Origin of the sequence: Roseivirga spongicola, from assembly GCF_034376045.1 — a bacterium.
GTDB classification, from domain to species: Bacteria; Bacteroidota; Bacteroidia; order Cytophagales; family Cyclobacteriaceae; genus Roseivirga; species Roseivirga spongicola.
The window spans coordinates 980,413-1,211,098 of sequence record NZ_CP139724.1 but is presented as its reverse complement, the minus strand read 5'-3'; the positions used below and the strand labels follow the sequence as shown (position 1 = coordinate 1,211,098).

Annotated in this window: 215 protein-coding genes and 3 tRNA genes (2 of these 218 running past the window's edge); 129 read left to right on the top strand and 89 right to left on the bottom strand. The window is 40.4% G+C overall.

Annotated features, from left to right (window positions below; translation table 11 throughout):
* Both gpmI and T7867_RS05500 read left to right on the top strand, forming a co-directional pair.
* Positions 1-209, top strand: the final stretch of a protein-coding gene (gene gpmI / locus T7867_RS05505) for a 2,3-bisphosphoglycerate-independent phosphoglycerate mutase (protein WP_068216597.1). It extends 1,309 nt beyond the left edge of the window; the window shows 209 of its 1,518 coding nt (coding positions 1,310-1,518); its start codon lies beyond the left edge, outside the window; its stop codon occupies positions 207-209.
* Positions 206-778, top strand: a complete 573-nt coding sequence (locus T7867_RS05500) for a hypothetical protein (protein ID WP_068216595.1) — start codon at positions 206-208, stop codon at positions 776-778. The genes gpmI and T7867_RS05500 overlap by 4 nt, the downstream gene beginning before the upstream one ends.
* Here T7867_RS05500 and T7867_RS05495 read toward each other — a convergent pair.
* A complete protein-coding gene (locus tag T7867_RS05495) occupies positions 775-1,701 on the bottom strand; it encodes a universal stress protein (protein WP_068216593.1) in 927 nt (308 codons plus the stop codon). The two genes, T7867_RS05500 and T7867_RS05495, sit on opposite strands and share 4 nt — an antisense overlap.
* 137 nt (positions 1,702-1,838) lie before the next feature.
* Between T7867_RS05495 and T7867_RS05490 the strand changes: the two genes are divergently transcribed.
* Together T7867_RS05490 and T7867_RS05485 are read left to right on the top strand one after the other, a co-directional pair.
* A complete protein-coding gene (locus tag T7867_RS05490; RefSeq protein WP_068216591.1) occupies positions 1,839-2,162 on the top strand; it encodes a DUF6787 family protein in 324 nt (107 codons plus the stop codon).
* Positions 2,163-2,211: 49 nt separating this feature from the next.
* Positions 2,212-2,628, top strand: a complete 417-nt coding sequence (locus T7867_RS05485) for a Fur family transcriptional regulator (RefSeq protein ID WP_068216589.1) — start codon at positions 2,212-2,214, stop codon at positions 2,626-2,628.
* Here the strand turns inward: T7867_RS05485 and T7867_RS05480 are convergent.
* The 3 genes from T7867_RS05480 to T7867_RS05470 form a co-directional block, all read right to left on the bottom strand.
* On the bottom strand, positions 2,625-2,855 hold the full coding sequence (locus tag T7867_RS05480; protein WP_068216587.1) for a hypothetical protein: 231 nt from the start codon (positions 2,853-2,855) through the stop codon (positions 2,625-2,627). The two genes, T7867_RS05485 and T7867_RS05480, sit on opposite strands and share 4 nt — an antisense overlap.
* Positions 2,856-2,896: 41 nt before the next feature.
* Positions 2,897-4,399 (bottom strand): sodium:proton antiporter, encoded by a 1,503-nt coding sequence (locus T7867_RS05475; RefSeq protein WP_068216585.1) that lies wholly within the window; start codon positions 4,397-4,399, stop codon positions 2,897-2,899.
* A gap of 126 nt (positions 4,400-4,525) precedes the next feature.
* Entirely contained in the window at positions 4,526-5,599 is a 1,074-nt protein-coding gene (locus T7867_RS05470) for an anhydro-N-acetylmuramic acid kinase (RefSeq protein ID WP_084375560.1), read from the bottom strand.
* A 206-nt stretch (positions 5,600-5,805) separates the two neighbouring features.
* Between T7867_RS05470 and T7867_RS05465 the strand changes: the two genes are divergently transcribed.
* The 10 genes from T7867_RS05465 to rsmI all read left to right on the top strand — a co-directional run bounded on the left by T7867_RS05465 (position 5,806) and on the right by rsmI (position 14,689).
* Positions 5,806-7,116: a hypothetical protein gene (locus tag T7867_RS05465; protein ID WP_068216583.1), complete on the top strand. Its 1,311-nt coding sequence runs from the start codon at positions 5,806-5,808 to the stop codon at positions 7,114-7,116.
* Between the two features lie 13 nt (positions 7,117-7,129).
* Positions 7,130-8,455 (top strand): tetratricopeptide repeat protein, encoded by a 1,326-nt coding sequence (locus tag T7867_RS05460; protein WP_068216581.1) that lies wholly within the window; start codon positions 7,130-7,132, stop codon positions 8,453-8,455.
* 60 nt (positions 8,456-8,515) lie between these two features.
* Complete coding sequence (lptC, locus tag T7867_RS05455) at positions 8,516-9,061, top strand: LPS export ABC transporter periplasmic protein LptC (protein WP_084375559.1); 546 nt, start codon at positions 8,516-8,518, stop codon at positions 9,059-9,061.
* Positions 9,058-9,276: a hypothetical protein gene (locus tag T7867_RS05450; RefSeq protein ID WP_068216577.1), complete on the top strand. Its 219-nt coding sequence runs from the start codon at positions 9,058-9,060 to the stop codon at positions 9,274-9,276. The genes lptC and T7867_RS05450 overlap by 4 nt, the downstream gene beginning before the upstream one ends.
* Complete coding sequence (locus tag T7867_RS05445) at positions 9,276-10,559, top strand: hemolysin family protein (RefSeq protein WP_068216575.1); 1,284 nt, start codon at positions 9,276-9,278, stop codon at positions 10,557-10,559. The genes T7867_RS05450 and T7867_RS05445 overlap by 1 nt, the downstream gene beginning before the upstream one ends.
* An 81-nt stretch (positions 10,560-10,640) precedes the next feature.
* Complete coding sequence (locus T7867_RS05440) at positions 10,641-12,746, top strand: peptidylprolyl isomerase (protein ID WP_068216573.1); 2,106 nt, start codon at positions 10,641-10,643, stop codon at positions 12,744-12,746.
* A gap of 80 nt (positions 12,747-12,826) precedes the next feature.
* Positions 12,827-13,096: a DUF493 domain-containing protein gene (locus T7867_RS05435; protein ID WP_068216571.1), complete on the top strand. Its 270-nt coding sequence runs from the start codon at positions 12,827-12,829 to the stop codon at positions 13,094-13,096.
* Positions 13,096-13,776: a class I SAM-dependent methyltransferase gene (locus tag T7867_RS05430; RefSeq protein ID WP_322299940.1), complete on the top strand. Its 681-nt coding sequence runs from the start codon at positions 13,096-13,098 to the stop codon at positions 13,774-13,776. The genes T7867_RS05435 and T7867_RS05430 overlap by 1 nt, the downstream gene beginning before the upstream one ends.
* Positions 13,777-13,781: 5 nt before the next feature.
* Positions 13,782-14,012 (top strand): 4a-hydroxytetrahydrobiopterin dehydratase, encoded by a 231-nt coding sequence (locus T7867_RS05425; protein WP_322299939.1) that lies wholly within the window; start codon positions 13,782-13,784, stop codon positions 14,010-14,012.
* Positions 14,012-14,689 (top strand): 16S rRNA (cytidine(1402)-2'-O)-methyltransferase, encoded by a 678-nt coding sequence (gene rsmI / locus T7867_RS05420; protein ID WP_322299938.1) that lies wholly within the window; start codon positions 14,012-14,014, stop codon positions 14,687-14,689. The genes T7867_RS05425 and rsmI overlap by 1 nt, the downstream gene beginning before the upstream one ends.
* Here rsmI and T7867_RS05415 read toward each other — a convergent pair.
* A complete protein-coding gene (locus T7867_RS05415) occupies positions 14,686-15,276 on the bottom strand; it encodes an RNA polymerase sigma factor (RefSeq protein WP_288340141.1) in 591 nt (196 codons plus the stop codon). The two genes, rsmI and T7867_RS05415, sit on opposite strands and share 4 nt — an antisense overlap.
* 40 nt (positions 15,277-15,316) lie before the next feature.
* Between T7867_RS05415 and T7867_RS05410 the strand changes: the two genes are divergently transcribed.
* The 4 genes from T7867_RS05410 to T7867_RS05395 are packed head-to-tail and all read left to right on the top strand — an operon-like array spanning position 15,317 to position 19,450.
* Complete coding sequence (locus T7867_RS05410; RefSeq protein ID WP_245660200.1) at positions 15,317-16,045, top strand: C39 family peptidase; 729 nt, start codon at positions 15,317-15,319, stop codon at positions 16,043-16,045.
* Positions 16,042-17,493 (top strand): RimK family protein, encoded by a 1,452-nt coding sequence (locus T7867_RS05405; RefSeq protein ID WP_322299937.1) that lies wholly within the window; start codon positions 16,042-16,044, stop codon positions 17,491-17,493. The genes T7867_RS05410 and T7867_RS05405 overlap by 4 nt, the downstream gene beginning before the upstream one ends.
* A complete protein-coding gene (locus T7867_RS05400) occupies positions 17,490-18,758 on the top strand; it encodes a carboxylate-amine ligase (protein WP_322299936.1) in 1,269 nt (422 codons plus the stop codon). Before T7867_RS05405 ends, T7867_RS05400 begins: the two co-directional genes overlap by 4 nt.
* Positions 18,737-19,450: an N-formylglutamate amidohydrolase gene (locus T7867_RS05395; RefSeq protein ID WP_322299935.1), complete on the top strand. Its 714-nt coding sequence runs from the start codon at positions 18,737-18,739 to the stop codon at positions 19,448-19,450. The genes T7867_RS05400 and T7867_RS05395 overlap by 22 nt, the downstream gene beginning before the upstream one ends.
* A gap of 3 nt (positions 19,451-19,453) precedes the next feature.
* Here the strand turns inward: T7867_RS05395 and T7867_RS05390 are convergent, their stop codons facing one another.
* Entirely contained in the window at positions 19,454-20,395 is a 942-nt protein-coding gene (locus T7867_RS05390) for a hypothetical protein (RefSeq protein ID WP_322299934.1), read from the bottom strand.
* Between the two features lie 83 nt (positions 20,396-20,478).
* Between T7867_RS05390 and T7867_RS05385 the strand changes: the two genes are divergently transcribed.
* Positions 20,479-21,267: an inositol monophosphatase family protein gene (locus tag T7867_RS05385; RefSeq protein ID WP_322299933.1), complete on the top strand. Its 789-nt coding sequence runs from the start codon at positions 20,479-20,481 to the stop codon at positions 21,265-21,267.
* A gap of 216 nt (positions 21,268-21,483) precedes the next feature.
* Here the strand turns inward: T7867_RS05385 and T7867_RS05380 are convergent, their stop codons facing one another.
* Positions 21,484-22,992, bottom strand: a complete 1,509-nt coding sequence (locus tag T7867_RS05380; protein ID WP_068216543.1) for a sodium-dependent transporter — start codon at positions 22,990-22,992, stop codon at positions 21,484-21,486.
* A gap of 150 nt (positions 22,993-23,142) precedes the next feature.
* Between T7867_RS05380 and T7867_RS05375 the strand changes: the two genes are divergently transcribed.
* From T7867_RS05375 to T7867_RS05365, 3 genes are read left to right on the top strand one after another with little or no spacing between them, the layout of a single operon-like run.
* Entirely contained in the window at positions 23,143-23,481 is a 339-nt protein-coding gene (locus T7867_RS05375; protein WP_273277261.1) for an MGMT family protein, read from the top strand.
* Positions 23,482-23,521: 40 nt separating this feature from the next.
* Positions 23,522-24,436 carry a mechanosensitive ion channel family protein gene (locus T7867_RS05370; RefSeq protein ID WP_068216540.1) on the top strand — a complete coding sequence of 305 codons (915 nt, stop codon included), beginning with the start codon at positions 23,522-23,524 and terminating at the stop codon, positions 24,434-24,436.
* Between the two features lie 2 nt (positions 24,437-24,438).
* Entirely contained in the window at positions 24,439-25,176 is a 738-nt protein-coding gene (locus T7867_RS05365) for a TerC family protein (RefSeq protein ID WP_068216538.1), read from the top strand.
* Here T7867_RS05365 and T7867_RS05360 read toward each other — a convergent pair.
* Positions 25,166-26,167 (bottom strand): hypothetical protein, encoded by a 1,002-nt coding sequence (locus T7867_RS05360; protein WP_322299932.1) that lies wholly within the window; start codon positions 26,165-26,167, stop codon positions 25,166-25,168. The two genes, T7867_RS05365 and T7867_RS05360, sit on opposite strands and share 11 nt — an antisense overlap.
* 80 nt (positions 26,168-26,247) lie before the next feature.
* Entirely contained in the window at positions 26,248-27,702 is a 1,455-nt protein-coding gene (locus tag T7867_RS05355; RefSeq protein ID WP_322299931.1) for a sodium:solute symporter, read from the bottom strand.
* 219 nt (positions 27,703-27,921) lie between these two features.
* Between T7867_RS05355 and T7867_RS05350 the strand changes: the two genes are divergently transcribed.
* Both T7867_RS05350 and T7867_RS05345 read left to right on the top strand, forming a co-directional pair.
* Entirely contained in the window at positions 27,922-28,470 is a 549-nt protein-coding gene (locus T7867_RS05350; RefSeq protein WP_322299930.1) for a TetR/AcrR family transcriptional regulator, read from the top strand.
* A 46-nt stretch (positions 28,471-28,516) separates the two neighbouring features.
* Complete coding sequence (locus T7867_RS05345) at positions 28,517-29,014, top strand: acyl-CoA thioesterase (protein WP_322299929.1); 498 nt, start codon at positions 28,517-28,519, stop codon at positions 29,012-29,014.
* A 91-nt stretch (positions 29,015-29,105) separates the two neighbouring features.
* On the opposite strand, the gene T7867_RS05340 is transcribed toward T7867_RS05345, so the two are convergent.
* The 4 genes from T7867_RS05340 to T7867_RS05325 all read right to left on the bottom strand — a co-directional run bounded on the left by T7867_RS05340 (position 29,106) and on the right by T7867_RS05325 (position 33,683).
* Entirely contained in the window at positions 29,106-29,888 is a 783-nt protein-coding gene (locus T7867_RS05340) for a LytR/AlgR family response regulator transcription factor (RefSeq protein WP_288340123.1), read from the bottom strand.
* Positions 29,885-30,931, bottom strand: a complete 1,047-nt coding sequence (locus tag T7867_RS05335; RefSeq protein ID WP_068216525.1) for a histidine kinase — start codon at positions 30,929-30,931, stop codon at positions 29,885-29,887. Before T7867_RS05335 ends, T7867_RS05340 begins: the two co-directional genes overlap by 4 nt.
* Positions 30,928-31,956: a sensor histidine kinase gene (locus T7867_RS05330; RefSeq protein ID WP_322299928.1), complete on the bottom strand. Its 1,029-nt coding sequence runs from the start codon at positions 31,954-31,956 to the stop codon at positions 30,928-30,930. The genes T7867_RS05335 and T7867_RS05330 overlap by 4 nt, the downstream gene beginning before the upstream one ends.
* Before the next feature lie 161 nt (positions 31,957-32,117).
* Entirely contained in the window at positions 32,118-33,683 is a 1,566-nt protein-coding gene (locus tag T7867_RS05325) for a hypothetical protein (protein WP_322299927.1), read from the bottom strand.
* A gap of 412 nt (positions 33,684-34,095) precedes the next feature.
* Here T7867_RS05325 and T7867_RS05320 point away from each other — a divergent pair, with 412 nt between their 5' ends.
* The 3 genes from T7867_RS05320 to T7867_RS05310 are packed head-to-tail and all read left to right on the top strand — an operon-like array spanning position 34,096 to position 36,374.
* Positions 34,096-35,205 carry a hypothetical protein gene (locus tag T7867_RS05320; RefSeq protein ID WP_322299926.1) on the top strand — a complete coding sequence of 370 codons (1,110 nt, stop codon included), beginning with the start codon at positions 34,096-34,098 and terminating at the stop codon, positions 35,203-35,205.
* A gap of 47 nt (positions 35,206-35,252) precedes the next feature.
* Entirely contained in the window at positions 35,253-35,630 is a 378-nt protein-coding gene (locus tag T7867_RS05315) for a hypothetical protein (protein ID WP_322299925.1), read from the top strand.
* A 48-nt stretch (positions 35,631-35,678) separates the two neighbouring features.
* Positions 35,679-36,374, top strand: a complete 696-nt coding sequence (locus tag T7867_RS05310; protein ID WP_322299924.1) for an SIMPL domain-containing protein — start codon at positions 35,679-35,681, stop codon at positions 36,372-36,374.
* 145 nt (positions 36,375-36,519) lie between these two features.
* Here the strand turns inward: T7867_RS05310 and T7867_RS05305 are convergent, their stop codons facing one another.
* The 16 genes from T7867_RS05305 to T7867_RS05230 all read right to left on the bottom strand — a co-directional run bounded on the left by T7867_RS05305 (position 36,520) and on the right by T7867_RS05230 (position 52,315).
* Entirely contained in the window at positions 36,520-37,797 is a 1,278-nt protein-coding gene (locus T7867_RS05305; protein ID WP_322299923.1) for a hypothetical protein, read from the bottom strand.
* Positions 37,797-38,027, bottom strand: a complete 231-nt coding sequence (locus tag T7867_RS05300; RefSeq protein WP_322299922.1) for a hypothetical protein — start codon at positions 38,025-38,027, stop codon at positions 37,797-37,799. Before T7867_RS05300 ends, T7867_RS05305 begins: the two co-directional genes overlap by 1 nt.
* A 291-nt stretch (positions 38,028-38,318) precedes the next feature.
* Complete coding sequence (locus tag T7867_RS05295) at positions 38,319-38,912, bottom strand: 2OG-Fe(II) oxygenase (protein WP_322299921.1); 594 nt, start codon at positions 38,910-38,912, stop codon at positions 38,319-38,321.
* Positions 38,913-39,013: 101 nt separating this feature from the next.
* On the bottom strand, positions 39,014-39,262 hold the full coding sequence (gene atpC, locus T7867_RS05290) for an ATP synthase F1 subunit epsilon (protein WP_068216510.1): 249 nt from the start codon (positions 39,260-39,262) through the stop codon (positions 39,014-39,016).
* 6 nt (positions 39,263-39,268) lie between these two features.
* Positions 39,269-40,777 (bottom strand): F0F1 ATP synthase subunit beta, encoded by a 1,509-nt coding sequence (gene atpD, locus T7867_RS05285; RefSeq protein WP_068216508.1) that lies wholly within the window; start codon positions 40,775-40,777, stop codon positions 39,269-39,271.
* 117 nt (positions 40,778-40,894) lie between these two features.
* Entirely contained in the window at positions 40,895-42,118 is a 1,224-nt protein-coding gene (locus T7867_RS05280) for a sensor histidine kinase (RefSeq protein ID WP_322299920.1), read from the bottom strand.
* A gap of 116 nt (positions 42,119-42,234) precedes the next feature.
* Positions 42,235-43,476: a pyridoxal phosphate-dependent decarboxylase family protein gene (locus T7867_RS05275; RefSeq protein ID WP_322299919.1), complete on the bottom strand. Its 1,242-nt coding sequence runs from the start codon at positions 43,474-43,476 to the stop codon at positions 42,235-42,237.
* Between the two features lie 142 nt (positions 43,477-43,618).
* The gene (locus T7867_RS05270; protein WP_068216497.1) at positions 43,619-44,941 is read right to left on the bottom strand and encodes an ABC transporter permease; all 1,323 of its coding nucleotides are present in this window, start codon (positions 44,939-44,941) and stop codon (positions 43,619-43,621) included.
* Complete coding sequence (locus tag T7867_RS05265; RefSeq protein WP_288340108.1) at positions 44,938-45,846, bottom strand: ABC transporter ATP-binding protein; 909 nt, start codon at positions 45,844-45,846, stop codon at positions 44,938-44,940. The genes T7867_RS05270 and T7867_RS05265 overlap by 4 nt, the downstream gene beginning before the upstream one ends.
* 159 nt (positions 45,847-46,005) lie before the next feature.
* The gene (locus T7867_RS05260) at positions 46,006-46,893 is read right to left on the bottom strand and encodes a hypothetical protein (protein WP_068216493.1); all 888 of its coding nucleotides are present in this window, start codon (positions 46,891-46,893) and stop codon (positions 46,006-46,008) included.
* Positions 46,894-47,174: 281 nt separating this feature from the next.
* The gene (gene dnaJ / locus T7867_RS05255; RefSeq protein WP_322299918.1) at positions 47,175-48,290 is read right to left on the bottom strand and encodes a molecular chaperone DnaJ; all 1,116 of its coding nucleotides are present in this window, start codon (positions 48,288-48,290) and stop codon (positions 47,175-47,177) included.
* A 1-nt stretch (position 48,291) separates the two neighbouring features.
* On the bottom strand, positions 48,292-48,879 hold the full coding sequence (locus T7867_RS05250; RefSeq protein WP_068216489.1) for a nucleotide exchange factor GrpE: 588 nt from the start codon (positions 48,877-48,879) through the stop codon (positions 48,292-48,294).
* A 287-nt stretch (positions 48,880-49,166) separates the two neighbouring features.
* The gene (obgE, locus tag T7867_RS05245) at positions 49,167-50,162 is read right to left on the bottom strand and encodes a GTPase ObgE (protein WP_068216487.1); all 996 of its coding nucleotides are present in this window, start codon (positions 50,160-50,162) and stop codon (positions 49,167-49,169) included.
* Positions 50,163-50,228: 66 nt separating this feature from the next.
* Positions 50,229-50,804, bottom strand: coding sequence for an adenylate kinase (locus T7867_RS05240; protein WP_068216483.1), 576 nt, complete (start codon positions 50,802-50,804; stop codon positions 50,229-50,231).
* 42 nt (positions 50,805-50,846) lie between these two features.
* On the bottom strand, positions 50,847-51,392 hold the full coding sequence (gene hpt, locus T7867_RS05235) for a hypoxanthine phosphoribosyltransferase (protein ID WP_322299917.1): 546 nt from the start codon (positions 51,390-51,392) through the stop codon (positions 50,847-50,849).
* The gene (locus T7867_RS05230) at positions 51,392-52,315 is read right to left on the bottom strand and encodes a M20/M25/M40 family metallo-hydrolase (RefSeq protein WP_068216479.1); all 924 of its coding nucleotides are present in this window, start codon (positions 52,313-52,315) and stop codon (positions 51,392-51,394) included. Before T7867_RS05230 ends, hpt begins: the two co-directional genes overlap by 1 nt.
* Before the next feature lie 79 nt (positions 52,316-52,394).
* Between T7867_RS05230 and upp the strand changes: the two genes are divergently transcribed.
* The 3 genes from upp to T7867_RS05215 are packed head-to-tail and all read left to right on the top strand — an operon-like array spanning position 52,395 to position 54,433.
* Positions 52,395-53,042 (top strand): uracil phosphoribosyltransferase, encoded by a 648-nt coding sequence (upp, locus tag T7867_RS05225; RefSeq protein ID WP_068216476.1) that lies wholly within the window; start codon positions 52,395-52,397, stop codon positions 53,040-53,042.
* A gap of 4 nt (positions 53,043-53,046) precedes the next feature.
* On the top strand, positions 53,047-53,985 hold the full coding sequence (locus tag T7867_RS05220; protein WP_068216474.1) for a calcium/sodium antiporter: 939 nt from the start codon (positions 53,047-53,049) through the stop codon (positions 53,983-53,985).
* Position 53,986: 1 nt separating this feature from the next.
* Positions 53,987-54,433, top strand: a complete 447-nt coding sequence (locus T7867_RS05215) for a hypothetical protein (protein WP_068216472.1) — start codon at positions 53,987-53,989, stop codon at positions 54,431-54,433.
* A gap of 97 nt (positions 54,434-54,530) precedes the next feature.
* On the opposite strand, the gene sdaAA is transcribed toward T7867_RS05215, so the two are convergent.
* The 3 genes from sdaAA to T7867_RS05200 all read right to left on the bottom strand — a co-directional run bounded on the left by sdaAA (position 54,531) and on the right by T7867_RS05200 (position 57,353).
* Positions 54,531-55,436, bottom strand: a complete 906-nt coding sequence (sdaAA, locus tag T7867_RS05210; RefSeq protein ID WP_273277114.1) for an L-serine ammonia-lyase, iron-sulfur-dependent, subunit alpha — start codon at positions 55,434-55,436, stop codon at positions 54,531-54,533.
* 190 nt (positions 55,437-55,626) lie between these two features.
* Positions 55,627-56,331, bottom strand: coding sequence for a LytR/AlgR family response regulator transcription factor (locus T7867_RS05205; RefSeq protein ID WP_273514555.1), 705 nt, complete (start codon positions 56,329-56,331; stop codon positions 55,627-55,629).
* Positions 56,331-57,353 (bottom strand): sensor histidine kinase, encoded by a 1,023-nt coding sequence (locus T7867_RS05200; protein WP_273514557.1) that lies wholly within the window; start codon positions 57,351-57,353, stop codon positions 56,331-56,333. Before T7867_RS05200 ends, T7867_RS05205 begins: the two co-directional genes overlap by 1 nt.
* A 168-nt stretch (positions 57,354-57,521) precedes the next feature.
* Between T7867_RS05200 and T7867_RS05195 the strand changes: the two genes are divergently transcribed.
* The 4 genes from T7867_RS05195 to T7867_RS05180 all read left to right on the top strand — a co-directional run bounded on the left by T7867_RS05195 (position 57,522) and on the right by T7867_RS05180 (position 61,354).
* Positions 57,522-58,256 (top strand): hypothetical protein, encoded by a 735-nt coding sequence (locus tag T7867_RS05195; RefSeq protein WP_273514558.1) that lies wholly within the window; start codon positions 57,522-57,524, stop codon positions 58,254-58,256.
* A gap of 25 nt (positions 58,257-58,281) precedes the next feature.
* Positions 58,282-59,331 carry a uroporphyrinogen decarboxylase gene (hemE, locus tag T7867_RS05190; RefSeq protein ID WP_273514561.1) on the top strand — a complete coding sequence of 350 codons (1,050 nt, stop codon included), beginning with the start codon at positions 58,282-58,284 and terminating at the stop codon, positions 59,329-59,331.
* Positions 59,328-59,738 carry a hypothetical protein gene (locus T7867_RS05185; RefSeq protein WP_273277575.1) on the top strand — a complete coding sequence of 137 codons (411 nt, stop codon included), beginning with the start codon at positions 59,328-59,330 and terminating at the stop codon, positions 59,736-59,738. The genes hemE and T7867_RS05185 overlap by 4 nt, the downstream gene beginning before the upstream one ends.
* Positions 59,739-60,037: 299 nt before the next feature.
* Positions 60,038-61,354 carry an amidohydrolase gene (locus tag T7867_RS05180; protein ID WP_068216459.1) on the top strand — a complete coding sequence of 439 codons (1,317 nt, stop codon included), beginning with the start codon at positions 60,038-60,040 and terminating at the stop codon, positions 61,352-61,354.
* 166 nt (positions 61,355-61,520) lie between these two features.
* Here the strand turns inward: T7867_RS05180 and T7867_RS05175 are convergent, their stop codons facing one another.
* From T7867_RS05175 to dnaK, 9 genes are all read right to left on the bottom strand, one after another.
* Positions 61,521-62,756, bottom strand: a complete 1,236-nt coding sequence (locus tag T7867_RS05175; protein WP_068216457.1) for a hypothetical protein — start codon at positions 62,754-62,756, stop codon at positions 61,521-61,523.
* Positions 62,757-62,759: 3 nt separating this feature from the next.
* On the bottom strand, positions 62,760-63,059 hold the full coding sequence (locus T7867_RS05170) for a hypothetical protein (protein ID WP_068216455.1): 300 nt from the start codon (positions 63,057-63,059) through the stop codon (positions 62,760-62,762).
* 44 nt (positions 63,060-63,103) lie between these two features.
* Complete coding sequence (locus T7867_RS05165; protein ID WP_068216453.1) at positions 63,104-64,360, bottom strand: hypothetical protein; 1,257 nt, start codon at positions 64,358-64,360, stop codon at positions 63,104-63,106.
* A gap of 68 nt (positions 64,361-64,428) precedes the next feature.
* Positions 64,429-64,752 (bottom strand): cupin domain-containing protein, encoded by a 324-nt coding sequence (locus tag T7867_RS05160; protein WP_068216451.1) that lies wholly within the window; start codon positions 64,750-64,752, stop codon positions 64,429-64,431.
* A complete protein-coding gene (locus T7867_RS05155) occupies positions 64,752-65,747 on the bottom strand; it encodes a bifunctional heptose 7-phosphate kinase/heptose 1-phosphate adenyltransferase (protein ID WP_068216449.1) in 996 nt (331 codons plus the stop codon). The genes T7867_RS05160 and T7867_RS05155 overlap by 1 nt, the downstream gene beginning before the upstream one ends.
* On the bottom strand, positions 65,748-66,944 hold the full coding sequence (locus tag T7867_RS05150) for a pyridoxal phosphate-dependent aminotransferase (protein ID WP_068216447.1): 1,197 nt from the start codon (positions 66,942-66,944) through the stop codon (positions 65,748-65,750).
* 5 nt (positions 66,945-66,949) lie between these two features.
* On the bottom strand, positions 66,950-67,555 hold the full coding sequence (gene recR / locus T7867_RS05145; RefSeq protein WP_068216445.1) for a recombination mediator RecR: 606 nt from the start codon (positions 67,553-67,555) through the stop codon (positions 66,950-66,952).
* Positions 67,556-67,573: 18 nt separating this feature from the next.
* Positions 67,574-67,891, bottom strand: coding sequence for an ATP-dependent Clp protease adaptor ClpS (locus T7867_RS05140; RefSeq protein ID WP_394364962.1), 318 nt, complete (start codon positions 67,889-67,891; stop codon positions 67,574-67,576).
* 236 nt (positions 67,892-68,127) lie between these two features.
* On the bottom strand, positions 68,128-70,047 hold the full coding sequence (gene dnaK, locus T7867_RS05135; protein ID WP_068216443.1) for a molecular chaperone DnaK: 1,920 nt from the start codon (positions 70,045-70,047) through the stop codon (positions 68,128-68,130).
* A gap of 224 nt (positions 70,048-70,271) precedes the next feature.
* Between dnaK and T7867_RS05130 the strand changes: the two genes are divergently transcribed.
* The 8 genes from T7867_RS05130 to T7867_RS05095 all read left to right on the top strand — a co-directional run bounded on the left by T7867_RS05130 (position 70,272) and on the right by T7867_RS05095 (position 84,246).
* On the top strand, positions 70,272-71,138 hold the full coding sequence (locus tag T7867_RS05130; protein ID WP_322299916.1) for a lysophospholipid acyltransferase family protein: 867 nt from the start codon (positions 70,272-70,274) through the stop codon (positions 71,136-71,138).
* 64 nt (positions 71,139-71,202) lie between these two features.
* Positions 71,203-72,780, top strand: a complete 1,578-nt coding sequence (locus T7867_RS05125; protein WP_068216439.1) for a peptide chain release factor 3 — start codon at positions 71,203-71,205, stop codon at positions 72,778-72,780.
* Positions 72,780-73,508 carry an RluA family pseudouridine synthase gene (locus T7867_RS05120; RefSeq protein ID WP_068216436.1) on the top strand — a complete coding sequence of 243 codons (729 nt, stop codon included), beginning with the start codon at positions 72,780-72,782 and terminating at the stop codon, positions 73,506-73,508. The genes T7867_RS05125 and T7867_RS05120 overlap by 1 nt, the downstream gene beginning before the upstream one ends.
* A 126-nt stretch (positions 73,509-73,634) precedes the next feature.
* Entirely contained in the window at positions 73,635-74,441 is an 807-nt protein-coding gene (locus tag T7867_RS05115; protein ID WP_068216435.1) for a DUF6503 family protein, read from the top strand.
* 146 nt (positions 74,442-74,587) lie between these two features.
* Entirely contained in the window at positions 74,588-75,655 is a 1,068-nt protein-coding gene (locus T7867_RS05110; protein WP_068216433.1) for a WD40/YVTN/BNR-like repeat-containing protein, read from the top strand.
* 6 nt (positions 75,656-75,661) lie between these two features.
* Positions 75,662-76,651, top strand: coding sequence for an HNH endonuclease (locus T7867_RS05105; RefSeq protein ID WP_068216431.1), 990 nt, complete (start codon positions 75,662-75,664; stop codon positions 76,649-76,651).
* Positions 76,648-81,468 carry a RecQ family ATP-dependent DNA helicase gene (locus tag T7867_RS05100; RefSeq protein ID WP_068216429.1) on the top strand — a complete coding sequence of 1,607 codons (4,821 nt, stop codon included), beginning with the start codon at positions 76,648-76,650 and terminating at the stop codon, positions 81,466-81,468. The genes T7867_RS05105 and T7867_RS05100 overlap by 4 nt, the downstream gene beginning before the upstream one ends.
* A gap of 390 nt (positions 81,469-81,858) precedes the next feature.
* A complete protein-coding gene (locus T7867_RS05095) occupies positions 81,859-84,246 on the top strand; it encodes an ABC transporter permease (RefSeq protein WP_322299915.1) in 2,388 nt (795 codons plus the stop codon).
* A gap of 44 nt (positions 84,247-84,290) precedes the next feature.
* Here the strand turns inward: T7867_RS05095 and T7867_RS05090 are convergent, their stop codons facing one another.
* The 4 genes from T7867_RS05090 to T7867_RS05075 all read right to left on the bottom strand — a co-directional run bounded on the left by T7867_RS05090 (position 84,291) and on the right by T7867_RS05075 (position 87,454).
* Positions 84,291-85,280: a YpdA family putative bacillithiol disulfide reductase gene (locus T7867_RS05090; protein ID WP_068216425.1), complete on the bottom strand. Its 990-nt coding sequence runs from the start codon at positions 85,278-85,280 to the stop codon at positions 84,291-84,293.
* 62 nt (positions 85,281-85,342) lie between these two features.
* A complete protein-coding gene (locus T7867_RS05085) occupies positions 85,343-85,783 on the bottom strand; it encodes a DoxX family membrane protein (RefSeq protein WP_068216423.1) in 441 nt (146 codons plus the stop codon).
* 84 nt (positions 85,784-85,867) lie between these two features.
* Entirely contained in the window at positions 85,868-86,206 is a 339-nt protein-coding gene (locus tag T7867_RS05080; RefSeq protein ID WP_221405965.1) for a potassium channel family protein, read from the bottom strand.
* Between the two features lie 12 nt (positions 86,207-86,218).
* Positions 86,219-87,454: a M28 family peptidase gene (locus tag T7867_RS05075; protein ID WP_322299914.1), complete on the bottom strand. Its 1,236-nt coding sequence runs from the start codon at positions 87,452-87,454 to the stop codon at positions 86,219-86,221.
* A gap of 59 nt (positions 87,455-87,513) precedes the next feature.
* On the opposite strand from T7867_RS05075, the gene T7867_RS05070 reads away from it, so the two are divergent.
* The 6 genes from T7867_RS05070 to acs all read left to right on the top strand — a co-directional run bounded on the left by T7867_RS05070 (position 87,514) and on the right by acs (position 96,337).
* Positions 87,514-88,629 (top strand): TolB family protein, encoded by a 1,116-nt coding sequence (locus T7867_RS05070; protein ID WP_322299913.1) that lies wholly within the window; start codon positions 87,514-87,516, stop codon positions 88,627-88,629.
* Between the two features lie 156 nt (positions 88,630-88,785).
* Positions 88,786-89,133 carry a PadR family transcriptional regulator gene (locus T7867_RS05065; RefSeq protein ID WP_322299912.1) on the top strand — a complete coding sequence of 116 codons (348 nt, stop codon included), beginning with the start codon at positions 88,786-88,788 and terminating at the stop codon, positions 89,131-89,133.
* Positions 89,120-91,777: an FtsX-like permease family protein gene (locus T7867_RS05060; RefSeq protein WP_322299911.1), complete on the top strand. Its 2,658-nt coding sequence runs from the start codon at positions 89,120-89,122 to the stop codon at positions 91,775-91,777. Before T7867_RS05065 ends, T7867_RS05060 begins: the two co-directional genes overlap by 14 nt.
* 122 nt (positions 91,778-91,899) lie before the next feature.
* Positions 91,900-93,990, top strand: a complete 2,091-nt coding sequence (locus tag T7867_RS05055) for an ABC transporter permease (protein WP_322299910.1) — start codon at positions 91,900-91,902, stop codon at positions 93,988-93,990.
* 20 nt (positions 93,991-94,010) lie between these two features.
* Positions 94,011-94,250 carry an ABC transporter permease gene (locus tag T7867_RS05050; RefSeq protein WP_322299909.1) on the top strand — a complete coding sequence of 80 codons (240 nt, stop codon included), beginning with the start codon at positions 94,011-94,013 and terminating at the stop codon, positions 94,248-94,250.
* Positions 94,251-94,438: 188 nt separating this feature from the next.
* A complete protein-coding gene (acs, locus tag T7867_RS05045) occupies positions 94,439-96,337 on the top strand; it encodes an acetate--CoA ligase (protein WP_322299908.1) in 1,899 nt (632 codons plus the stop codon).
* Here the strand turns inward: acs and T7867_RS05040 are convergent, their stop codons facing one another.
* From T7867_RS05040 to T7867_RS05020, 5 genes are all read right to left on the bottom strand, one after another.
* Positions 96,338-97,231 (bottom strand): DUF72 domain-containing protein, encoded by an 894-nt coding sequence (locus T7867_RS05040; protein WP_322299907.1) that lies wholly within the window; start codon positions 97,229-97,231, stop codon positions 96,338-96,340.
* 129 nt (positions 97,232-97,360) lie between these two features.
* Positions 97,361-98,899, bottom strand: a complete 1,539-nt coding sequence (locus T7867_RS05035) for a YifB family Mg chelatase-like AAA ATPase (protein ID WP_245660199.1) — start codon at positions 98,897-98,899, stop codon at positions 97,361-97,363.
* Positions 98,886-99,473 carry a D-sedoheptulose 7-phosphate isomerase gene (gene lpcA / locus T7867_RS05030; RefSeq protein ID WP_068216407.1) on the bottom strand — a complete coding sequence of 196 codons (588 nt, stop codon included), beginning with the start codon at positions 99,471-99,473 and terminating at the stop codon, positions 98,886-98,888. The genes T7867_RS05035 and lpcA overlap by 14 nt, the downstream gene beginning before the upstream one ends.
* A gap of 64 nt (positions 99,474-99,537) precedes the next feature.
* Positions 99,538-101,370 carry an ABC transporter ATP-binding protein gene (locus T7867_RS05025; RefSeq protein ID WP_322299906.1) on the bottom strand — a complete coding sequence of 611 codons (1,833 nt, stop codon included), beginning with the start codon at positions 101,368-101,370 and terminating at the stop codon, positions 99,538-99,540.
* A 40-nt stretch (positions 101,371-101,410) separates the two neighbouring features.
* Positions 101,411-103,072 carry a hypothetical protein gene (locus tag T7867_RS05020; protein ID WP_322299905.1) on the bottom strand — a complete coding sequence of 554 codons (1,662 nt, stop codon included), beginning with the start codon at positions 103,070-103,072 and terminating at the stop codon, positions 101,411-101,413.
* Between the two features lie 160 nt (positions 103,073-103,232).
* Here T7867_RS05020 and T7867_RS05015 point away from each other — a divergent pair, with 160 nt between their 5' ends.
* The 11 genes from T7867_RS05015 (at position 103,233) to T7867_RS04965 (ending at position 112,820) form a co-directional block, all read left to right on the top strand.
* A complete protein-coding gene (locus T7867_RS05015; RefSeq protein ID WP_068216401.1) occupies positions 103,233-103,475 on the top strand; it encodes a type B 50S ribosomal protein L31 in 243 nt (80 codons plus the stop codon).
* Positions 103,476-103,547: 72 nt separating this feature from the next.
* Positions 103,548-104,702 (top strand): GlmU family protein, encoded by a 1,155-nt coding sequence (locus T7867_RS05010; protein ID WP_068216398.1) that lies wholly within the window; start codon positions 103,548-103,550, stop codon positions 104,700-104,702.
* A complete protein-coding gene (locus T7867_RS05005) occupies positions 104,699-105,832 on the top strand; it encodes a DNA polymerase III subunit (RefSeq protein WP_322299904.1) in 1,134 nt (377 codons plus the stop codon). Before T7867_RS05010 ends, T7867_RS05005 begins: the two co-directional genes overlap by 4 nt.
* Positions 105,833-106,303, top strand: coding sequence for an ATP-dependent zinc protease family protein (locus T7867_RS05000; RefSeq protein ID WP_068216393.1), 471 nt, complete (start codon positions 105,833-105,835; stop codon positions 106,301-106,303). It abuts the gene before it with no gap.
* Complete coding sequence (gene rimK / locus T7867_RS04995; RefSeq protein WP_068218427.1) at positions 106,275-107,183, top strand: 30S ribosomal protein S6--L-glutamate ligase; 909 nt, start codon at positions 106,275-106,277, stop codon at positions 107,181-107,183. Before T7867_RS05000 ends, rimK begins: the two co-directional genes overlap by 29 nt.
* Positions 107,183-108,112, top strand: coding sequence for a hydroxymethylbilane synthase (gene hemC, locus T7867_RS04990; RefSeq protein WP_322299903.1), 930 nt, complete (start codon positions 107,183-107,185; stop codon positions 108,110-108,112). The genes rimK and hemC overlap by 1 nt, the downstream gene beginning before the upstream one ends.
* The gene (locus tag T7867_RS04985; RefSeq protein WP_322299902.1) at positions 108,105-109,037 is read left to right on the top strand and encodes a peptidylprolyl isomerase; all 933 of its coding nucleotides are present in this window, start codon (positions 108,105-108,107) and stop codon (positions 109,035-109,037) included. The genes hemC and T7867_RS04985 overlap by 8 nt, the downstream gene beginning before the upstream one ends.
* On the top strand, positions 109,018-109,914 hold the full coding sequence (locus T7867_RS04980) for a peptidylprolyl isomerase (protein WP_322299901.1): 897 nt from the start codon (positions 109,018-109,020) through the stop codon (positions 109,912-109,914). Before T7867_RS04985 ends, T7867_RS04980 begins: the two co-directional genes overlap by 20 nt.
* A gap of 2 nt (positions 109,915-109,916) precedes the next feature.
* Positions 109,917-110,819 (top strand): SDR family oxidoreductase, encoded by a 903-nt coding sequence (locus T7867_RS04975; RefSeq protein WP_322299900.1) that lies wholly within the window; start codon positions 109,917-109,919, stop codon positions 110,817-110,819.
* A gap of 152 nt (positions 110,820-110,971) precedes the next feature.
* On the top strand, positions 110,972-111,142 hold the full coding sequence (locus tag T7867_RS04970) for a FeoB-associated Cys-rich membrane protein (protein ID WP_084375554.1): 171 nt from the start codon (positions 110,972-110,974) through the stop codon (positions 111,140-111,142).
* A gap of 70 nt (positions 111,143-111,212) precedes the next feature.
* The gene (locus T7867_RS04965; protein ID WP_322299899.1) at positions 111,213-112,820 is read left to right on the top strand and encodes a TlpA family protein disulfide reductase; all 1,608 of its coding nucleotides are present in this window, start codon (positions 111,213-111,215) and stop codon (positions 112,818-112,820) included.
* Positions 112,821-112,888: 68 nt separating this feature from the next.
* On the opposite strand, the gene T7867_RS04960 is transcribed toward T7867_RS04965, so the two are convergent.
* Positions 112,889-113,911: an SPASM domain-containing protein gene (locus T7867_RS04960; protein WP_322299898.1), complete on the bottom strand. Its 1,023-nt coding sequence runs from the start codon at positions 113,909-113,911 to the stop codon at positions 112,889-112,891.
* Between the two features lie 675 nt (positions 113,912-114,586).
* Between T7867_RS04960 and T7867_RS04955 the strand changes: the two genes are divergently transcribed.
* Positions 114,587-115,777, top strand: coding sequence for a lipoprotein N-acyltransferase Lnb domain-containing protein (locus T7867_RS04955; RefSeq protein ID WP_322299897.1), 1,191 nt, complete (start codon positions 114,587-114,589; stop codon positions 115,775-115,777).
* A 297-nt stretch (positions 115,778-116,074) separates the two neighbouring features.
* Here T7867_RS04955 and T7867_RS04950 read toward each other — a convergent pair whose 3' ends face one another.
* The 7 genes from T7867_RS04950 to mutS all read right to left on the bottom strand — a co-directional run bounded on the left by T7867_RS04950 (position 116,075) and on the right by mutS (position 129,129).
* Positions 116,075-118,135, bottom strand: coding sequence for a glycoside hydrolase family 97 protein (locus T7867_RS04950; protein ID WP_322299896.1), 2,061 nt, complete (start codon positions 118,133-118,135; stop codon positions 116,075-116,077).
* Between the two features lie 57 nt (positions 118,136-118,192).
* Positions 118,193-118,687, bottom strand: a complete 495-nt coding sequence (locus T7867_RS04945) for a regulatory protein RecX (RefSeq protein WP_273276201.1) — start codon at positions 118,685-118,687, stop codon at positions 118,193-118,195.
* Between the two features lie 40 nt (positions 118,688-118,727).
* The gene (gene tamL / locus T7867_RS04940; protein ID WP_068216376.1) at positions 118,728-120,998 is read right to left on the bottom strand and encodes a translocation and assembly module lipoprotein TamL; all 2,271 of its coding nucleotides are present in this window, start codon (positions 120,996-120,998) and stop codon (positions 118,728-118,730) included.
* Positions 120,995-125,995 (bottom strand): translocation/assembly module TamB domain-containing protein, encoded by a 5,001-nt coding sequence (locus T7867_RS04935; RefSeq protein ID WP_068216374.1) that lies wholly within the window; start codon positions 125,993-125,995, stop codon positions 120,995-120,997. The genes tamL and T7867_RS04935 overlap by 4 nt, the downstream gene beginning before the upstream one ends.
* 200 nt (positions 125,996-126,195) lie before the next feature.
* Positions 126,196-126,279: transfer RNA gene (locus T7867_RS04930), tRNA-Leu, on the bottom strand.
* A 77-nt stretch (positions 126,280-126,356) separates the two neighbouring features.
* Positions 126,357-126,429, bottom strand: a tRNA-Gly gene (locus T7867_RS04925).
* Positions 126,430-126,522: 93 nt separating this feature from the next.
* A complete protein-coding gene (gene mutS / locus T7867_RS04920) occupies positions 126,523-129,129 on the bottom strand; it encodes a DNA mismatch repair protein MutS (protein WP_068216372.1) in 2,607 nt (868 codons plus the stop codon).
* 271 nt (positions 129,130-129,400) lie between these two features.
* Between mutS and T7867_RS04915 the strand changes: the two genes are divergently transcribed.
* The 10 genes from T7867_RS04915 (at position 129,401) to T7867_RS04870 (ending at position 140,076) form a co-directional block, all read left to right on the top strand.
* Positions 129,401-130,315, top strand: a complete 915-nt coding sequence (locus T7867_RS04915) for a DUF4382 domain-containing protein (protein ID WP_068216370.1) — start codon at positions 129,401-129,403, stop codon at positions 130,313-130,315.
* A gap of 139 nt (positions 130,316-130,454) precedes the next feature.
* Positions 130,455-132,854, top strand: coding sequence for a hybrid sensor histidine kinase/response regulator (locus T7867_RS04910; protein ID WP_084375552.1), 2,400 nt, complete (start codon positions 130,455-130,457; stop codon positions 132,852-132,854).
* 34 nt (positions 132,855-132,888) lie between these two features.
* Entirely contained in the window at positions 132,889-134,235 is a 1,347-nt protein-coding gene (locus tag T7867_RS04905; protein WP_068216366.1) for a sigma-54-dependent transcriptional regulator, read from the top strand.
* A 161-nt stretch (positions 134,236-134,396) separates the two neighbouring features.
* Positions 134,397-134,966: a hypothetical protein gene (locus T7867_RS04900; RefSeq protein ID WP_068216364.1), complete on the top strand. Its 570-nt coding sequence runs from the start codon at positions 134,397-134,399 to the stop codon at positions 134,964-134,966.
* Between the two features lie 26 nt (positions 134,967-134,992).
* Positions 134,993-135,910: a Cbp1 family collagen-binding glycoprotein adhesin gene (locus T7867_RS04895; RefSeq protein ID WP_068216361.1), complete on the top strand. Its 918-nt coding sequence runs from the start codon at positions 134,993-134,995 to the stop codon at positions 135,908-135,910.
* Between the two features lie 72 nt (positions 135,911-135,982).
* Positions 135,983-136,600, top strand: a complete 618-nt coding sequence (locus T7867_RS04890) for a porin family protein (RefSeq protein WP_068216359.1) — start codon at positions 135,983-135,985, stop codon at positions 136,598-136,600.
* A 190-nt stretch (positions 136,601-136,790) separates the two neighbouring features.
* Positions 136,791-137,702, top strand: a complete 912-nt coding sequence (locus T7867_RS04885) for a Cbp1 family collagen-binding glycoprotein adhesin (protein ID WP_157717501.1) — start codon at positions 136,791-136,793, stop codon at positions 137,700-137,702.
* A gap of 134 nt (positions 137,703-137,836) precedes the next feature.
* Positions 137,837-139,000 carry an ATP-binding protein gene (locus tag T7867_RS04880; RefSeq protein ID WP_068216356.1) on the top strand — a complete coding sequence of 388 codons (1,164 nt, stop codon included), beginning with the start codon at positions 137,837-137,839 and terminating at the stop codon, positions 138,998-139,000.
* Position 139,001: 1 nt separating this feature from the next.
* Complete coding sequence (locus tag T7867_RS04875; RefSeq protein ID WP_068216354.1) at positions 139,002-139,544, top strand: RNA methyltransferase; 543 nt, start codon at positions 139,002-139,004, stop codon at positions 139,542-139,544.
* An 82-nt stretch (positions 139,545-139,626) separates the two neighbouring features.
* The gene (locus T7867_RS04870; RefSeq protein ID WP_068216352.1) at positions 139,627-140,076 is read left to right on the top strand and encodes a hypothetical protein; all 450 of its coding nucleotides are present in this window, start codon (positions 139,627-139,629) and stop codon (positions 140,074-140,076) included.
* Positions 140,077-140,264: 188 nt separating this feature from the next.
* On the opposite strand, the gene T7867_RS04865 is transcribed toward T7867_RS04870, so the two are convergent.
* The gene (locus tag T7867_RS04865; RefSeq protein WP_068216350.1) at positions 140,265-141,161 is read right to left on the bottom strand and encodes an MBL fold metallo-hydrolase; all 897 of its coding nucleotides are present in this window, start codon (positions 141,159-141,161) and stop codon (positions 140,265-140,267) included.
* A 123-nt stretch (positions 141,162-141,284) separates the two neighbouring features.
* On the opposite strand from T7867_RS04865, the gene T7867_RS04860 reads away from it, so the two are divergent.
* Both T7867_RS04860 and T7867_RS04855 read left to right on the top strand, forming a co-directional pair.
* A complete protein-coding gene (locus T7867_RS04860; protein ID WP_068216348.1) occupies positions 141,285-142,913 on the top strand; it encodes a M14 family metallopeptidase in 1,629 nt (542 codons plus the stop codon).
* Between the two features lie 2 nt (positions 142,914-142,915).
* The gene (locus T7867_RS04855; RefSeq protein ID WP_068216346.1) at positions 142,916-144,412 is read left to right on the top strand and encodes a M28 family peptidase; all 1,497 of its coding nucleotides are present in this window, start codon (positions 142,916-142,918) and stop codon (positions 144,410-144,412) included.
* Positions 144,413-144,666: 254 nt separating this feature from the next.
* Here T7867_RS04855 and T7867_RS04850 read toward each other — a convergent pair whose 3' ends face one another.
* The 4 genes from T7867_RS04850 to T7867_RS04835 all read right to left on the bottom strand — a co-directional run bounded on the left by T7867_RS04850 (position 144,667) and on the right by T7867_RS04835 (position 147,992).
* Positions 144,667-145,215: a hypothetical protein gene (locus tag T7867_RS04850; protein WP_068216344.1), complete on the bottom strand. Its 549-nt coding sequence runs from the start codon at positions 145,213-145,215 to the stop codon at positions 144,667-144,669.
* Positions 145,216-145,243: 28 nt separating this feature from the next.
* Entirely contained in the window at positions 145,244-145,459 is a 216-nt protein-coding gene (locus tag T7867_RS04845) for a hypothetical protein (protein ID WP_068216342.1), read from the bottom strand.
* The gene (locus tag T7867_RS04840; RefSeq protein ID WP_068216340.1) at positions 145,452-146,222 is read right to left on the bottom strand and encodes a type III pantothenate kinase; all 771 of its coding nucleotides are present in this window, start codon (positions 146,220-146,222) and stop codon (positions 145,452-145,454) included. Before T7867_RS04840 ends, T7867_RS04845 begins: the two co-directional genes overlap by 8 nt.
* 78 nt (positions 146,223-146,300) lie before the next feature.
* A complete protein-coding gene (locus T7867_RS04835; protein WP_068216338.1) occupies positions 146,301-147,992 on the bottom strand; it encodes an amidase in 1,692 nt (563 codons plus the stop codon).
* 76 nt (positions 147,993-148,068) lie between these two features.
* On the opposite strand from T7867_RS04835, the gene T7867_RS04830 reads away from it, so the two are divergent.
* The 3 genes from T7867_RS04830 to T7867_RS04820 are packed head-to-tail and all read left to right on the top strand — an operon-like array spanning position 148,069 to position 149,290.
* On the top strand, positions 148,069-148,482 hold the full coding sequence (locus T7867_RS04830) for a hypothetical protein (RefSeq protein ID WP_068216336.1): 414 nt from the start codon (positions 148,069-148,071) through the stop codon (positions 148,480-148,482).
* Positions 148,479-148,919 carry a DinB family protein gene (locus T7867_RS04825; RefSeq protein ID WP_068216334.1) on the top strand — a complete coding sequence of 147 codons (441 nt, stop codon included), beginning with the start codon at positions 148,479-148,481 and terminating at the stop codon, positions 148,917-148,919. Before T7867_RS04830 ends, T7867_RS04825 begins: the two co-directional genes overlap by 4 nt.
* The gene (locus T7867_RS04820; RefSeq protein ID WP_068216332.1) at positions 148,916-149,290 is read left to right on the top strand and encodes a hypothetical protein; all 375 of its coding nucleotides are present in this window, start codon (positions 148,916-148,918) and stop codon (positions 149,288-149,290) included. Before T7867_RS04825 ends, T7867_RS04820 begins: the two co-directional genes overlap by 4 nt.
* Before the next feature lie 2 nt (positions 149,291-149,292).
* On the opposite strand, the gene T7867_RS04815 is transcribed toward T7867_RS04820, so the two are convergent.
* Positions 149,293-150,789 (bottom strand): DUF5723 family protein, encoded by a 1,497-nt coding sequence (locus T7867_RS04815; RefSeq protein ID WP_322299895.1) that lies wholly within the window; start codon positions 150,787-150,789, stop codon positions 149,293-149,295.
* A 497-nt stretch (positions 150,790-151,286) separates the two neighbouring features.
* Here T7867_RS04815 and T7867_RS04810 point away from each other — a divergent pair, with 497 nt between their 5' ends.
* Genes T7867_RS04810 through T7867_RS04800 form a run of 3 tightly spaced genes read left to right on the top strand, consistent with a single transcriptional unit; the run spans position 151,287 to position 156,673 of the window.
* Positions 151,287-152,861 (top strand): S41 family peptidase, encoded by a 1,575-nt coding sequence (locus T7867_RS04810; RefSeq protein ID WP_322299894.1) that lies wholly within the window; start codon positions 151,287-151,289, stop codon positions 152,859-152,861.
* 51 nt (positions 152,862-152,912) lie between these two features.
* Complete coding sequence (gene polA / locus T7867_RS04805; RefSeq protein ID WP_322299893.1) at positions 152,913-155,723, top strand: DNA polymerase I; 2,811 nt, start codon at positions 152,913-152,915, stop codon at positions 155,721-155,723.
* Positions 155,724-155,725: 2 nt separating this feature from the next.
* Complete coding sequence (locus tag T7867_RS04800) at positions 155,726-156,673, top strand: pyridoxal-phosphate dependent enzyme (protein ID WP_068216323.1); 948 nt, start codon at positions 155,726-155,728, stop codon at positions 156,671-156,673.
* 161 nt (positions 156,674-156,834) lie between these two features.
* Here the strand turns inward: T7867_RS04800 and uvrA are convergent, their stop codons facing one another.
* Positions 156,835-159,651 (bottom strand): excinuclease ABC subunit UvrA, encoded by a 2,817-nt coding sequence (gene uvrA, locus T7867_RS04795; RefSeq protein ID WP_068216320.1) that lies wholly within the window; start codon positions 159,649-159,651, stop codon positions 156,835-156,837.
* A 272-nt stretch (positions 159,652-159,923) separates the two neighbouring features.
* On the opposite strand from uvrA, the gene T7867_RS04790 reads away from it, so the two are divergent.
* The 4 genes from T7867_RS04790 to T7867_RS04775 all read left to right on the top strand — a co-directional run bounded on the left by T7867_RS04790 (position 159,924) and on the right by T7867_RS04775 (position 162,802).
* Complete coding sequence (locus tag T7867_RS04790; RefSeq protein WP_068216318.1) at positions 159,924-160,523, top strand: RNA polymerase sigma factor; 600 nt, start codon at positions 159,924-159,926, stop codon at positions 160,521-160,523.
* On the top strand, positions 160,498-160,734 hold the full coding sequence (locus T7867_RS04785; RefSeq protein ID WP_068216316.1) for a hypothetical protein: 237 nt from the start codon (positions 160,498-160,500) through the stop codon (positions 160,732-160,734). The genes T7867_RS04790 and T7867_RS04785 overlap by 26 nt, the downstream gene beginning before the upstream one ends.
* Positions 160,735-160,748: 14 nt before the next feature.
* On the top strand, positions 160,749-161,402 hold the full coding sequence (nth, locus tag T7867_RS04780; RefSeq protein WP_068216314.1) for an endonuclease III: 654 nt from the start codon (positions 160,749-160,751) through the stop codon (positions 161,400-161,402).
* 170 nt (positions 161,403-161,572) lie between these two features.
* Positions 161,573-162,802, top strand: a complete 1,230-nt coding sequence (locus T7867_RS04775) for a glycosyltransferase family 4 protein (protein WP_068216312.1) — start codon at positions 161,573-161,575, stop codon at positions 162,800-162,802.
* Here the strand turns inward: T7867_RS04775 and T7867_RS04770 are convergent.
* Entirely contained in the window at positions 162,768-164,051 is a 1,284-nt protein-coding gene (locus tag T7867_RS04770; protein ID WP_068216310.1) for a gliding motility protein GldB-related protein, read from the bottom strand. The two genes, T7867_RS04775 and T7867_RS04770, sit on opposite strands and share 35 nt — an antisense overlap.
* Before the next feature lie 44 nt (positions 164,052-164,095).
* Here T7867_RS04770 and T7867_RS04765 point away from each other — a divergent pair, with 44 nt between their 5' ends.
* The gene (locus T7867_RS04765) at positions 164,096-164,749 is read left to right on the top strand and encodes an outer membrane beta-barrel protein (RefSeq protein WP_068216308.1); all 654 of its coding nucleotides are present in this window, start codon (positions 164,096-164,098) and stop codon (positions 164,747-164,749) included.
* A 256-nt stretch (positions 164,750-165,005) separates the two neighbouring features.
* Here the strand turns inward: T7867_RS04765 and T7867_RS04760 are convergent, their stop codons facing one another.
* From T7867_RS04760 to T7867_RS04750, 3 genes are all read right to left on the bottom strand, one after another.
* Positions 165,006-166,562: an Rne/Rng family ribonuclease gene (locus T7867_RS04760; protein ID WP_068216307.1), complete on the bottom strand. Its 1,557-nt coding sequence runs from the start codon at positions 166,560-166,562 to the stop codon at positions 165,006-165,008.
* Between the two features lie 169 nt (positions 166,563-166,731).
* On the bottom strand, positions 166,732-167,547 hold the full coding sequence (locus T7867_RS04755) for a tetratricopeptide repeat protein (RefSeq protein WP_068216305.1): 816 nt from the start codon (positions 167,545-167,547) through the stop codon (positions 166,732-166,734).
* 18 nt (positions 167,548-167,565) lie between these two features.
* On the bottom strand, positions 167,566-167,868 hold the full coding sequence (locus tag T7867_RS04750) for an HU family DNA-binding protein (protein ID WP_068216303.1): 303 nt from the start codon (positions 167,866-167,868) through the stop codon (positions 167,566-167,568).
* Between the two features lie 143 nt (positions 167,869-168,011).
* Here T7867_RS04750 and mutY point away from each other — a divergent pair, with 143 nt between their 5' ends.
* The 5 genes from mutY to recG all read left to right on the top strand — a co-directional run bounded on the left by mutY (position 168,012) and on the right by recG (position 173,923).
* A complete protein-coding gene (gene mutY, locus T7867_RS04745; RefSeq protein ID WP_068218424.1) occupies positions 168,012-169,070 on the top strand; it encodes an A/G-specific adenine glycosylase in 1,059 nt (352 codons plus the stop codon).
* Between the two features lie 38 nt (positions 169,071-169,108).
* On the top strand, positions 169,109-169,534 hold the full coding sequence (locus T7867_RS04740; RefSeq protein WP_068216301.1) for a single-stranded DNA-binding protein: 426 nt from the start codon (positions 169,109-169,111) through the stop codon (positions 169,532-169,534).
* 27 nt (positions 169,535-169,561) lie between these two features.
* On the top strand, positions 169,562-170,893 hold the full coding sequence (gene gldE, locus T7867_RS04735) for a gliding motility-associated protein GldE (RefSeq protein WP_068218418.1): 1,332 nt from the start codon (positions 169,562-169,564) through the stop codon (positions 170,891-170,893).
* Positions 170,890-171,477 (top strand): gliding motility lipoprotein GldD, encoded by a 588-nt coding sequence (gene gldD / locus T7867_RS04730; RefSeq protein WP_245660197.1) that lies wholly within the window; start codon positions 170,890-170,892, stop codon positions 171,475-171,477. Before gldE ends, gldD begins: the two co-directional genes overlap by 4 nt.
* 352 nt (positions 171,478-171,829) lie before the next feature.
* Entirely contained in the window at positions 171,830-173,923 is a 2,094-nt protein-coding gene (gene recG, locus T7867_RS04725; RefSeq protein ID WP_068216299.1) for an ATP-dependent DNA helicase RecG, read from the top strand.
* Positions 173,924-173,998: 75 nt separating this feature from the next.
* Here recG and T7867_RS04720 read toward each other — a convergent pair whose 3' ends face one another.
* The 3 genes from T7867_RS04720 to recF form a co-directional block, all read right to left on the bottom strand.
* A complete protein-coding gene (locus T7867_RS04720; RefSeq protein WP_157717499.1) occupies positions 173,999-176,161 on the bottom strand; it encodes a carbohydrate binding family 9 domain-containing protein in 2,163 nt (720 codons plus the stop codon).
* A gap of 311 nt (positions 176,162-176,472) precedes the next feature.
* A complete protein-coding gene (locus T7867_RS04715) occupies positions 176,473-176,958 on the bottom strand; it encodes a DinB family protein (protein ID WP_068216295.1) in 486 nt (161 codons plus the stop codon).
* A 45-nt stretch (positions 176,959-177,003) separates the two neighbouring features.
* On the bottom strand, positions 177,004-178,113 hold the full coding sequence (gene recF / locus T7867_RS04710) for a DNA replication/repair protein RecF (protein WP_068216293.1): 1,110 nt from the start codon (positions 178,111-178,113) through the stop codon (positions 177,004-177,006).
* 111 nt (positions 178,114-178,224) lie between these two features.
* On the opposite strand from recF, the gene pdhA reads away from it, so the two are divergent.
* The 4 genes from pdhA (at position 178,225) to T7867_RS04690 (ending at position 181,873) form a co-directional block, all read left to right on the top strand.
* Entirely contained in the window at positions 178,225-179,256 is a 1,032-nt protein-coding gene (gene pdhA / locus T7867_RS04705; protein WP_068216291.1) for a pyruvate dehydrogenase (acetyl-transferring) E1 component subunit alpha, read from the top strand.
* Positions 179,257-179,315: 59 nt separating this feature from the next.
* Positions 179,316-179,999 (top strand): tetratricopeptide repeat protein, encoded by a 684-nt coding sequence (locus tag T7867_RS04700; RefSeq protein WP_068216289.1) that lies wholly within the window; start codon positions 179,316-179,318, stop codon positions 179,997-179,999.
* 66 nt (positions 180,000-180,065) lie between these two features.
* On the top strand, positions 180,066-180,542 hold the full coding sequence (ribH, locus tag T7867_RS04695) for a 6,7-dimethyl-8-ribityllumazine synthase (RefSeq protein WP_068216287.1): 477 nt from the start codon (positions 180,066-180,068) through the stop codon (positions 180,540-180,542).
* A gap of 11 nt (positions 180,543-180,553) precedes the next feature.
* Entirely contained in the window at positions 180,554-181,873 is a 1,320-nt protein-coding gene (locus tag T7867_RS04690; RefSeq protein ID WP_068216284.1) for an aspartate kinase, read from the top strand.
* A gap of 144 nt (positions 181,874-182,017) precedes the next feature.
* On the opposite strand, the gene T7867_RS04685 is transcribed toward T7867_RS04690, so the two are convergent.
* Genes T7867_RS04685 through T7867_RS04675 form a run of 3 tightly spaced genes read right to left on the bottom strand, consistent with a single transcriptional unit; the run spans position 182,018 to position 183,930 of the window.
* Positions 182,018-182,611, bottom strand: coding sequence for a hypothetical protein (locus T7867_RS04685; protein WP_068216282.1), 594 nt, complete (start codon positions 182,609-182,611; stop codon positions 182,018-182,020).
* A gap of 40 nt (positions 182,612-182,651) precedes the next feature.
* Entirely contained in the window at positions 182,652-183,263 is a 612-nt protein-coding gene (locus T7867_RS04680; protein ID WP_068216279.1) for a hypothetical protein, read from the bottom strand.
* The gene (locus T7867_RS04675) at positions 183,256-183,930 is read right to left on the bottom strand and encodes a CAP domain-containing protein (protein ID WP_157717498.1); all 675 of its coding nucleotides are present in this window, start codon (positions 183,928-183,930) and stop codon (positions 183,256-183,258) included. Before T7867_RS04675 ends, T7867_RS04680 begins: the two co-directional genes overlap by 8 nt.
* Before the next feature lie 95 nt (positions 183,931-184,025).
* Here T7867_RS04675 and T7867_RS04670 point away from each other — a divergent pair, with 95 nt between their 5' ends.
* The 3 genes from T7867_RS04670 to T7867_RS04660 all read left to right on the top strand — a co-directional run bounded on the left by T7867_RS04670 (position 184,026) and on the right by T7867_RS04660 (position 185,586).
* Positions 184,026-184,499: a C40 family peptidase gene (locus tag T7867_RS04670; RefSeq protein WP_068216275.1), complete on the top strand. Its 474-nt coding sequence runs from the start codon at positions 184,026-184,028 to the stop codon at positions 184,497-184,499.
* Between the two features lie 81 nt (positions 184,500-184,580).
* Positions 184,581-184,654: transfer RNA gene (locus T7867_RS04665), tRNA-Ala, on the top strand.
* Between the two features lie 95 nt (positions 184,655-184,749).
* Positions 184,750-185,586: a toxin-antitoxin system YwqK family antitoxin gene (locus T7867_RS04660; RefSeq protein ID WP_068216273.1), complete on the top strand. Its 837-nt coding sequence runs from the start codon at positions 184,750-184,752 to the stop codon at positions 185,584-185,586.
* Here the strand turns inward: T7867_RS04660 and T7867_RS04655 are convergent.
* Entirely contained in the window at positions 185,580-185,924 is a 345-nt protein-coding gene (locus T7867_RS04655) for a YraN family protein (protein WP_068216271.1), read from the bottom strand. The genes T7867_RS04660 and T7867_RS04655 overlap by 7 nt on opposite strands.
* A gap of 71 nt (positions 185,925-185,995) precedes the next feature.
* On the opposite strand from T7867_RS04655, the gene pgi reads away from it, so the two are divergent.
* The 11 genes from pgi (at position 185,996) to T7867_RS04600 (ending at position 197,609) form a co-directional block, all read left to right on the top strand.
* Positions 185,996-187,651, top strand: a complete 1,656-nt coding sequence (gene pgi, locus T7867_RS04650) for a glucose-6-phosphate isomerase (protein WP_068216269.1) — start codon at positions 185,996-185,998, stop codon at positions 187,649-187,651.
* On the top strand, positions 187,648-188,634 hold the full coding sequence (locus T7867_RS04645; protein WP_068216267.1) for a type I phosphomannose isomerase catalytic subunit: 987 nt from the start codon (positions 187,648-187,650) through the stop codon (positions 188,632-188,634). The genes pgi and T7867_RS04645 overlap by 4 nt, the downstream gene beginning before the upstream one ends.
* Positions 188,635-188,869: 235 nt before the next feature.
* A complete protein-coding gene (lipB, locus tag T7867_RS04640; protein ID WP_068216263.1) occupies positions 188,870-189,589 on the top strand; it encodes a lipoyl(octanoyl) transferase LipB in 720 nt (239 codons plus the stop codon).
* Complete coding sequence (locus T7867_RS04635) at positions 189,589-190,710, top strand: glycoside hydrolase family 113 (RefSeq protein ID WP_322299892.1); 1,122 nt, start codon at positions 189,589-189,591, stop codon at positions 190,708-190,710. Before lipB ends, T7867_RS04635 begins: the two co-directional genes overlap by 1 nt.
* A 6-nt stretch (positions 190,711-190,716) precedes the next feature.
* On the top strand, positions 190,717-191,115 hold the full coding sequence (locus T7867_RS04630; RefSeq protein WP_068216259.1) for a hypothetical protein: 399 nt from the start codon (positions 190,717-190,719) through the stop codon (positions 191,113-191,115).
* A gap of 279 nt (positions 191,116-191,394) precedes the next feature.
* Entirely contained in the window at positions 191,395-192,114 is a 720-nt protein-coding gene (locus T7867_RS04625; protein WP_322299891.1) for a 3'-5' exonuclease, read from the top strand.
* Positions 192,115-192,178: 64 nt separating this feature from the next.
* On the top strand, positions 192,179-194,347 hold the full coding sequence (gene rnr, locus T7867_RS04620) for a ribonuclease R (protein ID WP_322299890.1): 2,169 nt from the start codon (positions 192,179-192,181) through the stop codon (positions 194,345-194,347).
* Positions 194,337-195,311: a polyprenyl synthetase family protein gene (locus T7867_RS04615; RefSeq protein WP_185101183.1), complete on the top strand. Its 975-nt coding sequence runs from the start codon at positions 194,337-194,339 to the stop codon at positions 195,309-195,311. Before rnr ends, T7867_RS04615 begins: the two co-directional genes overlap by 11 nt.
* Positions 195,311-195,916 (top strand): rhomboid family intramembrane serine protease, encoded by a 606-nt coding sequence (locus tag T7867_RS04610; protein ID WP_068216251.1) that lies wholly within the window; start codon positions 195,311-195,313, stop codon positions 195,914-195,916. The genes T7867_RS04615 and T7867_RS04610 overlap by 1 nt, the downstream gene beginning before the upstream one ends.
* A 237-nt stretch (positions 195,917-196,153) precedes the next feature.
* Entirely contained in the window at positions 196,154-196,654 is a 501-nt protein-coding gene (locus tag T7867_RS04605; protein ID WP_068216249.1) for a hypothetical protein, read from the top strand.
* A 280-nt stretch (positions 196,655-196,934) separates the two neighbouring features.
* A complete protein-coding gene (locus T7867_RS04600; protein WP_068216247.1) occupies positions 196,935-197,609 on the top strand; it encodes a hypothetical protein in 675 nt (224 codons plus the stop codon).
* Between the two features lie 254 nt (positions 197,610-197,863).
* On the opposite strand, the gene rpmA is transcribed toward T7867_RS04600, so the two are convergent.
* Both rpmA and rplU read right to left on the bottom strand, forming a co-directional pair.
* Positions 197,864-198,142: a 50S ribosomal protein L27 gene (gene rpmA / locus T7867_RS04595; protein WP_068216244.1), complete on the bottom strand. Its 279-nt coding sequence runs from the start codon at positions 198,140-198,142 to the stop codon at positions 197,864-197,866.
* Between the two features lie 9 nt (positions 198,143-198,151).
* The gene (gene rplU / locus T7867_RS04590) at positions 198,152-198,463 is read right to left on the bottom strand and encodes a 50S ribosomal protein L21 (protein WP_068216242.1); all 312 of its coding nucleotides are present in this window, start codon (positions 198,461-198,463) and stop codon (positions 198,152-198,154) included.
* Between the two features lie 470 nt (positions 198,464-198,933).
* Between rplU and T7867_RS04585 the strand changes: the two genes are divergently transcribed.
* Together T7867_RS04585 and T7867_RS04580 are read left to right on the top strand one after the other, a co-directional pair.
* Positions 198,934-199,935 carry a ribonucleotide-diphosphate reductase subunit beta gene (locus tag T7867_RS04585; RefSeq protein WP_068216240.1) on the top strand — a complete coding sequence of 334 codons (1,002 nt, stop codon included), beginning with the start codon at positions 198,934-198,936 and terminating at the stop codon, positions 199,933-199,935.
* 45 nt (positions 199,936-199,980) lie between these two features.
* Positions 199,981-202,350 (top strand): ribonucleoside-diphosphate reductase subunit alpha, encoded by a 2,370-nt coding sequence (locus tag T7867_RS04580; RefSeq protein WP_068216238.1) that lies wholly within the window; start codon positions 199,981-199,983, stop codon positions 202,348-202,350.
* A 99-nt stretch (positions 202,351-202,449) separates the two neighbouring features.
* On the opposite strand, the gene T7867_RS04575 is transcribed toward T7867_RS04580, so the two are convergent.
* Together T7867_RS04575 and T7867_RS04570 are read right to left on the bottom strand one after the other, a co-directional pair.
* Positions 202,450-202,884 (bottom strand): hypothetical protein, encoded by a 435-nt coding sequence (locus T7867_RS04575; RefSeq protein ID WP_068216236.1) that lies wholly within the window; start codon positions 202,882-202,884, stop codon positions 202,450-202,452.
* A gap of 198 nt (positions 202,885-203,082) precedes the next feature.
* The gene (locus T7867_RS04570; protein WP_245660196.1) at positions 203,083-203,553 is read right to left on the bottom strand and encodes an REP-associated tyrosine transposase; all 471 of its coding nucleotides are present in this window, start codon (positions 203,551-203,553) and stop codon (positions 203,083-203,085) included.
* Between the two features lie 303 nt (positions 203,554-203,856).
* Between T7867_RS04570 and T7867_RS04565 the strand changes: the two genes are divergently transcribed.
* The 10 genes from T7867_RS04565 (at position 203,857) to T7867_RS04520 (ending at position 211,841) form a co-directional block, all read left to right on the top strand.
* Positions 203,857-204,423: a hypothetical protein gene (locus T7867_RS04565; protein WP_068218415.1), complete on the top strand. Its 567-nt coding sequence runs from the start codon at positions 203,857-203,859 to the stop codon at positions 204,421-204,423.
* Positions 204,424-204,489: 66 nt separating this feature from the next.
* Positions 204,490-204,897: a Fur family transcriptional regulator gene (locus T7867_RS04560; protein ID WP_068216234.1), complete on the top strand. Its 408-nt coding sequence runs from the start codon at positions 204,490-204,492 to the stop codon at positions 204,895-204,897.
* 68 nt (positions 204,898-204,965) lie between these two features.
* Complete coding sequence (locus T7867_RS04555) at positions 204,966-205,331, top strand: MerC domain-containing protein (protein ID WP_322299889.1); 366 nt, start codon at positions 204,966-204,968, stop codon at positions 205,329-205,331.
* A 12-nt stretch (positions 205,332-205,343) separates the two neighbouring features.
* The gene (locus T7867_RS04550) at positions 205,344-205,769 is read left to right on the top strand and encodes a hypothetical protein (RefSeq protein ID WP_157717497.1); all 426 of its coding nucleotides are present in this window, start codon (positions 205,344-205,346) and stop codon (positions 205,767-205,769) included.
* Complete coding sequence (locus T7867_RS04545) at positions 205,769-206,137, top strand: hypothetical protein (RefSeq protein WP_068216228.1); 369 nt, start codon at positions 205,769-205,771, stop codon at positions 206,135-206,137. Before T7867_RS04550 ends, T7867_RS04545 begins: the two co-directional genes overlap by 1 nt.
* Positions 206,137-207,336, top strand: coding sequence for a GTP-binding protein (locus T7867_RS04540; RefSeq protein WP_068216226.1), 1,200 nt, complete (start codon positions 206,137-206,139; stop codon positions 207,334-207,336). Before T7867_RS04545 ends, T7867_RS04540 begins: the two co-directional genes overlap by 1 nt.
* A 4-nt stretch (positions 207,337-207,340) precedes the next feature.
* Complete coding sequence (locus T7867_RS04535; RefSeq protein WP_068216224.1) at positions 207,341-208,222, top strand: hypothetical protein; 882 nt, start codon at positions 207,341-207,343, stop codon at positions 208,220-208,222.
* A 107-nt stretch (positions 208,223-208,329) separates the two neighbouring features.
* Positions 208,330-209,031, top strand: coding sequence for an ABC transporter ATP-binding protein (locus T7867_RS04530; RefSeq protein ID WP_068216222.1), 702 nt, complete (start codon positions 208,330-208,332; stop codon positions 209,029-209,031).
* Between the two features lies 1 nt (position 209,032).
* A complete protein-coding gene (locus tag T7867_RS04525) occupies positions 209,033-210,424 on the top strand; it encodes an ABC transporter permease (RefSeq protein WP_221405963.1) in 1,392 nt (463 codons plus the stop codon).
* Between the two features lies 1 nt (position 210,425).
* Positions 210,426-211,841, top strand: a complete 1,416-nt coding sequence (locus T7867_RS04520) for a DUF3526 domain-containing protein (protein ID WP_322299888.1) — start codon at positions 210,426-210,428, stop codon at positions 211,839-211,841.
* Here T7867_RS04520 and T7867_RS04515 read toward each other — a convergent pair.
* From T7867_RS04515 to T7867_RS04505, 3 genes are all read right to left on the bottom strand, one after another.
* On the bottom strand, positions 211,838-212,722 hold the full coding sequence (locus T7867_RS04515) for a cation diffusion facilitator family transporter (protein WP_322299887.1): 885 nt from the start codon (positions 212,720-212,722) through the stop codon (positions 211,838-211,840). The genes T7867_RS04520 and T7867_RS04515 overlap by 4 nt on opposite strands.
* 36 nt (positions 212,723-212,758) lie before the next feature.
* Positions 212,759-213,505, bottom strand: coding sequence for a ZIP family metal transporter (locus T7867_RS04510; RefSeq protein ID WP_068216215.1), 747 nt, complete (start codon positions 213,503-213,505; stop codon positions 212,759-212,761).
* Between the two features lie 72 nt (positions 213,506-213,577).
* A complete protein-coding gene (locus T7867_RS04505) occupies positions 213,578-214,612 on the bottom strand; it encodes an FAD:protein FMN transferase (protein WP_068216213.1) in 1,035 nt (344 codons plus the stop codon).
* 110 nt (positions 214,613-214,722) lie between these two features.
* On the opposite strand from T7867_RS04505, the gene ruvB reads away from it, so the two are divergent.
* The 5 genes from ruvB to T7867_RS04480 are packed head-to-tail and all read left to right on the top strand — an operon-like array spanning position 214,723 to position 218,237.
* Positions 214,723-215,751, top strand: coding sequence for a Holliday junction branch migration DNA helicase RuvB (ruvB, locus tag T7867_RS04500; protein ID WP_273272221.1), 1,029 nt, complete (start codon positions 214,723-214,725; stop codon positions 215,749-215,751).
* 56 nt (positions 215,752-215,807) lie between these two features.
* Positions 215,808-216,347, top strand: a complete 540-nt coding sequence (locus T7867_RS04495; protein ID WP_322299886.1) for a CopD family protein — start codon at positions 215,808-215,810, stop codon at positions 216,345-216,347.
* Positions 216,344-216,997, top strand: a complete 654-nt coding sequence (locus T7867_RS04490) for an SCO family protein (RefSeq protein ID WP_322299885.1) — start codon at positions 216,344-216,346, stop codon at positions 216,995-216,997. The genes T7867_RS04495 and T7867_RS04490 overlap by 4 nt, the downstream gene beginning before the upstream one ends.
* A gap of 10 nt (positions 216,998-217,007) precedes the next feature.
* Complete coding sequence (locus tag T7867_RS04485) at positions 217,008-217,439, top strand: c-type cytochrome (RefSeq protein ID WP_322299884.1); 432 nt, start codon at positions 217,008-217,010, stop codon at positions 217,437-217,439.
* Positions 217,440-217,487: 48 nt separating this feature from the next.
* A complete protein-coding gene (locus T7867_RS04480; protein WP_322299883.1) occupies positions 217,488-218,237 on the top strand; it encodes a TonB family protein in 750 nt (249 codons plus the stop codon).
* Positions 218,238-218,239: 2 nt separating this feature from the next.
* Here T7867_RS04480 and T7867_RS04475 read toward each other — a convergent pair whose 3' ends face one another.
* The 4 genes from T7867_RS04475 to T7867_RS04460 all read right to left on the bottom strand — a co-directional run bounded on the left by T7867_RS04475 (position 218,240) and on the right by T7867_RS04460 (position 221,073).
* On the bottom strand, positions 218,240-218,644 hold the full coding sequence (locus tag T7867_RS04475) for a hypothetical protein (protein ID WP_157717495.1): 405 nt from the start codon (positions 218,642-218,644) through the stop codon (positions 218,240-218,242).
* Positions 218,645-218,715: 71 nt separating this feature from the next.
* Positions 218,716-219,201 (bottom strand): hypothetical protein, encoded by a 486-nt coding sequence (locus tag T7867_RS04470; protein ID WP_068216201.1) that lies wholly within the window; start codon positions 219,199-219,201, stop codon positions 218,716-218,718.
* Position 219,202: 1 nt separating this feature from the next.
* Positions 219,203-220,441 carry an ABC transporter permease gene (locus T7867_RS04465; RefSeq protein ID WP_068216199.1) on the bottom strand — a complete coding sequence of 413 codons (1,239 nt, stop codon included), beginning with the start codon at positions 220,439-220,441 and terminating at the stop codon, positions 219,203-219,205.
* The gene (locus T7867_RS04460) at positions 220,438-221,073 is read right to left on the bottom strand and encodes an ABC transporter ATP-binding protein (protein WP_068216197.1); all 636 of its coding nucleotides are present in this window, start codon (positions 221,071-221,073) and stop codon (positions 220,438-220,440) included. Before T7867_RS04460 ends, T7867_RS04465 begins: the two co-directional genes overlap by 4 nt.
* A gap of 174 nt (positions 221,074-221,247) precedes the next feature.
* On the opposite strand from T7867_RS04460, the gene lepB reads away from it, so the two are divergent.
* The 4 genes from lepB to T7867_RS04440 all read left to right on the top strand — a co-directional run bounded on the left by lepB (position 221,248) and on the right by T7867_RS04440 (position 225,407).
* A complete protein-coding gene (gene lepB / locus T7867_RS04455) occupies positions 221,248-222,429 on the top strand; it encodes a signal peptidase I (protein ID WP_068216195.1) in 1,182 nt (393 codons plus the stop codon).
* A complete protein-coding gene (locus tag T7867_RS04450; RefSeq protein ID WP_068216193.1) occupies positions 222,429-222,866 on the top strand; it encodes a hypothetical protein in 438 nt (145 codons plus the stop codon). Before lepB ends, T7867_RS04450 begins: the two co-directional genes overlap by 1 nt.
* A 9-nt stretch (positions 222,867-222,875) precedes the next feature.
* Complete coding sequence (locus T7867_RS04445; protein ID WP_185101182.1) at positions 222,876-224,252, top strand: M28 family peptidase; 1,377 nt, start codon at positions 222,876-222,878, stop codon at positions 224,250-224,252.
* A gap of 150 nt (positions 224,253-224,402) precedes the next feature.
* Positions 224,403-225,407: a DUF4407 domain-containing protein gene (locus T7867_RS04440; RefSeq protein ID WP_068216189.1), complete on the top strand. Its 1,005-nt coding sequence runs from the start codon at positions 224,403-224,405 to the stop codon at positions 225,405-225,407.
* A gap of 4 nt (positions 225,408-225,411) precedes the next feature.
* Here T7867_RS04440 and pafA read toward each other — a convergent pair whose 3' ends face one another.
* Both pafA and T7867_RS04430 read right to left on the bottom strand, forming a co-directional pair.
* Complete coding sequence (gene pafA / locus T7867_RS04435; RefSeq protein ID WP_068216187.1) at positions 225,412-227,034, bottom strand: alkaline phosphatase PafA; 1,623 nt, start codon at positions 227,032-227,034, stop codon at positions 225,412-225,414.
* Positions 227,035-227,042: 8 nt separating this feature from the next.
* The gene (locus tag T7867_RS04430) at positions 227,043-229,694 is read right to left on the bottom strand and encodes a WG repeat-containing protein (protein ID WP_068216185.1); all 2,652 of its coding nucleotides are present in this window, start codon (positions 229,692-229,694) and stop codon (positions 227,043-227,045) included.
* Between the two features lie 106 nt (positions 229,695-229,800).
* Here T7867_RS04430 and T7867_RS04425 point away from each other — a divergent pair, with 106 nt between their 5' ends.
* Both T7867_RS04425 and T7867_RS04420 read left to right on the top strand, forming a co-directional pair.
* Positions 229,801-230,112, top strand: coding sequence for a hypothetical protein (locus tag T7867_RS04425; RefSeq protein WP_068216183.1), 312 nt, complete (start codon positions 229,801-229,803; stop codon positions 230,110-230,112).
* Between the two features lie 73 nt (positions 230,113-230,185).
* Positions 230,186-230,686: the 5' portion of a DUF4920 domain-containing protein gene (locus T7867_RS04420; RefSeq protein WP_068216181.1), read on the top strand. Its footprint extends 15 nt past the window's final position; 501 of the gene's 516 nt are visible here — the first part of the coding sequence; the start codon lies at positions 230,186-230,188; the stop codon falls past the right edge of the window.

Below are 230,686 nucleotides of genomic sequence, written 5' to 3'. Positions count from 1 at the left end.
TTGCAGACCATGGAAACTCAGACATCATGGTTAATGCTGATGGCTCGCCAAATACGGCTCATACCACGAACCTTGTCCCTTGTATTTTGGTTGATAATGACTTAAAGCTTGAATTAAAAGACGGTAAGCTGGGAGATTTAGCACCAACTATTCTCAAATTAATGGGTGTAGAAGTGCCTTCCGAAATGACAGGTGATACATTAATATGAAGCATTTCCTTTTATTTTCACTAAGTACACTGCTATTACTCGGGTGTAATATCAGACCCGAGAACAACATTGAAGAACTCTCTTACTTTAACATTGAAGAGCTCTTAGAGGCTGAAATTCAGTATTTAATTGATGAGAATGCAGGCTTAGAGAAGACGGTAGAGTCTAATGGCAATACAGACCTCCTTGAGATTCACCCTCAAACTAAGGACGAATGGGAATCTCAGTTTAGTTTGTTTTATGAAGCCAATATAGCTCAGCCTGGCCTAAGAGATGCTTATAGAGAGGAGGAGTTGACTCCACTTGAAGGAGTACGCACCAAGATTTTTAGTGCTAGAGCTAAAAAGAGCTTCGTTCAGACTTTTGAAGTGATTTATAATCAGGACAAGTTGAGTCAGATTAATATTCAAACTCAAGAGGAAAACGAAATATATTCTAACTACAGAACCCTAAAACTTTTCTTCGATGCCGAAGGCAAGCACATTGTGGGGTTTGATGTTACCGGAGATGAGGATATGCGCCTGAAGGAACCTATGAAGATTCACATTCAGGCGGTTATCACTTATTAGATTCTGAAAAGGGCGTCTAAGAAACTCATGTTTTCTTTGCCCATTTTCACTATCATTATGGGAATATCATTGCCTTCCTCTACTAACTTTTCAGCTACGGAGCCAATTAGTACAGAGGCTGGTCCAGAGCGACCTTTAGAGCCAATCATTATAAGATCTACCCCTTTTTCTGCTCCTGTTTTATAGATTTTATCCGCTGGATGAGGATCGTCATCTAAAGCAAAAGTATGGTCATACTCAACGCCTTCTAAGTCCATCTTCTTGAAGAATCGATCGCACTCCTCCTTAGTGTTTTCAAGCATTATTTCGGCAAACTCTTCATAAGTTTTGCCCGACTTATAATAGCCTGTAGGCACTTTATAAACATTGTTACTTAAGAGCTGAGCACCACACTTTTTCTGAATGGCTGCACCAATTTCGAAAGCCATTTTTGAGTGGTCGGAATAGTCTATAGAGACCATTATCTTATTCCACTCCAATGGAGGGTTTTCAGTAACAAAGATTACTGATGAACTGATAGATTTGGCGATTTTTTTAGAGTTGAGCCCAGAACCTCCATGTTCAGCCTTTCTACCCAAAAGAGCCAAGTCAATCACTTTTACTTTTGCAAGTTTGAGTATCTCTTCTGTTACCTTGCCTGTAGTTACAATTGTTTTTGTATCACAGTTAGGTGGAAGAACAAAGTGCTCGTTGATCTCTTCTTCCATTTCCTTTTCAATGGCTTCGTCTACAGGAGCAAATACATCGGCATATTTCTCCTGAATCTCTTCGGGTAGCTCTAATGAACTGGCAATGTTTACAAAGTAAACAGTGTCAATGTCAAATACTTTGGCTGCCATTGAGGCGTATTTTAGAAGATATACATCCATTTGGCTCAGGTCTAGAGCCACAAGCATTCGCTGGTACTTACTTAAGTCTTGCATAGTTGTTTTAGGATTCCACTACAATTTATTGAATTAATGTGCTCCTACAGCAGCCATTCTTAAATTTTTGATGGTTTTAGAATATCATTCCCGAATAACTAACTGGCTTTTATATATTTGCCGCCCAAACCGAAATTATGGCTAAGCAGAAGTTTCTGGAAAGATTGCAGGAGAAGTGGGGATTGAAGTCGGCTTTTCAAACGGTAATGGTGCTCATTGTTTTCGCTTTTACCGGATCTACAGTACTATTTATTAAACCTATTGTTTTCGACTTAGTAGGTTTCGAGAACGTACACGGCTTTTGGGGACTTCTATTATATGTAGTCTTGATTTTCCCTCTATATCAAATATTAATTCTCATTTATGGGTTTATATTTGGGCAGTTTGCATTCTTCTGGAACTGGGAAAAGCAGTTCGTAAGCAGAATGGGCAAGCTGTTTAGTAGACGAAAAAAGCGTTGAACCATTTAGTTCTAATTGGGCTTATCTGATTGTATTAATATATTTAATTGTGAATTCGGAAGTAAAAAGATTATTGAAAGATCATTCGCTTAGACTTACCCAAAGTAGAGGCGATGTGATTTCCGTTTTCCTAGATAAAAACGTGGCAGTTAGCCATGGTGATATTGAATCAGAGATAGACGGAAAATACGATAGGGTTACTATCTATAGAACACTAAAGTCATTCATTGACAAAGGACTTATACACAGGGTTTTAGATGATTCTGGTGCTACGAGATATGCACTTTGTCATGACAATTGCTCTGAAGACTCACACAAGCACAATCACATTCACTTTAAGTGTCAGAAGTGTGATGAAACTACTTGCATTGAGCATGTAGATATTCCTGAGGTAAATTTGCCTAATGGTTTTCAAGCCATAGAAAGCAACTATTTGGTATCGGGTATTTGCAAGAAGTGCAATTAGTAAGTCTCTCTTTCTAATTCTTTCGAAGGCATTGAGCCACCAGAGCCATCTGGCCAAACTATACCAGGAGGTAAATCTATTTTTGGCCCAGAATCAATACTAATACCACCATCATTATTATCAGTTCCACTGGTTCGTTTCCTGCTTCTCATAAGCGTAAATGCTAGGTAGGTTAACAGCACGTAAGTTAAACCAGATAGAATAAGATCGTAGTAAAAGCTATTCATGAGTAAGTAATATACTCATAAATGGGGCTTGATGTTTTGAATTACAGCACAAAGAATATCAACCATACCAGAATAAATACTGGAACTAGAATTGGAACTGAATACCTAAGAATATAGCCAAAGAAAGAAGGCATGTGAATACCAGTTTGCTCGGCAATAGACTTAACCATAAAATTAGGCCCGTTTCCAATGTAAGTCATTGCTCCAAAGAATACCGCACCAATTGCAATGGCTTTAAGGTTAACTACCGATTCTGGATAAACACCACCAGCAGCATACGCCTGAACATCTGCAATAACGCTTATATCTCCACCCTGAGAAGCTAATGCAGCCGCCAAGAAATTAAGATAGGTAGGTGCATTATCTAAGAAACCGGAAAGAAGACCTGTTCCCCAGTACAATGTATTGGGGTTAATTAAGCTCACACCTGCTTCTGATTGAGCAAACTCAGAGACCAAAGCCAAAGCTGGCATCATAGTTCCGAAAATACCGATAAAAATAAACGCTACTTCCCTTATAGGCTCGAAGTTAAATTCATTGCCATTAATGGCTTCTTTGCTAGCAAACTTGTAAGAGAAAATTCCCACAGAGAACATAATGAGCTCTCGTAAGAATGAGAACTTCTGTCCATCATATACAATGGCAGGAACTCCATCAATTACATTAGGATCTAGGAAAACAGATGCTATTATTATGGCTAACCAAATAAAGTTCTTGCCACCTACAATGGTTGTCTTGCCCGAGAATTCAACAGTCTCATCTATGTCATGGTCTACGTTTCTTTTATCTACTAGGTAGAACATTACTGCCAAGAAGGCCAGAGCAAATACCCAAGGTACTGCGTTATGCACAACAGTCCACATAAAAGGCACTCCTTTTAAGAAACCTAAAAATAATGGAGGGTCACCAATTGGCGTAAGAGCACCACCAATATTACTCACCATAAAAATGAAGAAGATAATATGGTAAGGACGAATTCTACCTTGATTCAACCTAATAAAAGGACGAATCAAGAGCATAGAAGCCCCTGTGGTTCCTATGAGGTTGGCTATAACAGCTCCAACCAACAATAGGCCCACATTGGCCATTGGGGTAGCTCGTTTGTCTACTTTAATCATTATTCCGCCAGAGGCGATATAAAGAGAAGAGAGCAAGGCTATAAATTGTACGTATTCGGCCAATGCATGCACTGGTGCATGAGTATTGTGTAGACCAAATAGATAGTATAATACTACAATAGCTGCTAAACCAACTGCTACTATAGGATAGTTCTTATGCCAGAAATGTTCGTAGAAAAGTGGTCCTGTAGCAATCATTCCTAACAATAGAACGAAAGGAATAACCGACCAGCCCGGAGGGGCAGAATCATGATGCTCATCATCTACATGAGCCTCTACAGCATGCCCTTCAACCTCATCTTGATGCTCATCTTGATAATATGAAGGAGCGTTTTCAACGACAACCACTTCTGCTCTTAGCTGATTTATGGGGGCAAACAATGCCATCATAAGGCCTACCAAGAATAGAAAGACAGTTTTTTTCATCAAAATTGGAGTGAGTCGCTAAAATAAAAAGGGTTCAGACAATTATCAAACCCGGTCATTAGGGCGCCAAGATACATTAAGGATCAGAAACCTTCATTACCTCAAAATAAAATAATTGATAATCGGTCAAAATCCAATCAAATCACCTGCACTAACATCATACTCTGCTCCGGTAACTGAAGAAAGACAGTTAGGCCTTCCCTCAAGCCTAAGTAAGCCTAAATAGGCAAATATTAGTGCTTCTTTAAATTCTATGATTTTACTTTCTGGTAACACAATATCAGCTCTAGAATAAGTTTTAAGCCTAGAAATGAAGAATTGATGATAGGCTCCGCCACCAGTTACTAGTACTTTTTTACCCTTGTTTTCATTGATGGTAGAAGCGATTTCCATGGCTGAATGCTCTATAAAAGTTGCCATTTTATCTTCCAAACTAATCGAGGAGTTTTTTAAAAGTGGTAGCCAGTTTTTCTGATAATCTTCAATTCCTAGCGATTTTGGGCCCCGTTGACTTAAATAAGGGAGTTGGCTAAGTTCAGACAATAGCGATTCATTTATACGGCCAGTAGCCGCTATCTTTCCTTCCGAGTCGTAAGGAAGTCCTTTTTCATTTGCCAGATAATTAAGTGCCATATTAAAAGGGCAAATATCGAAAGCCACTCGTTTACCTTCTTTTTCGAAAGAGATATTAGCGATACCGCCAAGGTTAAGAGCGAAATCGTATGTGGCAAACAAATCTCGATCACCAATAGGTACCAAAGGAGCACCTTGACCGCCAGCTTTTACATCGGCAACTCGGAAATTATTGATTACTGAAATTTGACAATGGTTATAAATCTCTTCTCCAGAACCAATTTGGACAGTAATTCCCTTTTCAGGTTGGTGAAAAACAGTGTGCCCATGAGAGGCTACGCAATCAACCATTTGTGATCTTGTACCTAAGAATTTATTTATTGACTTCCCGATAAAAACCCCGAGATCGATATCTAGCTTTTGAATACCTTCTTCAGATAGCTCGATGGCATGTCTTAAGCGATGGCTGAGTTCCTTCGGATAAGGTATAGTCTCACACTTATTCAACTCAAAACTCCACGAGGCTTTATTACTTTCCCTGGAGAAAAAGGTCTCCGCCAAGTCTAAGCCATCTAAAGAGGTACCTGACATTATACCCAGTATGGTAATTTGATTCTTCACCATCATCTTTTATTAAACCTCGTTTACTAACCGTAATTAGGCAGAATTCTCTGATTTCTAGTAGGTTCCATTAACGGACTCAATAAGCAAACGATTGCCTTTCTCAAATTTTGTTAAAAAAGCTGGCAATTAGCTCATTACAACCTCCATCAATATGAAAACATTTGAATCTAATTGAAAAACTGACATCTTTGTAACCCTCAAAATTGTGCATGTTGGAAATTTCTGTGTTAAGGCGTTCGAAGTTTAGGTTGAGATATATAAATCTGGCTTTTATACTAAGTTTTGTTGCATTCCAAACAGCAATGGCTCAAGGCGATCAGTCTAGTTATTCAGCCCTTGGTGTTGGGAGTTTAAACTGGAGTGGTTTTGCTCAAAATGAAGCCATGGGAGGTTTAGGTGTAGGTTACAATACCAAATACTTTTACAATGATCTGAACCCAGCCCTATTGGGCGCCAACTACGAGGCAGTCTTTCAATTAGGCACTACTGTAGACTATCGAAATATAACGAATGGCTCTGACTCATATAGTACCGTATCTGGTGGGTTTAAAGAATTTGCTATGAGCGCTCCATTGGTTTATGGAAAATGGAATTTAGGAATATCTCTTTCTCCTTACACCTCAGTTAATTATGGGTTTACTCAAGTACAAACCGGACCTGAAGGAGGGGATACTAATATTGATGTAACTGGTCGAGGAGGAATAGATCAAGCAAATCTTGTAACATCATTTAAAATTGGTGATTTGTCAATAGGCTTAAAAGGGACCTACTACTTCGGAATTATTAATAATGAAGACAAGTTTACCCTTACAGATATCAATTCAAATTTTGCTACTACAATTGTAAATGAGAGAAGAAGCTTTGGACAACTGGCAGCAAGTGCAGGCCTTTATTATAACTTGAATTTAAGTAATAATAAGAGACTTAATTTTGGAGCCTATTATAACCCTGGTTTTAACCTGAGGCAGGAGAGGTTGGTAACATTTGAGAACGAAACCCCTAATGGGACAACAACAAGTACCGACACATTGGCCTATAATAAAGATGAGTCGCTCTACATTCCTGAGAAAATGGGGTTTGGTATATCATATGAGAAATTCAGGTCTTTCGCGGTAGGTTTAGATGTTCAATTTCAAAATTGGCGGTCATACCGAAACTACCAAGGTTCTACCGAATCCTACTACGGAAATGCCATAAGAGTCGCCTTGGGTACAGAATATATTCCTAATGCAGAACAGCCTACTAAATTGATAAATGTAACTAGTTTTAGGTTTGGTATACATTACGAAAAGACGCCATTTTTGATCAGCAATGAGGTGGTGAACGATTTTGGTATAAATTTTGGAGTTTCAGTACCGTTGAGTTCATTTTGGGGATTATCTCATTTGAACGTTGGTGCGACATTAGGTCAGAGAGGAAATATCTCAACTACTGGCTTAGTTCGAGAGAATTACGTAAAATTGAACCTTGGTTTCTCTTTACAAGATATAACCTGGTTCTCAAAGCAAAGATTTAACTAAAACTACTGATATTATGAGATTAAAAGCTCTAATGATAATAGCCTTCTTGGCTATCTGCTCATCAGCCAGTGCACAATTTGCATGGCCAGAAGATCCTGAGCAGAGATCTGAGGCGCAAACGCTTTGGACTTTATTTGACGATAATTACCGACAAGGTAATTACGAGGCTGCAAAACCACACCTTGCCAAATTAGTTGAGAAGTTCCCTACTTTGAGCACAGCCCTATACATTAATGGTATTAAGGTTTGGGAAGAGTCTTACGACAATGCAAAAGTGGATGCTGAAAAGGATAAAGCTGCAGAAATGGTGCTTAAGCTTTACGATATGCGTTTTGAAAACTTCGAAGGTGAAGAAGAAAAAGCTATCGATAGAAAAGCTATTGCTGCATATAAATTCTATGTTAGAGATGCAGATAAGACTCAAATGCTCCTCGATCTTTTTGAGAAGTCATATGAGATCAAGGGAATGGACGCTTTCTACCCGTTAGGAAGATACTATATGCAGGTAGCGGTATTAGCCTTTGCTAGGTCTAATGTTGAAATTAGCAAAGATCAGATTCTTGAAATTTATGAGCAGAGTACCAAGCACATCGATCATGAAATTGCTCAGGTGAAAGCTGCGAATAAAAGCACTAAGCGTTATGAGGAGATAAAAGAGTTCATCGATGGTAAGCTTGCCGACATGGGCATCATTGATTGTGATTTCGTTGTAGAAAAGCTAGTGCCTGAATTTGAGCAAAACCCTAACGATGCTGAGTTGGCCAATAAAATTTTCGTATTCGCTTATGAAGGTGGCTGTACAGATGCTGAATGGTTTGTAAAGGCAGCTGAAACTCATTTTGCAAATAGCCCTCAGTATGGTGTTGGTTATCTGTTAGGTGTGAAGTTTGGTGCAGATAAAGAGTACGAAAAATCTAAAGAGTACTTCATTAAGGCTGCAGAATTAACCGATGACAACACAAGTAAGGGTAAGGCATTGAAGCAAGTAGCTGCCACTGAAAGAATTAATGGTAATTATTCTGAAGCTAAAAAGTATGCGCTTGAAGCAGCTGAAATTGACCCTACTCTAAAAGCTGAAATGTATGAGCTTATTGGAGACATGGTTATGGCTAGCACACAGTGTGACAAAAAAGTTAGCCAAGTAGATGATAGAGCAAGATACATTGCTGCCTATGATTACTATGCTGTAGCTGGAAACAGCACAAAAATGGCTCAGGCTAAAGAGCAGTTCCCTACTATGTCAAGCATCTTTACTGAAAACAAGAAAGAAGGTGATTCTATGACTGTTGGTTGTTGGATTAACAAAACGGTTAAACTTCAAAGAAGACCAGAACAATAGAAATTGTATAACGTATATAGAACGGTCTTTTCTTCAGGGAAAGACCGTTTTTTATTATCAATGAACAAACTAAACCTCTTCTTATTCCTATTGCTTTCTGGAGTTGTCCTTGCGTCATGCTCGTCAGACCAAAAACGACTGGCAGACATGGAAGTATATGAAGGGCCTATGTATGAGTCTGAAGATGTAAAGATTCTTTTTACAGACTCAACAGTGGTAAGAGTAATTGTATACGGAAACAAGCAACTACAGCATCAGAATGGAGACATTGAGTTTCCTGATGGCATTAAGATCGAGTTTTATGGCAAGAATGGTGAACAGACTTCCGAATTGACTGCACAAAGTGGTTTTAAAGAGAACGGTAGTAATGTATACAGAGCTAATGGAGACGTGTTTGTAAACAATCTTCAGGTTAAACAGACTCTTAAAACAGAAGAACTATTTTGGAGTCCAGAGTCTGAAAGGATTTTTACCGATAAATTTGTTATTGTAGAGTCAGAAAGTGAAATCATTCAGGCAGAAGGGATGACAGCCCCTCAAGACTTTTCTAGCTATGAGTTTACTAACCCGAGAGAATCAACCACCATTTTAAAAGACGACTTTTGAAAAATTTAGGAGACACCATTTTATTCTCACTGAGTGTAGTATTCTTTGTAATAGGAGTTCACCAAACAATGAATTTTGGTATAGCCTCTTCCTATTTCATTTTCATGATATCACTTGGTTTGCTATTTTTAATGAGATATAGAAGAGCCAAGAGAAAAGAAGAAGACAAACAAAACCAATCTGGCTCTTCAAAAAAGACTAAGTCTAAGCGCTAATGGATACTTACCAACTGACCATGATTTTGGTCTGTCTTATTTTTTCAGCCTTTTTTTCTGGAACCGAAATAGCTTTTGTAAGTGCCAGTAAACTACAAATTGAGCTTCAGAGCCAGCAAGGCAAACTAGCGGGGCGAATATTGGCCTTTTTTACCCAAAAACCTTCTAGGCTTATTAACACTGCACTGGTAGGCAATACCATAGCGCTGGTCATATATGGTATTTTTATGGCAAGTGTGCTCGAGCCGTGGATTGCCAACAAGCTTCCTGAAAACCTTAATTCTCAGAGTACGGTGGTTATCTTACAGACTCTTCTGTCTACTATCATTGTACTATTTACAGCCGAGTTTACCCCAAAAAGCATCTTTCTGCTCAACCCCAATAACCTCCTGAGCTTATTGGCCATTCCAATGATTATCATCTTCTTCATCATGTTTCCGGTGGTGTGGTTAATAGAACAAATGTCTAAGTTCATTATTCTCTTTGTGTTGAGACAGCCATATTCTGAAGATAGACAAGTTTTCGGACTGACAGACCTTAGCAATTACATTAAGCAGAATACGCGTGACGATATTAAGAAAACAAAAGTAGAGCTAGACACTAAGATTTTTAACAATGCACTTGAATTCAAAACAGTAAGAGTTCGGGAGTGTATGATACCACGCACAGAAATTTCTGCCATAGATATAGAAGACAGTGTAGAAGATCTTAAAACTGAATTTATTGAAAGTGGCCACACTAAAATTCTAGTGTACAGAGAAAGCATAGACGATGTAATAGGCTACTGTCATGTTCTAGATTTATTCAAGAAACCTCAAGACATTGGTAGTATGCTCACACCAATTATCATTGTTCCTGAAACTATGCTTGCCAATGAACTGATGATTCAATTCATACAAGAAAGGAAAAGTCTTGCACTGGTAGTAGATGAGTTTGGTGGTACTTCTGGCATAGTTAGCCTAGAAGATGTTATTGAAGAAATTTTCGGTGAAATTCAGGACGAGCATGATGAAGATGAAGACTGGGTAGAGCAGAGAATTGATGAAGACAAATACATACTTAGCGCCAGACACGAAATTGACTACTTGAATGAAAAGTATAAGTGGGACATTCCTGAAGGAGATTACGATACCTTAGGAGGTTTCATTTTATCAATAACCGAGAGTATACCTGAGGTTCACGACATTATAAAGCACGGGTTGTTTGAAATAAAGGTTGTCTCAATGGAAGATGCTCGAATAGACAATGTTTTATTTATCTATAACCCCGACCAAGAGGACTGATTCTTAGGTAGTTTTACGCCATTTTTCCTTTGACTTTCGGGCATAATTGAATTATGTTTGCGCCTATTTAAAAATTAACCAATGTCTATAATCAATACGCTTCGTGAGAAGATGGGACGACTGTTAGTGGTCGTAGTGGGATTTTCGATTTTAGCTTTTGTATTAACCGACCTAGCAACCAACCAAAATCTTTTTGGTGGAGGCGCTAGAAACGTAGGGGAAATTGATGGAGAAGAAATTTCTCAAGAAGATTTCTCTGTCATGGTAGATAATGCCATGAGAAGTTACGGTTACCCTACAGGCAACCCTCAGCTTACTCAATACATGAGAGACCAAGTGTGGCAACAACTTATCAATCAGGTTGCTTTCTCTAACAAGTTAGAACAGCTTGGGTTAGAAATAAGCAAAAATGAGAGAGTTGATATGGTTCAGGGTAAGAACCTCTCTCCTGTAATGCAAAACTTCTTCAACCAATATCTTGGTAGCACTAACCAGGCAGACATCAAGAACTTCTTGGCCAATATTAATATGTATGGACCTGAGGCACAGTTCTACTTTGCCAATGCAGAGTCTCAAGCCATGAGTAGCAGACAAAGCCAAAAGTTCGAAAGCTTATTGACTAAGACACAATATGTAACTCTTGCTGAAGCACAGAGAGAGTATAGATCTCAGTTTACCATTTCTGATGTAGACTATCTACACGTTCCTTTCAGTAGCGTTAGTGATGATCAGGTTGGACAGGTAACGGATAGTGAGATTCAAAACTACTTGAATGAAAACAAGGAAAGATATACTGTAGATGAGTCGAAAGATTTAGAGTATGTTTCTTTTCCTGTAGTTCCGTCTGCTGCGGATTCTGCCATGTACAGAGAGCAGATGAGTGAAATTAGAGCTGCCTTTGAGGACGAAACTACTAATGATTCAACTTATGCCCTAAGCATGACTGAGCAAGGCATAGGGTTCACCACTTATGACCCAAGCGCATTGCCAAACTCACTGGCTAATAACCTTACTACTTTAAGTAAGGGAGATATAGTTGGCCCAGAATTGCAGAATGGAATATATACCATTCATAAAATCAGTGACATCTTACCTACTGAAACAGCCTTTGCTAGAGCAAGCCAAATCGTATTCTACCTTCAAGGAAAGACTCCTTCAGAAAAGTCTAATGTTAGACAAACTGCTAGAGAGGTACTTAGAAGAATCAATAACGGTGAGGCTTTTGAAGCCTTAGCAAGAGAATATAGTGACGGGCAGTTCAGTACAAGTGGTGGAGATCTTGGATGGATAAGAGAAACCGACTCTAAAGTTGCAGACGTAAAAGATGAAGTTTTTGGAGCAAGAAGAACTGGTCTTATCAATAGGTTGATTGAAAAGAATGACAAAATCTACATTATCAACGTAAGTCAAACTGCAATTAAGCAAAGATATAAGGTTGCTCAGGTTATCGTTGAAATGGTTCCATCATATGAAACTAGTAATGAGGTTTACCTACAAGCTGCTGAGTTTGCCGCTAGCGTTAGCGATGCAGAGGAGTTCAGAGAGTACGCTGCTAACAATGGCTACTCGGTTTTCCAAGGAACAAAAATCGACAAGAACGCTAACTCAATCGGTCAGCTAACCAACGCGCGTCAGGTTGTAACTTGGTTGTATGGTGAAGCGTCTATTGATGATGTTAATGAGTTCGACTTAGATAACGAATATGTTGTAGCTGTTTACACCAATGAAACTGAAGAAGGTGTTCAGTCTATAGAAGAAGTAAGAGCTGAAATCACTCAGATTCTTAAGAACCAAAAGAAGGCTGATTTTATAAAGTCTAAGCTTAGCAGCCTTTCTGGTAGCGTAAATGAAATGGCTACTGCTTACGGTCCTGAAGCTCAATACTTCGCTAAACAAAGTGTTAAAATGGAAGATACCTCACTGGGGAATCTTGGAGTTGCACCAGAGGCAATCGGTGCTGCTTCTGGTCTTCAAAACCCTGGTGACAAAACATCTCCAAAGGTAATTGAAGGTTCTGGTGTTGTTGTTATTCAACTTAATGCTAGATCTGAAGCTTCTGAACTTGGCGACTACACGCTCTATGAGAATGAGCTATTACAAGAGGCCGCCAATAGAATTGCTCAAAGCTTGTTGCTTTCAATTTCTGATAAGATTGAGGTAACCGACCAGCGTTACAAGTACTTCTAAGAGCTTAATAAACCTTAAGGAACAAAGAGGCTTTTGATAGAGCCTCTTTTTTTGTTTAACTTTTAATCAAAGCCCGAACTATGGCAGGTCAGAAATACGATACTGAAGAATTCAGAAACAAATTAGAGGCAACTCATGACTTCCCTACTCTGTACATGTTTAAGTTCATTGTAACCGATGACAAAAAACAAGAGGTAGAAAATTTATTCCCTATGAATGAAGTGAGTTTCAAGCCCTCAAGTAAGGGGAAATATATTAGTGTTACAGCCAAGGTAATGGCTTCTTCGAGCGATTACGTCATAGATATCTACAAAAGAGCCAAACAAATAGAAGGTATTATAGCACTTTAATGAAACGGCTTTTACTCTTTGCTTGCTTACTGATTTCTGTGGCTTGTAACAATAAAGGTGATCGAAAGGCCTCTGATACCGTAGAAAGCCCTGCGATTAGCAAGCCTACTAGACCAGAAACTGTTCAGCCTATCTTCGATATGGAGATAGAGGAAGATAGAACCGATTGGCAGAATCCCGAGATTGTTCTAAAGGCGTTTGGCGACCTAACCAATAAAACCATAGCAGATATAGGTGCAGGCGCTGGTTATTTCAGCTTTAAGCTTGCTAGGCAAGCGGGTAAGGTTATTGCCCTAGACATTGACCCGAATGCCCTAGAATACATCAATGAGCAAAAGGAAATAGTTGGTAACTGGGCCGAAAACATAGAAACCAGACTTACTCCGCCCGATGTACCCAACTTGCTTTTAAATGAGGCAGACGCTGTTTTAGTGGTTAATACTTTCAGTTTTATTCCTCAACCTGAGAATTACTTCAATAGGTTACGAGAAGGAATGAAACCAAATGGAGAGCTACTAGTTGTAGACTTTAAGAAGGGAAAAATTCCCGTTGGGCCTTCAGATGATAGGAAAATGGAAGCTTCAGAAATAAGGAGTATTCTTAGAAGAGCTGGCTTCCGAAGAATTTCAATAGACCAGAAGAGCCTAGAGTATCAGTATATTATTAAAGCGATAAACTAGAACCTATGTGGACAGAAAAGGATAATAAACTTACTAGAACATTCGAATTTAAAGACTTTACCGAAGCCTTCGGGTTTATGAGCAAAGTTGCCATAGAGGCTGAAAAAATGAATCACCACCCCCATTGGTCGAACGTATATAATAAGGTAAGCTTTGAGTTAACAACGCACGATGAAGGCAATACGGTAACTGAAAAAGATCGTAAATTGGCCGAAATCATAGACAAACTGGCCTAATGCCCGATAAAATCAACCTCTACTTAGTACCTACCCCTATTGGTAATTTAGATGATATTACGTTAAGAGCTATTAAGGTGTTAAGTGAGGTTGATGTTATTTTAGCTGAAGACACCAGAACTTCTGGTAAACTGTTAAAGCACCACAACATTAGCAAGCCGCTTCAGAGTTATCATATTTTTAATGAACACCAGGCTGCTACTAAGCTGGTAGACCGAATGAATGCTGGAGAAACCTTTGCCTTGATCTCTGATGCAGGAACCCCATCTATCTCAGACCCTGGATTTCTTTTGGTAAGAGAAACCATTGCAGCAGGTTTAGAAGTGAATTGCCTTCCAGGAGCCACCGCTTTTGTGCCTGCCTTAGTAAACTCAGGCCTACCTTCCGATAAGTTTGTGTTCGAAGGCTTTCTTCCGCACAAAAAAGGCCGCCAAACCCGGCTGAAGAAGCTAGCTGAAGAAGAAAGAACTATCATTCTCTACGAGTCTCCCCATAGACTGATTAAATCGCTTGAGCAGCTCAAAGAATTCTTAGGAGATCGTCAGGCTTCCGTCTCTCGTGAAATCTCCAAAATGTTTGAAGAAACCGTAAGGGGCACATTTACTGAGCTTGTTGAGCACTTCACAAAAAACGGAGTGAAAGGCGAGTTCGTAATGGTAATAGAAGGGAAGAGTTAGTTGTCCTTCAGTTGCTTTTCATAGAGTTTGTTGATTTTCTCCTTAGCTCTTAGCAACCTCATCTTTGCAGCACTTTCCGAGATATTCATGGAAGCCGTTATGGCCTGAAGGCTTTGCTTTTCTTTGTATTTCAGAAGTAGTAAAAGTTTTTCCTCTGGAGTAATTTGCTCAAGCAGCAGCTCTAAGGCATTCATCAGTGACTCCTTATCTACTTCATCGGCCTCTATTACGTCTTCTAATTCAGACGAGAGCTTATCTGATATTACCTGATGGGTACTTTTCTTCTTCTTTCTTAAATAGTCTATGCAGGTGTGATAAACTATGGTGTAGAGCCAAGTTTTAAATTTTGCTTCAGACCTAAAGTTACTCAGCTGCATAAATACCTTAATGAATACCTCTTGGCTTAGGTCTTCTGCTTCATCATCGCTCTTTACATAGCCCTTACATTTCTTCTTTACATAGTCTTGGTACCTATCCGCTAGGATAGAGAAATACCGCTCCGGACCTCCATTCTGAAGAAAGTGAACTAACTCTTCGTCAGTCAATTGGGGCTTAATATTATCCTTGAATATTTTCTCTGAAGACATGTGACTTTGCGTTTTGGACGCGTCTAATCTTCACTAAAGTATGAATAAGATGCTTCTTTCAGAAAAAGCACTACTAGATATTAATATTCTCCCTCAGCCAAACGATGTTACCTGCGGGCCTACCAGCTTGCATGCCGTATATCAGTATTATGGAGATAACATTCAATTAGGCGAGGTAATTAAGCAGGTAAAGCAACTCAAATCTGGTGGAACCTTGGCTGTAAACCTTGGCAACCATGCCCTCAAAAGAGGATATGAGGCCACCATATATACCTATAACCTTCAGATTTTTGACCCTTCATGGTTTGCCGATGAAGAAACCGATTTAGTGAACAAGCTAGCAATGCAATGTCATTACAAGCCACAAAGGAAAATTAGGTTTGCTTCTACTGCTTATCAGAAGTTCTTAAGCCTTGGTGGAAAGATAAAGTTTAAAGACCTCACACCAGACCTAATTAAGTCTATCTTATTTCAAGATCAGCCGATTCTTACAGGCTTAAGTGCAACTTACTTGTACCAGAGCCCAAGGGAAATCGGAGATTTGAAAGTTGAGTATGATGACCTAAAAGGCTTACCGACAGGTCACTTTGTGGTGGTACAAGGTATTTCTGCAGATGAGAACACTGTCTCAATTGCAGATCCATTGAAGAATAACCCAATGGCATCAAGCCAATATTACGAAGTAGATATTCACCGATTAATCAACTCAATCATGCTGGGTATGGTAACATACGATGCCAACCTGCTCATTATTAGACCAAAAAAATGAACAAACTAATTGTTATTGAGAAGCCACATAAGTGGCAGTTGGATATTCCCAATGTAGATGTCATAGCTGCACAAGATTACCTATCTGAGTCAGCTGGTCAATTCGGGAAGAATACAAAAGTGATTAACCTATGTAAATCCTATCAATACCAAAGCGTTGGCTATTATGTGTCGCTTTTGGCAGAAGCAAGAGGGCATAAGGTGTTACCAGAAGTGGCCACAATCCAAGACTTCAGGTTTCCTTCAATGATTAAAGATGATGCTCAAGACTTCGATGCCATCATACAGAAATGTTTGGGCAGCAGTTCAGAAGCTAAACTGGAATTCAAGATATATTTTGGATACACAGATGAATTAGCGCTGTCTAGTTTGGGTATGCTGCTGTTCAACCTATTTCAATCGCCAATCCTTAAAGCCGTTTTTGTAAAACGAGAGAAATGGGTGCTTGAAAACCTAAGGCCAATGAACATTTATGACCTTACAGGAGAAGAAAGGCAAAAGCTTCAGTCGTTCCTTGGGTTGTTTTTGAGCAACAAAAAGGTGGTGAGAAAGAACCACCAGAGAAGAAGGTTCGACCTTGCCATATTGGTGAACCCAGACGACCCGAACCCACCTAGTAATGCAAAGGCGCTTCAGAAGTTTGTAAAAGCTGCTGAAGAAGTGGGCTTCAACACGGAGATTATTACCAAAAACGACTATGGTAAGATCAACCAGTTCGATGCACTCTTCATAAGAGAAACCACAAACGTGAACAACCACACCTTCCGCATTGCCAAAAAAGCTCAGTCAGAGGGCTTGGTGGTAATTGACGATCCGGTTTCCATAATGCGCTGCACCAACAAGGTGTACTTGAATGAACTGATGAGAAATCATGGCATAAATACGCCCAAGGCAGCCATCATTTCTAAAGAGAATCCAATGGCTGCTATTGAGAAAATTGGCTTCCCATTCATCTTAAAAGAACCCGATGGTGCCTTTTCTAAAGGAGTGAAGAAGGTTCAAAATGAAGAAGAGTTTAATGAGTTACTCAAAGGCTTTTTTAAAGGCTCTGAATTATTGATTGCTCAGGAATTTATGCCGACCGACTTCGATTGGCGTGTGGGCATTTTCAATGGAAAGCCCTTGTACGTATGCAAGTACTTTATGGCCAGAAATCATTGGCAAATTATTGAATGGAAAAAGAGCGGGAAGGCTCAGGAGGGTAAAGCCGAAACCTACCCGGTAGAAGAAGTGCCAAAAGCACTTATTACTACAGCCACAAAAGCCACCAAGCTAATTGGTAATGGCCTTTACGGAGTAGACATTAAAGAAGTAAATAAGAAATTCTATGTAATTGAGGTGAACGATAACCCAAACCTCGATGCAGGAATTGAAGATAAAGTTTTAAAAAACAAGCTCTACGAAACCATAATGGAAACCCTGATGGAGCGAGTAAAAATAAAGCAATGAAGGTAGAAGATAACCACTTGCACCTATTCCAGGCCTATGGAATTGAGCTGGAATACATGATTGTTGATACAGAAACACTCAACGTGAAACCTATTGCCGATGAGGTTTTGAAATCATTAGCTGGTGAAATCACCAATGAAGTTACTTTCGGCAATATCACTTGGTCTAATGAATTGGCCTTGCACGTAATTGAGCTTAAGTGCTCTGCTCCAACAGACGATTTAGTTCAATTAGCTGCCGATTTTGAGGAAGCCATTCAGCAAATGAACAGAGTGCTGGCAGAGTTCAAGGCTCAACTTATGCCTTCTGCGGCTCATCCATGGATGAACCCAGAGACAGAAACGGTACGTTGGCCGCACGACAATGCCGAGATATACGCTACCTACGACCGCATCTTCGATTGCAAAGGTCACGGTTGGAGCAACCTGCAAAGTATGCACATCAACTTACCATTCCATGGCGATGATGAGTTTGCTAAGCTGCACGCTGCCATTCGTTTGTTGCTTCCAATTATGCCGGCTCTTTCGGCCAGCTCAGCCATTTTGGATGGTAAAGACACTGGCTACTGGGACAAGCGATTGGATTACTACAGAAAGAATCAAAAGGCAGTACCAATTCTTACCGGACAGGTAATTCCTGAAGCTGTGTTCAGTAAAGAAGATTACTATAGCCAAATTTTCGAACAGATAGCTAATGACATCAAACCTCATGATCCAGAAGGGGTTTTAGAGCCTATTTGGTTGAACTCTAGAGGTGCCATTGCGCGCTTCGATCGTGGGGCTATTGAAATTAGAGTGCTAGACGTTCAAGAGTGTCCAGAGTCAGATTTGGCTATTGCATCACTCATCATCAATGCACTGAAACTTTTGGTAGAAGAATACTTTGTTCCACTAGAAGAGCAGAAAAAGTTCAAAACCGAAAGCCTAGCAGCCATTTTCAAGCAGGTAATAAAAAGTGGAGAACACACGGTTATAGATAATACCGATTACTTAAAGGCATTTGGACTAAATGCGGTAGATGAAATGACAGCCGTAGAAATCTGGCATTTTATTTCCAGAAAAATAGATAGGAAGTATCCTCAGGCCTTAGACCATTGGAGAGATGAGCTGACTCTTCTTTTTGATGAAGGAACGCTCTCTACCCGAATTCTAAATGCCTTAGAAACTAACCTAGAATTTGAGAACCTTAAAATGGTCTATTCTGAATTGTGCGATTGCTTAGAGAACAATCAAATGCTTAGGGAATGTCTAGAAGAAGCTTTTTAATCACATGCGAGCATGCAGGCAACTTTGTGCCTGCAAACTATCGCTACTTATTTTTGGGTAATGAAGCCGTGTTGGATACGCACAGAGGTATTGATATTGGAGCAGGCGCTTTGGCCGAAAACCTGGCCGACTTGCTAAAGCTTCCTCTTTATGTAAACGTGGTTTCCAGGCTATTGATCGATTCGAACAGATCAAAATTCAACCCAGAACTTTATTCTGAGTTCAGCAAAACGCTCGACCCAGTAGTAAAGAAGTTTCTGATGAAGAAATACTACACCGCTTACAGGCAGCAAGTGTATGAATGGATTAAAGAAAGAGCCCGAAAAACTGACTCCGTGGTTCACCTTTCCATTCATACTTTTACCCCTGTTTTGAAAGGCGAAGTACGTTCGGCAGATATTGGCATTCTTTACGATGAAAAGAGAGAGCCTGAGGCTAAAATATCAAAGCAGTTGGTAAATGAGTTGGCTATTTTTGCTCCTCAGTTTGTTACCAAACACAACTACCCATACTTTGGTACTGCCGATGGCTTTACCACTTACTTAAGAAAGGAGTTCAGACCCCAGAATTACTCAGGCATCGAAATAGAGGTGAACAACAAGCACCATAGTAAGCCGCAAATGGAAGAGATTAAAAAGGCTTTGCAGAGCGCTGTGAGATCGGTAATGAGCGAAGAAGCAGCTTTGTGCTAAGCCCTAACATTGAGCCGTTAGATACATTATATTGGACGTGGGCTCCCAGAAAACATAAAGGAAGCCCACGTCCATAAAGGTTAAATAATCTCCGAAGACGGACGTGCCTTCAATAAGTTCGTTTTTAACGTTTGACTTAATGGTGGTAACATATCTCATCACATTTCCTGTTTTAGGGCAAACAGGAATATCAGGTGCCTGATACCACATAGGAACTCCGCAGATGTGAGTATCTCCAAATTCATCCTTTAATAGGTTAACATCAACGTCATCGGTGCTTTTATAGTTGATTCCTTTAAATACTCCAACCTCTGAGCCATCAACATAATTAGTCCTCCAAGCATCGGTCATTACTTCTGGGTTGAGCACAACTGGTTGTTTTTCCTTTGTCCAATCGATAAATAGCCCGCTAAGGCAGCAGGTATTGAGTGGATAAAATATGTTCAATTCGTCCGTTTCAACCCAACTAAAAAATGGATCGGTACCGTCTATAGATGCTATGAAACTAAAGCCATATTGACTGTCAAATACAATTGGTTTCGGGCATTCACCTCCAATCTGATGTGGGCCTCCCTTATCTGGAATAAGAAAAAAATACTTATGGTCAGGCCAGTCCTCAATAGGTAGATCATATTCTACATTCTGTCCAACACTCTCAGCCTGATCCGCGCAGTGTTCAATGACCTCTACCACTTTATTATCAATAATTCTTAGCTCATTGGTAAATTGTAGATGCTGGCCAAATTTTATTTGATCTTCAGAAATACCTTGAATCATCAGAGCTCTTCTGAATCGCTCAGGGTCTCTGTCGAGAACTTCGTGGCCATTGAGATAGCGAATAGATGTGAATCGTAATGGATCTGATGGAGAAAACTTTGTTTCTGTTTTTAAGGATTCAATAAGTTCAAGAAAGTCTTTAAAGGGTCTTTTTAATTTATTGAACATAGCGTTTATCGAAAAATGATATTATCCAAAGTCTTCTACTTACCCAAATAGCAAACCGTATATTTGCAACAAATCACCTACCCATGCAAAGACTACTTCAAGACCTTATTGTTCTGGTAAAAGAAACTGGCGACTTCATTCGTGAAGAGTCTCTGAAATTCGACCACTCCAAAATCGAATACAAGGGCAGAAACGATCTTGTTTCTTATGTTGATAAGGAAGCCGAAAAACGCCTAGTTAAAGGGCTATCTGAAATGCTTCCTGGTAGCGGTTTTATTGCTGAAGAAGGAACTTCTACCAAAAAATCTGACAGCTATAACTGGATTATAGATCCGTTAGATGGCACCACAAACTTCACACATGGCTTACCGATTTATGCTATTTCCGTAGCCTTAATGAAGAGGAATGAATTGGCTCTTGGTGTGGTGTATGAGTTGAATAGAGATGAGTGCTTCCATGCTTCTAAAGGTGAAGGTGCTTTCCTTAATCATATGCCAATTAAGGTTTCTCCCAACAGGGAATTAGATAAAGCCCTTTTAGCCACTGGCTTTCCTTATTATGATTTTGAGCAGATGAATAAGTACTTGGCCATTCTCAATGATTTTATGCAAAATACTCATGGGCTGAGGAGAATGGGAAGTGCCGCAGTAGACTTAGCCTATACTGCCTGTGGTCGTTTTGAAGGCTTTTTCGAGTATAACCTTAATGCTTGGGATGTGGCAGCTGGAGCACTGATTGTGCAAGAAGCCGGAGGAAAAGTGACCGACTTTAAAGGAGGAAATGACTTCCTGTTCGGTAGAGAAATTGTAGCAGGCAACGCTACTCAACCTAAAATGCTAAAGACCATCCAAAAGCATTGGAAGAAGAAGTAACGATTCAACCCAAGCCATAATTTTTTGGAAGGGTAGTCAGTACTCTCAGATATATTTGAAAGTACCGACTAATATTTTGTGCCTTCTGATTAAGAAGGAGTAATCAATTCTATTTTTTACTCTTCTTGTCAGCATTTAATGCTATCCAAAGAAAGGTTAAGAAGCCTCCCAAGGTAATTGAAAGGCATATTATCATTCCGATTATTGCTTCACTGCTCATTTCTTCACGAATTTTCGGTAGAACCATCCATTAAATAATACGGCAATAACTAGTGCAATTGCCCACTGTGTAACTATTGTGGCGTTACTGAACCTATCGAAGAGGTTCCAATTACCCTCAGCATCGAACCACGGGTATTCACTATAACCTTGGTTCATCCACCAATACACTAAGAATAGACCTGCCACAAAGTTGAAGTAGATCATTCCTGCGAAGTATAGCTTAGATACTTTAAAGTCAGAGTTCTGGTCGATAAAGTCCTTTTTGAATTTCATTGGGCCATAACGGATAATGAGGAAGGAGATGAAAATTCCACTCACCAAGAGTCCTACACCCCAAACCCAATCCTGATTCTCGAAGAAATCTAACCACCAAGCTGAAGGAAAGCCAACGATAAAACAGGCTGCTCCAGCAATAATGGCTGCTTTCTTTTTCGGTATTTCGTAGTCAGTAAGGTTCTTTATAATCAGCTGCATCATTGGTAAAATGGAGCTGAATGCTGCCATGGCAAAGGCGCCAAAGAATATCCAAGAAAGGAAAGGCCCCCCTGGCATTTGCGCGAAAAGCTGCGGTAGAATAGTGAATACTAGTGCTGTATTACCTCCATGCAAGAAGTCTATGGCTTCAGTAGGTGTAGCAGCCATGGCAAAAACAGCTGGTAGTATGGCCATTGCAGCCAAAAGTGCAGCAGTGTTGTTACCAAACGCACCCAAGAAAGTGTTTAAGGTCACATCTTCCTTCTGTCTAGAGAAAGAACCGATGGTAATCATCAAACCCCAACCTGCACCAGTACTCCATGCAGAGTCCGTAATGGCTTCAATCCAAATAATTGGATCTTTGAACTTCTCAACATCTATAGTGAATAGATATTCTAGCCCTTCAACCCCACCTGGCATTTGAATGGCAAAAGCGGCCACAACAAGTAAAAGAGTAAAAAGTGTAGGTATTAAAATTCTATTGGTTTTTTCCAGTCCTTTTTTGATCCCTTTACCCAATACCCAAATGGCTACCGTAATGGTGATCATATAGCAAACCACGGCTTCCCAACTAGAATTGGATAGGTTTGCCCAGAAGTTATCCATAAAGTTTACTGAAGGGTCGGCAAACTTGTCGTTCATGGCACCAGAGCCAAAAATATAGTCAACAAGGTTTTGAGTGTTCAATAGAAAGTACCTCAAAGACCAGCCCGTTACTACCGAATAGTAAAAGGCAATACCCACCGTTACTAGGGTAACGAAAGTACCCATCCAGTTAAATTTTTTACCAGAAAGGCTACCTAAAGAGCCTATTGTGCCTTTTCTATAATACTTACCTATGGCCAGTTCTGCCATAAGTAATGGAATGGACCAAATAACCAGAAAAAACATCCATAGAATAATGAATGTTCCTCCGTGTTCTCCAGCAATTCTAGGGAATCTCCAGAGGTTTCCAGCACCAATCGCCATTCCTAATGCGGCAAGAATAATTCCCCACCGATTACTAAATTCTTCCTTTTTCTCTGCCATACAGATGTTACTAGTTTGTATAGTTTTTAGTTTGTCTCAATTTACGATAAGCGTGGGAAACTAACCTATTATAGCAGAAAGCCAAGTTGTCTTTTACTAAGCTGCTAAAGAGTTATGTGTTAAGTAAATATCTTTTATGTTTGCTTGTGTATGGCGAAAGATCACACCAATTTTTTTAATGATGTTTATGAAGTTGTCAGGCTAATTCCGGTAGGCAGGGCCACTAGCTATGGGGCTATTGCCAAATATTTGGGAGTAAAAGGAAGTGCCCGAATGGTTGGTTGGGCTATGAATGCCGCTCATACTATACCAGATGTTCCAGCACACAGAGTGGTTAATCGAGCAGGTGTTTTAACCGGAAAACATCATTTTGAAACGCCCAGCCTCATGCAAGAACAATTGGAGGCGGAAGGCGTAGAAGTTGAGGGTGATAAGATTAAAGATTTCAGCAAAATTTTTTGGGATCCAAGCAATGAACTTGCCCTTTGATTTGTTCTTTTTCAACTAATTTCGTTTCTGTAATTTCATTATGGTGAACAAACCAAAAGTCAATCGGCCGTTAGATCAAACTAAGCGTGAGAAAAGGAGAGTTGTCTACTTTTTTATCAAGCTAATACTGTTGATTGCTGGCCTATTTTTACGCTACAAGTATCCTGATGCCTTCAAGAACCTGAGGGAAGAAGGTAATATTGTGCCTACCATTCTCTACTATCTCATTGGGGTACTTATAGTTTCTTCTGTTCGTATTTCTTTGGTGTATTTATACCTGAAAAGAAGGCAGCTCGAGTCTGACTTTAAGGATAACTACATTTTGGGTATAAATAGAATTGCCTCTATTCTTTCAGTTTTTGTTACTTTTTTGGCCATACTCTATTACTTCGATGTAGACCCAACAGATTTTCTAACCTCTATAAGTATTGTAGCTGCGGCCATTGCCATTACCTTCAGAGAGTATATCGTTAACAGTATTAATGGTATAATCTGGATGTTCTCTAATCAGTTTTCGCTCAAAGACTATATTAAGGTAGATGAGTTCGAAGGTAGAATTATGGACATAAACCTGATGAACGTAGTTCTGCTGAACGATGAAGACGAGATAGTGTATGTGCCGAACTCTTTAATGGCTGCTTCTTCTGTAGTGAATAGTTCTAAAAAGGACTTTAAAAAGCTTAGCTTCGATTTTGAAATGCTACCCGAAACGCTCGGGGATATAGATCATTTTGAAGATTACTTGATCGATTCTTTAAAAAGCGAATTCAAAGATATTAACCTCGAAAATTTCAGCCTGAAGGTTGATATGATTAAGAAAGATGCTGTGGCATTGAAGTTAAGAATTACAGTAGACCGCAAACAAAAGAACCTTGAAAGGCCTGTTAGAAGGTTTATAAATAAATCGATATTGGGTTACTCCAATGAATTTAAAGTAGAAAAGAAGACTAACTAAATATGGAAGTTTTATTGTCATCAGAAGGCATTATTGCCCTCTTAACCCTTACATTTTTAGAAATTGTTTTGGGGGTAGATAACATCATTTTTATCTCCATAATTTCTAATAGGCTACCAGAAAAGCAGCAATCAAAAGCTAGAAATTTAGGTTTGGCTTTGGCGCTTATTATGCGTGTGGGGCTGCTTTTAGGAATCAGCTGGATTATCGGATTCACAGAACCATTGTTTACAATGTTCGATCATGATGTGAGCATCAAAGATTTAATTCTTATGATAGGTGGGCTATTTCTTATTGGAAAGAGCACCACCGAAATCCACGAGTCGCTAGAGGTGCAAGAGCATGAGTCTAAAACAAAAGTGGTGGCTACCATGGGCAAGGTTATTCTTCAAATTGTAGCACTCGATGTTGTCTTCTCTTTCGACTCTATTTTGACAGCAGTTGGTCTTACTGAGCACATTTTGATTATGATTGTGGCGGTAACCATTGCCATGATTGTGATGATGACTTTTGCCGGAAAAATCAGTGCGTTCATCAATAAGCACCCTACACTTCAGATGTTGGCAATGTCTTTCCTAATCTTGATTGGTTTTATGCTTGTACTCGAAGGTCTAGGCAAGCACATTGAAAAAGGCTACATCTACTTTGCAGTATTTTTCTCGTTAACGGTAGAAATCTTGAATATGAGGAGAAGAAAGAACGCCTCTAAAATCAAGCTTAGGAAGAAGATTACGGAGTAATTCGTTCAGAAACTAACTCAAAGAATTTATCACTATTATCTATAGAAAGCACCAATTTATCGGTGCTTTTTTTAATGCCATAAATTCCCTGAACCTTTGTTTTTTCCTTAAGACTGATGACAACGTTACCAGCCCCAAAAGAACTCAGGTTAACAAATTTTTCGCTATGCTCATCTCCTTCTCTTAATTCAATTCTCTTGATGGATTCATAAGGAAGTTCAAACGCCCATCTAATGCCTATGTTCATTTTTATGTGGTCTGCTTCCAGCTCTATTGGTCGGTGTCGCATTGCGTTTCTGTCACCAAAAACGAAGAATAAACTATAAAGGCTGAGCCCTGTAAGAACCCAGGCTAGCACGGGGCTAATGGTCATCAGCCAATAGTGCAATACGAAGGTCTCCACCGGAAGGAGAAATAACACCAGAACAAACACAGATTTGTAACCAGACTTTTGATAATAGCTAAATTGAAGCTCATCCAGGGCTGTCGGCTGCTTCCACCCCATGATGGTGTAGTAAAAGAGAGATGATTCTGAGGCAGCTACATTGGCTAATAATGGTTTTGTTTTTAGATCTATAAGAACCTCTTTTATTCGCTCTGGAAAATCTCTAAGTGTTGTTTTTGACCTTCCCAACTGTCTGTTGATCTGACTCACCTTGTAGATCAGAAATCCTATGATTGCCAGCTCTAATGGTGCAACCATCATCTCAATAATGCTTAAGGTATTATGGTAATTGGAGGGGATTATTTGGAATGCCAAAGTTAGGCTGAGAATAAAGACTGGCACCACAGTGATTTTCGGAATAGAAGTCTTTCTGATGAATAGAAAGTAGATCAGTGGAATAATCAGAGCTAGATCTACTGAACTACCAAAGGCAATTAATGAGCGATTGCTAACGAACTGAGGAGAGTTCATTAACCAAATGCTTAGGAAAATTATCCCCGAAGCTATCAGAATAAAGCTGGGTATGCGAATTGCTGCAGTTTTCATACAGCTGTTAATTTAGAGCATTTCCGTTTTGCCTTAGTTGGCCAGTGAGTAAGTGGAAGATCCTCTAGTTCAGTGGTTTTCTAACCACTTATACCCATGCTATTCAAAATGTTACTCCTTTTTGAAATCAAGAACAACCCTAGAAAAGTCAGTGCTCCGTTCAGTGCCAGAATAAAGAACCCAAACCAGCTTCCACTGGCTAAATCTATGAAGTAAGAAAGTATTGGTGCGGCCAAGCAAACAGGAAGCACATACTTATCCATTACCGATCTTTTCGTTAACAAGCCAAAACTGAAAAGCCCCAAGATCGGTCCGTAAGTATAGCCAGCAGCTTTAAAGATGGAGTTGATCACGCTATCATCATTAATAGCATTGAAGACTAGAATAACTAGAAACAACAGCACAGAAAAGCCAATATGAACTTTGAGTCGAGTCTTTTTCTTTTCGGCTTCTTCCTTCTTTTCGAAGTTTAAAAAGTCTACACAAAAAGCCGTTGTCAAGGCTGTCAGTGCGGAGTCTGCGCTAGAATAAGCTGCGGCAATAATTCCCAATAAGAAGACCACTCCCGCAAAAGTACCCAGATGGTTGAGTGCTAAAAGAGGATAAAGTGTATCCGTTCTGGCAGGAATTTCAATGCCCTTACTTTCAGCATAGATAAATAAGAGGGCACCCATCCCAAGGAATAGTAGATTTGCAAAAATGAGCACAACACTGAATCCGAAAATATTCTTCTGAGCCTCTTTCAGGTTTCTACAGGTCAAGTTTTTCTGCATCATATCTTGGTCCAACCCAGTCATTACAATGGCAATTAAAGCACCAGAGATAAACTGCTTTGGAAAAAACCTCGCACTACCCCAGTCCCAATAGAAAATCTTCGACATTTCACTCTCTTGAATATTGCTGATAGCTTCTCCAAGTGACCAATCCATTTCGCGTATAATGATGAATATGGTCACTGTCACTGCAGTCAGCATAAAGAGTGTTTGTAAAGTATCCGTCCAAACTATGGTTTTGATGCCACCCTTAAAGGTGTAAACCCAAATGAGCAGAATAGTGACCATTACACTTACCCAAAACGGTATGCCAAAGGCATCGAACAAAGCCGTTTGAAGTACTATTGCTACTAAGAAGAGCCTGAAACTTGCTCCAACTACTCTTGACAGTAAGAAGAACCCAGAACCTGTCTTGTAAGACCAAAAGCCGAAACGCTGTTCCAGATAGCCATAAATAGAAACTAAATTGAGTCGGTAATAAAGAGGCATTAGGACGGTGGCAATCACTAAATAACCCAGCAGGTAACCAATCACTACCTGAAAGTATGAGAAGAAGCTATTACCCACTTCGCCCGGAACAGAGATGAATGTGACTCCTGAAAGCGAGGCTCCAATCATTCCGAAAGCCACTAAATACCAAGGGCTTTGTCGGTTAGCAGTAAAGAAAGTCTGTGTGTTGGCACCTCTGGAAGTCAATCGTGCAATAACGATCAGCATAAGGAAGTATCCGCCAATTAGGGCAATGACAAGCGTTGGACTCATGAGGTAAATATATCAGTATATCAGGGATCAGAAAATAGTTGATTAGAATTCCAGGTAGGCTGCTGATCGCTTGATTGCTTAGCCCATTAGGGCGAAAGGGTTTTGTACCACTAGAATTAAAACTAGTTTGTAGAGTATCAAAGAAGAACTGCCCGCTAATTTATTAAAGGAATGACGTGAATACCTAGACCTTTTGGTCTAATTGTGTATGTTTACATTATGAATACCCGTGAGCGCTTAATTAATGTCACTTCTGACTTAATCCGAAAGAAAGGTTACTTCGGCACGGGGATTAATGAGGTACTCAAACAAGTAGGCGTTCCTAAAGGTAGCTTGTATCATCATTTTCCTAAGGGTAAAGATGAGCTCATCCGTGAGGCCGTTTATTATGGAGGAGAAAATCAGATGCAAAAATACGGAGAAGCCTTAAGAGGAAAGACAGCCGAACAAGGTTTATCTGATATGATAGATGTAATGGTGGACGAGCTTTTACAGTCTAATTTCGAAGATGGATGCCCTATTGCTGCGGTGGCTATGGCGGCAGGTACTATAGATGAAGAGATTCGAGAGGCCTGTGCAAAGGTGTTTATTGGTTGGCAAAATAACTTGGAAGGGTATCTGGAAAGAAGGGGGGTAAAGAATGCACAGATTAAGGCGGAAGAACTTTATTCTATGTTTGAAGGAGCCTATGTTTTAAGTAAGGCTCATAAGGATGTTAAATATCTGTTGTTACAAAAGCGCTTTATAGAAACGATTCTGAATTCATAAAAAATTTGACTTATAATAGACCGACTGGTCGGTAAAATTTAATCTAATGACATATAACAAGCAACCCATTACTGAGAAGATAATTCGCTTTCAAGATTGTGATCCATTTGGTCATTTGAATAACTCAAAATACTTGGACTATATGATCAACGCTAGGGAAGATCATCTTATAGAAGAGTATGGTTTGAATATCTTCAACATGGCAAAACAGCATGGTAAGTCTTGGGTTGTCGGTCACAGTGAAATAGTTTATCTGAAACCAGCTGTGGTAATGGAAAAGGTTAAAGTGCAAAGTAGGTTGATTGACTTTTCTGATAGATCAGTAAAAGCAGAGATTGTAATGCTAGACTCAAATGAAGAGCATATTAAGGCAGTGCTTTGGTCTAAGTTTGTGCATTACGACTTAAAGGCTTTGAAAAGTACAGCACACTCTGCTGATTTACGCGAGTTGTTAGAGAAAGTACATGTGCCTATTGAGGAGCAAACTTTAGAACTTAGAGTCAAAAAGTTGGTAGAAGAAGTAAGGCAAGTTCAAAAAGTATAATAAGCTCATTCTCAAACTGAGATGGAGTTTGGCAAAATGACCATCACACGGGTGGTCTTTATTTTTAAAAAATGACAGTTAGGCTTCTAAATCATGCCTCACCATCAAACCAAACCTTAAAGGCATTTACCTTTTCTCGGCTTACAATGATTTCTCTGTCGAAATTCTGTTTAAGGATAATTTTTAGTCGACTATTGGAGTAAACCAAAACGTCTTTGATAGAGTCTATTTCCACAATAAAAGTTCGGTTAACGCGGAAGAATTTTTTCGGGTCGAGCATCTCTTCCAAAGTCTCCAGTTTGTAGTCGATGATCAGTCTTCGACCCTCATTGGTGACTATGTAGGCGTTTCTGCCTTCAGCATAAAACAGGTCTATGGTATCGGTAGTCACCGACTTAATGTGCTCCCCAATCTTCACCATAAAGCGAGTTTTATAGTCTCGCTTGCTAAGCATCTGTAAGGCACTTTGCAGGTCTATAATTGAGTTTACTTCGGCCTGTCCCTGGTCCTGTAATCTATTTTTAAGCGACTTGAATTTCTCAATACTTTCGGAAATGGCTTCAAAAGAAATCGGCTTCAGCAGATAGTCAATACCATTGGCCTTAAAAGCCTCAATAGCGTATTCATTGTAGGCAGTAGTGAAAACCACAGGAATTTCCAGGTTCACTTCTTTGAAGATGTCGAAACTCAAACCATCGGTAAGCTGAATGTCCATGAAGAGTAGGTCGGCTTCACCGTCATTCTTCACCCAGTCAACCGCTTGCTTCACGCTCATAGCACGGCCAATTACTTCTATGTTTTCATCATAGCGCTTGAGAAGTCTTTCTACTTTTTCCGCTGCCGGAATTTCATCTTCTATTATGTAGACCTTCATATTCTGTCGTTTATATCGAGCAAAGGAAGCTTCACAAAGCCACTGCCGTAAGCTTTAATTTCAATCACTGGTCGGTCGGAGAAAAATGCAAAGGCATTGTGCACGTTTTTACATCGATTCTTTATGTATTTATTCTGGCTTAGCCTCTGATTATCCGAATATTGAATCACCAAATAGCCTTCATCTCCATCCTCGTCTAAAGTAATTGTTAAGGGTTGATGCACGCTAATTATACTATTGTTAATTACGCAGTCTAGCATGGTGGGCAACGCATTCGGCACTAATAGCTTTTCTGAGTTTTTCGATTCGTTCTTTACATTAAAGTACAACTGGTCTGGATACCTTTCTTGAAAAAGATACATCAGGTTTTTCGCTGCTTTTATCTCGTCCTTAACAGTAACCAGCTCACGTTTGCGGTTTTCCAGAATATATCGGTAAACCACAGCAAGCCTATCCACAAAGTCTTCCGCCTTATCCTGATTATAATGCACTAAGGTGATTAATGTCTCAAGGCTTTGAAAGAGCAAATCAGGGTTGATTTCATTGTTAAATATCTCCAGCTGATGCTCTAGGTTTTGACGCTTGAGATCTTCTTTCTTCAGTTCAGATTCATTCTTTACAGACAGAAAGTGAGTGCTGAGAAAGAACATAGTAAATAGCAGTCCGCTAATTCCATACACTATGACCATTTTGGTGAGAATGGCCTCGTATATGTATCCCTCATAGTACGTGAAGTAACTGTATGCGGCTAGCAATATAATGAGTGAACCAACCAGCAAATTGGTCACTAGTAGAGCTGCGATAGTGCTGGAGCTTCGTAGGCCATCATCAGATTTTCGTTCAAAACCCCGAATGATCAACCTAAGAGGTTCCGAAATTAGATAAGCCAGAATAACACAAACGAGTAATTCTGTGGTGAAAACGGTATCGTCTAATTGGGCCAAACTATTGTTGAGCAACAAGATGAGCATGTACATCATTATGCCGTAGATTGGTGGTACCACCAATCGGAATATGGGCTGATGTATCAGGTTCTTTTTCATGCAGACAACATGGGTAAACGTACCTCGAAATAGTCGTTATTCTCTATCGAAATCTCCTTTGGAGTAAAAAAAGCATATCGATTTTTAATGTTATCGAGCCCTACTTTATGGCTAGCGGTTTGGCTTGGCGTACCCGTTTTATTGTTCAGTACAATCACTTCTTCCTCAGTAGCTCGAATATGAATCTTCAATGGTTCATCAGAACTGATCACATTGTGCTTTACTGCATTTTCAACCAACAGTTGAAGAGTTAATGGAGGAACAGGTTTCTTATTGAATGTGGCATCTACCTCTATATTGAGCGATATAGCATCTGCATATCTAATGGTGAGCAAGTACCCGTAATCTTTTAGTGCTTCAATTTCCTCTTCTAGTTTTACCAATTGCACCTCTCTGGTGTTTAGAACATAATTGAATGTTTCGGCCAAGTTGCGAATGAAGTTTTCAGCAATGTTCGGGTCGCGATACACAAGAGATGAAATGGTGTTCATTGAGTTGAACAAATAGTGTGGACTCAGCTGGCTTTTTAGTGCTTCAAATTGTAGCTCTAGTTGCTTTCTTTGAGACTTTAGTTTTCTGATTTGCCCAACCGTAAATTCATTGTAACTGAACCTGTTGAATTCTACTAAAGTAACAATGAACATTGTAATAAGCGAAAGTACTATGAGCTTAAGCTCAATTTGGCGAATGAACATATCTTCTGGAAACATGTCGTAATCGATGAGGCCTAAGACATTGGCCAACCAGCCAAAGAGCAACAAAGTGACTCCTAAGAAAACAAAGTCTAGTGAAAGTCCAGCTACGAAACGGCCCAATACATTACTTCTCCAAGGTATTTGCTTATTGAGCCAGCCATTAATGGTTATTATGCCGAAGCCAATTCCTGAAGCAGCCAAAACTGTAAAACCATACAAATTCGCATCTTCCACCAAATGCGGGAGCGCGTTATTATCTGCGTAGAAAAGATAGAACAGAAACAACACTCCTATCACTACAAAGAAAAGCAGACGAAACAGTTTGGGCATTAAAATGTATTTGACTGAAGATAGGAAAAAATGAGGGTGAGCTTCAAATCTTGCCATCGTCACTCCGAATTTATTTCAGAGTCTATTCTGAATTAGATGCTGAATCAGGTTCAGTATGACGAGTTAAAGCTCTTTAGAGGCTCACCCAAGGATAGAAAACACTAGTCGATGCAACGTGCTACACGACCATAGTATGTATCTGAGCGGATGGTTCTGGCTACCGAACGAAACTCGTCTTTCACCTGATCATCGTTCAATTTTCTTACTGAGTCGCAGGCGCCTCTTAGCACCTCAGACTTGTAGTAGTCAGAGTCAATATTATCAGCAGCTTTTAATAGGCTCATCATATGATTCTTGGTTAAGTCACCTTTAATCACATCTTTTAAAATCTTCACCTTGTAATGGTCAGAATCGATGTTTGCCACTCTATCAAGCACTTTAGTGTATAACTCTTGAGACAGTTGCTGGTCTTTCAGTAAAGAAGATAGAATTTCGCTAGCATAATGATCTGAATCCATGTCGGCCACAGTTCTTAACAACGACTCAAAGTGCTTTTCCGAAACCTGCTTGTTTTGAAAAAGGTCGTTCAAAATAACTCGTCTGTAATGGTCAGAGTCCATATATTCTATTCTGTCCATTACAGCAGCAACTACCTTATCAGACACTTCCCTTTGTCTGAGCATTGAACGGAAAGTCTCCGTAACATAATGGTCAGAATCTATTCTAGAAATAGCATTCATTAGGTTGTTGAATGCTTCATCAGAAAGGTTTGGCCTATCTAAAGCATCCTTCAAAATGATAGTAGCATAATGATCTGAGTCTATATCTGAAGCAGATTTAACAATTAGATCTACTGTTTTGTCGTCTAAATCTCTTCTATCGAGAAGTTGCTTGAGTACTTCCGTTTTATAATGGTCTGAGTCCATACCAGAAGCAGCTTTGAGCACTTTAGCCATGGCATCTGAGTCTAAATCTTCTCTAAGCATTCTTTTTAGAATGATAGAAACGTAATGATCTGAATCCATTCTGGCTACTGCATCTAAAAAAGCAGAGGTAGACTCAGCGTTCTTTAAAAACTTATCTCCATGATCTTTAAATAGCTCTGAAATGTAATAGTCAGAATCGATCTCCTTTGTAATGTAGGCGGCCACATTTACCAATTCCTTGCTTTTAAGGTCATGGTTTTCCATTAAGGCATCGAGGTAAATTTTAGAAACATGGTCGTTTCTGATGAGGTTGACCTCCTCCATTACGGCACTGACACCTCCTTTTTTATAGAACCTTTCCACTCGGCTTTCTGCACCCATTCCTGTGGTGCGAATCACCTCAATGAGCACATTGGCTAGGAATTCTTGACCCTCTTTGCCCCAATCTTGGCGGCTTCTACCTACTCGGTATTCATAATTGATTGATCCATCAGAATTGGGCTCAGCCAATACCTCTCTTCTATCACCAAAAGTGGTTTTTCTAATGAGCAGGTAACCGCCTCTTGAAATAGATTTGATGGCTTTGTCGTCATCGGTGAAAACTATTTCTCCTTCATACTCAAGGTTAAGGCGTTGATTTCCGCTCTTATGAGAAACCGTGTGAACTCCACGGTTTACGGAAATTGAGGTTGATGTTTTTGATACTTGCGATTGTACATCGTGTGAAAATGAAAGTAGGGCAAGTATTGCTATTGCCACTCCCATTACCAGGCTTCTGTTCTTCATTTTTTGAGTTTTCATCTTAATAACATTTTGTTTTAAGCTCCTTTAAGTGGGAGACCAATCCCACTATTTCTTGAACCTAGGCTCAGATAGAACTTAATAGTTTTTGACCTTTGGCAAATACCACGTTGCTTCAGCGGTATTGACATTACAATGATGATAAGATTGAATACAACAAAAAACCTGATCGACATGAACCGTTAGGTTTCTGGAGTGAACCGTTGAATGGTGGTAAAGACTTTTATAATTAATCGTAACATAGATACTGTACTGCCTTTGTGAACAATATGATATGAAATTCTATTACTGAGAAAGAGATAGAGTTAGTGGTACTATGGATCTTACTGTTTTACTCATGTGCACTTAATTCAGCATGGAAATGAAAGAGTATTGGCTTTCTTTTATTTTTCTCTCGTTAACTTAGTTAGTTATGAAAAGAACACTTCGCATTGTAAGCATAGTTTTTCTCGGGCTCATCTTCTTCCTCTTTATCTTCTTTATCACCCAAAATGAACAGCTCCCAGAAGGCACTTCGGGGCCAGAAGCTGATGCAATGGCGGAGAAAATGATGGAGTCTTTGAAATATGAAGCTTGGCAAGTTACACCAGAAGTTAGCTGGACATTCAAAGGAATCCATTCATATAGGTGGGATAAGATGGAAAACGTTGTGAATGTAAAATGGGACAATCATGAAGTAATTCTAAAGCCAGAAGACAAATCGGGTATTATTCAGAACGGAGAAAACTATTCTTCTCAAGAAATTGAAGAGCTTATCAATACCTCTTGGGACTATTTTAATAATGACAGCTTTTGGCTTTATGCACCATTTAAGGTCTTCGACCCAGGAACGGAAAGGAGCATTGTTCAGCTTAAAGATGGGCGTCAAGGGCTGAAAGTCACCTACACTTCAGGTGGCTCCACTCCTGGAGATTCCTATTTATGGATATTGGATGAAAATCATCGGCCAACATCAGTCAAAATGTGGGTTTCCATTTTACCATTAGGAGGAATGGAATTCACATGGGAGAATTATAAGACTTTGGAATCTGGGGCGATGATTGCTCAAGATCATTGGCTTTATGGTAGTGTGAATATTGATATTAGCGACCTCGACTCAGATATGAATTTCTATTATGGTTTTTATGAAGTAGCATTTAGCGATATCATTGAGGGATTAGGGAAGGAATATAGCCTACGTTTTGAAAGACACACATTTGACCAAAGAGATTTAAATATGTTTGCTAGCTCAATCAGCAATACCCTTCAAAAGCAAGTCTCTTTAGATAGTACTCAGCAACATGTTCTTGATAATATTACTTGGAACTTTGAGTTGATCGAGAACCATGATAATTCCTCAAGAAAAACTGTTTCGATTATCTATTCCTCTCCAATGTCTATAGGAAATGGAATGTTCATGTCGTCCATCGATTTTCAATTTGGAAATGAAAAGAGAAGAATAGGAAGTATTGGCTATATAGTAGTCAGGAAAGAGAATGGTAGCTGGAAAACCTTGCATTCTGAGAGTGTCTTGGAGTTCTGACAGTATATCAATATCATTCGTGCTGATTTTAAATTAGAAAGGTTATTATGAAGTTGCATATAACACACAAGTCTTTGATAATGATGATGTCTCTGATTATGATATTGCAGTCATGTTTTCCCAAAGATGAACCATCCATTACTATCATAAATAATTCAGATGATATTATTCGAGATGTCTACTATTGGCCTAGTCGGCTAGATACAATCAGAGCTCAAATTTCTATTGAATCTGGTGATAAGATTCAGGATAAATTTAACCTTGAGGAAGTTGAAACTGACGGAAGTTACCTAGTTAGCTTTCGAAGAGGGAATAACACTGATTTAGAGAAGGTAAACTTTGGTTATTTTACTTTAGGAGCCTCCCTAGATAGGAATTTTACTCTCATAGTGATGTCAGATACTGTCCTGGTCAACTCCAAATAGTAGATCATGGCAAAGTAATTGCAAGTGCCATTGGAAACATTGACACTTATGAAAAAGCAGATATTAATACTCGCATTATTTTTTGTTGTAGCTCTGGTAAAAGGGCAGGATTCTAAAAATTTTATCGATCAGAATTACATTGAGGTAACAGGGATTGCCTATAAAGAAGTGGTGCCAGATGAGATTTACCTAACCGTTCAGATCAACGAAAAGGACAATAAGGGCAAGGAATCTTTAGAGAAGCTGGAAAGAGATATGTTGGCGAAATTAAAGAGCCTTGGCATTGACACTAAACAAGATGTAATGCTCAATGATTTAACCAGTAATTTCAAATTCTACTTTTTAAAACGAACAGATATTTTCGCTTCCAAAGAATACACTGTCAAAGTGAATAAAGCCGGCTTAGCGGGTAAAGTTATCTCTGGCCTGAGTGATATCGGAATTTCGAATGTTGGCTTAGACAGAGTAGAGTATTCTAAAGAGGAAGAGCTTAAGATGGAAGTAAAGAGAATGGCCATTCTTAATGCCAAAGAGAAAGCAAATCTATTGGTTGGAGCATTAGACCAACAAGTAGGTAAGGCGCTCCATATTCAGGAGTTTGACAACCCAAGAGTTTACAGACCACAGGTGATGGAAATGAAAGTTAGAGGTGCCTCTAGCCTAGATGCACAGGCACAACCAGAATTCGATTTCGATAAAATTAGAGTAGACGCCTCTATTCAAGTGAAGTTTGCGATAGATTAATCTACCTATAAGGGGGACCGGCCAGCCATGCCACAATGGACTGCCGGACTACCTTTGTAATTGGAGTTATAAGAGTAATGATAAAATAAATAGTTTAGAAGGATAGTCAGATTTTAGAATATTGAGGAGATCAGAGAAACGAAATTCACTGGCCTATTGCTTCTGGAAGTGTGTACTTCATCAAGTAAAATCCCTCAAGATCATCAAACTTCTTTTCTACCAACATCCTTCCTTTATCCAAAAAAATACCTGTACTATACTCAGGAGGTAGCTTAATTAAATCTTCTTTCTTGTTTTTCATGTTATAAATCAACCAGTATTGATCTCGCTTATGAACAAAGCCTTCGTAATTTCTCTGATCCTCATAGGCCTGCTCTCTTGTGGGAAACTTATGCAAAAAATCCTTCTCATCTGAAGGCTTCGAAAACTGCACAATGACTAAGTCATCCAAGACTTGAAGATTTGTAACATACAAATTACCAAAAGCATTCTTATTTCGATAATATACTCTGTCGTAATATTCCGAAGGAGTTTTAGGAAGAAAATCGGAGCCAATTCTAACTTTTTTAACCTCTGAAAGCACCTTGGACTTTATCTTTTCCTCAATCTTGAAATTCTCATTCAGAACATAAATGCAGTCTGAAAATGGAAAGGTCAAATAGGTTTTATTGCCAATTCTATGAAATAAAGGATATAGGTTGAACCAAAAAACCTTGTCCTCCTTCAAAACTTCCACCATTTCAGGAAAGTCTTCATAAGACATAATTGTTTCTGCAGAAACAATTTTCTGTTGATATTCATTGATTTCAAAGCGAGCTAAGACATCGGCATTCTTATAATAAGATTTGGTAAATTCACTATGTAATGTACTACCAGCAGCAAGGGTTAAGTAAAACTTCCCATCTTCATCCTTTTCCGTAAAATGAAATGAAGTGAGTGGGGGGCGAAAAACATTAGATAGATATTCAAAAAGTCTCAAGGTATAACGGTAATTCGCGTTTTTGTCGAAAACATAAAGCATAAACGCATTCCCACTAGTTAAAACGTATATTCCCCCATCGGTACTCTGCCATACCGATGCATAGTTCCCTACTGGAATTTCACCTGGGCCGTTCCCTCTTCGGGTAATATTCTTGATAAATTGTCCCGTTGTATCAATTTCGCTTACATTTAAACCTGACCATCCCATCAAGAACAGTTTATTCTCTAAATATTGTTCACGATCAAGTTTCGGAATATAATCATGATATGAATTACCATGTATATCAATTAAGACACTGTCCTTAGTAACAGGCAGCAAGAACTCTGTCTCTAGAGAAACAAAAGACTCCTCATTTGCAACTTCTTCCTCCAGTCTATTATAACAAGAAACAAAGGGTAGAAAAATAACAATCCCTACCCCAGTTAAAATAAACTTCTTCACTATTGTTGCTTACAATCTACTACCCATGCGTCAGTACAATCTGTAAATGCACCCATGCATTCGTAATTCATAGGATTATTCGGGTTTTCATTCATTATAGTTCCAGTAATTACAACCACTTCAGGTTCACAAGGAGGAGAACTTTGGGACTTAGCATCTAGTGTTAATCCTACGGTAAATAGAGCAACAAGCCCTAAAACTACCAATACATTTTTTGCATTCTTTTTCATATACTTTAAGTTTTAATTAATTATATAAACTTTAAGTAAATTAAATTTTTTTTACAAAAATCACAATTTTTTTTAAAATACAATATTATTGATAATCTTAATAGATTGTTCGGATGATTATCAATAATGAACTCAGAGTTCTTAACGATAGGTATTAGAAAAAACTAGTTAGAGATTTTTCTTCATGACGTAAAAAGGGTCATGCTCAAGCTTATCGTGGACTTTATGAAAGCGTAAGTGTTGAGTTCATTAAGGTTGAATGATTAAAATAGATTTCTGGCAAAGCTAAATTTACCTATATGGAGGTCCGGCCAGCCATGCCACAATGGACTGCCGGACTCCCTTTGTAATTGGAGTTACCCGGTGCATAATAAATGAAGGGAAGACAACCACAGTGCCCTTAGTTCTTGGAGCATTATGGTAGTTTTTGTTGATCATGAATTGAAGATCTCCACCTTCATATTCTTCTGGGTCAGAAAGTTGGACGGAGATACTGAGCTTTCGGTGTGAAATTTCACCGGCACCAAAATCCAGATGCCAGTCAAAAAAATCACCTTCGCCATATCTAGCCAATTGTAGTTCATGATGAAAGCCTAAGAGGTCGTACCCATATCTTTCATGGTTACACTGAATACCTAATTGCCCAATTTTTTGATAGAGCCAGATATTCTCTTCTGAATCTTTGATAAAAGTGAGTTTCGTTTTACGCAATGTCTCATCCGTTGTCTTTCCTCCTCCGCTTAGGGTAGCATCTACTTCATTCTTAGAACTCCAGAGGTTCCTAATTTTATCAACTTCCTGAGGATTAAAGAACCCTTCATAGAATACAAATTCGGCAAAATGAGGTCTGGTGGCTTGTTGGAATGGGAATACGATTGGATTCATCTGGCGTTTATCAATTCAATAAAGAAAGCCAGAAATTTTTAGCCAACAAAAAACCCTGACCATTACTGATCAGGGTTTCAATTTATGTTTTGTTTGAAGTCTTAGTCTTCTATAACAGACTCAGCAAGTACTACTACTTTGTTGTTCAGTACCTCCATAACTCCTCCATCTATGACTACCACCTCTTCTTTTCCAGAAGCTTTGATAGTCATCTTACCTTTGCCAAGGGAAGAGATCATAGGGGCGTGATTGCTGAGCACTTGAAACTCGCCATCACTACCAGGGAAGGTTACTGCAGAAGCTTCTCCTTCAAAAACCTTTTTGTCAGGTGTTACAACTTCTAATAGCATACTTAATTATTTAGCGGCATCAGCCATCAACTTCTCACCTTTAGCTCTTGCTTCCTCGATAGTACCTACCAAGTTGAAAGCAGCTTCAGGAAGATCATCGTGCTTACCATCAAGAATTTCGTTGAAACCTTTGATAGTATCTTTAATGTCTACAAGCACCCCTTTCAAACCAGTAAATTGCTCAGCAACGTGGAATGGTTGAGAAAGGAATCTTTGAACACGTCTTGCTCTAGATACAGTTAGCTTATCCTCGTCAGACAATTCGTCCATACCAAGAATTGCAATGATATCTTGAAGTTCTTTATATCTCTGTAGCGTCTCTTTAACTCTCTGTGCACAGTCATAGTGCTCGTTACCAAGAATGTCTGGAGTCAAGATTCTTGAAGTAGAATCTAGAGGATCTACCGCAGGGTAGATACCAAGCTCAGCAATCTTTCTTGAAAGTACGGTAGTAGCATCCAAGTGAGCGAAAGTAGTTGCAGGAGCAGGGTCAGTCAAGTCATCCGCAGGAACGTAAACAGCCTGTACGGAGGTAATTGAACCATTCTTAGTTGAAGTAATTCTTTCTTGCATAGCACCCATTTCAGTTGCTAGAGTAGGCTGATAACCTACCGCAGATGGCATACGACCAAGAAGGGCCGATACCTCAGAACCTGCCTGAGTGAAACGGAAAATGTTATCAATAAAGAATAGAATATCTTTTCCTTGTCCATCGCCTTCACCATCACGGAAGTACTCAGCAATAGTAAGACCAGAAAGGGCCACTCTTGCTCTCGCACCTGGAGGTTCGTTCATCTGACCGAACACAAAGGTTGCTTTAGACTCGGCTAATTTGTTTTTGTCTACTTTAGAAAGATCCCATCCGCCTTCTTCCATAGAGTGCATAAAGTCGTCACCGTAAGTTACAATGCCAGACTCAATCATCTCACGAAGCAAGTCGTTTCCTTCTCTAGTTCTTTCACCAACACCAGCAAATACAGAAAGACCTGAATAAGCTTTTGCAATGTTGTTGATCAACTCCTGAATCAATACAGTTTTACCTACACCGGCACCACCGAACAATCCAATTTTACCACCCTTTGCATAAGGCTCGATAAGGTCGATTACCTTAATACCAGTGAAAAGAACTTCAGTTGATGTAGAAAGATCTTCGAACTTAGGAGCAGGTCTGTGAATAGGGAGTTTTTTATCTCCTTTAGGCTGATCGATACCATCGATGGCCTGACCTACTACGTTGAAAAGTCTACCTTTAATGTCGTCACCAATAGGCATAGCAATAGCAGTACCAGTGTCTACTACGTCCATTCCTCTAGTTAGACCTTCAGAAGAGTCCATTGCAATGGTTCTCACTCTGTCTTCTCCAAGGTGCTGCTGACACTCCAGCACAACCACTTGGCCATTTTCTTTTGTTACTTCAAGTGCATCTAAGATGTTCGGCAACTTGGCTCCTTGAGCGTCAAAACTAACGTCTACAACCGGGCCAATTACCTGCGTGATCTTTCCAATATTCGCCATCTGTTATTCTTTATAGAAAGGAAAAACGGGGTTATTTTTTCTGCGTGCAAAGGTAAATGGATAATGTATTAAACCAAAGGGTTATCAAGAAAATAGAAAGCAATATTTGCCTGACATTTAAGGCCTTAATATAATTCGGAATGTTGTGCCAACGTCTGCGTGTGAGGACTTTACAAATATTTTACCTTGATGATAGTTTTCAATAATTCGTTTGGCAAGTGCTAAACCTAGACCCCAGCCGCGTTTCTTAGTGGTAAAACCTGGTTTAAATACGTTCTTCACTTTTCCTTTCGGAATTCCTTTACCGTCATCAGATATATCTACAAATACTTCGTTAGACGATTCTAAACCAATTGTAACATTAATATTGCCAATGCCACTCATAGCATCCACTCCATTTTTAACAATATTCTCTATTACCCATTCGAAAAGAGGCTTATTAATTTTGGCTTTTAGGTCGTGCATATCGGTCTCCACGTTCATGATTACCTTTGATGATAGCCTTGGTCTTAAATAGTTGAGGCAGTTGTTCACCACCTCATAAACAGGTTCATTTTTTAGTACTGGAACAGAACCTATATTGGAAAATCTAGAGGTGATGCGCTCTAAACGCTCTATATCTTTATCGAGCTCAATAATAACTTCCTCCTTTTCCTTCATTTCTGGCATGGCCCGAATGTATTCCATCCATGCCATGAGTGATGATAGGGGAGTGCCTAGCTGATGTGCAGTTTCTTTGGCCATACCAACCCAAACACGGTTTTGCTCCGCTGTACGTGAATAGGAGAAGGCCAAATAGGCGATAAATGCGAATATGGCAATTACCGAAAGTTGAATGTATGGATAGGCCCTTAGCTGCCTAAGTATGTATGAATTGCGATAGTAAACGTACTGAATGTCACTAATAGAACCATCGTTGGCGTTGCGTACCATTATGGTGAATGGTCTATTCTCCCTTTTCATCTTCTCCAACGTTTTTTCTAACTGAATTTCTCTTTGAGAAGTACTTGACAAAGAGTCTACCACATTCCTAGACAATAGTATCTCTTGCGATGCAGAGTCTACCAAAATGACTGGTAGGGTATTGGAGGGAGTAATAATATTGTTGGTAATAAAAGTAAGTGAAGATTCGTCTGCTAAGACTGAGCCCGAAAACTCAATAGCCTTTGCCCAAAGCTCGATTTTCTCTTCTTCTCCTTCCTTGAGTCTGTCTACTAACTGATCGGTATAAATAATTGAGCCAGAACCAATGATCAAGGCAACCACTAAGATGAACCATTTAATCTTAGATTGATTGGTATAGAAGTCTATCTTAAAGCCGCCTTTGAAAGGGTTTTGCATATGGTGTTAACGCTCAATACCTCACTTTTTCTGTTCGGTAGAAATGAAATTTAATGATAATTCATCACTTCACTAGTGGCAACCATATTTGGTCGAATAGTAAGTCTTGAGGCTTTTCACTTACGGGTCTGCAACTCAGCGTCTAAGTCGAGTAAAAATCTATCTAGCAATCCTTGCTGAACATGGTCCATCACCACAATCTTAAACCATTTGGCATTATCGCCATGAGCATCTGGAACTAGAAGGTACTTTTCGGCCAATTTAGGAGTGATGTATTTAGATTTAATAGTCACGATATTCACGTCTGGATTTCGGAAGTATTCAACTCCTCGTTCGTCCAGATTGCTACACAGTCTATCGGTTTTCTTTTGAAGCTTCTCAATCTTAGCCTTCCAGCCGGCAGAACCATAAGTTCTCATAATCATCCAAACGGCAACAGCATTCGCTCCCGATCTACTCCCCACTAAAGTGTAATCTTTCCCTTTAACGTAATTGGCTTCTTCTGTTAGGGCGTATTCCATAAACCCTTTGCGGGTAAGGTAAATGCCAGTTCCGTAAGGAGATTGTAGCATTTTATGTCCATCTAGGGTGAAAGAGTTAATCTTTGGGTTTTCGAAAGTGTAAGATTTGCTTTCAGTTAAAAAGGGATAGATGAAACCACCATAAGCACCATCTATATGAACCTTGTAGTCAACTGCCAGATCATCTAACCAACCCGTGATTTCGTCAATATCATCTACCGAGCCAAACATGGTGGTAGACATGCTCATGATAACGATGAAATGCTTTACCCCACTTTCTCTAGCCGTTTTGATACACTCAGTTAAACTCTCTTGAGTTACTCTTCTGGTTTCCTCATCTACTTTGGTTACGTAACTTTTGAGGCCTAGCAGTCTGCAAGCTTTGGGCATAGAATAATGAGCATCTTCAGAATAAAGTACAGCTACCTCATTTGCATTAGCCTCGAACTCTATTTCATAATAGCGCTTAAGAATCCAAATGGCTTGAATATTAGCTTCAGTGCCTCCAGAAGCCACATAACCATCAAAATCTTCTTCTCCACCTTCAAAGATTTCTTTCGCGCAAAGGTCAATTAGTTCTCTTTCAATTTGGTGAGTACCGGTAAAAGCTGCTTCCGACTCATTCAGCGTATGGCAGCCAATGTGGTTAGGATTGGCAATGAGTGTAGAAAGAAAGGGAGCATCTTTTAAGAAAGGAGCATCGTCATAAAAAACTTCGGGATCTAGATAAGATGCAGGCAGCCCCAGAACAGGTTTTTCCCTATAATCTAAATTCTGCTTCAGCGCATTACTGACAACCTCTTTAATCTTTTGGTGCGAATAACTCTCCCAGTGCATATTCTCTACATTCAATTAGAATGCAAATATATAAGGCTGAGTTTAGATTTAGCCCTCACTTCAGTTATGAACATGTCGTGAAAAGAAAAGGCCGAAGCTCCATTCTAGAACTTCGGCCTTTTAATAATTTTATAGCTTGAGGTTACACCTTCATGGTGAACCACTTTTTCATCACTTTCCAGTTCACTTTAACTCCGTACATCAATATTCCGATTCTGTAAATTCTACCAGCTATATAGATGGTACCCACAAAACCTGCAATCAATAACACCATTGAAAGTGCTAATTGCCAATCTGGTACTCCAAATGGAATTCTAGCCATCATAATAATTGGCGAAGTAAGCGGAATCATTGACAGCGTTACTGCCAAGCCACCGTTCGGGTCTTCCAATACAAAGAACATAGCCATAATTGACACAATGATAGGAATGATAATAGGGAACATAAACTGCTGAGCATCTTGCAAACTATCTACCGCAGAACCTACTGCTGCATACAATGCTCCGTAAAGGAAGTACGCACCTAAGAAGAAGAATAGGAAGCAAAGAAGAATTTTCACCACTGGAACTGAAGCAATCATACCCTGAATATTGGCTGCCATTTCCTGTTGCTGACTCATAGCCTCCTGAGGCATTTGTTGAGATGCAGCTTCCATCATTACATCATTTCCACCAGATAGGATCCCCAATCCAAGTGTAGAAAGGCCCCCAATTAGCACAATCCATATCAATAGTTGAGTGAAACCCACTGCACCAACACCCAGCACCTTACCCATCATTAGTTGGAAAGGACGAACCGAAGAGACAATTACCTCCACAATTCGGCTGGTTTTTTCATCGAGTACAGACTGCATTATTTGGCCACCATACACAAAAATGAACATGTATATCAGGAAGCCCATTCCGTAGCCAATAGCATAGCTTAGTCCACTATTACTTTCTTTTGCTTCTCCTGTTTCGGTGATATTAAAAGTATCTAAACCTACTCTAGCTTGAAGGTTGGCTACTACATCGGCATCTAAACCAGAGCGCTGAAGCTTGAGGTCTTCAATGCGTCTTTCCATAGCCCTCTCTATAGATTCAAGGGTTCTAAAACTTGGATTAGTAGTAGAATAGAACTCAAACCCTTCGAAGCGAGATACAGAAATATCTGACAAATCTAGCTCGGGTATGTATAATAAACCGAAGGCGCCTTCATCGTCAAACTTAGCTTTCTGGTCATCTAATGAACCTGTAACGAAAGTAAAGTCGTACCCACTTACATCAAATACATTCTCGAAATAGCCACTCTGATCTAATACTCTTATTTCATCGTGACCAGAGTCTTTATCTCTAGTAGCAAAATAGGCTATAGCGAAAATTATGGTTGGAATTACTAGTGGAGTTAAGAGTGTAGCCAATAAGAATGACTTCTTTTTTACCCTGGTTAAGTACTCTCGCTTTAGGACTAAAAATATTTTATTCATGATTGGCCTCCTTTCACTAAGCTGATGAAAATATCGTTGATTGATGGAATGATTTCGATAAACGAGTGCACCTCGATTTTACCGATAAGCTCTTGAAGCAGAATATTTGGAGACTCTCCGTTTTTGGCCTCAATGGTGGCCTTGTTTAGACCTAACTCAGAGATAGAGTTATTCAGAATTTTGATGCTTGGGCTCTCTGCTAAAGATCCTTTGAAGATTACTTCATACTGATTGAGCTTGTAAGAATTACGGATGTCATTCTTTTTGCCATCAAGAATTTTCTGCGACTTGTTAATGAGTGCAATATGATCGCACAATTGCTCTACAGATTCCATTCTATGCGTAGAGAAAATAACGGTTGCACCTTTTTCGCGCAGCTCGAATATTTCATCTTTTATCAGATTGGCATTCACTGGGTCGAATCCTGAAAATGGCTCATCTAGAATAAGCAACTCTGGCTCATGAAGCACAGTAGCAATGAACTGAATTTTTTGGGCCATACCTTTAGAAAGGTCTTCCACCTTTTTTCCGGCCCAATCGCTTAACCCTAATTTTTCTAACCAGAACTTAATGCGTTTTCTGGCTTCGGAATTGGAAAGGCCTTTGAGCTGAGCTAGGTACATGAGCTGTTCGCCCACTTTCATTTTTTTGTAAAGACCTCGCTCTTCCGGAAGGTATCCAATTACACCAATGTGCTTTGGGTCTAGCTTTTCGCCATTGATGAGTACTTCGCCCTCATCGGCCATAATAATCTGGTTAACAATACGGATTAGAGTGGTTTTCCCTGCCCCGTTAGGTCCTAAGAGCCCAAAGATGGACTGCTTTGGGATGCTGATGCTTACGTCATTCAATGCAGTATGTTCAGCATACCGCTTGGTGACATTATTCGCCTCTAGAATGTTCAAAACAGTTTGAGTTTAAGTTGTCTTTGAAGTTAAAGGCTTTTGGAGACTCAACCCTAAAAAGCCCAAACTAATTTGAACAAAATCAATAAATGACTGAGTACATATCTATTAAGCGGAACAATTGACCGCCCTATGGAATATGAAAGGCCTGAGATTAAATTACTTGTTGGTGAAAACTACGCTACCCATAGAAAGGTCTATATTGAACGTAAGCACATTAGGTGCATTAGGAGAGTAGCTAGAGCTCACAAATACGTTCTCTTTAACTTTTTCAAAGCCTTCAGGTACTTTGAACTTTCGGTAAGAGGTGTCTTTCATTCTAACTATTACAGGTATATCTTCTAAAGGAAGATTAATGGTAAGGCTACCAGCACCAACTCTTGCCCAAATATCACTAGGCATTAAAGGTTGTTCATCAAAATCTAATGTAAGACTTCCAAAGCCTACCTCTGCCAAAATGTTCTTGGCCCTAGCTAGGTCTAGTCTTTCAATTTCTACATCGCCCATATCTACAGAAACAGTCATGGTATCCATTTCCATTCTGTTCTGCATTTTTGATAAATAACCAACCTTCACGTGCGCATTGCCCGAGGTGATTTTACAGTTTTCTACTGCTATATCTGACAGGTCTATATAGGCTTTTCCTACACCGTAATTCAAGTCTAATCGGTAAGGCTTGTAGTCAGTGAAATAGATGTTCCAGTAATTTTCGGTATCTGTAGTTTTCTTCCCAAAGATTTTTGAAAGCTTTGAACCGAGCCCCTCTTTACCATTATCTTTCAGATTAAGCCAAGCATGAAGCGTTTCTCCACTCATTTGCTTGCCAAAGTCTGAGGTAATGTATTCCTCATTATGGTTACCCATAATATTAATAGGTAACTCTCCCATACGAGTACGAATTTCACAGGTGCCAGAAGAGGCTTTCAGTTTGAAATAAACCTTTTCACAAGATTCATCACCTTCTACAGTGAAGTGTTTCTTTGTCTGTGCCAGCCCTTCAATACCAACTGCTCCTACGATGGCTAACAGAAAAAGTAATTTTTGCATGCTCTAGCTTACGGTTTGTTTAAAGATTGGGTTGCAATCTGTTATAAACCGAATAATACGGGAATTAACTGAAAATAGTTAGGAGTTTTTTGTGCTGGGTAGTGGCCTCATCCTTTTTCTGTTCTAAATTCAATAGAATGCATTCAAAACTTGCAGCCTGCAAGTCTTCTCACATGGGGTAGTAAATGCAGCCTGTCATTCCCGCGTATGGGCGGCATTTAAGAGGACAATGGCTTTAAAAAGAAATCCCCGACTTGGTCGGGGATTACACTTAAAGTATTTTAAAAGAACTCTTTAATCTTTTCGAAGAAGCCTTTTTCTCCTTTACCCGGAGCAGGAGCAAAATTTTCTGAAGCTCTCAGCTTCTCGAGCATTTCGGTTTCCTCCTTGGTTAGCTTTTTAGGAGTCCACACATTCACGTGAATCAGCTGATCTCCTTTGCCGTAACCGTTAATATCTTTGATACCTTTTCCTCTAAGGCGAAGAATTTTTCCGCTTTGGGTTCCTGGATCAATCTTAATACGAACCTTTCCATCAATAGTTGGCACTTCCATGCTTCCACCTAAAGCAGCGTCAATGAAGCTTACGTAAAGATCGTATACCACATTATTGCCATCACGCTTGAGTTGCTCATCTTCAATCTCTTCGATTACAATGAGTAAGTCACCCGGAACACCTCCACCCGGAGCCATGTTTCCTTTGCCCGACATAGAAAGCTGCATTCCGTCACCAACACCCGCAGGAATTTTGATTGGAATAACCTCTTCTTTCATTTCCAAGCCAGTGCTATCTACACCAGGAGGTCGCTTATCTATGATTTTACCTGAACCACTACAGGTAGAACAGGTACTGGCAGAAACCATTTGGCCGAGCATGGTATTCACCACTTTCTTCATTTGGCCGGTTCCGCCACAAGTATTACAGGTTTTGAAAGTTACTCCGTCTGCGTTGATCAGACGGTTCACTTTTATTTTCTTTTCAACACCGTTGGCAATTTCTTCTAGGTTAAGCTTTAGCTTGATGCGCAGGTTAGAGCCTTTGCGCTGGCGTCTGCCACCACCGCCTCCACCAAAGAAGCTTTCAAATGGGCTGCCGCCTCCACCGAAGATATCTCCAAATTGCGAGAAGATATCGTCCATGTTCATGCCGCCACCTTGGCCACCGAAACCACCACGCATGCCATCATGGCCAAAGCGATCGTACTGAGCTCGCTTTTCTTTGTTGCTTAGTACATCATAAGCTTCTGCAGCTTCTTTAAACTTGTCTTCAGCAGTTGGGTCGTCTGGATTTTTATCAGGGTGATATTTAATAGCCAACTTACGATAAGCCTTCTTTAACTCATCTTCAGTTGCACCTTTGCTTACCCCTAAAATTTCGTAGTAGTCTCTTTTTGCCATATTAAGCTCCTATCACCACTTTAGCGAAACGAATTACTCTTTCTCCTAAGTAGTAACCCTTTTCTACGGTATCAATAATTTTTCCTTTTAGTTCCTCATCCTCTACTGGGAATTGTGTAACAGCTTCGTGAAGGTCTGCATCGAAAGGAGTGCCCTTTTCTGTTTCCATCACTTTTAGCCCTTTAGACTCGAGTGTCTTGAATAACTTAGTTGAAATAAGGCCGAAACCCTCTTTCACTGATTCAATATCTTCCTGATTTTCGTTTGCCTTTTTGGCTCTCTCGAAATCATCTATAGTTGGAAGCAGCTCCACCATAAGATCAGAAGAAGCTGTCTTAATCAGGTCAATGCGCTCTTTAGCATTTCTTCTTCTAAAGTTTTCGAACTCAGAGTAAAGTCTTAGGTATTTATCTTTGGCTTCTGCCAACTCAATTTCGAGCTTTTCTTCGGCAGAAAGTTCTTCTTGCTCTTCAACCTGCTCCTCTTTTGCAGAATTATCTTCTACTTGATCTTCGGTAGCAGTTTGGTTCTCAGCTTCCAATACTTCGTTCTCTTCTTGATTTTTGCTTGCTTTCTTATCCTTTGCCATTGTTTCACTTATAAACCGCCAGCCCATGCACAATTTTTTTGCCAAGCCATACTATGGTGTCATTATGGCATAAAGCGCTTTGGAAGACGAAAATAGATGTCAGTTTATTGATTGATATATGTATTCAAATACTCCAAATAGCTGAAAAGTTGATTAGGATGCCTCTCTGTTTTTACCCCGCCCCTAAAGGGTGGCATAAGCTGAATAACAGCCCCCTTTAGGGAATCAAATGGTAGCTGGCTTAACTTTTCAGCTTCCTTCACCAAGACCAACTTTTAGACTTTATTTTATTGATTAATTCTTTTCCAAATCAGGTCTTTCAGTTCTTGTAAGCCCATTTGAGCGACTGATGAAATGAAAACCGTTTCGATATCTGTAGGAAGAAGTTCTTTCATTTCTGCGATCATCTCTTCATCGAGCATATCGCATTTAGAAATTGCCAGTATTCTTTCTTTATCGAGCAGTTCAGGGTTATACTTTTTCAGTTCGCCTAGCAGAATGTCATACTCTTTTTGAATGTCAGTGGCATCGGCTGGGACAAGGAAAAGAAGAATTGAATTTCGCTCTATGTGCCGAAGGAAACGAATACCTAAACCTTTGCCTTCCGCAGCCCCCTCAATAATTCCTGGTATATCGGCCATTACAAACGACCTATGGTCACGATAAGAAACCACGCCAAGATTAGGAACAAGTGTAGTAAACGGATAATCTGCAATTTCTGGCTTAGCAGCAGATACTACCGAAAGCAAAGTTGACTTGCCAGCATTTGGAAAGCCTACTAAACCTACATCGGCTAAAAGCTTAAGCTCGAGCACACAAAGTTCTTCTTGGCCAGCTTCACCAGGCTGAGCATGCCTTGGGGCTTGATTGGTAGCTGTTTTGAAATGGGTGTTTCCAAGACCACCACGGCCACCAGGAAGTAACACTACTTCTTGCCCATCTTCTGTGATCTCACAAATTACCTTTTCTTCAGGCTCGGTAAACTTGGCCACAGTGCCTAACGGAACATCTAGAATTATATCCTTACCATCGGCACCAGTACTACCATGACCACTTCCACCTTCACCATTTTCTGCATAAACGTGCTTTTGGTATCGTAAGTGAAGCAGGGTCCACATTTGCTTGTTGCCTCGCAAAATAATATGGCCGCCTCTACCACCATCGCCACCGTCAGGGCCGCCTTTAGGTACGTGCTTTTCTCTTCGGAAGTGCACAGCACCTGCTCCTCCGTTTCCAGAACGACAATACAGTCTTACGTGATCTATAAAGTTGGAACCTGCCATAACTTGATATTAACAAAAAAGATGACCAAAGTGGTCATCTTCAAAGATTTATATTTTGAAAAACGGTTAAACGTGTGACTTGATGGCACTCTCTATTTCCTCGAAAATTCCATCTATAGTTCCTACACCATTTACTTTGCATGCCTTGCCTTGCTCTTCATAAAAGGCAGCAACTGGCAAAGTTTTATTCAGGTATTCCTGAATTCTAACGTTTATTTTTTCTTCGTTCTGATCGTCTGCTCTGCCAGAAGTTTTTCCTCTTTCCAAAAGCCTTCTTTTAAGCTCATCTTGAGGCACATCTAACATAATCATGCAATCAATTTTTGTATCTCTTTTAGAAAGCAGTTCGTCTAAGGCTTCGGCCTGAGCTACAGTTCTTGGGAAACCATCGAAAATAAAGCCTTTGGCGTCTGTATTTTCGTTCAGGAAGTCATCAACCATTCCGATTACTACCTCGTCTGGAACTAACTTTCCATTATCCATGTAAGAACGAGCTTCTTTTCCTAGCTCTGTTCCTTCACCTAAATGCTTTCTGAATAAATCGCCTGTAGAGATATGCTTTAGCCCAAACGTGCTTATAATTTTCTCGCTTTGAGTTCCTTTTCCCGCACCTGGAGGGCCAAACAATACTAGATTAATCATGTAATTGATTTTATAACAAGGGCACAAATATAAGGATAATCGCTACTCCTGCTTTAATTGATAAATATCTTTCAGGTTTCTGCCTAAACCATCATAGTCTAAGCCATAACCTACCACGAATTTTTCGGGGATTTCGAAACCAGTGTATTTCACCGTAACATCTCTCTGGAGACAGTCTGGCTTAACCAAAAGAGAAGCAACTTCAACACTAGCAGCCCCCATTTTGTTTAACTCATTTACTATGCCTTCCATCGTAATTCCTGTATCTACAATGTCTTCTACCACAACGACCTCACGGCCTTCAATAGCTTCATTTAAACCAATCAGCTCTTTGGTTTTTCCTTGGCTTTGCATGCCGCTGTAAGAAGAAACCTTAATGAAAGTAATTTCTGCATCTATGTTGATGCTCTTCATTAAATCGCTAGCGAACATAAAGGAACCATTGAGCACACCTATTAGCAGAGGCTTTTTGCTGGCAAAGTCTACAGATAGCCTTTGGCCTAACTCGGCAATTTTAGACTGAATTTGCTCATCTGAGATGAAGAGTTCAAAGGTTTTATCGTGAACAGTAACTGAGGGTAAAGGCATTATAATTTCTGCATCAAAGTTGAATATAACTGAATCATACTAGCAATATCAGCTTTATGAACAATTTCGTCTGGGCTGTGCACATTATCTTCTGGAGCACCCACAAAACACCAGTCGAATGGATAGGGAGCAGACTGTAATTCCTTACCATCGCTTCCTCCGGCACCTTCAACCTCTAATTGAAAAGGGATACCTGATTCTTCAGCAATGTTGATGATTTTATTGACGAAAGATCTTCTTGGAATGCTTCTATCGCGCATAGAAATAGCAACGCCTTCACCATGAACCACTCCTTCGGTTATCCAAGTAATGTCAGAAATCAGCGATTGCATTACACCCCACTTTTCTGCCATATATTTGGCTAAATAGGCCACTGAGCCTCCGCCATGCTCTTCCCAGCAAGAAAATACAATGAGTCCATTTTCTAAGGTTTCGGCTACCTTTAGCGCATTGAAAACTCCCAATCTGTTATCTAAATAACAAGACTGCACAAAGTCTTCAGTTTCTCTAAAGTCTGACTTGAATACAAGCTCAGTGCCTCTCTCGATAGCCCTACCAAATTTGTAATGTAAGTCACCATCGTTTTCAACTAGCTCACACTCTATTGGGCCCAATTTATCTTCACCAACAAGTTTATAACCAGTTTCAGCTTTGGGTCCTCCAATAGGAACCAATTGATCGTGGTACCTAACCGTGAAGCCAATACTATCAACATGAGCGAAAATGGCGGTTTTTGGTTCGCCAAACTTCAGCATAAGGCAGTCTTGAAACTCCGGACCGTGTATTACTTCAGGTTGAACTTTCCAACCAGACTGATTCTCTTTAACATAGTTCAGTAGGAAATCTTTCATGGCCACCTCATTACCAGAAGGTGCATGAACCTTGCAGAGTTCTTTCAGCAAAGAAAAGTCGAGCTTTTGCATGCTGCAAAAATAGGGTTCATGCCTAGAATATTGGCAGCTACCTTAATAAAAGTATAACTTGCGGTCGATTTTGAAGAGCATGTTCATACTAGACCAGCACAGTTCCATTGCCTGTCAATATTTGGCCGAAATAAGGGATGTTGAAACCCAGAAAGATCCGTTGAGATTTAGACAGAACTTGAGAAGGCTGGGACAGTTACTGGCTTACGAGATTTCAAAAACACTTCATTTTGAATCTCGAGAAATTGAAACTCCTCTTACTAAAAGCAGTGCAAAGTTTTTGAAAGATGATGTTGTGGTGATAAGTATTCTTAGAGCCGCATTACCTTTTAGTCAAGGTTTTCAAGATTTGTTCGACAGGGCAGAGTTTGGCTTTATTGGTGCTGCTAGGCTACCCCATGCCGCCAATGAACCTGTAGAAATAGGGTTGAACTATTTGGCCACACCAAACCTTAACGAGAAAACCGTAATAGTGGTAGACCCGATGTTGGCAACAGGAAAATCTATAGTAAAGAGTATTGAAAGCCTTTTTGAGAATGGCAAACCAAAGTCTCTTCATATTGCCACAACAATTGCTGCCCCAGAAGGAGTTAGTTATGTGAAGGACAATCTCAACACGGCATACAACCTGTGGTCATGTGCCCTTGATGAAAAACTCAATGAAAAGTATTATATCGTGCCGGGATTAGGGGATGCCGGAGATCTTGCCTTCGGTCAGAAACTGTGAGTTAATGCTGCTAGAAGTTTTTTTACTGATTATTGGACTCGTACTATTGATTTTTGGAGGTGACTTTCTTGTGAAAGGCGCTTCTAGAATTGCCTTGCGTTTTAACGTAAGCCCTATGGTAATAGGTCTCACCATAGTAGCCTTTGGAACATCTGCCCCAGAGTTGCTTGTATCGCTTAATGCTGCTTTTAAAGAAGTGCCAGACTTTGCAATGGGTAATGTGGTTGGCTCTAATATTTCCAATTTAGGTTTGGTTTTAGGAGTGACCTGCCTGTTGGGTTATATACCCATTCATAAAGGAACTGCCGCTCGCGATTGGCTGGTGGCCATGGTTAGCAGTATTCTACTCTTCATTTTTGTGCAAGATCAGGCGCTAGAATTCTGGGAGGGACTCATCTTGTTCATATGCCTAATTATTTACCTGATCGTTCTATTTATAAAAACCAGAAAAGATAAAGTAAAACTAGATTACACTATTGAGCCAGATAAGGACTCCAAGTTCGAAAGAATGAAAGATGTCTTCCTTTTAGCTCTAGGCGGTGTTTTTCTTTATTTCGGATCGAACTGGTTTATAGATGGTGCGGCAGATATAGCTACTGATTTTGGCGTTTCTCAAAGAATTATAGGACTTACTATTTTAGCTATTGGTACCAGCTTACCCGAACTTTTCACCTCAATTATTGCCGCAAGAAAAGGAGAAACCGACTTAGCTTTAGGCAACCTCTTGGGCTCTAACATTTTCAACGTTCTTTCCATTCTAGGAATTACCAGTATTATTCACCCATTAGAGGTGAATGAAATGATTATTTCTAGCGATATGATTTGGATGCTCGGTATAACCCTGTGCATTCTTCCGTTAATGCTTCTACGTAAGAGACTAGGCACGCCATCGGGTATTATCTTGTTGGCAATTTACGTTACCTACATTGTTGTGATTCTTTAGAATGGCTGCCGAATTATTAAAATACCTTGGCTTATACTTACTGGCCTGCCTTAAGTCGATTTTTCCACCGCTGCTTGGGCCAGCGGCAGGTTTAAGTCCTCTAGAAATTATTCTGATAACGCTGGCAGGGCTTATGACAAGCGTTCTGGTTTTTAACTTTCTGGGTGAAAGAATAAAGAAGCAAGTCATTCCTATTTTCGTGAAGAACCCGAAGAAATTTTCACCCAAAAGCCGAAGAATGGTGAGGATCTGGAAAAAATACGGTGTGATTGGCGTGTGCTTTTTAACACCACTTATTCTATCTCCTCCAGGTGGAGCATTGCTTGTGGCTTCAGTTGGAGCACCACGCAAACAAGTATTCCTCTATATGTTTCTTTTTGGCATCTTCTGGTCCGTAATCTGGACTTTCTCCGTTGATTGGCTGATCCAGATTGGCTTGGTTGGTTAAAGTTTGGAGGTTACTGTGTTTAGAAGTTTCTAGGTTACGAAGTTTTGAAGTCGACTTCTCTAACATCAAAACATCAACACATACAAACATCGTAACATTACTCCTGATCTTCGTCAGGTAACATCTCAATATCTTGAATTAGCACCCTTTTGGAAATGGCCTGACCTGTCATTGTTGCGGCAAGTCCGCCCATGGCAGTTTCTTTGTAGCGCGTTTCCATACTTTGGCCTACCTCGCCCATGGCTTCAACACACTCATCTACTGGAATAACTCCGCTTACATCGGCTAGGGCAATTTGTGCCGAACTATTGGCAATAGCGGCTGCGCTGGCATTTCTCACTACGCATGGTACTTCTACCAAACCTGCTACCGGGTCGCAAATAAGGCCCAACATGCACTGAATGGTTATAGCCACAGCATTAAACACCTGATCGACAGAGCCTCCCATGCAATACACCATGGCACCAGAAGCCATAGCAGCAGCACTTCCGGTTTCTGCCTGGCAACCACCAACAGCCCCTGCAATTGATGCCCTTTTTTCCATAATCAAGGCAATACCAGCACTTACCAAAAGGCCTTCATGAATCTTACGGTCTTCCACTTTGTGTAACTCCTGGAAAGTGACCATTACCCCAGGAATAATGCCTGAAGCGCCAGCCGTTGGAGCAGCCACCACTCTTCCCATACAGGAGTTGACTTCCTTGGCCGCAAGAGCTCTGGAAATAAGCACTTGAAATTCTTTAGAGAGAATTGGTGTGTGATAGTTGAAAACCTTCTTTGCTCCATTATTGATCATTCCAGAGCGTGAAGTCATATCTTGACTTAGGCCTGTTTGAACAGCGTCTTTCATCACCTTATAGGCATTGTCTAAACCTGCCCAAATCATCTCTTCAGATGCCTCCTTTTCAGAAACTTCATATTCAATTACGGCTTCGTAAAGCTCCATATCATGCTTGGCACAATAGTCTTTCCAGCCTTGAAAGTTTTCGAACAAAAAACACATAATTTCCTCCTTTGGCACAAAGCTAATGAATAGATGGGAAACGATTGAATAATGATGGAGGAGTCCTGATTTAGATGGGGATTCAGCTAGCGCTGCCGTTTTTTCATTCTAGAGTTATGGAGAAAACTACCCACCTAGGCCGATCCCTCCGCTACGGTCGGGATAGAAAAGGATAATAGTCGCAGACAACCTATTGAAACTTCTCTATAAAACTTCGAAAGCTAAGCTTGTAACTCTGGCTAATGGGCAGAAACTCTTCTCCCACTTTTACCCTATCGTTGGAAATGGACTCTATGTGCTGAGCGTTTATAATGAACGACTGGTGAATTCTTACAAATTGCTTACCCTTTAATTCTTCCTCCAAGTCTTTCATATTCATAAGGCTCATTACCTTTTTATCTCTAAGCATGAACATCACATAATCCTTCTGCCCTTTTACATAGAGAATCTCATTCAACTTGAGCTTGACCAATTCTCTTCCATCCTTAACAAAAAGAAAGTCTGATTCAGAGGCTTGAGATAAATCAATAGACTTTGGCTGAAGAGCTGCCTGCACTTTATTGACTGACTTAAGAAATCGAAGAAAGTCGAATGGCTTCAGCAGATAATCCACAGCATCTAGCTCAAATCCATCTATGGCGTATTCAGAAAAAGCAGTCGTAAAAACCACCTTAGGTGCATTTCTCAAGCTGTTTAGCATTTCAATCCCGGTAATGCCCGGCATCTTAATATCTAGAAAAATGAAATCAACAGCTTGAGTATTTAGGTATTGAAGAGCCTCTACACCGTTTGAAAAATCGCCCATAACCTCAAGGTTTGGTACGCGACTGCAAAAGTCTAAAAGGAGCTTTCGAGCGAAGGGTTCATCATCAATAATCAGGCAAGTCAAACTCATTAGTCCTTCAAAATTAGTTGAACAGAAAACTTATCGGAAGCTTCTTGAATATTGAGTTCATGCCTTTTGGGATAGCTCAGCCCCAACCTCTTTTTAAGATTCTTCAACCCAAAACCCGAAGCTTCATAATTTCCAACTGACTTTTCTTTCAAGCTATTTTCAACCTTAAATTCCAACCTTCCCTTTTCAGAATGAAGCGAGATAATTATCCAGTTTTCATCCTGTTGATCACTGATTCCATGCTTAAAGGCATTTTCTACCAAGGGAATAAAGATGAGTGGAGCTATTTTCATCTGCTTATCAACCGTTGAAATATCGAACTTCAAATTGAAAGTCTTATTTAATCTAATGGCTTCCAAGTCTAAATAATCTTGAATATAGTCAACCTCCTTGGCCAAAGTCACGCTCGGTTTATTCGACTCGTAGATCATGTAGCGCATAATATTGGAAAGCTTCACAATCACTTCTGTGGCCTGATCGCTCTTAATCTGACTGAGATAGTTGAGATTGTGCAGCGTATTGAAGAGAAAGTGCGGGTTAATCTGGGCTTTTAGGTAGTTGATCTCTGCATTCAGTTTTTCATTCTCCAATTCCTTCTTCTGACTTTCCAGAACAAAGCGATCTATGGTAAACTTGATCAGGGAGATAAACACAATGAAGGAAATCAAAGTCCAAAGCATGCTGAGTACCCTGGCCAAAGTCCACTCATTGTAGTATGTCGTTTGAAAGATTCCGCTAATTAGCTGACTCTCCAACCAGCCTCTGCCTATGATGCAAAGTGCCAATAGAAGAATGAGCCCCAGTGTATAGATTACTCTTTTCCTTTTCTGAAAAAGTAATGGTAATAGTAAGAAGTAATGGGCATAAGCACCAATAAGGCTAAATATATGCTGACACACTATCAGCCGAACTGCCATATTGATTGGAATGTCATTAGCATAATCGAATACCTTAAAAAGGGCGAAAATCACCCAAAAGGAGACATGTAGAAGAACAATATTGCGCCTGTCGACCCATTTCATTAATTGCAAATAACGCATTCTCAGCATTATGAGTCACGTTACTCGACACTTCCTGCAATTTGATCGACATCTGACATCAATCTACTGAACCAGTCTGGTTGCCGATTTTTAACTTGGAGAACATCTATTAGCTGAACATTGGAAAATTGGAGGGTGCTAATTGGCGCCATGAAAAGGTCAGCAATACTAATTATGATGCTGCTAGCGAGTCTAGCACAAGCCCAAAAGGTCGATACCATACGAATGGGGCATCGGTTCAAACAGTTCAAAAACTTAGAATTAGGTACCGTAACAGATGTGGTTTACAACGAGATGGGTGGAAAACTCAACGCTTCAATCAAAAAGCGAACAACGGAAATTGTCAATGTCAATGGTAGTGAATTTGTGAAAATCACCCACGAATGGAATTCACCCAATGAGCAATGGTCTGGTAAGTTTGAATACCTCTGCGAGCCATTCACCATGAAGCCGGTTCAGCACATTCGTAAAACGAAGATGCAGGGGCTGGAAGCTTTTAGTTTCTTCAACAATTCTATTTCAGGCTTAGACAGTGCTCAAAACAACAAGCAAGAAGGCTTTCAACTTAAATTGGCAGAACCCACCTACAATTGGGAAGTAGACTTGGAAACTTACTCGCTACTCCCAATGAGTGAAGGAAAAACCTTTGTGATGAATTTTTATCACCCAGGAAGCCCAACACCCCCTGCATTTTACAACCTAAAGGTTGAAGGTGGCGACAAACTCACGCTCCCTAATGGTGAAACGCTCGATTGCTGGGTGATTTTCACAGATTATGGTGGTACACAACCTACTCGATTCTGGTACACAAAGAAGGGTCAAAACTTTGTGAAAATGGAAGGTCAGTATAATCAGGTCAAGATTTACAAAACACGGCTTTACTAGCGGAAACAATTTTTATCTTTGCGGCATGGAATTACAGAACGATCTACTGATCAGAGCGGCAAAGGGTGAAAAAGTGGAAAGAACCCCGGTTTGGCTTATGCGCCAGGCCGGTAGAATTCTTCCTGAATATAGAGCGGTAAGAAATAGCCTAAGCGGCTTCATTGAATTGGCTCAAACGCCTGAACTAGCTGCAGAAGTTACTATTCAGCCTGTAGACATTCTGGGTGTTGATGCAGCCATTATCTTCTCAGATATCCTTGTAATTCCGGAAGCCATGGGTCTTCCTTATGAAATGGTTGAGAAAAAAGGGCCAAGATTCCCTAAAACCATTTCTACCGATGAAGACTTAAAGGCACTTAAAAAAGCTGATGCTGAAAGCGACTTGGGTTATGTACTTGAGGCTATCAAAATCACCAAAAAAGAGCTTAATGGGAGAGTGCCTTTAATCGGTTTTGCCGGTGCTCCTTGGACTATCTTCTGCTATATGGTAGAAGGCCATGGCAGTAAAACTTTCTCCAAAGCAAGGAGAATGTTGTACAACGACCCAATGATGGCCGATCAGCTTTTGAAGCTAATCACAGATTCAACCATTGAATATCTGAAAGCTCAGATAAAGGCCGGAGCAGACATTGTTCAAGTTTTCGATTCTTGGGCTGGAATTCTCGGGCCAGAGCAATACCAGAGATTCTCAATGAAATACATCGCTGAAATCTGCGATGCGATTACCGAGGTTCCTGTAACCGTGTTCAGTAAAGGTGCTTTCTTTGCCCGTTCCGAAATGAGACACCTGAATTGTGAGACCATCGGTTTAGACTGGAGCATGGACATTCAGAATTCTCGCAGACTGATTGGTGAGAACAAAACCCTCCAAGGTAATTTAGACCCTTGTGCGCTTTACGCTCCTGATGTGGAAATTGAAAAAGCCACGAAGAAGATGCTTGATGAGTTTGGTACTAGCAGACACATTGCCAACCTTGGCCATGGTGTTTACCCAGATATCGACCCAAATAAAGTGAAAGTCTTTATTAATACGGTGAAGGAGTATAGCGCTAAGTTGAGGTCTACTGAAATATGAGTTTCCTGAGTCTTCTTTTAATTGCAACTCAATTAATCTCTTCAGAACCTGTAGTTGAGAAGATAGAAGACTCTGAACTGATTTCACTTTTCAACTCTCTGGAAACGGAAAACCGATATACCAATGAAGATATCTCATTGAGCATATTTAAAAAATCGAATCCTCCGGGTTCAGCTGGTATTTCAGGAGGACACGAAATAAGTTACTCCTTTTACCTAGCTGTTTCTGAATATGATGAATATCCAGCTCAGAGTTTATTCCTTATAGGTGGTTTTATTAATCCTCAATACACAGTGGAAACAAACGAAAAGTATTTGGCTTTAAACGTTAAGTATGGTGTTTTTAATGATCGAAAGTCAAAAACCTATAAGGTTACACTAAACAAAGTTTCAGTCTTGAATCCATAGTTTTCATCAACGAGAATTAAGGCTTCTCTTCCTCATTATCCCCATAGGAGTCTCCTAATGATCGGTCTTAACCCAGTCTGCTCAGCGAGAGATTCTGAGCGGGAAAATGTAACTTTTAGATACGGAAAACCGCCATTGATTGTGTCTTCACAATTAATTTCTGGAGACCCTATGGAGGCACAGCTTATGGCAGGTGTATTAAGACTCCTCAAAAGCTGTCGTTTCAGGTTATTTAACCCGCTGCATATTCTTTGTTCTTCTCTTCGATTGAAGTATATTCCATATTCAACCTTAGTATTATGAAGAAGACCTTATCCCTGTTTTGCCTTTCTTTCCTTTTTTTCGGACTAACCTCCATCTCGCCTAGCAACGATTCTAAACCCAAACTTTCAGACGAAGTGCTAGAGCTTGCCAAAGAAGTTGAGCCTAAAGTAATCGAATGGAGACATTGGATTCACGAAAACGCTGAACTCTCTAATCGCGAATTCAAAACCGCAGCTTATATAGCCGCACACCTTAAAAGCTTAGGTATTGAGGTTCAAGAAGGAGTTGCCAAAACAGGAGTAGTAGGAATTCTGAAAGGAGGGAAGCCAGGGCCTACTATTGGCTTACGTGCCGATATGGATGGGCTTCCTGTAAAGGAAAGGGTAGATCTGCCATGGGCTTCTAAACAAATGGGAGAATATAATGGCGAACCCGTTCCTGTAATGCATGCTTGTGGTCACGATACGCATGTGGCCATTCTAATGGGTGTTGCCGAAGTGTTAAGTCGGGTAAAAAAGGATATTCAAGGCACTGTAAAGTTCGTATTTCAACCTGCGGAAGAAGGTGCTCCTGCTGGTGAAGAAGGTGGGGCAGCACTTATGGTGAAGGAAGGAGTAACCAAAGGAATGGATGTGATTTTCGGTCTGCACATCAACTCACAAACTGAAGTTGGTAAAGTTATGTACAGACCCAATGGCATTATGGCTGCCGTTAATAGCTTCGAAATCAAAATTAAAGGGAAACAAACGCATGGTTCAACGCCCTGGACAGGTATAGACCCTGTAGTAACCGCGGCACAGATCATCAATAATGCTCAGACTATTGTTAGTAGAAGTTTACCGCTCACCACCGCTGCTGCCGTTCTCACCTTCGGTAAAATTGAAGGAGGTGTAAGAAGTAACATTATACCTGAAGAGGTAAATATGGTGGGCACCATCAGAACTTTAGATGCAGATATGAGGGAAACACTTTTCGAGCGATTCAGAACCATAGTGCAAAATACAGCCGAAAGCAATGGTGCGGAAGCTACGCTTTCTATCGATCAGGGTTATCCTGTAACTTACAATGACCCTCAGCTTACGGCAATGATGGGCAGTACATTTGTTGAAGTTATTGGTGCCGAAAACGTCAACTCAAATATGAACGCCATTACTGGGGCAGAAGACTTCTCATTCTTTCAGCAAGAAATACCGGGGCTGTTCTTCTTTTTAGGTGGAATGCCAAAAGGCCAAGACCCTGCAAAAGCTGCTCCACATCATACGCCAGACTTTTATGTAGATGATGCCGGAATGCTAGACGGTATCAAACTCATGAGCAGATTAGTGGTAGACTATGCTGAGAAGGTGAATTAAGAGGTAATGTAAAAGGCGGTCTCAAAAGCTAACTCTCATTCCCGACCCCGTACCGACATATCGGGAGGGAATCTCCCAAAAGTGGCTCCAAAGGCCAATAGAGATTCTCAGTCAAGCTGGGAATGACGATAATCGTAACTTTTGAGACACCTCTTTTCTTTTGGTGCTACTTCTTTTTTGTTGCGCCAATTAATGACTCAAAGTCTGTTAGTAAACCAATAGTCAGATTACTGTCATCTAAGTTATTAACATCGACTTGACCATCCTTATACTTGAAGAGCGTTTTAAATGGAGTTTTAGGTAACTCTACTCCAAGTGCAATGCTATAATTCAGCTTTATTTTCTGGTCAGGGTTTATCGATTCACTGAAATCGTAATATGCATTTGACTCTAGAATTAAAGAGTAATTATCGAACACGGGAATGTTGTAGTACAAGTTGGCATATACTTGGCCAGAGAACTCATTTTCAGACTCAGCTCCCATCCGCATATTTTCGAACTCATTATAAATCTTTCCTCCAACATTAAGCACTGGCTTTAAGCGCAATCTATTGCTTCCGTAGGTTAAGTTTACCAAGTTGCTGATCAGCTTCTCATAAGAAAAATTGAAGGCAACTCTGCCACTGGTGAATGTTTGATTTCCTTCCACCCCTAACCTAGCCATTATTTGAGCGTCACTTTCTCCAGAAATATTGAAGTTGACAGGGTACACATAAAGGTAGTTGAGCGAATCTTTAGCATTTGTGCTAACTCTTCCCTTTGCGTAAAACACAATGGGTTTTGCATCAGATTTTTTAGCCTTACCACTACCTAATGAATAACTCTGGTGAAAGCTGAAGTCGGCATTCAACTCCATATTGTCTATATCGCTTTCACTTTTTGGAGTAAAGCTCCAATTGAAGGAGTTGTTAGCATAGGCATAATCTCCTCCAAAGGCAGAGAAATACATATCCATGATGCTTTTGTCAATACTAATCTTTCCTAAAGACTGCGTTTCTAAATCCGCTTTTTCAATGGTTGCTGTTGTTCCGCCATTTAATGTAAGGATTATGTCACTTTTAGGACTTAGATAAACATTAGACTTTGTGTTCTGCAGAAGGACTAGTTCATACTTAGAGAGTCCACTAATTTCCACCTGAATATTCTGGTTCTGAAACCTCGTCTTTACAGAAATATCAGGGTTTTGAAATAACTCTTTACCATTGGCATAGAAGGCAAAACTGTTTTCACTTTTGTCAAACGCCAAAAGAGTTGCAAGCTGATTAATATTAGAATTGATTCCCAGATCACCTATTAAGACGTTGATTTTTGGAGGATTTGGGGTGTCTACCACTGTTTTAAAGGTATACTGAGCCTGTGCTTGAGCACAAACCAACAGTAAAATTACTATTAGCTTCTTCATGACTTATCGGGGTCCTGTACTATAATTAGTAGAAACATAATCGATGCAATCTTTTACAATGGTCCATCCAGAAAAAATGGTTGGGTTGAGGATAACATCATACATATACTGGTTATAAGTAGTATCTCCATCAGTCACAGGAATGGACTGAATATTCGTTTTTATCTTCTCTAGAAAGACACTTTGGTATGTAGGCTGGAAGTTATTGAAGCTGAACTCTTCAAAATCACCATCAAAATCGCCTACCGATTCTAAGGCAGGCTTAACTACCTGAATTTTAATAACATCGCGTGTTAATGACATTGGTTTGTGGTTTAATTGTTAGAATAGTTGAATGAATTGAAATTTTAAGTGGCCTGTTTCTCTTCTGTCTCATGCCTTTTGGCCACCAGCGTAGTGAGACAGCTGGAGCTGTTGAGTTGATCTTCCCAGTACATTCCATGTGCACGAATACCAGAAAGCATTATAAACCCTATAAGGTTGAATCTTTTCTTTGGGAGCACATTAAAAGGTAAGTTCTCTGGAGTGACTCCGTTAGCTGTAACTGATAAATTGGCAGGGCCAACCTGATGATCTTTCCTAAAGTTGGAAGAGAGAATGTCTGCAGCAGAATATATATTATACCACTTTCTGAGGTTAATAGCCTTAAACTCTCTTTCTTCATAATAACTTTTCCAATACAGTCTTACAAAGTCGTAAGGACACCCGATAGTGACTAAGTGAGTAATTTTGGCTGCAACTCTATGGCTTGTTGCTCCAACCATTGGAAACATTGTATCAAGAGCCACCATGGTTCCGAAACTGTAGGCAATGATTGTAACCTGATCGTAATCATTTTCATCTTCACACACCTTTTCAAGTAGCTCTTCAAACTTGCCTGTAAGGTTCAGCCTATTTTTACCAGCACTGAAATACCTGATCATGCAAATAAATTGGGTAGCCATTTCGGTGATAAAGAACTTGATGTCTGGCATAACCAAATAGAAAAGAGCAAAGAAGCCAATCAGGTACTCTGCTTTTCCTCTTAAGAGGGAATAGAATGATTCTATTGCTTGGCCTAGCTTATAGTTTTCTAAAAAATGCTTGAACTGAGGAAGGTTTTTTACATCAACAAGATCGCCAATTGCTACAGGAAATGACGCCACCAATAGTACTCCGAACAGTGTAAGAATTCCCAAAATAAAGGCTGCATATAAAAACTGCCCTGAATGTCCTTCTGAAATACCACCACGCTGTTTAAAGAGCTTGCGTATGGTGTGCCACATTACTTTCGGTCCGTTAAGGGAAAGAATAACGCTCAGCAGAAAGGTTTTATAGATAATACTGGTCTTTCGAAACTCAGTGGTTAGCTCTTCTATATAGCTATACTCATAGATATCAATGATGTGCTTGGTTTCCTGATTGAGTTCTTCGAATAGGCCAGCAACCTGAGTTTTGAGGGAGCCATCTATCCCAAAGTTTTCCTCTCTAATTTTTATGGAATACTTTTTCTTCTCGTTAGGCTCATTGATGTCTACCGCCTTTACATATCGGTAGGCAAATGTGTTGAGGCTTTGGTCTGACAAACCTGAGCCCAATCCTGGCATATAGATTATGGCCTCCATGTGGTGTGTGTTTGGAGACCAAAAGTTATAAATTTTATGCGACTAATTTTCTACCCTTAAAAGGTGATTTACATGTAGTCTTCCCTAGCGGGACTGAATACATCTAATAACTGACAGTCTGTAATGGCTTTTCCAGAATGAATTTCATTGGAAGGAATAATGGCTACGTCTCCGGCTTTTAAGACTTTTGTTTCGCCTTGTAGGGTCATTTCAAATTCACCAGAAATTACTTGGGCAGCTACTTGCTCATGAACGTGAGAGTGCTCGGGCAAAACACTTCCAGCTTTGATGTCCCAATACGCCAAAGTCATATTTTCAGTATGAATCATTTTACCAGAGAAGCCTGGTAGTAGCTCTTTAGATGGAACGTCTTTGAGGTTGACAAATGGCATTAACTGAATATTTTTTGCTCTACAGCTTCTTCCAATAGGTCTTGCTTGTTAATTGGTACCACACCAACATACTCACAAACCAAGCCGCCACCAAGGTTGGCTAAAGCCGCAGTTCTTTTAGCATCTAAGCCTGCAGCTAAGGCGCAAGCCACAATACTAATTACTGTGTCACCAGCACCAGAAACATCCGAGATCTGTCTAATGTGCGCAGGAATGTGATGCGTTTCTCCATTGTCTTTGATGAAGACTCCATGCTCAGAAAGGGTTACCATAACCATTTTAGCACCAAGCGCCTCTTGTAGTGCTTTGGCTCCTGATTTAACAGAATCCATGTCTTTCGGATCTACATCGATCTTCATGCCTTCTCTTAGCTCCTTCAAGTTCGGCTTAAAGAGCGTGGCTCCTTTGTAATCTAAGAAGTTGCGCTTTTTCGGGTCCACCACGGTAGGAATACCCAGCTTATTGGCTTCTTCTATGGTTTCTGAAATGATAGCTTTATTGATTACTCCCTTATCGTAGTCTTCGAAAATGACCACATCGCATTCTGGAAGTAAGTTTCTGATGTGAGCAAGTAGGCTTTTCTGCTCAATTTCACTCATGTCTTTGTCAGACTCAGAGTCGACTCTAAGCATTTGATGAGAGCCTGCCAAAATTCTCTCTTTTACTGTGGTAACACGTTCTGAACTTGTAATGACCCCTTTGCTCGGAATACCTCTTTCGTTGAGTCTTTCAATAAAAAAATCACCATCTGCATCATCTCCAACAATGGCACAGGGAATGGGAGTAGCCCCTAAAGACTGTACATTGAGCGCTACGTTAGCAGCACCTCCAAGTCTTTTTTCTTTGCTTTTGGCTAAGACAACGGGTACAGGCGCTTCTGGAGAAATTCGGCTTACAGAACCCCAGATGTAGGAGTCTACCATTACATCGCCAATAACCAAAACCTTCAGTTTGCTGAATGCCTCAAAAAGTGATTCCGCGTTGTTAAAAGTCATTTATTTAAGTTTTGCTAGAGCTTCTTTCATTTGGCTGATGGCATTTCTTAAGTCTTCTTCTGAAGCGGCATAAGATAGCCTGATGCAGTTAGGCGCACCAAAAGCACCACCAGTAACTACCGATACTTGAGCATTCTCTAAAATATACATAGCAAGCTCATCGGCATCATTTACAGTAGTTGTTCCATCAGATTTACCAAAGTAGGCGCTCACGTCTGGAAAGAAGTAGAATGCGCCTTGAGGGACATTGGTTTTAAAACCCGGAATTTCATCGAGTAGGCCTTTTACCAAGTCTCTTCTTCGCAAGTATTCTTTGGCCATTTCTCTGGTTGGCTCTAAGTCTGTTGTTAGGGCAGTATATGCTGCACGCTGAGCAATAGAACAGTTGGCAGAGGTAAATTGTCCTTGCACCTTATTGCAAGCTTTGGCTAGCCAAAGAGGTGCGCCAATATAACCCACTCTCCAACCTGTCATGGCAAAGCCTTTGGCCATTCCGTTTACAGTTGCTGTTCTTTCTAACATGCCAGGGAGTGCACCAATGCTCATGTGAGCACCCGTATAGTTTATATGCTCATAGATTTCGTCAGAAACCACAATCATATTTTCATGTTTCAACACCACTTCTGCGATTGGTTCTAGTTCTTCTTTGGTGAAAACAGAACCAGTAGGGTTGCAAGGCGAAGAGAAAATCATGGCCTTGGTTTTTGGCGTTATAGCTGCCTCAAATTGCTCGGCAGTTACTTTGAAGTCGTTTTCGATTCCACCATTCACAAAAACAGGAACACCGCCAGCCAATTCGATTAGAGCAGAGTAGCTCACCCAGAATGGAGAAAACACCACTACCTCATCGCCTTCATTGATGATAGCTTGAAAAATGTTGGCAATAGATTGCTTCGCGCCATTAGAAACCACAATCTGATCGGCTGAGTAATCTAAACCATTTTCATTTTTGAACTTGGCAGAAATAGCCTCTCTTAAATCTTGGTAACCATTTACTGGAGGGTAAGCGAAATACTTGCCTTCATCAATCGCTTTTTTAGCACCGTCTTGAATATGCTGAGGAGTCTTAAAATCTGGCTCACCCAAACTCAAGCTAATTACATTAATACCTTTAGCTTTATACTCTCTGGCTTTTGCTGCCATGGCCAAGGTGGCCGACTCGGCCATATTCTTGATGCGGTCTGAAACAATGTTCATGTTTTCTAATCGTATATCGTTCTTGTCAAAATACTTCTACCCAGAGTAACTTCATCGGCATACTCTAGTTCTCCTCCAATAGGTATTCCTCTTGCAATAGTAGTGACTTTTATGCCTAAAGCCTTCAATTTTTTAGTGATATAAAAGGCTGTAGTATCACCTTCCATTGTTGGGTTCAACGCTAAAATTACCTCTTCAATTTTAGGCTCACTTGTATCTATTCGCTTAAACAAAGATTCAATATGTAAATCTTCTGGTCCAATGCCTTCTATTGGAGATATAACGCCTCCCAGTACATGATATAGGCCTTTGTATTGATGCGTATTTTCAATAGCCATAACATCTGGAGTGTCCTGCACTACACAAATGGTGGCTAAATCTCTTGTGATGGTTCTACAAGTACAATCTGTAGTATCTGAAATCATATGACAGGTGCCGCAATACTGCACATCTTCTCGTAAGTGAGAAAGTGCCGCAGTAAGGTTAGAGGTGGCATCTTTGTCTTGTTTGAGCAAATGCAAGACTAATCTTAAAGCTGTTTTTTTACCGATACCGGGCAGCTTTGAGATTTCTTCTATTGCATCTTCAACAATTTTTGGTGGGAAGTTCAATGTCTAGAAGGAGAAAATTTACATTACTGTTGCGGTAATTCCCGCATCCAAAATACTTTCACACATAGGTCTCAACTCGGTAAATGAGCCGTGCTTAACCGTACATTTTCCCTTGTAGTGAATGAGGAGCGTACATTGTTCCGCTTGTTCTGCAGAGTGTTTACACACCTTCATTAAGATATTGATCACATGCTCAAAAGTATTCACATCGTCATTAAAGACTACCAGATCGCACAGGTCTTCTTCAACTACTTCTTCTAACACATCAACGCTTTCTTGCTCTTTGTAGCTTAATCGCATATCTCTGAATTTTGCCTCAAATTTAATGAAAATCATTGTCTTAACCAGTTGTGAGGGTAATGGTTAATCAGAAATCAGTGTATCAGTAATTTGTCTCGTCTCCGACTTTGCGAGGAATAAACTTCGCGTCCCTAGATATCAGGAGCAGAAGATTGTGACGTGGGTCAAACTTTCTCCTAGCAATGACGGGTCAGAGAAAGATTAGGGCATCAAAATAAAACCCTGACCTCTTCTGAGATCAGGGTTCATTTATAATTTATCGAGTACTAGGTTTATTTAACCTCTTCGTACTCTACGTCTGATACATCACCAGATCCGTTGTCCGAACCAGAAGTATCACCTGCGTTAGCATCAGCACCTGGCTGTGCACCTGCAGCATCGCCTTGAGAGGCAGCGTACATCTCTTGAGCAGCACCTTCCCAAGCTTTATTCAATGCCTCAACCGCTGGGTCAATAGCATCTAAATCTTGTTTCTGGTGTACTTCTTTTAAGTGAGCAAGTGCTTCTTCGATTGGCTTCTTGTTACCTTCTGAAAGTTTGTCGCCATATTCTTTCAGTTGCTTTTCGGTTTGGAAGATCAAGGAGTCAGCAGTATTGAGTTTCTCAACTCTTTCCTTCTCCTTTTTATCCGCATCAGCATTAGCTTCAGCTTCTTGCTTCATCTTTTGGATTTCCTCATCTGTCAAGCCTGAAGAAGCTTCAATCTTAATCTTCTGCTCTTTTCCAGTTCCTTTGTCTTTAGCAGACACGTTCATGATACCGTTAGCATCAATATCGAAGGTTACCTCAATTTGAGGAACTCCTCTTGGTGCTGGTGGAATATCACTCAGGTGGAATCTACCGATGGTTCTGTTATCCTTCGCCATTGGACGCTCACCTTGTAATACGTGAATTTCTACTGAAGGCTGGTTGTCAGCCGCTGTTGAGAACACCTCAGACTTCTTAGCCGGAATAGTAGTGTTAGACTCAATCAGTTTGGTGAATACACCACCCATGGTTTCGATACCCAATGAAAGCGGAGTAACATCCAGAAGCAATACATCTTTCACTTCACCTGTTAACACACCACCCTGGATAGCAGCACCGATAGCCACAACCTCATCTGGGTTCACACCTTTAGAAGGCTTCTTACCGAAGAACTTCTCAACTTCTTCCTGAATCTTAGGAATACGGGTTGAACCTCCTACCAAGATTACTTCATCAATATCTGAAGTGCTGTAACCAGCATCTTCCAACGCCTTCTTCACAGGAGCCATTGATCTCTTCACCAGGTTATCGGCTAGTGATTCAAACTTCGCTCTTGAAAGAGTTCTTACCAAGTGTTTTGGCACACCATCAACAGGCATAATATATGGCAAGTTGATCTCAGTTGAGTTTGAAGAAGACAATTCAATTTTCGCTTTCTCTGCGGCTTCTTTCAAACGCTGAAGTGCCATTGGATCTTTAGTTAGGTCAAGACCCTCATCATTCTTGAACTCGTCAGCCAACCAGTCAATGATCACCTGGTCGAAGTCATCACCACCCAGGTGAACATCACCATTGGTAGATTTTACTTCGAATACACCATCTCCCAACTCAAGGATAGAGATATCGAAAGTACCTCCACCTAAGTCGTATACAGCAATTTTCTGATCTTTATCTTTTTTATCGAGACCATATGCTAATGATGCAGCAGTCGGCTCGTTGATAATTCTTTTTACTTCGAGACCTGCAATCTGGCCAGCCTCTTTAGTCGCTTGACGTTCAGCATCATTGAAGTAAGCAGGAACGGTAATTACCGCTTCGGTCACTTCTGTTCCAAGGTAATCCTCAGCAGTAGACTTCATTTTCTGAAGGATCATTGCTGAAAGCTCCTGAGGAGTATAATTTCTGTCACCGATTTTAACTCTTACGGTGTCATTGTTTCCTTTTTCTACTTTGTAAGAAATGCCTCTTAGTTCATTTGAAACATTTGAGTATTTCTTACCCATAAATCTCTTCACAGAGCTAATGGTGTTCAAAGGGTTTGTGATGGCCTGACGCTTGGCAGGATCACCTACTTTTCTTTCTCCATTACCATTATCCAAAAATGCCACAATGGATGGTGTGGTTCTTCGGCCTTCACTGTTAGGGATCACAACAGGCTCATTACCTTCCATCACCGCAACACATGAATTGGTAGTACCTAAGTCTATTCCAATAATTTTTCCCATGATCTATCTGTAATATTTTCTAATTCAAATCCGACTCCCATTACACAATGGTTATGCCAATCGAATTTTTCTGACAGATGGTGACACATTGACAGAAAGTAGATTTCAGAACTGATGACTTTACCGTGTAATGGACGAAAAGTCACTTGCCCTTCAATGCAGGTTGTCAGACTAAAAATGAGTAAACTGCACAGTCTATTGATTTTACTAAGTCAATTCTAGTTATGATTCTTTTTTACTACCTCGTTGTATTTCCTATCTCTCGCATGCCTTGGTGGATGGTCTATGGATTTTCTGACTTCTTGTATTGGACAGGCTATAAGATATTTCGTTATCGAACGAGAGTAGTCAACACCAATTTGAAGAAGTCCTTCCCCGAGAAATCGGCAGCAGAAATAAAGGATATTAGAAGGAAGTTCTACCGACACTTTTGTGATGTCATGCTGGAAGGTATCAAGATGCAAACCATGACGGCTGAAGAATTAGCGGTCAAGCAGACCGTTTCAAATCCTGAAATTGTCGACCACCTGTTTGAACAAGGCAAAGGGCTCATCATCTGTACAGGACATTATAATAACTGGGAGTATGTAGCCACAGGTATTAACCCCTGGTTTAAACACCAGACACTAGGCATTTACCATCAATTCAAGTCTGAATTCTTTGAGCGCAAAATGTTAGAGGCTCGGTCAAAAACCGGAATGCTACTTGTATCACGAAAGGCTATTCGAGAAGGGTTCTTTAAAGAACACAAAGATCCGTATGCTATTTTCTTTGGCGTAGATCAATCTCCAACCATTGCAAAAAAAGTATACTGGATGGAGTTTTTAAATCAGGAAACCCCAGTAGCCTTTGGAGCCGAAAAGTATGCTAAAGAAAGAAACTACGCAGTGGTATTCGCAAAGAATGAGAAAGTCAAAAGAGGACATTACTGCATGACTTTAGAAATTCTTACTGAAGATCCGCTGAACACGGCACATGGAGAAATCACCGAACTGCATCATAAGACCTTAGAAAAAATAATTCAAGAAAGGCCAGAGTATTGGCTGTGGTCTCATAAACGCTGGAAAAGAAAGAGAAAGGCAGGTGAATGACATTTTAGGCGAGGTTATGTCTAGACGGAGATTTTAAGTACTTTTGCAGCTCAATTTCAACGAGATGAGCATAGCGCAGGAGATAGAGAAACGTAGAACCTTCGGAATTATAAGTCACCCAGATGCGGGTAAAACCACGCTCACTGAAAAGCTTTTGCTTTTTGGAGGTGCCATTCAAAAGGCGGGAGCTGTGAAGTCGAATAAAATCGATATGCACGCCCGTTCCGACTGGATGGAGATAGAAAAGCAGAGAGGTATCTCAGTGGCAACCTCCGTGATGGCGTTTGAATACGAGGGCTCAAAAATCAACTTACTCGATACTCCTGGTCACCAAGACTTTGCCGAAGATACTTACCGTACGCTTACTGCGGTTGACTCCGTAATTATGGTAGTCGACTGTGTGAAAGGCGTTGAGATTCAGACAGAGAAACTCATGGAGGTTTGTAGAATGAGGAGCACTCCGGTGATCTCATTCATCAACAAGCTTGACCGTGAAGGGAAAGACCCTTATGATTTGCTCGATGAAATTGAAGGCAAGCTTGGTATAGAAGTTCATCCACTCAGTTGGCCAATTGGAATGGGTAAAACTTTCCAGGGTGTTTACAGCCTTTACGACAAAAGCTTGAGGCTTTTTAAAGGTGGGCAGCAACTCCACGAAGAGGCTACTAAATTCTCAGACATCAACTCTCCAGAGTTAGAAAAACTAATTGGAGAGCGTTATGCAAATCAGCTGCGCGAAGATGTAGAAATGCTGCAAGATCTTTACGGTGAGCTTCCTGTGGAAGACTACCTTTCTGGGAAAGTGGCTCCTGTCTTCTTCGGCTCGGCAGTAAATAACTTTGGAGTGAAGGAGCTACTCGATACTTTCCTTAAAATTTCGCCTAACCCAAAGCCAAGAAAGCTGGATGAGGAAATGATTACTCCAACTCATAAAGAGTTTACAGGTTTTGTGTTCAAGATTCACGCAAACATGGATCCAAAACACAGAAACAGAATCGCATTCCTAAGAATCTGTTCTGGTAAATTCGAAAGAGGTTCTAATTATTACCACACCCGTCAGGATAAAAAATTCAGAATATCTCAAGCCACAGCCTTTATGGCTCAGGATAAAGAAACCATTGATGAAGCCTACCCAGGAGACATTATTGGTTTGTATGATACTGGTAACTTCAAAATTGGTGACACCCTGACTGAAGGCATGAAAGGTATTTACACTGGTATTCCTGCTTTCTCTCCTGAAATTTTCAGAGAGGTGATCAACAAAGACGCCATGAAAACCAAGCAATTAGATAAAGGCTTGAAGCAGCTAATGGATGAAGGTGTTGCACAGCTCTTTAGCTTTGAATTAGGCTCTAGAAAGGCAGTTGGTGTAGTTGGTCAGCTTCAGTTCGAAGTAATCCAATATAGATTGAAGCACGAGTACGGAGCTTCGGTTGAGTTTGCTCCAATGCAGCTTTATAAGGCCTGTTGGATTTCGGCTAAGGATCCGAAAAAATTGAATGAGTTTATCAGCTCAAAGCAAAGGCACATTGCCAGAGACAAAGACGATAAACTTGTTTTTATGGCTGAATCAAAAGCTTGGCTTCAAATGGTTCAAGACAACTTCCCCGATATTCAGTTTCACTTTACAAGCGAATTCTAATGGAAAGCATCGTTCAACCTCTATATGAAGACAATCACCTACTGATTGTCAATAAACCAGCTGGTTACCTTGTTCAAGGTGATCACACTGGCGACAAAACCTTATTAGATTATTGTAAGGAGTACATTGCTGAGAAGTACAATAAGCCAGGGGCTGTTTTCCTTCATCCGGTTCACAGACTAGACAGACCTGTAAGTGGTGTCTTGGTTTTTGCTCGTACGTCTAAAGCCTTGGAGCGAATGAATAAAATTTTCGCTTCTAGAAAGATTCAAAAAACCTATTGGGCTATTGTAAAGAAAAGGCCAAGTCAGCAAAAAGGTAAACTAGTAAGCTGGCTGAAGAAGGATGGAGCGAAAAACACCGTGACTGCTTATGCTGAACCGATAGATGGTGCTCAGAAAGCCGAGACTAACTTTAAGGTGTTAGGTAAGCTGAACAATCATTACTTAGTTGAATTAGAACCGTTAACTGGAAGGCCACACCAACTGAGGGTACATATGTCGGAGTTTGGTTGCCCAATTCGTGGTGATTTAAAGTATGGCTTTAAAAAACCTAATGAGGACAAGAGCATCAACCTACATGCCCGCAGATTGTACTTTGAGCACCCAGTAAAAAAAGAGCCTATCGTAATTGTAGCAGGTTTACCAAATGAGCAGTTCTGGGAACAGTTCTTAACATTAGATGAGGTAAAAGTAAAGGAAAAGAACATCAACAATATGTTTTCATAAGAATATTGTTGAAAGGTTTGTTTTAGCGGATTTGGGGTGTTGAACAATTCATCATTCTGAAACGATTATTTATTAGGTATTGGCGGTAGCCAATGAAAGGCTTAATTTCAACCCAAATCCTTATCTATGAAAACCTTAACTCAACTCACCTTATCTCTTACACTTACGCTTTTCTTGTTCAGCTGCGGAGAAACCAGTCAAACCACTCAGGAAGAACCCTATGGAAACCCTGCAGCTGAAGGCTTTAATGAAGCAGAATCTGATGCAAAAGCCATTGCCATTGCCGATGAAGTAATGGAGGCTATGGGCGGCCGAGAAGCATGGGATAATACCCACTATATTGCTTGGAAGTTCTTTGGCCGTGATGCATTGGTTTGGGATAAGTGGACAGGCAATGTTCGCATTGATGCCGGTAATGGAATGACTTACCTCACCAACATTAATGATGGCACAGGAAGAGCCTTTATGAATGGCGAAGAAATTATGGATGCCGACTCGGCTCAGAACCTAATGCAAAGAGCCAAAAGCACATGGATCAATCACTCTTACTGGTTAGTGATGCCATTTAAGCTGAAAGATTCTGGCGTTACCTTAAAATATGTGGGTGAGGAAGCCACTGTTGACGGAAGAGCTGCTGACAAACTGAACCTGACCTTCGAAAATGTAGGCCGAACTCCTCAGAATATGTACTATGTATGGGTAGATAAAGAGACTAAGTTAGTTAGCCAGTGGGCCTATTATTCATCTCAAGAGGCAGAAAAGCCAGGCTTCACCATGCCTTGGCTAGACTATAAAAAGCATGGAGAAATTATGCTTTCTAGCAGTAGGGGCGAACGTGGAATGGAAGACGTTATGGTTTTCGATGAACTTCCAGAATCAGTTTTCACTTCTCCAGAAAAACCAGATTTAGCAAGTTTAGCTTCTCAGGAATAAGAATCCCCAGATTTGCTTCCCTAGCTGTCATTCCTGCGAAGGCAGGAATCTCTGTGAGATTAGTACAACCGAGGAGATCCCCGCATGCGCGAGGATGACAGATTTAATTATTTTAGGGAAGCTAAATGCATTATAATAGCTCACTAATGAAAAAGACCATTGCTCTCATGCTTCTTGTTTTGCTAGTCTCATGTGGTTCAAAACAAGACGATCAAAAAGAAACCAACCAACAAAGGCCTACACCCTATTGGCAACCGCAAGAATCTGGGGTAACTGCAGGGTTCCGTGGTCTTTCTGCCGTTTCTGATGATGTAGCTTGGGCCAGTGGAAGCACAGGAACTGTGATCAGAACTATAGATGGCGGAACCACTTGGGAGAATGTTTCTATTCCCGGTACTGATACGCTTCAATTCAGGGATATTGAAGCATTCGATTCCAACACGGCCATTGTGCTCAGTGCAGGCCTTCCAGCAGTGATTTACAAAACAACGGATGGCGGCCAGAATTGGGAACAGAAGTATTTCAGTATGGTAGAAGGCACTTTCTACGATGCCATGGATTTCTGGAATGATAAGGAAGGCATTGCTTTTGGCGATGCTATAGATGGCAGACTTTTAATCCTCAAAACATCCGATGGTGGAGAAACCTGGAACGAACTTCCATTTGAACAAAGACCGCAAGCACTTGATGGTCAGGGAGGCTTTGCGGCCAGTGGCACTTGCCTGAGAACTGTTGGTGAAAATCAGGTTTATATTGGTTTGGGAGGGCAAGAAGCCAGCCTTTTCTACTCCTTCGATAAAGGAGAAACCTGGCAAAAAACCATCACCCCGATGCAATCAGGAGAATCTACAGAAGGTATTTTCTCAATCGACTTTAAAAATGAAATGGAAGGCCTAATGGTTGGTGGCGATTACCGTGGCGATTCGCTCACCAAAATCAATGCGGCTTATACCACAGATGGTGGCAAAAGCTGGTTTCCGGTAATGGCCGGTATGAAGCCGAATGGTTATCGCTCTGGAGTAGCCGTTTACGACAACAACCTAGTATTGGCCGTTGGCCGAGAAAGCTGCGACTATTATTACGATGGAGACAAAGCCTATACTCCAATGGAAGGAAAATACTACGCTGTATCCGTTTCCAAAACAGGCAAATCAGCCTGGGCCAGTGGCCCGGGTGGAGCTGTAGCAAAGTTGGGATTTAGGTATATTGAGTAGAATTGTATGGAAAAACACTCAACAATAAACGGCACACCACAGCAAAATGAGTTTCTTACGAAATACCTTAAAGTCTTTCGTAAACTACGAATCGATCGCTCTCACGGCATTGCCCCGCACAAGCCGATTCTTCTTCTTTCTATTATTCAGGCATATGAAACCAAACGAATATCAGAACCTAAGATTTATCTGACACCTGAATTGGTTGCTCTTTTCAAAACCAACTGGAATAAGCTTGTTCAAACCAATCATGATTGTCGGATATCCTATCCCTTTTTCTATATGAAAAGCGAGGGTTTTTGGGTGTTGAAGCCAAAGGCTGGATTTAGCAACCTGAATACAATGGGTTCGTTAGTCAAGAGCTTTGCGAACCTAAATGCTGCGGTGGAGTATGCCGAGATCGAAAAACCCTTATTTGAGTTACTTAATGATGCATCTTCTAGAAAGGCTCTCTTGCAGGTTTTGTTAGAAGAATATTTTCCAAACACTAAGGGTTACTTTTCTGAACAAGACCCTGTCTCACTTTTCAATGATTTAGAATACAGCTTTTTAAACGATCCTTCCGAATATTATAGAGATAGAACAAAGGAACTGTTGACTCAAAAAAATGACGAGGAAATCTTTCTTAGAGGGTCAGTTTTCAAGCGTGAAATTCCAAAAATATACGATCATTCTTGCTGTATTTCAGGGCTGAGGGTCAGCTCAATGCATAACATCTCGATGATAGATGCTTGCCATATAATACCCTTTAGTGAAAGTTATGATGACACGGTAACCAATGGAATCGCCTTATGTCCAAACTTGCATCGTGCATTCGATAGAGGGTTATTGAGTATTACTCCAGACTTCCGAGTTAGGGTTTCTGAAGGGTTCGTGGAGGAAGGCAAACTTACGCTTAGGCAATTCGAGGGCCAGCGAATAAGTCTTCCAGCGAATAAAAAATACTGGCCAAATAGAGAGAGCCTAGAATGGCATGGAGTTAATGTTTTTAGATGAAAAATATAGTCTTCATTGATACAGAAGTTGACCCAAAGAATAATCGAATCCTCGATATAGGTGCTATAAAATCAAATGGAGATTCATTTCATTCAAACTCTATACCTGACTTTATCCGATTCCTGACTGATTCAGAGTTTATATGTGGTCATAATATTCTAAGCCACGATCTTAAATTTATTCGCAACTCCTTTTCTCAGGATTTCCTTGAATCAAAGAAGGTAATAGATACACTGCATTTATCGCCTTTACTATTCCCTTCAAAACCATATCATAATCTATTGAAGGATGACAAACTTCTCACAGAAGAAATTAATAACCCACTTAATGACTCAATAAAAGCTAAAGACCTCTTTTTTGATGAACTCACTGCATTTCAAAAAACAGAAGGTCATTTTAAAGAAATCCTCTACCTGCTTTTACACGACAAAAAAGAGTTTTCCTCTTTTTTCAATTTTGTTGACTATAGATCGGAATATAAAAACCCTACAGAATTAATACATGGATTCTTTCAATCGAAGATCTGCACAAGCTCCAATCTGCTTAAGATAAGCTCTGAACACCCTGTAGAATTAGCTTATGCATTGGCTTTGATTAATTCTAAAAACAAGTATTCAATTACCCCACCATGGGTATTAAGAAACTATAGGGAAGTAGAACGAATTGTATTCCTTCTAAGGAATAAACCCTGTATAAAAGGCTGTGTTTATTGTGATCAGGCATTAGATATTCATGCTGGCTTAAAAAGGTTTTTTGGTTTTAACTCATATCGAAGCTATGGCGGTGAACCATTACAAGAAAAGGCTGTAAAAGCAGCAATCGACAACAAATCAATACTAACCGTTTTTCCAACAGGGGGAGGAAAGTCAATTACATTCCAAGTGCCTGCCTTGATGAGCGGGGAAAACACAAGAGGTTTAACGGTGGTTATTTCACCTCTCCAATCCCTGATGAAAGATCAAGTAGATAATTTGGAAAGGGTTGGGATTACCGAATCTGTAACAATCAATGGGCTATTGGATCCAATTGAACGTAGTAAGTCGTTTGAAAGGGTTGAAGATGGTTCGGCATCCATCCTTTATATATCCCCTGAATCCCTGAGATCAAAGAGTATAGAAAGATTGATTCTGGGTAGAAAAATCTCACGTTTTGTCATTGATGAGGCACACTGTTTCTCTTCTTGGGGACAAGACTTTAGGGTAGATTATTTATACATAGGCGATTTTATCAAGTCAATTCAGGAAAAGAAGAATTTAGAAGAGGGAATACCAGTTTCCTGTTTCACGGCTACTGCCAAGAGAAAGGTTATTGAAGATATAAGAGAGTATTTCAAGAATAAACTGGGATTGAGTTTAGAGCTTTTCAGCTCAAAAGAATCAAGAAAGAACCTTCATTATCAAGTGTTTGAAAAGGAGAATGAAGAGGAAAAATACAATACAGCAAGAGATTTAGTGGATGAAAAGAATTGTCCTACAATAATCTATGTCTCTCGGACCAGAAGGGCATATGAACTTGCAGAGCGCTTGGTAAAAGATGGGTATAAAGCCAGGCCTTACCATGGTAGAATGGAGAAGCAAGAAAAGTCTGCCAATCAGGATGCTTTCATAAATGGAGAGGTACAAATAATGGTCGCTACATCTGCCTTTGGAATGGGGGTTGACAAGAAAGATGTTGGCATGGTTATTCACTATGAAATCTCTGATTCACTAGAAAACTATGTTCAAGAAGCTGGTAGGGCAGGAAGGGATCAAAGCATTACGGCTGATTGTTACGTGCTTTTCAATGAAGAAGACCTTAGCAAGCACTTCATTCTACTCAATCAAACCAAATTGAGTATCAAAGAAATTCAACAAATCTGGAAAGCGATTAAGCATATCACAAGGTTTCGTTCAACAGCCTCTAACTCCGCTTTAGAAATCGCTAGAAAGGCAGGGTGGGATGACAATATAAGAGATATAGAGACCCGGGTTACAACAGCTATTGCCGCCTTAGAAGATGCTGGCTATCTGAAGCGAGGACAAAATATGCCGAGGATATTTGCTAACAGCATTCTAGCTAAGAATGCACAAGAGGCAATCGATAGAATAAACGCATCTGAAAAGTTTCAGGAAAATCAAAAGGAGAAGGGAGTTCGAATAATTAAATCCCTTTTCTCAAGCAAGAGCAGAAAACAGAGTAATGATGATGTAGCCGAATCTCGTGTTGATTACATATCTGATCATCTTGGAATTGTCAAAGAAGAAGTCATCAATATTGTGAAACTTCTTAGGGAGGAAAAAATTCTAGCAGATGCGAAAGACTTGACAGCTTTTATTCAGAAAGATGAGAGTGTAAATCGTTCACTTCATATAGTTCAAGTATATGCCAAAATTGAAAAGTTTCTGCTGTCCGTTTTTCAAGAGGAAGAAAGAACTTTTCATATCAAAGAGCTGAATGAAACAGCTGAGGAAAATGGCTGTAATGAAGTCAGTCCTCAAAAGTTGAAAACAATCATCAATTTTTGGGCGATCAAGAACTGGATTAAAAGGCATCTAGACCCATCCAAAAACCACATAACCGTATTGTGTAGTCAATCAAAATTGGCACTTCAAGATAAACTGGAGAAGCGCCATGAGTTGGCTCAATTCATAATTGAATTACTCCATCAAAAGAGTTCTTCTTTAAAACCGAGTAATGAAAAGGAACAGGTATTAGTAGAGTTTTCTGTTCAAGAGTTAAAAAAAGCTTATGAAAACCGTCAGGCGCTTTTCAGGCTAAATATTTCCACTGACGACATAGAAGATACTCTGTTTTATCTATCACGAATTGAAGCAATAAAAATTGAAGGTGGGTTTCTTGTAGTATACAATAAATTGACGGTAGAGCGTATCGAACAAGACAATAAGAAAAGGTACAAAATAGAGGACTATCAAAAACTCAATCAGTTCTATGAATCCAAAGTTCAGCAAATACATATTGTAGGGGAATATGCTAAAAAAATGATCAGCGATTATAAAGATGCCTTGCAATTTGTGGAGGACTACTTTCAGTTGAATGATCAATCTTTTTTATCTAAGTACTTTAAAGGAAGTAGACAAGATGAGATTAAGAGAAATATTACACCCTCCAAGTTCAGACAGCTCTTTGGAGAACTGTCTCCTACCCAGTTAAAAATTATAAATGATAGAGAATCTAAACAGATTGTAGTTGCAGCAGGCCCTGGGAGTGGCAAAACAAGGGTATTAGTCCATAAGTTGGCTTCACTGCTTTTGATGGAAGATGTAAAGCACGAACAATTATTGATGCTTACATTTTCAAGAGCAGCTGCAACAGAGTTTAAGAAACGCCTCTTACAATTAATAGGAAATGCTGCATTGTATGTAGATATAAAGACGTTTCATTCTTACTGTTTCGATTTATTGGGCAAGGTTGGAACTCTAGACAAATCAGATGGTATACTCAAAAGAACTGTCGAGCGAATAAGAGTAGGAGAAGTAGAGTCAAATAGAATAGCTCGTACAGTCTTGGTTATTGATGAAGCTCAAGACATGAATTCCGATGAGTTTGAACTCATTCAGGTTTTGATGGAGCAAAATGAAGAAATGAGAGTGATTGCTGTTGGCGATGACGATCAAAACATCTACGAATTTAGGGGGTCAAGTTCCAAATATTTAGAGCAATTCATTCGAACCAATAAGGCTGTAAAGTATGAACTAGTTGAGAATTATAGGAGCAAATCAAATTTGGTAGAATTTACTAATCAATTTGTTAGAACAATTCATCATAGATTAAAGAACACTCCGATCATTGCCAGACAAGCAGGCCTAGGCGTTATAAAAATTATTCAATATCAAAGTACAAACCTGATTACACCCTTAGTTCAAAGTATACTTGAAAGTGAACTGATGGGCACAACCTGTGTTCTAACAAAAACCAATGAAGAAGCAATGTTTGTTACCGGATTGCTTCTTAATAATAAGAGGAATGCCAAACTCATTCAGACCAATGATGGATTTAGTTTATATAACCTTGTGGAGGTTCGGTTTTTCATTGGTCAATTAAACTTGGACGAATCTTCTTATATAGTCCATGAAGAAAACTGGGAGGAAGCGAAAAGAGAGCTACGCAACCAATTTGAAAGCAGTACTACTTTAGAGATTTGCCAAAATATTATAAGAGACTTTGAAGTCACTAATCCTAAAAAGAAATACCGTTCTGACTTTGAGGTTTTTATTAGAGAATCAAAGTTGGAAGACTTTTATGGTGAGGATGTCGAGACAATATTTGTATCCACTATTCACAAAGCAAAGGGAAAAGAGTTCGATAGTATATTTCTTCTTCTTGATAACTTTAATCTAAATACTGATGAGGCAAAAAGGCAAGTATATGTAGCCTTAACTAGAGCAAAACAAAATCTTTCCATTCATTTAAATAGCCGCGTGTTTGAGCATATTAATAGTCAAAACATAATCAAGACTATTGATCCCTCTGTCTATTCACCACCGGATGAAATTCTCCTTCAATTGACACACCGAGACGTTCAACTAGGATATTTTGAATTTGTACAACATCGAATTCGTGAACTATTAAGTGGAGATGCATTATTACTATCCGAAGAGGGTTGCCTTAATACTAACAGAGAGTTTGTTCTCAAGTTTTCAAAAAGCTTCAAGAAAAAGCTCAAAGAACTCGAAGAAAAGGGCTTCAAAACCAAAGACTGTAAGATAAACTATCTTCTTTTCTGGAAAGCAGAAGACTCCGATCGAGAAGTGGGAATTGTACTGCCAGAGATATATTTCGAGAGAAATGATCGAACTTCTCTTCCTAATCATGAATAATCATAAGCTTATAATGCTTCACTCTTAATTTTAGAGACTGCTTCAGTCGTACCTCCTTCGCAGTGACGAAAAGTAAAGACAAAAAAAACCGAAGGTTAACTACTCCTTCGGGTCACTAAACAAATAAACTACTAACTGTATGAAGAGAACTACTGACTAGTCCTCGTTTTTCTTTAATCTATCCTTTCAATTATCATACCAAAATCGATCTTCACGATTTTACTATATAGACGTTTTTTTAAGCAGAATAGTTTAAAGCGCTACGTTCCTTTAACTATAATTAACTTCTTGCTACACAAGCATTAAACACCGTCTGTCTCTTTCTTATTGGTATTGCAAAATTAGATTAATGTATGCATCTTTAACGAAGGACTTAGTTAACAAATTGTTATGCTTAAATTTGCTCTTCGAATTCTTTGGAAAAACCGTCTATTCAGCCTTTTAAACGTTGTTGGGCTTACTTTTGGTCTTGCCGCTACCATTTGGTTGGTTATGTTTCTTCAGAACGAATTAACATTCGATCAACATTTCAATAACCATGAGAGAATCTATCGGGTGAGCCATGTGCTTTCTGCACCAGGTGTAGAGTTCAACACAGCCTACTCCGCTTCTGAGCTGATGCCAAAGATGAAGGAAGAACTCCCGGGAATAGAAAGTTTTTCTCGATTTGGTTTTGTTGGCCAACCAGAAATTAAATACAACAACCAATCATTCAGCCAAGAGCGAATGTATTACACCGATCCTACCGTGTTCGATATTTTCAACTTAAACCTGTTGATTGGCAATTCGGAAACTGCCTTAAAAAACCCGAATGCTGTGATTATTTCTAAGTCTGTCAATGACAAGTTATTCGGTGATGAATTAGGATTGAATGAAACCATCAGAATTGATAACCAAGACTTAAAAGTTACTGGGGTTTATGAGGACCTCCCAAAAAACACACACTTTGAATTTGACGTGCTGATTGCAGGCATTCAAACCAGAGAGTTTGCCATGCAAGACGGTGTGTTCAACTCAGAGGTGTTGTGGAATGCTGACGGACTTAACTATGTGTTACTAGAAGAAGGCACCACCAAAGAAGACATTTTAGCCAAGTTCGCTCCGTTCAATGAAAAGTATTACATGCCTTTTGGTAATCAGATTAATGGGAATCACAAACTGAGACTTCAGCAGCTATCATCCATTCATTACGATAAAGAGAGCATTGATGATGATTTTGCTAAAGGCAACCCAACCAATTTATTGGTTTTCTCCTCTGTAGGCTTGGCCATACTCTTTCTAGCTTGTATTAACTACATCAATTTGGCCACGGCTAGAGCAGGTTTAAGAGCGAAGGAAATTGGAATCAGAAAGGTTTTAGGAACAAACGTCAACAGCCTGAGAGCTTCTTTGCTTACCGAGTCTTTGGTACAATCCATTGTATCTTACCTTCTAGCCATTGTTATGGTGTGGGCACTTATTTCTAACTCTCCTTTACAAAGCTGGCTTGGAGTAAGCTTCGATTTTACACTCTTCCAAAACCCTCCACTTTTGCTCGGCACATTGGCCATTGTGCTACTTACTGGCCTGATAGCTGGCATTTATCCAGCTTTCTATCTTTCGCAGATCAAGTCAGTTTCTGCACTCAAAGGAACATGGACAGCCTCAAAGTCTGGACAGATGGTTCGCCAAGGTTTAGTGTTATTTCAGTTCGTTATATCTATAGGCGTTCTGCTCAGCACATTGCTCATGAAAGATCAGATCTCCTTCATCCAGAATAAGGACATGGGCTTTGAGAAAGATCAGGTAATGATGATAACCACAAGTGATTCAGTAACTCAGAGCAGGTATACTGCCATGAAAAATATTTTAGAGACTTATCCTATGATCGAAAATGTCACTTCATCGAACTTCTTAGTGGGTTCAGATATTGGGCAGATAGTTTTTAAGGTCGAAAAGGATGGTGAGATGAAGCAAATGGAGTTTAAGTACATCCATGGAGGAGTTGACTACCTCAAGACTTTTGGTATTCCCTTGGCTGAAGGAACATTTTTCACCAAAGACGAGACAAGTGGTAATGCAAAGTTTGTGATCAATGAAACAGCTGCTCGAGAAATAGGCTGGGATCAACCTGTTGGGAAGAAGCTAGGCTTTTTTCACCAACAAGAGCCTGGGCAGGTTATAGGAGTAATGAGAGACTTTAATCACTTCTCGCTCCATAACCCAATTGAGCCTTTGGTTTTCGTTTACAACCCCAATCCGGGCAGGCATTTAATTGTGAGATTCAATCAAAATCAAGCTTCGGAAGCCCTAAAGGCTGTGGAGACAGTATGGAACGAACAGTTGCCTAATTACCCGTTTGAATACAGCTTTCTTAATGACAGGCTGAGCACATTATACGAAGCCGATAGAACACAAAGTAAGCTAATCACTTTTATGACCCTCCTTTGCGCCATCATATCACTTATTGGATTGATTGGGCTTACGGCCTTTAACATTGATCAGCGTAGAAAGGAAATCGGAATTCGTAAAGTATTGGGTGCCATGTCTCCACAGATTGTCGGGCTTATGTATTCGGGCACCTTCCGCTTGCTACTAATTGCTAGTGTAATTGCTGTTCCATTGGCTTATTTAGGCATCGACAAATGGAGTCAAAACTTTGAATACCAAACGGGAATCAATTTTGGCCTGATCGCTTTAGGAGTTGGTGCCGCCTTAGTACTCACTTTTATCTTGGTAGGAGGTTTAGTTTTTAACTCAGCTCAAAAGAACCCTGTAAAGACTCTAAGGCAGGAATAGGCTAAAATCCTTAATAGCCATTAAACATAACTGCTAATAATACACTAACCTAAATTGACTCCAACTACAGAGTTCTTTTTAGACAAGATGCTCTGTACAATCAATCTGGAATGAACGCGAGTGTTTTCTATAAAGAGTTTACTGGTTTGCATACCTGCATTTATTACGCCAGCCACGTACACTCCAGACAGCTCTGTTTCTAGCGTTTTTTCATTGTGCAGCGGAATTCTATATTCATCAGTGCTCACAGGGATTCCTAGCGATTCAAAAAGCTGGTAGTTTGGCATATAGCCAGTCATGGCAAGTACAAAGTCGTTCTCTAATACCACCTGACCATCGGCAGTCTGAAGCACAACTTCATTGGGTCTAATCGCTGTTACTGAAGTATTAAAATAAGCCTTTATACTACCTTCTTTAATCCGGTTTTCAATATTCGGACGAATCCAATATTTTACTTTTGGGTAAATCTCAGATTCGCGAATGGCCATAGTCACATCTGCTCCTTTGTAGTAAGTCTCCAAGGCAACATCGCAGGCAGAGTTAGCTGCTCCTATCACTAATACTTTCTGATCTACGTATGGGTGTGGGTCGTCATAGAAGTGCTTGACTTTCTTCAAGTCTTCACCAGGTATATTGAGCATTCTAGGGGTATCATAAAAACCTGTGGCTACAATAACATTGCTGGCCTTATACATGCCCTTGGTAGTTTCTACTTGATAAACCTCACCATTATGATCCATAGATTTCACTTCTGTATACAAGTGAACTTCCAAATCCCAGCTATCCTGAACTCTTCTGAAGTACTCAAGCGCCTCTCTTCTAGTCGGTTTATCGTTGTGAGCAATAAACGGTACGCCCCCAATTTCCAATAAATTAGAGGTAGAAAAGAAGGTCATATTTGTGGGGAAATTATAGAGTGAATTGACCAGAACACCTTTCTCCAAAATAACATAAGAAAGACCTGCCTTCTTAGCTTCAATGGCACAGTTTAACCCAATAGGTCCTCCTCCAATAATTATTACATCGTACTTCAAAGCATCAAAATTTACTTATTAAAGTAAATCAAATGGGTAAGGAAAAGTTCGGTAAATGTTTTCTAATTATGAATTCGATTGCTCTTCCGTTGAAAAACCAATACAAAAGCTGCACTAATAATCACAATATTCTTCACAATGTATTGACCTTCCATAGTAAGCTGAAACGGAAAGCTTTTGAAAGTGACTTCGGTAAGAATAAAGAGCGGCATAATAGTGCAGGCCATGTGAAAGAGTAAAAGCCAAAAAGTGAGCCTAAACTCTTTTGAGAACACTAGTAAAAGGCCTAAGCCTACTTCCATAGTGGCTAGACTTGGCATAATGAGCCATTCAGGGAACAAGTGAAATGAAAGAATTTCTACTGTGGTTGAAGCTAGTCCTTCTGCAGGGCTTAAGCCGGGAAAAAATTTGAGTCCACCAAACCATAAAAATAGAATGCCAATGCAAACTCTAAGAATACGAAATTGGTGACGCTCCAGAAAAAAAGTGATATAGCGCGTCATAGTTTAAAAAATCAGTCCTCTAATATATCATTTTAGAGAAAAGTAAAACCTGACAAAGCTTAGTTTAAGTGAATATATGATGGCTTACTGCTTCTTTTTTCCTTTAATGACGTTCGGATACTCCCGACTTACTTGCTGAAAATGTTTGTAAACAGCATTGATGAATGCCAGAATGAGTCCAACTCCTATGCCTATGTATATTATAGTAAATAGCTTTCCTAAATCAGTCTGAGGAGAAAAATCGCCATAACCTACAGTGCTCAATGTAATAGCCGCAAAATACAGGGAGTCTAAATACGACCAGCCTTCCAGATAATGGTACACCAACGCACCACCAAATAAGATGCCTATAGAGGCTCCTAATAGACTGCGATAATGCTTGTCTTTGAGAAATTCAATAAGGGTGTGAAATACGAATTTCACGCAAAAACCAATTTAGAACTTAACCTTAGCTGTTTTTATTTCTTCTCCACGCTTGAACTCTACGGTGGTTTCATCGCCAGATTCAAATGCGCTTAATGCTCGCATATAGCCCATCATGTCTACAATGGTAGAGTCTCCTAACTTCATTACAACATCTCCTTTTTCCATTCCGGCTGCAGAGGCGGGTTTTCCTTCGGTTACTCCGTCAATACGCATGCCCTTTCCATCATATAAGTAATCTGGAACCACTCCGAGGGAAACCGTAAACCTTGGAGAGTCGCCAGAATCATCTTTAGTTTTGGTAAATGCTAGCCTCTCTTTATCATCTAGGTTATCTATCAGCCTTTCTATGTATCTGATCACCTTAATCATACCAGGGTAATTAATCTTATCCTCATCATCAGTAGGTCTGTGGTAATCTTCATGCTGACCGGTGAAAAAGTGAAGTACTGGGATGTCTTGCAGATAGAAAGACGTATGGTCAGATGGACCTACTCCAGATTCGGTGGTAACAAGCTTTAATGAATCGTAATTCACTTTATTAATTACCTCATTCCACACCGGACTAGTTCCTGCTCCATATATAGCCAAAGAGTTGTCTTCCTTCAACCTACCAACCATATCCATATTAATCATGTAGTTAATGCTATCTATCGATACCGTTGAGTTCTTTGAGTAATAGTTAGATCCCCAAAGACCATTCTCTTCACCGGAAAAGGCTACAAACAGGAAGTTGTAATTAGCCTTTTTGCCAGCATAAATCTCTGCCAATTGAATTAAAGCAGCTGTTCCACTGGCATTATCATCGGCACCATTGTGTATTGCCTGACCTTCACCTCTGTACAAAGAGCCTTCATTGCCGTAGCCTAAATGATCGTAATGCGCACCCAGAGCAATGGTATACTCAGCACCATTGTCTATATAGCCCACTACATTTCTGCCAGAAATACCTTCTCCATTCGTTCCAATTACGGCCTCTTCATGTGGGTTTGAAGGCTTATTCACCTTAAAAACCTGAAAGTACCTATCGGTTCCTTTTGGTTCCAGACCTATTTCCCTGAATTTATCGGCAATATACTTTGCAGCCAAAACCTCACCATCGGTACCAATGGCTCTGCCTTCCAAGTCATCGCTTGCTAAATAAGTAATGTCTTCCTTTAGGCCAGTCATCAACTCTTTGTCGGTGGTAAAGTCTGTACAAGCCGTTGCTAAAAAAGCCAAGGCGAGAATGGTATAAAGTCGCTTCATATGCTCAAGATTTAAGTCAAAGATAATAATGATTATCTTCGCGGCATTAATTGCCCATCATGATTAGACATTATCTACTACTATTAGTAACGCTTGTAACATTAGCTTCTTGTAATCAGGAAAAGTCGAATAGCACTACCACAACCGATGCACATTCTGCTGCCGACTCGCTTCTTCTTCACCCAGAAGAAATGAAGTATCTGAAGAATATTAAACAACTGACCTTTGGTGGAAACAATGCAGAGGCTTATTGGAGCTTTGATGATAATTACTTGGTTTTTCAGTCAGATTACAGCGAATGGGGAGCAAACTGCGACCAAATTTATGTTATAGACTGGAGAAATGATGACCTGAAGAATAATGCTCCAACCATGGTGAGCACGGGAATGGGCAGAACAACTTGTTCTTATTTTTTGCCGGATAATAAAACAATAGTTTACGGCTCCACTCATTTAGGAGATGAGGACTGTCCGCCTGTTCCAGAAAGAAGAGCTGATGGCAAATATGTTTGGCCTATTTATCCGAGCTTCGATATTTTCACTGCAGATCTTGATGGAAATATCATTAGCCAATTGACTAGTGAGCCAGGTTACGATGCAGAGGCCACGGTTTCTCCAAAGGGAGACAAAATTGTTTTCACTTCTATGAGGACTGGCGATTTGGAGCTTTTTACCATGAATATTGATGGCTCGGATGTAAAGCAAATCACTAGTGAATTAGGTTATGATGGAGGAGCTTTCTTCTCTCCTGACGGTAGTAAGTTGATCTTCCGTTCTTCGAGACCAAAAACTGAAGAAGAGATAAAAGAGTACCAAGACTTGTTGGCCGAAGGCCTTGTAATGCCAACCGACATGGAGCTTTACATTTGCAATGCAGATGGCAGCGACTTGAGAAAACTTTCAGACTTAGGACAGGCCAATTGGGCACCGTTTTTTCATCCTTCGGGCGAGAAAATCATCTTTGCTAGTAATCATACGGCAACCAGAGGTTTTCCTTTCAACTTATATATGATTAATACTGATGGAACTGGTTTGACCAGAATCACCCATGATGAAACCTTCGATGCATTCCCTGTTTTCTCAAATGATGGTAAGTACATTGTGTTCTCTTCTAACCGAAACAATGGCGGAACAAGAGATACCAACCTCTTCGTAGCCGAGTGGATTGGGGGGTAAGAGGTATTAATGATTGCCCAAGAACGCCTTGAAATAGCGTATTTATTGAATAGAGCAGGATGGTATGTCCTGCTTTTTTTATGTCTTCTTTAAATCAAATTTCATAATTGTAGAATTTGTTTATATGTTTGTTCTACAAATACGAAAATTGGATAGATGAAAGGAACGCAGTTAGGTGAGTTTGAAGAGTTGGTACTTTTAATTGTTGGAGTGCTTTATCCTGAGGCTTATGGTTTGAGTATTCGGGAAGAAATTATCAACCAGACCAAGAGAAAGGTAGCTATAGGTGCTGTCCATTCTGCATTGAGCAGGTTGGCGGAAAAGGGTTTTTTAGAGTCTAATTTGGCTGATGCAACCCACGAGAGAGGAGGCCGCAGAAAGCGCTTGTTCACTATTACTGCTGAAGGCAAACGAGCATTGGAGAAAAACCATGAGCTACGCAATAGCTTGTTCAGTCAGATACCAGATGTAGCACTCAAACTAGCCAGAGTTGTCTCATTCTAAAAACTTCTTTGAGCCACCTAAATTTGGCAGCCGGCTGTTGCATTGGTTCTGCAAAGGTCGTTTGCTAGAAGAAATTGAAGGTGACCTCTTTGAATACTATCAAGCTGAGCGAGAGGAAAACCCTAAGTGGAGGGCTAACCTTCATTACTGGTTCCACTTGTTCAATTTCCTGCGTCCTTTCGCGGTTAAAAAAATCGGTCAAAACTCAAATTTTATCATCATGTACAGAAGCTATTTCAAATTTGCTTGGCGCGGAATGATGCGTCATAAAATGCAAACGAGCTTTCATTTATTGGGCCTTATTTTGGCCTTTACCGTTTGTGGATTTATTTATTTACACCTGAAGTTCGAAACGTCTTATGACTCTCATTTCGAAAATGCCGATGACATTTATCGCATTGCCTGGATGAATGAAAATCCGCAAACGCGTACGCCTCACCCAATGGCACAAGCCATGGTCAGTGATTTTCCTGAAGTAGTTGAAGCGGTAAGTCTTTCTCCTATTTATGGTCCTGGCCTAACCAAAGCGAGTGTTTTGCTTACCCATAGGCAGAATAATGTTGAGCACGAGGTGAATGACGGGTTCTTTGCAGACAGTACTTTTTTCGATGTATTTAGCTTTAAAACCATTCAGGGTGATGCTAAAGAGGCATTGAAAACATCATGGGCCATAGTGCTTTCGGAGTCGACTGCTAAGCGATTTTTTGGAGATGAAAATCCGGTTGGGGAAAGATTAAGCTTCAACGGAATGGAAGACATGCTGGAGGTTGCAGCAGTTGTGGAGGATGCTCCTAAAGCGTCTCACTTCCACTTCCACTTTATTATTTCTTATGTGAGTATAAAGTCGCTAGACTTTAATGATCCCTGGATGTCTTGGGATGATTTTGGGCACTTTAACTACGTTAAGCTGAGTGCTGGTGCATCGGCTGAAAACCTAGAAGCCAAAATTCCCGATTGGGCGCCTAAGTACCTCAATTGGTCGGATGATAATGTCGAAAGCTTGAAAGCCAGAGAAGTAGGTTTCGAACTTCAGCCTATTCAAGACATTCACTTACACTCTAATATTCGCTGGGAGTTGGAGCCCAATGGTAGTTTCAGTTATCTGATTATATATGGAGTAAGCGCACTATTCATCCTACTTATTTCTATTATCAATTTTGTAAACCTGAATACAGCCAGAGCAGCCCAGAGACTGAAAGAAGTAGGGGTGAAAAAGACGCTTGGCGCTTTCCGATCACAAATTTTTGCTCAGTTCAGTGTAGAGGCTTTAGTCACTACTTTTCTGGCTTTGATTATTGCTGTTTTCGTTATGTATTCACTCGAAACGCCTTTTAATCATTTAGTGGATGGAAGTGTTGTCATTGAAAATTTATGGCAAGCCGATGTAATGGTTTTCATGGTGTTGATAGCCGTGTTTACTGCTGTGGTTTCAGCGCTATACCCTTCTGTTTATCTAAATTCTTTTGAGGCCGGCAGTATTCTGAGAGGCTTAAAACTAACCAAGCTTGGAGGTTCTAATTTGAGAAATGGTCTGCTCGGAATTCAGCTTGTGGCTACGGTTATTCTCATTAGCGGAAGCCTGATTATTCGTAATCAAATTCAGTTTTTGAAGGATAAGGATTTAGGCTTCGATCAGGAAAATCTAATGGTGTTGGAAATTGTAGGGCAAACAAGTAGTCAGAAAATTAAGGTGCTTAAAGATGAGCTGACTTCCATTCCGGGAATTAGCCAAACTTCGGCTGTTTCTAATGTTCCTGGAGGGCAATTCAATCAGCATCCTTTATACTTAGAAGAGAATCCACAGTTGAGGGTAGATGCTTCTGAAATGTTTGTAGATAAAGATGTTGCCAGCACGCTGAGTCTGGAAATGGTAGATGGCAGAATGCTAGACGATGTGTTTGCGGCCGACTCTGCCGGAACAGCTTTTGTGTTGAATGAAACCGCTGTTCGCGACCTGAATGCTGAAGACCCTGTAGGGAAGCAGCTGTATTGGGTGAACAATGAGGAATTGGTAAAAGGTACTGTTGTTGGGGTGGTAAAAGACTTCCACTATAATTCGTTACATGTTCCGATTAGGCCAATGATTTTGATGGTTAACGAGAATGCTACAAATTATTTGGTGACCAAATTCAGCCCGAATAATTTACCTGAGATTATGGAGCAGGTTGAATCTAAGTTCACGGAAGTTGTTCCTGAAATTGACTTTAGTTATAGATTTCTAGATAGCCAAATTGAAGAGCTATATCAGGAGGAGGCACGAACACTTAGGCTTACGATTATTCTTTCTGTCATCTCAATATTCTTGGCTTGTGGAGGTTTATTAGGCGTTATTTCTTTGGTCATCAAGCAGAGAGTAAAAGAGATTAGCATCAGAAAAGTGTTAGGAGCATCGGCTAAGCAAATCCTTTGGTTGATGAATATGAAGTATCTCTTTATTGCTGGAGCTTCGTTAGTTGTTGCCATTCCAATATCCATCTTTTTTATGAGCGATTGGCTTAGCAACTTCACTTATCAGTCGGGTATTAGTCCTATGGTTTATGGTATAACTGCTTTGGGAGTATTATTGCTGATTGGTGGAACTATCAGTCTAATCTCTATAGCTACCATCAAAAGTAATCCTGCGAATGCTTTACGAATGGAGTAGTTCTTAGAGCGGTTCTTGATTTTTCTTTGCAACCAACTAACATTTTTTGAGTCTGTGTAATGAGTTCTCTAGGGGTTCGTCTTCCTAGTGAATTCATTTTTTTAGGTCTAAAAACTCAAAACATGTTTAAAACAATCATTAAAACCGCTCTTCGGGTTTTCTGGAAAGAGCGCGCCTATGCATTACTCAATGTATTAGGCCTTACCGTGGGCATTACTGCCAGCATGCTATTGCTCATTTATATTCAGGGCGAAAAACAATACGATCAGTTTCATTCAGATGTAGACCGAATCTATCAGATGATGGAAAATCAGGACTATTCTGGAACGGTTTTCACTACATCGGCAAACCCTGGTCCGCTCAAAGATGCTATGAAGGAAGCTATGCCTGAGGTAGAGCATTTTGCCCAATTCACTTGGGAGCAAGAACGATTATTTACTAATGGAGACCAGAGCTTTAAAGAAACCGGCCGTGTAGCGAGCGAAGATTTCTTCCATATTTTCTCCACCAAATTTATCGAAGGTTCAAAAGAAAATTCATTAGTAGAGCCAACCGTTCTTTATTTATCGCAGAGCTTAAAAGAAAAGATATTCGGAGAAAATACTGCCTTAGGTCAAAGCCTTTCGGTTAATGGCTGGGGAGAATACCGAGTGGGTGGAGTATTCGAAGATGTGCCTACAACTTCTTCAATGACCTTCGATTTTGTAATGCCCTATGAACCTTGGTTCAGACAGAATGATTGGCTGGAAGACTGGGGTAATAATGGCATCAGAGGAATGGTGAAACTTCAGCCAGGAGTAGACTATCAAGCCTTTAACGAAAAGATAAAAGGGTTTGTAAAAGAGCGAAACGAGGGCTCAGTGGTCGACCTATTCCTTTTTCCACTTAAAGATCTTTACCTAAAAGGCAGCTGGGAAGATGGCAAGCAATCTGGAGGCAGAATAGTATACGTAAGGCTATTTTCGGTAGTAGCCATTTTCATTTTAGTAATTGCCTGTATCAACTTTATGAACCTAGCCACAGCAAGGTCTACCAAAAGAGCTAAGGAAGTAGGGGTGAAAAAAGTGGTTGGGTCGTCTAGAAAGCAACTGGTTTTTCAATTCATTGGCGAGTCCACCATTATGGCGCTCATTTCGGCATTGCTGAGTGGCCTATTCATTTCCTTACTTATTCCCTCCTTAAATGAGCTCATTCAAAGAGAGCTGACATTCAGCTACCAAAACGTTAATCAAATTGGGCTGCTGATTGGAGTTGGGCTAATAGTTGGTGTTTTGGCTGGAAGTTACCCGGCCATGATTCTATCCAGCTTTAAACCTGTGAGTGTTCTCAAAGGAAGTTTTAAAACTTCAGGTTGGTCGAACGGAATTAGAAAAGGCCTTGTAGTTTTTCAATTCCTAATCTCTACATTTTTGATCATCTCAACTTTGGTCATCCATCAACAAATGGAATTTGTGAAGAACAAAAATCTAGGCTATCAGAAAGAAAACATTGTTTACCTGCCTATTGAAGGAGACTTAGCCAATGAGCAAAGTGCTGAGCTTTTCATGTCTCGGGTTTTAGATAACCCCAGTTTTACAAATATCACAGTGGCCAGCAACACCCCAATTAATATTGGTTCGTCTACCTCTGGTGGGTACAGCTGGGAAGGAAAAACGGATCAAAATGAAACACTCTTTAATGTATTGCAGGTAGGCGAAGGCTTTATTGAAACCTTAGGGATGGAAATGCTAGAGGGTAGAACCTTCGACCCTAACCTAGTTAGCGATACGCTCAACGTGATTATTAATGAGCAAACGGCAAAAGCCATGAATGTTGAAGATCCTTTGAATTACCCAGTCACTTTTTGGGGTAGAACCGGCAAGGTAATCGGGATTGTTAAAGACTTTCACTTCAGCTCTCTTCACCAAAACATCGACCCTATCGTTATCTCGCTTCGGCCTGAAAACGCCAATTACTTTATAGCTAAAATGAATGGTAATACGGAAGCAGGTATTGGCTATCTAGAAGATTTAACCAAAGAATTGAACCCCAACTACCCATTCACTTATAGATTTCTAGACGAAACCTATGAAAACCTATACCGAGGAGAAACCACCATTGGTTTGTTGGCCAACTATTTCTCTGGTATTGCCATTTTCATTTCACTTCTAGGTCTATTTGGCTTGGCGAGTTTTGCCGCAGAACAAAGGAAATTGGCATTAGAAAAGTCTTAGGGGCTGGCATTCTAAATCTGATGCTAATTATGTCTAAAGGCTTCTTGGTGCTTGTAGGCGTTGGCTTTTTGATTGCAGCGCCTTTGGCCTACTTTTTTATGGATAATTGGCTTGGTGATTTTGAATACAGAATTCAGATCAGCGCCATTGTCTTCCTCATTGCAGGAGTAGCTTCTTTGCTAATCACTATAATGACCGTTGGCTATCATTCTATAAGAGCAGCCAGTGCAAACCCAGTAAAGAGTTTGAGGTACGAGTAAGGTCGAAACGAAGTAATGTCAGATGCGCTCTCACGAAACAGTATTTCGTTGGGAGCGCATTTTTTCATCCAAAACCTGAACAATACTGCCATTTTCACCAATAGCATTGGGCTTAAAAGCGGAATCCATTAACTTATTCGGCCAATTGATTATTGCTAATTTCTAATTGACAATTCAACTCAGCACCTATGAGCCATAAAATTCAAACCCTTTCAGGATATATCCACGAATACCAAAAAAGTGTACTTGAGCCAGAAGCCTTCTGGTCCAGAATTGCGGAATCTTTTCATTGGCGCAAGTCTTGGGATAAGACCTTAGAATGGGATTTTGAGGGGCCAGACGTAAAGTGGTTTGTCAATGGCAAGCTCAATATCACGGAGAACATCTTTGAAAGATACCTCTACACCAAAGGCGATACACCTGCAATTATTTGGGAGCCAAACGACCCGAATGAAACCAACCGAATTGTTACTTATCGAGAGTTGTATGAAATGACCAACCAATTTTGCAATGCTTTGCAGGCGCAAGGAGTTGGCAAAGGCGACAGGGTAATTATCTACATGCCAATGGTGCCTGAGGCAGCAGTGGCTATGCTGGCCTGTGCTAGAATTGGAGCCATTCACTCAGTAGTTTTTGCGGGTTTCTCCTCTTCTTCTCTAGCCGATAGAATCAATGATTGCGAAGCCAAAATGGTGCTTACTTCAGATGGCAACTTCAGAGGAGCCAAGCAAATTGACGTTAAAGAAGTGGTAGATGAGGCTTTAGAAAAGTGCTCCTGCGTAGAAAAAGTAATTGTACTGAACCGAACAGGACAAGATGTGTCTATGAAAGAGGGTCGTGACATCTGGTGGCATCATGCCATCGAAGGTCAACCTAAAGAATTTAAGGCAGTTGAAGTGGATTCTGAAGACATGCTTTTTATTCTCTACACCTCTGGCTCAACGGGTAAACCAAAAGGTGTGGTTCACACTACTGGCGGTTATATGGTTTACGCACAGTATTCCTTTGAAAATGTATTTCAGTACACTCAGGGAGATGTTTATTGGTGTACTGCAGACATTGGTTGGATTACAGGTCACTCTTACATTGTATATGGCCCTCTGCTCTCTGGAGCCACTACCCTAATGTTTGAAGGGGTTCCAACCTTCCCTCACGCGGGTAGGTTCTGGGAAATCTGCGATAAATATGAAGTGAATCAGTTCTACACAGCTCCTACCGCCATAAGAGCTTTACAAGCGCATGGGCTAGAGCCAGTGGAACCTTACAGCCTTCAGTCATTGAAAGTAATAGGTTCGGTAGGTGAACCTATCAATGAAGAGGCATGGCATTGGTATCACGATCATATTGGAAAGGGCAACTGCCCGCTAGTAGATACTTGGTGGCAGACAGAAACTGGAGGGATTATGGTTTCGGCCTTAGCAGGAATTACCCCAAACAAGCCAGCTCATGCTTCACTTCCACTTCCAGGTATTCAGCCTATCATTGTGGATGCTGATGGAAAGGAACTTACTGGCAACAATGTAGAGGGAAATCTCTGCATCAAATTCCCATGGCCTTCTATTCTTCGCACAACATATGGCGATCATGAAAAGTGTAAAAATGTCTATTTCTCGACATATAAAGGCATGTACTTTACTGGCGATGGTGCCAAACGCGACCATGATGGCTACTTGAGAATTCTGGGTCGAGTAGATGATGTAATTAATGTTTCTGGCCATAGAATGGGAACAGCTGAGGTTGAAAATGCCATCAACGAACATCCGAAAGTGATAGAGTCAGCAGTGGTGGGTTATCCTCACGATGTGAAAGGACAAGGCATTTATGCTTATGTCATCTGTGATATGTCTGGCAGAACCGAAGAAAGCCTTAAAGATGAAATTAAGGATACGGTTCGTAAAATCATTGGGCCAATTGCCAAGCCAGATGTGGTGCAGATTGTGCCAGGCCTGCCAAAAACCCGCTCTGGAAAAATCATGAGAAGAATTCTGCGCAAAGTGGCCAGCAAAGACCTCTCAAACCTTGGAGACACCTCCACGCTCCTTAATCCTGAGGTAGTAGATGATATAATTAAAGGAGCGGGGCTTTAATCAGAAAAGATTCGTTTGAGTGCTTTGTGTTTCAGGGATATGTAAATCATATCCCAATTCCTCGTTCAGCTTTTTAATGAAGTAGCCAGAAAGCAATGGAGACGCTTTTTCAAGATTCTGATGAACGAAGAAGTAGATATTTCTCAAGCCGCCAATTTCAACCCAGCTTTTAATGCGCTCCAACCAGTCGTCTAAACGAGTGTAGTCAGAATCGTGATTGGCACCCACATAGCGAATGAAAACGTCTGGTGTGGTTAGGCGCATGTGTAGCAGGTCTCTTCGGCCAGCGGTATCAGTAATGATGTTCGATACATCATTCCCCTCCAAAAGCTTGTAGAATGACTCCGCTACTTCTGGATCATTCAACCAATCTGTGTGGCGCACCTCTACAGCCAGAGGAATTCCCTTTGGAAATTCAGTCAGGTATTTCTCCAGTCTGTCAAAGTTCTTAGGCGCGAAATTGTTGTGAAGCTGGAGGAAAACCATTCCTAACTTCTCTTCCAGACCTGCTAATGCATGAACATACTCTTCGGTATAATGACCTACATCATTCAGCCTTTTCATATGGCTGATCATCTGATTGATCTTCGGAAAGAATTTAAAGTCATCTGGAGTTTTATCTGCCCATCCTTTGTACTGCTCCTTGTTATAGAAATTATAAAAAGTCGCGTTCAACTCAATGCTATTGAACTGAGTAGCATAGTAGGTCAGCTCATCCTTAGTGCCTCTAGGATAGAACCCTTTCAAATCGGAACGGTTCCATTTCGCGCAGCCAACGTAAACAGCAGGCTTACCTTTGTAGTCTGATTTTTCTAGAACAGAGGCAGTTCCCGAATGATCTTTCGGTAAAGTAAAATCTATTTCTTCTGGGTTGGAGACGCTTCCGAATTTCATATAAGATGTTTAGAACCCAAGTTAATACGATAAAGGCAGATTTTCGATCTTATCTTACCCCAACCTTGAAGGGTAATAAGTTCGAAAATCCGGAGATCCCCTTCAGGGTTAGGGTAAATCGAGGGTAGACTAACCCGCCCAGCCTTCTCTGTCGAGGCTTCGGTATTGAATTGCTTCGGCTAAGTGCTCAATGCCAATGTTCTCTTTGCCATCAAGGTCGGCAATGGTTCTGCTAACTTTAAGTATTCGATCATAAGCTCTGGCAGAAAGTCCGAGCCTTTCCATAGCAGTTTTAAGAAGGGTCTTTCCAGCTTCATTAATCTGACAAAGCTCTTTTACCATTTGGCTGCCCATCATGGCATTGGAATGAATGCCTTCCGTTTTAAATCGCTCTTGCTGAATTTTTCTTGCGGATATTACTCTTTCACGAATTACTTCACTGCTTTCCGCTTTGCGGTTCTGAGTCATCTCATCGAAAGACACAGGTGTTACTTCTACATGTAAATCGATTCGATCTAAAAGAGGCCCGCTTACTTTGTTCAGGTATCGTTGTACTTGACCTGAACCACAAACGCATTCTTTTTCCGGGTGATTGTAATAACCGCATGGGCAAGGGTTCATGCTAGCAATGAGCATAAAGTTGGCAGGGAAATCTACCGAAAGTTTTGCTCGGCTGATGGTCACTCTTCGTTCTTCTAGCGGCTGACGCATAACTTCCAATACGGTTCTTTTAAACTCTGGGAGTTCGTCAAGAAATAGCACCCCATTATGAGATAAAGAAATTTCACCGGGCTGTGGAACTCCACCTCCACCAACTAAAGCCACATCTGAAACCGTATGGTGAGGGCTTCTATAAGGTCTTTTAGTGATCAGTTGAGCATTCGAACCTAGTTTTCCAGCTACACTATGAATCTTAGTGGTCTCCAAAGCTTCCTGCAAACTGAGTGGAGGAAGAATAGATGGAAGCCTTTTGGCGAGCATGGTTTTACCGGCTCCCGGAGGGCCAATCATGATTACGTTGTGTCCGCCAGCGGCAGCAATTTCTAACGCTCGTTTTATATTCTCCTGACCCTGAACGTGCGCAAAATCAGCTTCATAGTCATTCAGGTGGTTGAAGAAGTGCTCACGGGTATCATAAGTGATGGGTTCAATTGGTCTGGATCCATCCAAAAACTCAATCGCTTCCACCAAATTAGTAACTCCAATAATGTCTAAGTTATTGACAATGGCCGCCTCATTGGCATTCTCCAAAGGAAGTATAAAGCCTTTGAATCCATTCTTTCTAGCTTCAATGGCAATAGGTAAAGCGCCTTTAATTGGACGAAGCGTTCCGTCTAAAGCCAATTCACCCATAATGACATACTTCTCTAAATCATCTGCAATGATTTGGCCTGAAGATTTGAGCACGCCTAAAGCAATGGGTAAATCATAGGAAGAGCCTTCTTTGCGGATGTCGGCCGGAGCCATATTCACCACCACCTTCTTGCGAGGCATTCGGTACTCAAAATACTTGAATACCGACTCAATGCGGTGCTCACTTTCCTTTACGGCACTATCGGGCAGGCCAGAAAGCCAAAACTTGGTTCCATCAACAATGTTGACTTCAATAGTAATTATTTGCGCATCTACGCCAAATACTGCACTTCCATATCCTTTAGACAGTTCCAATTGTGTGTTTTTCTATTAATTGAATGATGATGTGAATCACCTTGATGTGTATTTCCTGAATTCTATCGGCATAGCCAAAGTGCGGAACACGAATTTCTACATCGGCTAATTCCGCTAGCTCACCGCCATTTTTACCCGTAAAGGCCACCACTTTCATTTTCTTTTGCTTGGCCATAGCCGCAGCTCTCAGAATATTGTTTGAGTTGCCACTTGTGCTTATGCCAACCAATACATCGCCTTCTTTTCCTAGCCCTTCAATGTATCGGGAGAAAATGGCATCGTAACCAAAGTCGTTAGAAACACATGAAATATGGCTTGGGTCTGAAATAGCAATGGCTGGCAATGCTTTTCTGTCTTCCCTATACCTTCCGGTAAGTTCTTCAGCAAAGTGCATGGCATCGCAATGAGAACCTCCATTACCGCAGCTAAATAGTTTGTTGCCTGCATTTATGGCATCGGCCATTAGCATAGCAGCATCATTAATAGCTTGAATATTGGCATCGTTAGAGAGAAACTGATCTAATACTTTAGCAGCTTCTTTTAACTCGTTAAGAATAAGGTCTTGGTTCTCCATTTGGTTTGAGTAGAATAAATAAAACGAATTGGCGGGTAATAAGCCAAAAATTACTTGAATTAATCTAAACTGATTGCATGTGTGTTAGCTTGTGGTAAATGCCTCCAAGCTTTAATAGCTCTTCGTGAGTGCCTTGTTCAACTATGCGGCCTTTGTCCATTACCACAATTTTATCGGCATGCTGAATGGTGCTCAGGCGGTGGGCAATTACCACAGAAGTTCTGTTTTTCATCAGGTTGCTCAAGGCTTCTTGAACCAGCTTTTCTGATTCGGTGTCTAGGGCAGAGGTGGCCTCATCAAGAATCAGAATTGGAGGGTTTTTCATTATTGCTCTGGCTATGCTGATTCTCTGTCTTTGACCTCCTGAAAGCTTACCACCACGCTCTCCGATGTTGGTTTGGTAGCCATGCTCCAGTTCCATGATGAAGTCGTGTGCATTGGCAATTTTAGCGGCCTGAATAATGTCTTCTTCCTTTGCATGAGGCATGGCAAAGGCAATGTTGCTGGCCACGGTATCATTAAATAGAATAGACTCTTGAGTCACTATGCCCATTAAATCTCTGAGAGAGTTAATTTGAATGTCTTTGGTTGAAGTGCCATCGATAGTGATTGTTCCCTCTGTAGGATCGTAGAATCTTGGAATCAAATCGGCTAAAGTAGACTTGCCCGCTCCTGAAGAACCTACCAAAGCTACTGTTTCGCCTTTCTTAACTTCTAGGTTGATGTTCTGCAAAACAGGTTCCTTCTCATAAGTAAAACTCACATTGTTGAAGCTGATGGAGTTCTTAAATTCTTCGACCTGAGTAGGGTGTAGTGAATCTTCGATTTTTGGTTTTTCATCAATCAGCTTGAAAATTCTTTCAGCAGAAGCAAGACCGCGCTGAATATTGCTAATGCTTTGCGATATACTTTTTGCAGGGTTCAAAATCTGGCTGAAGACAATAATATAGGTGAGAAGTTCTTCTGCTTCAAGGTCGCTTTCATTGCTCAGTACCAAGTTTCCACCTACCACAAGGAGGGTAGCCACCACAATTATTCCCAAGAATTGAGATGTCGGGGAAGCTAGTTCGTTCTTCCGAGACATCGACATGCTAATCTTCTTGTATTGGTTGGTTTCCTTATTGAAAAGATCATTCACATAACCTTTGGCATTGAAAGCCTTTACAACCCTCATTCCACCAAAAACCTCATCCATCAGATTCACTATTCGACCCAAAGACTCTTGACTTAGAATAGCTTTCTTTTTAAGCCTTTTCACAATTTCTGAAATGATTGTCCCCATAATCGGGAAGAAGATCAAGGTGAAAAGCGTGAGCTTTACAGAGGTGAAAAACAGAAACGTTAGATATACAATAATTGTGGCAGGCTCTCTAAAAAATACTTTAATGGAGCTAATCAATGTTACCTCAATTTCCTGGACATCGTTGGTCATTCGAGACATAATGTCTCCTTTTCTTTCTCCGGCAAAGAAGCCTAAGTGTAAACCAGTGGTGTTATTGAATACTTTATTTCGAATTTTTTGAATCACCTCAGCTCTCAAATATCCCATTGTAACATTGGAGAGGTAGGTAAAAAGGTTCGACAGCATAGCTGATGTACCTATAACTATACTCACATAGATTAGAATGCTATTCTTGCCGTAAGCCTCTTTTACCTCAAGCAGTTTTTGATAAAACAGTCCTGTAAAATAAGAGCCGCTCAAACTGAATTCGCCAACATTAGCTAGTTTAGCTAACTCTTCTTCTGTTTTAGTTTCGAAAATTACCTCGAACAATGGCTTCAATAGGGCCAAGTTCATAAGGCTAAAAATGATTGCTAATAGGGCAAAAACTATGTATTGCGGGAAATACCTGTGGTAAGGTTTAGCAAATGAAATTATCCGACCGTATGTATTCATGAGTTAATCGGCTGGCAAGTTATGTAAATAAAAGCTTTGTTTAGAATTCGTGCTCTCTTTGCGGAAGGTTCCAGCGTAAAGAAAGCATGGTCATAAAGCTGCTAGCCGACCGTGCATCAATCTCGCTATCTTTCTTTCTGTAAATGTTTTTCCAGTCTAAGAACACGTTGTGCAACAGCATGTAGCTTCCGGTTAGTTCGAAATAAGTATTGGTGGTTGCCACTCCTTGGCCAATTTCAAAGTCGCCATTTTGAACTCTGTTGTCTGTGTCACTCAACACGTAACCACCATAGCTAATACCATTTTCGTCTTCTCCATACTGGGTCCGAATAAGTTTGCCTGTCACAAAAAGTTTAGGGATTGGCTGGTATCTACCCACTAGAGCAAGTTCTTTTAGGTTAGCTCCCATAGGGTGAGCCAATGGATTTCTGTAGTTAGAAAAACTAAGGGCTGGTCTTTCATAAGCATACAGGTAAGGCCTTGCGATATTCAATTCTGCCTGAAGATCGAGGTTAGAGATGTTGAAAGCATTCAGATATTTACCGCCTAATTGCACGCCAAACTTATTTCTCCAGCTTCCACCAGACCTGAGTTCGCTAATGACAAACTCATCGAAGATAAACTGTCCATAAATCTGGTATTGCTTCTTTAAGTTCAGCTTAAAGTCCATTCCTATTAATGTATTGTCAGGGCTGCCTTGTTGCTGCTCAATAGACCTATAGAAAATTACAGGGTTGAAGTAGTTGATATTGGCGCTATCGGCCACAATTGCCTCGAACAAACCTACTTCTAGGTTGGGCAGAATGCTGACATCAATTCTGTGTGAGGCTAAGAACTTTTTCGGATATTTTCCATCTCCCGGGTTTTGACCCGCAAACTCAATGTCTTCCGTTAGCTCAGCAAACAGATTAGTAAGTCTAAAAGGTCCCAATTGAGTGGTGATTTTCCCGAAAAGCATTGGGCTAGAGAAGTCGGAAAGCATCAAAGAACGCATTCCATTTCCCATAAAATGCTTGTCGTACCCAGTTTGCACGTTAATGCTTTTGGTTAGGTTGAAGGTCAAATAACCTCGGGCATGGAAGAAATCCCACGTTCTGCTGTTTCCTTCACCGTCTTTCCAGAATCCTTCGTTCGGGAAGGCCCGGTTGGTTCTTATGAAATCATGAACGTACATAGGAAACCTTGCCTGAGTAGTAGAAAGCATGGAGTAGAAACCAATCTTTCCATCTATCTCGCCCTGAATTTCTGCTCCCCTGGTGTTGGTATATAAAACCTGGTCTTCATCGCTACCTTTTCCTCCAGAAAAAGTGAGGGCTGGGTTTATTCTCAGAACAAAGTCATCCGTTTTATACACATAAAAGTCAGACTTTCGCTCGTACATTAAGTCCCACCAGCTTTTTGGGTTGTCATTGAATTTCGACTTGGTGTTATACCAGTTGTCATTCATAAGGAATTCATAGTTGAACTTGTCTAGCTCAGACATGCCCTCATATTCTCCTTCAATGTTTAATAGAAAGTTCGATAGCGAAGCTCTTCTAATGGGTTTCAATGTGGTTTGCAGCAAATTATCTTTGCTGGTGTACATAATCTGAAACCTGTCTATTAAATGATAATAGTCTCTGTTATAAGGAATGAAAGTGTTTTGAGCTTGCAGATCGAAGAGCAGAAAGCCCAATAGCGTGGCGATGAATAGCTTTTTCATAGTTGAAATTCAAGGTGAAGATAATAGTTACTGAGGCTAGAGCGATAGAAAAAACTCAATTCATTGATTTTTATTTAATTATAAAAGAAAGATGTTTGTGTGGTTTAACGAAAGTCACTACATTTGCAGTCCTTTTTGAGGGAGATATAATTTAGACGCCATGAAGAAAGACATTCATCCTGATTATAACACAGTTGTATTTTACGATACTTCAAGTGAGCACAAATTCTTAACTAAGTCAACTATGACTTCTAGTGAAACCATTGAGTGGGAAGATGGTAATTCTTACCCTGTGATTAAAGTGGAAGTTTCTTCTGCATCACACCCTTTCTACACTGGTAAGAAACTATTTGTTGATACTGCAGGACGTGTTGAGAAATTCAACAGACGTTACAAAAAGTAATCAGCTTAAAAATACTTTAAGACATTATCTAAGTCTCCATTTTTTCAGATGGAGACTTTTTTATTTTTGTGCATGGATATTGCGCTTTTCGATTCCCCCGAAATAAGAACACAATTACTGCCATTCACATTTACTCGCCCAGTCGCAGAAATTAGGGTTGGTATTCTTACCATCACTGAAAAGTGGGCTAAGCGTGGGTTCAATTGTGGCTTTTCTACCCAAGACTACCTTCAAACCAAATACGCAAAGAGTGACGCTTCACTAGAAATTAATGGTGCTCTTTGCCCTAACAGTGGTTTGGTAGATGCTATCAAAGTGCTAAAAGCGGGAGAGGAACTTGTTTCTGGTGATACAGTTTTAGCCCGACATTCAGGTGGAGGTAAAACAATCGCATTTTCTGGCGAATTCACGCTTATTGAACATACTTGGGACATTTTCAAAGAAAATAGAGGTGAGATAATCGCTGATTTTCAGCTGCTGACTGCGGGCAGAACATCACAAGAAATTACTGATCCGCACACCATTGTGTATGGCAAGGAGAATCTATTCATTGAAGAAGGTGCGAGCATTAGAGCCGCCATTATCAATGCTGAAGGTGGGCCTGTTTACATTGGCAAAAATGCTCAAGTGCATGAAGGTGCCATTATAAGCGGAGCCTTTGCACTTTGCGAGAGTGCTCATTTGAATATGGGAGCGAAAATAAAAGGTGATACTACCATTGGTCCTTTCTCTAAAGTTGGTGGTGAAATTGGCAACTCAGTAGTTTTTGGCTACTCCAACAAGGGGCACGATGGCTACATGGGTAACTCTGTTTTGGGTGAATGGTGTAACCTTGGTGCCGACACCAATACCTCTAACCTTAAGAATAACTACGCAATGGTGAAGCTCTGGGATTATGCTTCTGGAAGATTTGCCAATACTGGTTTGCAGTTCTGTGGCCTAATGATGGGCGACCATTCCAAGTGTGGAATCAATACCATGTTCAATACTGGCACTGTGGTTGGCGTAGGTGCTAATATTTTCGGAGCGGGTTACCCAAGAAATTTTGTTCCTTCATTCTCATGGGGCGGAGCGAATGGTTTTGTTACCTTTCAGCTTAGAAAATTTGCTGAGGTAGCGCAGGCAGTAATGCAGCGTAGAAGCAAAGATTATGATCGGGTAGAGCAAGACATTATTCAGCATGTATATAATGAAACTGCTCAATATAGAATTTGGGATAAAGCATGAGGTTTCAGGATATTCCGGGATTAGAAAACACTAAGAGCCAACTCATAGAGGCGGTAAAGGGTAATCATGTGGCCCATGCTCAGCTATTCGTTGGTGCAGAAGGTTCGGCCAATTTGGCAATGGCCTTGGCATTTTCAACCTATTTGAATTGCGAAAACCCAACTGATACCGATGCTTGTGGTGTTTGTGCTAGCTGTGTAAAGAACAGCAAATACATTCACCCAGATGTAAACTTCGTTTTTCCTTCGGCAGCCACCCCAAAGTTTAAGAGAGAAGATGCTACCAGCGATAAATTTTTGGTAGAGTGGAGAGGTTTTCTTTCTCAAACGCCTTACGGAAATGTGACCGATTGGAGTAATCACTTTGGCTGGGAGAACAAGTTACTAATGATTCCTCGGCAAGAGAGTAGAAATATTGTTCGTGCTCTTTCACTCAAGTCTTTTGAGGGAAAGTATAAGGTAATGATCATTTGGCAGCCTGAATTAATGAATGTTAATGCTGCCAACGGAATTCTGAAAATCTTAGAAGAGCCACCCGAAAACACCATTTTCATTCTGGTTTCTAATGATTCTAATAAGCTCCTAACTACTATACTTTCTAGGGCACAGCAACTCAGAGTACCTTCTTTTGAAGATGAAGATGTTAAGTCTGTTCTCACAGAAAAAAGCGCTCTTTCAGCAGCAGAAATAGACCAGATAGCCTATCGAGCAAATGGTAGCTTAAGAAAGGCCTTGGCAGAAATTGATGGCACAGGTAATGAGGCCAATGATTATTTCAAAGACTGGATGAGACAGTGTTTTACTTTCAACTTTGAAGGGCTCATTAAGCAGGCTGATGATTTTCAAAAGAAGGGAAAAGAGTTTCAGGTGGGGCTAATGGGTATTGCTAGCAACTACATGCGAGAAACTTTGCTGCAAGGCGTAGATTCATCTTCAATTTCAAGGTTGCCAGATCAGGAGCGTGGTTTTATAGAAAAGTTCGCGAGCGTTTTTGTGCCTGAGAAGATTGCTAGAATATCCCCTCAGTTCGATGAGGCGCAATACCATATTGAGCGGAATGCCAACCCGAAAATTCTCTTTCTTGATTTATCGCTTTCCATTGCCCAAATTGCAAGAGCCAAAAGCAATTAAATGTTTAAAAAAGCCATTACCATTGGAAGGGCAGATAAAGTAGATTTGCCCGACTTTATGCTGTTTAACATTGATGCAAAGGTCGATTCGGGTGCCTATACTTCAGCCATAAACTGTTCTAAAGTAAAGGTAAAAACGGTAGACGGTGAAAAAGTCTTGTGCTTCAGTATTCCTGGAAATAGAATCCATGAAAAGAAAGCCAGAAGTTTTTCTACTACCAATTTTGTTCAAAAGAGAATAAAAAGTTCCAACGGGTCGATAGAAGAGCGTTATGTTATCAAAACACACATAGAGCTTTTTGGTCACAAAATACTTACAGAGTTTTCGCTTTCCGATCGCAGCAAAATGAAATTTCCAATCCTTTTGGGAAGAAAGTTGCTAAGGCAGGGCTTTGTAATTGATGTTAGAAAAAAGAACCTATCATTTCAAAAGAAACATAAAAATGAAGATAGCAGTACTCTCAAGAAATAGCCAGTTATACTCAACAAGGAGACTGGTTGAGGCTATCAAAGCAAAAGGTCATGAGGCCTTAGTAATAGACCACCTAAAGTGTGACTTAACCATTGAAGAAACGGGACCAAAAGTTTACTATATGGGTGAAGAACTCACCGATATTGATGCTGTAATCCCTAGAATTGGTGCTTCTGTTACCTTTTATGGTACCGCTGTAGTGCGTCAGTTTGAAATGATGGGCGTTTTTAGCGCAACTTATTCCCAATCAATTGTCCGCTCACGAGATAAGCTGAGGAGTTTACAGCTCTTGGGAGGTGCTGGTTTACCTTTGCCAAAAACTGCTTTCACCAACTATTCTAGAGAAGATAAAAGCTTGCTCGAACATGTGGGGGGAGCACCAGTAATCATCAAGTTGTTAGAGGGTACTCAAGGTTTAGGTGTGGTTTTGGCCGAAACCAGAAAAGCAGCTCAGTCGGTTATTGAAGCCTTTCATGGTCTTAAAGCCCGAATTATAGTTCAGGAATTTATCAAAGAAGCTAAAGCTTCTGATTTGCGTGTGTTTGTGGTAGACGGAAAAGTAATTGGAGCAATGAAGAGAACTGGCCAAGAAGGTGAGTTCAGAAGTAATTTACACAGAGGAGGAAAGGCAGAGGTAGTGAAGTTGTCGCGAAGCGAGAAGTCTGTGGCAATTAAAGCCGCCAATGCAATGGGTTTATCTGTGGCAGGTGTTGACCTACTTCAATCGAGTAGAGGGCCACTTATTCTTGAGGTGAATAGTTCTCCAGGTTTGGAAGGCATAGAAAGAGCCACAGGAGTTGATATTGCTGGAAATATAATCGAATACATCGAGAGAAATCAACCTAAGAAAAAGGGCACAATTTCTAAACTGAAAGCTTAATGAAGGTAAAAATAGGCACAAGGGGAAGTAAGTTGGCGCTTTGGCAAGCCTATCATGTGCAGGAGAAGCTAGAAGCTGCTGGAATGGAAACAGAGATTGTCACTATTGAAACTAAAGGTGATAAGATCCTCGATGTTACCATTGCGAAAATTGGTAGCAAAGGGGTGTTTACTGAAGAAATTGAAGAGCAACTGGCCAATGGTTCTATAGATATAGCAGTGCACAGTGCCAAAGACATGCAGTCTTCACTGCCAGATGGTTTTGAGCTCATCGCTTTTATGGAGCGCGAAGAAGTGAATGATGTTATCGTCAGTCATAAAGAAAATATATCCCTAGAATCGAAGGATTTGGTTTTGGGTACTTCTAGCACCAGAAGAATTGCGACCTTGAAGCATTTTTATCCGAATGTGAAGACAGTGCCAGTTCGTGGGAATCTTCAAACACGGATCAAGAAGATGGAAGAAGGAGCCTGCGATGCACTTCTGCTCGCTTATGCTGGTGTTCATAGAATGGGCTATGACGAAAAGATCAAATCGAAACTTTCGCTCGATGAGTTTATCCCAGCAGTTGGTCAGGGCAGTGTAGCCATTGAAGTACATGAAAGCTTAGACCCTGCAAAGAAGTTAAAGGTTTTAGGAGTACTTGACCATCAAGAAACAGCACATTGCTTAAAGGCAGAACGTGCATTTTTGAAAACCATGGATGGTGGTTGTAGTATACCAGTTTTCGGTTTGGCTCAGCTCAATGGCGAAGAGATTCAAATGAAGGGTGGAATCATTAGTTTAGATGGAAGCCAACGAATATTAAAAGAGAAAACAGGCCCTATTCATGAAGCAGAAGTGCTAGGTGTCGAACTTGCCAACGAAGTATTATCTTCGGGTGGAAAAGAGATTTTAGAAGAGATAAAAACGAGACTTGATAATGAATAAAATAAAAGTTTTAAGCCTCCTTTTAGCCATGTTTTTGATGGTTAATGCTTGTGGCGATGGTTCTAGTTCCGAATCGACCAACGATGTAGATCAGCCAAAGGTAGACTTATCTGGTAATGACTATTTGGTGACAATCAAGACAGATTTGGGTGAAATGAAAGCCATTCTGTATGACCAAACTCCTCAGCATAAGGAAAACTTTGTAAAACTCGCGAAAGAAGGATTCTATGATAGCCTTATTTTTCACAGAGTTATTCAGGGCTTCATGATTCAAGGTGGAGATCCTGAGTCTAAAAATGCTGCTCCAGGTCAAGGTCTGGGTTCTGGCGGGCCAGGTTATACCATTCCAGCAGAAATTCGTGAAGAATTGTATCACAAGAAAGGAGCACTTTCAGCTGCACGTCAGCGTGATGCAGTAAACCCTGAAAGAGCTTCAAGTGGAAGCCAATTCTATGTGGTTCAAGGAGAGGTACTGAACGATGCGAGTATTGCTCAATTCTCAGGGCCAAATTTTGCTGCTATCGGTGGAGCGCTTCAGTATTTAAGAAATAACAAGCCAGATCATGATCTGAATAAAACTTATGAAGAAGCCTATAATCAAGGTGGAGATCAGGCTTATGAAGCCAAGGTAATGGAGACGCTAGATCAACTAGAAGAAGCTACTGGCATTTCACTTAATAAGCCTGAGATGTCAGAAGCTAAGAAAGCAGCCTATCAAACCATTGGTGGTACGCCATTCTTAGATGGCGATTACACAGTTTTTGGACAGGTTATTTCTGGTCTTGAGGTAATTGATGCTATAGCAACAGTTCAAACAGCCCCTGGAGACAGGCCTGTGCAAGATGTGAGAATGTATATTTCCGTTGAGGAGATGCCAAAGAAAGAAATTGCTGAAAAATATAGCTATGACTATCGTATTCAATAAAAACACTTTGATAAAGGCTCTTTTTGGAGCCTTTATTTTTTTGAGTCTTTCTTGTGAAGAGAAGGATGAGCTAGTGGTTATATCAACCCCATATGGCGACATGACAGCAGTACTCTATGATGACACCCCAATTCATAAAGAGAACTTCTTGAATCTTACTAAGTCTGGTCAATTCGATTCAGTTGTTTTCCATAGGGTGATCGAAAACTTTATGATTCAAACCGGTGATGTTTCAACTGGAGTAGCGGAAGAAGCTGTTGATTACACGCTAGATGCAGAGTTCCTCCCTGAGAAATACATTCATGTAAAAGGGGCATTAGCAGCAGCCAGAACGGGAGATGCCGTAAACCCTCAGAAGAAGTCGAGCGGAAGCCAATTCTACATCGTTCAAGGCGAAACCTATAACGATGAAGGTCTGGCCACCAGAGCCGAGCGCAGATATAGCTTGAAAATTAATGGTCTGTTTACCAGAATGTATCGCTCTGATAGATACCCAGAATTAAGAGAGAAGGTGGAGTATCACAGAATGAAGAGTGAAGAAGACTCTACCTACGACTTTAACGCGGCTTACCAACAATTAATTCTAAACTCTATAGGTCTGATAGAAGAAGAGTTCGGAGATCAGACAGATCCGGGCTATCCTGATTGGGCCAAGAAAATTTATGCCACTACGGGAGGTGTACCTCATTTAGATGCCGAATACACGGTTTTTGGTAAGGTGGTTGAAGGTTTAGAGGTAATCGATAAAATTGCAGCTGTTCAAACTAACCAGAGAGATAAGCCTTTGGAAGATATTAGAATGACGGTGAAGGTAATTGAAGTACCTAAGTCACAGGTTACCAAAAAGTATGGAATAGAGTACCCTGAAAAGAAATAGCCATGAAAATACTCATCACAGGTTCTAACGGATTACTTGGCCAAAAGCTGGTTAAACTACTTTTAGATAAAGGAGAAGATACATTGATTGCAACTGCCAGAGGTGGTAATCGACTTCCTTACCCGGAGACTGACTATGTTTTCGACCAAATGGATATTACCGATAAGCAACAAGTGCTTGAGGTAGTAACCAAGCATAAACCTGAGGTGATTATCCATACTGCTGCCATGACCAATGTAGATCAGTGCGAGACTGAACGAGAGGCTTGCTGGGATCAGAATGTCAATGCAGTAAACTATTTGATTGAAGCATCGGCTAAAAATGACTGCTTTTTGCTTCATCTGTCTACTGATTTTATTTTCGATGGAGAAGATGGCCCGTATGACGAGAAAGCCAAAGCCAATCCTGTCAGCTATTATGGTGAAAGTAAGCTGGCAGCTGAGAAGCTTTTAGAGAATTCAACCATTAATTACGCCATTGCCAGAACGGTTTTGGTGTATGGTATCGCTCATGATATGAGCAGAAGCAACATCATTCTTTGGGTGAAGAAAAGTCTGGAAGAGGGTAAGGAAATCAAGGTCGTTGATGATCAGTTAAGAAGCCCAACACTTGCAGAAGACTTAGCCATGGGTTGCTATCTAATTGCTAAGCAGAAAGCTCCAGGCGTATTTAATATCTGCGGCAAAGATTTGCTCAATCCGTATGAAATGGCGCTCAAAACGGCCGATTTCTTCAACTTAGACACCAGTACCATGCAAAGGGCCGATGCTAGTAGCTTTACTCAAACAGCTAAGCGTCCGCCAAGAACTGGGCTGCTCATAGAAAAGGCCCGAACCGTGTTAGGGTACGAGCCTCATTCATTTGATGAAGGTATAGCCATTGTAGCTGGGCAGATTGAGAAATAGTGATTTGAAGTAGTTTGAGGGGTGTTTATTTTAATTGGATAAGAAGTCAACTTATAAGTAAGACCAATGGTGTAAATTTCTATTCACCTTTTGAGCACTATTTCTCAATAACTATACTGAACTTTGTCATCGCAACTACGGTTCACTAGCTAATGCAGGAAGTCATTATCGGCATATTATTTTTAGCGGCTCTGTTCTTTATGGGCCGAAAGCTTTACAGACAGTATAAAGCCAAAGACAGTAGCTGTGCTTCGGGTTGCGACAAATGCTCACCAGCTCCTTCGGCTAAGCCTTTCAAAATGCCTGATCACTTAAAAGGTTAGTTAAAAAATGTCAATCCCTTGTAGGGATATGAATATTCTTCTAATTTATTTTCTCATTTAATAGAAGGATATGAGACACACAATAACCTTTCTCTTAGTCTACTTGATTGCATTTAATGCATCGGCACAAAATATAGGAGATACCATTACAGTAAAACTTCAAAGGCATGTTGGTCCTGGTCCATTCTCTCAGAGTATGTCAACATTCAAGGCAAACCCAACTAGTGAGAGCCAACCTTTTTTTGCTCTACATGAAAAAACTTCTGGTTTACCAATAGAATATACCGAATTAAGTGTTGGCTCACTTTCATCTGATTTCAGGCAAATGGCCTATTATTCCGTAAAAAATGAGGTCTTAGACTCAGCTGAAAACTTTAATAAATGGTTCTCAAAAGAATCTCCAGAAGAGTTAGCTCAATTAACCACAGATTATGTCGATACCGAGGTTTCTATGGCCTATGGAAAAGCGAATTCTGAACACATTCTTATCATTGACAAAAATAATAATGAAGATTTTTCCGATGACGAGGTAATTAGCCTAGATATAGATAAGTACGGGTTTGAAGAATTTCAAAATCCACCAATATACTCCGCACTTATTGAGCGCTATAATAAAAAGGCCATAATTAAGGACTCAATTTACTTTGCCTTTCTTCCTTTAAAGCAAATGGGAAAGGTATACATGTCTTCGTCAGAATATAGGTCTGGAGCTTTTACAATGAATGGTAGACAGCATCACATTTTTGTCAATAATTCATTCTATGGAATTCAATATACCCCAGCTACCTTAAAGGTTCTTTCATCTAATAAACCGTACAACAAGGGAGAACCTAAAGTTTCTAAAGATGATCACATATCATTTAATGATTTCATTTTTGGAGATGAATTCGATTTTCAGATTGTTGGTATAGACTTAGAAGGAAATCAGCTCAAATTATTAGTCAGTGAGAAAAAGGAACGTAAAGGAACCTCTGTTGGACAGATTGCCCCAGATATAGTTGGAGTTCAATTGGATGGAACACCTTTTAAAACTCAACTGGGCAACACAGTTTTGTTAGACTTCTGGGGTACATGGTGTGGGCCTTGCATTGGCGAAATTCCTTTCCTTCAAGATGCTTACAAGGTGTTTAAAAGTGAGGGGTTAGAAATTGTAAGCATTGCCAATGATAAAAAGCAAACCGTTGAAAAATTCTTAACTAAAAATGATATGCCGTGGAAGCACTTGATGGAGAGTGAAGCTGGAACTGCAAAAAGTGACTTCCGCATTAGAGGCTACCCAACTACATTTCTTCTAGATAAGGAAATGAAAGTTGCCGAAAAGCAGACAAGGTTAAGAAATGTTATGCTTATAAGAACGCTGAGCAAACATTTTGACTTGAGCTTGGAAGAGGTTCAGAACAGGCTAAACAGCGGTAATGTAGTACTCAGTTTTGTTGGAAAAGACTTGATTAGCCTTAACGTTGAGGCTGAATTTATAAAAGGAACATCGCAGTTTTATCGTATTTCAGAAAAGAGTCAAAGCTTAGAAAGAGGCTTCGATATTGAGCCAGGTAATTATGAACTCAAAATACGAGCGTTGAGGCGGAATACTAGGGAGGTAATGGAAATCACACACAACATTAAAGTAGAGAATAGGAGTATACCACAAAGAATAGTGATTGACATAGATGAAAAATGAACTCAAAACTCTCTTTGGACTGGCATATTAATCCGTGAGCTAAATTATTAATGGTTTTAACCATTTCATTAAGCCCAAACCCTAGTGCCTTCTGAGCAGTTTTTGCACATTTCTATTTCGCTTCTCGATTTGATAAGGCTTTGGCGAAACCGAGTGTAAGATTCACCTCGCCAGATACTTTCGAAAGTCTGTTTCTTCATCTCACCTAACTGATAATGGGCATCTTTATCGAAACAGCATGGCACTACTTTTCCATCCCAAGTGATGACACATGAGTGCCACATCTTCCAGCAATGATTGATAAGCTTGTTTTTGATCGCCCATTTTCCACTGGAAAGCTGCTTATATCGGCTATATTTTTCAATGGTTGGGATAAGCTCTGAACCGTCTTCATAATCGTAAATCTGAGCAGTTTTGAAAGCCACTTCGTCAACGTCCAATTCATTGGCTAGCCTTTTCACATCATCAAGCTGATGCTCATTGGGTTTTACCACTAGGTATTGAAAAATGATATGAGGCGTCTTCGAATTCAGCTCCTTCTTCCACCTTACAATGTTCTTGGTGCCTTCAATCACCTTTTCTAGCTTTCCGCCTACCCGGTATTGCTCATAAGTTTCTTGAGTGGTTCCATCAATAGAAATAATGAGCCTATCTAAACCCGATTCTACCGTTTTCTTGGCCACTTTATCGTTCAAATAGTGAGCATTCGTGGAAGTAGCGGTGTAGATTTTCTTTGAGTGAGCGTATTTAACCTGATCTAAAAAACTTGGATTTAAATAGGGTTCGCCCTGAAAATAAAAAATGAGATAACTCAACTTGGGAGCCAGTTCATCAATTACGGATTTGTATATGTCATCTGCCAACATGCCCGTTGGACGGGTAAAATTCCTAAGCCCACTGGGGCATTCTGGGCAGCGAAGATTGCAAGATGTGGTAGGTTCTAGCGAGATACTAGTTGGCAAACCCCAGTGTACTGGCTTTTTGGTTGCCTTAGAAACAAGATAGCTACTTACTAGCTGAACCATGTTCCAAAACCTCCTTGGAGTAATTTTGGAAGCGTAATTCAGCCCATCGCGCCAGTTGCTATTCATTTTGTGAAGTTAGGGCGTGGAATGAACGGAGCAAAACAGAAGGAGATATTTGATGTATTCCTGCTGCCTTTCTTCGTAATAAGGCCTTTTATAGGACCCAATGAAAATATTGCACCCGTAGCTCCACCTTCTAAATCATTCTGAGCTGAGCGAAGAATCCTATCCAAGCAGAAGAAATGCATCGTATATGGTTGAATAAGATGCTTCGTACCTCAGCATGACTGTGACCGAAGCTACGTTGCCGCTCTTCCTTTGTTCATCTTGTGACCAAAAGAATTATTCAAATGTGTCTCCGAATGCTTGTGGATGATAACACCAATAAGAGCTAGAAATTGATCACATACGCTTCAGGGGAATAACAAAGAAACCTTGAACCTGATGTCGCAACGTCTAAGTCATTCTGAACACAGAGAAGAATCTTATCCATGCAGAAAGACATGTCTAGCTCGATAGGATGCTTCCCCCGATACTTCGTACCTCAGCATGACGGTAACCGAAGCTACATTGTCGCACTGCCTTTGTTCATCTTGAGACCAACAAACTTATTCAAATGTGTCTCCGAATGCTTGTTGATAACACCTACAGAAGCGAGTTATGCTATTCGTGAAAAAGGGGAAGAGCAAAATTGAGTCGTATATTTGCAGCTTTAATCTGGAAAAGAAATAGTTTTAATCTATGAAGCTCAACTTACTACTGCTTGGCCTAATTTTTAGCTTGAACCTGTCGGCACAATTTGTTCAACTTTCAGAAGATGCAGAGGTAAGTTTAATCACCGTGGGGCCGGGTCCTACTTTGGTAGATTGCTTTGGCCATAGTGCCTTGAGGGTGAAAGACCCTGCACTGAATTTAGATAAGGCCTATAACTACGGAATTTTCGACACTACAGAAAGTGGTTTTTATCTACGCTTTGCTGCTGGCACGCAACAGTACATGGTTGCTGCCTACGAATTCATCCGCTTTTTCGATAACTACAGAAGCCAAAACCGTTGGGTAACAGAGCAAGTACTGAACATTAACCTAGAAGAAAAACAGGCCATTTTTGAGTTTCTAGAAAACAATATCCTACCTCAGAATAGACTCTATCTATACGATCAGTTCTTCGATAACTGTGCTACTAAGCTCAGAGATATTCCAAAAAGTGTTTTGGGAGATAGGCTGGTTTTCAATGATGATCACATTACAGAAGAGGCTACTTACAGAGATTTGGTCGATGAAAACTCATTCAACCACCCGTGGATGGATCTTGGCATTGACATTGGCCTTGGCAACGTGGTGGACAGAAAAGCTGATGTGGAAGCTAGAATGTACTTGCCAGATTATGTGCTTTCTGGATATAACCACGCTACTATAAAGCGCAATGGACAAGAAGTGCCAGCCATTAAAGTAACCAAGCAACTATTCGAATCTGATTATTATGAGCAAAAACAAGAGAAGCTAAGCCCTACTTTGTTGTTCTCTGTAATAGCCTTAATTGTTATTATTCTGACGGTTAAAGATTGGCTTACCAAGAAGCGATCTCGCTGGCTCGATTTTACTTTGTTCTTTATCACAGGACTCATAGGCCTTATTGTATTACTCCTATGGGTGGCTACTCATCATACTACCACCATTAACAACTTGAATGTACTTTGGGCTTTTGCGCCTAACCTGATTATTGCCTTTTTTATGGTGAAAAAGGAGCCTAAGAAATGGTTGATGGTATACGCTCGTTTTCTGGTGATCTTACTTATCGCCATGACATTCGTATGGATTGGTAAGTTGCAAGTTTACAACACCGCACTTATTCCTATGATGATTATGCTCACTGTACGCTACGTTTATCTTTGGCAAAAAGGGCTTGGAGGAACTAGAAAAAGGGCTTTTTAAGCTATTTCTCAAAGTCACCAAGTAAACCGGGTTTCCGTCTCCTACTTTTGGCAAAGCTCTAACGAAGACAAGGATAGGTTCTGTGACTGGTGAGGCAGCAACGTCTAAGTCATTCTGAACGAAGAGAAGAATCCTATCTAGTATTATAACCACTGAAACAGACTACGAATTTCCCTTGCAGAGCTTAATAAGATGCTTCCCCGCGATACTTTGGGGCCTCAGCATGACTGTGACCGAGACCTCTTTTCTATTATCAACAAATTAATCAAAACACATGCATAGGAATGGTTGTCTGTTCTACAGCGCCTTAAACCTTACAGCAACGCCTCCACCTCCGGCCATTTTCAGCGTTAGCTTGTCTTTTTTAGTCACTATCCGCTTTTCAATCTCATATGCTGCCTGATTGGTCTCAAAATCTGCATCAGCAGCATCTTTATAAATCTGAGCTTCGTATTGAGCTCCATTTTGCAAAAAGTCTAGACTAACTTCCAGTTCTCTGGCATTCTCATCTGTTAGGCCACCCAAGTACCAATCGAACTCATTTTTGCCTAGCCTGGCCATCACTATATATTCGCCAATTTCAGCAGCCAGCACTTTGGAGGCATCCCAATCGGTGGGTACATCTTTTATAAACTGAAAGGCAGCCTCTCCCTCGTAGTGTTCAATCAGGTCGGGGGCCATTTGTACAGGACTGTATACTACTACGTATTCGGCCAATTGATGAGCCAAAGTGGTGGGCACATAAGCCCCCTCTTTGTATTCATTCAAGTTCAGCTTAAATAGGCCTGGTGTATAGTCTATAGGGCCACCGAGCATTCTGGTAAAAGGTACAATGGTGAGATGCTCTGGCGGATTGCCTCCACCCCAAGGGGAATTAAACTCCGAGCCTCTGAGTCCTTCTCTAGCCATCATGTTTGGGTAAGTTCTTCTTAAGCCAGTGGCTTTAATTGGCTCATGCGCAAAAACCATTACCTCAGATTGAGCTGCTTTTGAAAGCACTTTTCTATAATGATTCACCATCCACTGGCCGTGATGGTATTCGCCTTCGGGAATAATTGGCCCGACATATCCTGTTTTCACTGCATGGATGCCAAGGTTTTGCATCAATGCATAAGCGGTGTCTAATTGTTGTTCGTAAGTTCTAGGTGCGGCAGATGTTTCGTGGTGCATAATAATTTCTACTCCCTTTTGCTTACCATAAGCTACTACCTCTTCTAGATTGTAGTCGGGGTATGGTGTTACAAAATCAAATACTCCTTCTCTGTCAGGAAAGCCTATCCAGCGTTCCCAGCCAGTATTCCAACCTTCTACTAAAACACCATCGAAGCCATGTTTGGCAGCAAAATCTATGTACCTCTTAGCTTTTTCTGTGGTAGCACCATGCTTGCCACTGGCCATGTCCCAAGAAGAAGTTTGTAGGTGCATTTCCCACCAAATACCTATGTATTTACCAGGCTTTATCCAGTCGGTATTCTCTAGTTTGTTGGGCTCATTTAGGTTTACAATCAGCTTAGATTCAATTAGGCCTCCAGCTTTTTCAGCTACCTGAACTGTTCTCCATGGGGTTGAAAAAGGTGCGTTTACTTTCGCCTTCCATCCGTTTAATTGGGAGGGTACTAAAGAACTGGTCAAAGTTCTCTTATCGTCTTCAACCCGGAGGGTCATTTCAGAATAATTGGTTAATGAAGCCTCGTGAATACTGATGTGCAAACCGCTAGCGGTTTGCATAGTAAGCGGTGTATTCACAGCATGCCTTTCCATTATGGTAGAGGCGGCTAGCAAACTGCTGTCTACCAAAGAAGAGTCAATTTCGCTTACTTTGGTGGTTTTGTAAAGGTGCTCGTAGCTGTCGTAATCTGCAGGAATCCACCAAGCCGTATGGTCACCTGTGAGTTTGAACTGACTGAACTCATCATCTATTATTAATTCATCTACTCCTTCTTGTGGAGGAAATTCGTATTTGAAGCCCATGCCATCAGCAAAAAGCTTGAAATGAACATTCATTAAAAGGTCGTTTTTCTTGCTACGGAAGTAGAAGGTATAGGCCTTATGGTCATCAATTATAATTCCGTCTTCACCCCAAAGTGGGTTCCATGGTCTGGTATTTCTTGTGCTGTCTACTCTGAGCAGCTCCATCTCTTTTCCCAACAAACCATATTCCCTAAGTTCAAGGCCTAAAGTGCTTTCCAGTAAAACCGGATTGCCTTGAAAATTCATGATGTAGGCCAGTTGACTTTCCGAATTTTCGTAAAGCTGAACGGAAATAGCCTCTTTTGGAGAAGTGAGTGTTATGGAGAACTTTTCGCCCCCACATGAAAATATTAACAACGGTAGAAGTAAAAGAAAAGCTTTCTTCATGACTAGTCAATTTGACGTCAAATCTAATACAAAGCAGTGTTCGTTCAGCGGGAGAAACTAATCCTTAACGATTTGTTCAACTGCTTCGCGAATGAGGTCGGACTCAAAGCCCTTCGCATATAAATGTTGGGTCAGCTTTCCTTTTATGATGTACGGAGAGTTGCCGCTAAGCTGGGCGTACTTTTTTTCCGTGTGTTCTAGCAATGCCTGCCAATAGTCTTCAGGATCTATCTCTTCCAAGCCTTTTCTAATACAGTATTCGGAGATTTTATGAGGCCTTAGGCTTTGGAGAATCTTCTGCTTTCCCCACTTTTTCATTCTAAACTTACCACCAATAAAGGCTCTAGCAAATCGCTCTTCATTAATGAAGCCCTCCATAATGAGCTCTGTGAGTATTTCTTCCACTTCATCGAAGTGCAAACCATAATCATAGAGTTTATCGCGAACTTGCTGTTGAGATCTTTCCTGATAGGCACAAAAATCTGCGGCCTTGAGCTTGGCTGTTTTTCGATCGTATGTCTTTTTAGGTTTTTGCCTATCGGAATCAAACATTGGGTGAAATTACGAATTCGCAGCAATTAGAAGACTCTAGCTAGAAAGGATAACCGATTGCGAAGTTGAACAAGAACTCCTTAAAGTCTGCAGAGAATCGCTCTCCTCTAGGCAAATAAGGCTTGTTTAGCGGAGTAGCAAGGTCGAATCGGATTACAAAGTTTTGAATATCTACTCGCATACCTGCACCAACTCCAACTCCTAGCTCATTCATAAAGTCTGAGCTAAATTTTCCTCCAGGCAGGTCAGAGTTCTCCTTGGTGAGCCAAACATTACCAGCATCGGCAAACAAGGCTCCTTTTAAGAAGGAATAAATAGGGAAACGGTATTCAATATTGGCCTCCAAACGAATGTCTCCAGACCTGTCGAAGAATGAGCCCTGGTCGGCATCTGAAGGATTATAAGTTCCTGGCCCAAGCGATCTGGTTCTGAAGGCACGAACACTAGACGGTCCACCAGAAAAGAATTGCCTAGCGAAAGGTAATGTTTCCGAGTTTCCATATGGCAAACCATAACCGCCAAATAGCCTAGCTACTATTCGCTGAGAGCTACTCAATCTATAATTATATACAAAGTTAAAATCGGCTTTAGCATATTGGGCGTATGCTGTACCAAAAAGAGTCTCCTTGCCCTCATCATTAGTTTTGTTGCTGAGCAGATCTAACCCAGAGCCTGCAATATCTACATTGGCCACTAGCAAAATAGGGTTTCGTTTATCTGCAAGAGCGAGCTGATTCCAAACAAAAGTATAAGTAACACCAGCTATCAGCTGTTTTTGAAAGCTGCTTTGGAGAAACCTATTCTGATCTAAGATCTCTTGAAATTCAGGAGAAACATTAGACGTATTCACATAGTCTACACTGATCGGGTTAACCTCGTGATATACTGCCCTGTTTTTTCTCCAGTTATAGCCAAATCGAAGATTCAGCGACCTAAGGCTATAAAGTTCACTTCTGTCGAAAAAGTCGAATCCGACACTCATGTTTGTTTTAGGGACAGAATATAAATACCTATCATTTATATTAAACGGTAATAAAAGTCTTGGAACGATAAGTCCGGCTTTGAAACCAAATTGTGTGCTGCTCAGGCCGGTTGTAGTTCCTCCAGAACCAAGCTGAACCTCGTAGCCCAAATTCCCCGTAAGGTTGAAGGTTTCTCCACCTTTAAATAGGTTCCTGTTACTGTAGACCAAAGCCATAGCTGGGCCAGCAAATCCGTTCGACTTAGTTACCGCCTGAAGCTCTGCTCGCACCGACCTCTTCTTTAGCGGAGACAGAAATATGTTTGCCTTAAGTTTTAACGTATCGCTGGTAGTGTCATTAGGGTTAATGCTTTCGTAGCGGATGTTTACAAAACGATAGGCACCAATGGAAGAAAGTCTGCTGCTGGTAAGTCTGGAGGTGTCAGGATTATAGGTTTGGCCCTTATGCAACAAAATATAAGGCTCCATTCTCTTTGGCTTAAAAAACACTGGGTTCTGAATAAAATTGATGCCGTTTAGAGTGATAGTGTCATTTTCTGTCTTTTCCTGATTCAGAGAGTAGTCGGGAAAAACATTGATTTCTTCTAAAGTGTAAGGTAAAAGTGATTTTCTAGGTACATCATTTTTCAGTCTTAGAAACAGATCGAATTTTCGGTTGTCATACTGGTTAGTATCTGCTTCAAAAATCAGAAAGTCTTCATTAAAGTTATAGTAGCCTCTAGACTTCAGTCGCTTATCAATTCTCTGCCTTTCCGCCTTTAACAGGTCTAGGTTAAACCTTGCTTCTTCAGGTAAAAGAGTCTCGCTTAAGGTTGAATCTATTTCAACGAAGACGCTGCCTTTGGTGCTGTCTAGCTGATATGTTGCTAGCTCGTAGGGCTTTCCTAACTCTGCTTTGAAGTTAACAGAGGCTAAATGCCTTTTAATCTTTGTTTTGGATGAAACGTTGGAGTGGAAGAAGCCATTATTTTCCAAGCGATTGTCTAGTAGCTCTATAATTCTGGCAGAATCCAGATCGGAAAGGTAAACGGGCTCTTCTCCAAACTTCTTATTCAGGTATCTGATGATGAACCCGGGTTTTTCGCGCTGTGCTTTATAATGGTAAAGTAGCCCTAATCTCATGCCTAGAAAAACGGAGTTGGGCTGAGGTTTGAGAACAGCATTTAGTTCACTTGATACCTCACCTAAATCGCCACGCTTTTCTTCTGACTCCATGCTAACACTGGCCGAGCGTAGCAAGTATTTGTCTTCTGGTACAAAGCGCCTAACACTACAAGAACTGATGAACGTAAGGGCAATAAGTAAACCAATGGTAGCTTTTAGTTTCATTTGTTACCTCCCTTTTCTACTTCTTCTTTTACCTGCTTGGCCCAAAGCTCTTTAAACTTATTGAACTCGCGAGTGAATATTATAGCAATGCCCGAAACAGTAAGTTGGCCATCTATTACGCCTTCATATTGGTTTTTACTAAAACCTTTTAGGCGGAGTCTTTTATCTTCAGTCAGCAGATATTCCAAGCTAATGTTTCCAATTATTGGTGTGCTCTGAGAAGCGTTTTGCGTTCCGGCCACATCTACTTCGCTACCTACCTGAACAATTAAGCGCTCATTGAATAGCTGTTTTCTGGCCGTTATTCCTAGCTGAGTTTGAGCTGGCGCTCCGGTACTATCACTTCTGCTGTTTAGGTCGAAGCCAACATCTACGGCACTTCCAAACACCTTGTCTGAATAGGTGTTGAGCTGGCTGCTCAGTACTTTGTTAACGTTGTCCATGGCTAAAGAGGCTGGCCCACCATTACTTCCATCACTTCCTGAACTTGGGAAAAACCGATTGAGCACCAGCAAGGAGAATACCTGTTTGTTCAACTCCTCTTCTTGGTTGTTAAGCTGTTGTACTTGCGAGTAAACCGAACCACTGAGGGCTCCTCGGTCGTCTTCAGGCATATCTAAACTGAAAGAAATCTGCGGACTTAGCAACTGCCCCTCTACATTGATGTATACCTGAAAAGGTAATCTTTCTTGATATGAACTTTCCAATGCGGTGCCTTCGGCAGAAGTTTTAACGGCCATTAATGGACCAGCGGAAGTTTCTACATCGTACATAGCACGAACATCTAAATCTGCATCGTATGGATCGCCACCCCAAGAAATGCTACTACCAGAAACAATCTGAAACTTTCTTTGAACTAGGTTGAAAAGGTTGGCTTCGTAATGTCCTCCACTTACCTCATACTTTCCAGAAAGGCTTGTTCGACCATTTGGCTCTAGCGATAGATTGAAGTCGCCATTGCCTTTTACCAACAAATTATCGCCTGTAGTTTCATCGATAATTATTTTGAACTCAGAGTTTTCTCCAATGGTAAAGTTGGTTTCTACATCGTATCCGGAAAGTGATGCCGCTAAGGCAGAAGATTCGGCTTGGCTAGTACGTGTAAGAATATTGTCTGGGTTCTTTTTATTCACAAACACCACTACGCCATCTCTTTCCTTTAACTCGGCCTGAGATTCTGGAATAATGAAGGTAAGGTTGGAGCCATCAATAATCTTTAGGGTACCACGCACGCGAGGCACTTCCAAATCGCCAGTAATATCTAAATCAGCATCTAGACTTACATCGCCATAAAATAGGTCACTATCTTCTGCAGTAGAGTTGACTACACCAAAATTGTTGGCTACCAGTTTTAGGTCGAAACTAGGGTTAGTCAGACTTTCCGTAAGAATATCACCATCTAGGCTAAAGTCATTACTTTCTCCGTCTGTAATCACAAAGTCGTTCAGGTACAGGCCAGCGTTATTTACTTCTAGCTGTTCATTGGCAATTCTGAAAGTTGAATTCAGCTCATTCACTAAAAACCCTACCTGATTAAAGGCCAGTGTTCCATTGTACTGAGGATCGGTTGTAGTGCCTGAAATTTCTACATTGGCAGATAACATTCCTTCAGACTCTGAAAGCGCATCATTAGAAAGGGCTTCTACGATAGACATATCTAGCTTGGATAGGTCTAAGTCTAAAGACAAATTACCGCCTTCTTCCGCAGCGGTATAGCTTCCCACCAAACCTAGTAGCATGTTTTCTCCCATTATAGTGAGTTTGGCTTCGTACTTATCTGAGCCAGCCGCTGAGGCATCTAAATTCATCTCACCAAGCGGAACATCCAAGGTGGCTAAGTCTGCAATATTTAGGTCTGCCGTTATACCATAGCTTCCGAATGGATTTTCCAAAATGACATCACCATTAAGAATTCCAGCTGCTAGCGGTTTTTCAGAGTTCAATAAGCTAGTAATAGTGGTTAGGTTGAAGTTGCTAAAAATGGCTCCTACATGTTCTCCTTCATGATTTGGTAGAGAAGTACCCAGTGTAATTTTCTGTTGGCCGTTAGATAGTTCAAAGTTTTCTACCCTCAGGTATTCGATAGCATAGCTAATTCGATTTCCATCTAAAATTTGCCACTCTTTACTATCGAAAACCAAGGTGTCGGGAGCAATAGTAAACTGAAGTGTATCTGAATTGATCCGTACTTCGGAGCCTACATTGAGCAGTGTGCTCTGATTCTCCTTTACCGTAAGCCGTGAGTCTACAAAACCATCGTCTATATAACCTTTGAGCATGGTTTCATCTATCTCAATTGAGCCAGCACTTACACCTGCCCAGCTCAGAAGAAAATCTAGTCGGTTGTTTTTGCCATTTAGCTTTAACTGAAGGCTATCTAAAGCACTTCCCTGATATTGGATATATGGAGCCAAAAGCTCGGCTGTAATGGTGTGGTCTTGTTCATTGAAGTTGAGGTCTAAAGAGATGGAATCCATCCGATCTAGCTTTTGTAAAAACACTTCCGAAATAATTGGTGTCTGCCTGATCACCATATCCATATTCAAAACGGTGTTGTTATCGATGGAGTCTGTAGAAACAGTTTCGGGCTGATTTAGGTAGTACTCTAGCTCACGCTGAAATACTGGAATAATCTCATTAAGGCTTCTATTGGCTGTAATTTTAGAGTCTATAGTATTACTCTGAATATATACATTCAGGGTGTCTTGAGCAGATTTAGCTTTCATGCTGAATCCACCAAAATTATAAGCTTCTTGATTGTAAATAGCCACTCCATCATTAAGGCCAGCTTCAATATCAAAGTTAGCCTCATTACCTACGTAGCTTGCTTTGAGCTCAAAAGCTGTACGAATATTGGCTTGCGTAAGGCCCATTCTAAATAAGTCGGCACCTTTAACTGTAAGCTTGGTGTTTACTTTAGGAGACACCGAATCTAGCGCCAACTGTGTGAGCATGGTCATGTCTAAATTCTCATCTTTGAATGCCAGTTTTACATCACCTTCTCCGTTTTCTAATGCTCCAGAAATTTCAAGGTTAGAGAAGTCATAGCCGTTGTAGGTAAGCCTTTCAAAGCTGGTAGAAAGTTTTGCATCTAAATCGGAGAGTTCGGTACCACTTCCTTCTATTTTCATTGCAAAAGAGAGTGTATCGAGTTGATCGTTTTGAAGTAGTGTTCTGAGCTGAAGGTTTTCCGCTGATAAATCAGCTTTGAAGGCCAGAGGTTCAGACTGCGAAAAATCTCCGTTGACTGAGATATTACCTAGCGATGTGTTCAATCGGAGGTCGGCATTGGCAGAATTTAGGCTGGCCGTGGCATTGCCTTGTAACCTTAACTGTTTCGGCAATTCAAGCCCAAGGCTATCTTCTTCAATGAACTGAACTATGTCTTTTCTGGCGGAACGAATATCGATGTTTTGTAGTGAAGCTTTGAGCAAGTCGGTATCCGTTAGGTGCTGAATGCGGCCAACAAAATTAATGTCTGTAGAATCACCCCAAACCAAACTAAACTTGTCAATGCTTAGGTCGCTTACCTTTCCCGCAATAGCTAGTGAACCAATAAGCTCCTTGTTCGAAAGCTTTTGTAGGTACTCGTTTTTGGCCAATGCGGGGCTAAAAGCAGAAAACTCTGTTGGGTCTAACTTCAACCGATTAAGGTATAAGTCTAGATTGGCCAATTCTGGTGAGTTGATGAGCTGGTTGATTGAGGTATAGCCCAGTACAATGTTTCCTGAGAGGCTATTCTTAGGGGTGACGAAAGCTAGATCTTCAAGCAACAGCTCACTTTCATCGACTGATAAATCGAAGGCAAAGCTTTGAAGCATTAGGCCGCTTCGTTCTTTAAAAGCTAGGTTGTTGAGCTCAAAATTAGCTTCGTCTGGTTTTAACGAAATGTCTCCCGCTTTAAATATGAGCCCTTGGAGATCAATCCATTCTGGGTTGAAAACTCCTGACTCCAAATAAGTATTTGCCGTTTGCAGGGTTAGCACATTATTGGCTAATGAGATATTTTTCGCTTCCACATTCCAATCAGGCCATTCAAATGCTGTAGGTTGTGTTGATGTTGCAGTTGCTTGGGCCTCAGATTGGTCTGCTTGCGCAGCTGTTTGTCTATAAACTACCTTCGAGTTATTCAGCGTCAGTTCATCGAGCACAATCTTCTGAGTATTTAAATCGGCTAAAGGAAGCTCTAAGATCAATTCTTCAAGGTCTAGTTCAGCTTCGGTAAAGTCTGCAAGCGATTTATAATTCAGCCTCACATTTTCCAGATTTAACAGCCCAACTGCTAATTGAGGAAGCTGCATTGCTTCGTTACTTTCTTCTGTGGCTTGAGTAACCTGAGCTTTTTTGTTGAGCTCGTAATTTACTCGGGTATTGGAAATTGAAAGTTCATCCACCTCAAAGATGAATTTATCTAGGTCTAGGGTTTCTACCTCAAGTGCTAAACTCCCCAGTTTAAGTTTTGCCAGCATTCCCTGCGGTTCATCTGCATAAATCAGATCGAAATTGTTGAAATAAACATTTCCGATGTTGATTTCAGGAGCTGTAGTAGGTGTAGTGTCTGTGACTGTCGAATTTGCAGGACTGGCAAAAGCATCTATGAGGAACTGATAGTTAAAACTTTCGCTTGCTTCAGGTCTAATTACTCGTGCTTTCAGTCCGTTCCAATCTACTTTTTTAATGTTGATTTCATCTCCCTTAATGAGAGGAAGCAAGCCTACAGCAACCTCTAATGCCTGAGAATAAAGTAAGGTATCTTGATTTTGGTCTTCGAGATAAAGGCCTTTTAGGGATAGATTTCCAGAAAAGGTGAGGTAGAGTTTGTCTATATCTACGTTTGTTCCGGTTTTGTCTTCCACAAAACTCACCGCCTTGTCTACAATAATGCCTTGCCCCCACGGGCTACGAATAAAGAGCACTAAAAGTGCGAAGAACAGGAGTAAACCAATGATTACTCTGATCAGAATTCTTAAGGCGCGGTATTTAATCAGTTTCTTCAAATGGAGTTTCAACTAAAAAGTAACCTTGCGGATGAGACAACCGGCAAAAGTCTTAAAACTATCAAAGTGGTGCTTAGGTTTGAGCAAACGCAGTTTTTCATTCTAACGGCAAATTTCAGAGATAATGTGCGATTTTACTACAGAATAGCATGGGTAGCTTAGAAAAAACAAAAGCCCCGTCAAAACTGACGAGGCTTCTGTACCAGAGGCGGGACTTGAACCCGCACGACCCGAAGGTCACAAGATTTTAAGTCTTGCGTGTCTACCAATTCCACCACTCCGGCTGCAACTACTAGGTAGTTGTAAATTCTTGAATTGGTTTAAAACTAAAAAAGCGTGAAAACACGCTTTTTAGCTTCTGAGCGAGAGACGGGATTCGAACCCGCGACCCCGACCTTGGCAAGGTCGTGCTCTACCAGCTGAGCTACTCTCGCTTATATTTTCAACCCTTTATTTCGCTCTTATTGCGAATGGGAGTGCAAATTTAATGAAGGGGTTTGAATTTGCAACGGCTGATCGAAAAAAAATTACTTTTTTAATTTCCCTTTGATCTCATTCAGCTTCAAAAGTGCTTCTACAGGCGAAATAGTATTAATATCTAGCGACTCTAGAAGCTCTTTTATTTCTTTAAAAGTTGGATCGGCTTCGAAAAGAGTCATCTGATAATTGTTTTTAGGGATAGATTTCATCTTCTCGCTTTCATTGTTCCGAATCTTATCTTTCTCTAAGTGCTGCATTATTTCTGCTGCGCGAATGACCACCTGATTTGGCATTCCGGCCATTTGCGCCACATGAATACCAAAACTATGCTCACTTCCTCCCTTCTTTAGCTTCCGCATAAAAATGACTTTGTCGGCCACTTCCTTAACGGAAACGTTGTAGTTTTTAATTGCAGGAAAATCTTCTTCCAGCTGATTCAACTCATGATAATGCGTAGCAAAAAGGGTTTTAGGCTTGAACTTCTCATGATTGTGTAGGTACTCTACAATAGACCAAGCAATGGAAATACCATCGTAAGTACTGGTTCCACGACCAATCTCGTCCATCAAAACTAGCGACCTGTTCGATAGATTGTTAAGAATGCTGGCGGTTTCAGTCATTTCTACCATAAAGGTAGATTCGCCCTTAGACAGGTTGTCGCTTGCTCCAACCCTGGTGAAAACCTTATCAGTTATGCCCAAATTGGCTTTAGAGGCAGGTACATAGCTTCCCATTTGTGCCATTAGTACAATGAGAGCAGTCTGCCTAAGCAAGGCCGACTTACCGGCCATGTTTGGTCCTGTAATAATGAGTATTTGATGGTTGTGATCGTCTAGCGAAACATCATTAGGTACGTAAGATTCACCAACTGGCAATTGCTGTTCAATAACAGGGTGGCGACCTTCATGAATGTCTACTACCATTTTATCACTCATCTGAGGTCGGCAGTAATTATTTTGCTTAGCCACCAAAGCGAAAGAAATGAGGCAATCTACCATGGCAATGTATCTGGCGTTCTGCTGAATTTTAGATACGTAATCAGTAGAGTATGCCACTAACTCTTGAAAAAGCCTGTACTCAATTACCTTATACTGATCTTCTGCACCAATAATTTTCTCCTCGTATGTTTTGAGCTCTTCGGTAATGTAGCGTTCGGCATTCACTAAGGTTTGCTTGCGAATCCAGTTTTCAGGCACCTTGTCCTTATGCGTGTTGCTTACCTCTAGGTAATAGCCAAATACTTTGTTGTAGGCAATTTTAAGCGAAGTAATACCAGTGTTTTTGATTTCTCTTTGCTGAATCTGGATGAGGTAGTCTTTGCCGCTAAAGGCAATTCCTCTCAATTCATCTAGCTCCTCATCTACTCCTTCTTTTATAATGCCACCTTGGTTAGCGTGCATTGGAGCATCATCCTTAAGCTCAGTGTTAATCCTTTCAACCAGTTTTTCGCAAGTGTCTAATTGATCGGCTAGGTGGGCTAGTGCTTTTACATTGGTGTTGGCTAAATAGGCTTTTACGGGGCCAATGTTCTCTAAAGACCTTCTAAGCTGCAATAGCTCTTTAGGGTTTATTCGGCCAACGGCCACTTTAGAAATTAATCGCTCTAAATCATTTATCTGCTCTAAATGTTCTGCCACCTGGTCTCTTAACTCAGGGTTTTCATAAAAAGCATCTACAACAGATAGTCTGTCTTCAATTCTGTTCAGCTCTTTAAGTGGAAGCACCATCCAACGCTTCATTAGTCTAGAGCCCATTGGTGTAAGCGTATGGTCTAGCACCTCTATGAGCGGAACTCCTCCTTGGTGCTGTGGATGAATTAGCTCAAGGTTTCTGATGGTGAATTTATCTAGCCAAACATATTTATCTTCTTCCAGACGGCTAATTGTAGAAATATGGTCTAGCTCTTTGTGCTCAGTGTCTTCTAAATAATGGAGCACACCACCAGCCGCTACTATAGCCAACTTCATGTCTTCTACTCCAAAACCTTTAAGGGAAGAGGTAGAAAAATGGTTGGTCAACTTTTCATAGGCAAAATCATAGGCATACACCCAGTCGTCTATGTGGTAAGTATTGAAGTTGTCTCTAAAATGCTGTTCGAAAGCATTGCGCTGTGCTTTTGAGAAGATGAATTCTGAAGGGTTCAACCCCTGAATTAATTTGTCTATGTAATTAGGGCTCCCCTCTGCGGCTAAAAACTCCCCAGTAGAAAGGTCTAAAAAGGCTACTCCAACGGTATCTTTGCCAAAGAATAATGAGCAGAGATAGTTATTGCTCTTCTGCTCAAGCACATTATCATTATATGAAAGTCCAGGAGTTACCAATTCGGTTACGCCTCTCTTTACAATGCCTTTTACAGATTTTGGGTCTTCCAGCTGATCGCAAATGGCTACCCGATTGCCAGCCCTGACTAATTTGGGTAAGTAAGAATCTAAAGAATGGTGCGGAAAACCTGCGAGTTCTATATGGCTAGCAGCTCCATTGGCTCTTTTTGTAAGAACAATGTCTAAAACTTTACTCGCCTTAATGGCATCTTCTCCAAAGGTTTCATAGAAATCGCCTACTCTGAAAAGTAAGAGAGCGCCAGGGTACTTTGCCTTAATGGCATTGTACTGTTTCATCAATGGAGTTTCGCTGGGAGATTTAGCTTTTGCCATGAACCGAAAAATGAAAATTAAGTATTAGTCTGATCGTCAAAAATAGGAAAATCCCTTCGCCTTACGAATGATGTGGGCTTCAATTCTTACAACTCCTAAAGCTTGTTCGCCATGGCAGGTAATTGTTTTCAAAATGAAAGAGAAATTCTCTCAATGATAGAAAAATACAACTCTGCTTACTTGTAAAACATTGGTTTTCAGTTTTTTAATTCAATGGCACTAGTTTGGGATAAATAGTGGCACAACAATTTGAAAACTAAATTCCATAACAATGAAAAATTTAAAAACATTAATGGCAGCGCTAGTGGTAACCACTGGTCTGATTTTTACTAGCTGTGATGACAACGATAACGAAATGGACGGACAAGGATCTGTTCGTGTAGAAGCAACCGATGCAGCAGTAGATGCTCAGAATATTTCTGGAGTGTATCTATCTGTTGAAGAAGTACAAGTTATTGCCAATGGCGAAGTAAAAAACACTATTACTTTCGATCAGCCTGAAGAGTTTAACCTAATGGCTTACCAAAATGGTCAAACCAAATTATTAGGTGAAGCTACAGTAGACGCTGGTACTTATGACGAGATTAGATTGATGCTTACTAGTAATGCTCAGGCATGGGTAGAGTTCACTGACAACACCACTCAAGAAATAAAAGTACCTAGTGGTTCATCTTCTGGTTATAAAATCATGGGTGACTTTGAGGTGTTAGCTAACGGAATGTCTGAAGTAGTTCTTGACGTTGACTTGAGAAAAGCTCTTGTGAAGAAAGGTAATGGTGAATTTAACCTTAGACCAACTGCAAGACTTGTATCTAAAGCAGAAGCTGGATCTATTCAGGGTAATGTAGATATGAGTGACTATTCAGATGCAGATAAGGTAGTTGTTTATGCTTACCTAAAAGGAACATATGATGATTCTGAAGCAGGCGAACCAGCTGATGGAAGTTCAAGATTTGAAGGGTCTATCAACAGTGCAGTAGCTACTTCTACAGGTAACTTTACTTTGGCTTTCATGCCAGAAGGTGAGTATGAAATTGTAGTTGCAGAGTATGACGAAGAAACTTTAAGCAACGAAACTAACTTTGAAGCTGCTACAAAAGTACAAGTAGAAATTGGAGGAGAATTGATGTCTGTATTCAATGTAGAGGCAAGAACTACCTTGAATCTTTTGATCGATATCTTCTAATACCAAACATAAATTGAAAGCTCTGTCTTAAATGACAGAGCTTTTTTTAAGATCAAAATAACAATCGTACAGGTTTCACGGTTAATTTTGGTGTAAGTGTCAATTTTTTAAAGTAACCACTACCATCAATTTTAACCTCATGAATATTATTAACAGAAGGACACTCGCTTGGACGATTAATTTGGCTCTGCCCATAACCACTATTATTATCATGATCATGGGGTACAAAGCATACTCCAAACTAGATCAGATGGTAGATGAACTGGGCGAGAGCGCTCAGCCAAACTACAACCTCATTGTGCTCAATGAAGTGTCCTTCTACATAGATGAAATGGAGAAAGATATTGACACTTACAGAACAGACCCAAAGCCAGGACTTCTAAAGTCCTTCAACAATGCCCTAGACGAGAGTCTTTTCCTTATAGATTCTCTAAAGCAGAACATTGAAGATGAAAGAGTAAAGAATCTATATGATTCACTCTCATCATTGGTGAATCAATGGGCTAAAGTGCAAACCCAAATAGGAGCTATTAATTCAGATATTCTAGAGAGCACACTAGACGATCTGGCTGAAAAAATTGAAAGCATTCCTCAAACCATTGAAGAAGATACTATAGAAGAAGAACCTAAAAAGGGCTTTTTTGGAAAGTTGCTGAGCAGAAAGAAAAAGGATACTACGCAAGTGCCAAAAGAATCTAGCCGAATTCGTCAAGAAATACTTGACGAGCTTGTACAAGCTAGAACTGCAAGTGAGAAACAAGACAAAGAAATTAAAAGAAAACTCAGTAGCCTTAACGAGGAGGCCGCAGAGTTACAAGATGAAATAGTTTATTTAATAAATGAGTTACAGCTTATAGAGTTAGATAACGATAACCAGAAAGTTGCTAAGGCCGAGGTAATGGCTAAAGACACTAACCAAGAGATTGTAGTATTCTCCACACTTACAAGCTTGCTCTTGGTAATTACCATAATCACTCAAGTCAATTATTTAGCTAGAAATAAGAAATATCAAAACGCTTTAAGATCGGCTAAAAGGAATGCCGAAGATTTAGCTCATGCTAAAGAAAGATTTTTGGCCAATATGAGTCATGAAATAAGAACTCCTATGAACGCCATAGCTGGTTTCACTAATCAGCTGCTTAAATCAGACATGTCTCCAGAGCAAAAAGATCAACTAGAGGTGGTTAAGAATTCTTCTGACCACTTAATTCATTTACTCAACGACATTCTGGACCTATCTAAGCTTCAGGCCAATAAGGTTACTTTAGAGAAAGAAATCTTTGATGTTAAGTCTACACTTTTTGAGGTGATAAGAATATTTGAAGATAAAGCTTCTGCTAAAGGCATTAAGTTAAAAACCGAGTTTGAGTCTGTGCCTAAGTATGTAAATGGAGATCCGCACAGGCTACGTCAAATGATGACTAATCTTGTCTCTAATGCCATAAAATATACAGATGAAGGCTCTATTACACTGAGTGCATCGATTCACGAAAAATCTGGCAAAGACGTTACGCTCAGACTAGCAGTAAAAGATACGGGTCTAGGAATAGCTAAAGAGAAGCAAAAGAAGATTTTTGAAGAGTTTGAACAGGCTAACTCTTCTGACCAACGACAAGGTACTGGCTTAGGTTTAGCCATTACCAATATGCTGACTAACCTGCACAAAGGAACCATAGAAATGGAAAGTGAAGAAGGTGTGGGTACGGAAATTTCCCTTTACATCCCATATCAAATTGGTAAGCTAGACAAGACGGTAGATAACAATAAGCCTGAGGAGGAAATTAAACTATCGGACTTGAAAATCCTTATTGCAGATGACGAGCCTTTCAACCTAAAGCTTTTAGAAGCAGTTTTCAAACACCATGAAGTAGAGCTTATAAGTGCTAATGATGGTACTCAAGCACTTGAGGCACTAAAGAATGAGAAGTTCGATATTGCAATTCTCGATGTAAAAATGCCGGGCTACAGTGGATTTGAAATTGTAGAGAAAATCAGAAACAATGGTTCCGTCAACAAGAAGAGTCCTATGATGGCACTTACCGCAACTATTTCTAACTATGAAAGAGAGCTGAGTAAGACATCTGGATTCAACCACATAATGAGAAAGCCATTCGATGAGCAAGAATTCTTAGAAGTAATTGAAACATTGACCAATCCAGAAGGAAGAGATAAGTCTATTCTCAACGGCAACAAATCAAAAAAGGTAAATGCTGAAAACCTATATGATTTAAACACTTTGAAATCTATAGGAGACCAAGATTTTGTAAATGAAATGGTGAGTACGTTTAAAACGAGTGCTACAAAAAGCCTTAAGAACTTACGGAAGGCAACCGATTTAGAAATTAGAACTGGCATTAGAGAAGAGGCACATAAAATGCTTCCTCCTGCTAGGCACCTAAGCGCATACGTATTGGTAGAAGCTATAGAGAAGCTTCAATCTATGGCCGAAAAATCTTCTTTTGAAGATATTGACAGGCAAATAAATAAAGTAGAAGAAATCTACTCCTTAATAAAAGATGACCTAGACTCTAAGGTATAATTGACCACTGTAGAACCTTTAATTTTTCACGAACATGACCAGTAATTCTTACACCATATTCGTTGTCGATGATGACGATTGGTATAGAAAACTTTTAGTATATACCCTAGAGCTGAACCCCGATTTCAATGTTAAGGCCTTTGAAGACGGGGCTTCGTTGTTAGAGGGCATTAAGAAAGAAAAGCCTCAGGTGCTTACTTTAGATTATCGCTTGCCTGACACCAATGGCGAAGAATTACTCAAGAAAGTATTGAGTGTTTCGCCTAATACCAAGGTAATTGTAATTAGCGACCAAAGCGAAATTGAAACAGCAGTAAACCTGCTTAAAATTGGTGCTTTCGATTACATTACTAAAACCAAAGACATCAAAGAGCGCCTACACAATGTAATTAGACACATTCGTGAGCGATCTGATCTAGAAGATAGAATTGAGGAGCTTCAGACAGAGGTTCAGGAAAAGTACGACTTTCAAAACTCCATAATAGGACAAAGTGAGCCGTTAAAGCGAGTCTTCCACCTAATCAAGAAAGCCACTACCACCAATATATCCGTTATAATTAACGGAGAAACGGGTACTGGTAAAGAAGTGGTGGCCAAGGCTATTCATTATAACTCCAATAGAAAGGACAATGCTTTTGTGGCCGTAAATATGAGTGCCATACCCAAGGAGTTAGCAGAAAGCGAACTTTTTGGTCATGAGAAAGGAGCCTTTACAGGAGCTGCCAGTCGGCACATTGGTAAGTTTGAACAAGCCAAAGGCGGAACCCTATTCTTAGATGAAATGGGAGAAATGGATAAGACGCTTCAGGCCAAAATACTCCGTGCGCTTCAAGAGAAAGAAATAGTAAGAGTAGGTGGAAAAGAGAACATAAAGATAGATTGTAGAATTGTTGCCGCTACTCACCGAGACCTTTTAAGTGAGGTAAAAGAAGGAAACTTCAGAGAAGACCTTTACTTCCGTCTCTTTGGTCTTACTATTGAGCTTCCGCCACTGAGGGAGCGCGGCAAAGATATTTTACTTCTAGCTAAGCACTTTATAAGCTCATTCTGTAAGGAGAATGGCATGCCTGCGAAAAAACTCAGCTCAGAGGCTAGTAAAAAGCTCATGGGTTACGGCTATCCTGGAAATATTAGAGAGCTAAAATCGGTGGTAGAACTAGCTGTAGTGATGAGCGAAGGCGATACTATCACTGACAATGACATATCCTTTGGTACTAAAGACATTGTGGCCGAATTCTCTGGAGAAGAGATGACTTTGAAGGAATATAACCAGCGCATTGTAAAGCATTATCTTAAAACGTATGACGATGACATTAAGCTGGTAGCCCAAAAGCTAGACATAGGACAATCCACTATATATCGAATGCTCAAGGAGATGTAGAACGGTAAAAAACCTTATCAATCTGAAAAAAAGCCTCTCAAAAAAAGAGGCTTTTTTGGTTTTCAAGAATTTATTCTTCTGAAAACCAGTCATTTACATATTGTTTTCAAACTGGTTTCATTTTGGCATTTAAAGCCAATCAGAATCGAAAACCTTAGAAAATGAAAAAATCAGCAATAACAATACTTGGAATATTCGTCATGGTAGTTGCCCTGATGAGTACAGCAAACAAATTGCAAGCTAGCACCGGAACTCCAGTTAACGATACTACAGGAGTACATGACCCAATGCTTCAGGTGGCCAACAATTATGGCATCAATGCTTTGGGTATAAGAGCCATTGGTACCACAGGTATCACTTACAAGCACTTTAACGCTCGAGGAAACGCCTTCGAGGCCATTCTTGGGTTCGGATACAACTCTTTTAGCATTACTGGTTTGTCAGAAAAATATGCTTCACCATTCGATACAGACATTGTAGACATGTACTACGGGTTTGGTGGTCACGTGGTGTTTCAGTCAGACTCTAACTTAGGAGTAGATAGAAACCGCTTTGACAATGACGATGATGAGTTTGGTGTGGGTGTAGACTTCATTCTTGGATTAGAAATGATGATTCCTGATACGCCTCTGGCTTTAAGCTTAGATATAAAACCATTCTTCGAAGTAGCAACAACAGGTAACGCATACTTTGGTATAGACCCTGGCTTCGGAGTAAAAGTATTCTTTTAGAAAAGACACTCTATAAATCATAAATCATGAAAAAGAGAACTTTAAACCGAATAAAACTGCCGGTAGCGCTGATGCTTGGAGCAACAGTTGTGCTAAGCAGTTGTAATCAGAAAGACGAACAGAAGATTGCAGAACAATCTGATGAAATAGAAAGAATTGAGCAGGCACTTGCCGAAAGAGATTCTACCTATAACAAATTAATTGCCATGCTCAACCAAGCAGAAAGCCAAGTGGCCGAAATTGCTGAGAGAGAGAACTTAGCAATCAATGCAACTAGCGAAGGTAACAAGAGCGAAGACCAGTTAGTTACTGAGCTTAAACTAATCGATGAACTAGTAAAGGAGTCTAACCTTTCTATTCAAAGATTGAAAGCCGAAGTGAAAGAGAGCAATATTGAAATCAGTGCGTTTAAAACACGCATAGATCAGCTTTCTGCTGCTTTAGATGAGCAGAGAAAAACCATTACTTCTCTGAAGGCAGAGTTAGCCGATAAAAATCAGGAACTACAAGTTTTTGCAGTAAAGTACGATTCAATCAAAATTGAAACTGTAAGTCAAAAACAACTTATTACAGAGAAAGAACAGGAAATTGACTTACTCACTGATTACAACAATAACCTTAACAAGGTGCACTATGCTGTTGGCAGCTACAGAGACCTTAAAGAGCAAGGTTTGGTAGATAAAGAAGGTGGTTTCTTGTGGATTGGTAGAACCATTGATTTAAAAGCTTCCGCTCAGGCAGAGAACTTTATAGAAACCGATATTAGAGAGTTTTCTGAGCTAAAAATTGAGGCAGACAGATTTGAGTTGGTTACCGAACACCCTGCAGAATCTTATACCGTAATTCAAGATGAGCTAGACCCTGAGGTAAAATACATCAAGGTGCTAGACGCGAAAAAATTCTGGGAACTTTCAAATTATCTCGTGGTCACTACCAAGGGATAATCCTAAACATAAATCGGTGTGGTCCGCCTTCGGGCGAGCCATACCACCAATCAATAACTAAACCTTATAATCATGAAGAAGAGAATAATTCTATTAGTGTTGCCAATGCTTATGCTAGCCGTTGGTACAGCTCAAGCACAAGGAGGACTCATCATTGGTGCTAACATGTCTAACCTCTACATTGATAATGTAGACGATGAAAATTCGAAAATTGGAATTAACGTAGGGCTCTATAACCGATGGGGTGCCGAAGAAGGAATTGGCTTAAGAACTGAGCTTCTTTACAGCCAAAAAGGTGCTGCAGCTCAATACAATAACTTTTTACAAGGCAGCGGTAAATACAGATTCAACCTTAATTACTTGAAAGTACCTGCCATGCTTTCTTTAAAAGCAGGTCCGTTAGATATTCACGCTGGTCCATACATTGGCATCTTGTTAGGCGCTAACGTTAAAGATGTAGACAGCGATGGTAACATCAACCAGATTTCAGAACTAGATAGAGACGACTTCAATACAATAGATTATGGTGCTGCAGTAGGCCTAGGGTTAGGCTTTTCAGGAGGGCACATTTCACTAAGATATAACTATGGTATGCGAGAGATTGGTAAAGACGGATCCTTTGCCGGTCAGGCTACCGAAGACGCCAAAAACTCAGCGCTAACCTTGAGTTTAGGTTTAGGTTTGAACTAGACGAAAAGTGGCCTCAACGCCACTTTTTTTATGCTTTTTCTTCAAAATCGGACAATAATAACTAAGTATTTCGTTATAAAGGTGTCGAAGGTCGAACCACAATCACCAACCAACCAATAACCAGAGTTTCATCACTTTTTCCGCAAGGGAATAGAGTCGAATTTTTTAACAACCCATAAACGTAAGTAAGATGAAACAATCAATGAAAGTAGGCATGGTATTGCTAGTTGCATTAACCGTTGCCATGTGGTTCGGAATATCTTCCGTATCCAAGAAGAAAGAAGTGCTCACAAGCCAGTACAATGAACTGGAAACGCAAATGTTTGAGAAAGAATCGGCATTTGAAGACATGCTGACACTCTACGATAAAGTAGAAGGCCAGATAAGCGATATCCTTGAAAAAGAAAACCTCATTCAACACCAAGGCAACGACCGAATTGACCGAAGAAACAATGAGAAAATTTTTAAGGAGATCAGTATGATAGATGATTTAATTTTTCGCAGTAAGCAAGATTTGAGGCAGTTGGAAGATGAAGCGAAAAGTGCCAATCTGAAGCTTGGCGTATTCGAAAAGAGAATCAATGGCCTACAGGCCGAATTGAATGAGAGAGCAACAGTTATCACTACGCTGAAAGCAGAGTTAAGTAAGAAAGACGAAACGCTAGCCTTGATGATTAGCCAGCAAGACTCGTTAAATCAGACCATTAATGCACAACTGACAGATTTGGAAGAAAAGGCCTTAAAGGTTCAGCAGCTTACCGCTCAAAACAGCGAGTTGAACAAGAGCTTTCTGGCAATCGGAACTTTTGAAGACTTGCAGTCTAAAGGAGTAGTAGCTAAAGAAGGTGGCTTTCTCGGAATCTTCGGCAAAAGGGTGGCTTTACAAGAAGAAGCAGATGAGAAATCATTTATGACGGTAGATCGCAGAAATGTTCAGAAGCTAAGAATTGAAGCCGCTTCATTAAGCTTAGTGAGCAGCCATCCACTGGGATCTTATCAGATTTTACCTGGTGATAGTGAAGCAGAACAAGTACTAGAGATTACAGATCCAGAATCTTTCTGGAAGGTATCTAAATACTTAGTAATCTCTAAAAAGATATGAGTTGTTGATTGGTGTTGAGGAGTCCCGAAGCCTTTTCGGGACGGAAGCCCGGCTGGAGAGTCGGGCTTCTTTTTTTACCTATTTCTAAGCCTAGTAACCTTGCAAATTTGGAATTGTATTCCGAATTTGCAAGGATGGTTTTGAGATCTGAACTTCAGAATGTAAAGGAACTGCTCTCCATTTTCCCCGCAGTAGCCATTCTTGGTCCTCGGCAAGTAGGGAAGACTACTTTGGCTTTTGAAATAACAAAGGAATATGATTCCATCTATTTGGATCTAGAATCACCCAGAGACATCGCCAAGCTTTCGGAACCAGAAGACTACCTTTCCAGACATTCCGATAAACTGGTTATACTAGATGAAATTCATCGAATTCCTGGCTTATTCAGTATTCTGAGAGGTCTAATCGATGAGAATCGTAGGAAAGGGAATAAATCTGGATCTTATCTTTTACTTGGGTCTGCTTCATTAGATCTCTTGAAACAAAGCGGAGAGAGCTTAGCTGGAAGAATTGGATATACCAATTTAAATCCTCTAAGTTTTACTGAGATAAAAGCTACTGACTTGGAAAAACTCTGGTTGAGAGGAGGATTCCCTGATAGCTTTTTAGCCAGTAGCGATAGCGTTAGTTTCAAATGGAGAGAAAACTTTATCAGAACTTACATTGAAAGGGATATTCCCCTTCTTGGAGCAAGAATTTCTTCTGAAACGCTTAGGCGATTTTGGACAATGCTGGCTCACGAGCAAAGCGGAATTGTGAATGCATCGAAACTTGCTCGGTCCTTAGGAGTTGACTCAAAAACGATAGCCAATTATATAGACCTGCTTGTAGAGCTATTACTTGTTCGAAGGTTGCCTCCTTGGCATAAAAATGAAGGTAAAAGGCTCGTTAAAAGCGCTAAAGTGTACATCAGGGACTCGGGGCTTATGCATACATTATTGCAAATCAAAAACATGGAGATGCTTCTCAGTAATCCCATTCTTGGCGCAAGTTGGGAAGGATTTGTGATTGAGAATTTAATCGAATCATTACCCGATAATGCCAGGTATTATTTCTATAGAGCTGCAGGCGGTGCGGAAATAGATTTTGTAATTGAATTCAATCCAAGCAAAGTCTGGGCAATAGAAGTAAAAAGGAGTTTGACTCCTAAAGTTGAAAAGGGCTTTTACTCTGGTGCCGAAGATGTAAAAGCAGAGCGGAAACTCATTATATACCCTGGAAACGACAATTATAAAATTACTAACGATATAGAAGTAGTGTCTTTAGGACATGCTTGTAATATTCTTAAGACCAACTAAAATGCGAAAAATTAGTAACGAAGAGCTTAACCGTCCAGACCTTGAAACCTTCAAGGAGCAAGAGAAAAACCCAATCATTCTGGTACTAGATAATTTAAGAAGCATGCACAATGTGGGCTCAGCCTTTCGCACAGCAGATGCGTTTGCAGTAGAAGCAGTTTACCTCTGCGGAATTACTGCCCAGCCTCCGCATCGCGAAATTCATAAAACAGCCCTAGGTGCCACAGATTCAGTTGAATGGAAATACTTTGAGAGCACTGCTAAGGCCTGTTCAGCATTGAAGGAAGCAGGCTATAAAATTGCGGCAGTAGAACAAGCAGATAAAAGCACCTCCTTAGAGACTTTTCAACCTAAAGCCGATGAAAAACTAGCTCTAGTATTCGGTAATGAAGTTTTTGGGGTTGAAGAAAATGTAGTGCAATCAGCCGATTTGTGCCTGGAAATCCCACAATTTGGCACCAAACATTCCATCAACGTAAGCGTTAGTATGGGTGTAGTTTTATGGGATATTTTAAGCAAGTTGAAATTTGATTCAAAAGCTTAGATTGATCGTCACTCCAGAATTTTATTCCCATTTTTAAGAAGGAATAATAAGGTCAGAAAACTCTCTAACAATAATTTAGAAAATGAAAGACATCAACAATAAAGGCAGGGTTAACAGGTTTAAGTATTTGCTCTATTTCTATGGAGTATTTGTAGTGTTTATGTTCGTCTACAAATTCATTATTGCTCCTGATTTACCTAACCTGATTCTGCTTGCTGCATTTGCTCCGCTTTTTGGGTTTATGTCTTCTTTTGTGAATTGGCCTTTATATGTTCATGCTGCCGAAGCCGATGGCGGTATGGTGATTAATACCCAAAAGCTTTTCTCTAAGAAGCAGAAATCACTGCTTATTACTAAATACAACTTCGACAGCTACTTCGAAACAGACCATCTGCATATTGGTCTCAACGTACTCGATGAAAACGATAAGCTGAAAAAGCACAAAATCAAAGTTAGCTGGATGCGCTTAAAAGACCTTCGCGCTTTAGAAGACAAGCTGAAGGAGATTAATCCGTATGCCCCGATGAAGTAGTAGGCTTATTTGGTAGTGGGTATTGCGAAGTAACACCGAGCTTCATTGATAAGTCATTTCGAAGGAGGTAAGACTGAGAAATCTTCTACATAGATAAGATTTCTCCCTATAGTCGAAATGACTTACTAAAGCCTCTTCTCCCCACAAGCATTGTCTCAATACTCAATACCTAGATCACAATTCTATTATTACTCTCCAAAAAGCTCCATCCATGCAGCATTAACTGCTCTGGTTTGCCCACCTTTCCACTGTGGTGCACCAGGGATTTCTGTAGCCTCTGCCAACTGTTCTTTAGTTTTACCAGCTGCCTGACCTTTCTTCACAAACTCCATCACCTTACCTAAGTAATTTTGGAAAGCTAGAAGGTCTTCTCTGTTGCCTTTTACTTCATATCCGTCTCCCGCATGGCCAAAGACAAAGAGCGTATTTGTATCGAAAGTATTGTAAGCTTTTTCTAGCACCACTTGCCAGTTGGTAATATTCGCTCCAGCAGATTTATCTATATAAGGTACTCTTCTGTTGAAGAGCAGATCGCCAGTATGCACAATGTTAGCATTCTCAAAATGCACGAAAGAATCACCATCTGTATGCCCAGGTCCAAAGTAATGAAGCGCTACTCGTTCACCACCAACCTTTTCCTTGATCATTCCATTGCTATAGGTGGTATCTGGTAAAAGCTGATTATCCAAAGAACCTTGCCCTTCAGCAGAACGCTTCTGATTTTTCAGCGAATTTTCATGAGCCATCACCTTATTCACCAAGCCTTTAAAAGCGATATTTCCAGCAGTATGGTCTCCATGGTGATGTGTATTAACCAGTAGGTCAATTTTTCTGTCCGACTTTTTCTGAATTTCTTCAATGAGATGATTGGCCTGAGCAGGAAACTGCGAGTCTACCACCACAATACCCTCTTTGGTAATCATGTAGGCTATGGTTCCACCGCGTTCAGTGAATATGCCCACATTGTTGCGAAGCATCTCCATTTGGTAGTCATTCTGAAAAAGTAGCTTTAAAAGAGGGTTCGAAATACTCAATCCGGCAGAGACTACCATTGAGTTCTGAATAAATTGACGTCTGTTTAGCATAAGGCTGGGCTTTCTTGAATTTAATTCTATATAAACATAGAACTAAACCACTTATGTAATTGAAAGTTTAGATTTCTCGCATTAAGGCGGTTTTTGGTATTTTCAACGCCTAAATCTCAATCAATGAAGAAAGTAATAGTACTATTTCTACTGACATTTTCACTTTATGTGCAAGGTCAGCAATGGCCGACCGAATTGCTGACACATCCGGAAAAAACAGGATTCCGAGAAACTTCCACTTATAAACAAGTAATGGGGGTGGTAAATGCAGCAATTAAAGATAGTCCATACGCACATTTAACCTCAATGGGGCAGTCAAAAGAGGGTAAAGAAATTCCAGTGGTGGTAATGGCGAATCCTAAGGTTACGAGCCCAGAGGAAGCTAAGGCTTCTGGGAAGCCAGTTATTTATGTGCAAGGCAATATTCACTCAGGAGAAGTAGAAGGCAAAGAGTCTTTACAGATACTTTTGAGAGAGATTTTGAAAGGGGATAAGACAAACCTATTAGATAATCAGATTCTATTGTTTGTACCAATTTACAACACTGATAGTAATGATAGACTGGAGCAAGGTAGAAGACCTTCTCAGGAAGATAGCCCAATAAAAGTTGGAATGAGACCCAATAGCCAAGGTTGGGATTTGAACAGAGATGGTATTAAGGCTGAAGCCCTAGAAACTAAAGCTCTTTTTCAAAACGTAATTGTGCCTTGGGACCCAACTCTTTTCGTAGACCTTCACACAACAAACGGTGTATGGCATGGCTATTCACTAACTTGGGCTCCTAGCTACCACACTGCAGGAGAGAAAGCACCATTCGATTATACTTGGGATAAGATTTTACCTACAGTTACTGACAATGTACTAGAAGAAGATGGCATTCACCTAGGGCCTTATGGCTACTTCTATGAAAGAAGAGAAGGTTGGCCAATTAAGTCTATTTATACTTACAATCACCACCCGAGGTACTTAGTAAACCAATTCGGTTTAAGAAACAGAATGGCGATTTTAAGTGAGGCTTTCGCCCATGAGAGATTGTATCAACGCATGGCAAGTACTTATGCCTTCGTTCGCGAAATCTTAGAATACACCAATGAAAATGGTCAAGAAATGATGGCTGTAAACCAAAAAGCCGAAGCAGACGCTATTAATTTGGTAAAAGAGCAAGCCGGAAAAATTCAGAAAGGAGTAAGGTTTGAAATGGTGCCAATGCCAGACCCTATTGAAAAGTATAGAGCCTATAACTATCTAAAAACAGTAAATGAGAACGGACAAGAAAGATATTTAAGGTCGAGAGAAATAGTGGAGTTAGAAAATGTGACTAACTACAGTGCTTTTAACCCTACTGTTAAGGCCACTTTGCCTAGAGGCTATGTTATTCCTCAAGAAATGGCTCATATTGCTGAACACCTTCAACTGCTAGGTGCAAAAGTGGACACTCTATCTAAAAACGCTAGAGCTAATGGAGAAGTTTTTACCGCAACCAAGTTAGAAAAGGGGCAGCGACCGTTTGAAGGGCATAATATGGCCACTATAGATGGAGAATTCTCTTCAGCATCTAACAAAAGATTTAAAAAGGGCGACTTCTATATAGATTTAGCTCAACCTTTAGCCAACCTGATTTTCTACATGTTAGAGCCACAGTCAGATGATGGTTTAGTTACCTGGAATTTCTTCGATACTTATTTTGAGGAGAATAAGATTGATGAAAAGCCAGTTGAATACCCAATTTTCAAATATTTTGAACTCAACTAACAATGAAGAACTCTAAATGGAAAATTTGGCTTGGCCTGGTTCTAATAACCGCCAATGCCTGCGCACAGAAAACTGATCTAGAAAAAACCGAAGCTACGGTAGACCAGCAGACAATTAAAGATCACATTTATTACTTGGCTTCAGACGACTTAAAAGGTAGAAATACTGGCTCTGAAGAAATACAGGTTGCAGCTAATTACTTAGCTAATCAATTAGAGTCTTATGGTGCTCAGAAAGTACCGGGCTTAGAGGGTTACTTTCAGCCGGTACCACTGAGAATAAAGACACCAGCTTCGGCTGGGAGCTTAGAATACAGCGGAAAATCATTCGATCTAAATGAAGACTTTATTGTATTGGATGGTAGCTCTGGAGACTTTGAGGGCGAAATAGTTTACCTCAACTACGCTTCAGAGGCAGACTTTGAAAATGCCGAAGTACAGGGTAAAATCATTTTTGCCAAAGCAGGCGATGGAGAAACCACCGACAGAAGATCCATCTTAGATCTAAGCCGTGAGAAAAATGAGCGAGCAAGAGCAAAAGGGGCTGCTGGATTAGTAGAGTTTTACAGCTCTCCTAGCATTCCATGGGGGCAGTTGGCTAGAAGCTTTAACAGAGCAAATATTAGCATAGACTCTTTTGAAGATAAAGGAGAGTTGATTCCACACCTTTGGTTGAAAGATATGGATAATGCCAATCAGCGTTTTATGATGACACGAAGTATCAAAAGGGCTAGTATCAACATTGAAGGCATGGTAAATGAAATCTCTAAAGACAAGAACGTGGTGGCTATGGTAGAGGGCACCGACCCTGAGTTGAAAGACGAGTTCATTATGTTCTCTGCCCACTACGACCATATTGGAGTTGGAGCACCAAATGCTGAAGGAGACTCTATCTATAACGGAACTAGAGACAATGCCATTGGAACAGTTACTGTACTTTCTGCCGCTGAAAATATTGCAAAATACCCAATGAGAAGGAGTGCTTTGTTTGTAATGTTTACCGCTGAGGAAAAAGGACTATTAGGCAGTAGATATTTGGCTGAAAACCCAGTGATTCCGAATAACGAAATTGTTTTCTGCTGGAACAGTGACAATGGTGGTTACAACGACACTACTATTTCTACCATTATAGGTTTAGAAAGAACTACCGCTTCTCAATACATTAAAGATGCTAATGTGGCTTTCGGGCTTACGGCTATTGATGATCCGGCCGGAGAGCAAGGTCTTTTTGATAGATCGGACAATGTGAGTTTTGCCAGAAAAGGTATTCCTGCGCCAACTTATAGTCTGGGTTTCCGTGCGTTCGATGCCGAAATTATGAAGTACTACCACCAGCAATCGGACAACCCAAACACAGTTGACTATGAGTATCTGGAAAAATTCTTCAAGAGTTATGTCTATGCTTCTCGAATGATTGGTAATGCCGATGAAACTCCTTTCTGGGTAGAAGGCGATAAGTACTATGAAACAGGAGTTGAGCTCTACAGAAAAGACAACTAATGTTGAATCGTGAATTTTAAATGGAGGCTGTCTAAAAAGCTTACTGTCATTCCCGACTCCGTCCCGATATATCGGGAGGGAATCTCCCTAAACTGGCATCATAGGCCGGAAGAGATTCCCAGTCAAGCTGGGAATGACGAAAATAGGAGCTTTTTTGATGTGCAATATTTTTTGATTCGTCCGACCACTTGGAGTGGTCGGACGAATACACACTACTTTATGCCCTGAGAAATAATAGTGATCAACCAGAGCTTTTAGTAGAATGTGTTACTGAATTCCAAAGCTGTAATCAGACGTGTATTTCGGTTAAAGTAAATCTGAAACGTACTGCTTACTGGAGAGAAATGAAATAGCATTCGATGTTGGTTATCCATATCTCTCAACTCAGGAGCTTTTAAGAGGTCAGGTAGAGAATCAATTGATTGTCCTACCTTTATCTTCTGTTCTTTTAATTTAAGTGTGTAGACAGGAGAGTTGAATAATATTTTCGTGTATTCGTAATGTCCCTTTTCAAAATCTGTGCTATGTCGATATGTCAATTCAAGACCCTTGAAGTGAACTTCAAACCCATAGCCGTGATCAGCACTAAATGGCTCTCTTTTTAGAAAGGTAGGCTTACCCAGAAACTCAAGGTTGTTCATCAAGGAGTCAGTCTGATACAATGATTTGAAACTGTCTATTCCAACAATAGAAAAGTCTGTGATAGCCTTCCAACCTAAGTCCATACTCTCAGTTTTCTGAGCGAAAGATTTAGAAGAAATGAAGAAAGTCAGTATGATCAGAAGGTTGTTTAAGGTTTTCATTGTGTTTATTGTTCAATATGAATAACTCTTAATTCTCCTTCCTCTTTTCAAGCTTCTCCTTTAAGAATTTATATCTGTACCAACCGAAAGCTACTCCTGCAGGAATGGCGATGATTAAGTTGATGATGTTTTTCTCTGGTTCCATCGGTTTGGTATCATCAAATAATGGAATGCCAATGTAGATGATCAGCCAGATGACGATCATGAAAATGATTCCCTTAATTGCCCAGTTGTATTTAGCCATTATTTACTATTTCATGTATTAATCTCAGTCCGTCTAAAGTCAAGTGTCTTTTAACTTCATCGAATCTTTTGTGTAGCGGATGCAGCACAGAAGAAAGTCCTCCAGTGGCAACCACTTTGGTTTTCTTGCCTAGTTCAGCATGAATTTTATCCAACATACCTTCTACCATACTTACATAGCCCCAAAGCACACCTGATTGAATAGCGTGAATGGTGTCTGCACCCAGAACTGATTCTGGCAGTTCCAAAGGCACTTCTGGTAATTGTGCAGTATTTCCAACCAAAGCCTTAATAGCAGTGCGCAGACCTGGCGCAATATTCACACCTTGAATCAATCCATCTTCACCAACAATGGTAAAAGTTAGTGCGGTACCAAAGTCTACAATGATAATATCTTCCTTGTATAGAGAATATCCTGCCACTGCATTGGAAACTAAATCTGTTCCAATTTGATACGGCCTCTTGGTGCGAACTGGCAACTTATCATAGATTTTCGGCCCTATAAACAAGGGTTCCTTATTTATCAGTGGTCTGGAAAAGTCAGACAGAATATCGTTGAGTTGAGGAACCACAGAAGAAATCACTATGCCATCCACATCTTCGAGCTTCAAGTTGGCTTCTAAGAAGTTCAACCTTAGGAACATCTCATACTCAACCTTGTCTTTAACAGGCAAAGTATTGAACCTCCACTCATGAATCCATTCTCCATCTTTGTACACCCCAAAGACAATGTTAGTATTTCCGGCATCTATGGCTAAAAGCATATGGCGAGTTTAATGCATAAAGTTCAAAGTTTAATAGAGCACACCATAAACTTTGAACAATGAATCTGGAACATAAAACTAGTTTAAGAACTTAGGCGGATGCTGCTCATCGAAATCTGTGGCCTCCTGATAAGTTCTAGCTACGCTTAAAATGGTGGCTTCATCGAATAAGTTTCCGATAAATGAAATACTGGTTGGACTTCCCTGATTATTGTAGCCATTCTTTAACACCACACACGGATGGCCAGTCAGGTTAGTAGTGAGCAACTGCGAGCCACCAAAGCTCGGAGTAACAATCACATCATATTCTTTCATCAGAGCATTGACCTTCTCAACAAGTTCATAGCGTGCTCTATTGGCATTAATGTAGTCTACTGCAGAGGTAAATCTGGCCGCTCGGAACAGGTTAGGCCAAGCTCCTGCATTTTGTCTAACGAGCAAAGTATCTTGATCGGAGCGAGTAAGCGCATCAAAAGCCGCAGAAGCTTCTGCAGTTAAAATGGCCTGCATAGCTCCAAAAGGCATATCTGAAACCCACTCTACAGGCTCCAGTGTAGCACCTAGGCTTTTCAGTACTTCTAAAGAAATAGAGTCATTGATTTTTTGCGAACCTCTTCCGCCATCGAAATAGTCTTTCAAATAACCGATTTTCAACTTCGACAAATCGGCTTTTCCCGTATAGTTGAAAGGGTGGTTTTGAACCGTCAAGTCTTTGTTGTCTTCACCTCTAATGGCATCGAGCACCAAGGCACAGTCTAGCGCAGAGCGTGTCATTGGGCCAATTTTATCCATTGTCCAGCTTAAAGCCATTGCACCTGCTCGGCTTACTCTTCCGAAAGTAGGTCTAAGTCCTGTCACTCCATTTCTGGTGGAAGGAGAAACAATGGACCCTAACGTTTCAGTACCCAAAGCAAAAGGCACTAAACCTGCTGCGGTGGAAGACCCTGAACCAGCACTCGATCCGCTTGAACCCTGCTCCAAGTTCCAAGGGTTTTTGGTGGTTCCGCCATACCAAACATCACCCATAGCCAATGCTCCTAAAGTAAGTTTTGCAACCAAAACCGCTCCGGCCTCATCTAACTTCTTCACCACAGTAGCCAATTCATTACCCCTGTTTTGGTCTTTATAAGGACCAGCTCCCCAGGTGGTTTTGTAATCTGGCACGGAAAATAAATCTTTCGCTCCATAAGGAATGCCGTGTAATGGCCCTAAGTAGGTTCCATTCTTCAATAGGTCATCGGCCTTTCTAGCTTGAGCCATTGCTCGCTCTTCAGTAATAGTGATTACAGACTCAAGCTCACTACCATACTGCTTCAATCTTTCAATGAAAAACTGAGTCAATTCTACCGAAGTGATTTTCCTTTCCCTAATTAAAACGGATAGTTCAGCAACCGTATAGAAGGCCAAATCATTTCTGTTGGCTGGCATTTCTACTTTAGTTGGAAGCTCCCACTGCTGCGACTTCTGACTCTCAGCAATGGGCTTTCCAGTATGCTGAGGCCTGAAAGTAAATGCTGGAGGAATGCTATTATCGATTTCGTAATTATGAAGCTCTTTCATTCCCGAAAGGGTCTGATTAACATTTCGGAGAAGCATATCTACCTCATTCTGGTCGAAGTTTAGATCAAGTATTTTCTGAGCCGCTTGCACATCTTCAGCAACAACTTGACTGTCTTGTACTAGTTTCGCGCCAGCAAGAAAACCAACACCCATTACAACTAGGGTAAAAAAGGCCTTGGAGTTAGATAGAAAAGCCAGTCTATTCTTCATCTTGGTTAAGGTTATAGTTTATTTTGTAGTTGTTAAGTTCTTTCAACAATAAGAATTCACATAAGTTATATAATCGATGGAGACACCGCAAAGTTTATTTCCTCAATGGATGAGAGGATTCCTTCTGGCCGCAACAGCCTACAATATATTATGGGGCGTTTTCATTGGCTGGTTTCCAGAAACCTTTTTTCAATGGGTTGCCGAAACAGAAGCTCAAGCACCAAGCCTAATTATATGGCAGGGAAGAGGCGTGTTACTCATGGCTGCTATCTACTTAATGTGTGCTATTCACCCAGGTAAGCTTTGGTTTCTGATTCTCTTTGGTGCTTTTACTAAAGTGGCTGGCGCTGCTTGGTTTTACTTTTCTATTCTGGAGACAAACGTTGGTAAGCGTGGTATTTTCCATCTTTTAATGAACGACCTCATTTGGGTTCCCATGCTATTATGGATTGCCTACAGGGGGTACAAGTATAAAAAACTGAAAGGATGAAAGAACATTATACGAGACTGTTTGAATATAATTTATGGGCGAATAAGGAGTTTTCGGAAGCTGTACGTGTGAACCCATTCGAGAATCAGCAAATACTGAAACTCATTTCCCATATAGCTAATGCACAGGTTATTTGGCTCAGCAGATTAAAGAAGGAAGAACCTTCTGTAGGTGTTTGGGACGAACACGAAGTTCATGAAGCACTAGATATGCTAGAAAGCTCTAGCCAAGACTGGTTGGATTATATTTATTCTGAAGAATTGGAAGAAAACGTGAGCTATAAAAACTCTAAGGGAGAAGAGTTTGAAAACATGGTTTCTGACATTCTCACTCACGTAGTGAACCACGGAACGCATACTCGAGGCCAAATTGCTTACTTACTCAGGGAAGAGGATATTGACCCGCCAGCCTCAGATTTTATCTTTTTTGTTAGATGAAGTTCAAAAATATTGCTTCTGCTGGTCACAATTTTTGTCATAGCTTTTTAAGCCTGATGAACTATAATAGCGATCAGGACACACACATTATTGATACAGTTATGAAAGTCAGAGGCAAGGGATATGTTATTGAAATAGATTTCCTCAGCGGTGAAGTTCAACCAGACGTTCTTAACTCAATTGCATTCCAAAGAAATCTAGGCTTCTATCTAAAATCCTTACCTGAGAGCTTTGAAAGTCAACATATCAATCTTGAAATGCTTAGTGAGTTCAAGTTGATTTGGCCTTTGAATGAGAAGCTCCCATTATATCATATTCAAGATTCTAGGGGTAAAGAGTATTCTGGATCAGTAAAAACTCACGGTAATTAAATTTAAAAGAATATAAACTTCTTTCTCTTGTAGAGCGGAGTTCTTTTGGTTCTCACCAATGCTGAACCTGTTTTAGAGCTGCCAAAGCAGTATGGCTTTCTGGCGTTAGCTTTAAGCTGGTTCAAGTTAATGCTAAAGAAGAACCCAAGAGATTCTTTTTCGGACGCGAACAGAGTGCCTAAAGTATGAGTGCCCAAGGTCAAAGGGCCGTATCTGGCAGCTAACCCTACCTCCGTGTCTCCTTCAAAATTATAGAAAACAGGTAAATAAAGTCCGTAAAGACCAGTTTCATACCGTGGTGCAATGGTGACACTGTTGGCGTAGCTAACTCGGTAGTCTGCGGGTAAAGCCCAGCTTAAATCGGCAACTGTGGCAACATTTAGAAACAGGTTATTGCCAAAGTTGTAGTCGTAATTTAACCTTAGAGCTGTGGGTAGGCTTACACTGTATTCGCCCCGTACATCATTCAATTGCAGGAAAGTATTTAAGGAATCTCTAAACTCTCTGAAGCTATTAATGCTGTTTAGCACAGATTCAAAGTTTAACGAATTGGCACTCGGATCTAAGCCCGATGCCATAAAAGCAGCACTGCCATGTTCAAAGTTAAACTTACCAATATCTGTTATAGAGGCACTCACCCTAAACTCATAGGTAATGTCTTTGTTGAGACTTGTTTGCGCTGAAGTTTTTGGATCTGGTCGGTAAGCGACTCTTTCGTAAACTACTCCAATGTCGGCTCCTCCAAAGGTTAGCCCTGTGCCTTTTGGAGGAACTCTCATCTGCTCATTTCCATCAAATTGCTCGTAATCATTGAGGTTAGATGAATAGCCAGCCGAAAAATCAAACCTATCTAAATTCAAGAGGCCATTTCCATCAATAGAGTAATCAGCATCGGCCAAATCTAGCCACAGGTGTGCTGTTGGGTTAGCAGCCTTTATTGTGAGCCCCATTTTCCAACGGTTATAACCATCGTCTTTTAATATGCCGCCATAGGTGAATGCTACTTCTTGCCAAGCCATTGATGACAACTTCATAGACTCATTGAAGTAAGATTGATTTAAAAACTGAGGTGCATTGAATCGGTTGAGTTGATAAATGAAGTTAGGGGTTATGTCAGTGCCATTCGCTAACGTCCTAAAGTTGTATTGAATGGCAATACCTCGGTTTCTAGAAAGTGAAAGCAGAGCAGAAAGCCCTCCTAAAGATGCATTTGCTATAGCAAACCTGTCTTGAAAACCCTCTTGACGAATAAAGCCGCTTCCGCCCTCGTCATTCTTGGCTATTACCGCTATGTCATTAGTCAAATAGAAATTTCCGTTTACTAAACTGAAGTCGAATTTATAGGGTGAATTAGCAACCCTTGCAGGCTGGCTTCTGACTCCAATTACGCCCGAGAAATCGGAATTTATAAAGCCATTGAACCGCTGGGCCTCTACTTTAAAGATGCCAAAAACAAGTAGAGAAATGAGTGCTAAAAGTCTTAAGTTCCTGATTATCATCTGCTTTTAGTGCTTTTTACATAAGAATTTTTGACTTTTTTTTCACTCATCTAAGATTGGGCATTTTGAGCCAAGTTCATTCAAATTAAACTGAACTCAAACACGGAAACGAAATAATGTTCTGATAATTAGAAATTCTCGAAATAATAACATTTGTACCTACTTATATTAATTGCTCCGAAAAACGTTTTATTGTATGTGAAAAACGTCATTAATTGTTCGAAATGCAATTTTCTGTATATTTGTAACACTTTCACATACACCAATAACTTAACACACCTCATCTTAAAACTTAATTCCTAGGCCACTTTACCAAACAACCTGTATCGAACTAGCAGCTACGTTTATGCGTGCGCTACATAGTATTTTCCTACGCCCTGCCTTCAGGGTGACATAGGTATTTTACCGTTGTTTTAAGTAAAATACCCAATGTGCAGAATCCGTTTATCTCTCTAACGAACTAAAGGAGTTCAACGGAATTTGAGGCTGTGAAATTAATGTCAAAACAGCCACTTGAACATCGCCCTGATGAACAGAAAACAGGGTTAACGATGTACAAGAAATTGCTTAGTAGTGCCTTCCTATCATTCCTCTTCAGCTTTCTGCTGATAGTAACCAATACCCTTTTTGCTAACGATAATCTAGACAGGCTACTTACTAAAAATGATGCCGCTGAAGATATTGAGCTTTATTTCGAGATTATAGATCAGCAACACGGTAACCCTTACCAGTTTATCTCTAGGTCTGAGTTCAAAGAGCTAATCGATCAGACTATTACAGAACTTCCAGATGTTATTACGTTTAAAGACTTCGATATTCTTCTTTCTAAGCTCAATAACAAAATCAGATGTGGCCATACCGTAGTTTCTTTAGACACTGAAACACTGAAGGCTGCCAACGATCAAGCTCAATTCTTTCCCTATCCTATCAGAATTATAGACGACTCCTATTTCATCGATTTTGAGGACGGGAATCTTCCATTGGGTGCAGAATTAATCAGCATTAATGGAAACCCCGTTCAATCTATGACCGAAGAGTTGAGTGAGCTAACAGTTACAGACGGCTTTAGTGCTACTAAACCAATTAGAGATATAGAGAGCCGCTTCGGGTACTATTACTTCTTGAAATATGGTGCCGCAAGAGTATTTGAGGTAGCCTTTAAAACACCTTCTGGAGAAAGTTTAACCCATACAATTGAAGGCATTGAAGGCAATAAAATGTTAGCCAATAACTACTACCGACCTGTTTACAAGTTAAACGAAAGATATTATCACTTTACGCACTTAGATGCTATAGACTCGCTGCAGACTTTAGTTTTAACTCTTAATACGTTTCAGGCCAACCCCGACTGGTTTTTTAAGCAGTTAGCTTCAAGATACAATGAGGAGTCTAACGAGTTTGACTTCGAGAACCTGATTATAGATTTAAGATTGAATGAGGGAGGAGATCGTAGAATCTTAAACTTTCTCTATGAATTTGTGGGAGGCGGTCAGTTAATAGACCCGTCCAAAACCTTTGTAAGAACACAAGACATTGAATTAGCAGATTACCTAGTGGCTATAAACGGAGCAAACAGTTCTACAGACGTTGTTGAAAATGCAGGTAGCTATCTAAAGGAGCATTTTAATTTGGCCGAAGCAAATGGCTATGCCGGAACAACTCAAAACTGGCACGATCAATTCGATCTTGGTATTCATTGGGAGGGAAAAGCCTTTAATGGCAATATCTATGTTCTGACTTCAGGAAAGACCTTCTCGGCTGCTGCAGACTTAGCCAGAATATTGAGCAGCATGGACAATGTTACTTTGGTTGGTGAAGAGACAGGTGGTGGACACAATGGAAGAACAGCCAACATGCTTCTGAATTACAGTCTTCCTAATACACAAACAATGCTTCAGGTTCCTGTTATTTATGAAGAGTTTATTAATGTGTCTAATAACTCTGAAGGTCGTGGTACTTTTCCAGATCATTTGGTAACTCAGTCTTATTCAGACTTATTGAATAAGAAAGATTCAGCATTCGAATTCACACTTCAGCTTATTTCCCAAAGCCCTTCATTCGGTAGCCACTAATTAGCATAGAAACCTTTTTCTGACTTTCCATGAAAGATTTACCTTTATGGAATGAGTAAACCCGAGAAAACCCTCTTTCTGCTAGACGCAATGGCGCTTATCTATAGAGCACATTTCGCCTTCAGTAAAAACCCAAGAATCAATTCAAAAGGCCTCAATACTGGAGCGCCTTTCGGTTTCACCAATAGTTTATATGAAATTATTGATAAGAGGAAGCCTACTCATATTGGTGTAGCTTTCGATACCAGCGCACCCACCTTCAGGCATGAAGAATATAGCGAGTACAAAGCTAATCGAGAGGAAACTCCAGAAGACATAAAAATAGGCACTCCCATAGTAAAAGACATTGTCCGTGCTTTCAACATTCCTGTATTGGAATTAGACGGATACGAAGCTGATGATGTAATCGGTACTTTAGCCAAAAAGGCTGCTAGGGCAGGATTTGAGGTGTTTATGATGACTCCCGATAAAGATTATGGCCAACTAGTAGAAGAACATGTTTATCTCTACAAACCCGCTTTTATGGGTAATGGGGTAGACATTATGGGGGTTCAGCAAGTGCTAGATAAGTGGGACATTGAAAGAATCGATCAGGTAGTTGATATGCTCGGCTTGCAAGGAGATTCGGTAGATAACATTCCGGGTATTCCAGGAGTAGGACCAAAAACTGCTTCTAAACTTCTGAAAGAGTATGGCTCCGTGGAAGCCATCATTGAAAATGCTGCGAGTATTAAAGGGAAGCTAGGGGAAAAGATTGCTGCCAATGCAGATCAAGGTTTACTCTCCAAGAAATTAGCAAAAATCAATACTGAAGTTCCTGTAACATTCGATGAAAAGGAACTGGAGTATTCTGGGCCGAACATAGAAAAGCTGACAACCGTTTTTGAAGACCTAGAATTTAGAACCACCCTCAAGAGAATTTTGGGTGAAAGTAGTCCTAGCGCTAGTGCGAGTCCTAGACCAAAGAAGGCGGCATCAGATCAAATGGCACTTTTTGGTGACGCTCCAGCACTTATGGAGAAAGATGAAACTCCAATGCCTGAGGAGAAGCTCAATGCTTCTAACACCAAACATAACTATCATCTTATTGACACTCCTGAGCTGAGAAAGCGATTGGTCAAGTACCTTTCTGCCCAAAAGGAGTTTTGCTTCGATACAGAAACAGATAGCCTTGAACCCATTGAAGCCAATATGGTTGGTTTGGCATTTAGCTACGTTGCTGGTGAGGCTTATTATGTGCCAACACCTGAAAACAGAGAAGAAACTCAGGAAATTTTAGAAGAGTTTAGAGGGGTTTTTGAAAACCCTGAGATTGGAAAGATTGCGCAAAATGCCAAGTACGATGTTCAGGTACTCAAAAACTATGGCGTTGATGTGAAGGGGTCAATCTTCGATACCATGATTGCCCATTACCTGATAGATCCAGACACAAGACATAACATGGATGTGCTTGCTGAGAACTATCTTAATTATACGCCTATTTCAATTACGGACTTGATTGGTAAAAAAGGAGCCAAACAAGGCAATATGAAAGATGTTCCTGTACATAAAGTGGTTGAATATGCAGCCGAAGATGCCGACATCACCCTTCAGTTGAAGAACATTTTTGCCTCTCAGATCAATGAAGGTCGAATTCAGAAATTGTTCGATGAAGTTGAAATGCCATTAATGCACGTATTGGCAGATATAGAATACAATGGGGTAAAGATTGATACTGACACACTCTCCAACATGTCTAAGGAGCTGGAAGAAGCTAGTGCTATAGCCGAAAAAGAGATTTATGAGTTGGCTGGAGAAGAGTTCAACGTAGCCTCGCCAAAACAACTTGGAGTCATTCTCTTCGACAAACTAAAGCTTGTAGACAAACCAAAGAAGACTAAAACCGGGCAATACGCTACAGGTGAGGATATTCTTTCCAAACTAGCCGTTGAACACGACATTGCTAAGCGCATACTGGAGTTCAGAGAATATCAGAAGTTGAAGTCTACATACGTAGACGCTTTGCCGAATATGATCAGCCCAGCCGATGGGTTGGTTCACACAGATTACCGTCAGGCCGTGGCAGCCACCGGTAGACTCAGCTCGAACAATCCAAATCTGCAGAACATTCCAATTAGAACTGAGAAGGGAAGAGAAATTAGGAAGGCATTCATTCCACGTTCTGAAGAGTATACTCTAATGGCGGCTGACTACTCGCAAATTGAGTTGAGAATTGTAGCTGCTTTCGCGAAAGATGAAAGCATGATTGAAGCCTTTAAATCAGGCCGAGATATTCACTCTACCACAGCCAGTAAGGTTTTTGGTGTGCCTATCGAGGAGGTAGATAGAGACATGAGGCGAAAAGCCAAGGAAGTAAACTTCGGTCTGATATATGGTATCTCGGCCTTCGGTTTATCTCAAAATATCGGTATTTCCCGGACGGAAGCGCAGCAAATCATTACTGCATATTTCAATGAGTTTCCGGGAGTAAAACAGTATATGGATGCTCAGGTAAATAATGCTCGAGAGCATACTTATGTGGAAACCATTTTGGGCAGAAGAAGATACCTGAGAGATATTCACTCTAAGAACATGACCGTTCGTGGCCATGCAGAGCGCAACGCCATCAACGCTCCAATTCAAGGTAGTGCTGCAGACATGATCAAAATAGCCATGATCAATATTCATTCATGGATGAAGGAAGAGAAGCTCAAGTCTAAAATGATTATGCAGGTACATGATGAATTGGTCTTCGATGTTCACAATTCAGAGTTAGAATTGATGAAGTCTAAAGTGCCTGAATTGATGTCTAATGCCATAGACTTAGATGTACCATTAGAGGTAGAAGTTGGAGTTGGCGAAAACTGGTTAATAGCGCATTAGATATGGCTTTTAAGGTAACACAATCTGATATTCAGGCTGCTCATGAAAAAATACAGCCGTTTATTCATAGAACTCCTGTTCTAACTTGCCAAAGCATCAATGAAATGGTAGGTGCCGAACTATTTTTCAAATGTGAAAACTTTCAGAAAATTGGTGCCTTTAAAGCACGAGGTGGAATAAATGCAGTGCTTTCACTTCCCGAAGAAGCTAGATCGAAAGGAGTTGTTACACATAGTTCTGGCAATCATGCTCAAGCCATTGCTTTGGCAGCCAAAATGGCTGGTGTTCCTGCTTATATCGTAATGCCAAAAACCGCCCCTGAAGTTAAGAAAAAGGCTGTTGCAGGGTATGGTGCTCAAATAACCCTATGTGAACCTACTCAGCAATCTAGAGAAGAAAACTCTGCGAGAATTCAAGAAGAAACTGGAGCCACTTTTATCTCTCCTTATAATGATTATGCCGTAATAACTGGTCAGGCTACTTGTGCGAAAGAACTGATTGAAGACCAACCTGACCTAGATATAATTATAGCTCCAGTTGGTGGCGGTGGACTTTTAGCTGGCAGTGCACTTTCTGCCCTTTACTATAATCCTGAAATGACTGTTTATGCAGGCGAACCTGAAGGAGCCAAAGACACCTACCTTTCTATGGAGGCTGGAACTATCACCAAAGTAGAAAAACCATCGAGTATAGCTGACGGCCTTTTGGCTAGCATGGGCGATAAAAACTTCGAAATTATTAAAGAGCTGGTGAAAGATATTTTTCTTGTATCCGATGAAGAAATCGTAGCAGCCATGCGCATTATTTGGGAACGAATGAAGATTATCATTGAACCTTCATGTGCCGTACCATTCGCTGCTATTTTGAAGAATAAGGATGTTTTCGCTGGTAAAAAAGTAGGGGTGATTTTGACAGGGGGAAATGTGGATTTGGCGAAGCTGCCTTTCTAACGCCTTCCAACTCCCCCTAAATAAGGGGGGGAGCTAGACTCGTCAAGAGATAAGTCTCTTCCTTATTGGTTCAAAGTAATGTGAATTTTTACTCTAAGTATCAAGCCAGTTTTACTGACTCCTCCCCTTACCAAGGGGAGGTGCCCTTTAGGGCGGAGGGGTTAAAGTACCTCAGCCAAATACTTAGCCGTATGGTTTTCGTCTTTTAGCACCACCATATCCTCAGGCGTTCCGGCATAGCAGACCTTACCTCCAGCATCACCACCTTCTGGACCTAAATCGATAATCCAATCAGCACATTTGATGACTTCGGTGTTATGCTCAATGATGAGTACAGAATTACCTTGTTCGATCAGCGCGTTGATGGAGTACATCAGCTTGCTGATATCATGGAAATGAAGCCCCGTGGTTGGCTCATCGAATATAAAGAGGATATGATCTTTGTTGCTACTTTTACCTTTACCTAAGAAGTAAGCCAGTTTCACTCTCTGAGCTTCACCACCACTAAGTGAATTAGAAGACTGCCCAAGTCTGATGTACCCGAGTCCAACCTCTTGCAGTGGCGCCAACTTATTGATGATGGACTTTTCTCCTTCGAAAAATTCCATAGCATCATCTATTGTCATGTCTAGTACATCAGCAATGTTCTTGTCGTTGTACTTCACTTCTAGGATCTCTTGCTTAAAGCGCTGGCCTTTACAGCTTTCGCATGTCAGATGAATATCTGCCATAAACTGCATTTCAATCTTCACGACACCTTCTCCCTGGCAGGTTTCGCATCGACCACCATCCACGTTAAAGGAGAAGAAAGCTGGCTTATAGTTTCTTTGCTTAGCTAATGGCTGATCCGTGAAAAGTGCTCTTATGGCATCATAAGCCTTTACATAAGTTACTGGATTGGACCTTGAAGATTTTCCGATCGGGTTCTGATCTACAAACTCAATCTGACTTACCTTTTTAAGGCTGCCTTCAAGGGCTTCCATCTTACCCGTTTGCTCACCAACTGTACCGAGCATTTTCCCCAAAGCCGGGTAAAGAATTCGCTTAATCAAAGTGGATTTTCCAGAACCACTTACCCCAGTAACCACAGATAGAACTCCTAAAGGGATTTCAGCATCAATATTTTTCAGGTTGTTCTCTCTGGCTCCTTTGATAATCAGTTTGTCATTCCACTTTCTTCTTTGCTTCGGAACTTCCATTCTGTCAGTTCCATTCAGAAAGCGAGCAGTATGCGTATTTCCTTGCCCAATCAGATCAGGTAATGTTCCCTGAAAAACCAATTCACCACCATTAGACCCTGCATCAGGACCAATATCAATAATTTCATCAGCGGCTTGCATCACTTTTTCTTCATGCTCAACCACAACTACCGTATTTCCTAAATCACGAAGTGATTTCAATACAGAAATCAATCGGTCGGTATCTCTCGGGTGAAGACCGATACTTGGTTCATCCAATATGTACATAGAACCAACCAAGGCACTTCCTAAAGACGTAGCCAACTTAATTCTCTGATATTCTCCTCCTGAAAGCGTATTGGTTAGTCTATTCAAAGTCAGGTAGCTCAAGCCAACTCGTTGCAGATAATCAATTCTATTTTTGATCTCTTTCAACAATCTTCCTGCTACTTTCTCCTCATGTGTTGTCAGCTCCAATTGCTCAAAGAAATCGGTAAGCCTTCCAATTGGCATCAACACCAAGTCTGTGATAGATTTCTTTTCAATCTTTACATAAGAGGCATCTTTTCGCAGCCTTGTACCCTTGCATTCAGGACAATCCGTTCTTCCTCGGTAACGAGAAAGCATTACTCTGTACTGAATCTTGTGAGTTTTCGACTCTAAGTATTCGAAGAACTTATTGAGACCTTTGAAGTACTTATTGCCTGTCCAAAGTACTTCTTGCTCTTCGTGGGTCAAGTCTGCATAAGCTCTATGAATTGGAAAGTCGAACTCAATACCATGCTTTAGTAATGGAGCCAGCCACTTTCTCATGGTTTCGCTTCTCCAAGGAGCAATGACTCCATCGTAAACTGAAAGTGATTTATCGGGAATCACCAAGTCAGGATCAATTCCTAAAATCTTGCCGAACCCTTCACACCTTTTACAAGCTCCGTAAGGATTATTGAAAGTAAACAGGTTTACGCTTGGCTCTTCAAAGAGCATTCCGTCTGCTTCGAATCTATCTGAGAAGCTAGTTCTACCTTCTCCTGGAATATCTATGATGCAATCGCCCTGGCCTTCGAACAAAGCGGTTTGAACCGAGTCGCTGAAGCGGAATTGAGTGTCTTCATCATGTTGAACAACTCCTCTGTCGATTAGGATTTCAATATCCTCTTCCTTTAGCTCATTTGGCTTTTCAAGCAACTCTTCAATAAAGTGTGGTTGGCCAGCATAAATGACTCTGGTATAGCCCTTCTGGAGAAGCACGTTTAATTCGTCTTCTAAGCTTCTGTCTTCTTTTGTGATCAAAGGGCAAAGAATCATAAGCTTAGTGCCTTCTTCTTTCGAAAGAATAAATTCTACTATGCTAGTGACACTATCACGCTGAACTTCCTTTCCACTGATTGGTGAATAGGTTTTGCCTATTCGGGCGAAAAGCAACTTTAGGTAATCATAAATTTCCGTTGTGGTTCCAACAGTAGATCGTGGGTTCCTTGTACTTACTTTTTGCTCAATGGCTATAGCCGGGGAAACGCCTTTAATATAGTCTACCTCAGGCTTTTCCATTCTACCCAGGAACTGACGGGCGTAACTGCTCAGACTTTCCACATACATTCGTTGACCTTCGGCAAATAATGTATCGAATGCCAATGATGATTTCCCCGAACCAGAAAGACCTGTAACTACCACGAGTTTGTTTCGGGGAATAGCCACACTTAGGTTTTTCAGGTTGTTAACTCGCGCCCCTTTAATGATGATAAACTCCTTAGGGTCAAGCTGATCGATAGGGGTATGTTCTAAAGCAGTTGTTTTTGACATGAGATTGCAAAGATAACAGAGCTGATTGCTAAATGTTCTAGTTCAATTAAGTCTTTTAAACAGAATTATTGAGGGCTTTTTGGCATAATCATTGCACTTTATTTGGAGTCGTTAAATGGATTAATCCAGAAAATAAAACGAAAGAAATAGTTAGCAAATTTGCTTTGTTTTCAACTTTTGATACATTTGAGATTATTCTAAAACAAAAGTTTGTCTTACCCTAACCAGCACAATATGATATAAACCTCTACGTTAACCTAACATTAAATAACATGAGGAAATATACTGTAAGCGATAGTCAGTTGATATCGCAGTATAAAAATGGTAACGAAGAGGCGTTCGCTACGCTGGTCAATCGTCATAAAAAGAAAATCTATACCACCATTTATATGATCGTAAAAGATCAGTATTTGGCAGAAGACTTAATGCAAGAGGTCTTTGTTAAAGTGGTAAAAACCGTGAAAAGCGGGAGATATAATGAAGAGGGTAAATTCCTTCCTTGGGCAAGCCGAATAGCGCACAACTTAGCCATAGACAATTTTAGAAAGGCAAAACGTTATCCGACCATAGTTATGGAAGACGGAAGTAGCGTTTTCAACACTTTGGAGTTTTCGGAAGACTCTATTGAGTCTAGACAAATAAAACAAGATACTCATGCTTTGCTTCGAGATTTGATTAAAGAATTGCCAGATGCACAGCGAGAGGTTCTTATGATGAGACACTATATGCAAATGAGCTTTCAGGAGATTGCCGACAACACAGGGGTCAGCATTAACACCGCCTTAGGCCGTATGCGATATGCGCTCATCAACCTTAGAAAGAAGATGGACAAAAAGAACATTGCCTATGATCAAAACCTTTACCCAAGATGATTTAGTACGTTACATTTACGAAGAAACCTCGGAAGAGGAAAATGCTGAAATTGCCAGCGCTATGTTGTTCGATGAAGAATTGGAGCAAAACTATGATGACTTGAAAGAAGTGATTTCTGGTCTTGAAGCCTCCATGAAAGAACCATCGGCTAAAACGATAGATGCCATACTCAGTTATTCCAAATCATATCACCTGCATTCCGTTGAATAACTTATTTTCGCGGTATGACTAGGAAAGAAAGGTACGATGCATTTGTAACCTACTTTAAAGAAAATCAGCCAGAGGCTGAAACAGAATTGAATTACAGCAACCCGTTTGAATTACTGGTTGCTGTTGTTTTATCTGCCCAATGCACCGATGTTCGAATCAATAAGGTTACTCCCAAACTGTTCGAAGACTTCCCCACTCCTGAGCATTTGGCTGCTTCGAATTTTGACGAATTATTCCCTTACATCAAGTCGGTTTCTTATCCCAACAATAAAACCAAACACCTTTTAGGCTTGGGAAGAATGTTGGTTGAAGATTTCAACTCTGAAATCCCTGAAACCATAGAAGAGCTACAAAAGCTACCTGGTGTCGGACGAAAAACAGCTAATGTCATTACCTCGGTTATTTGGAATCAACCCTCCATGGCCGTTGATACCCATGTCTATCGTGTTTCTAAGCGCCTAGGACTTGTCAACCAGAATGCTTCAACACCTCTAGCGGTTGAAAAACAATTGGTAAAACACTTGGACGAGGAAGTCATTCCAAAAGCACATCACTGGCTAATTCTACATGGCCGTTATGTTTGCCTTGCCAGAAAGCCTAAGTGTGAAGAATGCAAGCTCATTCACTTCTGCCGATACTTTGAGAAGCAAGAGAAAATCCTTCGCTAGTAATTTTTCGTAAGTTAGAACAGTATTTAGTGCTTCTGATCAAGCCTTTGGCGGACGAGGTTATTTTGACCCCTGCCCGAAAGGGTGAAGAATTTAGATTGAGTATCCCCTTAGGGAATTAAAGGGTTAAATAAGCTGGCTTGATCGAGAGCAAAATGAATTAGCATTTAGTGGCACAACACATTCTCTATATTCACCAATATTTCAAAACTCCTCAGGAAGGCGGAGCTATTCGCTCCTATTACCTTGCCAAAGGGCTGGTTGAAAAAGGGTTTGAAGTGGAAATGCTGACTACGCACAACGAATCGATCTACACGAAAGCTGAGATTGATGGTATTAAGGTCCACTATTTACCAGTAAGGTATTCTAATGAAATGGGCTTTTTCAAACGAATTTGGTCATTTTTCAAGTTCGTTCGCCTAGCAAAAAAGTATGCTAAGAACATTGCTAGTATTGATAAAGCCTACATCACTAGTACCCCATTAACTGTTGGTCTAATTGGGTTATGGTTAAAAAAGAAAAGACATATCCCATACATTTTTGAGGTCAGGGATTTATGGCCAACCGCACCTATAGAACTAGGTGCAATCAAAAGTGCTCCTCTTAAAAAGTATCTATATGCTCTCGAAAAGAAGATTTATCTGGGAGCAGATAAAATAGTAGCTCTTTCTCCAGGAATGCGAGATTGGATTAAAAAAGTGACTCCAGAAAAGGAGGTGTACATGATACCCAATATGGCCGATTGTCAGTTCTTTAAAAAGGAATTAAAGGACCCAAAGCTGACGGAGTTTTATAATGCTCAAAAGCCATTTGTAATTACTTACTTGGGTAGCATTGGCATTACAAATCATTTAGAATATTTGCTAGACTTAGCATCAGAATGCAAAAAGAGAAACCTGAACATTGATTTTAAAGTGGTTGGTCAAGGCTCTCAGTTAAGTAAAATTAAGCTCGAAGCCTATTTAAGAAAGCTTTCTAATGTTCAGTTTATTGGGCATCAGAATAAGGAAGGGGTTCGCAGGTTATTGAATGTTACCGATGCAACCTACGTTTCATTTGCGAAAATTCCGGTCTTAGCTACCAATAGCCCGAATAAGATGTTTGATAGCATGGCTTCTGGTAAACTGACAATTGTTAACTCCAATGGATGGACCAAAGACTTGGTGGAGCAATACAAATGCGGGTTCTATGCAGACCCTGAAAATCCACAAGAATTCATTGAGAAGCTGAAACCATTTTTGACTCAGAAGGACTTGTTGGAAAGTTATAAGAACAACTCAAGACAGATTGCTGAAAAGCTATATTCAAAAAGGCTACAAGTTGAGAAGCTTTCTAAACTTCTCAACAACGAGAACAAACTGAAGACTAACGAGAACGAGGTCTATATTTTGACTGCGTAAGAATCTTCTGCGCATCGGTTTCATCCATCAGGTCTACAAAATCTGTTTCGGTTTCTTCCTGATACGCTTTCACTATTTGCCAGCCAAGCCATTGACCAATTCTTCCGGGAGCCCTTCTGTCTATTTCTAGCACATTTGGCCTTTCATCTATGTAGCGAGTAATGTGAACTGGCTGCTCACTGTATAGTAGCTTTTCTTCCAGAAAGTGATTCCAAATTACCGCTTCACTAACCGTTGCATTTGCTAGATCTTGACTAGAATAACCGACAATTAAACTATCTGCAGTACATGGCAACATTTGCTTTGCGAAGGCGAAGGCCTTTCCGTAGTAAATCATTTCGTCCAAAACGGACCTTTGTCCTTCTGCGGTTTCGTTATACGGCAGTGACATGAATTGCATTATCTGTGGCACAAGGTGATCTGGCGTCAGTCTTTTAAGAATGTAATCATAAACGTTAGGTCTATAGCTAGCTTCTTCGCCCAAGTAATAATCTAGCCCAATTACAATTAGCGAATCAGACATGTAAACATCCTTTCCAAAAGCTGAGTAGACCGTCTGAACCTTTGGAGCTTCAAACTCAGGGTAAGTACTCTTTAGTCTAGCAAAGGCCTGATCTAATTCATAAGCTACTTCCTGAGCGCTAATAAGTCTTAAGGTTTCTTGGTAAAGGGTGTCAACATAAGGGTTCTGTAGCAGCCTATAGTTTTCGTCCATCAACCCTTCCTCTGTCTGAAAGTTGAAGACGAACTTAAAGTATTCGTACTCCTTCGGATTGGCCAAGAGGTAAGTATCTATAGCTTGAATTGTACTTAGGTCTTCTATAGCGGAATTTGCTAGAAGATTGTACACATCTTTAAGGTTCTTATCTCTATTAGCATTAAGATACTCGAAAGTAAGGTATTCTCGAATTTCCCTGTTCTGATCTAGCAATTCTTGAAAAGTCTCAAAGCTTCTAGCTTTAAAGATTGACTTTATCTTTGGCACTTGTGTAAACTTGAGTACTTCGTTTAAAAAGGCCTCTTTAGGTACTAACTCTCCAAAACCAAAGAAGTAATCACGGACAATAGGATTTGAGTCAAAAAATGCTTTCAGGTCTTCTTTTGAATCAATTTGATGTATGGTATGAGTCAGGTCTTCAAATTCCAGCTCTACATCAACCTTCGATAGATCTACCTCATTATTGCAGTCATCGCCAGAGCAGGCCACAAAAAAGACTACGATTAGTAAAAAAGACCAGCGTTTCAACATCCTCACTTTTTAAAAGACAAAACTATTCATTTATTTTATCCCACATGAAAAAACACGTTTTCTCTGCTCTTATTGCCCTATTTTTTGTGAGTACGGCAAAAGCTCAAATTGATGACTATAGGATAGGAATTACCTTAGGGCCAACTGTCTCTTACAACCGAATTCCTTCGAGTGGTGAAGATACCTCAGTAGACAAAGATGGATCTGCGGTTAAGTTTATGCTCGGTGCCTTTATAGATGTTCCTTTTCGAGAAAACTACTATTTCCATTCAGGAATTAATTATGCCACAAGGGTTACTAAATTAACTATTACAGACCCTCGGTTTAATGGTGGTCAACCTGAAAACGAGCGATACGACCATGAATATCTGCAAGTTCCATTACTCGTGAAGCTCTATACCAACGAGGTTCTCTTGGACACTAGGGTGTTCTTCAATTTTGGAATTGTACCTGAAATAAGGCTAACAACCAATCAGGAAAATGATCGGATAATGTCTATCAGTAAGTTTCAGAGTATTGATGTTGCTGGGAACTTCGGTGGCGGAGTGGAAAGAGCTATTGGAGTTAATACCAACCTTTTTGCTGCTCTTAATTTCAACATAGGATTTTTAAATCAGGTTAGCCAGCAAACCTCTGGTTATGATGAGTTCAAGGTGAAGAACAATATGTTCGCTCTTGAATTTGGGATCAAGTTCTAATAAACCACTATGGGATGAAAGCACCATAGTTTTAGAAGCAACTGAAGGTGGCTTGGAATGGCTGACTTAGAAAATGTGCGTCCCGAAAATTTTCGGGATTAGATTTACTATTGATGTCAATCAAAATTCGCACATCGTAAACTTCAGAAAGCTAAAGCGAAACGCACCAAAGCACGTAGTTTTAACTCCTTTTGTGACCAATAAAAAACCCCAACTCATTGCTGAATTGGGGCTTTCTTATTCCTTTGGTTCGCTACTAAGCTTTAAGCTCAATCTCTTCACCCATTTTGTTATAGAAAACATATTGGTTTAAACCGAGAGAGCTATCTTTCTCCAGTTTCACCCAAGTATGGAATCTTCTATACCATTGCCATCTTCTTGAAAACACCCCTTTGGTAAAGTAGGCATGTAAAAATGGATGCAATGTTACGGTTACATTCTTCTCATTCTGAGTAGTAAGAATATATTCTAGGTTCTTTTCGACTTGATCAGAAACTAAAATAGTTGCACTTACCTTTCCTGTTCCCTGACATGTAGGGCAAACTTCACGCGTAGTAATGTTCAACTCAGGCCTTACTCTCTGACGAGTAATTTGCATTAAGCCAAACTTACTTAGTGGAAGAATGGTATTCTTCGCACGATCAGTCTCCATAAAAGACCTCATTTCAGCATAAAGCTTCTTCTTATTGTCGGGCCTTCTCATATCAATGAAGTCGATGACAATAATTCCGCCCATATCTCGAAGTCTTAACTGGCGCGCAATCTCTTTAGCAGCCTCAAGGTTTACAGCTAAAGCTGTAGACTCTTGGTCTTCTCCTGCGTTAGATTTGTTACCACTGTTCACGTCAATTACGTGAAGCGCTTCAGTATGCTCAATAATCAGATAGCCACCACGAGGTAAGCTAACAGACTTTCCGAATAGAGATTTAAGCTGCTTTTCAATACCGAAGGCTTCGAAAATCTTAGCCTTTCCATTGTAGAGCTTAACAATCTTTTCTTTATCAGGAGCAATCTTTCTGATATACTCCTTAATCTCATCGTGTATTTCCTTATCGTCAGTAACTAAGCTATCGAAAGACTCATTCAGGATATCTCTGAGGAGCGAAGAAGCTCTGCTCATTTCTCCAATTACCTTTTCTCTTGGCTTTACAGAATGAAGTTTTTTCATTCCCTCTTTCCAAGTTTCTTCGAGGTTTCTTAAGTCTTTGTCTAGTTCGGTTACATTTTTTCCCTTGGCTACGGTGCGAATTATGCAGCCAAAGTTTTCTGGTTTAATAGATGAGATTAAACGCAACAAGCGTTTTCTTTCCTCACCATCAGTAATCTTTTTTGAGATGTTAATGGAATTGGAAAACGGCACTAAAACCATATAGCGCCCAGCTAACGACAACTCACAGGTCAGTCGTGGCCCTTTTGTAGAAATGGGTTCTTTGACAATTTGAACCAGAATCTGCTGCCCTTTTGTGAGCACCTGATTCATTTTACCAAGCTTATTAATATCAGGTTCATTTTTAAAATTGGCCAATGAGCCTGATGTATGCTTGTTCGAGAGCGCCTTTTTGGTGTACTTATTTAAAGACCTTATCTGCGGACCTAAGTCTAGGTAATGCAGAAAGGCGTCTTTCTCGTAGCCTATATCAATGAACGCGGCATTTAGACCGGGAACAATTTTTTTAACCGTTCCCAGATAAATGTCACCTACTTTAAACTTGTTCTCATCATTATCATGATGGAACTCCGTTAAATTTTTTTCCTTTAGAAGGGCTATACGACTACCATTTTGAGTTGAATTAATAATCAATTCATTACTCAACGTAGTAGAGGTTTAGATTTATAATAGAACAAAAAACGGGCTATAAAGCCCTAGAAGATTACTTCTTCTTGTGTCTGTTCTTTCTTAGCCTCTTCTTTCTCTTGTGAGTAGAAATCTTATGTCTTTTTCTTTTTTTACCGCAAGGCATAATCTTAATGTTTTAATGTTTTTAATTAATTCTTTCCAGATACTCATCGGCAGCGGTCAGAACCTGCTCATTGGCATCTAATGTTTTTACTTTCTCGAACTGCGACTTGGCCTTCACCATTTGTCCGGCTTCGAAGTAACACACGCCCAAGAAGAAGTTTCCTTCTATATGGTTTGGATAATATTCAACAAGAGACTGGAAACGCTCAATTCCATTTTCAAACTGACCGGTTTGAATGGACATTCTTCCCATGCTCATTAAAGCTTTCATGTTTTTAGGGTCTTCTTTAATAATATCCCTTAACATCATGATACCTTGCATTGGTGCCGGACCTGCTACATAGGTCATTGCAATGTTATGCTTTGCATCCAAATTGCTAGGTTGTGCTTCGAGCACTTTCTCGTAAGCTTCTCTTGCTTTACTACCCAGTAAACTAATTTTCTGCTCATCTAAGGCAAATGTAAAAGCCTCAAAATAAACATCACCAGCCTTTTGCCAGTGTTCAATTTTATTAAACCTTTCTGCGAACTGGCCGGCATAATATGCGGCACTGTCGTACTGGTTGATCTCCATGAACACCCTCATTAATGAATCAAGAGATTCATTTTCGGGCTGCATATTGCCATTCACGAATAATTGACTCTTCCAGTAGTCAATTTTAGGTTGAATTTCTTCAGGCACCTCAGAGCTATGATCTACTACCCCTCCCGGAACACTTTCATCCACAAACTCTGCAGCTTGCTCATTGTCATTATCCACAACTACCCGTGGCAGACTAAAAAGGCCTATCACAGCAGCGATGGCAACAACAAGGAGAATGACCTGATTTCTATTCATAAAGCCCAGGGGCTTTTATTAACTATTTGCAGCTTTAACTTTAGAGCTGGTTTTCACCTGCTCAACAAAAACCTTTGACGGTTTAAAACTTGGCACAAAGTGCTCATCGATAACAATAGCCGTGTTTTTAGAAATATTACGAGCAATCTTTTTTGCCCTCTTCTTATTCACAAAGCTTCCAAACCCTCTTACATAAATGTTCTCACCCTCAGCCATCGAATCCTTAACCACAGCAAAAAGAGTCTCAACAGTTGTAGTAACATCAGATCTATCGATACCTGTTTTGTCCGCGATCTGATTGATAACATCTGCTTTAGTCACTGTTTTCTTCTTTTAATTGATAAAACTTTACAAAAAACTTATTCTCAGTTATTTTGGCCTGCAAAATTAAGGGATCGGGTCTAATTATAAAACCTATTCCCAAAAAATTCTACCTGTGCCCGCCCAAAACGAAAGCTAAAGACTTGGATAGAGAAATATTTGTAAATCAATTAATTAGGTGGTACAGCCACCAAAAGCGTGATTTACCATGGAGAAGAACAAACAACCCGTATAAAATTTGGCTATCTGAGATTATTCTTCAACAAACTCGGGTAAACCAAGGAATGCCCTACTACCTAAATTTTGTTGATAAATATCCGACAGTAAATGATTTAGCTGCAGCTCAGGAGCAAGAAGTTTTGCGTTTATGGCAAGGATTAGGGTATTACTCGCGTGCCAGAAACCTTCATAGCTGTGCAAAAATGGTTGTTGGAGAGTATGATGGCCAATTTCCAAACAAATTTGAGGAGCTTTTAAAGCTAAAAGGAATTGGTAGGTATACTGCGGCTGCTATTGCTTCTATGGCGTTCAATCAAGTTAATGCTGTAGTAGACGGTAATGTATATAGAGTACTTTCTAGGGTTTTTGGGCTTTATGATGATATAGCCGAGACAAAATCTGCTAAGGTATTTGAAAAGTTGGCCAATGAACTCATTCCTAAAGATCAGCCAGGAGAGTTTAATCAAGCAATTATGGATTTTGGGGCTATTCAATGCACACCTAAAAGTCCTGCTTGTGCTATCTGCCCTCTTAGCGATAGCTGTTATGCTTTTAATAAAGGAGAGACTGAACAGTTGCCTGTAAAGACAAAGAAGGTAAAAGTGAAGAAGCTATTCTTTAACTACATCATCTTTGAATACAACGGTGAGCTGTTGTTGCATGAGCGTATTGGCAATGGTATCTGGAAAGGATTGTATCAGTTTCATTTAGAAGAGACATTAAAAAGAAGCTCAGAAGAATCTGTATTGAATAGTCTAAACTCTCCAGATCGCTTTACACTAATTGATGTTTCTGAAGAGGTAAAGCATGTATTAACACATAGACAGATTTTTGCCCGATTTTTTAGGCTTCGGGTTAATGAATTGAATACCTTTGCCAATATTCAGAAAGAATTGAATTTGAAGGCATATAGTCTCGAACAGATTCATGAGTTGCCAAAACCCATTCTCATTGAGAACTATTTGAAAAAAGCTTTCTATTAGTTAATTTCATTCAATTCAGTCTTAAAATATTCAATATCATGGCAGGTGTAAATAAGGTGATTCTCGTTGGAAACTTGGGCAAAGACCCAGAGGTTAGACATTTAGATAATGGTAGAGCAGTAGCTAACTTCCCTATTGCGACAAGCGAAACCTATAAAAACAAACAAGGCGAAAGAGTTACTAATACCGAATGGCACAACATTGTGTTGTGGACACCACTTGCTGAAATTGCCGAGAAGTTTTTGAAAAAGGGCGGCCAGGTGTATATTGAAGGAAAGTTAACTACACGTTCATGGGACGATCAGGATGGCAACAAGCGCTACACTACAGAAGTTGTGGGGCGTGAGTTGACCTTACTAGGAAGCCGACCTGAAGGTGGAAACTCTAGCGATGGTGGAAACAATATGAGCGAAAGCCCCGTATCTAGCATACCTGAAGATGATACGGACGATCTACCATTCTAATGTGGGACTAAACAAAAGATTTTGGAAATAACACCAGACGAACCTGAGCCGAGTTTGGCGCTACTTTTACAACTCACAGAGTTGAGCACTCCATATCTGGTTTTCAATGTGCTTGCTTTTGTATTGCTTATTATTTCTTCGGCCCTTATTTCAGGCTCAGAGGTAGCATTCTTTTCTTTAGATAGCAATCAGCTTAGCGAGTTAGAAAAAGAACAATCTGTAACAAGTAATTCAGTACTAAAGCTATTGAGCAGAAGGCGCTATTTATTAGCCACTATTCTTATACTCAATAATTTAGTAAACATCGCCATTGTTACCATTTCCACTTTTTTCACCTGGGCCATTGTGGGTACTAAAACTACTGAAGGTATTGTAGTTGTGGCTCTTTCGGCCGTTGTTACTTTCGTTATTCTGTTTTTCGGAGAAGTAGTTCCTAAGAACTTCGCCAACCAGCACAATGAGAAGTTCGCCCGATTCACCTCAAGAGCATTGGTATTTCTAGAAAAAATATTCCGCCCAGCTTCTTGGACACTCATCACAGTTACTAACATTATAGAGAGAAACGTAGAAAAAAAGGGAGTTGACCTGACAGTAGATGAGCTGAACCAAGCTTTGGAAATTACTACTGGCGATGACACCACAGAAGAAGAGAAGGGTATATTAAAGGGTATTGTAAACTTTAGTACGTTATCTGTTCGCCAGGTAATGAAATCTAGGCTAGATATTACAGCTGTAGATATTGAACTGGACTTTCATGAGTTAATGGATAGAATTAATAAAAGTGGTTTTTCCAGAATTCCGGTTTACAAAGAAACCATAGACAAAATTGAGGGAGTACTCTATATTAAGGATCTCATTGCTCACGTAGACAAGGATGATACCTTTGCTTGGCAAACGTTGCTTAGACCTGGCTTCTTTATTCCTGAAAATAAAAAGGTAGATTCTCTGCTCAAAGACTTTCAAGAACAACGCGTTCACATGGCGATTGTGGTAGACGAGTACGGTGGGACATCTGGATTAATTACCCTAGAGGACATCATTGAGGAAATTGTAGGTGAAATTAATGATGAGTATGACGATGAAGACATTGCCTTCAATAAACTAGATAACTCTACTTACATATTTGAAGGCAAAACCAGCCTAAACGACTTCTGCAAAATTATTGGTGTAGAGCCTGCTGAGTTCGACAGCGTAAAAGGCGAAAGCGAATCGCTTGGAGGTTTATTGCTCGAAATTGGCGGAAAGTTACCAAGAGCTGGAGAGAAAATAGAATTCGGTAGATTTTTGTTTACCATTGTGGCTGTAGACTTAAGGCGCATTAAACGCGTTAGGGTATTGATAAGACCACAAACTTCGTGAGGAAAACATTCAACTTAATTTTTGCTAGTACCATTATTCTTGGCGCCATATTAAGCTGCGAAGAAGTGTATTTGCCCAAGCCTAAAGGATTCAATCGCATTGACCTACCCGAACCGAGATACCAAATTCTGCCCGATACTTTCCCCTACAAATTTCAGTATTCAGACCACTCTGTATTAACAAGAGACGACTCTAAGAATGCTGAACGCTTTTGGGTAAACCTTACATACCCACAGTTCGATGCTATTGTACAAATCACTTACAAAAGCTTGGTCGACCCTAGAAACCAACCGCAGGTATTATTGAACGAAGCTTTTGAGCTCGCCATGAAGCACAATGTAAAAGCGTATGGTATTGAAGAAAGTCTGATTAAAATACCGAATGGACAAGTAGCCAGCGTTACCGAGCTAGAAGGTGAGGTACCTACTCAATTTCAGTTCTTTACTTCAGATAGCACCCATCATTTCTTTAGAGGTGCCCTTTATTTTAACACCGCTACCAAAAATGACTCACTCGCGCCTGTGATTGAGTACATCAAAACAGACATGATACACCTGTTGAACAGCTTTGAGTGGAAATACTGACCCCATCTAAATCTTCCCCTTGCGAAGGGGAAGACTTTGCAGCGTTCTAGAGTAAACCAATTCACCTCTCAAATACATTCTCAATAGGAAACTTACCCCGGTGAGCGATAAAGCCAAGTCCCCTTTAGGGGATTTAGGGGTATTTCTTATCCCGAGGGTAATCGAGGGATAAACCAAACTTAGATACTAGGTCTTGTACAGCATGGAAACAAAAAGCATGCATACCAGAATCGTTTAAAACACTAAAAATAAATCTCACAACCCTTAAAGCCACGGATTAATCCGTGGACTAAAAGCTTAAAAAATCCGATGATATAGAATTGGTATCAGCATTCTATATTAATTTCATCCGATGCCTGCGTTCTTCGATACAAGCATAGAGTTTCTTAAAGGAGTTGGTCCGCAAAAAGCTGCCCTTATCGGTAAGGAAATGGGGCTATTCACCTATGGGGACCTGATCCAGCATTATCCATTCCGGTATGAAGACCGTACCCAATTCCACACCATAGAAAGTGTTCATGCCGATATGCCTTTTGTGCAGATCAAAGGAAGAATCACCAAAATGGAAACAGTTGGCGAAGGCAGAAAGAAAAGGCTAGTCGCTCGTTTTGAAGATGATACCCAAGCCATGGAGCTCGTTTGGTTCAAGGGTATTCAGTGGGTGGTCAAGAAGTTGAAACTAGGAGTAGATTATGTAGCTTTCGGCAAACCAGCAGTATTCGGAAGGAAAGTAAATATTGCTCATCCAGAAATTGAGATATTAACCACCCAAAACAATAAAGCCGGATTTCTTCAGCCAGTGTATCACACTTCTGAGAAAATGAAGGCCAAGTTTATAGACTCGAAGGCCATTTCTAAGATGATTCGTCAGGTAATTGTGCAGGCCGAGGGGCACATATATGAAACGCTGCCTGAAAATCTACTTCAGCAATTCAGCCTTATTGAGAAGAAATACGCGCTCTGGCATATTCACTTTCCATCCAACCAAGAACTTTTGCAAAAGGCACAGTTCAGGTTGAAGTTTGAAGAGTTCTTCTTCATTCAGCTTAAGCTGCTGAAAATGAAGGTGACTCGAATCGATAAATTCAAGGGTCAAGTATTCAATGATTCGTCTTTACTCACGGAGTTCTATAATCAGCACCTTCCTTTCGACCTTACAAATGCACAGAAGCGAGTAATCCGAGAGATTTATCAGGATATGAAGTCTGGCAAGCAGATGAATCGCTTGCTGCAAGGTGATGTAGGTTCTGGTAAAACCATTGTGGCTTTTATCTGTATGTTGCTGGTGGTAAGTTCGGGAGCACAAGCTTCCATGATGGCTCCCACGGAAATTCTGGCCGATCAGCATTATGAAGGATTGAAGGAGTATGCCGATTTACTCGGTATTAAAATCGCTAAGCTGACGGGCTCCTCTAAAACTGCCGAAAGAAGAGTAATTCACGAGGCGCTAGAAGATGGCTCATTGCAGATTCTAGTGGGAACGCACGCTTTGATAGAAGACAAAGTGCAGTTCAAGAATTTGGGTCTGGCCATTATTGATGAGCAACATCGATTTGGGGTGGCTCAAAGGGCCAAGCTTTGGAAGAAAAATGCCACGCAGTTCCCACATATTCTGGTGATGACCGCCACACCAATTCCCCGCACTTTGGCCATGACGGTTTATGGCGACTTGGATGTATCTATCATTGATGAGTTGCCAGCAGGGCGAAAACCAATTCAAACCATTCATGAGTATGACGGAAAGAGACTTTCTGTTTTTGGCTTTATGAAGAAAGAAATTGCCAAGGGTCGGCAAATTTATGTGGTGTATCCGCTGATTGAAGAGTCGGAAAAGCTTGAGCTAAAAGATCTGATGGATGGTTACGAAAGTATAGCCAGAGCCTTCCCTGACAACCACATCAGCATTGTGCATGGTAAAATGAAGCCGCAAGACAAGGATTTTGAAATGCAGCGCTTTGTGAAGCATGAAACGCAGATTATGGTGGCTACCACGGTGATTGAAGTGGGTGTAAACGTGCCGAATGCTTCGGTAATGGTCATTGAAAATGCGGAGCGTTTCGGATTGGCACAGTTGCACCAGTTGCGCGGCCGAGTTGGCCGTGGAGCAGATCAATCGTATTGTGTGCTGATGACTGACTATAAGCTGAGCAAGGAAGCCCGCATTAGAATTGACACTATGGTAAAGACTAACAACGGTTTTGAAATTGCCGATGTTGACCTCAGACTACGAGGTCCGGGTGACATCACTGGAACGCAACAAAGCGGAGTTCTAGACCTACTCATTGCTGACATCTCTAAAGACACCAAACTACTTCAAGCTGCGCGAAATGCCGCCAGCGACATTCTAGAGGCCGATCCAGAACTAAGCGCTGACCAGAACCGTAACATTTTGAGACATATCAACTCACTGAAAAAAACTGCGGTGAATTGGGGGAGGATTTCTTAATGTTCAATTAAGAGTGGTCAATTAAGAATTACGAGATCTGCTCGTAATTCTTAATTCGTAATTGATTATTGACCTTTACCACCTCCACAAGTAGCTCGCTTTGAAGAAGAATCCTTGAGCAGTGTTGAGGTATTGGTCATTCGGCACATAATCGGTGCCATTCCAGCGAACTTTCTCGTAAACTGAGCCCCAACCAAGATGTACTACAGTGCCCGGAATATAGGTGAAGCTCACCAGGAAGTTCGGACTAAAAACCTTGCTTAGGCTATTGTATTGAGCAATTCCACGGAAAAACAGATACTTGTTCATTTGATACACTAAGCGTCCTCGAGCAATGTGGATGTCATAGTATTTGGCATCAGTAGCTTCGCTGTATAGTGAGGCAAACCGGTGAGTGAAATCCATGCTGAATTTATCCGAAGCCTGAATATTCAAAGTTGCACTAATTCGCTTTCCGTAACCTTGCTCTGCCGCTGGGTAGTAGATTCCATTATCCCAATCATAATTAAGCCTAAAAAAAGTTCTTTTTGTTATTTGGCTCGATGCATTTAAACTGATACTACCATCTTTAAATTCCTGGCCTAAGTAGATTTCGGAAGACCTATCGACACTAACCGCCAACCTTGTTTGCCTTGGCAAAGTAGCCGCTAACTGAACGAAAATTACATGTTCATTCAAGCCACTGGGTTTATCTTTAGTAAGAGAAGTGTATAATGTAGGGTCTATTCGCTTAATTAGACCATCTCCCTTAGGGAAAAACTTGGGGTTTAAACTCAGTGTAGCCCTGCTGATCCCCGTTCTGGTGACATAGCCAACTTCAGATTGAAAGTCTTGTCCAATATCTAAAATACTAAATGAGCCATTGAAGCTGCGAGTATTTTTAGATAACCCAAGGTACATTGAACCTGCATTACTAAGGTGGCCTCCATTCAATGCAGCATTGTTCTCCGAGTACAAATAATGACCTGAGACCTGATAAGCCTCTTTAAATCTGTACTGACCATCGAGTCCAAATACGTTATTACTTCCTCCATTTTGTCTTCTAGTAGTGCCGAGCAAACCAACATAACTATCTTGAGTCAGAGATCTCATATAGCGCATCACGGCAACGTCTGCCGTGTTATCAGAAAGCTCTGGAATAGCAGAGTCAATTCGGTCGTCTCTATCTAAGGCATAAATCGTTGAAATAATATTCTTATCTCCGACTTTACCAGTGAGCTTGGTGGCAAATTTAGGGGTAACTATAGACCTAGAGTTGACAGCCATTTGTATAGGTTGAAAACCTCCGGTTCCAGCAAAGTTGAAGTTCTCATTACCTTCCAAAAAGAAGGGTCTTCTCTCTGGGTAGTTGACAGGGAAACGTTGGTTTACTTCCACCTGCTGAGCATCAGACTCCACTTGGCTAAAATCTGGGTTTATGGTAGCATCGAAAACCAAATCGGAAGTAATACCAATCTTGGTTGTGAGGCTAGGTTCAAAATTCGATTCTCTCACAAATTCTCCATCAACATGAGTTTTATTGACGCCATAGGTTACAGCAGGGAGAATTTCTACCAGTTTTGACTTTTTGACTCCATCATATTGCAGAGGCATCATCTGAGTTAGAAAAGCAAATCCTTTATCTGGGTCTAAAGGAGGGAAAGTACCTTGAGTAGAAAAGCGACTGATTCTTCTTTCGAAAATCACTCCCATTTCTACCTGACCGTCATTAGACTTGTACCGAATACTTTTGAAGGGAATCTTGACCTCTACTACGTAACCATCATCAACTATTTGTGCGGCACTGTAGAAAATAAGGTCAAGCCCAATATCCTCATTACCTGCGGCAAATCGAGTGTCCATCTGAATCCCACTTGGATTAACGTAAATGCCATAAAGTGACTGGCCGCTATTGAAAGAGTCTAGGTTAATGCAAATCCAGTCGTCTGCTCCAATTCTGTCGCGGGCGGCTATGGAAGTCTTGATTTCTGTAGGATCGTCAAAACATTTGAAAGCGAAGTACAAATTATCCTCATCATGAGCCATATAGGCTATGGTCTTATAAGGCATGTCTTTAGCGAAGTCTGGAACAAAAGTCTTGTAGCCGGTTACTTGAGGACTGTTTTTCCAAACCTCGTCATCTAAAACCCCATCAATTTGGGGAGGTACTTCGGTCTTGTTAGAAACCACAGGGTTTTGTGCTTTCGATATAGACAAAACCAGACAAAAAGATAGTGCCAGTAAAAGTTTGAGATTCACCCTACTAAAAATTAAAGCTTAAAAAATTTTGCTACTAAAATAGGTAACCACTTTCATAATTATCATTTCAAAAATAAAAACGTTCAATGAGTGAGAAGAATGGATGGCCATAAGGTCAAAAGTTTATGATTTCTTAGTTTGCCCCGAAGTTTTTGAGCAGGAAGCTCCCTACGGAAGAGTCAGTAAATCTGGCTTTTTTTGAGAGTTAAAGAGCTTACCCTCACCTCTATTAATAAAGCAGACTGATTAGAGAACTAACTCTCCCTTTAGTTTGGAAGAAATATACGCCCCTGAGCTTCGGGGTGGAGGGGTTATCTGTATTGTGGAGGAGCTATTCCTTTCATTCTTAAATAAGTTACAATTTGCCCTCTATGGTGTGAGTTGTGATCTAAATAAGAAACCACACCTGCTGTTAAGCCATCATTAGACTCTTGTTCTAGTATGAACTTATTGATTTCATCGAACTTGGCATTTGCCCACTCTATTAGCTCCTTCTTAGACTTAGAGTTTTCATCGCCAGGAGCCCACTGAGCATTGCCACCATTGCTTAAGGCCCTGTGGAAATAGTCTATACTATAAACAATGTGATAGGCCTGAGCCGCAAAAGTTCTTTGGTCATCATTCGGTTTAAATGAATAGTCATCTTCTGGCATGGCCTCCAACACCGCAACCGTGTAAGCCTTAGAAGCATCTAGTCTCTGTTTTAGCCAATCGTAGCCACCTTCGTTTGCATTGGCAGTAGAAGCAATAAAAATCAGCGCTAAAAATGCGCTCATTAGTTTGTTTGAGTTTTTCATATTGTTGAGTTTTTGGGTACAAACTTAATATACGTAACAGCTTACCTATTTTGTTTCCCTAGCCTGAATCTGACCATTATTAATATGAAAGTACCTATGCTCCTGATCAATCTTCTCAAAAATTGAAATAGAGCGTTCTGGTCGGGCGTCTGTTACGAAAATTTGTCCAAAAGCATCTGAGGCCACCATTTGCATCAGTTTTTCAATGCGCTGATCATCTAGCTTATCGAAAATATCATCGAGTAGAAGGATTGGTTTTACACCTAACTGATTTTTTAGAAAGTCGAAGTTGGCTAGCTTCAGAGCTATGAGATAAGACTTTTGTTGGCCTTGCGACCCAAACTTTTTTACGGGCACATCATCCATAATGAATACGAATTCATCTTTGTGAATTCCCTTGTTGGTTCGTTTCAGTATTAAGTCCTTTTTTAAAGAACTTTGCATTTTGCCTTCAATTCCTTCAGCAAAGTCCGACTCATATTCAATTCCGATCAACTCTTTTTCACTACTTAGTTTGGAGTAATGCTCCATTAAAAGTGGCTTGAATGACTCTATGAAGCTACTTCTTACTTCATGAACTTTTGTTCCTAGCTCAACCAACTTTTCGGTAAAGGGCTCTAGTAAATCTGAATCAAACCGGTCTTGTTCTGCAAACTGTTTCAGTAAACTATTCCGCTGTTTCAGCACATGATTATATGCAATGAGGTTGTTGAGGTAACCCTGATCTACCTGAGAAATAATAGCATCGAAAAACTTTCTCCTGTCTTCACTTGCGCCTCTTATTACGTCTGTATCGTTAGGAGCAATCAACACAGTGGGAAATTTGCCAATATGCTCGCTTACCTTTTTGTAAGGTTTGTCATCTAGTTTTATTTGTTTCTTCTTTCCTTTCTGGTAAGCGCCTAGCACCACTCTTTTCTTTTCTTCCACTTTGAATTCACCCTTAATGGAAAAGAAGTCTTCATTGTGAAAAATGCATTGCATGTCTAGAGCCTGATCGGCACTCTTGGTAAAAGCGAGGTAAAAGATGGCATCGAGCAGGTTGGTTTTGCCGCTACCATTTTCACCCAGAAAACAATTCACCTGAGGTGAAAAGCTCACTTGGGCTTGTTTGTAATTCTTGTATTGTATTAGTCTGACTGATTCGAGATGCATTTTCTACCGTAAAGCGGAAGTTAATTTCAAAGTTGAACGTTTTTGTCTTATTTTCGCAGTCCCATTTAAACAATTGAAAATTAAAGGTTTTTACCTTTTAAAGAATAGTACATGGCAGCAGCAAAAGGAAGCACAAAAGCTAAGGCTAAGAAAGAATCTAAGTTTTCAAAAGAAACCTATATGTTCTGGTACGAGAACATGCTTTTGCAAAGAAGGTTTGAGGAGAAGGCTGGTCAGCTTTATGGTCAACAGAAAATCAGAGGTTTCTGTCACTTATATATTGGTCAGGAAGCTTGTTCAAGTGGTTCTGTTACCGCTTTGAAAGAAGGTGATAAATGGATAACCGCTTATAGAGACCACGGTCAACCATTGGCGTTGGGTTCTGATCCTAAGGCTGTAATGGCTGAATTAATGGCCAAAGCCACTGGTATCTCTAAGGGTAAAGGTGGCTCAATGCACATGTTCGACAGAGAGAAGGGTTTCTTTGGAGGTCATGGAATTGTTGGTGGCCAGGTGCCATTAGGTGCTGGAATTGCCTTCGCTGAGAAGTATAACAAAACCGACAACCTGTGTATCTGTATGATGGGAGACGGTGCTGTTCGTCAAGGTGCCTTCCACGAAGCACTTAACATGGCTATGTTGTGGAAACTACCAGTAATCTTTGTTATTGAGAACAATGGTTACGCCATGGGTACTTCAGTTCAGAGAACTTCAAACGTAACGGAGCTGCATACCTTAGGTGAGTCTTACGATATGCCTTCTGCTCCTGTAGATGCCATGAATCCTGAAAACGTTCACGTTGCAGTAGAAGAGGCAGCAGACAGAGCAAGAAGAGGTGATGGCCCTACTTTGTTGGAGTTCAGAACTTACAGATATAAAGGACACTCAATGTCCGATCCTGCAAAGTATAGAACTAAAGAAGAGCTTCAAGACTATAAAGATAGAGACCCTATTGAATACGTGAAGTCTAAGATTTTAGAAAATAAGTGGGCTACTGAAGAGGAATTGAAAGCTACAGATAAGAAAATTAAGGACGAAGTAATGGAGTGCGTGAAGTTCGCAGAAGAGTCTCCTTACCCTGATGCTTCTGAAGCTTACAAAGACGTTTATGTTCAGGAAGACTATCCATTTATCACTGAATAGGTTTTAACCCTTTGTTTTACAACAATTTCTTTATATTTGCGACCTAATTTTTGAGAGAGATGGCGGAGAATAATTCTTCAGAAGAAAGAAACAGCAAAGACAGCAGCGCGATTGAAAAGTTCAAGAACGAAGTTGGACCAATCGGTTTTATTGGTGCAATTGTAGGCCTTATTGTGCTTGTTGTTGCTAGTGGACTGTTCTTTTTAGACTACAGAAAAGACCAAAGAAACATAGATGCTCAGAACGAGATTTTTCAGGCTCAGTATTATTATGAGAATGATAGTCTTGAATTTGCATTGATGGGCGATGGTAGAAACCTTGGTTTTATTGACATTATCGATATTTATGGCGGAACTGAAGTAGCTAACTTAGCTAGCTTCTATGCTGGTGCTTCTTACTTAAAGCAAAGACAGTATGAGCAAGCCATTGATTACCTAGAAGATTTCTCAACTTCAGAAATTTTGGTTCAGGGTAGAGCTTACAGCCTTATTGGCGATGCATATTTGGAGCTAGGTAACTTCTCTGATGCTGCAGATAATTACGAGAAGGCTGCCAATACTGTAGATGATCAATATTTCTCTCCTGGTTACTTATTGAAAGCATCTTTGGCTTACGAGAAAGGTTCTGACCTTTCTTCAGCTATTGAATCATTAGATAAGATAATCAACGATTACGCTAAATCTACTCAGGTGAACGAGGCGCGAAAACAAAAAGCAAGATTAGAAGTCCTTGCCGGACGTTAATTTTATAAACAACATTAACGAAGAAGGTAAGGCGATAGTCTTACCTTTTTTTATACACAAAATATTATGGCCAGTAGCAACAAAAACTTAAGCGAGTACAGCGATAAGAATATTACACCCATCAGCGAAAGAAAATTTGCTGTTGTAGTTTCTGAGTGGAACGAAGAGGTAACAGAAGCATTATATCATGGTGCATATAGTACCTTAATTCAGCATGGTGCACAGAAAGAAAACATTATTAGAAAGAGTGTGCCAGGCAGTTTTGAATTGACTTTAGGAGCTCAATGGATGGCAGCACAAGACGATATTGATGCAGTAATCTGCATTGGATGTGTAGTACAAGGCGAAACCAAGCACTTCGATTTTATCTGCGATGCAGTTGCGCACGGCATCACCAATGTTGGTCTAAAATTCAATAAGCCGGTAATCTTTGGTGTACTTACCCCAAACACCCAAAAGCAAGCGCTCGATCGCGCTGGAGGAAAGCATGGCAACAAAGGTGATGAAGCAGCCATTACAGCCATTAAAATGTTAGGGTTCTAATTCCGTAAACAATGCAGGTATACAAATTCGGAGGAACTTCTGTAGGCAGGCCTGAGCGCATGCACTCCGTTGCCGATCTCATTACAAGAGACGATCAATCTAAAATAGTGGTACTCTCAGCCCTCTCTGGTACCACCAATAGCCTAGTGAGCATTGGTGAGTCTTTAGCGGCCGACAAAAAGGAAGAAGCACTTGAAAAGATAAATGCACTCCGATCTCATTACAATGATTTTATAGATAGCCTCTTTTCTACACAAGAGAAGAAAAATGAAGCTACAGAGGTAATCACCGAGCATTTTGAGTTTCTAAAAATCACACTCAAAATATCCTTTAATGAGGCCCTCAGTAGAGATATTTTGGCTCAAGGAGAGCTAATGTCTACCAAGCTATTCACTCTGCTCCTTCAAGAAAGAAGTATTCCTGCTCAATTGCTTCCTGCGCTTGAGTTTATGAAGACCAATGAAGACCATGAGCCAGACTTAGACTTTATTAGCGCAAAGCTTTCTGCTATTCTTGAGAAGAACAGAAACCAAGGTTTGTTCATTACCCAAGGATACATCTGTAAGAACCATAAGGGTGAAATTGACAACTTGCAAAGAGGTGGTAGCGATTACACGGCTTCTTTGATTGGGGCTGCCATTAAGGCTACCGATGTGCAAATTTGGACCGACATAGACGGTATGCACAATAACGACCCTCGTGTGGTAGATAAGACATATCCGATTGCAGAGCTTTCATTCGATGAGGCTGCCGAGCTCGCTTATTTTGGTGCAAAAATCTTACATCCGGCCTCTATTTGGCCCGCCCAGAAGTATGGTATCCCAGTAAAACTGCTGAATACTATGCAGCCAGAAGCTAAAGGAACGGTAATAAGTAAGGGTACCATTTCGGCAGACGTTAAAGCCATAGCCGCGAAAGATGGAATCACTGCCATCAAGATAAAATCTACCAGAATGCTTCTAGCCTATGGTTTCTTGAGAAAAATATTCGAAATCTTTGAGAAGTATAAAACGCCAATCGATATGATTACCACTTCTGAGGTGGCTGTTTCTGTAACTATCGATGAAGATGAGCACTTGGACAAAATTGTGAAAGAGCTGAGTCAATTCGGGCAGGTAGAAATTGATAAAGCTCAGACTATCATTTGTGTAGTGGGTAACTTTGTGGCAGAACAGAAGGGTATTGTAACCAAAATTTTCGATGCGCTTGAAGAAACTCCAATTCGCATGATTTCATACGGAGGTAGTAGACATAACATTTCGCTTTTAACAGATAGCTCCAATAAGGAGAATGCACTTAAAAAGCTAAATGAGCATATGTTTGGGCTTTAAATGCGTGAAAATAAGGCTGTCTCTGAAGCCATTATCTGTGTCATTCCCAGCTCGAATAACTTCATTTCCGATTTATCGGAAGAGTCTGGAATGACTGTCGGCTTTTGAGACAGCCTTATTGTATTGAGCTTATTTTCTACAGTTTTATCTGGCCAAGGCCGCGGCTTGGTTATTTACTTCAGCCGGAATGGTCTTCTCAATAGCAGTTCTCATGCTAGAGTCGTAAATTAGGAATAACCAATCTGAGTATTTCGGATCGTTGATGGCCATCAAGAATTTCTCTCCTTTAGCATTGATTAGATTTTGGCTTTTATTGTAAGTAACGTTTTCCTTCCCAAAGTTACTTTGAAGTACTGGTACCAAAAGCGGTGCGTAGCCTCTCAACTCATCAGTATTGAGTGGTAAGTCAAGCTCAAATCTATACTTAATTAGCGCGTACTTAGTGTCTTTAATAGTTTTTAGTCCTTGCTTATTAAGTACCTCTGTATTCTTGAATTTCAGTTCAATACCCGATTGCTCCAGCATTTCAAATATTTGGAACATATCCTTTTTTGAGGTATGCTCAAAGATTGGAGGATACATGAAATCCAACACTTTGGTGTAATCCTTTTTTTCCATCAGTTTTAAAAACTGATCAACTTTGGCGTCTATGGCTGCATTGTCTTTTGAGCTTAGACTTTGTGCATTGGCCGATAGTGTAATCAACGCCAGGGTAGCTATTAATAGAACTTGTTTCATTTTGTCTCTTTTAGTTTGTAATAATCTGAAGTGGGCAGAATTAGTTTTTATTAATAAACTCTGAAATTTCAGTCAAAATTGGGGTAGGAACTAACATGGCGTTTAGAGCCGGATTGTTTACATCGAACTCTATAGCCGACCATTGATCGTCATAAGCCTGATCTTTGATGGCCAAAAGCCTTTTGTTCCCTTTAACTATTAAGGAAGAGGTTTCTTCCACATAGTCTATAGATTCTACCCCTGCAGTATTTAATAACGATAACTTGAGTATATCTATTGACTCTTTCGTTTTCATTTCTTCCTTAGTGATCTTCATCACCATCTCAGAGTAATAATTCACTAAAGCATATTTTACCGAATCATTTTTTGCCACCAGTATGGGCTCCTGATTAGTAATAGAGTCGTAGGATACCTCAAACCCCATTCCGCTCAAGCCATTTAACAGGCTGAGCATTTGTTGTTTCGTTACTAAATCGAAAACCTTCGGGTAGGTCATGTCTACAATCCCTTCAAAATTCATGCTTTCTGTATGCTTCATGAATTGAGCTATGGTGCTATTGAGGTCAGCCTTGTCTGTAGGAGATAATTGCTGTGCCCGTAAGCTAAATGAGCCAACAGCAAGTAAAGCGACAAGTATTACTTTTTTAGTCATTCTTAGGTCCTTTATCCTTTGACGATGTAGTCTTTATTTTTGTGAACATTTGAAAGTTCTGAGTGGCAATCCAGAAGCCTCTTCCTTGTTTATATACATCTTTATAGTTTTGCCACTTTTTGTCGTAAAAGTAAACTCCGCAACCCAATTGAAGTGCATCTTGCGAATACATTGTTTTTCTATGTGGCGGAGAGTCTATCCAACTTTGCACAATGCTATCTGCTAGTTCAATATACGTGCCGAATTGTCTTCCGCCTGTGGCATGAATGTTTTCACCTATGTTCGGATTAGATATTCCAGCTAGTTTAGCCCGTTGAGAGGGGGTTTTTCTTTTTTTATCTTTTGGGTTATTATGGTCGAAGAAGTTGTCTTTGGCCATGGCTATAGAATGATTGTATGCCATAGTTTCTAAGCCAGAATGGTATTCTAAGGCTGTTAAGCCTTGCTCTAAGCGCGCTTCGTTGGTAACAAAGAACAGCGCAGCACTAAGCAGAGGGTAGTCAATTTTGTCGGTGTCTAACTGTTTTTTGAAAAGCTTGAAATCCCGAAAATTCTGATCGTTCAATTCTGAATAGTAATCATCTTTCCACTTTCTTTGGGCATAAACATTAGGTGCCGATGACAAGGCGAATAAAACTGTAACTAAGAATAAAATGACGGTTTTCATAGGCTTAGAAAGATAGTCAATACCAATTAGCACTCTTGGTAAAAGAAAAAATAAAATGAAAAATTTTAAATTTGAATACCGACACCCAACTACTCATGAAAAATAGAACACTGCTCAGAAATTCTGCGCTGATCTTTCTCCTCATTTTGATTTCTGGCTGTGGAGGGCATATGTCTCGTGCTAAGAAAGTAGACTTGGTAGTTCAGACAGCCAGATCATACACTGGTACACCCTATAAATATGGAGGCACTACACGAGTAGGAATGGACTGTTCAGCACTGCTTTTTCATTCCTTTCAAAGTGTAAGACTTACACTGCCTAGAACTTCAGCTGAGCAAGCTAAGAAAGGGAAGCGAGTTAATATCAAAGATCTTAAAGTCGGTGATATGGTGTTTTTTGCAACAGGCAAAAAGAAAAGGCAGATTAATCATGCAGGTATTGTAACGGCCATTAGAGGTAGAAATGATGTCCGATTTATCCATGCCTCCACCTCACTTGGAGTAACAGAAAGCAACCTCTACTCCAGCTATTATAAAGAAAGATTTAGAAGAGCACGTAGGGTGTTTTGATTTAATTAAAGACAAGTCTATATTTGCGCACCTTTTGGGGGTTTAGCTCTCCCGATAATTATCGAGAGGCTAGAGCAAAAAGGGGGTTTAGCTCAGCTGGCTAGAGCGCTACACTGGCAGTGTAGAGGTCACCGGTTCGAATCCGGTATCCTCCACAGAAATTAAGCCTTGCTTCTCGCAAGGCTTTTTCATTTCTTCTAATTACAACTCTTTCAAAATACACTTCAACAGTATTCGTTATCTTCACGACATGCAAAAAAGGGTTTTGCTTTTTGGTTTAATTGTTTTGCTCACCTCCTGTGGCGGGGTAGATCAGATTTTTGCTCCAGTTGAAAAGGAGAAAGATCCGACCAAGCCGGATATTACGTTAGAAGATGAAAAACCTCAAGAAGCCGATACCATTCCCGATGCTGAGGAAAGAGTAAAACGCAATGTCTTTTATGGAGAGAAGACTAAAAAGGCCTTTACTTCTTTCTCTGAAAGAGATACAGAAGATTTCCGTTTGTTCTACGTATTGCCAGAACCGGTAGCGGCAGCACCTTACGTAAGAAAAGTGTTTTATCACGATGCTAAGAATAACACCATTCGTTCTGCCGAAGGGAAAGGACAGATGCTAGATAGAGTTTTGCATGGGCCTTACGAGCGCATAGTTAACGATGTAGTTATTGAAAAAGGAGACTTCTATTACGGAACCAAACACGGTACTTGGCTGTATCAGCGAATGGATTCTACCCTATACGAGAAGGAGCATTATACCAAGGGTTGGTTCACAGATTCACAGATTACTTATTATGATGAAGACCAGAAAACCAAAATGAAGGAAGTGATTCCTTTTCAGTATGGAAAGAAGGAAGGAACCTACTACAGATTTTATGAAAGTGGCAATGTTGCAGTAACTGGAGAATACGTATTCGATAAAAAAGTAGGCGTTTGGATTGAATACCACGATGTACCAGGAGTAGTGGTTCAAAAGCGTTGGTTGCAGTACCCTAAAGTTTTTTACGATTGGGACTTTGAACCTTACATAGTTAGAGAGTGGAATAAAAACTCTCAAACCATTTATAATTCCTCCAAAACAGGTCAGTAGAAGGCATCTTTCAGGTGTTCTATTTGCATAGTGGTTTGTTTTACAATAATAGCCACAATATCAAACCGAATATCTCCTTTCCAGCCCTGTTCCTCCACATAGTAGTTAGCCGCTCTTATTATGGCTTCTTGCTGATTTTTAGAAACGAAATCTTCTGGAAAGCCAAAACTGTTAGAGCTTCTTGTTTTTACTTCTACAAAAATCATAAGCCCTTCACCTTGCATAATCAGGTCTATCTCTGATTTGCCGTGTCGGTAATTCCTTGCTAGAATTTTATAGCCTCTTTGCCTCATCTCTATTTCGGCCATGGCTTCTCCTCTTTTGCCAAACGTTTGCATGGATATGAATGTGGTTGATCTTAATTTAGGGAATAATTTGAAGTAAATTCAAAGCCTACAAAGAACTCACGATGCTACAGAACATTAACCCTACTGAAACTCAAGCCTGGAAAAAATTATCGGAGCATGCCGAAAAAATGAAGCAGGTTCATATGAAAGATCTTTTTCAGTCAGATGACAAAAGGTTTGAAAAGTACTCTCTTCGTTTTAACGACACGCTGGTAGATTACTCTAAAAACATTATTACTGAAGAAACCATAGAGCTACTGTTTAAGCTAGCAACAGAATGTGGTGTTAAAGAGGCCGTAAAGGCAATGTTTTCGGGAGAAAAGATAAACCAAACCGAAGACAGGTCTGTCCTCCATATTGCTCTTCGAAATATGGGTATTGAACCTATAATGGTTGATGGTGAAGATGTTATGCCCGATGTAAAGGCAGCGTTGGCTAAGATGAAAACCTTTGCCGACAAAGTAACAGCGGGTAATTGGAAGGGCTATTCTGGCAAATCCATAAAGTACATTGTAAACATTGGGATTGGAGGTTCAGACCTTGGACCTGTAATGGTTACTGAGGCCTTGAAGTCTTATGCTACATTCGGCATCAAACCATACTTTGTTTCTAATGTAGATGGCACGCACCTTTCTGAAGTGTTGAAAGAGGTGAATGCAGAGGAAACTCTTTTCATGATTGCTTCTAAGACTTTCACTACTCAAGAAACCATGACCAACGCGCATTCAGCGAAAGATTGGTTCTTGGCTAATGGAGGAACTGAGGCTGACGTAGCGAAACACTTTGTAGCACTTTCTACCAATGCTGAAGCTGTTGCTGCCTTTGGTATTGATACAGCCAATATGTTTGAGTTTTGGGATTGGGTAGGAGGCAGATACTCCCTTTGGTCTTCAATAGGGCTGTCCATTGCATGTACTATAGGTTACAACAACTTTGAGGAGCTGCTTACAGGTGCCTATGAAATGGATCAGCATTTTTTAAATACTCCGCTAGAAGAGAATATTCCTGTAACTCTGGCTTTAATCGGCTTGTGGTACGGAAATTTCTTCGGCAGTGAGTCTGAGGCTATTTTACCATACGACCAATACATGCACCGCTTTGCTGCCTATTTTCAGCAAGGGAACATGGAGAGTAATGGAAAGTATGTAGATAGAAATGGAAACACAGTTCAATATCAGACAGGACCAATTGTTTGGGGCGAACCTGGAACTAACGGACAACATGCCTTTTACCAATTGATTCATCAGGGTACTAAGCTAATTCCATGCGACTTTTTGGCGCCAGCAATCAGCCAGAATCCATTAGGAGACCACCATCCGAAATTGCTTTCGAACTTCTTTGCACAAACCGAGGCTTTAATGAACGGAAAAACCAAAGAAGAAGTAGAGGCTGAGCTTAAAGCTCAAGGTAAAAGTGATGAAGAAATTGCTGAACTAGCACCTTTCAAGGTATTTGAAGGTAATAAGCCAACAAACAGCATTCTTTTCAAAAAACTGACACCAAAAGTGTTGGGTAGTCTTGTGGCTATGTACGAACACAAGATTTTTACGCAAGGCGTTATTTGGAACATCTTTAGTTTCGATCAATGGGGAGTAGAATTGGGTAAAGTATTGGCCAAAAAGATTCTTCCAGAGCTAGAGAGTCAAGAAGATGTATCTTCTCACGATGCATCGACTAACGGATTGATCAACACTTATAAGGCAATGAGAAAAGGATGAGCAAAAGATACTTATACCCACTAAAATTCGATACCATATTTAAGGAGAAAATCTGGGGAGGCACTAAGATAAACGATGTGCTTGGTAAAGATTTTTCACCCCTTAAAAACTGTGGCGAAACTTGGGAGATCTCAGGTGTGCCAGGTAACCTTTCCAAAGTTTCAGAGGGGGTACTAAAAGGAAGTACGTTGCCTGAGCTTATTGAAGAGTTTAAGGAAGACTTGATTGGGAAGAAGGTATATGAGGCTTTCGGAAATGAATTTCCTCTTTTGGTAAAGTTTATCGATGCCGCTCAAGACTTATCCATTCAGGTGCATCCCGATGATAAATTGGCCAGAGAAAGACATAACTCTCTTGGTAAATCTGAAATGTGGTATGTCTTTCAGGCCGATGAAGGCGCCAAATTGATCAGTGGTTTCAATAGAGAAACCAGTAGAGAGGAGTATTTACAGTATTTGAATAGCGGAAAGCTGACCGAATTACTGAACGAGGAGGAAGTACAAGCTGGCGATTGCTTCTATCTGCCTGCTGGTAGAGTACACACTATAGGGAAGGGGCTTTTGTTGGCAGAAATTCAGCAGTCTTCAGATGTTACCTACCGTATATATGATTTCGATAGAACAGATGATGAAGGAAATAAAAGAGAGCTTCATACAGAACAAGCTCTAGATGCTTTAGATTATCATGCCTATTCGGAATACAAAACCAACTATAAAAGAGGGCTAAATGAGGTGGTGCCTTTGGTTAAATCACAGTACTTTCAAACCAATCTTTTAGAGTTTACAACAGGTATAATCCGTGAGCATTTCGATCAAGATTCCTTTATTATTTATACTTGCTTAGAAGGTTCGGCTAATCTCGCCTCAGAGGGACAAACTACAAAAATTTGCATGGGAGAAGCAGTTTTGTTGCCACGAAAATTCAAATCGGTTCATATAAAAGCCAATTCGGGCTTCAAAATGTTGGAAACATTCATGCCATAATCTATTTTTGGAACATGGCTGGTAAGAAGAATATGAAAAAGTTCTCGGCCACGTTCCTTAATATGAAAGACAATAGCGTGGTCAAGACAGAGTTTCTTGCGCGTAATCAAACCTCGGCTCAGCGTAAGGCCAACAGACAAGTAACGAAATATGTTCGTGTATTATCTGTGGAACTTATTGGAGACGTACCGAGGGAGGCCTAATTTAGCGTGCATGTGGCCGATTAAGCGTAAGTATGAGTATTCTTCAGAATAAGAGAGTTGAGGTAATTTATCTTGGAGAGGATGATTACCAAAAAGTGTGGGATTATCAAGAGTCGATCTTTAAAAAGACTGTTGATCGAAAAATTGATAATCGTAAATCAGTTGAGTCATCGGTGGTGCCCACCGATAACTATCTCATATTCTGTGAGCATCCTCATGTTTATACTCTAGGGAAGAGTGGTTCAATAGACAATCTGCTTCTGGATGAAGAAGGATTGCGGGAGAATTTTGCCCAATTTTATAAGATCAATAGAGGCGGTGATATCACTTATCACGGTCCAGGGCAAATTGTTGCCTATCCAATCTTAGATCTTGAGAATTTTTTCACAGATATACATAAGTATTTACGCTTTCTAGAAGAGGCTGTAATCTCTACTATGGCCGATTTCGGGCTGAAGGCAGGGCGTATTGATGGTCTAACGGGAGTATGGATAGACTTTGAAGAAGGTGCCGAAGACCCTAGAAAGATTTGCGCTATGGGAGTGAAGTCTAGCCGATGGGTGACTATGCATGGTTTGGCCTTAAACGTTAACACAGATTTATCGTATTTTGGACATATTGTTCCTTGTGGTATAGATGATAAAGCGGTTACTTCTATGCAGAAAGAGCTTGGTCATGAGGTAAATATGGACGAAGTAAGGGCTAGGCTAACACATCATCTGGCTACTATCTTTGAGATGGAGTTGATATAATGAAACCCAAAAAGCTATCGATTGTCATTTTTCCAATCACCTTAGTGTTGATTGGCTTTTTGGTGTTTGGTAGGCCTCAGAAACAATCCAGTATCAATATTTCTAATCATGCCAAGCACAGAGGTGTTTGTTGGGTGGCAAGTCATTATAAGCCAGATTCACTGGCCTTTCAACAGTTGGTTAATAATAATGTGAATTGGATTTCTCAGACTCCATTTGGATGGCAGAAAGAGCATAATTCACCATTAATTGGTAATCAGATTGGTAGAGATGATGGTTGGTATGGAGAAAGCGATAGAGGCCTGAGAGAAACTACTCGAATAGCTAGGTTGTACGGTATCAAAACCATACTTAAGCCTCACATCTGGCTCAGAGATAGCCAAGGCAAATGGAGAGGAGAAATAGCGATGGAGACTGAGGCCGACTGGAAAACTTGGTTTGCCAATTATGAAGAATTTATACTTCACTATGCCAAGTTAGCCGAAGAAGAGTCTATTGAAATGCTCTGCATAGGCACAGAACTTTACAGAACTTGCGTGGAGCGAGAGGCAGATTGGCGCAGTCTGATTGAGAAGATTCGTTCTGTCTACTCTGGAGAACTTACCTATGCAGCCAACTTTGCCGATGAGTATGAAGAGGTAGCATTCTGGGATGAGCTAGATTATATCGGAGTTCAAGGTTATTTCCCTGTGGTGCAAATAGAAGAGCCTTCAGTAGAAGAGGTAAAAAAAGGTTGGAGTGAACACTTAAAGCAGTTGGGTGACTTTTCAGCCAAATACGATAAGCCTATTCTGTTTACAGAGATTGGATATAAAAGCACCAAAGATGCTGGTATTGAGCCTTGGCAATGGCCTCAACGCATGAGCAAGAGCGATAGAGAAAAGATTTTCAGCGAGAAGGCTCAGGCCAATCTCTATGAAGGAATGTTTCAAGCTTTGGCAGATGAACCTTTTATTGCTGGATTTCATTTTTGGAAATGGTTTCCGCCAATTCCTGAGTCGGCAGAAAGGCGAAGAAGAAATTATACTGATGATGGGGCTTTCAATATTGATTTTACCCCTCAGAATAAATTGGCCGAAGGCGTTATGCGAGAGTGGTTTGAGAAACTGGCCAAACAATAATTTACTATGAGAAAAGACATTGAAATGCCTGAAGTAACAGGCGTGAAAGTTTGTGTGGGAAAGTCAATTAATAAGTTGGGGGAAAGCGAATGGCATGTTTATCTCATCAACGAAAACCTGATTGAGCTAACCAACGTGATGATTGTTTCTAAGGGCTATGAGGGTAAGTCTAAAGAGGCACGAAAGACTTCCACGCTAAGGCATATGATTGAGAAGGTGGATGAGCAATCTGTGGCTAAGGTGGAAAGTATTAGCCCAGAGGTTTTTGGTTTCTACAATGAATTTTGGGTGAGCTACTATATATTGAATGAACTCTTCGATAAGAAATTTGTGGTGGAACCATTCAATGAATTCGAGCTAGAAGAAATAGTAGAGCTAGAAATAAAAGGAAAGTACGCTTCTTAATCTGAACTGGTAAGTATTTCGCCTTCTACGAAGCTCAGACTTCCTTTCTCATGCTCCATTATATCATTTCGTCACGTTGTGGCTTCTATTCAATTTAAAAACATCAACTATGTTTACCGGCTACGGTTCGGAGTTCGGTAGGAGCAAAATGTCATAATATCCAGTTTGTTCCAACGCTTCTAAGCTCCAGAGGAGCGGTATGTCATGATACACGGTGCCTAGTTCATCCAAGTGACACCTCTAGCATTTACGGCTAATTCCCACTAAATTATCCATGCTATGAACAAAGACACACTCAAGAATATCCTTTTCTTGGACATTGAAACTGTAGCTGAAACCAAAACTTTTAAAGAGCTACCCGAACGAAAACAAGAGCTTTGGAAAAAGAAATCTGCCTTCTTTCGCGAAGCAGAAGAAAAGTCGGCTGAAGAGCTTTACGAACGTGCCGGAATATATGCGGAGTTCGGTAAGGTGGTTACCATTGCTGTCGGATACTTCTCGGATTTAGATCCTGAGCTAAAACTTAGAATTACTGCTTTCTCTGGTCATGATGAAAGACAATTGCTTCAAGAATTTGCAGAATTGTTAAACAGTAAGCATTTCAGCTCTAAAGAAACTAGGCTATGTGCGCACAACGGTAAAGAGTTCGATTTTCCATATATCGCTAGGCGCATGTTGGTAAATGGCATTGAACTGCCAAAAGCGTTGCAGCTTTCAGGTAAAAAGCCTTGGGAGATTCCGCACTTAGATACGCTTGAGTTGTGGAAGTTTGGAGACTATAAACATTATACTTCTTTAGACCTATTGGCTTCTATTTTTGGCATTGAGAGTAGCAAAGATGACATAGATGGCAGTCAGGTTAACGGCATCTATTACGAACAAAACGATCTCGATAGAGTTGTAAAATATTGCAAGAAGGATGTTTCGGTTTTGGTTCAGGTATTCCTTAGCCTAAGCCAGTTGCCGAAGCTAAAAGCTGAAAATATCACCTTGCTTTAAAGGCTATTCAGCCAGAAATCCTTTTATTATACCTAATTTTAAAGCATTCCATCAAAAACCATTTATGGGTCGAAAGAGAAAAGGTACGCCTCCAGAAAATACATCAGTCACTAAGAGAGCTGCAAAGCAAATTGAGCCACTTATTGTGGAGTTTCTAAATCAAACTCCAGGCCGTGGATATCAGGTTAAGCAAATCTTGAAAGGCTTAGGGGTCAGAGATGCCAAGTCTAAAGGGATTGTTTCTGAGGTTATCTTTGGCTTAGAAGCTAGAGGAGTAGTAAAGAAGCTTAGAAACGGTTCTTTTACTATTGAAGGAGAGCAGAAAACCATTGCCGGAGTAGTGGACAGTGTGAATGCACGCTTTGCCTACGTAGTGCCCGATGGAGATGCCGAACAAGACGATATATGGGTGTCTAAAGAAGATCTGCTAGGTGCCATGGACGATGACAAGGTAAAAGTTGTCTTGAAGCCTAAGAAGCATGGAAAGAGTCCTGAAGGAAAGGTAGTAGAAGTATTGGCTCGTCACAGAGATGAGTTTGTTGGGCGAATAGAAATGAATACCCGCTATGCTTTCGTAGTTCCCGATTTCAAAAAGATGTTTCACGACATCTACGTGAAGTATGAAGATTTAAACGGAGCCAAGCATAACGATAAAGTGATTGTGAAAATCACGGAGTGGCCCGAAAGAGATAAAAAGCCAGAGGGTATCGTACAGCGTGTGCTGGGCAAAGCAGGTGAGCATAATGCAGAAATTCACTCCATTATTGCTGAATTCGGCTTGCCACTGGAGTTTCCTGACAAGGTGAATGATGATGCAGAGGCTATTCCAGCAAAAATCACTGCAAAGGAAATTAAGAAAAGGAAAGACTTCCGTGAGATTACCACCTTCACCATCGACCCAGATGATGCGAAAGACTTCGATGATGCACTTTCTCTAAGGACCTTAGAAAATGGTAATGTTGAGGTGGGTGTACATATTGCTGATGTTACGCATTATGTAGAGCCTAAATCGGCATTAGAAGAGGAGGCTGTAGATAGAGCAACTTCGGTCTATTTGGTAGATAGAACCATTCCTATGTTGCCAGAGAGGCTTTCCAATGGCTTGTGTTCTCTTAGGCCTCAGGAGGAAAAACTTACCTTCAGTGCAGTTTTTGAATTGGATGCTGAAGCAAAGATCAAGAACGAGTGGTTCGGCCGAACGATCATTTATTCAGACAGACGCTTTACTTATGAAGAAGCGCAAGAAAGAATAGAGTCAGGCGAAGGAGATTTCAGTGAAGAGATTAACCAACTGAATGGCCTAGCCAGGTTGCTAAGAAAGAAGCGCTTTCAGCAAGGTGCCGTAAACTTCGAAACTGTTGAGGTTAAATTTAAGCTCGATGAAAACGGTACGCCATTGGGTGTTGTGCCGAAAGTAAGAAAAGAGGCGCATATGCTCATTGAGGAGTTTATGCTGCTCGCTAATAAGAAGGTTGCTGAATTTATCTACAGCAAACATAAAGGGGCGAATCCGCTAACATTCGTTTATAGAACCCACGATTCTCCAGACCCAGAAAAGCTAGATACATTCGCCAAGTTTGCCAACCGCTTTGGTCATAATATGGACTTCGAAAAAGGCGGAGTTTCCAAAAATCTCAATGTCTTGATGGACAAAATTACCGGAAGGCCCGAGCAGAACGTCTTGGAACAACTAGCTATCCGCAGCATGGCGAAGGCCAAGTATACCACTGCAGAAAAGGGCCACTTTGGTTTGGCATTTCCTCATTATACGCACTTCACCTCTCCTATTCGTAGGTATCCAGATATGATGGTGCACAGGCTGCTTCAGCATTATTTAGATGGTGGAAAATCTGCCGATAAGGAAGAGTATGAAGAGCTCTGCTTGCACTCTTCTGAAAGAGAAAAGCGAGCAGCAGATGCTGAAAGGGCTTCCATCAAGTATAAGCAGGTAGAATACATGTCTTTGGTTGAGAAGAAAGATTTCCCTGGTATTGTAAGTGGTGTTACAGAATGGGGTGTTTTTGTAGAAATTTCAGAAACCAAATGTGAGGGAATGGTTCGCATTTCCGATATGACGGACGATTATTACGAGTTCGATGAACAAAATTACCGCATCTTAGGTAAAAGAAACAAGCGAATGATAAGCCTTGGTGATAAAGTAACTGTTCGAGTTAAAGCAACAGATGTTGACCGAAGGACTATCGACCTAATTTTTGTTGAAGATGACAAATGACTTGAAGGCTCTCATTGGCCTGATCAATAACCGACTTACTGAACATTCTTACGGAGAACAACCTAATGAGCTTTATGAGCCCATCAGGTATATTATGTCTTTGGGTGGAAAAAGACTGAGACCTGTTTTAGTGCTTTTAGCTTACAAGCTGTTTAAAGACGATCACGAGACAATTTTGGATCAGGCACTGGCGGTAGAGGTGTTTCACAACTTCACCCTCATGCATGACGACATCATGGATGATGCGCCACTTCGCAGGGGTAAGCAAACGGTACATGAAAAGTGGGATAGCAGTACAGCAATTCTCTCTGGAGATGTAATGTTGGTAAGGGCTTATGATTTGTTGCTTGATGCTCCTGGAGACTTAAGGGTCATTATTAAAGCCTTCAATGAGTGTGCGGCTGGAGTTTGTGAAGGTCAGCAATTCGATATGAATTTCGAGACCATGTCATCAGTCACTGAAGAAGACTACATCAATATGATCAGGTTGAAGACCGCTGTACTGTTGGGTTTCAGTCTTCAGTTTGGAGCCATGTTGGCAGGAGCTAGCGAAGCCTCTACCAAAGCGCTTTATAAGTTCGGAGTAGATATTGGCATTGGCTTTCAGCTAAAAGACGATTTGCTAGACGTATATGCAGATCAGGAGAAGTTTGGTAAGCAGGTTGGGGGAGACATCATTTCCAACAAAAAGACTTTCCTTTTACTTAAAGCGCTAGAGTTAGCCAATAAAGAGCAAAAGACTCAACTTACTCAGTGGATTGATAAAAAGGAGTTCGATTCTGCAGAAAAGGTTGAAGCAGTGACAGCCATTTACGATCAGATCGGAATTAAAGAACTGACATTAGGCAAAATGAACGAGTACTTCAATAAAGGTTTTGAGTCGTTAGATAAAATTGAAGTAGCCGAAGAGAGAAAAACAGGCCTTAAGTCATTTGCTCAATATCTGATTGAAAGGGATAAATAATGGAGTTCACTTACGGACTAATGATTGTGATTGGGTTGGTGACCTATGTGGCTTGGAAGCAGCCCGAGCTTCACGCAAAACTTATGCTCAATCCATATCAGACGGTTCAGCAGAAGCAGTACTGGAGATTATTGACCTCTGGTTTTGTGCACAATAACCCCATGCACCTGTTTCTAAACCTCTTTACGCTTTTCTTTTTTGGAGCTGCCATAGAACGCATTTTCAATGTCTATTTCCCTCAGGTGGGAGCTCTGCTTTTTATTCTACTCTTTGTTACGGCTGTTATAGTGGCCAATGTGCCCACTTTAATCAAGCATAGAAATAATCCTCATTACAACTCTTTAGGTGCTTCAGGTGGGGTTTCTGCGTTAGTATTGTCCTTTGTGCTTTTCGATCCACTAAGAGACCTCTGCCTCTACGCCATCATCTGCCTGCCTGGCTATATTCTCGGAGCCATCTTTATCGTCTACTCCATCATTATGGGCAAGCGAGGCCGAGACAACATCAATCACGATGCCCACCTTTGGGGGGCTATTTACGGAGTTGTCTTCGTATTACTTTTGAGGCCTTCGACTATTCAGACCTTCATAGATTCGGTTTTTTAGCGCAGTTACATTGATCAATGATTGCCGTAGGCAATGTGTCAGAGTGTTTTTGTCTACCGATTTTCTATACTATTACAGAAGTTGGGTGCTGTGAATAATCTCTTTTAAGTGTTTTAAAGAACTTCGGCTTAAAATCTATAATCAAACAAAAAACGGTAATTACCAGTACTCTGTCTAACTTAAGGGGGGGGGGCTGCTAATGAGCGAAGTGAGTTTGGAGATTCAGGAGATGAATTAGTGGGAGTAGACCCATGCCCAAATCCGACAGATATTGGAAACAATAATAATAGCGGTTCTTCTGGGGGAGGTGGTAATAATAACTCTAATCAAAACAATTCAGATAATAGCAATGATAATAACACCTGTGATGTCTATGTATTAGAAACCGATTGGTATGCTTGTGTTTCAGTAGGTAATGAAGTGCCGGATTGTCATTATAGCTACACAGAATATGAGTTGGTTTATGAAAACTGTGGGCCTGACGACAGTCTCTCGGCAAATTTAGAGAATGATGATGCATGTTCAGATGATGATGACAATGTTCCGATTATTGAGCCCGAGGACTTTGGATACAAAGTTTGCAACAAGCATATAGCTTTTGATGAAATACCTGGAGATGGAAGTGAAACCAGTTTGACTGGAGAAGTAAGAAGGGTACAGGTACCTGCTGTTCACACGGAAACTGGCGAACATGTGGAGGCTTTTTTGGGGGGCTTGGTGCATTACATATGGAAGTAGTGCCGACTTAGTTAATAATGAATATCAAGCATCAGATATATTCAAGGAGGCTTGGCAAATGTCCACTTTAGAAATAGAATTATGGTTAAATGAATTTAAGGAAAACCCGGGAAAAGTAGCTTTCTCAAATCAATTTCTAGATATTTTTAGAGAGAATATACAGTTGCTATCTAGTACGAGTGGTGATGGTTATGTTTTTATTGCCTCGAGCACAACCTCCTGTCGAAATACTCGATCCACGTGGTTGGTATATTGTAAATAATTTTCGCAAGCCTCAGAGATGAATTTATTTAAGAAAAAGTATCATAGTCTCAGAAATGAAATTGAAAGTCTATTCTATATCAAAGCACTAGAAAGCAGCTCAGAAATTGACATCCAAACGCTTGAAAGCAAGGGCAGAACAAGAAATGACTTATTGGATAGGAATTACAATCGTAAAATATGGTCTAGTTTTTTTGAAGAGTTGAAAGATCGTTATCCTGGTTTAAAAATTAGAGATATCACTCATGGTCAACAGCCTGGCTTTAGCTTAGATGTGATCATTGAATCTCAGTTTTTGAATCACATTGGAACCTCCTTGAACATCTACCTCTATGTAAGTGCTTTGTTGCCCTACTACGCTCTATTAGCCAGTGATGGCATCAAAATAGACAGAAGTCTAAGCCCCTTTCCTTCAGAAAGAGCTAAAAGCAGTGGGTTCAAATCATACAATATCTACTGTTCTCCCAATGAGCTTTTCGAACCTCATTACAGCATAATAAGGAAGATTGTTCTAGACCATTTTTTAGATTTTAAACAAATTCCGATGGAGATACTTTTTGAAAAATTTCCTGGGCTAAGAACGGACGAGCAGGATGTTGATAAAAACATTTATGAAGCTCTATTTGCAGGGGAGATTGATAATTTTTTCTATTTAAAGGGAGACAAATCCTTTCCTAAAGAGGATTGGTATTAAAGACTTTCTTAGTACTGCTTTTTCCTATTCTATCTTTCAAGGAAAGAATGAACTAACACTGATTTATTCAGATTACACTTTTGATCAAATCAAGATAAGAGAAGAGGTGTTTTATTCCTCTCTTGGCGCCTACTTATAGTGAGTGTTGTTCTTTTTAGCGCTTTTGGTCTGGTCGTTATTTAGCGAAAGTATACTAAGCAAAAAACCCTGACACTTTTCAGTATCAGGGTTTTTAAATATCTATAAGCTCTTAATTAAGCCTCAGCTTTGCCTTCGCCTTCAAAAGGAAGAACAGAAACGTAAGATCTGTCTTTTCTACCTTTTTTGAATTCAACAACACCATCAGTTAATGCAAACAAGGTGTGGTCTTTTCCCATACCTACGTTATTACCAGGGTGATGCTGAGTTCCTCTTTGTCTTACAATGATGTTACCTGCAATTGCAGCCTGACCACCATAAATTTTAACGCCAAGTCGTTTACTTTCCGACTCTCTACCGTTTTTCGAACTACCGACTCCTTTTTTATGTGCCATGGTATTTTCTTATTTAGAGATTTTTTCGATCAATACTTTAGTGAACTGCTGACGGTGACCGTTTTTCACTTTGTAACCTTTTCTTCTTTTCTTCTTGAAGACGATTACTTTATCACCTTTTACATGTCCGATAATTTTACCGGAAACCTTTGCGCCCTTAATTGCTGGGGCACCAACTTCAACTTTACCTTCGTTGTCAAGTAATAATACTTTCTCGAACTCTACGGAAGCGCCTTCTTCGCCCTCCATCAATGGAGCGTAAACGAATTGGTCTTGCGTTACTTTGAACTGCTTTCCTGCTATGTCTACAATTGCGTACATTATGAATGATTTTTCAAAAATGGACTGCAAAGGTAACGGAATAATCGCGAATAACAAACCAAATGCGCGCGATAAATCCAAGCAATTTTCCAATATTAAATTTTCAATTTTTTTCGCCTTTCCATACGTCAAAAATAGAGATAAGTGATTGTGTAATGTTGTGTATGTAAACTACAATGTTTCAGTTGTTTAAACGAACACATGAAACGCCATTCATGCATTAAATCACTTCTGTTTTCGCGTTGATTTTTCAGCCCCTTTTTGTAATATTTGTTTCAGGTTACGACCCCAATAAACAACCTATTCCCTAGTTAGACTCCTACTCTCAAGAGTATCAAGGAATTAACTGAGGACCCTGAAAATTAAATAGGAAAATGCTTTTTGCCTTCGGGTAAATGGCACTTGTTTTTTGAAGAATGTTAATTCTTCAGCGTGGCCTTTTATTATCAACCCCAAATTGAACAAGTAACATGAGCGAACAAACTACTGCAGTAGAGGAACCATTATTGAAGGAGAACAAAGACCGCTTTGTACTGTTTCCGATAAAGCATGACGATATTTGGCAGTTCTATAAGAAAGCAGAAGCTAGCTTTTGGACCGCTGAAGAAATAGATCTTCATCAAGACCTTACCGATTGGAATGGCAAGCTTAATGATGATGAGCGTTACTTCATCAAACACGTGTTAGCGTTTTTTGCTGCATCCGATGGGATTGTAAATGAAAACCTGGCCGAAAACTTCGTTAATGAAGTGCAATACACAGAAGCAAAGTTCTTCTATGGTTTTCAGATTATGATGGAGAACATCCATTCAGAAACTTACTCTTTATTAATAGATACATACATTAAAGATCCGGTAGAGGCAGATCAGCTTTTCCATGCCATCGAAACATTCGATGCCATTAAGAAGAAAGCAGATTGGGCTTTGAAGTGGATCGAATCTCCTTCTTTCGCTGAAAGGCTAATTGCATTTGCTGCGGTAGAAGGTATCTTCTTCTCAGGAAGTTTTTGTTCCATATTTTGGCTTAAGAAGAGAGGCCTAATGCCGGGACTTACTTTCTCAAACGAGTTAATCTCTAGAGATGAAGGCTTGCACTGTGACTTTGCTGTTCACTTGCACAACAACCACCTAATTAACCAGGTGCCAGAAGAAAGAATTAGAGAAATCATTATTGATGCTTTAGATATTGAAAGAGAGTTTATCACAGAGTCGTTACCAGTTAGGCTAATTGGAATGAATTCTGATCTAATGGCTCAGTACCTTGAGTTTGTTACAGACAGACTTTTGGTTGAACTAGGCTGTGCTAAAGAGTATAACTCAACTAACCCATTCGACTTTATGGAAATGATTTCCTTACAAGGAAAAACTAATTTCTTTGAGAAGAGAGTGGGAGAATATCAGAAAGCTGGAGTTATGAAAGATAAAGATGACACAGGTAACTCACGAACCTTGTCATTTGATGATGACTTCTAAATGATGGCTCAATAAATTAACCCCCAAACCCCAAACCCCATAAATATGTTAGTAGTAAAAAGAGATGGCAGACGAGAGTCCGTCAAATTCGACAAAATCACCGCAAGGGTAGAAAAGCTATCCTATGGATTGGATTCTAACTTTGTTGAACCAATCGATGTAGCCAAAAAGGTAATTGAAGGCCTTTATGATGGCGTAAGCACGCAAGACTTAGATAACCTTGCTGCTGAAATTGCTGCTACTATGACAGTGAAGCACCCTGACTATGCTAAGCTGGCTGCTAGAATTGCAATTTCTAACCTTCACAAAACAACAAGTAAGTCTTTTTCAAACACCATGAAGAGACTTTACACATACGTAGACCCAAAGACTGGTCAAAATGCTCCATTAGTTTCTAAGGAAACTTACGGCATTATTAAAGCGAATGCCGCTTTACTAGATTCTACTATTATTTATGATAGAGACTTTAGCTACGATTACTTCGGGTTTAAAACTTTAGAGCGCTCTTACCTTATGAAGCTAGACGGTAAGATCGTTGAGCGTCCTCAGCATATGCTTATGAGGGTTTCTGTGGGTATCCACGGAGAAGACATGGAAAAGGCAATTGAAACTTATCACTTACTTTCGGAGAAGTGGTTTACTCATGCTACTCCAACGCTCTTTAATGCAGGTACGCCTAAGCCTCAGCTTTCATCTTGCTTCTTACTCACAATGAAAGATGATAGTATTGATGGTATTTATGATACTTTAAAGCAGTGTGCTAAGATTTCACAATCTGCAGGAGGTATTGGTCTTTCTATTCACAATGTAAGAGCTAAAGGTTCATACATTAAAGGAACAGGTGGAGTTTCTAACGGTATTGTACCAATGTTGAGAAATTTCGATATGACTGCCCGTTATGTAGACCAAGGTGGAGGAAAGCGTAAAGGCTCTTTCGCTATGTACCTTGAGCCATGGCATGCCGATATCTTCGACTTCCTTGATCTGAAAAAGAACCATGGTAAAGAAGAGTTGAGAGCTAGAGATTTGTTCTACGCCCTTTGGATCTCTGATTTATTTATGAAAAGAGTAGAGGCTAACGAAGAGTGGACGCTATTCTGTCCGAATGAGTGCCCAGGTTTGGCCGATGCTTACGGAGATGACTTCGAGAAGCTTTATGAAAAGTATGAGAAAGAAGGTAAAGGTCGTCAAACTGTAAAGGCGCAAGACCTTTGGTTTGAAATTCTTGAAGCACAAATTGAGACGGGTACGCCATACATGTTGTTCAAAGATGCGGCTAACAAAAAGTCCAATCAGAAAAACTTGGGTACCATTAAGTCTTCAAACCTTTGTACCGAAATTATTGAATACACGGCTCCTGATGAAGTAGCGGTTTGTAACCTTGCTTCTATTGCTCTGCCAATGTATGTCAATGAAGAAACTAAGGAGTACGACTTCCAAAAACTATATGATGTTACGTATGTAGCCACCAAAAACCTGAATAAGGTAATTGATGTAAACTACTACCCTGTAGAAGAAGCCAAGAACTCTAACATGCGCCATAGACCAATTGGTTTAGGTGTACAAGGTTTGGCCGATGCATTCTTGATGATGGGCTTTCCATTTGAGTCTGAGCAAGCACGTAAGCTAAACAGAGACATCTTTGAAACCATCTACTTCGCAGCAATGACAGCTTCTAAAGACATTGCCAAAGTAGAAGGTACTTATGAGACCTTTAAGGGTTCTCCAGTATCTAAAGGAATCTTCCAATACGATATGTGGGGAGTAACTCCAGATTCTGGTCTTTGGGATTGGGACAGCCTAAAGAAAGAGGTGAAGAAACACGGTGTGAGAAACTCATTGCTAGTAGCACCAATGCCAACCGCTTCTACTTCTCAAATTTTAGGTAACAACGAGTGTTTTGAGCCTTATACTTCGAACATCTATACCAGAAGAACCCTTTCTGGTGAGTTTGTGGTAGTGAACAAACACTTAATGAAAGACTTGATTGAGCTTGGTTTATGGAGTGCCGACATGAAGAATAAACTGATTGCGGCTAAGGGCTCTGTTCAGAACATCAAGGAAATTCCTGATAACATCAAGGAGCTTTATAAAACAGTTTGGGAGATTTCTCAGAAAGCAATTATTGATATGTCGGCCGATAGAGGTGCATACATCTGTCAGTCGCAAAGCTTGAACATACATATCCAAGATCCGAACTTCGGTAAAATGACTTCTATGCATTTCTATGCCTGGAAGAAAGGTCTGAAGACTGGTATGTATTACTTAAGATCTAGAGCAGCAACGGATGCAATTCAGTTCACTGTAGATAAAGCAGCAGCAGCTGCACCTACTGCAGCAGAAATGGAGCAAAAGGCAGCCGATATGGCCTGCTCGCTAGATAACCCGGATGCTTGTGAGGCATGCGGTAGTTAGTAAGTATGGGGTTGATTACTACTAACCTAGAACCCTGACTATCCAAGTCAGGGTTTTTTTTATGCCTATTCGTCAGACTACTCCAAGTGGTCAGACGAATTATTCAAACTTGATCAATTCTCTTGGGGCTTTCCATGGGAAAAGGTGTGCACCTTCTTTGATAGCTTCTCCCAAAGTAAATTGAATTTTATTATTAGCAGTTTTTGTCAAAGTTGCTTTGTAAACGGCTAAATCAAATTTTGAAATGAATATCAACTTCAAAGAATTTTCAGAATTATTATATTCCTTAAACTCTATGTTGTTTTCATCTTCGAAAGGCACATCAATTTGTTTTCCAGCATCAGCAGCTATGGAATAGGTGGCATCAATGGAGTTATTGGAAATACTATTAATTTCAATAATAAAGCTATAATTATCTGTTTCATATTTCCACTTTCCTAAAAATTCATTTACTGATTGCTGTTCAAAAGCATAAACATTTATAATAAAAATGAGTGTTATCAAGCAGCTAAGAATTGTAGTTAATCTTTTCATTATATACAATTTGCATTAAAGCTATTTTCAACTATTTTATCTATAAACTTATTAATTCTGTTTAAGAAGCCATTTTTATATTTTTCATAACCCCTAACTGGTCTTATCGTCTCGCTAGGGCCTATAATAAAAATGAAATCTATCAATCCTTTTTCATCTTCATAGTCACGAGCACTACTAAATACCCATTCTCTGGCATTATACACCACACCCCGCTTCAACAGGGTTGTTGTGAACATAATCCAACCGCTGTTGTGTAATTTCAATAGTTGAGAGTTCAATGGGGTGGTTGTGCTGCTGCCAAAACTGGAAGTCTTTATTGTTCGATTTGCTCTGCCCTGCAGTTTTGAATAGATCAATCATCCACTTTCTGCTCTCATAAGGGCTATTTTCAATAAACTTTCTAATGTGACGGGATGTGAAGGACTTTAGATCACGAATAATTTCTTCCAACTTTGGTTCTCTATCCCTTCCTAAAATAAGATGAATGTGACTCGGCATTATGCACCACGCCCCTACTAAGAGCCCTTTTTCTCGTTGACAGTATTTGATTGAATCGATAAATATGTTTTTGTATTCCTGCCGAATAAAAACATCTATCCAACCTACAACTGTGAAGGTGACAAAATAGAACTCTTCCTGATTTCTGATCGCGTATTTTCTTCCCATTAATGTGTGTTTGGAATCAAAATAATCAATTTGAGGTAGAAAGAAGTCTCAGCGAGTCCTCCTTTCTCTCACTATGAGTCTTAGCGAGACGCTAAGACTAGGCGAGGGTCTTTCGGTTCCATTCGTTAGGCCGCCTTTCATAACCTGATAAATTACCTCTTCATCATCCACGGTCATTTCTCCTTTCCATTTACCAGTGGTAAACAATTTTGCACTCTAATCGATTATGTATTGCAACTTAGTTGCAAATGTACTATTGTTGCAAAATAACAATCATTGACTAATAATTTTAAAATGAGAAACATGATCAAACAAAGCGCGAAGGGAATCTTGGGTATGTTCTTAATGCTTTCTGTTTTTACTGCTTGTGATTCTGACGATCCAGAACCAGTAAATGAGGAAGAGCTAATTACAACTGTTGAATTAACATTTACCAACGATAACGATGCTTCTGATGTAGTATCAGCAAGCTTCACAGATTTAGATGGTGAAGGTGGTAACGACCCAATCATCGATAACATTTCTTTAATGGCTAACGCCACTTATACTTTGACAGTGAGATTCTTGAATGAGGAGGAAACTCCTGCTGAAGATATCACCGAAGAGGTTGAAGAAGAAGATGAAGATCACCAAGTATTTTATGTTGCTACAGGAGCTGAGTTTACATATGCTTATGGCGATCAAGATTCAAACCAGAATCCATTAGGCCTTACTGGTACAGTAACAACCGGAGCAGCAAGCAATGGAACTTTACAAGTAATTCTTATTCATGAGCCTAATAAAACTGCCGCTGGTGTTCGCGATGGCGATCCAACCAACGCTGGAATTGAATCGGATATAGACGTGACGTTTAACTTATCTATACAGTAGTTTTTGGTTAGTTACTGACAAAGAGTTTAACCGTCATTTATAGTAGCCAGTAGTCCTTATTTGTACATGACCAATCAAGAAATTGAAGCAGTATTAAAGAAGTACAAATGCAGGGCTACTGCTATTAGAATTAAGGCATTAAGCCTTCTCGTTAATCATGGGAAGGCTTTTTCTATTTCTGAAATAGAAGAACATTTACGCGAAGCCGATAGGGTTACTATTTACAGAACATTCAATTCTTTTGTTGAGCTTGGCTTGGTGTCTAAGGTGTTCAATAATAAAGGCGTTACGTGCTTTTTCTACAACGGAAGTGAACACAAAGAAAAGTGTGTACATCCGCATTTGCACTGCACTTCTTGCAACAGAATAGTTTGTTTGCCGGAGTATCCTGAAAGCTATTTGAAGACACTAGATCAGTACAAGGCCGATCATATTCCTGTATTGATGGAGGGTGTTTGTGAAAACTGTCTCTAGTTTTTTATTTGCCCAATTTGTGTTTGCAACGTTGTTGCAAATAATAAAAGAACTACCTAAAATTGCACATGGTTAAAGCTGTTAAAGATTCTGTGGTACTAGATAACTGGGGCATTGGTGTTTCCATTCTTTGCTCCATTCATTGTGCTTTAATGCCCATATTAATTGTTACTTCTGCCATTGTTGGTTGGCAGGCAGAAACATTAGAAGAGATTGAGCTTCCCCTCTTTATTGTTGCTGCAATCATTGGTTCTGTATCCATTCTCAACGTTTATTTTCAGAAAAGAAGAACCAAGCCGGTTTACTTTTTACTGGCAGGCCTAGCACTAATTTTAGTAGGAGGCTTTGTTGAGTCTGAGTGGCTCGAACCGGCCTTTAGGGTGCTAGGCTCCCTATTTATAGTGGCTGCACATGTTGTGAACAACGAACGCTAAAAAACGCTTGACATGAGATCCATACTAGTAGTCTCTCTGTTTGTTCTTAGTAGCCTGTTGGTAGATCAAGAGCCCAAAGGCTGGGAGCTTTTCGAAAAAGTAAAGTTCAGCCCTAAGTATTTTGAAGAGGCCGAAGCATATTTTGATGTGCCTACCTTCAACGAAGAATTAAAGGCCCTTGAAAAAACGGAAGTAACACTTACAGGCCATTACATTCCTTTAGAACTCGACTCCATTTTCATGCTTTCGGCTTTGCCTTTTAGTTCGTGTTTTTTCTGTGGTGGAGCGGGGCCAGAAACTGTTGCCGAAATACAAATGGAGAAAATTCCTGCCCTAGCTCCAGATCAGATTGTAAAGGTAAAAGGTAGGCTCAGGTTGAACGATTCAGATATCAACCACATGAATTTCATTTTAGAAGACTCAAAAATCATCAAGTAATGAGAGTAAAATCATTATTAACCCTTTGCATAGCATTAGTCATTTGCGCCTGTAGTGGAACAAGTAAAGAAGATCAGGCCCTGTATGACAAGGCCTACGAGAAGCAAAAAGAGATTATAGCTATTCTGGGCGAAATAGAGAGTGAGCTAGAAACATCCACTTTAGCGGAAAAAGATAGTATAGAAGAAGTGGTTGAAGAGTTAGAAGAAAGCCTCTTCGAAATTCCAGGTCACCACTTGGAATTACCTGGCCACGAAGGCCACGACCACAGCCATGGCAGAGTAGAGCTAAGCGCCCAAGCCATTTACGATGCTCATGCCGATATGCTCGAGCAGATAAAAGAAATTCAAAATACCCTTAAGAATTAATGACCAAATTACCGGTAACCGTACTTTCTGGCTTCTTAGGAGCTGGTAAAACCACTTTACTTAACCATGTGCTTCACAATAAAGAAGGGATGCGTGTGGCTGTTATTGTCAACGACATGAGTGAAGTAAACATAGATGCAGAATTGGTAAAGCAAGGCAATATGCTAAGCAGAACCGATGAAAAGCTTGTTGAAATGAGCAATGGTTGTATTTGCTGTACACTCAGGGAAGACCTGATTGAAGAAGTAGCCAAATTAGCGCTTGAGAATAAGTATGACTACCTGCTGATTGAAAGTACAGGTATTTCAGAGCCACTTCCAGTTGCCCAAACTTTCTGGTTTGAGAGTGATGAGCTGGAAGTAAACCTTTCAGATGTTTGCCAGCTAGATACCATGGTTACGGTGGTAGATGCTTTCAATTTCCTCAGAGATTTCAGCTCGCCAGATACCATTGCCGGTAGAGAGATGAATGATGATGAAGAAGATCAGCGCTCAATAGTCAACCTACTGACTGATCAGGTAGAGTTTGCTGATGTAATTCTAATCAACAAAGCCGACTTGGTGAGTCAAGAAGAATTGAATCTGTTAAAAGGAATAATTACTAAGCTTAACCCTAAAGCAAAGCTGATTAAAACGGAGTTCGGTAAAGTACCTTTGGAGACCATTCTCGGCACTAAGCAGTTCGATTATGAAACTACTTCACAGTCTGCCGGGTGGATTCAAGAGCTCGAAAATGAGCATCACCCAGAAACTGAAGAATATGGAATAAGCTCTTTTGTCTTTCGCGATAAGCGGCCTTTTCACCCTGAGCGTTTTTGGAACTATGTTTCAGTCATGTGGCCAGCCAATATAATTAGAAGTAAAGGTCTTTTTTGGCTTGCTTCTAGACAAGATGAAGCCTTAAGCTGGGGCCAAGCAGGTGGTTCATTAAGAGCAGATTTTGCAGGAGTTTGGTGGTGTTCTATGCCTTTTGAACAAAGAACGCAGTACGAGGCATTTGTGGAGAACAAGGAACATATTGAGTCTGACTGGAGCAAACTGTTTGGCGATAGAAAGAATGAATTGGTGATTATAGGGCAGAACATAGACGCAGAGCAAATCACCGAGGAATTGCGAGAGTGTCTATGCTCAGTAGATGAAATTGATGCTTGGCAAAAGAAGGAGAAATTTGCTGACCCTTGGCCAATCCACATGAATTAGGCCGATGAAAAAACTATATCTACAACTTTGCTTATTGTTTGTGTTGGCCTCTTGCGCTAGCACAAACAATCTGAACATTACTTCCAAAACTAGCCTTTGGAACCTATCTGAACTTTCGGAAACAGAACTGGCTATGGCCAATGAACTTTTGGCTTATGGTCTAGAACATGAGGCGCTTTATACTTTGCTCGATACGCTGAAGCCAATGAGTAGTATGGGGTTTCCTCTGTCTTACCCCATTGCAAAGGCTGGGGAAATGAAAGATGGAGATAAAAACGTTGTAGATCTTCGTTCTGACTCTACCCAAATGGCACTTGCCGAGCTTACTAAGTGGAATAATGTACTTGAAAGTCTATCGAATGAAGAGTTTTCGTTCCACCTAATTCCATATAGGTTTGCTTATCAAGGAAAGAGAAACCTTCAAATTCTTGTCGTCAGAAGAGATAAGTTAGCTGAATTGCTGAAAGATAAAGCGGCATTTTTCGCTCAGTGGGGTTTTACAGCCAATGCCGATCCAGCAACGGTTTTGACAGCTATGGAATTTGAAGAGCGAAATGATAGATACCGCGCTTATGGCTATCTTTTTGGTTACCCAGAGCATGCAGTAAACTTCTTTGTTGAAGCTTCAATTTCTGAGAAAGAAACAGGAGAGTTCGTAACCCGAGACTTCTTCAGTATACCTGTGGCGGTGGGTAAAACGGGCTACTTTACTTATGCCACTCCAAAGGGCTATACACCAATTGAGGTTGATTCTGCCATTTATAGGGCTGCCGTGTCTACTCTAGATCAATACATTTCATTGAAGCCAAAATATTCAGACATCGATGGCGAAGTAGATGCTGTTCGCCTCATTTCTGATTTTTGGAAGAGAAACACTGACCGATAGAATGGCTAACCGGCCACTCCTAAATTCATCAAAAATCATTTCTGCACTATTGTTGCAATTAATAATTAATCCATCATATTTGCATCATTGTTGCAAAATAGAAAGTCATGTTGCATGCCGTTAATTTAACCAAGAAGTATCAGGAAAATCTAGCTTTAGATAACCTGAACTTGGTCATTGAACCAGGAGACATTTACTGTCTATTGGGAGCTAATGGTGCGGGCAAGTCAACTACTATAAATCTATTTCTGAACTTTATAGCCCCAACAAGTGGCAAGGCGGTAATAGATCAGATTGAAGTATCTAAAGATCCGCAAGCCATTAAAAAGCTCATTGCTTATATACCAGAGAATTTGGTGCTGTATAACGAGTTGAGCGGTTTAGAAAATCTAGAATACTTTGTTGGCTTGGCAGGCATGAAGTATCAGCAAGACGAGTTGGTGAGTTTCTTACAAGAGGCGGGTCTTCAATCTGAGGCCTTCAAAAAAAGGGTGAAAACTTACTCAAAAGGTATGAGGCAGAAAATTGGAGTGGCTATGGCCATAGCCAAAAGAGCCAAGGTGCTTTTGCTAGACGAGCCTACTTCTGGGTTAGACCCTAAAGCAAGCAATGAGTTTTCAGAACTGTTGTTGCGTTTGAGCCAACAAAATGTGGCCACCTTAATGGCTACTCACGATTTATTTAGGGCTAAGGAAACAGGTACTGACATCGGAATTATGAAGTCAGGTAAATTGGTTGAGCAACTTTCTACAGAAGAGATCAACCATAGCGATTTGGAAAAACTATACCTCAACCACATGAACAATTGAGATGATGGTTTTCCGAGTAGCTAAAAAAGAAATTTTGGAGATGACCAGATCTGGTCAATTCAAATGGATGTTGGGTATTGTTGTGGCCCTAAGCGTTGTTGCCATTTATATTAGTCATGTTCATTGGCAAGAGAAAAACCTTCAGCGCGAATTGGCACAGGAAGATGCCAGATCACTTTGGTTAGCTCAGGGCGCAACCAACCCGCACAATGCTGCTCACTATGGCACTTATGCGTTTAAACCTCAATTTCCACTTTCTCTGATAGACCCAGGAGTAGAGAAGTTTACCGGGGTGTCTATTTTTCTAGAAGCACACTCTAGAAACGAAGCCGATAATGTGGCAGCTGCAGACCAGACCGGTTTATCGCGTTTTGGCGATTTAACACCAGATTTTATTCTGCTCTTTATTGTTCCACTTATGATCATAGCCTTGGGGCATCAGTCGGTTACAAAGGAAAAAGAGCAAGGCACACTAAGAATTATTAAGACTCAGGGAATAAGCAACCAGCAGTTAATCTTGGGTAAATGGTTGGGCAATTATGCTCCAGTAGCCATTCTCACAACAATTATATTTATTCTGGCTGCCTTATTCATAAGACAAATTGACTGGAAGTTCGTGGCAACAATGTGGCTAGTTTATCTAGCCTATTTTGCCATAGTCAACAGCATTACCCTTGTTATCTCCTCATTCTTAAATAACTCGGGTATTTCATTGGTTATATTATTAGCCATTTGGATTGTTAGTTGTCTGGCGGTTCCAAAGACCGCCAGCAGCTTTACCAATGAAAAACATCCTTATCCTACAAGGCAGGAGTTCGATGCTGCTGTGGCCGAAGATAAGAAGAAAGGTTTAGATGGTCATGACCCTTGGAGTGAAGCTTCTAAAAAATTGGAGCAAGAAACGCTTCAGGCTTATGAGGTGAGCAAATTAGAAGACTTGCCCTTCAACTTCGATGCGTTTAGAATGCAGAAGGGCGAAGAACACGAGACCGCTATTTACTTTAAGCACAACGAAAAGCTGAAAGAGGTACATCAAAAGCAGACTCAGGTATACCGTAGCTTGGCATTTCTTTCACCTTTTTTGCCTACTCGTTTTCTGTCCATGTCTCTAGCTAGTACCGATTACTCCACCCATTGGAATTTTGCAGATGCAGCAGAAAAACACAGAGTGGAAATGCAGAGAGTTTTAAATACCAATTTTGCCGAAAACTCTAAACTAGGTGAATGGAGCTACAAAGCCGATGCTTCTTTGCTTTCAGAAGTGCCAGAGTTCAATTTCGAAGCTCCTGATTTTGGCGAAGTAATGGATGCCAATAAGAGTAATCTCCTCATTCTTACTGCATGGTTACTGGGCTCGTTTGCTCTACTATTTTTTGCTTCAACCCGAGTTTAATATGGTCAGTCAGAATATCCGCCACGAGGTCAGACTTTTAAGCCGAAACTATTGGTTCGTTTCACTTAGTCTTGTTTTAGTCTTACTCTGTTTGTATGCTGGATACAACGGTTTAAGACATTTTGAAAGAAGGCAGGCAGACCAGCAACAAGCCATTGCTGCTCAACAAGAAAAGGAAGACCTAATACAAGAAGTGGCTTTAACCCTGAGCAAAGGAGAGGAGCATCCTAGTGCTTTTCGCCTTTCTCCAATGAATGTGGCTATTTATACTGGCCAATTGGCTACTATGCCAGCTACAGAAATGAGTAAATTGGCCATAGGTCAGAGCGATTTATATACTCATCAGATTAAGATTTCTTCTAGTGAAGACTTGGCTACGCTTAGTTTCAATGAGCTGAATAACCCAGTTCAATTACTATTCGGGAATTTCGACTTGGCTTTTGTGCTCACTTATTTGGTTCCACTAGTAATTATAGCTTTTACCTACAACTTAAGAACTCAAGAATTGGAGTCTGGTAGGCTGAGACTTTTGGCTTCTAACCCCATCAACACAAACTTGTGGTTACTTCAGCGTTTTATTATTCGCTATTGCTCTTTGGCCATAATTCTTACCTTCATTCTGACCCTTACAGCAGTAATGGTTGGAATGGCGTTTAGCTTGAGCCTAGTTACTTTCTTTTTGCTGACCTATGCTTACTTAGCCTTTTGGTTTGCTGTTTCTTATCTGGTTAATATTTACGGGTATTCTTCGGCCAAGAATGCTGTTTCGCTGCTCTCCTTATGGATTTTGCTTGTGCTGATTCTTCCAACCGTTATTAATCAGGCTGCCAATACCGTGTACCCAATGCCTTCAAGGGTAACATTACTTAATGAAATTAGGCAGACCAAGAAGGAATTGAGCCAAGAACAAGATAAAGTGTTAGATGAGTACTTGAGGAATCATCCAGAGCTTATTCGTAATGAAGGACAGAATGCTTATGGCTACTGGCAAGGCTATTTTGCTAGCCAGGAGTTAATGGAAGAGCAGCTATCGCCTGTAATCACTAGGTTCGATGAACAACTAACTAAACAACAGAAGTGGGTAGACTCGTGGGGTCTGTTAAGTCCGGCAGTTCTATTTCAAGATGGTGCTACTGAGTTGGCGGGTACATCTTCAAAAAACTATAATGAATTTAAGGCTAATGTGAGGTCTTTCAGTTTGGATTGGCGAGCGCATTTTATGCCTTTTGTATTCGATAATTCAATGCTAGAACACAGTGATCTGGAAGCACTACCAAAGTTTGAGTACCGATCGTTTTTAGGCACCTCGGGTGTACTAGTTAATATTTCTGTCCTATTGATTTTGTCTGTGTTGATGGCTATGAGAGGCCTTGCTTTGGAAGGGAAGCAAGAGCTTTTATCATTTAGTAGAAGTTAACACCCATCGCAATGTTCATCCTTCAACTCAAACTCAAGGGTTGAGTGCTCAATGCCTAATTCGTGAAGTAAGTGCTTTGCTCGTTTTTTAATAGCAGCCTGAAGGCGTAAGTCATAAGATTTATCTAGTACCAAGTGAGCAGAGAAGACATGATATTCCCCGTCCATTGACCAGATATGGCAATCATGAATTTCAAGTACCTCAGGGATGGTTCTGAGCTTCTTGTGTACTTTCTCAATATCAATTTCTTTTGGTGTTGCTTGAAGAATGATTTGGAAGCTCTTCTTGATGTTCACAAAGACATTGTAAATAATGAAAAGAGCGATTAACACAGAAAGTAGCGGGTCTATAAAGTACCAATCGAAGTACATAATGAGTAAACTACCTATAAGTACAGCTACCCAGCCGAGTACATCTTCCAGTAAATGCAGACTAATGACTCTTTCATTGATAGAACTGCCTTTTCTCAGCCTTAAAACAGCTACACCATTCACTACAACTCCGAAAATGGCAATGTAGAGCATGCCTTTTTCGTCTACCTGACTTGGGTTCATAATAGCAGGTGCCGCCTTGCTGATGATGATTACTGAACCTACTAGAAGTACAACAGCATTGATTATGGCTCCGAGTAAAGAGAATCGCTTATAGCCATAAGAAAAGGTGTTGTCTCTCTTCTTTTCTGAGAGGTTCTGAAAGTACCAACTCAAGCCTATGCTAATGCTGTCGCCAAGGTCATGCAGGGCATCAGACATGATAGCCATACTACCAGTTAGGAGCCCACCGATAAACTCAATAACCGTAAAAGAAAGGTTAAGAAAGAATGCAACCTTAAGGTTTTTGGTGCTTTGCCCGTGCCTGTGATGATTATGGTGATGACCCATGTCCAAATGTATTAAGAAAACCTACGCAACACAGTTTCAGATAAGTACCTGAGCTAAAACCGCAGACATCGCGCCAAATACTGATACCCCGAATCTTTGCCAATTGAGCTTGTGATTGGGATCTGTTTCTATAAAAATGGTTGTAGAGATTTGCAGAAAACTACCAGCAACTACTGCAAAAAATATAATCATGTACTTTTCTGGAAGAACATGCCCGTTACTAAGAAACTCACCAGTAAATAGTCCTAAAGGCGAAGCTAGCGCAAAGACTAGAATAAGCATATAAGCTTTGGCTTTACTAGACATTTTATAAAGCAGAAGGGCCATAAGCGCTATTGCCGCTGGAATTTTATGCATTATTATGCCAAGCAATATCTTCGGAGAGCTGCTTTGAGCGTGCTCTGCATCTGTTACATGGTGTGAGTGTAAAGAATCGGTAAGAATGCTTCCTTCTAAAAAAGAGTGAAGGCTTAGGGCTATCAATAGGTAAGTAACTGAGAAGTTGGCATGCTGATGTACGTGTCCGTGTTCTACACCACTGGTGAAATTCTCTATGATTTTCTGTAAGAAAAACCCCAATAGTATATAAAGCCCAAGACTAAACGGATCTTCTTTAGAATAGAAAAGATCTGGAATAAGGTGAATGATGGTCATTGCAAATAGATAAGCACCAGCAAAAACCAAAAAGAGCTGAAGGCGCTTAGTAGAAAAGCCTGAACTCTTAATGATAACAAGAGCCGGCAATGCAACAGCCAGAAAAAGTAAAATAGCTTTAATTAACAATTCTCAAATTTTGCATCTGCAACAGGATTGCAAAGATGAGAATAAAATCCATTTCTGGACTAAATAGTTCAGTTATTCGCCATTTTCTGTTTTTACCGTCTTCCCTTTTAGTCCAGAAGAGAGGTAGGTAGTAGTTTCGCCATTTTCATCTGCGAATATCAAATAGCACTCAAGGGTAGGGTCGGCTTCTATCAGTTCAATGCTTTTTTCTTTACCAAGCACCATACAGGCAGTAGCATAAGCATCGGCTAGCATACAAGAAGGGGCAAGAACTGTAGCGCTAAGTAAAGTCTGCATTTTTGGATAGCCTGTAGAAGGGTCTATTGTGTGAGCTACTTTTCGGCCATCTTCCAAGACTCGGAAATTTCGGTAATTGCCAGAAGTAGCCATTCCTTGGTTTTCCAAATGTAAGGCATCGAACAAGCCACCAATTCGCTTTTCATCAGGAACCTCAATACCAATAGTCCAGAATTCACCATCAATATTTTTGCCTCTAGTTCTTACTTCTCCACCAATTTCAACCATAAAATTTTCCATGCCCTGCTTAGTAAGCCAGTTGGCAATTACATCTATGGCTTGCCCTTTAGCAATGGCAGAAAAGTTCAGTTTCACACCAGGAATATCTAAAGCAGCATATTCAGAATTGTAAGAGATTTTGTCTAGCCCAACAAAGCCAAGCAAAGAGTCTACTTGAGCAGAATCTGGAGCAATTAGTTTACCATCACCAAAGCCCCATGCATCAATTAATTGTCCAATAGTTGGGTCAAAAGCCCCATTTGTTTCCTTATGCACTTTATTGCTGGCTTCTAACACTTCGTGGAAATAAGGTAGCTCAAATTCAACTCGGCCAGCATTATTTAAAGTTGAAATCTCCGATGAAGGAATGTAGGTAGAAAGCGCCTGATTGAAGTCTTTGAGCAGAGAATCGAACTGCATTTTAAAGTTTCGCTGCTTTTTGTCGAGGTATTTAATGTTATAGGCAATTGTGCCCATAGTAGTGCCTTGAATTAAAACCTCTTTGGGTTGATTTTCGCGATAGGTATACACCACAAAAATTGCAATGAGCAATACAATTAAGTAGATCCTTGAGCGCTTATTCCTGTCCATTCCCTTATTTTTGGCAAAGATAATTGAATTGAAAGCCGAGGGTGCTACTTTTCTGTTACATTTCTGTAATGTGCCTAAGGTTGATTATCTTTTGAATGAATTTCTGCTGAATGAGGGAAGATTATCTTGATCCTAATGCAGACGACTATAGCTCGTCTGAAAAAGACATAGAAAAGGCTTTGCGCCCACTTTCTTTCGATGATTTTACTGGACAAGATAAAATCATTGAGAACATCAAAATATTTGTGTTGGCTGCCAAGCAAAGGTCGGAGCCTTTAGACCATGTGTTACTGCATGGCCCTCCCGGACTTGGGAAGACTACACTCTCCAATATTATCGCCAACGAACTTGGTGCCGAAATTAAAACTACCTCTGGTCCTGTTTTGGACAAACCTAGCGATCTGGCTGGCCTTCTGACAAACCTTGATGAAGGCGATGTGCTTTTCATTGATGAGATTCACAGGCTTAACCCAATTGTGGAAGAGTACCTCTATTCAGCCATGGAAGATTATAAAATCGACATCATGTTGGATTCTGGGCCGAATGCCAGAACTGTTCAGATCGGGTTGAATCCATTTACTTTGGTTGGTGCAACTACTCGTTCTGGTTTGTTGACTTCTCCTTTGAGGGCTCGTTTCGGAATAAATGCTAGGTTGGAATATTACGACTCAAAGTTACTGACCAACATTGTGCTTCGCTCTTGTGATATTCTGAATACTCCGGTAGACGAGGAAGCCGCTTATGAAATAGCTAGAAGGAGTAGGGGAACCCCTCGTATTGCCAACAACTTACTCAGAAGAACCCGCGATTTTGCTCAAATAAAGGGAACTGGAAGAATCACGAAAGAGATAAGCGAAATGGCGTTGAACGCGCTAGATGTGGATTCTCATGGTTTGGACGATATGGATAACCGTATTCTTACTACCATTATTGAGAAGTTTAAGGGTGGGCCAGTTGGTATTTCAACCATTGCCACTGCTGTGGGCGAAGAAGCAGAAACCATAGAAGAGGTTTATGAGCCGTTTCTAATTCAAGAAGGATTTCTGAAAAGAACTTCTAGAGGAAGGGAAGCCACTCATTTGGCCTATGATCACCTTAAACTGAAGAAGCCTGGCCAAACAGGTACTTTGTTTGGGTAGGGAATTTTCAAATCAACAAAATGCCTAATTAACCAATCGGTTATTACCTTTGTCTTATGGCCAACTTGTACATCAAGTCACTGCATATCATTTTTATAGTTACCTGGTTTGCAGGGCTTTTTTACATTGTTAGACTCTTTGTTTATCAGACAGAGGCACTGGAAAAACCTGAACCAGAGCGCTCTATTTTGAGTAAGCAGTTGGCTCTTATGGCCAAAAAGCTTTGGCTCATTATCGCTTGGCCATCGGCAATTATCACACTGATTCTGGGCACAACTATGATAATCCAATATCCAGATATGCTCAAGCTGCCCTTTATGCACATAAAGCTCAGTTTTGTTGTGTTGTTGTATGTATATCAACTGTATTGCCACAAAATTTATAGGGAATTGCAGCAAGGTGTAGCAAGGCTAAGTTCTATAAGACTCAGAATTTTCAATGAAGTGGCCACCATTATTCTTATCTCGGTGGTGTTTTTAATAGTTCTAAAAAACCAGCTAGACTGGATAAAAGGTACACTTGGTTTTGTGGGTGTAACTGTTGTATTGATGATAGCCGTTCAGGCATACAAAAAAATTAGAGAGAGAAAAGAATGAAAAAGATTACTCTTCAAGTGATTTCAGTATTAGTTGTATTTGCAGCTGTGCTAAACGGATGTGGTAAAGGTTCATCAAGTCAACAATTACCTATTTTAGGCAGAACCGACTACAAAGAGGTTGGTGGAAAGGTAGATACTATATACCATACCATTCCTAGCTTTCAATTTATAGATCAGGATAGCGCTCTTGTAACTGAGGCTACAGTTGACAATAAAATCTACGTAGCCGATTTCTTCTTCGGAACTTGCCCAACTATTTGCCCTGTAATGAAGCAGCAAATGCTGAGGGTTTATGAAGAGTTTAAAGACAATCCCAACTTTGCTATTCTGTCTCATACTATAGACCCAGACCATGACACCGTAGCTTATCTGAAGGATTTCTCTGAAAGACTCGGGGTGCCAGACAACAAGACTTGGCACTTTCTAACAGGTAATAAAGACGAGATTTATGAAATAGGAAGTGGCTCAGGTTACTTGGTTCCTGTTGGAGAAGATAAAGATGCTCCTGGTGGGTATATTCACAGTGGTGCTTTTATTCTAGTTGATGGCCAAAGAAGAATTCGCGGCATGTACGATGGAACCGATCCTAAGCAAGTGACAGCACTAATGAGTGATATTCCGAAACTATTGAAGGCATATGACGAGTAAAGCTAGAAGCTTGAAGCTGAATTTTATTGGCCTCATGGCTATTCCCTTTTTATCTCTCTTCGCTTCTTGTGCTGGAGAGAAGTCTGAAGGAGCAAAAACCCAAGAGCGCTTATCAGATACCGAGATTAAGTACTTCACCAATGGCAAGAAGCTTTATACTCAGTATTGCGCGAATTGCCATGCAGAAAATGGTGAGGGTTTAGGCAGACTTATTCCTCCTTTAAAGAATTCGGATTACTTGTTGAGTGACATTCCCAGAGCTGCTGGAATTATCCTTAATGGTATGAAGGGGCCAATACAAGTTAATGGGGTTGAGTATAATCAGCCTATGCCAGCTAACCCAAAATTGAATCAGACCGAGGTACTAGAGATTTTAACTTATATCACCAACTCATGGGGAAATGAATACGGTGGAGTAGCCCCTGAGTTGATCAAAAAATAAAACCATTGTTCAATTTGCTATAGGCCTGTTAGCTCTTTATAATTGGCTATGCTTAAGAACACACTCCTATTTATCTTCCTTGCTATTTCAGTTTCAGTCTACGGACAGAAAGTTAGAATTGACAGCACCTTTTATGAGGGGTCTGAGGTTCTTACTGAGTCAAACTCTGGCTATACTTCAGTTGAAGTTTGTGAAGTTGATAGAAGAGGCCGAAAGATTGGAAATTGTACTAGATACAGTCAAAATGGACAGTTACTTGAAATTTCTTCTTTTGAAAAAGAAATTCAAACAGGCCCCTACTTTCTCTATTCAAACGAAGGCATTCCTGAGTTGGAAGGCAGTTTTTCAAATGGAAAAAAGGATGGTGTTTGGGTCAATTTTGATGATGAAGGTGAGCCCAAGGAGATAACAATTTATAGCATGGACAACGAACTCAGTTCTCGAGAGCTAGAGATTATCGATCCGCTTGAAGCAAAAGATTCAGAGGGGAATCCACTAGTAGACTCTCTCCCATCCTTTGAAGGGGGACAGCAGGGTTGGCTAAATCACCTTAAATACACACTTCGTTATCCAAGAGAAGCCAAACGAATGGGGCATCAAGGCGATGTTTTTGTAAAATTTGTCATTACCAAAGAAGGCTATGTTATAGCACCTGAGTTAGTTAGGAGTCCAGCGCGTTCATTAGGGTATGAGGCGATGAGAGTAGTTAGTCTTTCACCAGATTGGATTCCTGCTAAGAGCAGAGGTCAAGAGGTTGATACCTTTCTGGAATTGCGAATTGCATTTGCCTTAAGATAAAATTACTTCAAAGCCTCTTTGGCTTTGGCCATAGAGGTGTTAATTGCTTCTTTTACATCGATTACTCTTTCCATTTCAGCTGCTAGGTACTCCTTTTGAGCTTCCGTACCGTTTTTCATCTCCATGTACTGTTGAGAATTTTTGCTCCAGTCGCGCATCCAGCTCATCATTCCTTCCGAGGCCTCGTCTAATTCTTGCGCAATATTTTGTAGCTCAGAAGCATTTTCAGCGTTCACCTCAGAGGCTTTTTCAATGACTTTCCGCTTTAAGCTCATTAGCTCACCCATCTTCGGCATCACTTCATCATGTATATCAAAGATTTTATTCTTTTCGGCTTCAGCATCAAAACCGCTTCCACAAGAAACGAATAAAGTAAGTACGAATAGGAGTAAAGAGAGCTTCTTCATAACATTGAATTTTGCCACTAAGTTAAGCAGCTCTCTCTTGATTAGAGTTATAAAAGTTACAGAATAAGAGCTTAGTAGCTATCGTCAGATAGGCCCAAGAACTCACCATCTACCAGCTGATACATTAGCTTGTCTGGGTTGTCTGCATTGAGTTTAAGTTTACCTCTAAACTTCAATCTCTTGGTGTTGTACTTATACTTTTCTCCCTCTTTAAGGTGAACTTCCATTACGGTTTCTGGACCTCCTGAACCACAGAAGAAACATTCTGAAATTGGCAATAAGGAAAGAATTAGGTAATCGTAAACAAAAGTATAGTCAGATGGAATAATGTAGCCTTCAACCTCAACCACTTGGTCTCTTAGGTCTTCTATTTTTTCTCCGAATACAGGTACATACAAATCACCGTATTCGTCTTTTTGAATTTCGTATTTAACATCGGCCAATGTTCTCCAAACCTGAATCCCCCTCATTTTCACTCCATCTTTTTCATCAGGATTTTGAGCTTGAACAAAACCAGTGGCCGTTATGAACATCAAAATGATTAATATTTTTTTCATCTTATTCTTTTGCTAATACTTCTGAAATATCTGTCTTGTATGCATTGATTGCAGGAATCAGAGAGGCTATTATTCCTATGCCCACACTAATTAACATCACTGCCAGCTCTTGTTTGACAAAAATTAGGCCTGTTAACCCAATTTCATCAGATTTCTCATAAAGACCAGCTAAGAACTCTGTTAGTCCGTGGCCTATTAAGAAACCCAATAACCCTCCGAGCACGGTTATAATTACTCCCTCTAATACTACGTGAAAGAAGAGTTTTGTTTTAGATGCGCCTAAAGAACGCATAATGGCAAGGTCGTATTTTCTGTCTTTTAGTGCATTATATAGTGAAATGAATATGCTCAAGCCAGCAATGATAATAATGATTACAGCAAATGCTTTCAGCAGGTCTACGCCAATTCCAAGTAAGGAGAACAAACGCTGTGTTTCGAATGCTGGTGAGGCAGCCTGCATGTTGGTGTCCGCATTAATCATTCTAGGTAAAGTCACTGCTCCCATTGGAGAGCGGAACTTTATAAGCATAGAGGTGATTTCGGCATCTTCATCGCCTTCAGGAAATCCCGTTTCATAAGCAGATCCCAGTTGAGGTTCGCTGTGTTCTTCGTGATGCTCTTCATCGTGGTCATGAACAGCCCAGACACTCTCAATATTGGTGAGAATGAGCTTATCAATAACACTATTGTTTTCTTCCAAAATGCCCACAATGCGGTAAGACATTTCTTCATGTTCCATGTCGGCAACGGAAAGACCGTGAGCTCCGAAAAATGTATCTCCAACCTTTAAGCCTAAAGATTGAGCCACATTAGACCCTACAACAGCGTCTAAGTTGTTTTTCCATAACTCACCTTCGTCCACAGCTGCATCAAATAGCTTTACGTAATCGTGGTTTGTTCCCACAATTCGATAGCCCCTGTAGTTATCTCCTAATGCCAATGGTATGGCCGAGGCTATCAGCCTGTTCCTTGTGAGGTCTTTGGCCTCTTGAAGCTTTATGTTGCCTGTAGGGAAGTCTATATGGTAGACATTGGCAAGTATTAATTGAAGTGGGCTTCCTTTGGCTCCAACAACCAAATCTACTCCTTTTTTATTCTTAGCCAGATTATCTTCTAATTGGGAGCTTAGTAAAATGAGCACCAGAATGATGGCAATACCCAAGCCCATCAATAACATGTTGAGCACCATGTTTAGTGGCCTGGCTTTAATATAATTCCAACTTAATGATAGGAGGTTCATGCGGTAGCTAGGTTAAGTTGAAGTTCAAACTGATCTTTCACACGCTGATCATGTGTGGCAATTAATAGAGATGCTTTGTATTGCTCTGCCTGAGATTGGAGTAGCTGAATAACTTTCTGAGCGTTTTTATCATCAAGGCTGGCAGTAGGTTCATCTGCTAAAATTACTCTTGGCCTATTCAATAATGCTCTTGCAATGGTTACCCGTTGTTGCTCACCTTGGCTTAATTCGCGAACGCTTTTTTTGATTTTTTCTCCCAATCCAAGTTCACTCAGTACTTCTTTTACTCTTCCTTTGTCTTGCACCATGCCGGCCAAGTATTGAGCCAGAAGTAGGTTGTCTTGAACGGACAACGCACTGATTAAGTGTGCTTTTTGAAAAACCAAGCCAATGTTTTGCCCTCTATACTTGTCCCTTTGAGAACCAGACAGGCTGTATATATCTGTTTCACCTATAGTTACTTTGCCTTGCTTGGGAGCTAGCAGCCCGCCAAGAATGTGCAATAGTGTGGTTTTTCCACTTCCTGAAGAACCTAACACCATAAGGTGTTGCGACTCTTTTACCTCAAAATGAGGTATTGAAAGAATCTTATGGTCTGAATATCCGAAAGAGAGATTGTCAATGATAATCATAGTACTGCTCTGAGCCACAAATTAAGTGAAGGCTCGTCAAATTCAGAAACCGCCTAACAGATATACGGGAACCTCATCAGTATTTAAGCCGTATTGAAGGGATCGGAGAATTTGAAACACCAATTTTTCACAAATTAATAATACCTTTAAAGCCGACTATTTATACCTAGAATCATGCTCGATTTTCTGAAGAGAAAGAATAAGGAGGAGAAAAAGCCGAAACAGAAAAAAGGTTTCTTTCGAGAACTACTAAACGATATACTTTTTGCGCTTATAGCAGTAACCATAATCCGTGGACTTTTTGTGGAGGCCTTTGCCATACCCACAGGCTCAATGGAAAACTCAATGCTCATTGGAGATCACCTTTTTGTGAGTAAGTTTCATTATGGAGCCAGAACCCCTCAGACCCCCATCCAATTTCCTTTAGCGCACCAAACGTTTTGGGGCATTAAGCTTTTCGGAAAAGAGGTACCGTCTTACACAGATATTGTGCAGCTACCATCTTACAGGCTGCCAGGGCTGAGAAAGCCAAGAAGAGGCGAACCTGTGGTGTTTAATTATCCGCCAGATTATAAGCAGGGTTTTCCAACCGATATGAAAACCTTCTACGTAAAACGTTGCTTGGCTATTCCTGGAGACACTTTTGAAATCAGAAATAAGCAAGTATACATTAATGGTGAAGCGGTTGAAAATCCGCCAAAGAGTTTAACAAGCTATTTTGTAGAGGCAGATAAAGGTGTTCATCAAAGGTATTTGAGAGAAATAGGTATTACTGATTATGAGGATGAGAACCCTTACGATACTTATGCTACTAACGCCATTTCTAGAGAGTACAATGGCAAATTTGGCTTCAAAATACACACCACTCCAGAAAAAGCTCAGGCTTTAGAGCAGTTGCCATTCGTTCAAAATGTTGAAGAAATTGTTTATGAAAGTGGTTCGGAATCCATGTTTGAAGTTTTTCCTCACGATCAGCTTTTCAGTTGGAGTAGAGATTTCTTTGGGCCATTGGTAATGCCTGAAGAAGGAATGACTATCGAACTCACTCCTGAAAATGTAGCGCTTTATGGCGAGGTAATTCAGCAATATGAACACAACGAAGATGTAGTTATTAACGGCTACGAGGTCTCTATTGAAGGAGAAAATATTACTTCTTATACCTTTAAGCAAGGTTATTACTTCATGATTGGAGACAACAGGCATAATTCTCTGGACTCTAGATCTTGGGGCTTTGTGCCATACGATCATATTGTGGGTAAGCCACTATTCATCTTCTGGTCTGTAGATAGAACAGACCCTAATGCTGGCTTCTTCCAGCGCCTTAGGTTCAATAGAATGCTCGATTTAATTAAGTAATGCTCAAAAGAATAATACTTATACTTCTGGTTTTTTCAAGCTCAATGGCATTCTCCCAAAACGGAGAGAATACTTGGAATACCTTATCCAAAGTTGAGATTGAAAAACGATTCGATGAAACCCTAAACTTTGAAGTAGATTATCCCACCTTTAGTGAAGAGGTAAAAAAGTTAAATGGAAAAACCATTGAGTTGAAGGGCTGGATGATTCCCTTAGAAGAACTTCAAGGCGAAACTTACTTTGTTCTGTCTTCCCTCCCTTTTGCTAACTGCTTTTTCTGTGGAGGCGCAGGGCCAGAAACGGTGGCCGAAGTATTTTCTAAAGGGAAGTACAGGTTCACTGAAAAGAGAATTACGGTACGCGGAAAACTAGAAATTAACGCAGAAGACCCAATGAAGCTCATGTACATTCTTCATGACGCAGAAATTGTAGATTAACACATTATCATGAAAAAGACCATCATCCTTAGCCTGCTACTCTTAGTGTCATTTACAGTGTTTAGTCAGGATAAAGATGCTGCTTACATCAGAAAAATTTATGACGAAGCCTTAGAACGAGGCGAGAGCTATGAGATGCTTCGCTACCTCACCAAAAATATTGGTGGTAGACTGAGTGGTTCTCCACAAGCTGCAGCCGCAGTTGAATGGAGCAGGCAGCAAATGCTGTCTTATGGTTTCGATACCGTATACCTACAACCTGTTATGGTTCCTCATTGGGTAAGAGGCGAAGTAGAGATTGGTAGAATTGTCAACTCTAGAAAGCTCGGTTCAAAGGAAATAGCAGTTACATCTCTTGGCAATGCTGTGGGGACTGGTCCAGGTGGAACTGTTGCAGAATTGGTAGAGGTGCAAGACTTTCAGCAGTTGGCAGAGTTAGGCGAAGAGAAAATTAAAGGCAAAATTGTATTCTTCAATCGGCCTATGGATGCTAAGCTGATGGATACTTTTTCTGCCTACAGTGGAGCTTCAAATCAAAGGGGAAGTGGCCCAACCGAAGCCGCTAAGTATGGAGCCATTGGAGTAGTGGTTCGTTCTTTAAGCTCATTTAGAGATGATGTGCTACACACCGGCAGCACTAATTATGGACTGAATGTTCCTAAAATTCCGGCAGTGGCCATTACAGCAAAAGACGCTGACTTCTTGAGCGATTTGTTAAAAGATGACCCAAAGCTTCAATTTTACTTTGAGACACATGCTCAAATGCTAGAAGATGTTCTATCGTATAATGTTGTGGGCGAAATTAAAGGTTCAACACACCCCGATGAAATTATAGCCGTTGGTGGTCATTTAGATTCATGGGACTTGTCTGAAGGTGCTCATGACGATGGCGCGGGCTGTGTACAGTCTATTGAGGTGCTCAGACTTTTTAAAGCCTTAGATTATAAGCCAAAAAGAACGGTTCGTGCAGTTATGTTCATGAATGAAGAAAACGGACTGCGCGGTGGTAGAAAATATGCTGAGCTGGCGGCTAAAAACGGTGAAAACCATATTGCGGCTATGGAATCTGATAGGGGTGGTTTTTTACCTATTGGTTTTGGAATTACCGGTACTCAGGTAGAGCAAGATAAATTATTGAGTTGGGCTCCTTTATTCGAACCATACGGATTGTTTCAATTCAAAAGAGGCGGGGGCGGAGCAGATATTAGCCCACTTAGAACACAAGATGTACCAACTATTGGTTTTATTCCTGATAGCCAACGTTATTTCAAATACCATCATACTCCAATAGATAACTTTGAAGCTGTAAACCAAAGAGAATTGGAGTTAGGAGCAGCATCTATGGCTGCTGTTATTTACCTCATAGATCAACACGGGCTTAGGTAGAAGATACCTGCTTTTCCTTATTTATATGTTCGATTCCCTCAATAGCCAATCTGTGGTAAATCACTACCTTGTATAATAAGGTACTAAATATTACAACATATCAATCGTTATTACGTTATTGCAGTCACTAGGTCAAAAAAAACTCAAACTATGAATACTGTTAAGCAATTCTTTTGGTTCTGCTCAGGAGCCAATATTTCCCTATTAAAACGTTGCCCTACCGAAGCTTCTAAATTCACAGGAATTGGTGCTACGGTTTTCTTTACAGGTATTTTAGCAGCCCTTTCGGGTGGTTATGCCTTCTATACAATTTTCGAAAATGCATGGTGGTCTGCGGCTTTCGGTTTACTCTGGGGTTGCATTATTTTCAACCTAGACCGATTCATTGTTTCAACCATGAAGAAGTCTAGAAAGGGTAAGGGGCAAGAGTTGCTGATGGCTTCTCCACGAATTCTTTTGGCCGTTATGTTAGCCATTGTGATATCTAAACCGCTAGAACTTAAAATCTTTTCGAAAGAGATAGACAGGAAGCTTGTATTGTTAGAAGAGGACATTTATCAAAGAGAGATTGCTTCAATAGACCAACGGTTTATTGATCAAACTCAGCTTTTACAAGGACAGATTGCAGCCTTGAATGCGGACATTGAGGCCAAGCGGACTAAGCGCGATGAATTGGCCACAATAGCTAGGCAAGAGGCCGATGGTACTGGAGGTTCTATGAAACGTAATGCTGGCCCTATTTATCAGATCAAAAAGGCCGATGCTGATCAGGCTCAGGCAGAGTTGAATGCCTCAATGCAGAATAATCAGCCGCAGATTGAAAGGCTCCAGATGGAACTAGCCGACCTCAACAAGCAGAAAGCTACAGAGCTGAGCGCAATCAAAAGAAACCCTTGGGACGGAATGGCTGCTCAGTTAGAAGCTTTACGGCAGATTTCTTTAGAAAATAGAGCAATCTATTTTGCTAATATCTTCATTATCGCCCTGTTCATAATGTTGGAGTGTTCACCAGTAATTGTAAAGATAATGGCGGCTAGAGGGCCATACGATGAACTATTGGAAGTTAGGGAGCACTTCTTTAAGAATCACAACCTTGAGAAAATTGCGCAGATGGATTATGAAACTAGGGAGAGGCTAAAGCCCCTCCTTAGCTAAGTAATTACTTTAATGCTTCAAAAACTGGCTGACCAGTAGCACCATTTGGCAAACGCATATTCATGAGCATGCTAATGGTTGGTGCAATATCTGTGATATGAATTTCTCGAACTGACTGAGTGCCTTCGCTAATACCCCAGCCATAGAAAATCACCGGAATGTGAGTGTCGTAATTCCATGGGTTGCCATGGCCAGTTCCTTTTGAACCTCCGCTCTGCCAAGCCGGATCGAAGATTAACTTCACGTCTCCAGACTCTTTTGGATGATAGCCTTTTTGCATCAAAGACCTCATCTTTTCGCTGTAGCTATTTCTGGCCAAATCGGTTGCGGTAAGTGCTAAATAAACACCAGGGAATTCCATGGCTTTTTGGCTTACAAATAGTTGTAATTCATAAAGATCCTTACCCTGATCAGCAACAACATCATGGTTAAGGAATATGTCTGTTCCACGAGCTTCAATCCACTTAGCCTCTCCGAACTTTTGGTTCAGTTGTTCTTCCACATAAGTGCCAATATCTCTTGTACTAATATTATCTGCTCTAAAGCCTAAGTCTTTCATGCGAACACTATTTTCTGCCACTGCGTGGTCGGCACTAACAAACACGGTGTAGTTTCCTTTGCCAAGCTTTGCATCTAAGGCATCTAGCAAGCGCTTAATTTCTTTGTCTAGCCTCACATAAGTGTCTTGAACCTCTTTAGATTGTGGCCCGAAGTTATGGCCGATGTAGTCAGTGCTAGAGTAGCTTACCGCTAAAAAATCTGTAATTTCATCACCACCCAAATCTTCATTCTTCACAGCTTCTAATGCCAAATCTGTTAAGATGCTGTTTCCAAAAGGAGTGCTTGGTAGCATTCCAAAACCTCCATTTTCATCTTTTAGCTTGGCCAGATCGTAAGGGAAGGTTGGGGTATCTTTCCCCTTAAACCCACCTTCATATTTCGAGTTATCGTCACCGCTTTCTACATATGACTCAATAGGCTTAATGGTGTTCCATGTTTGGCTTAGGTACTTATCTGGATTTTTCTGCTCATTAAAAGTCTTCACCCAATTTGGCAGGTCTTCCATGTAGTAAGTAGAAGTCATGAAGTTACCTGTGCGGCTATCATACCAGTAAGACCCGTCAGATAGGTGGCCGCCCGGCAAGGCAGAACCGCGGTCTTTTATGGACATAGCAATTACTTTTCCACGCTGTTGAGTAGCCATTTTAAGCTCATCGGTAATGGTTGAGCTATACAGGTTGGCTGGTGAAATAAGTCCGCTTCGGTTAAATCCGCCTACCGCTCTTACACTAGTGTCTTCGGCACAATAAACACTTCTCTTTAGCTTTCGGCTATACCAGTTGTTGTTCACAATGCCATGAACAGAAGGCGTAGTGCCGGTGTAGATAGATGCGTGGCCCGGGCCAGTGCTGGTAGAGGCGTAGTTATAGTGCCCGTTTTTGGCCATAAAGCCACCTTCAATTAGCCTTTTGAAGCCACCTTCTTCAAAGTGATTGTAGAATCGCCAAACGTATTCTTGCTTCATTTGGTCTACAACAATACCAACTATCAGTTTTGGTTTCTCTGTTTGGGCTTGCAAGTTGAAAGCTATTGCAAGCGAAAAAATACTAAGTAAAAAACGCGTCATGTTCTAATTCAATTTGCTGGGCAAGCTATTTTAAAATACTCCTCTTGCCTGAAGCTTTGTGTAAAAAGTTTATTACCTTTTTTGTCGTAGTAAATAACTACATAGATATTGGCTTCGGCCACTAGTTTTACAGCAAAATAGATAGGGTCCTTAGGAGTGCCAAGCACTCTAATGTAAGTGTAAGTAGGTTCAATAATCTGGCCCATAGATTCACTATAAATACCTTGTCCTGTCTCTGTGGTAATGAATAAGGTCTTGTCTTCTTCTCCTACTTCAATAATTTCCCAATCGGTAATTCGCTCGTAGAGTATGTCTTCATTTTTGATGTTTTCAAGTAACCACTCGTCTTCAATTCTTACTAAAGCAATGGAATCGTTGAAATAGGCCACCTCGTCAAACTCAAAAGCGGTTAAAGCCTTGTTTTTGGTATTAATAAAGCCTTTGTACTTGTCTTTTACCGCCACCATTACGGTATCAGTGTACGGCTCTATTAGCTTTTCATATACAGGTGGAATATTAATCTGCTTGGCTGGGTTAATAACCCCAAACTTTCCTTTATCTAGGGTGCTTACATAGCCATCTTCGTTGGAGCCAATACCATCATAAACAAAGTTGAGCAAATAGTGGCCTGTGCTATCGGCTAGTGCGGCATTTCTTTTCTGAAGACGTAGCATATTATCTTCAAGAGCCACTACCTCATTGAAGGTGGCCGAAAGAATTTCTCTGCCAAACTCGTTATACACCTTTCTATAGTTTTTGAAATTGCTCAACATGAAATAATCATGGACTGCTGGCTCTCCTGTTTTTACATATGACTGAGGTATTAAGAGCTTGTAGCTCCAGTCTTTTTCCATGGTTAGCTGTTTGCCATTTTTGAACTGTGCCAATAGCTTGTTGCCAACTTGTAGCATTACCATATTTTCGCCAAGAGTGGCTACAGAATCAATTTCTTGCTGAATGGATGACGAACCGAGTTGGTCATATAGCGTCCACTTTTCTTCCTCTTGTAAAGCCAGCCATTGCTGGTTGCTTTTTACTTGGGAGAAGGTTTTGCCGCTTAATTCTGGATATCGATCGTGAAGTACTCTAAACTTACCTTTTTCCTTCAACAGCCAACCATAAGCTTCTTCATAAATCTGATGTTGCCCAAAGGGAATAACCATTCTGAGTTCATCATCTAGTATAGCTTCTTGGCCGTTTCGGCTTACCCAGATTCTACCATTTCCGAGCAATTCTACCTCATCATAAGCAAACTCAATAGGAGGAGTTTGGCCATCTAATGCCGGAAAAAGTACCTCTGGAGACACTAGTGCAATTCCGTCTTCCTTTTCTAGCCAAAGAAAGCGGCCCAATGTGTCTATTAAGGTAAACTCATTCTCTAGATAACGCAGTCCATTAATGCTTTCCAATCCAAAAAATCCATTTTTTGCAGTTCTGATCATCGATTCATTCAGTACTTCAATGGCCTCTTTGCGCTCGTTAATAATCATCTCTCCCGATTTATGGAATAGGCGCTCCCCATCTTCCGCTTCTAAAATGATGAAGCCGAAACCCGCATCTCTGGCATTTGCGAAATTTCCAGAATAAAGTAAGTGCCCGTCTCTACTGATAATAGCGCTTTCTTCGAAATAGCTTCCTACAACAAAGTCTGCAATAGTAGGCTCACAAAGACAGTTTTGAGGCACCGTTGTAAGCTTGGTTTTCAGCATAGAAGTACCGTTGGAGTTAACAAACTCAATGGTGTTGTCCGTAAGTTTGGGTACCCAATAGTCTTTTTCTAACTGTTGAACATTTCTGATAGAATCGTTCCAATTCAGAGAAGGGAAGTATTTCAAAAATTCATCTGTTCCGTATTTCTCTTTAAAAACATGGTAAATTCTTTTATACGCTATTTGCTGAAATTCTTCTGAAGGATACTCCTTTAAGAATGCCTCGTAATCTGCTATTCTGTTAGTGGCGGTCCTTATTTTGAATATTTCAGGAATAATTTCATCTCGGTAAGGAGTACCTGGAAACTCATCTAAAAACGACTGGTAAGAAGCCAGCGTTCCGTCTTCTGTTCGTTCTTCATAAATCAAAAGTTGATACAGTGAATCTGCTTCATTATATTCTTTAGCCGAAGGAAAGGCATCGATAAAGTTTTTGTAGGCTTGCCAAGTATGGTCTGCTTGAGCTGCTTTGAAAGTTAGGCTGTGAATTCCTGCACGAGCCTGAGGAATTTGCTCGGCATCTGAGTGTTTTTCAATGAAAGCTTCATATTCAGCAATAGTATGTACCTGAGCCACCAGGTCGAACTTTAGAGCATCAACCTTATCTTTTTGAACTTCCAGATTGGCCGAGTCAACTTGCACATCCTTTAGGTCTTCTAAATCCTTTGGATCGGAAAGTGATTTAAACTGAGCAATAGCTCTAGTAATGTAGCTGAACGCCTCGTCTACATCGTAGCCATGGTAGAGCGAATCGGTGTGTAAAACCGAATATAAGTAATAAGCAGCTGGATTGAGGGTGTCTTTTTCAATCGACTTATCGAGTGCCTCAACGGTCTTTTCAATATCCCTTTTTTCGTACATTCTGAAGGCTCTCTTAGGCACTTCTATACTGAAAAAGGTGATGAACAGAATCAGTGAACTCGCAAATACTTGTTGGCCTCTGGTTTTCATTTCAATCGGATGACGGCAAAAATAACAAACGCTTTGGCAATCGGCTTGTTTGTAAGGCACTGATCGTAAAGGAATTTTATTGGAAACGCTTTATTTTGCCTTTGTCATGTCAATCAACAAACGAATAGCTGAGGTTATTAAGTCTTTCGGAGATAGTGAAAGTGCTTTTGCCAAGCGTTTAGGGGTAAGTTCTTCCGTTATGTTCAACATAGTAAACCCAAAAGGAAGAATGAGTTATCCGAGTGGCCCAGTGCTTGAAAAACTACTAGCGCTAGAGTTAGATGGCAAACAAATTTCAGCCGAATGGCTTATGAGAGGAAATGGTGAAATGTTTTCAGAAGGAGCTGCCATTGCAACTCCAGAAGAAGCTTTGGAGTTTTTAAAACAGTCGATAGCCGAGTTGAGGAAAAGTCACTAGTGCTAATGAAATTTTGCCCTTCTTTAGTCTGAGATACAACTTGTTATTAAATTCGCATCAAAACTTGAAAGAAATGAAGAAAGTATTTTTAGCAGCCCTAATGGTGATGGCGGTTTGGGCTTGTCAAGCAAAAAAAGAAGAAGCTACTAAAGAAGCATCTGCAGATGTTGTTGGTACTTATGGTGCAGAAATTAGTGAAGAAGGAGCAATTTCTGTTAACGATATGATGGCTCAACTGAATGATTCAGACTCTGTAATGGTGAAAGTAAAAGGAGAAATTACCGCTACTTGTGCCATGAAGGGTTGCTGGATGAATTTGGTGCTGCCTAATGGTGAGGAGATGAGAGTAACTTTTAAAGACTACGCTTTTTTTGTGCCTAAAGAAGGAATGGAAGGTAACGTAGCCCTTATTGAAGGTGTTGTTACTAGAACCCTTACCGATGTTGAAACTTTGAAGCACTATGCAGCAGATGCTGGCAAGCCTGAAGAAGAAATTTTAGCTATTACTGAAGATAAAGAAGAGTTGGCTTTTGAGGCAACTGGAGTAATTATCTACAAAGGAGAGGAAGAAAAA

Excerpts from the sequence above, each read along its gene's own strand:
- T7867_RS05065 (WP_322299912.1), top strand. The coding sequence starts at position 88,786 with ATGAAAGGAACGCAGTTAGGTGAGTTTGAAGAGTTGGTACTTTTAATT.
- T7867_RS05340 (WP_288340123.1), bottom strand. The coding sequence starts at position 29,888 with ATGAAGGTCTACATAATAGAAGATGAAATTCCGGCAGCGGAAAAAGTA.
- lipB (WP_068216263.1), top strand. The coding sequence starts at position 188,870 with ATGAGTATTCTTCAGAATAAGAGAGTTGAGGTAATTTATCTTGGAGAG.
- T7867_RS04495 (WP_322299886.1), top strand. The coding sequence starts at position 215,808 with ATGGCCAACTTGTACATCAAGTCACTGCATATCATTTTTATAGTTACC.
- T7867_RS05470 (WP_084375560.1), bottom strand. The coding sequence starts at position 5,599 with ATGATGGTGAAGAATCAAATTACCATACTGGGTATAATGTCAGGTACC.
- upp (WP_068216476.1), top strand. The coding sequence starts at position 52,395 with ATGTTCATACTAGACCAGCACAGTTCCATTGCCTGTCAATATTTGGCC.
- T7867_RS05295 (WP_322299921.1), bottom strand. The coding sequence starts at position 38,912 with ATGAATCCAATCGTATTCCCATTCCAACAAGCCACCAGACCTCATTTT.
- T7867_RS05010 (WP_068216398.1), top strand. The coding sequence starts at position 103,548 with ATGGATATTGCGCTTTTCGATTCCCCCGAAATAAGAACACAATTACTG.
- T7867_RS04980 (WP_322299901.1), top strand. The coding sequence starts at position 109,018 with ATGACTATCGTATTCAATAAAAACACTTTGATAAAGGCTCTTTTTGGA.
- T7867_RS05365 (WP_068216538.1), top strand. The coding sequence starts at position 24,439 with ATGGAAGTTTTATTGTCATCAGAAGGCATTATTGCCCTCTTAACCCTT.
- mutS (WP_068216372.1), bottom strand. The coding sequence starts at position 129,129 with ATGGCAAAAGCTAAATCTCCCAGCGAAACTCCATTGATGAAACAGTAC.
- T7867_RS04655 (WP_068216271.1), bottom strand. The coding sequence starts at position 185,924 with ATGCAAACGTTTGGCAAAAGAGGAGAAGCCATGGCCGAAATAGAGATG.
- T7867_RS04915 (WP_068216370.1), top strand. The coding sequence starts at position 129,401 with ATGAAAAATTTAAAAACATTAATGGCAGCGCTAGTGGTAACCACTGGT.
- T7867_RS04965 (WP_322299899.1), top strand. The coding sequence starts at position 111,213 with ATGAGACACACAATAACCTTTCTCTTAGTCTACTTGATTGCATTTAAT.
- T7867_RS04585 (WP_068216240.1), top strand. The coding sequence starts at position 198,934 with ATGAGCGAACAAACTACTGCAGTAGAGGAACCATTATTGAAGGAGAAC.
- T7867_RS04755 (WP_068216305.1), bottom strand. The coding sequence starts at position 167,547 with ATGAATAGAAATCAGGTCATTCTCCTTGTTGTTGCCATCGCTGCTGTG.
- T7867_RS05345 (WP_322299929.1), top strand. The coding sequence starts at position 28,517 with ATGACATATAACAAGCAACCCATTACTGAGAAGATAATTCGCTTTCAA.
- T7867_RS04660 (WP_068216273.1), top strand. The coding sequence starts at position 184,750 with ATGCAAAAAAGGGTTTTGCTTTTTGGTTTAATTGTTTTGCTCACCTCC.
- ruvB (WP_273272221.1), top strand. The coding sequence starts at position 214,723 with ATGAGGGAAGATTATCTTGATCCTAATGCAGACGACTATAGCTCGTCT.
- T7867_RS05250 (WP_068216489.1), bottom strand. The coding sequence starts at position 48,879 with ATGGCAAAGGATAAGAAAGCAAGCAAAAATCAAGAAGAGAACGAAGTA.
- T7867_RS05315 (WP_322299925.1), top strand. The coding sequence starts at position 35,253 with ATGAAGTTGCATATAACACACAAGTCTTTGATAATGATGATGTCTCTG.
- T7867_RS04630 (WP_068216259.1), top strand. The coding sequence starts at position 190,717 with ATGAGAAAAGACATTGAAATGCCTGAAGTAACAGGCGTGAAAGTTTGT.
- T7867_RS05100 (WP_068216429.1), top strand. The coding sequence starts at position 76,648 with ATGAAAAATATAGTCTTCATTGATACAGAAGTTGACCCAAAGAATAAT.
- T7867_RS04475 (WP_157717495.1), bottom strand. The coding sequence starts at position 218,644 with ATGAAGAAGCTCTCTTTACTCCTATTCGTACTTACTTTATTCGTTTCT.
- T7867_RS05350 (WP_322299930.1), top strand. The coding sequence starts at position 27,922 with ATGAATACCCGTGAGCGCTTAATTAATGTCACTTCTGACTTAATCCGA.
- T7867_RS04830 (WP_068216336.1), top strand. The coding sequence starts at position 148,069 with ATGGAGACACCGCAAAGTTTATTTCCTCAATGGATGAGAGGATTCCTT.
- obgE (WP_068216487.1), bottom strand. The coding sequence starts at position 50,162 with ATGGCAGGTTCCAACTTTATAGATCACGTAAGACTGTATTGTCGTTCT.
- T7867_RS04850 (WP_068216344.1), bottom strand. The coding sequence starts at position 145,215 with ATGAAAACCTTAAACAACCTTCTGATCATACTGACTTTCTTCATTTCT.
- T7867_RS04985 (WP_322299902.1), top strand. The coding sequence starts at position 108,105 with ATGAATAAAATAAAAGTTTTAAGCCTCCTTTTAGCCATGTTTTTGATG.
- T7867_RS05020 (WP_322299905.1), bottom strand. The coding sequence starts at position 103,072 with ATGAAAAAGCTATTCATCGCCACGCTATTGGGCTTTCTGCTCTTCGAT.
- T7867_RS04460 (WP_068216197.1), bottom strand. The coding sequence starts at position 221,073 with ATGATTATCATTGACAATCTCTCTTTCGGATATTCAGACCATAAGATT.
- T7867_RS05500 (WP_068216595.1), top strand. The coding sequence starts at position 206 with ATGAAGCATTTCCTTTTATTTTCACTAAGTACACTGCTATTACTCGGG.
- T7867_RS04890 (WP_068216359.1), top strand. The coding sequence starts at position 135,983 with ATGAAGAAGAGAATAATTCTATTAGTGTTGCCAATGCTTATGCTAGCC.
- T7867_RS05075 (WP_322299914.1), bottom strand. The coding sequence starts at position 87,454 with ATGAAGCGACTTTATACCATTCTCGCCTTGGCTTTTTTAGCAACGGCT.
- lptC (WP_084375559.1), top strand. The coding sequence starts at position 8,516 with ATGAACAAACTAAACCTCTTCTTATTCCTATTGCTTTCTGGAGTTGTC.
- T7867_RS05430 (WP_322299940.1), top strand. The coding sequence starts at position 13,096 with ATGAAACGGCTTTTACTCTTTGCTTGCTTACTGATTTCTGTGGCTTGT.
- T7867_RS05400 (WP_322299936.1), top strand. The coding sequence starts at position 17,490 with ATGAAGGTAGAAGATAACCACTTGCACCTATTCCAGGCCTATGGAATT.
- T7867_RS04900 (WP_068216364.1), top strand. The coding sequence starts at position 134,397 with ATGAAAAAATCAGCAATAACAATACTTGGAATATTCGTCATGGTAGTT.
- hemC (WP_322299903.1), top strand. The coding sequence starts at position 107,183 with ATGAAGGTAAAAATAGGCACAAGGGGAAGTAAGTTGGCGCTTTGGCAA.
- T7867_RS04670 (WP_068216275.1), top strand. The coding sequence starts at position 184,026 with ATGAAAAATAGAACACTGCTCAGAAATTCTGCGCTGATCTTTCTCCTC.
- T7867_RS05370 (WP_068216540.1), top strand. The coding sequence starts at position 23,522 with ATGGTGAACAAACCAAAAGTCAATCGGCCGTTAGATCAAACTAAGCGT.
- T7867_RS04555 (WP_322299889.1), top strand. The coding sequence starts at position 204,966 with ATGGTTAAAGCTGTTAAAGATTCTGTGGTACTAGATAACTGGGGCATT.
- T7867_RS05460 (WP_068216581.1), top strand. The coding sequence starts at position 7,130 with ATGAGATTAAAAGCTCTAATGATAATAGCCTTCTTGGCTATCTGCTCA.
- T7867_RS04770 (WP_068216310.1), bottom strand. The coding sequence starts at position 164,051 with ATGTTGAAACGCTGGTCTTTTTTACTAATCGTAGTCTTTTTTGTGGCC.
- T7867_RS05150 (WP_068216447.1), bottom strand. The coding sequence starts at position 66,944 with ATGAACATTGTTTCAGACCGCATCAAGAATATGGCCGAGTCGGCCACC.
- T7867_RS05105 (WP_068216431.1), top strand. The coding sequence starts at position 75,662 with ATGGAAAAACACTCAACAATAAACGGCACACCACAGCAAAATGAGTTT.
- T7867_RS04905 (WP_068216366.1), top strand. The coding sequence starts at position 132,889 with ATGACCAGTAATTCTTACACCATATTCGTTGTCGATGATGACGATTGG.
- T7867_RS05440 (WP_068216573.1), top strand. The coding sequence starts at position 10,641 with ATGTCTATAATCAATACGCTTCGTGAGAAGATGGGACGACTGTTAGTG.
- T7867_RS04740 (WP_068216301.1), top strand. The coding sequence starts at position 169,109 with ATGGCAGGTGTAAATAAGGTGATTCTCGTTGGAAACTTGGGCAAAGAC.
- rimK (WP_068218427.1), top strand. The coding sequence starts at position 106,275 with ATGAAGATAGCAGTACTCTCAAGAAATAGCCAGTTATACTCAACAAGG.
- T7867_RS04545 (WP_068216228.1), top strand. The coding sequence starts at position 205,769 with ATGAGAGTAAAATCATTATTAACCCTTTGCATAGCATTAGTCATTTGC.
- T7867_RS05395 (WP_322299935.1), top strand. The coding sequence starts at position 18,737 with ATGTCTAGAAGAAGCTTTTTAATCACATGCGAGCATGCAGGCAACTTT.
- T7867_RS04835 (WP_068216338.1), bottom strand. The coding sequence starts at position 147,992 with ATGAAGAATAGACTGGCTTTTCTATCTAACTCCAAGGCCTTTTTTACC.
- T7867_RS05055 (WP_322299910.1), top strand. The coding sequence starts at position 91,900 with ATGTTTAAAACAATCATTAAAACCGCTCTTCGGGTTTTCTGGAAAGAG.
- T7867_RS04855 (WP_068216346.1), top strand. The coding sequence starts at position 142,916 with ATGAAGAACTCTAAATGGAAAATTTGGCTTGGCCTGGTTCTAATAACC.
- T7867_RS04540 (WP_068216226.1), top strand. The coding sequence starts at position 206,137 with ATGACCAAATTACCGGTAACCGTACTTTCTGGCTTCTTAGGAGCTGGT.
- T7867_RS05495 (WP_068216593.1), bottom strand. The coding sequence starts at position 1,701 with ATGCAAGACTTAAGTAAGTACCAGCGAATGCTTGTGGCTCTAGACCTG.
- T7867_RS04635 (WP_322299892.1), top strand. The coding sequence starts at position 189,589 with ATGAAACCCAAAAAGCTATCGATTGTCATTTTTCCAATCACCTTAGTG.
- uvrA (WP_068216320.1), bottom strand. The coding sequence starts at position 159,651 with ATGTCAAAAACAACTGCTTTAGAACATACCCCTATCGATCAGCTTGAC.
- T7867_RS04875 (WP_068216354.1), top strand. The coding sequence starts at position 139,002 with ATGCGAAAAATTAGTAACGAAGAGCTTAACCGTCCAGACCTTGAAACC.
- T7867_RS05385 (WP_322299933.1), top strand. The coding sequence starts at position 20,479 with ATGCAAAGACTACTTCAAGACCTTATTGTTCTGGTAAAAGAAACTGGC.
- T7867_RS05380 (WP_068216543.1), bottom strand. The coding sequence starts at position 22,992 with ATGGCAGAGAAAAAGGAAGAATTTAGTAATCGGTGGGGAATTATTCTT.
- T7867_RS04790 (WP_068216318.1), top strand. The coding sequence starts at position 159,924 with ATGAGGAAATATACTGTAAGCGATAGTCAGTTGATATCGCAGTATAAA.
- T7867_RS04625 (WP_322299891.1), top strand. The coding sequence starts at position 191,395 with ATGAACAAAGACACACTCAAGAATATCCTTTTCTTGGACATTGAAACT.
- T7867_RS04470 (WP_068216201.1), bottom strand. The coding sequence starts at position 219,201 with ATGAAAAAAATATTAATCATTTTGATGTTCATAACGGCCACTGGTTTT.
- T7867_RS05215 (WP_068216472.1), top strand. The coding sequence starts at position 53,987 with ATGGCTGCCGAATTATTAAAATACCTTGGCTTATACTTACTGGCCTGC.
- T7867_RS05490 (WP_068216591.1), top strand. The coding sequence starts at position 1,839 with ATGGCTAAGCAGAAGTTTCTGGAAAGATTGCAGGAGAAGTGGGGATTG.
- T7867_RS05040 (WP_322299907.1), bottom strand. The coding sequence starts at position 97,231 with ATGAAATTCGGAAGCGTCTCCAACCCAGAAGAAATAGATTTTACTTTA.
- T7867_RS04465 (WP_068216199.1), bottom strand. The coding sequence starts at position 220,441 with ATGAACCTCCTATCATTAAGTTGGAATTATATTAAAGCCAGGCCACTA.
- T7867_RS05405 (WP_322299937.1), top strand. The coding sequence starts at position 16,042 with ATGAACAAACTAATTGTTATTGAGAAGCCACATAAGTGGCAGTTGGAT.
- T7867_RS05115 (WP_068216435.1), top strand. The coding sequence starts at position 73,635 with ATGAAAACCTTAACTCAACTCACCTTATCTCTTACACTTACGCTTTTC.
- pgi (WP_068216269.1), top strand. The coding sequence starts at position 185,996 with ATGCTACAGAACATTAACCCTACTGAAACTCAAGCCTGGAAAAAATTA.
- T7867_RS05445 (WP_068216575.1), top strand. The coding sequence starts at position 9,276 with ATGGATACTTACCAACTGACCATGATTTTGGTCTGTCTTATTTTTTCA.
- T7867_RS05465 (WP_068216583.1), top strand. The coding sequence starts at position 5,806 with ATGTTGGAAATTTCTGTGTTAAGGCGTTCGAAGTTTAGGTTGAGATAT.
- T7867_RS04535 (WP_068216224.1), top strand. The coding sequence starts at position 207,341 with ATGAAAAAACTATATCTACAACTTTGCTTATTGTTTGTGTTGGCCTCT.
- acs (WP_322299908.1), top strand. The coding sequence starts at position 94,439 with ATGAGCCATAAAATTCAAACCCTTTCAGGATATATCCACGAATACCAA.
- T7867_RS04440 (WP_068216189.1), top strand. The coding sequence starts at position 224,403 with ATGAATACTGTTAAGCAATTCTTTTGGTTCTGCTCAGGAGCCAATATT.
- T7867_RS04970 (WP_084375554.1), top strand. The coding sequence starts at position 110,972 with ATGCAGGAAGTCATTATCGGCATATTATTTTTAGCGGCTCTGTTCTTT.
- T7867_RS04880 (WP_068216356.1), top strand. The coding sequence starts at position 137,837 with ATGGTTTTGAGATCTGAACTTCAGAATGTAAAGGAACTGCTCTCCATT.
- T7867_RS05280 (WP_322299920.1), bottom strand. The coding sequence starts at position 42,118 with ATGCAAAACCCTTTCAAAGGCGGCTTTAAGATAGACTTCTATACCAAT.
- dnaK (WP_068216443.1), bottom strand. The coding sequence starts at position 70,047 with ATGGGAAAAATTATTGGAATAGACTTAGGTACTACCAATTCATGTGTT.
- T7867_RS05435 (WP_068216571.1), top strand. The coding sequence starts at position 12,827 with ATGGCAGGTCAGAAATACGATACTGAAGAATTCAGAAACAAATTAGAG.
- T7867_RS05310 (WP_322299924.1), top strand. The coding sequence starts at position 35,679 with ATGAAAAAGCAGATATTAATACTCGCATTATTTTTTGTTGTAGCTCTG.
- T7867_RS05070 (WP_322299913.1), top strand. The coding sequence starts at position 87,514 with ATGATTAGACATTATCTACTACTATTAGTAACGCTTGTAACATTAGCT.
- T7867_RS05200 (WP_273514557.1), bottom strand. The coding sequence starts at position 57,353 with ATGAAATGGGTCGACAGGCGCAATATTGTTCTTCTACATGTCTCCTTT.
- T7867_RS04580 (WP_068216238.1), top strand. The coding sequence starts at position 199,981 with ATGTTAGTAGTAAAAAGAGATGGCAGACGAGAGTCCGTCAAATTCGAC.
- T7867_RS05110 (WP_068216433.1), top strand. The coding sequence starts at position 74,588 with ATGAAAAAGACCATTGCTCTCATGCTTCTTGTTTTGCTAGTCTCATGT.
- T7867_RS05240 (WP_068216483.1), bottom strand. The coding sequence starts at position 50,804 with ATGATTAATCTAGTATTGTTTGGCCCTCCAGGTGCGGGAAAAGGAACT.
- T7867_RS05180 (WP_068216459.1), top strand. The coding sequence starts at position 60,038 with ATGAAGAAGACCTTATCCCTGTTTTGCCTTTCTTTCCTTTTTTTCGGA.
- T7867_RS04505 (WP_068216213.1), bottom strand. The coding sequence starts at position 214,612 with ATGGACAGGAATAAGCGCTCAAGGATCTACTTAATTGTATTGCTCATT.
- T7867_RS05205 (WP_273514555.1), bottom strand. The coding sequence starts at position 56,331 with ATGAGTTTGACTTGCCTGATTATTGATGATGAACCCTTCGCTCGAAAG.
- T7867_RS05300 (WP_322299922.1), bottom strand. The coding sequence starts at position 38,027 with ATGAAAAAGAATGCAAAAAATGTATTGGTAGTTTTAGGGCTTGTTGCT.
- T7867_RS04570 (WP_245660196.1), bottom strand. The coding sequence starts at position 203,553 with ATGGGAAGAAAATACGCGATCAGAAATCAGGAAGAGTTCTATTTTGTC.
- T7867_RS05390 (WP_322299934.1), bottom strand. The coding sequence starts at position 20,395 with ATGTTCAATAAATTAAAAAGACCCTTTAAAGACTTTCTTGAACTTATT.
- T7867_RS05360 (WP_322299932.1), bottom strand. The coding sequence starts at position 26,167 with ATGAAAACTGCAGCAATTCGCATACCCAGCTTTATTCTGATAGCTTCG.
- T7867_RS05185 (WP_273277575.1), top strand. The coding sequence starts at position 59,328 with ATGAGTTTCCTGAGTCTTCTTTTAATTGCAACTCAATTAATCTCTTCA.
- rplU (WP_068216242.1), bottom strand. The coding sequence starts at position 198,463 with ATGTACGCAATTGTAGACATAGCAGGAAAGCAGTTCAAAGTAACGCAA.
- T7867_RS04785 (WP_068216316.1), top strand. The coding sequence starts at position 160,498 with ATGATCAAAACCTTTACCCAAGATGATTTAGTACGTTACATTTACGAA.
- T7867_RS04815 (WP_322299895.1), bottom strand. The coding sequence starts at position 150,789 with ATGATAATCAGGAACTTAAGACTTTTAGCACTCATTTCTCTACTTGTT.
- tamL (WP_068216376.1), bottom strand. The coding sequence starts at position 120,998 with ATGAAACTAAAAGCTACCATTGGTTTACTTATTGCCCTTACGTTCATC.
- sdaAA (WP_273277114.1), bottom strand. The coding sequence starts at position 55,436 with ATGTGTTTTTTGTTCGAAAACTTTCAAGGCTGGAAAGACTATTGTGCC.
- T7867_RS04575 (WP_068216236.1), bottom strand. The coding sequence starts at position 202,884 with ATGAAAAGATTAACTACAATTCTTAGCTGCTTGATAACACTCATTTTT.
- pafA (WP_068216187.1), bottom strand. The coding sequence starts at position 227,034 with ATGACGCGTTTTTTACTTAGTATTTTTTCGCTTGCAATAGCTTTCAAC.
- T7867_RS05260 (WP_068216493.1), bottom strand. The coding sequence starts at position 46,893 with ATGCAAAAATTACTTTTTCTGTTAGCCATCGTAGGAGCAGTTGGTATT.
- T7867_RS04685 (WP_068216282.1), bottom strand. The coding sequence starts at position 182,611 with ATGAAACAAGTTCTATTAATAGCTACCCTGGCGTTGATTACACTATCG.
- T7867_RS05170 (WP_068216455.1), bottom strand. The coding sequence starts at position 63,059 with ATGTCATTAACACGCGATGTTATTAAAATTCAGGTAGTTAAGCCTGCC.
- T7867_RS04910 (WP_084375552.1), top strand. The coding sequence starts at position 130,455 with ATGAATATTATTAACAGAAGGACACTCGCTTGGACGATTAATTTGGCT.
- T7867_RS04960 (WP_322299898.1), bottom strand. The coding sequence starts at position 113,911 with ATGAATAGCAACTGGCGCGATGGGCTGAATTACGCTTCCAAAATTACT.
- T7867_RS04825 (WP_068216334.1), top strand. The coding sequence starts at position 148,479 with ATGAAAGAACATTATACGAGACTGTTTGAATATAATTTATGGGCGAAT.
- T7867_RS04700 (WP_068216289.1), top strand. The coding sequence starts at position 179,316 with ATGGCGGAGAATAATTCTTCAGAAGAAAGAAACAGCAAAGACAGCAGC.
- hemE (WP_273514561.1), top strand. The coding sequence starts at position 58,282 with ATGGAATTACAGAACGATCTACTGATCAGAGCGGCAAAGGGTGAAAAA.
- T7867_RS04520 (WP_322299888.1), top strand. The coding sequence starts at position 210,426 with ATGGTCAGTCAGAATATCCGCCACGAGGTCAGACTTTTAAGCCGAAAC.
- T7867_RS04885 (WP_157717501.1), top strand. The coding sequence starts at position 136,791 with ATGAAACAATCAATGAAAGTAGGCATGGTATTGCTAGTTGCATTAACC.
- T7867_RS05120 (WP_068216436.1), top strand. The coding sequence starts at position 72,780 with ATGGAAAGCATCGTTCAACCTCTATATGAAGACAATCACCTACTGATT.
- T7867_RS04430 (WP_068216185.1), bottom strand. The coding sequence starts at position 229,694 with ATGAAAACCAGAGGCCAACAAGTATTTGCGAGTTCACTGATTCTGTTC.
- rnr (WP_322299890.1), top strand. The coding sequence starts at position 192,179 with ATGGGTCGAAAGAGAAAAGGTACGCCTCCAGAAAATACATCAGTCACT.
- T7867_RS05230 (WP_068216479.1), bottom strand. The coding sequence starts at position 52,315 with ATGCAAAAGCTCGACTTTTCTTTGCTGAAAGAACTCTGCAAGGTTCAT.
- T7867_RS05410 (WP_245660200.1), top strand. The coding sequence starts at position 15,317 with ATGAATAAGATGCTTCTTTCAGAAAAAGCACTACTAGATATTAATATT.
- T7867_RS05270 (WP_068216497.1), bottom strand. The coding sequence starts at position 44,941 with ATGAATAAAATATTTTTAGTCCTAAAGCGAGAGTACTTAACCAGGGTA.
- T7867_RS05155 (WP_068216449.1), bottom strand. The coding sequence starts at position 65,747 with ATGACTTTTAACAACGCGGAATCACTTTTTGAGGCATTCAGCAAACTG.
- T7867_RS04765 (WP_068216308.1), top strand. The coding sequence starts at position 164,096 with ATGAAAAAACACGTTTTCTCTGCTCTTATTGCCCTATTTTTTGTGAGT.
- nth (WP_068216314.1), top strand. The coding sequence starts at position 160,749 with ATGACTAGGAAAGAAAGGTACGATGCATTTGTAACCTACTTTAAAGAA.
- T7867_RS05165 (WP_068216453.1), bottom strand. The coding sequence starts at position 64,360 with ATGGAGGCCATAATCTATATGCCAGGATTGGGCTCAGGTTTGTCAGAC.
- T7867_RS05050 (WP_322299909.1), top strand. The coding sequence starts at position 94,011 with ATGCTAATTATGTCTAAAGGCTTCTTGGTGCTTGTAGGCGTTGGCTTT.
- T7867_RS04600 (WP_068216247.1), top strand. The coding sequence starts at position 196,935 with ATGAATTTATTTAAGAAAAAGTATCATAGTCTCAGAAATGAAATTGAA.
- T7867_RS05195 (WP_273514558.1), top strand. The coding sequence starts at position 57,522 with ATGAAAAGGTCAGCAATACTAATTATGATGCTGCTAGCGAGTCTAGCA.
- T7867_RS04895 (WP_068216361.1), top strand. The coding sequence starts at position 134,993 with ATGAAAAAGAGAACTTTAAACCGAATAAAACTGCCGGTAGCGCTGATG.
- T7867_RS04950 (WP_322299896.1), bottom strand. The coding sequence starts at position 118,135 with ATGAAGAAAGCTTTTCTTTTACTTCTACCGTTGTTAATATTTTCATGT.
- T7867_RS04480 (WP_322299883.1), top strand. The coding sequence starts at position 217,488 with ATGCTTAAGAACACACTCCTATTTATCTTCCTTGCTATTTCAGTTTCA.
- T7867_RS05095 (WP_322299915.1), top strand. The coding sequence starts at position 81,859 with ATGCTTAAATTTGCTCTTCGAATTCTTTGGAAAAACCGTCTATTCAGC.
- recG (WP_068216299.1), top strand. The coding sequence starts at position 171,830 with ATGCCTGCGTTCTTCGATACAAGCATAGAGTTTCTTAAAGGAGTTGGT.
- lepB (WP_068216195.1), top strand. The coding sequence starts at position 221,248 with ATGCTCGATTTTCTGAAGAGAAAGAATAAGGAGGAGAAAAAGCCGAAA.
- T7867_RS04840 (WP_068216340.1), bottom strand. The coding sequence starts at position 146,222 with ATGCTTTTAGCCATAGATGCCGGAAATACTAACATTGTCTTTGGGGTG.
- T7867_RS05125 (WP_068216439.1), top strand. The coding sequence starts at position 71,203 with ATGAGCATAGCGCAGGAGATAGAGAAACGTAGAACCTTCGGAATTATA.
- T7867_RS04860 (WP_068216348.1), top strand. The coding sequence starts at position 141,285 with ATGAAGAAAGTAATAGTACTATTTCTACTGACATTTTCACTTTATGTG.
- rsmI (WP_322299938.1), top strand. The coding sequence starts at position 14,012 with ATGCCCGATAAAATCAACCTCTACTTAGTACCTACCCCTATTGGTAAT.
- T7867_RS04945 (WP_273276201.1), bottom strand. The coding sequence starts at position 118,687 with ATGTTTGATTCCGATAGGCAAAAACCTAAAAAGACATACGATCGAAAA.
- T7867_RS04690 (WP_068216284.1), top strand. The coding sequence starts at position 180,554 with ATGCAGGTATACAAATTCGGAGGAACTTCTGTAGGCAGGCCTGAGCGC.
- T7867_RS04870 (WP_068216352.1), top strand. The coding sequence starts at position 139,627 with ATGAAAGACATCAACAATAAAGGCAGGGTTAACAGGTTTAAGTATTTG.
- T7867_RS04680 (WP_068216279.1), bottom strand. The coding sequence starts at position 183,263 with ATGACTAAAAAAGTAATACTTGTCGCTTTACTTGCTGTTGGCTCATTT.
- recF (WP_068216293.1), bottom strand. The coding sequence starts at position 178,113 with ATGCATCTCGAATCAGTCAGACTAATACAATACAAGAATTACAAACAA.
- T7867_RS05335 (WP_068216525.1), bottom strand. The coding sequence starts at position 30,931 with ATGAAAAAGAACCTGATACATCAGCCCATATTCCGATTGGTGGTACCA.
- T7867_RS04845 (WP_068216342.1), bottom strand. The coding sequence starts at position 145,459 with ATGGCTAAATACAACTGGGCAATTAAGGGAATCATTTTCATGATCGTC.
- T7867_RS04975 (WP_322299900.1), top strand. The coding sequence starts at position 109,917 with ATGAAAATACTCATCACAGGTTCTAACGGATTACTTGGCCAAAAGCTG.
- T7867_RS05475 (WP_068216585.1), bottom strand. The coding sequence starts at position 4,399 with ATGAAAAAAACTGTCTTTCTATTCTTGGTAGGCCTTATGATGGCATTG.
- T7867_RS04425 (WP_068216183.1), top strand. The coding sequence starts at position 229,801 with ATGTCAATCAACAAACGAATAGCTGAGGTTATTAAGTCTTTCGGAGAT.
- dnaJ (WP_322299918.1), bottom strand. The coding sequence starts at position 48,290 with ATGGCAAAAAGAGACTACTACGAAATTTTAGGGGTAAGCAAAGGTGCA.
- T7867_RS05160 (WP_068216451.1), bottom strand. The coding sequence starts at position 64,752 with ATGCCATTTGTCAACCTCAAAGACGTTCCATCTAAAGAGCTACTACCA.
- T7867_RS04525 (WP_221405963.1), top strand. The coding sequence starts at position 209,033 with ATGATGGTTTTCCGAGTAGCTAAAAAAGAAATTTTGGAGATGACCAGA.
- T7867_RS04615 (WP_185101183.1), top strand. The coding sequence starts at position 194,337 with ATGACAAATGACTTGAAGGCTCTCATTGGCCTGATCAATAACCGACTT.
- T7867_RS05220 (WP_068216474.1), top strand. The coding sequence starts at position 53,047 with ATGCTGCTAGAAGTTTTTTTACTGATTATTGGACTCGTACTATTGATT.
- hpt (WP_322299917.1), bottom strand. The coding sequence starts at position 51,392 with ATGCCTTTACCCTCAGTTACTGTTCACGATAAAACCTTTGAACTCTTC.
- T7867_RS05005 (WP_322299904.1), top strand. The coding sequence starts at position 104,699 with ATGAGGTTTCAGGATATTCCGGGATTAGAAAACACTAAGAGCCAACTC.
- T7867_RS04675 (WP_157717498.1), bottom strand. The coding sequence starts at position 183,930 with ATGAAAACCGTCATTTTATTCTTAGTTACAGTTTTATTCGCCTTGTCA.
- pdhA (WP_068216291.1), top strand. The coding sequence starts at position 178,225 with ATGGCAGCAGCAAAAGGAAGCACAAAAGCTAAGGCTAAGAAAGAATCT.
- T7867_RS05355 (WP_322299931.1), bottom strand. The coding sequence starts at position 27,702 with ATGAGTCCAACGCTTGTCATTGCCCTAATTGGCGGATACTTCCTTATG.
- T7867_RS04515 (WP_322299887.1), bottom strand. The coding sequence starts at position 212,722 with ATGGGTCATCACCATAATCATCACAGGCACGGGCAAAGCACCAAAAAC.
- T7867_RS05175 (WP_068216457.1), bottom strand. The coding sequence starts at position 62,756 with ATGAAGAAGCTAATAGTAATTTTACTGTTGGTTTGTGCTCAAGCACAG.
- T7867_RS04955 (WP_322299897.1), top strand. The coding sequence starts at position 114,587 with ATGAAGCTCAACTTACTACTGCTTGGCCTAATTTTTAGCTTGAACCTG.
- T7867_RS05330 (WP_322299928.1), bottom strand. The coding sequence starts at position 31,956 with ATGCCCAAACTGTTTCGTCTGCTTTTCTTTGTAGTGATAGGAGTGTTG.
- T7867_RS04550 (WP_157717497.1), top strand. The coding sequence starts at position 205,344 with ATGAGATCCATACTAGTAGTCTCTCTGTTTGTTCTTAGTAGCCTGTTG.
- rpmA (WP_068216244.1), bottom strand. The coding sequence starts at position 198,142 with ATGGCACATAAAAAAGGAGTCGGTAGTTCGAAAAACGGTAGAGAGTCG.
- T7867_RS04800 (WP_068216323.1), top strand. The coding sequence starts at position 155,726 with ATGGCTTTTAAGGTAACACAATCTGATATTCAGGCTGCTCATGAAAAA.
- ribH (WP_068216287.1), top strand. The coding sequence starts at position 180,066 with ATGGCCAGTAGCAACAAAAACTTAAGCGAGTACAGCGATAAGAATATT.
- polA (WP_322299893.1), top strand. The coding sequence starts at position 152,913 with ATGAGTAAACCCGAGAAAACCCTCTTTCTGCTAGACGCAATGGCGCTT.
- T7867_RS04645 (WP_068216267.1), top strand. The coding sequence starts at position 187,648 with ATGAGCAAAAGATACTTATACCCACTAAAATTCGATACCATATTTAAG.
- T7867_RS04565 (WP_068218415.1), top strand. The coding sequence starts at position 203,857 with ATGATCAAACAAAGCGCGAAGGGAATCTTGGGTATGTTCTTAATGCTT.
- T7867_RS04810 (WP_322299894.1), top strand. The coding sequence starts at position 151,287 with ATGTCAAAACAGCCACTTGAACATCGCCCTGATGAACAGAAAACAGGG.
- T7867_RS05015 (WP_068216401.1), top strand. The coding sequence starts at position 103,233 with ATGAAGAAAGACATTCATCCTGATTATAACACAGTTGTATTTTACGAT.
- T7867_RS05085 (WP_068216423.1), bottom strand. The coding sequence starts at position 85,783 with ATGACGCGCTATATCACTTTTTTTCTGGAGCGTCACCAATTTCGTATT.
- T7867_RS04445 (WP_185101182.1), top strand. The coding sequence starts at position 222,876 with ATGAAAAAGACCATCATCCTTAGCCTGCTACTCTTAGTGTCATTTACA.
- T7867_RS05425 (WP_322299939.1), top strand. The coding sequence starts at position 13,782 with ATGTGGACAGAAAAGGATAATAAACTTACTAGAACATTCGAATTTAAA.
- T7867_RS04560 (WP_068216234.1), top strand. The coding sequence starts at position 204,490 with ATGACCAATCAAGAAATTGAAGCAGTATTAAAGAAGTACAAATGCAGG.
- T7867_RS04530 (WP_068216222.1), top strand. The coding sequence starts at position 208,330 with ATGTTGCATGCCGTTAATTTAACCAAGAAGTATCAGGAAAATCTAGCT.
- T7867_RS04865 (WP_068216350.1), bottom strand. The coding sequence starts at position 141,161 with ATGCTAAACAGACGTCAATTTATTCAGAACTCAATGGTAGTCTCTGCC.
- T7867_RS04610 (WP_068216251.1), top strand. The coding sequence starts at position 195,311 with ATGGAGTTCACTTACGGACTAATGATTGTGATTGGGTTGGTGACCTAT.
- atpD (WP_068216508.1), bottom strand. The coding sequence starts at position 40,777 with ATGGCGAATATTGGAAAGATCACGCAGGTAATTGGCCCGGTTGTAGAC.
- T7867_RS04820 (WP_068216332.1), top strand. The coding sequence starts at position 148,916 with ATGAAGTTCAAAAATATTGCTTCTGCTGGTCACAATTTTTGTCATAGC.
- T7867_RS05415 (WP_288340141.1), bottom strand. The coding sequence starts at position 15,276 with ATGTCTTCAGAGAAAATATTCAAGGATAATATTAAGCCCCAATTGACT.
- T7867_RS05275 (WP_322299919.1), bottom strand. The coding sequence starts at position 43,476 with ATGCACTGGGAGAGTTATTCGCACCAAAAGATTAAAGAGGTTGTCAGT.
- lpcA (WP_068216407.1), bottom strand. The coding sequence starts at position 99,473 with ATGGAGAACCAAGACCTTATTCTTAACGAGTTAAAAGAAGCTGCTAAA.
- T7867_RS05320 (WP_322299926.1), top strand. The coding sequence starts at position 34,096 with ATGAAAAGAACACTTCGCATTGTAAGCATAGTTTTTCTCGGGCTCATC.
- T7867_RS05140 (WP_394364962.1), bottom strand. The coding sequence starts at position 67,891 with ATGATTTTCATTAAATTTGAGGCAAAATTCAGAGATATGCGATTAAGC.
- T7867_RS05375 (WP_273277261.1), top strand. The coding sequence starts at position 23,143 with ATGGCGAAAGATCACACCAATTTTTTTAATGATGTTTATGAAGTTGTC.
- T7867_RS05000 (WP_068216393.1), top strand. The coding sequence starts at position 105,833 with ATGTTTAAAAAAGCCATTACCATTGGAAGGGCAGATAAAGTAGATTTG.
- T7867_RS05025 (WP_322299906.1), bottom strand. The coding sequence starts at position 101,370 with ATGAATACATACGGTCGGATAATTTCATTTGCTAAACCTTACCACAGG.
- T7867_RS05130 (WP_322299916.1), top strand. The coding sequence starts at position 70,272 with ATGATTCTTTTTTACTACCTCGTTGTATTTCCTATCTCTCGCATGCCT.
- T7867_RS04715 (WP_068216295.1), bottom strand. The coding sequence starts at position 176,958 with ATGAAAAACTCAAACAAACTAATGAGCGCATTTTTAGCGCTGATTTTT.
- T7867_RS05325 (WP_322299927.1), bottom strand. The coding sequence starts at position 33,683 with ATGAAAACTCAAAAAATGAAGAACAGAAGCCTGGTAATGGGAGTGGCA.
- T7867_RS04490 (WP_322299885.1), top strand. The coding sequence starts at position 216,344 with ATGAAAAAGATTACTCTTCAAGTGATTTCAGTATTAGTTGTATTTGCA.
- atpC (WP_068216510.1), bottom strand. The coding sequence starts at position 39,262 with ATGCTATTAGAAGTTGTAACACCTGACAAAAAGGTTTTTGAAGGAGAA.
- T7867_RS05480 (WP_068216587.1), bottom strand. The coding sequence starts at position 2,855 with ATGAATAGCTTTTACTACGATCTTATTCTATCTGGTTTAACTTACGTG.
- T7867_RS04450 (WP_068216193.1), top strand. The coding sequence starts at position 222,429 with ATGCTCAAAAGAATAATACTTATACTTCTGGTTTTTTCAAGCTCAATG.